Here is a 226236-nt window from a genome sequence, read left to right as displayed (position 1 = left end):
TTGGCGTCGCGGACCGCGGTGACCGAGACGTTGCTGTCGTCGTCGTTGTTGCGGTGGTCGAGCCCGTTGATCAGGTCACCGAGCCCGTTCGGCGGCGTCGTGCCGATCTCCGTGGTGTCCATCTGCGCCGGGTCGTTCGGGCCGGGGAACGTGTTGGGCTCGCCGTCCGGATACGCGGCCGCGATCAGGTTCGTCAGCGTCGCGAGGTCCGTCGGCAGGCCGAGAGCGCTCAGCGCGCCAGGGGACATGCCGAGGATCGTGTCGATCATGCCGGGGTGGTCGACCAGCCACTTCTGCCAGTCGCCGTCGTAGTTGAGGTACACGTCCGCGGCGATGGCGCCCGCACCCGCGACACCGAGGGCCGGGTTGACCGCGACGGCAGCGCCCATCAGCCAGCGCCCAGCCTCCAGCGCCTTGGCGTTGAGGTCGTCGACGACCTGGTAGGCCTCGTTGGCCGCGCGCAGCGCCAGGCCGCGCAGGCCGATCGCCGCCGACGTCGCGGTCAGGCCGCTGGGGCCGTCGAGCGCGCCCAGCATGGACATCTCGAAGCGGGCCACGCCGCCGGGGTTGAGCAGGCCGGAGGCCAGCACGTCCGGGTCGACCAGGTACTTGTGGCTGCTCATCGCGATCGTCAGGGTCGAGCCCGCGACGTCGTCGGTGAGCACGCCCATGGCGGCCAGGTCCTCGTAGTGCGCGTCCGTGCCGCCCGCGCCGCCGCCGACGGTGATGTTGGTGACGCCAGGTCCGGTGTCGGTCACGCCAGCGCCTCCGCCACGAAGGGGGCCACCCAGACCCCGAGGTCGGTCCGCTCGACCGGTTCAAGGTCGACCATTCTGCGCGCGCCCGGCCGGACGCCGACCCAGCCCGCGTCGGTGTGCAGCCAGGTCACCTGCGCGGTCCGCACGCCGTCGCCGACCAGCGCGGTGACCAGCGTGTTCAGCATCCCGTCGGTGCGCCGCACGACATCGCGGGCGAACGCCGCCTGGTCGGCGGGCAGCTTCAGCTCCGCCAGCACATACGCGGGTGCCTCCGGGTCGGCCTCGCGCAGCAGATCGGCCACTCCCAGCTCGTGCAGGGCGACCAGTGGGACCGACCCGCGCGGCGGCTCGGCCTCGTCGGGGTCGTCGAGCATCGAGCCGATGCCGCCCTCGGTCTCGGCGGGCACCGCCCGGACCAGCTCGCGGCCGAGGTCGACCGCGGCGAACATCGACAGCTCGACACCCGCGTCGGGCAGCAGGAACAGCGACGCGCCGAGCGCCCCGGCCAGCGCGTGCAGGCTGCGGGAGCCGCGGGCGCCTGCCGTGGCGGTGGTGTCGAACATGATCTGCGGACCGGCGAGCACCCGCAGGTTCGTCTCGATCGACGGGTGGACCTTGAGCAGGTCACCCGAGCCCTTGAGCACGCCCTTGCGCACCAGGGCGTCGAGGTCGGCCTCCAGATCGGGCGCGGGCTCCCAGCCCGGCGGCGGGCTCACCCTGAGCCTGCCGACCAGGTAGGTGTACTCCGCCGCGGTCAGCGTGAGCCGGTGCGCGGCGGGAACAGCGGTGGCGGGCATCACGCGACCCCCTGTGCCCGCATGAAGGTGCCGACCTCAAGCCACTGCTTGTCGCCCGCGGGCGGAAGGTTGTCCGGCTGGTAGCGCCAGCCCTCCCACGGCGGCCGGGGCGCCTGCGGGGCGTCGCCGCCGCCGCCGAACACACCCGTGACGGTGTCGACCATGTCGCTGACCATGTTCTTGAAGCTCTCCAGTGCCCGGTTGAACCGGTCGATGGCGTCGTTGAACCAGCCGACCACGGCCTCGGCGATCCGCTTGATCGCCGCGAGCAGCTCGCGCAGCTCCTGGGCGTGGCGGCGCAGTGCGGCGGCCGCCTCGTCGAGCTTGCCCGCCGTGCCGTCGAGGGACTCGCGGTCGCCGGTGATGGTCTCGCGGCAGCGGTCGGCCGCGATGGACTTCCACCGCATCGCCGCGGCCTGCACGTCCATGTCCGCGCCGTGTTTGCGCACGTCGTCGGCGCGCTGTTCGATCTTGCCCGCGAGCCGGTCGAGCTCGTCGGGGTCCCCGTAGAACGCCATGCCGCTACCCCCAGGGGTCGGGTCGTCACCGCACCATACGAGATGGGTAGACGATGGCGCCCGGTTAACGGTTCCCCTAAGTCGCGAGCAGTTCGGCGTCTACGTCCGGCGGCTCGGCGAAGCGGGCGCGGTCGAACTTGGTCGGGCCGAGGAACTTGGTCTCGGTGAGGTTGACCGGACCCAGCGCGGTGAAGCCGGAGAACCACGCCTTGCGGTGGAAGACGATGTGGTGGGCGTGCAGGATCCCGTGGCTGACCGCGCCGGTGAACCACGCGCTGCCCAGAATCTCCGAGCCCCAGATCGAGTTCGAGTTGTGCAGTTGGGCGAACCGCAGCACCAGCGTGCCCACGACCCGCTCGGAGATGTCGAAGTACTCCAGGTCGGCACCGGTCAGGTCGAGGTTGTAGCGGACCGGGTCGGCCGAGCCCTTCTCCGGGAGCAGGTCCTGGATCACCCGCTGCGCGGTCCGCCGGACCTGCAGCTCCCGCATGTCCACGGTCTCCCGGTCGAACGGCATCCGCAGATACGAGCAGACGACGTCGAGCACGGTCTGGGAGTAGTACGGTCGGTTGCGCGCCAGGTTGCTCAGCGCGTGCATCGCGCCGACGCGGACCTGGTCGGCGTCGTTGCCGAGCAGCTCGACGGCCCGGGCGAAGCGTTCGTCGGCGACCCGCTCGCGGTCGTGGTCGCTGCGCGCCATCTCCAGCTCTTGCTTGCTCCGTTCGATGACCTGCCGCTCCTCCTCGACGCGTCGCCGCCGGTCGTTGAGCCAGAGCGCGTAGAGCGCCACGACCGATCCTGCCGCGAGACCGCCGGTCTTGAGCGCTTCGCCGCGATTGGGATTGGGCTCGCTCATCAGCCAGCCGGTGACCAGCGCGAGCAGTCCCGCCGACACCAGCACGGTCCCCGCCAGCCACCAGCCGGACTTGCCGCGCTTCACGGCGAGCCGGGAAACGGCGAACACGGCGAGACCCGCCACCAGGGCGACCAGGCCCGCGATCACAAACACTGTCGAGTTCATCGCGGGTCAACTTAGTGCCATGGTGACGGGCCACGGAACTGACCGAGCACCAAGCCGCGAACGAACAATTACCGCATCATGATGGCTTCATGTGAATGATTCACCACACGCATCCCGGGGTGGCTACCCGCCGTTTAACAGGGGAAACTGTCCGTGGAGAGACGGAGGGGTGACGGGGTGGACTGCGCACCGGGCGAGCGGGAGGCGTTCGCGGAGCAGTGGGCGACGGCCCTGGCCGCCTCGGGCTATGTCGCGATGGACCGTCGAACCCTGGTGGAGAACGTCGGCAAGTACGCCGAGATCCTGCTGGCCGCCCTCGCCGCCGAGCAGTTCGATCCCGGGCCCGTCGCCCGCATCGGCGGGACCCTCGTCGAACTCGGCCTGACCTACCCGCAGACCCTCTCCGCCTCGATCCAGCTCATCGGCGACGGCCTGCCCAGGCTCGCCGGGCGCGCGAACACGGGCCGGATCCCGGCCGTGCAGGCCGCCTTCGCCGCGGGCTTCGCCACCGCCATGCGCCAGAAGATCTTCCACGACCAGGAGGAGATCCGCCGGGCCGCCTTCGACGCCCGCCGCGGCGCCGAGAACGCGCTGCTGGCCAGTGAGGCGCGGTTTCGCGCGATGTTCACCCAGAGCGCCGTTGGCATCGGAATCGCCGACCGGTACGGCACGCTGACCGAGGTCAACGCGGCGTGCGCGCGCATGTTCGGCTACGACGTGAAAGACATGGCAGGTCTGCACATCGACCAACTGCGGTTCCCCGACGAACCGGCGGCGATGCGGGCCCCGCTCAAGGAGATGCTGGCCGGGGAGCGCGACAGCTACCGGATGGAACGGATGCTGCGCAAGGTCGACGGAACTCCACTATGGACAGACCTGTCGGTCACGCTGGTGCGCGACGGCGACGGGGCCCCGAACTTCGTCGTCGGCATGGTCGAGGACATCACCGACCGCCACACCCTGGAACAGCGCCTGCGCCATCAGGCCAACCACGATCCGCTGACCGGATTGGGAAACCGCGCGCTGTTCACCGAGCGGCTCAACGCCGCCTTCGCGCTCGGCGGTGAACACCGGGTCGGCCTGTGCTACCTCGACCTCGACGGGTTCAAGGTCATCAACGACAGTCTTGGCCACGACATCGGCGACCAACTGCTCATCGCGGTCGCCGCCCGGCTCGACCGGATGGTGTCGGGGGCCGACCGGATGGTGTCCAGGATGGGCGGCGACGAGTTCGTGGTCCTGGTCGAGCACTGCGCGGGCGTCGACCAGATGGTCGACCTGGCCGAGCGGATCCTGACCGCACTGTCCGAGCCGGTGCGCATCGGCGGCCACCGGCTGACGGTGTCGGCGAGCATCGGCCTGGTCGACCGCGCCGTCACCACCGCGACCCCCGCCGAGACGATGCGCGACGCCGACGTCACGCTCTACTGGGCCAAGGGTGACGGCAAGAACCGTTGGGCCGTCTACGATTCCGAGCGCAACGCCCGCGAGGTCGCCCGCTTCACCCTGGCCGCGCGGATGCCCGCGGCGGTCGAGAGCGATGAGTTCTATGTGGACTATCAGCCGATCGTGCGGCTGTCCGACGGCAGGCTCGTCGGCGTCGAGGCGCTGGTGCGCTGGGCCCACCCCGAGTTCGGCAGGCTCGGGCCCGACCAGTTCATTGGGCTGGCGGAGGAGACCGGGCTGATCGTCCCGCTGGGCCGGTGGGTGCTGCGGGAGGCCACCCGGCAGGCCCGCCGCTGGCGCGACGCCTACGGCGACCGGGCGCCGTGGATGAGCGTCAACCTCGCCGCCCGCCAGACCGAGGAACCCACCCTCGTCGCCGACGTCACCACCATCCTGCGCGCCGCCCGGCTGCCCCCATCGAGTGTCCAATTGGAACTGACCGAGTCCGCCATCATGGGCAGCGCGGGCGCCTCCCTCAAGGCGCTGCGGGAACTGGCCGACCTCGGCGTCCGCATCGCGATCGACGACTTCGGCACCGGCTACTCGAACCTGGCCTACCTGCGGCACCTGCCGGTGCACGCGATCAAGCTCGCTGGAACCTTCATGGAGGGCCTGCGCGACACCCCCGACGCCGACCCGGCCGACGCGCGGATCGTGGCCACGCTGGTGGAACTGGCGCATGCCTTGGGGCACAACGTGGTCGCCGAGGGCGTGGAGGACCCGGAGCAGGCAGAGCGGCTGCGCGCCATCGGCTGCGACAGCGCTCAAGGCTGGCTGTTCGCCAAACCCGGTCCCCCAGAGGAGATCGAGCGCTGGCTCACCTGAATCCGGTCAGGTCCGGTCGGCTGCCGCACGTAGGTGAGCCGCAGGCACCAGGGCGGTGATCGGACCCGCCGGGTTCACCACCAGCGGGTGCCCATAGAGCAGGCCGACGAGTTCGCGCCCCGTGACCTCCCGCCAGCCCGGCCACTGGGTCGGCACGTGCGCCGCCGACGTGCAGGCCGGGACCATGACGGTGCCGTCGTGGTTGGGGAAGCCGGTGACCCCGCGGTCGTCGGGCGAGCCCGCGTAGAGCAACAGCGTCGAGTCCAGCACGGCGGGCAGCAGGTCACGCTGGTCGCGGTGGCGGGTGTGGATGAGCTGGAGCAGCTTCTCCAGCGGGTTGGACGGCACCGGCAGCCGCAGGGCGGTCGGCGACGGGCGGTAGTCGTCGTTGCGGCGGAAGGCGTCGCCGATCTCGCCGTGCTCGTCGACCGGGTAGGCGCCCACCACCCCCCACGGCGGGACGTCCTCGTCCGGCCCGAAGGCGGGATCGATCACGTAAAGCCAGCTGTTCGGGTTCGACCGCGCGCCCGCGCGCATGTCGAGGGTGATCTCCGGCTCCTCCATGCGGCTCATCGTAGGTTCCCGGGTCACGGTTGGTCACGTTTCGGTACCGTCCGGTGCATGGGGACCCTCGCACCACGCCTCGCAGCGCTCGCGCTGACGGCGCTCGCAGTGACGGCATGCACGACCATCGACCCGACGCCGACCCCGGTGCCGCAGCCGACCACCAGCGCTTCCGAACCGACCAGCACAACGAAGAAGACCACGGCCAAACCCACCAAGGCACGCCCGGCGAACAAGGACATCAGCGCGGTCCAGCCGTGTCAGGTGGCCGCCGTGGTCAAGGCGCCGGAGTTCGGGATCAACCCGGAGGTCGACGGCCGCGCGAGTGACTCGGGGTCCTTCCCCGGTTCCAAGGGGTGCACCGTGGTCGGCTTCAAGGCCAACCTCACCGTCGGCGTCGAGACCGTGGTGAGCCAGGGGCTCGACGAATGGACCGACGGCATCGTGGGCACGGTTACCCCGTTCACTGTCGAGGGATATCCGGCCGCCCTCGTCCACACCAAGAAGACGGTGTCGTGCTTCGCCGTGGTCGATGTCAACGACGGCCAGATGATGTTCTTCCAGCTCCTCGTCGGCTCGCCGGACCGACAGCCCGTGACCTCGCTCGACGAGCTGTGCGCCAAGGTGCGCAAGATCGCCGAATCGGGCACGAAAGTCGTCCTCGCCGGATAACGTCACGGTCGGGGGACGGGCACGTCCAAGAATTAGTGACCAAATCACCCGATATCGCGGGAACCGTTCCGCGACGTCGTGCATCACAGATACAGTCGTCGCAAAAGCACAGGACGAGGGAGTAGCTACGGTGTTTCTAGCCGATGGCGGCGGGGGTACCACCGCACCTGTGGGGCCCAGCTACGCCGGAACACAGACGCTCAGGGTCGAGCCCGCTGCCATTCCTGGCGCGCTCGCGGCCTTCCGTGACGCGCACCTGCGGGTCGAGGAGAAGGTCCGCCTGCTCGACGCCATGCAGATTCCGCGCTGGGCGGGCGACCCGGTCAGCGGCGAGACGGCCGAGCAGTTCACCGAACGCAGCAACAGCGGCGCGGCGGACTCGGCGATCGCCTGCCTGCGCGGCTACGAGAAGCAGCTAGCGAACGCCATCGACTCGCTGCAGAAGGCCTATGACGCCTATGTCCAGGTCGAAGGCGAGAACACCGCCCGCTGGGGAACGCACGACCAGGGCGCGTAGGCCACCAGACTTTCCGCTTTACGACCGAGGGTGATCCGAATGGGTATGCACCGCTGGCGGGGGTACGACCACCCGACGCTGCACGAAATGATCAACAGCGGCCCCGGTGCGGCCGCTTCGACACCGCAGACCGCGTACTGGGAGAAGCTGCAGAGCGAGCTCGCCGAGATCGATGGCGACCTCAGCCGCAAGCTCTCCGAGCTCAACACCGCGTGGGAGGGCGCGGCGGGCGAGAGCGCCAACGCCGGGCTCACCCCGCTGCAGCAGTGGGCCACCGACGCCGAGTCCGGCGCGTCGGGCATGCGCGCGTCCACCGAGTACCAGGCCGACATCGTCTCCCGCGCCAGGGCCGAGATGCCCGAGCCGGTCCCGGTGACCACGCCGCAGCCCTCCGGCTGGCAGATGGCCGCCGCGGGCGCCGCGCTGCTCACCGGCAACCCCGGCCCGGCCGCGATCGTGGCAGGCCAGGCGATGGACCACGAGGCGCAGGAAGCCAAGCAGGACGCGGCCGCGCAGAAGGCCGTCGACACGATGGACTCCTACCAGTCCAGCAGCGAGTTCAACCGCAACACGCTCGGCACCTTCGTGCCGCCGCCGGACGTCGTGGTGGCCACCCCGGCGCCCGCGACCCAGCCCGGCGGCGCCATCGGCGGCTTCACCTCGAACTTCAGCGGCACCAGCCACAACGGGTCCACCACGGTCCCGTCCGGCTACACCCCGCCGCCCAGCACCGGGCACGGGAGCTTCGTGCCCGCTCCGGGTAACGGCGGCAACGTCTCCTACACCCCGGTCGGCGGCACGCCGACGCCCAGCGGCTACATCCCGCCCGCGAGCACCACGCCCAACGGCTACACCCCGCCGCAGTTCACCCCGACCAACCCGACGCCGACCACCCCGACTGTCCCGGTCGGCCAGACCGGCGGCAACCCGCCGAGCTTCGGCGGCAATCTCCCGGTCAAGGGCAACCTGAACACGCCGAACCCCACCACCGGCGGTCCCGGCGCCAAGCTGCCGACCTCCACCGGCCCCGGCGCCAAGCCCGGGATGCCCGGTGGTCTCGGCCAGGGCGGTCCCGGTCAGGGCGGCGCGGGTCAGGGTGTCGGCCAGGCGGGCAACAACGCGGGCGGCATGGGCAAGGGCGGCGCGGCGGGTGCCGGGCAGTTCGGCCAGCACGGCGCCAACGCCACCGGCGGCCGCGGCGGCGGCGCCGCGGGCAAGGGCGGCATGGGTGCGGGCGGCACCGGTGGCCGGGGCGGCCAGGGCGAGGACGACGAGGAGTACCAGCTCGCCGACTACCTGGTCGAGACCGAGGACGTGTTCGGCGACGACCGCATGGTCTCGCCGACCGTCATCGGCGAAACCCCCCAGCAGTGATGCCGTTCGGAGCCGTGGAGGTGGAGAGCGAGCCGGTCTCGCTCTCCGCCCTGGAATTCGACGTCCTCTGGGAGCACCTGTCTCCTGGCACCATGCCGCTGATCGTCAAGGTGCCATCGCCGGGCAAGACCTATGAGGAGCGCGCCCAGATCGAAGACCGCGTCTGGGCCGATCTGGACGCGCGCGGGCTCGGCCGCAAGGTCGACGTGCACCCCGAGATCGAGCACCTGTTCGGGATCATCGCCCGCCCCGACCGCGAGGTCGACGGCAGGGCGTTCGCCGGTCGCGGCGTGCGCCTGCTGACCGCCGCCACCGAGCACCACGCCGCCATGGCCGTGCTCAGCGACGACCGGATCACCCTGCGCCGGATCACGGTGCAGGCGCTGGCGAGCGAGGCCGTGGGCGGTCTGCCCAACTGGCAGGCCGGTCCCGGCCAGTCGGTCACCCTGCGCACCGATGATTTCGAGGCCGCGGCCAAAGCCAGCGACGGCACGCAGAAGAGCTTCGAGCTCGGTCTGCTCGGCCGCGGTGTCCGCACCGACGACGCGGTCGCGCTGACCCGGATGATCGGCGACGTCCAGGGCACCGGGAACTTCGGCGCCGCCGCCCGCGACCGCCTCGGCCGCCGCGTCCGCGGGCCGCGGGTGGTGTCGTTCTTCGACACCACCAACGGGCGGTACGTGCAGGTCCGCCGTGGGTCGCCGGACGGGACGCTGTGGACGACGATCTCCCCGGCGGATCCCCGGAAGCTCGTGCACCAGGTTGAGGAAGTCCTCACTGAGGCGCAGCGTGCCGCTGAGGTCTGAGCTTGCCCGGACGTAAACCTGTCGATCCGGTGGAGCTTCGCGCCGCCGTGTCGGCTTGGCTCGCCGAGCCGGACCCGCCGCGGCCGATCGTGGCCGCGGCGGTCCGGCTGAGCCTGCGCACGCTGGAGGACCTCGCGCCCGGCCACACGGTTGAGGTGCGGGTGCCGCCGTTCGCCGCGGTGCAGTGTGTCGAGGGTCCCCGGCACACCCGCGGCACGCCGCCGAACGTTGTCGAGACCGACCCGCGCACGTGGCTCTTGTTGGCCACTGGCCGTTTGACCTGGGAAGACGCTGTGGCGGCTGGTCGGATCACGGCGTCCGGGCTGCGCGCCGACCTGGCCGCTTACCTGCCCTTGATTCGGGATTGAGGGTCCGCACCATCGGGTGAAACTGGGCGATCACGCTTTGTCTGGGGCCCCTACGACGGCCCTGTGGGGAAAAAGCGTGGGCGGAAGGGCACCCCACACGCCAGGCAGCTTAGGGCCGTCGTCCCCCCAGACAAAGCGTGATCGCCCAGTTTCACCCGATGCTGCTCAGGCGCTCTGGTGCGGCTTTGGTGTCCGGTTTCCTCACCCGCAGCACGACGTAGAGACCGATGCCGCCGACCAGTGCTAGCCCTGCGTAAACCGCCAGCAGCGCGGGCGGTGTCGTGCCGGTCAGCGCGTCGCCGAGGATCACGACGGCCGCGGTGCCGGGGAGGCTGCCGATGACCGTGCCGACCAGGAACGGCCGGAACCGGATGGCCGACAGCCCGCAGCAGTAGTTCATCGCGGCGAACGGGATCATCGGGATCAGGCGCAGGGAGATCACCCCGGCCAGCCCGCCGCCGGTGAGCCGCGCGTTGACCGCGCGGGCCGCGTCGCGTTCCAGGTGGGCTTCGGCCCAGCGCCTGCCCAGGCCCCTGGCCAGCGCGAACGCGAACCAGGCGGCGAGTGCGGTGGCCAGCATCGCCACGGCCACGCCGACGACCTCACCGAGCAGCAGACCCGCCGACAGGTTGAACACCGTCCGCGGAATCGGCGCCACCGTGCAAACCGAGTAGACGGCGAGGAACAGCACCGGCGTGGCCCAGCCCGCCGCGCTCGCCCAGCCGCGCACCTCGGCCGGGCTGGGGATGGGCACGATCGACCCGGCCGCCACCAGGACGCCGAGCACCCCGATGGCGACGATCACCGCTGCTCGTCCGGACACCCGGCACACGGTAATGGCAACGCGCGGCACGTGACGCGCCCCACGGTCGGATGGTCGGTGTCACCCTGAAGAGCACCTACACTTCATGATGCAGCCTCACTCCGTCCACAGGGAGCGCTTCGGTGGTCACCGACCAGTTCTTGACTGGCCCTGCAGAATCCGACCCCAACGCCGACCAGCCGGAACCAGAGCCCCGCGAAGAATGCGGAGTGTTCGGTGTCTGGGCCCCGGGTGAGGAAGTCGCGAAACTCACCTATTACGGACTGTATGCGTTGCAGCACCGTGGGCAGGAGGCCGCGGGCATCTCCGTGGCCGACGGCCAGCAGATCGTGGTGTTCAAGGACCTCGGGCTGGTGAGCCAGGTCTTCGACGAGCAAGTCCTGTCCTCGCTGCGCGGGCACGTCGCGGTCGGCCACTGCCGCTACTCCACGACTGGCTCGACCACCTGGGAGAACGCCCAGCCCACGTTCAAGACCACCGCCACCGGCAGCGGCCTGTCCCTTGGCCACAACGGCAACCTGGTCAACACCGCCGAACTGCGCGACAAGGCTGTCGAGATGAAGGCGGTCGCCCGCAACGGCGCCACCACCGACTCCGACCTGCTCACCGGGCTGCTGGCGGCCACCGCCGCCGACATCGGCATCGAGCAGGCCGCCCTGCGCCTGCTGCCCGAAGTGCGCGGCGCCTACTGCCTGGTCTTCTCCGACGAGTCCACCCTCTACGCCGCCCGCGACCCGCACGGCGTGCGCCCGCTGGTCCTCGGCAGGCTGGAGCGCGGCTGGGTTGTGGCCAGCGAGACCGCCGCCCTCGACATCGTGGGCGCGTCGTTCGTCCGCGAGGTCGAGCCAGGCGAGCTGATCGCCATCGACGCCGAGGGCCTGCGCTCGTCGCGGTTCGCCACCCCGGAGCCCAAGGGCTGCCTCTTCGAATACGTCTACCTCGCCCGGCCCGACACCACCATCGCGGGCCGCGGCGTGCACGCCACCCGGGTCGAGATCGGCCGCAAGCTCGCCGCCGAGTTCCCCGCCGAGGCCGACCTGGTCATCCCGGTGCCCGAGTCCGGCACCCCGGCCGCCATCGGCTACGCCCAGGCCAGCGGCATCCCGTACGGCTCGGGCCTGGTGAAGAACGCCTACGTCGGGCGCACCTTCATCCAGCCGTCGCAGACCATCCGCCAGCTCGGCATCCGGCTCAAGCTCAACCCGCTGCGCGACGTCATCCGCGGCAAGCGGCTCGTCGTGGTGGATGACTCGGTGGTGCGCGGCAACACCCAGCGCGCGCTCGTGCGGATGCTGCGGGAAGCGGGCGCCCTGGAGGTGCACGTCCGCATCGCCTCGCCGCCCGTGCGCTGGCCGTGCTTCTACGGCATCGACTTCGCCTCCCGGGCCGAGCTGATCGCCAACGGACTCGACCTCGACGGCATCCGCCGCTCGATCGGCGCGGACACGCTGGGCTACGTCTCCCTGGAGGCCCTGGTCGCCGCGAGCGAGCAGCCAAGGACCCGGCTCTGCTCGGCCTGCTTCGACGGCGAGTACCCGATCCCGCTGCCCGACGACGCGCGTATCGGAAAGCACCTGCTTGAGGGAATCGAGAAGGGCATCGCGGGCAGCGCGGCCCCCGTTCTCAGCGCCGGGTACGGTGCCGAGGACGCTTTGCAGCGCCCCTGACCACCCACGACACCGAATTCGAGCGATGACTGACACCAACGAGCCCAAGGTCGAGACCGCCAGCGCCACCTACGCCGCGGCAGGGGTGAGCATCGAGGCAGGCGACGAGGCCGTCGAGAAGCTCAAGCCGTGGGCGCAGAAGGCCAACCGCCCGGAGGTCATGGGCGGCATCGGCGGGTTCGCGGGGCTGTTCAAGCTCAAGCTCGACCGCTGGAAGGAGCCGATCCTCGCCTCCTCCACCGACGGCGTCGGCACCAAGATCGCCGTGGCCCAGGCCCTCGACATCCACGACACCGTGGGCGTCGACCTGGTCGCCATGGTGGTCGACGACCTGGTCGTGTGTGGCGCCGAGCCGCTGTTCCTGCAGGACTACATCGCCGTCGGCAAGGTCCTGCCGGACCGGATCGCCGCGCTGGTCAAGGGCATCTCCGAGGGCTGCGTCCAGGCAGGCTGCGCGCTGCTGGGCGGCGAGACCGCCGAACACCCCGGCCTCATGGCCGACGGCGCCTACGACCTGTCGGCGACGGGCGTCGGCGTGGTCGAGGCCGACCAGCTCCTCGGCCCGGACAAGGTCCGCCCCGGCGACGTGCTGATCGCGATGGCGTCGACCGGCCTGCACTCCAACGGCTACTCGCTGGCCAGGCACGTGCTGCTGGAGATCGGCCGGATGCCGCTGGAGGGCCACGTCGAGGAATTCGGCCGCACCCTCGGCGAGGAAATGCTGGAGCCGACCAAGATCTACGCCAAGGATTGTTTGGCGTTGGCCGCCGAGACCGAGGTCCGCACCTTCGCCCACATCACCGGCGGCGGCCTCGCGGCCAACCTGGCGCGAGTCATCCCGCACGGCCTGCACGCCGAACTCGACCGTGGCACCTGGTCACCCAAGCCGGTGTTCCAGCTGATCGCCCAGCGCGGCCGGGTGGAGCGCCCGGAGATGGAGAAGACGTTCAACATGGGCGTCGGCATGGTCGCCGTGGTCGCCCCTGAGGACGTCGATCGGGCGCTTGCTGTGCTGACGGCTCGGCACGTCCCGTCCTGGGTCCTCGGCTCCATCCGCCCCGCAGAGGACGCAGACGCCCCGCGCGCCGTCATGGTTGGGGACCACCCGCGGTTCTAGGCGCTAAACGCACCGGGCCAAGATCGCCACCACCAGCTAAACGCACCGGGCCAAGATCAACGGCCTGTTCGGGTGGTTCGCCTTGATTTGGGGTGAATGGGCCTAAACTTTCGGCGCGGGTGGGCTTCACCTGGCCCACCTTTTAGACCCGCGCAGGCCCATTCGAGGGGCCCCAAATCAAGGCGAACCACCCGAACAGGCACCCCAGACGCAAGTTGGCCAACAGGCACACATAAAGAGATTGCGCTGGTAGGGCATCCTTTCTCATGTGAACGAAGAGTTGGTGGTGTCCACGAAGCTGGTGATCCCAGCGGCCGAGCTGCGTGAGCGGTTCTCTCGGTCGTCGGGTCCCGGCGGCCAGGGCGTGAACACCGCCGACAGCCGCGTCGAGCTGTCGTTCGACGTCAAGCATTCCCCCTCGGTCCCCGACGACCTGCGCGTCCGAATGCTCGCCCGCCTAGGCAGCAGGCTCGTCGACGGCGTCGTCACCATCGCCGCCAGCGAGTACCGCGCGCAGTTGGCCAACCGCCAGGCCGCCCGCGAGCGCCTCGCGATGCTCCTGCGTCAAGCCGCCGAGCCGCCGCCGCCCGCGCGTCGGGCGACCAAGCCGTCGCGGGGCGCCAAGGAACGACGGATCACGGCGAAGAAGCAGCGCGCGGAGACCAAGCGGGGCAGGCGGACGCCTCCCATAGACTGAGACGGGAACAACACGCCCGGTCACCGACGCTTAACAGTTCGTCAGTGTACGAACAAAGCTCGGAGGATTCTCGTGCTGTTCACGCCCTTGACCCTGCGCTCGGTCACCCTGCCGAACCGGATCGCGGTCAGCCCGATGTGCCAGTACTCCGCCCGCGACGGCCTCCCGAACGACTGGCACCTGGTGCACCTGGGCTCGCGCGCCGTTGGCGGGGCCGGGCTGGTGATCGCCGAGGCCACGGCGGTCGACCCGGCCGGCCGAATCTCGCCGGAGGACACCGGGCTCTGGTCGGCCGAGCACCGCGACGCGTGGCGGCCGATCGCCGGGTTCATCGCCGCGCAGGGATCGGTCCCTGGCATCCAGCTCGCCCACGCGGGCCGCAAGGCGTCGACCTACAGCCCGTTCACCGGGTCCGGCGGCGTCGCCGACGCCGACGGCGGGTGGACCCCGGTGGGTCCGACGACCGAGCCCTTCGTCGCCGCCTATCGCGAGCCGGTGGCGCTGGACGAGGCTGGGATCGCCGACATTGTCGCCGAGTTCGCTCAGTCGGCGCGGTGGGCGGTCGAGGCCGGGTTCCAGGTGATCGAGGTGCACGCCGCGCACGGGTACCTGCTGCACGAGTTCCTGTCGCCGCTGTCCAACACCCGGACCGACGCGTACGGCGGCTCGGCCGAGGGGCGGCTGCGGTTCGCGCTGGAGGTCGTCGCGGCGGTTCGGGCGGCGGTGGAGGTGCCGGTGTTCGTCCGGATCTCGGCGTCGGACTGGACCGAGGGCGGGCTGACTGTCGACGACAGCGTGGAGATCGCCCGCGCGCTGGCCGCGGCGGGCGCGGACCTGATCGACGTGTCCAGCGGCGGCAACGTGCCGCACGCGAGCATCGAGACGGGGCCGGGCTATCAGGTGCCGTTCGCGGAGGCGGTCCGGCGCAAGGCCGACGTGCCGACCGCCGCGGTCGGCGAGATCACCGAGGCGCGTCAGGCCGAACAGATCGTCGCCGACGGTGCCGCGGACCTGGTGCTGCTAGGCCGCGAGCTATTGCGTGACCCGTACTGGCCACTGCGCGCGGCGACCGAGCTGGGTGCGCGGACGCCGGTGCCTGCCCAGTACCGCCGCGTGCAGTACTGAGGGCACGCCAAAGAGAAGCTGGGTGTCGAGGCCCCGGGTCGGACCGTGAAGGCCGCTCCAAGACAAGGGGCGGCCTTCACGGGTTGGAAGAGGGGGAGTGCGGCGAGTGTGTGGGTCCGTCAACTGGTGACGGACCCTGAGTCATCGCCGATATTCGTCGTACTCGTCGTCGGACGAGTCGTCGAATTGGTCACGGGTCTCGTGACCGTCGTCTTTGCCGCCCGACAGCTCACGCTGCAGGGCGTCGAAGTCCGTGGCGTGTGAGCTGTACTTGAGCTCCCGGGCCACCTTCGTCTGCTTGGCCTTAGCTCGGCCGCGCCCCATGGCTCGACCCCCTCGCACAGTGACGGGGCGGCCGGGGGAACGGCGGCCCCGTAGATGTCGACAGTTGATTCCTGCTAACTACCGTACCGTGTCAGAGGGGTTCGATGCGACGCGGCATGGTGTGCATAACCCGACATCGTGTCGAAGCGCGCCCGAGGGCGTCGACCCTGTAGTGACGTGACAGCATGGGCGGGTGCCTCGTCCGTTCGTCGCCTACCTCCGGGTGTACGAACCGTTGTCCTCTTTCGGTGGATCCCTAGGCGATCTGCTCCGCGCGGTCGTCGAGGACGGTGCGGTCGACCACGCCGAGGCAGGCATCCGCGAACGTGAGGTGTGGCTCAAGTCACAGCGCGCCAAGGCGACCCTGCCGGGCGAACTGACCGACGGCCGACCAGCCCCCAGCTCGGTCCGCGACGTCCTGGTGATCGACCCGGCGTCGGTGCACTGCGAGCGGTCCCAAGTCGGCCCCGGCCCGCTGGTCTGCCCCTTGGACGTGCGCGCCCGCTCCGCGGCCGCCCTCGTGGGCTTCCTGGCCACCTCCACCCCGACCCTGCGCACGGCGGCGCTGAGCGTCCCGCCGGAGGTCATCCGCGCCCGCGCCACGACGGTCCTCAACGAACTGCCCAACGGCGCCGTGCATGTCGTGTCGACCACGTGGACTGTCCCCTTGCCCTGGTTCGCCCTGGTCGAACCCGCCCACCGCCACGTCGTCATCGCCCCCCGCGACGACCCCCGCCGCCAGGTCTACTGGCGCGTCTCCCTCGGCGACGCCCGCCGCCGCGTGGAACGCGCCCGAGACCTGGCCGAATCCACCTTCGGCGACGCGGGCCCCACCAAGGTCCTGATCGACACGGCCCGCTGGCTGGAGAATTTCGCCCCCGGCTCAGCCGTGGAACTCGACTACGGCGGCCTGGTCCAACTACTCGATGACGAGGAACTGGTCGAAGACTCCTCGGCGGAGGACGTCAACGCCATCCTCGACGCGCTCGAATCCTCAGACGCGGCCCAGGTCGCCGAACGCTTCGGCCGCCTGCGCGACTTCTGGGCCGCCTTGGCCGTACGGGAGCGCTTCAACTGAGGTTGCCCACAGGGCGCTGGCGGTTGTCCACAGGCAGAACCGCAGTTGTGCACAGTTGATGGCAGTTATCCACATCCTGTACACAACGGGCCGCTTCCGCCGGCATCGCCGATAGACTGGCCGGGCGGGCTGCGACGTCAGGACTCCTGACGTGGCGGGAGCCTCGGGGCTATTCGACGCCCAGTTTGGGAGCAGTTCGGATGAGCGTCGTGAGTGCGTTGACCGGAAGCAGGACCGGCACGCCATTGGGGTGCTTGCTGTCGCGTATCGCACCCCACGTCGTGCCGTCGGTTGCCAGTTCGACGCAAGAGCCGTTGGGTTGCGACTTGGAACTCTTCCGCCACCGCGCGTGGGAGAGGGTTTCATTGATCATTGCGGGTCCCCTCCTCGGGAGTGGAGCTTGGAGATCGCGCGTCGGATCAGTTCGGCCGACGCGGTAGGGGAGAGCGTCATCCCCCATACCTGATCATAGATGCGCTGGAAGCGGACGACTTCAGCGGCGTCGTCCTGCAGGACGAAGTTGACGACGTTCTCGGTGTAGATCACTTCTGGCTCGGCTTCGTCGATGCCAGGGAATGCGACGACTGTGAAGTTGCAACCCACGGCGGGATGGCCGCCCGCGGTGAAGGGAAGTACACGAACTTCAACGTTGGCCGCCGACTCCGAGACGTCGATGAGGTGCCGGAGCTGGTCATTGAGAACAGCCTTGCCGCCGACCTCGGTGTAGAGCGCCGCTTCAACGAGTATGACGCGCAGCACCAGCGGGTTGTCCCCGGTCAGGCGTTGCTGGCGCTCCATGCGCAGGGCGAGAAACTTGTCCATGTCCGCGGCGTCAATGACCTCGCCTCCGCTGTTGATCAGCGCGCGTGCGTAGGACGGAGTCTGGAGTAGGCCGTGGACGATGTCGCTCTGGAAGCAGGACAGTTCGGCGGCTTCGTTCTCCAGGTCGAGGTACTCGGCGAAGGTGTGGGACACGAAGTCGTAGTACGGGCGGCGCAGCACGCCGCGCCGTCGGCGTTGTTTGGCGGCTTCAACCATGTCGGCGATCACGTGCCCAGGTGCGCCGTACAGCTCAAGGGCGGCTTTGACACGCAGGGGTTCGGCGCTGCCACCTGTCTCCATGCGGGAGACGGTGCCCGAACCGCAGAGCAGCTCGTCCGCCGCTCGTTCCACCGAGTATCCGGCGCGTTCGCGCCAGCGCCGCAACGTGCGTGCCAATCGCCTGCTCTGGACCGGACTGACCGTGCTGCTCAACAAAAACCTCCCCGCTCGTGATGTCCCAGTCTGCCGGTCGCTTCACCTACTCGCGCAGTTCCCTCAGGTGGACGACATGCGAGATGGAAGGCTTCCAGTTATGGTTCATCCATATCGGTCGTTCGGGCAAGTGGCGAGAAGACGACTTGGAACCTTTCGGAGGTTGTAGATCATGGAACAACTGAAAGTGGGCACGTGGGTTGCCGTCCGGCGAGGGTGTTCGATGCAGTCTCGGGTCCACGACGGCGATTACGTCGTTTTCGTGTTCGGTGGTGCCCGCGACGACTTCGAGTTCGTGTTCGATGGGGACGCGCTACGAAGGTTCGTGGAACTTGGCACCGGCGCATTGCGCGAGATGGACGCATTGATCGAAGCCGAAGGAGAACACGGCGATGAAGTTCTCGTCGGTGGGTGAGCGAACCCAACAGGCCTGCTAGACGAGGTCGTCCAGCAGGCCGTCGCGTAGGCGAGCGGCGCCGACGGGGACGCCGCCGCCGAGGACATCCCGTTCTGCCATGTCTGCCAAGGCCGGAGCGTCGTAGCCCAAGGCGCGGAGTACGCCAACCAAGATCGGCGTGCGAGGTCGAGGTGAACCGTCGTCGATCTTCATCGCGACCGCGGTGCCATCGGCAAGCACCATCCCGTGCACGCCCTCAGCCCCGCCCTTGACCAACACACCGGGAATGGCCTGCATCAGCTCGGTGTCGTCCCGATCGGTGCCACCCACCAGATACGGATGGTGCCGCATGGCGTCGGCGACGCGGCGACGCCGGGTGCCGGGTTCGGCCAAGACCAGTCGGGTGTAGCCGGTCGCCAGCCCCGACAGGGTCAGTGCGAACAGCGGCGCTCCGCAGCCGTCGACGCCGATTGTGGTGATGTGTTCGCCGGTCATCTCGGTGACGGTCTCGGCGATCGCGGTCTGTGCCGGGTGGTCTGGACTCAGATAGTCCCGCACGTCCCAGCCCTGCTGCACAGCCGTGGCCAGCATCGCCGCGTGCTTGCCGGAGCAGTTCATCGCCGCCGCGCGCTTGCCGCCGCCGCTGGCGATGACCCGGTGCCTGCTGGCCTTGTTGAGCGGCCAGTCCGGGGGGCAGCCCAGGTCGGTCTCGGTGAGCCCGTTCTTGCCGAGAATCCCGAGCACTTGCTCGACATGCTCGGCCTCGCCGCTGTGCGACGCGCAGCCCACCGCCAAGTCGGCGTCGTCGGGGAGGTCGAGGCCCGCGCGCAGGAGGCCGAGGGCCTGCAGCGGCTTGTTGCACGACCGGGTGAACACCGGCTCGTTGACCTCGCCGAGCGCGAGCCGGATGGTGCCGTCCGGGGCGAGCACGACGACGGAGCCGCGGTGTACGGACTCCACGAATCCGGAGCGGAGGACTTCGACCAATACGGGGTTCAGTGTGGCTCTCTCTTCGCCCGCTCGGCGGCGAGCAGGTCGTCGACCGAGGCACTGCCCGCCCGGTAGCGGCTGCCGATCTGGTCGTTGAGCAAATCCATGACCACCTGCACCTCGCGGCGGCGCTGGGAGACCGACTCCTCCTCCGCCTGATACGTGTGCAGGGCCAGCGCGAGCCGGTCGTCGGGCAGCGAGCCGACGTCGGTCAGGTCGGCGTCGGAGACCAGGGCCTCGACGTGCCTGCGGTGGGCCTCGGCGCGGGAGGGCTCCATCATCTGGTGGCGGCCGGAGCCCATCGCCGGGCCGACCGCGTTGTCGGCGAGGATCGCGGCGAGTTGGTCGACCACGGACTGGGAGCCGCCGGTGGCCCGGCGCTTCTGCTCGGCCTTGACGATGTCGATCCGGCCGTGCAGGAGTCTGCGCAGGTAGGACAGGTCGGTCTCCTCCTGCGCGGCGTCGTCGCGCCGGGCGCGGACCTCGGCGAGGTCGAGCTGGTCGAGATTGTCGACATAGTCCGGTGACAGCACCCGGTCGATGCGCCTGCGCCCACCAGGGCGGACTTCGATCACGCGGACATCCTCCGATATCTGCCGGCCGACCGCCATATCTTCGACTAGCTCGTTACTCCCAGCAGTACCCGTGCCTCGTCCGGCCCGATCGGCGGCCGCTGCGCGATCCGGGCCAGACCCGAGGCCCTGGCCACGAGCTGGGCGTTGTCCTTGACCCGCTCGCCCTTGGCGTAGGAGATGGTGTCCTCCATCCCCACCCGGACGTGCCCACCCGCGGACAACGCGGCGAACAGTACCGGCAGCGTGGTCCGGCCGACGCCGGTCGCCGAGAACGTCGCGCCTTCGGGGATCAGCCGCAGCGCCGCGGCCAGCGTCTCGGTGTCGCCCGGCATGCCACCGGGGACGCCCATCACCAGGTCGAGGTGCACGTGGCCGCCCGCGGGCAGGCCGTGCTGGTCGAGCAGCCTGCGCAGCGAGGTCAGGTGGCCGAGGTCGAAGATCTCGTACTCCGGGACGATGCCCCGCTCCTGCATCCGCTTGTGCAGCTCGACGATGAACTCCCAGCGGTTGAGGAACACGTCGTCGCCGAAGTTGACCGTGCCCATCGAGCACGACGCCGAGTCGGGCATCGCGTCGAGCACGCCCAGCCGGTGCTCCTCCGGGTCGGTCACCGCGCCGCCGGTGGACAGCTGCACGATCAGCCGGGTGTTCTCCCGAACCGCGTCGACGGTGTCTTTGAGCCGCTGAGGGTCCAACGACGGCTTGTGGTCGTCGCCGCGGATGTGGATGTGGATCATGGCGGCGCCGACGCGCTCGCAGTCGCGCGCCGTGGTGACCAGCTCGTCCAGGGTGACCGGCAGGTTCGGCACGTCCGCTTTGGTGTGCTCGGCTCCGGTGGGGGCGACCGTGATCAACGTGCCCGAGGAGTTCGACATGGCGCCGATACTAGGTCCTACGACCGGAGTCCTTGGGCGGCGATACGGCCCAACGCCGGGGTGTCCGGCGGGATCGAGTCAGGATCGACCGACGCCTGGGTCTTCTCGTCGCCCTCGCCCGCGACGAGTTCGGCGTCCGCGCCGACCGACCGCTTGATCAGCGCCAGCGCGATCGGACCCAGCTCGTGGTGCTGGGCGACCGTGCCGACCCGGCCGACGACGCGCTCGCCGAGCAGCACGGGCGCGCCGGTGTCGGGCAGGCCGTCGGAGCTGCCGTCGAGGTGCAGCAGCAGCATCCGGCGCGGCGGGCGGCCGACGTTGTGGACCTTGGACACCGTCTCCTGGCCGCGGTAGCAGCCTTTGGCCACGTGCGCGGCTGACGGGACCCAGTTGACCTCGTGCGGGATCGTCTTCTCGTCGGTGTCGACGCCCAGCCGCGGCCGGGCCGACTCGACGCGCAGTGCCTCGAAGCCCCAGCTGCCCATCCGGCGGGCGCCCGCGTCGGTCAGCTTGGTCCACCAGCCGACCAGCTCGGCGCGGGGCACCAGCAGGTCGGCGGCGTCGTGGCCGGGCCACGGCATCCGTCGGACGATGACGTCGGAGCCTGCCGCCACGGCGTAGTCGCCGTCGGGGACCGGGAGTCCGACAGCGGCCAGCAGCTGCGGGGTCTCGGGGCCGACCAGCGACAGGACGGCCCGCTCGGCGGTGGCGTCGCGCGGCTCGACCTTGGACCAGAAGACCATCTGCGCCAGGTACTCCAGCAGCGGGACCTGCCCGCCGCGCGCGCCCGTGGCGACCGCGCCGCGCTCGGTGTCGAGCCAGACGGTGCCGTCGGCGTGGGCGAGCACCATGTGCGCGTCGACCCGGCCCTGGCTGTCGAGGATGAGCGCCTCGGTGCCCGCGCCCTCCGCCAGGCCGGTGACGTGCTGGGAGATGACCAGGTGCAGCCAGCTCAGCCGCTCGTCGCCGGGCACGGCGACCACCTCGCGGTGCGACCGGTCGACCACGGCGACCTTGCGCGCGGCGGCCCGCTGCTCGGCGAACGGGTCGCCGAAGTGCCACGCGACCCCTGCGTCCACCGACTCGTCCGGCGGCGGGATCGCACCCGGCAGGTCGAGGATGGGTGAGCGAGTGGTCACGGGGTCTCCTGGGAGCAGGTGCGGCAGGTGCCGGACAGGGCGAGATGGCTTGCGTCGAGTACGAACCCGTGGGTGGCCCGCAATGTTCCGGACACCTCGTCCATCACCGTGCGCTCCACCTCGTCGACCCGGCCGCAGCGGTGGCAGACGAGGTGGACGTGCTTGTGCTCGTGGACGGAGTAGCTGGGCGCGCCGTGGCCGAGGTGGGTGTGGTGGACCAGGTCGAGGCTCTCCAGCAGCTCCAGGGTCCGGTAGATGGTGGTGATGTTGACCGAGGGCGTGGTCAGCCGCACCCGCTGGCAGACCTGCTCGGGGGTGGCGTGTTCGAGTTCGACAAGGGCGTCGAGTACCAGCTGCCGCTGCGGGGTCATTCGCATCCCGCGCTCGTGCAGCGTCGACCGGAGTTCCTCGCGCGTCCGCAGCGTCTCCACCCCGCCGATGCTATTCCCTCGCAGGCGTAGGGTGCGCGCATGCGTGTGTTGGCGATGCTTGACGGAACCCTCGCCGACGCCGACGGCCCGCTCGTTCGGGCCGACGACCTCGGCCTTCTCCGTGGCGACGGGGTGTTCGAGACGGTGCTCGTGGTCGACGGGCGGCCGCGTGAGCTCGGTTCCCACCTCGACCGGATGGCCCGCTCGGCGGCGATGCTCGACCTGCCGCCGCTGGACCGGGCGGCGTGGGAGCGGGTCACCCGGGTGGTGATCGACGCGTGGAACTCGCCGGGTGAGATGGCGCTCAAGCTCGTCCACACCCGCGGCCCCGAGTTCGGTGACGGCACCCCGACCGCGTACGCGCTCGGCCTGCCGATCGGGGCGAAGACGCTGGTCAACCGGGTCGAGGGGGTCACGGCGCTGAGCCTGGACCGCGGGTTCGACCCGGCGATCGTGGAGCGCGCGCCGTGGCTGTTGCTCGGCGCGAAGACGCTGTCCTACGCGGTGAACATGGCGGCCATGCGCTACGTCGAGGCCCACGGCGCGGACGAGGCGATCTTCGTGGCCGCCGACGGCTCGGTGCTGGAGGGGCCGACGTCGACGGTCGTGCTGGTCGAGGGCACCACGATGCGCACGACCCCGCCGACCAGCGGCGTGTTGCCCGGCACGACCCAGGGCGCGCTGTTCCGCGCGGCCGAGCAGGCGGGCTGGACGACGAAGGTCGAACCGATCGGCCGCGACGACTTGGACGGCGCCGAGGGCCTGTTCCTCGCCTCCAGCGTCCGCAAGATCACCCGCGTCCGGGTCCTCGACGGCGTGACCATGCCCGACTCGGCGGCGCTGCACCGCGAGCTGTCCGCGCTCTACGAGTCCGAGTACGCCTGATTGTCGAACAATCCTACGTTTCAACAAGGGGATTGTTGGAACGTAGGATTGTTGAACGATGAGCTAGGCGTCGGCGAACGGCTGTGGGCGGAAACGGATCTGGGTGCCAGGGCGGGCCTGGGCCAGCTCGGCGAGCCGATCGACCACGCCGACGACCGGGTAACCCCCTGTGGTCGGGTGGTCGGCCAGGAAGATCACCGGACGACCGCTCGCGGGCACCTGCACCGCCCCGGTCACCACACCCTCGCTGGTCAGCTCCCGCCCCGCGAACTCCGCGGCGCGGGTCAGCGGCTCGCCCAGCAGGCGCAGCCCGACCCGATTGCTCTCCGGCGACACCGCCCAGGTCAGCCGGGCGAACTGGGCGACGGGATCGTCGAACCAGTCCTCGCGCGGGCCGAGTCGGATCGGGATCGTCAGCTGGTCGGCCGGGCTCGGCGGCGGCACCGCGTCCTCGCCCACCGGCGGCCCGGCCGGGACGCCCAGCGGCAGCACGTCGCCCGCCCGCAGCGGTGCGGGCCCGATGCCCGACAGCACGTCGGTCGACCGCGACCCGAGCCGCGGCGGCACCGCGATGCCCCCGGACACCGCCACGTAGCACCGCAACCCGGCCCGCGGCGACCCGATCGCCACGACCTCGCCCGCCCCGACGTGCAGCGGCGTGTGGGAGTCGGCCTCGCGCCCGGCCACCGTCACCGGCACGCTCGGCCCGGTGACCGCCACCGTGCACGACACCTCGGCCCGTAGCGCCAGTCCACCCAGCACCGACTCGATCCCCGCGGCTCCCTCGGCATTGCCGACAAGCCGATTGGCGAGCCGCATGGACGGCTGATCCACCGCGCCGGACGGGGGCACGCCGAGGTGGGCGTGACCAGGGCGGCCGAGGTCCTCGATCAACGCGAGCGGACCCGTGGCGATCACGGTGACGGCCTTCATGACAGCGGCTCGAAGCGGACCCGGTCGCCGGGGGCGAGCAGCGCGGCGGGGGTGCGGTCGGGGTCGAACAGCGGTTCGGCGTCGTTGGCCAGGCGCCCCAGCAGGCGCCAGCCTCCCGGCGACGGCCGCGGGTACACGCCGGTGAACTCCCCGGCCACGCCGATCGACCCGACGGGGACCCGCGTGCGCGGGGTGTCCAGACGGGGCTGGCGCAGCGGCTCGGGGAGACCGGTGAGGTAGGCGAATCCGGGCGAGAACCCACAGAACGCGACCGTGTAGTCCGCCCCGGAGTGCATCGCGATCACATCGTCCACGGCCAGACCCGCCGTCGCGGCCACCAACTCCAGATCAGGTCCGTCGTACACCGACGGGATGACCAGGGTCCGGATCTCGACCGCCGGGGCCACCGACAGGTCGGCACCCTCCAACGCGGCCCGGACCAGCCTGATCGCACCCGCTCCGAGGGGAAACGACGCCAGCACCGTGCGCGCGGCGGGGACCACGTCGACCACGTCCGGCAGACCGGACAGCACGGCGCGCGCGGCGGCGACCTCGGTCAGCGAGTCGAGTTCGACCAGGACCGCGTCCGCGCCGCACCGCCGCAGGCGCACGCCCTATCCGACGACGCGGCGCAGGTGCGCCGACGTGTGCGGCTGCATCGGCTGACCCATCATGGCGCGCTCCTCGACGTAGGCGAGGTCGCCGTTGTTCACCAGGCCGTAGAGCCGCTTGGCCGCGGTGACGTCCTTGGCGGTGGCGGTCCGGGTGACCACGTCGGTCGCGATCTCCCAGGACGTCTGGGTGCGCGGGGTGCCGTAGTAGATCTCCAGGATGCCGGTGGCGTGGGCCAGCAGGACCTCGATGGTGTCGTCGGCCTGCGGCCGCCACCAGCCGACCTCGCGCGCGGCGGGCCGGATGACATTGCCGTCGTCGTCGAGCAGCCAGGCGCGGGACTCATACGACAGGAACGGCCTGCCGTCGTGGGCGAAGGTGATCTGCTGACCGAACTTGAACGGCCCATCGATCGTCGGATAGACGACCTCGCCCTCACCCCGCCACACGCCGACCAGCGGCAGCAGCGCCAGGCAGGCGTCGTTCAGGTTGGGGCCCTCCCGCAGGTTCGCGGTGTCGGCCGGGATCGGCAGGTCGTCGAACTGCGGCAGGTTGCGGTGCCGGGTCAGCTCGGCGCGCTGCTCGGCCGCGCTGATCGCCGCGTCACCACTGCCCGCGACCGCGTCGCTGTCGGTCATGGCTCAGCGCTGGTCGGCGTAGATGCGGTAGACGACGTACCCGGCGAACCAGGTGGTCAGCAGGCCCATCAGCACGAGCAGACTCGTGAAGAAGATTTCCACGAGTCGGAGAATAACGCCACGGGCCGCCGCGGACACGACCGCGGCGGCCCGAGCGTGGCGGGTGTCTCAGCAGCCCCAGTGGCCCGCGATCCGCAGGACCTGATTCATCGCCGTCCAGGTCTTTGGCCCGACGATCCCACTGGCCTTGATGCCGACCGACTGCTGGAACCGCTTGACCGTGGCGACCATGCGCGGTGAGTAGGACTTCTCGTCCCAGAACTGCTCGCCGCCGAAGTCGAGCCGCGAAAGGTAGTCGCGCAGGTGGTTGACCTTCTTGACGTCGGTCTCACCGGGGTGCACGGCGAACGTGGGGTTGCTTCGGCCGCCCGTCGAGTACACGCTCAGGCGGCCGACCAGGGCCTGCCAGGTCTTGGACCCGACGATGCCGCTGTCCTTGATCCCGTTCTTGCGCTGGAAGGCCCGCACCGCGGCCAGGGTGTTCGGCCCGTAGAAGCCGGTGCCTTGGAGTTTGTGGCCGTGGTCCCGCAACGCCACTTGCAGGCCGACGGTGGCGGTGCCGGTGGTGCCCGGCCGCAGCTGGGGCAGCGACGCCGCCAGCTCGTGCGAATACGGGTTCTCCGCGCACGCCGACGCGGTGCCCGCCCCGGCGACCATGCCGCCCGCGATGGCGGTCGCGGTCAGCAAACCGACGATGGACGCGCGAAATCCAGCCTTGATTCCCATGGTTTCTCCCCAGTTCCCCGGCCTAGTGGCCTCCGTGCCCAGTACACGCACGACCCCGGAAATGGGTTGGTCACAAGGGGATCACGGATTTCGGGGACCAGGACACGCCCTAGACAGCCCCCGGAAGCGGGTGCTTCCGGGGGCTGTCGCTGAGGTCGGGTCAGCCGACGGTGATGGCCACGTTGTGCAGGCCAGGGCCCGCGGCGGACACGGTGGCCTCGCCGTTGCCGTCGCGGTGCAGCGCGCGGACGGTCCAGTCGCCGGGGGCGGCGAAGAACCGGAAGTCCCCGGCCTCGGACGCGACGACCTCGGCGGTGAACTCGCCGGTCGAGTCCAGCAGGCGGACGAACGCGCCGCCAACGGGGATGTCGCCCTTGGTGACCTTGCCGGAAAGGACGATCTCCTTGCCCGCGTCGACGTTGGCGGGCAGGGACTGGTCAGGGGCTCCGCAAGAGCTCATAGCTGTTTTCTCCTCAAGTCAGTTCTGGGCGCCGATTTCGACCGGCACGCCGACCAGCGAGCCGTACTCGGTCCACGAGCCGTCGTAGTTCTTCACGTCGCTGTAGCCGAGCAGCTCGCGCAGGGCGAACCAGGTGTGCGAGGAGCGCTCGCCGATACGGCAGTAGGCGATGGTCGCCTTGCCCTCGTCGAGACCGGCCTCCTGGTAGAGCTCGCGCAGCTCCTCGTCGGAGCGGAACGTGCCGTCCTCGTTGGCCGCCTTGCTCCACGGGACGTTGATCGCGGTCGGGATGTGGCCCTTGACCTGGGCCTGCTCCTGCGGCAGGTGCGCGGGGGCGGCCAACTTTCCGGAGAACTCGTCTGGCGAGCGGACGTCGACGAGGTTCTTGGCGTTGATCGCCTCGAGGACCTCGTCGCGGAAGGCGCGCAGGCTCAGGTCCTGGTCCTTGGCCGAGTAGGTGGTCTCGGGGCGGGAGACGGCCTCGGCGTCGAGCGGGCGGCCGTCGAGCTCCCACTTCTTGCGGCCGCCGTCGAGCAGCTTGACCGCGTCGTGGCCGTAGAGCTTGAAGTACCAGTAGGCGTAGGCGGCGAACCAGTTGTTGTTGCCGCCGTAGAGCACGACCAGGTCGTCGTTGCCGATGCCGCGGGCCGACAGCAGCTTGTCGAAGCCCGCGCGGTCGACGAAGTCGCGGCGCACCGGGTCCTGCAGGTCCTGGCGCCAGTCGACCTTCACCGCGCCGGGGATGTGGCCGGTGTCGTACGCGCTGGCGTCCTCATCGACCTCGACGAACACGACGCCGGGCGCGTTGAGGTTCTCCTCGGCCCATGCCGTCGTCACAAGCACGTCTTCGCGGCTCATCGGGTGGTTCCTACTTTCTTACTCGGGGTGGACAAGCGGTTGAGCAGCAGATAGGCCTCGCAGCCGAGGCAGAACCCGAACGCGGCGTTGAGGAACGCCGCGGCCAGGGCGGCCGCGGTGGCCACGATGCCGAGCCCGGTGAGCCCGGTGGCGTAGCCGAGGGTGCCGACCAGGGCGAAGCCAAAGCCGACGGCCTGGGCGAACCGCAGCGGGGCGGCGGCCTCGCGGTCGTCGGTCGGCCCGAGCCGAGGTGCGACGAGCGCGCGATAGACGGCGGTGTATGGCGAGAACTTGAGACCGGCGAACGCGCCGATGGCGAACACCACCGCCTGGGCGGCCAGCAGCGGCCACCAGCCGGTGAGCAGCACGACGACGAGAACGGCGGCGGTGATCCACGCGGTGAACCTGGGGCCGCGCGGGTCGACGGGTGGACCCGTGAAGAGGGCCATGTGAGCCTCCTGACCTGGACACAGACGAATGGCGGTCCGGTGGGGGCGGTGAGCGGACGCGTGCGCGATCCTGGGCTTACCGCCCGATCAGATCGTGATTCGACACAGGCTGGAGTCGACGCGGCAGAAGTCCACCGCGCGCCGCCTGGTCAGAGTGCTCGTCACGGGCGGGAGCTTACCGGGATTCCCTCGGTATGGGATTGGCGTCCAGAGCATGGGAACTTCTCACGCGGGCAGGTGTGGGCCGAGCGCGGCCAGCAGGGAGTCCCGCTTCGGCACGCCGCCGACGCGCAGGATCTCGCCGCCGTGGGCGTTGACGGCCAGGGTGGTCGGCGTGCGCAGGACGGCGAGCCGCTTGGCCAGCTCAGGGCGGTCGGTGAGGTCGATGTCGGCGTGCGCGAGCCCGTCGGTGGACTGGGCCATGTTCGTCAGGACGACCCGCGCGTGCCTGCACGGCGCGCAGAATGTGGTGGACAGCTGGACCAGCGTGACGGCGGCCTGGGGATCGAGGACCGCGCGGACGTCGTCGGGCAGCAAGTTCACCTGATCAGTGGACCGGACCCGCCCCTCGCGGCGCCGCAGGATCAGCCCGACGGCGGTGGCCACGACCAGGGTGCCGATGGCGACCAGCCCACCGATCATCACGTCCTCCAGACCCCGTCGACCGCCGGTGCGCCGACCAGCATCGTCCTGACCCGGTCTTGATCGCACCCCGGTCCACCTGGTGGAACGTCGCGTGGGCCGCCCGCATTCCCGTCAGCTCTTGCCGAGGACCAGGTCGGCTGCCTTCCCCTTCACCGACAGCACGCCCGGCTCGACCTTGACCGACGTCGGGGTCACCGCGAACGGCAGGTCGCCTGGGTCGAGTTCGATGGCGAAGAACGGCAGCACCCTCTGCTGGACCGACGGCGGGAGCTTGACGTCGCTGTCGGAGTTGCGCAGCTCCATGCGCTTGGGCGAGACCGCGATCTTGCGCTCGCTCAGGGAGATGATGGAGAAAACGCACAGCTCGGTGGACTTGCCCGCGATCTCGGCCGTCCCGCACAGCCGGACCCCGGCGGTGCCGCCCTCGGTGTCGGCCACCTCGGACTCGTCCTCGGTCTCGGCGCCGTCGGCGGGCGGGGTGCTGACCGCCTTCTCGCTGACCGGGTCGATCTTCAGGTCGGTCAGCGAGCGGATGACCTGGTTCTCGTTGACCGACATGGCCCTGGTGACGTCGGCGGCTTTGACCTTGACCTGCCCGACGACCTCGCGCACCGGCACGCCCGTGATCGAGCCGGAGACCAGGTCCGACAGCGGTGCCCGCACCCCCTTGAGCTCGGCGTGCACCTCGACGTCGCGCAGCACGTTCACCGGCACGCCCTTGGCGTCGACGGTGACCATGTCGTACTCCCCGGACACGGCCTGGGCCAGGAAGGAGAAGCCGCCGACGGTGACCGAGGGGTGGTCGCGCAGGTCGAACTGCTGCTGGGCCCGCTTGGACACCTCGTGCTCGAAGAACGCGGCGGCGCCGAAGTCGGCGGCCACCAGCAGACCGAGCAGCACGACCAGGGTGATGACGAGTCTGCGGACCGCCTTGGACCGTCGCCGCTTGGGCGGGGCCATGGGCCGTCCGCTGTTTGCCACCATCGTCGTCATGCCACCCGTCATCGTGTGTCCGTCCCGCCGTCGGTTCGGTGCCCAACGGTACCGAGGACGCCCGAACCGGCGAACCGGTTGTCCACAGGCCACCGAACGGACCAGCCGAATTGGTGGGATGAATCCACGTAACTTTGGATTCACATGACCTTCGCTGGCGCACTCACAAGGTGGACAATCGCCAGCCCACCTTAGGTTTAACTCGTACGTAACATGGTTCCGCCGAGGTCACGGCATCATCGGCAAGATGCCCCCTCCCGTGTGACGCGGACGGCATGACCAGGACATTCACGGTTGCCAGTGGCTAATCTGTTCACCACGACGCAATCAAAACCCCCTTTTGGGGGCCGCGCCTCAATGAAGCGGAGCGGATCAACGGAGAGGCGGACTCGCATGAGCCTCGATCTGCTGCTGTTGACCGCGGACCCGGAGCCGGGCTCGGTCCTTCCCTCACTGATGCTGCTGCCGCACGCCGTGCGCACCCAGGCCCCTGAGGTGACCGCCCTGCTGGAGGCCGGTTCCCGGGACGCGGTGATCGTGGACGCGCGCACCGACCTCGCCGCCGCCAAGAGCCTGTGCAGGCTGCTGACCAGCGGCGGGGACAACTGCCCCGTGATCGCCGTGGTGAACGAGGGCGGCCTGGTCGCCATCACCGCCGACTGGCGCATCGACGAGATCGTGCTTCCCGGCGCGGGCCCGGCCGAGGTCGACGCCCGGCTGCGGCTGCTGACCTCGCGCGGGCCTGCCGGTGCCGCCGTGGACGGCGCGCTGCGCCTCGGTGAGCTGGTCATCGACGAGGCCACCTACATGGCCCGGCTCAAGGGCCGCCCGCTCGACCTCACCTACAAGGAGTTCGAGCTGCTCAAGTACCTCGCCCAGCACGCGGGTCGGGTGTTCACCAGGGCCCAGCTGCTGCAGGAGGTCTGGGGCTACGACTTCTTCGGCGGCACCCGGACCGTCGATGTGCACGTCCGGCGCCTGCGCGCCAAGCTCGGACCCGAGCACGAGCAGCTCATCGGCACCGTGCGCAACGTCGGCTACAAGTTCGTGCAGCCGCCCAAGGCGGGCGCACGCCGTGAGGCCGATGTCTCCGTCGACAATCTGCGGTACTCGGTCGACGTCTGAGTAAGTTCGGTGGAGTGGCACTTCTGAGCTGGCACTCCGAGTTTGATCCCCGTCCCCTGTTGCTCGCCGTCGCCGCCGCGGACGGCCGTCCCGAGGTCACCGCCGAGGGGCCGCTGCCGCGTGAGTTCCGCGGCGGCGAGCACTTGGTCGCAACCGCTGACGGCGTGACCGTCGGGTATGCCCATCTCGACACCCAAGGCGACGCCTTCGGCCGCGAGGTCGTCGAGGCGTTCGTGCACCCCGACCACCGCGGCGCGGGCATCGGCACCGAACTGGTTCGCGCCCTCCTCGACCGCGCGGCCCCCGGCGCGCGCTTCTGGTCGCACGGCGACCACCCCGCCGCGGCCGCGATCGCCGCCAAGGCCGGGCTCGGCAAAGTCCGCGAGCTGCTCAAGATGCGCCTCGACGTGGCGGGCGTGCCGCTCGCCGAGCCGAAGTGGCCCGCGGGGGTCCGGGTGCGCACGTTCGTCCCCGGGCAGGACGAGGCCGCGCTGGTCGCGGTCAACCGGCGGGCCTTCGACTGGCACCCCGAGCAGGGCGCGCTGACCGTGGCCGACGTCGAGGACACCGCGCGGGAGCCCTGGTTCGATCCGGAGGGCCTCTTCCTGGCCGTCGACGCCGCGGACCACTTGCTCGGGTTCCACTGGACCAAGACGCACCCAGGCGGCGAGGGCGAGGTCTACGTCGTCGGCGTCGACCCCGCGGCGCAGGGCGGCGGGCTCGGCAAAGCGTTGACGTTGGCGGGTTTGCGTCACCTGGTCGGGCGTGGACTGTCCGAAGTGATCCTTTACGTGGAGGCCGACAACGTCCCGGCGGTAACCGTCTATCGGGGACTCGGGTTCGAGCGGGCGGAGGCGCACATCCAGTATTCCCTTGTGGACACTGAGCGCACCGGACCGGTTACGTAAGGCAAACCAGCAGGTCACGGGCAGGACACGGGTGCGCGACCACTAGGTCTTCCTGGTCACAATCGGGTGCTTGTTCACCTTGCGTTCATGCCGACGGGGTGAACCGTCAACCACCGCTGCCTAGCGTCGCTCGACGAGGCGGCGACTTCAGTTGCGCCGCGACATCGAAGACTCCTGCCTGGAGGAATCCACGTGAACATCAAGCGGCACGCGTCCGTGTTGAGTCTCATCGCGGTCGGCGCCCTCGCGCTCACGGCGTGCGGCAGCGACACCAACACCCCGGCTGCGGGCCAGAACACCGCGGCTCCCGCGCCCACCAAGACCGCCGCGGTCGAGTGTGGCGGCAAGAAGGACCTCGTCGCGGAGGGCTCCAGCGCGCAGAAGGGCGCCATCGAGGCGTTCACCGCCGCGTACGTCGCCAAGTGCCCCGGGCAGCAGCTGGCCTACACCCCGTCCGGCTCCGGCGCGGGCGTCAAGCAGTTCAACGCGGGCATCGTCGACATCGGCGGCTCGGACTCGGCCCTGAACAAGGACAAGGGCGAGGTCGACGCGGCCGCCACCCGCTGCAAGACCAACCCGGCGTGGAACCTGCCGCTGGTGTTCGGCCCGGTCGGCATCGCCTACAAGGTCGACGGCGTGAAGGACCTGGTGCTCACACCCGAGGTCACCGCCAAGATCTTCAACGGCGGCATCGCCAAGTGGAACGACGCGGCCATCGCGGCGGTCAACAAGGGCGCGACCCTGCCGGACAAGGCCATCACCGTGATCTACCGCGGTGACGAGTCGGGCACGACCGACAACTTCCAGAAGTACCTCAAGGCCGCAGCCAAGGACGCCTGGGGCAAGGACGCGGGCAAGAAGTTCAACGGCGGCGTTGGCCAGGGCGCCCAGGGTTCCGCGGGTGTCGCGGACGCCATCTCCGCTGGTGACGGCACCATCGGCTACATCGAGTGGTCCTACGTCCAGGACAAGAAGCTGAGCGCCGCCAAGATCGACAGCGGTGCGGGCCCGGTCGAGCTCGGCGCCGAGGGCGCGGCCAACGCGATCAAGTCCGCCAAGATCAAGGGCACGGGCAACGACCTGGTCATCGACCTCGACGCGCTCTACGCCAGCAAGACCGCCGGTGCCTACCCGCTGGTGCTCGCCACCTACGAGATCGTCTGCTCGAAGGGCTACGAGCCCGACACCGCCAAGGCGGTCAAGGCGTTCCTCACCGTGGCGGCCACCGACGGCCAGGCCGCTCTGGCGGACGCGGGCTACGTCCCGCTGCCCAACGAGTTCCAGGAGAAGCTGCTGACCGCCATCAAGGCGATTTCCTAATCAGCAGCCGGCACACTCTGAACGGGCGAAAGCGATGAGCGACCCCGTCTCGGTCGAGCGCCCCGTGACCCTTGCCGGGTCACGGGGCGGTTCGGCTTCCACCAGCGACGCGGAGGCCAAGATCTCTTCCAATGTGCAAGGCGCGGGAGGGCCCCCGACCGGGACCACCGTCCCGGCCAAAGTGGTCACCAGACCAGGTGACCGCATCTTCAAGGCGCTGACGGTCGGATCCGGCGTCTTCGTCGTGGCGATGATCGCGCTGATCGGCGTCTTCCTGCTGATCCAGGCCATCCCGTCGCTCACCGACAACAAGGCGAACTTCCTGTTCAGCCGGGACTGGAACGCCGACCCGGCCGACCTGGCCTTCGGTGTGCTCGACCTGCTGCTCGTCACCGTGTTCAGCTCGCTGTTCGCGTTGCTGATCGCGATGCCGGTGTCGCTGGGCATCGCCCTGTTCCTCACCCAGTACGCCCCGCGCAAGCTGGCCAGGCCGTTCGCCTACGTGATCGACCTGCTCGCCGCGGTGCCGTCCATCATCTACGGCCTGTGGGGCGCCTACGTCCTGGCACCCGCGCTGGCCCCGTTCACCAAGTGGCTCAACGAGTCCCTCGGGTTCATCCCGATCTTCGCCAAGGGCAGCTCCGACCTGGGCATCGGCCAGACCATCTTCACCGCGGGCATCGTCCTGGCGGTCATGCTCCTGCCGATCATCACCGCGATCAGCCGCGAGGTGTTCGACCGGACCCCGCCGATGCAGGTCGAGGGCGCCCTCGCGCTCGGCGCCACCAAGTGGGAGGTCGTGCGCACGACGGTCCTGCCGTTCGGCAAGGCGGGCTACATCAGTGCGTCGATGCTGGGCCTCGGCCGCGCGCTCGGCGAGACCATCGCGGTCCTGATCATCCTCTCGGCGACCACCCAGCACTTCAGCTGGAGCCTGTTCGACGGCGGCGACACCATCGCATCGAAGATCGCCCGAGCGGCGCAGGAGTTCAACGACCCGCGCGGCGCGGGCGCCTACATCGCAGCCGGTCTCGTGCTGTTCGTGCTCACCTTCGTGGTGAACGCGTTCGCCAGGGCCATCATCGCGGGTCACAAGGAGTACGAATGACAACCGCGACAGACTACGACCGGCCCGCGACCGCGCCCGCGTTCCAGCAGCTCAGCGGCGCCCGCAAGCTGAAGAACCGGATCGCCACGATCCTCGTCTGCTCGACCTTCGTGGTCGCGCTGGCCCCACTGGTATGGCTGCTGATCACGGTCATCAGCAAGGGCTTCGAACACGTCCTCAGCGGCGACTGGTGGCAGAAGTCGCTGGCGGGCCTGACCTCGCGCCAGTTCGGCGGCGGCGTCTACCACGCGATCCTCGGCACCTTGTACCAAGGCCTGATCTGCGCCGTCATCGCGGTCCCGATCGCGATCATGGTCGCGATCTACCTGGTCGAGTACGGCAAGCGCTCCCGGCTGGCCAAGGCCGTGACCTTCACCGTCGACATCCTCTCCGGTGTCCCGTCGATCGTCGCGGCGCTGTTCATCTACGCGCTGTGGATCACCACGATGGGCCAGCCGCGCAGCGCCTTCGCCGTGTCGCTGGCCCTGGTCCTGCTGATGATCCCGGTCGTCGTGCGCACCACCGAGGAACTCCTCAAGATCGTCCCGGACGAGCTGCGGGAAGCCGCGTACGCGCTGGGCATCCCCAAGTGGAAGACCATCGTCAAGATCGTCATCCCGACCGCGATGTCCGGCATCATCACCGGCATCTCGCTGGCCATCGCCCGCGTCATGGGCGAGACGGCGCCGGTGCTGGTCCTGGTCGGCTACACGACCTTCATCAACTACAACCCGTTCGGCGGGAGCATGGCGTCGCTGCCGCTGCTCATGACCTCCGAGCGGCTGACCACCAACGAGGTCGGCGAGGCACGGGTGTGGGGGGCGGCGGTCACGCTGATCCTCATCATCACCGTGTTCAACCTGCTGGGATCCCTGATCTCCAAGATGACCTCCCTGAAGACCAAGTGAGCGGGCGGTAGACCACCATGGCCAAGCGCATCGATGTCAAAGACCTGAACCTCTACTACGGCAAGTTCCACGCCGTCGACGGGGTCTCACTGCAGGTGCCGCCGCGCAACGTCACCGCGTTCATCGGCCCGTCGGGCTGCGGCAAGTCGACCGTCCTGCGGTCGCTCAACCGGATGCACGAGGTGATCCCCGGCGCCCGCGCCGAGGGCAAGGTGCAGCTCGACGGTGAGGACATCTACGCCTCCACCGTCGACCCGGTGTCCGTCCGCCGCACCATCGGCATGGTCTTCCAGCGCCCGAACCCGTTCCCGACGATGTCCATCCGGGACAACGTCGTCGCGGGCCTCAAGCTCGCGGGCGAACGCGACAAGAAGAAGCTCGACGAGGTCGCCGAACGCGCACTGCGCGGGGCCAACCTGTGGACCGAGGTCAAGGACCGCCTCACCAAGCCCGGCGGCGGGCTCTCCGGTGGTCAGCAGCAGCGTCTGTGCATCGCCAGGGCCATCGCGGTCCAGCCGGACGTCCTGCTGATGGACGAGCCTTGCTCGGCCCTGGACCCGATCTCCACGCTGGCGATCGAGGACCTGATCGGCGAGCTGAAGAAGGACTACACGATCGTGATCGTCACCCACAACATGCAGCAGGCCGCCCGGGTGAGCGACCAGACCGCGTTCTTCAACCTGGCGGGCGTCGGCCAGCCGGGTCGGCTCGTCGAGATCGACGACACCGAGCGGATCTTCTCCAACCCCGGCCAGAAGGCCACCGAGGACTACATCTCGGGCCGCTTCGGCTGATCTGTCGTTCGGTTTCGAGGTCCCCCGCGTGGTCCATGCGGGGGACCTCGCCGTCTCCGGGGAACCACGGAAGCGGTCATTTCGTCACATCGAAGACGGACTTCCCGGGCGATTGGTACCGTGCCAGTGGGGTCTGGGAGCCGATCGGACTTAGGGGACCACATGTACGTCGACGACGCGGGCGGCTCGCCGCTGGGCAGCACCATCGGCAAATCCATGTCCGACTTCGCTGCGGGCGCCGCCTCGGGCGCCTTCTCCGTCAACGAACAGGGCGGCGCCGCCCTGCTGGCCGCGATCCGCGACATGGCGACCTGGGTCGACGGTGAAGCCACCCGGTTGGCTCTGCTCAACGAACAGCCGATGCTGGGCGACAGCAACGGTGCCTCGGTCATGAAGCCCTACCTGCAGCAGGTCGCCAACGACTCGCAGGGGTTCAACACCCAGCTCAAGCAGTTCCGCGCCTCCCTGCTCGAAGCCGAGAAGGGCATCAAGCAGGCGATGGCCAACTACCAGCACACTGACACCTCGGAAGCGGGCAAGTACTAGTGATCTCGGGGGACAAGTCCGTGAAGCGGGCGCTTCTCGTCATGGCCGTTGTCGCACTGTCGGCGTCGGCGTGCTCCGACGAGACGCCCGGCGAGCCGACAGCGGCGTCGAAGACTGGGACGACCACGACGACGAAGCAGAACGGCACGTCGTCGGCGCCGACGTCGCCCGCGGATTCGCCACTCAAGGCGGTACAGCCGTGTGACCTGCTCGACGAGTCCGCGATGGGCGCGCTGGGGATCAAGAAGCCTGGCACGGCGGAAACGATCGGCAAGGCGCGGAGCTGTCAGTGGCGCGTGGAGAAGGACAGCATCGCCGACAGCTACACCTTCGCCGTCGCACTCTTCGAGACGCTCGGCCTCAGCGACGTGAAGGGCGACGGCAACCCGACTCCGCTGACGGTGGGCTCCCGCAAGGCGGTGCGGACGCTGCGCGGCCAAGGGGCCGGATGCGCCGTGTCCATTGAGATCTCCGCGAAGTCCAGGGTCGATGTGCAGGCGCTGGGATCTTCCGGCGAGAAGCTGTGCCCTGCCGCGCTCGAAGCCGCCAAGCTTGTCGAACCTGAACTGCCCTGACCAGAGTGGGAGGTTGAGTCACCATGCCAGGACCGGTTCGGACCGGCGTCACGCCGCCCAAGGCGGATCCGACGACCGTGGAGGTCTCGCGGAACGGGCAGACCGGCAACCCGGCGTATGACCCGACCTACGATCCCAACAGTGCCCTCTACATCGACCGCCGCGGCACCTCCGACACCCGTGACCAGGTGCAGCAGGAGGCCGAGCAGCGGGTCGACCAGGACATCGAGAACTCGAGCTGGTGGGAGATCTGGAAGCGGTTCACCCGCAACAGCGACGTCAACGACCAGTACAACCAGGAGATGAGCGCGCAGGCCCGGCAGCTCGCCGCCGGGGTCGACACGCGGCCGCCGCCGGGGATGCAGCAGAGCAACTATCTGAGCTATGACCATTCGGCGCTCAAGCCGATGGTGACCGAGGGTGTGGATCCGGATCAGGTCGGCGAGATGGGCGACCTGTATCTCAGCGCGGGCAACGCGATGACGAAGTTCCAGACCGATGTGGCCTCGGCGATCAACAACAGCCAGGCCGACTGGCAGGGGCAGGCGGGCGACCAGGCCCGCAAGTTCATGGCCGATGTCGGCAACTGGGTCGGCACGGCCGGGCAGAGCGCGCAGCTGGCGGGGACGCAGACCTCCCTTCAGGCCGCCGCGCTGGCCGAGGCCAAGAACTCGATGCCGGAGGAGAAGCCCTTCGACGCCGACGCGGCCAATCGGGACCTGGCGACCACGACCAACCCGCTCGACATGATGCGCAAGTACGCCACCTACATGAACGACTACCGGGAGAGCCAGGCCGCCCACCAGGAGGCCGCCCGCGTGGTCGGCACCTACGACGGCGCCTTGGGGAGTTCGTCGACGATGCCCGCGTTCGCGGCGCCGCCGACGATGGGTGGGGGCGGCACGGGCGACCCCGGGAATCCGGGCGAAGGTGACGGGACGAAGAAGCCCGGTGGCAACGGCGTCGACGTCAACGGCGGCACCGGCACCGGTACGGGCTCCACCGGCACCGGCTCCGGCTCGATCCAGCCCGGCGGCACGAACCCTCCGTCCGGCGGCGGCGGTTCTGGAAGCGGGTCCGGCGGTACCGGCGGCGGCTCCGGCAGCGGTGTCGGGCCGATCCCCCGGCCGCCCGGCGGCGGCGCGGGCACCAATCCCGGTGGCTTCGACGGCGGTCTGCCCCAGGGGCCCGGCGGCGGCTCGCAGCTCCCTGGCGGTGGCGGACACAACCAGGGCGGCTTTCCCGGCGGGATGCCGCCGATGGGTCCCGGGCCGATGGGACCAGGGATGGGCGGCGATGACAGCGCCCGCTCCGGTCGCGGCGGCGGTGGAAGCGGTGGCGGTGGCCGTGCGGGCTTCGGTCCGGGTGGCGGCCTCGGCGGCGGCGGCGGTGGACTCGGCGCGGCGGGTGGCGCGGGTGGCCGTGGGGTCGGGTCCGGCGTGATGCCGGGCGCAGGCGCCGGTGCCTTGGCGGCTGAGCACGCGGCGACCGGTGGGCGCGGTGGCGCCGCGGCGGGCCGTGGCGGCGCCGGTGCGGGCATGGGCGGCGGCATGGGTGGCGGCGGGCGCGGGCAGGGCGGCGAGGACGAGGAACACCAGCGTCCGTCCTATTTGGTCGAAGCCGACCCGGATGCGATGTTCGGCACCGACGAGATGACCGCGCCACCTGTGATCGGCGGCTGACCAGCACATGCCAAGGTCGTTCTCGCTGTCGCTGGCGGCGGTGGACATGCTCTCGCAGGTCCTGGGCGTCAACTGTCGGCAGTTTCCCTTCCAGATCCCCAGTTTCGGCCAGCTCCAAGAAGATCGGGAGCGCATCGCCAAGGCGGTGTTCACCGACTTGGCCAACCGCGGACTGATCCACCGCAACAAGATCGACCCGGACGTCGAGGCGGCGATCACCGTCACCGGCGACCACGACATCGGCATCGGCATGCTCGGCAGCGTTGACAAGGACCGCCCGGTGCGGGCCCGTGCCGCGGCGGCCGGGCCGACCGCGGTCTTGGCCGTGCTGGAGGGGCAGAGCATCCGCTTCGAGCTGATCAGCCCGACCGGGCTGGCCAGGGCGCTGGTCGCGCTGCTGCCGAGCATGGCGGCGGGGCCCGGCCAGTCCGTGCAGGTCGTCGAAGCCGCGCCGCAGCCCAAGTCGGACGGGTTCGTCCAGCAGGTCCGCGCACCGCGCTCGACGTCGGACGCGCAGCTGCGGATGGCCGCGACCATGCTGGAACGCCCGCGCAAGGGCTTCGGGTTCTTCGCCGTCAGCGCGCGCGGCAGGCACGGGCGCGAACTCGACGCGGGCAACGTCGGCTGGATCGACACCGACGCGGGCCGCTACCTGACGATCTCTCGCCCGAACCCGGACGGCGAGGTGCGCGCGACGTACTCCCCGGCCGACAGCGCGCGCCTCGCCCAGCAGCTCGGTGAGCTGATCGACTCGGCGGCGCCGCGGCGGTAGCTAGTGTCCCGAGTCGGAAGTTCGACACCACCTCCGGCGCCCGCGCGGCGCCTGGCCGCACCGCGCGAAACGCCAAGTACAACCCGGTACTACGACATTCCACGCGGCACGCCCAGCCACCACGCGGATCACCGGATCTGGCGCCGAACTTCCGACTCGGGACACTTGGGTTCTACAGGTCGTCGTCCTGGTCGGCCGAGCCCGGCATCCGGCCGGTGACGACGAAGACGACGCGCTTGGCCACGGAGACCGCGTGGTCGGCGTAGCGCTCATAGAAGCGGCCCAGCAGCGTCACGTCGACGGCGGACGCGACGCCGTGCGACCAGTCCTTGTCCATGATCACCGTGAACAGGTGCCGGTGCAGGTCGTCCATCTCGTCGTCGTCGGCCTCGAGGGCGCGCGCGGCGTCGATGTCCTGGGTGCGGATGACGTCCTCGGCCTTGCGCGCCAGGCTCACCGCCACCCGGCCCATCTCGGCGAAGTAGCCCTTGATCGGGTCCGGCAGCACCGGCGCCGGGTGCCTGCGCCGCGCGGCCTTGGCCACGTGCAGCGCCAGGTCGCCCATGCGCTCCAGGCTCTCGGCGGCGTGGATCGCGGCCAGGACGGTGCGCAGATCGGTCGCGACCGGGGCCTGCAAGGCCAGCAGCGAGTACGCGTGCTCCTCACAGGCGGAGCGGGCGTCGTCGATCTTCTGGTCGCCGCTGATCACCTGCTCGGCGATGCCAAGGTCGGACTCCATCAGCGCGCGCGTGGCGAATTCCATCGCCTCGGCGACCATGGCGCACATAACCGCGAGCTGGTCGGCGAGCACGCCGAGTTCGGAATGGTAAGCCTCACGCATGGCCACAGCCTAGAGGGACCGGCACCTGCGCATCCTATCGATGGATGAATCCGAGGTGAACCACGCGCAACGAATCACGCGCAGGAGACGTCTCCGCCGTTCACGGTGGACAAGTTCGCGGGCAGCTTCTCCGGCTCCGGCTGCGTCACAGTGCCGGACGGTGCGACGACCTTGCCCTTGAAGTCCGGGCCGAGGATCAGGATGAGCGCGGTCCCAGCGCCCGGCGTCTCCTCCAAGAGCGCGCCGGGGACCGACGAGGCCAGGGTCTGGGCCGCCGCCTCGTTGCCCTTGCCGTAGCGCACGACGGTCTTCGGCACCGTCGGACCCGGGTTGGTGTGGACCACGGTGTAGCCGAACCCCGCCAGCGCGTCGCCGGTGCGCTTGGCGATGCCGCCGGTCGGGTTGCCGCCGTTGAGGACCTGGATCTTGAGCGTCTTCGGGTCCACCGGCTGGGCCTGGCGCAGTGGCGCCGACTGCGGCAGCGCCTGCGGGCTGCCGGACGCGGGCGGCGGCGCGGCGGGCTTCTCACCGGGCAGCGGCTGGTCGTTGATGATCGCGCGGAACAGTGCGTCGGTCGGTTCCTTGAGCAGCGTCTCGTTGCCGCGGGGGTTGGCCTCGCCGACCGTCGGGACGGTGATGAAGGTGACGCGGCCCGCGTCGAGCCCCTGCATGGACTGGCCGAGGTGCAGCAGCGCGTCGATGTTGATGTTGTCGCCGAAGGTCGCCTCGGCGAACGAACTGGCGAAGCCGGTCAGCTTGCCCGGGTCGAGCAGCACCTGGGCAGACATCGCCTTGCGCAACAACGAAGAGAGGAATCGCTGCTGGCGGATGATCCGGCCATAGTCGGAGGTCACGTCGCCGCGAACATGTCGGGCGCGCACGAAGTCCAGCGCCTGGTCGCCCTTCAGTTCGACGTCCTTGCCCGCGTCCTTGACGATCCACTTGTTCAGGAACGTGTCGAACATGGGCTTCTCGACGCAGACGTTGACGCCGTCGACCGCGTCGACCATGCCCTTGAAGCCATTGAAGTCGATGCCGATGAACCGGGTGATCTTCAGCCCCGAGATGCCCTGGACGACCTTGGTGACGCAGAGCGGCCCGCCCATCTGGTAGGCCGTGTTCATCTTCGCGGTCTTGTGCCCCGCCACGTTCTCGCCGGTGTAGGCGGAGGTCTTCGGGTCGAACCGCTCGCAGTCCGGCCGGTTGATCTCCAGGTCACGCGGGAACGAGACGATGACCACGCGGGACCGGTCGGCCGGGATGTGCGCGATCATCATCGTGTCCGACCGGGCACCGGGAACCTTGTTGGCGTCGCCGACGCCGTCCTCGCTCGCCGCGCCCTCTCGGGTGTCGGACCCGACCAGGAGGAAGTTCTCGTCGCCGCGCTGCCCCTCGGCGTTCTGGATGGACGCGGAGTTCGGGTCGAGCGCGCGGACATGGTCGATGCTGTCCGAGGTCGCCTTCTTGAACCCCCACCCGGCCCCGGTGGCGAGGAAGACCACGGCGGCCATGGTGCCAACGAAGACCTTGGCCACCTTGGCCGACTGGGTCTGCTTGCGGACCTTCTTCTCCTGCAGCCGAGTCCCACCCGGCTCACCATCGACGGGGGCGACCAGCGCGGTCTGCTCGCCGGGGAGCTGCGCCAGCTCGTCGAGGTGCTCGTTGAGCTCGGCGTCCTGGGCGGCCCACGGGTTGAGCTTGCCGAACTTGGACTTGCGGGCCTTCTCCTCGGCCTTGAGCTCGTCATGGACCTTGGAGAACCGGGCCAGCGTCTCGTCGACCCGCCTGCGTTTCTGGGTGTGCTCGCCGATCGCTTCCATCTCGGTGGTCAACCCGATGATCTCGGCATCCGGCGCGGCGGCGGGCGGGGTCAGCGTGAGCCGGGGCTCCTCGGGCTCCGGGGGGCGAGGCGGCATCGAGGACTGGCCGGGCGGCTGCTGCCGAGGTATCCGCACCTCGCCACCGAGGCGGTCCGGCTGCCACTCGCCCTGCTCGGGGTTCGGCTGCCTGGCCGCGTCCGGGTTTGGCTGCTGCCTGCCCGCGATGGGGTCGCCGAGCCGTTGCCCTTGGTCGGCGAACTGGGCCGCGTTGGCCGGGTGGCCCGGGGGGAAGTTGTGCTCGCCAGGACGCGGGTGGGCGCCGGTGGGTGGGCGACCAGTGTCCGCTCCGGGGCGGGGCGGGACGGGACGCATCCCAGTGAGGCTGGCTTCGCCGGGTCGTGGGTGGGCGCCGGTGCCATCGGGGGCGATGGGGCGCATGCCGGTCTGGCTGGTCTCGCCGGGGCGAGGGTGGGCGCCAGTGCCGTTGGGGCGCATGGCGGGCAGGCTGGTCTCGCCGGGACGTGGTTGGACGCCGGGGGCGATGGGGCGGATGCCGGTCTGGCTGGTCTCGCCGGGGCGAGGGTAGGCGCCGGTGTTGCGGGGGTCGCCGTTCGGCGGGCGCGTTCCGTTGAGGCTGGTCTCGCCGGGACGGGCGCCTGGTCCAGGAACCGGGTTTCGGCTCGCCGGGTCAAGCGGCCGGGACGCGTTGTGCTCGGCGAGCGCGGGGCGGTCGCCGCCATGCGGGTAGTCGGCTCCTGGGAGACCGTGCTCGCCTGCGGGCCGGAGCCGCGCACCCGTGGGCCCCGACGGCGCGTGCTCGGCGAGAGCGGAGTTGATCGGTTGCCTGCCGGTGTGGCCACCGTCGCCGATCGGCCGCGGTCCGCCCGGTACGGGCTGCTGACCAGTGCGGCCGCCGTCGCCCATCGGCCGTGCGCCGAGCTGGCCAGTGGGGGCGCCGTCGCCGAACGGTCGTGGTCCGCCGGGCTGCCTGCCGATGGGGCCGCTGTCGCTCATCGGCCGCGGTGCGCCGGGGGCCGGATGCTGACCCGTGTGGGCGGCTTCGCCGAACGGTCCGCCTTCGTTCGTCGGCCGGGCGCCGGCGGGCGCCTGCTGTCGGCTGTTGTGGGCGCTGTCGCCCATCGGGCGCGGTGTGCCGAGGGCCGGATGCTGACCGGAGTGGGTGCCGTCGCCGAACGGTCGGGGTCCGCCGTCGTTCATCGGCCGGGCGTTGGGCGCCTGCTGTTGATGTGTGTGGGCACCGTCGACCATCGGACGCGGTGCGCCGGGGATCGGCTGGTGGCCGGTGTGGGCGCTGTCGCCCATCGGGCGTGGTGCGCCGGGCAGCGGGCGTGGGCCTGAGCCGCCGGAGCGCGGGTGCTCGCCGGAGGGGAAGCGCTGACCGCCGTCCGTACCGGGGCGGGGCTGGACGGGGCGCATCCCAGCGAGGCTGGACTCTCCAGGGCGGAGACCGTCACCAGGGCGGCCTTGGCGCGGTCCCTGGGGGCTCACGCCACCGGGACCCGGCGCGACCGGGCGCATACCGGTCGCGCTGCGCTCGCCGGGCCTGCCGAGGTCGCCGTTGTGCAGGGGGCGCAGGTCCGTCTGGCTGTTTTCGCTCGGCCTGCCGTGCGGGACCCCGTCAGCCGCTGGTCGGGCCTGGTCGGGACGCCTACCGGGAAGCGGGTGCGAAGCGCTCTGGTCGGAGCGGGGACGTTCGCCGCCGTTCGGAAGCGGGCGCGAGGCGGACGGCTCCGCGAGGTGCGCCGTGGGGCGGGGGTGGTCCGCGGTGTGCGGGAGTTCGCGAGGGGTGGCCTGGTTGGCGACGGGGCCCGAGGGGTGTCGGGGCTGGCGGGCTTGCTCCGGCGCCGGAAGGCGACCCGGCTCGACGCCTTGGCGCCCGCTCGCGGCGGGCTCGGCGCGTCGACTTTGGCCGGCCGGTTCAGCGAGTTCACGTCGGTTCTGGCCAGGCGCCGGCCCGGCGAGTCCGCGTCGACTTTGGCCGGCGGGCTCGGGAAGTTCACGTCGGTTCTGGCCGGTGTCCGGCTGGGCGAGTTCGTTCCGGCCCCGGCCCGTCCCAGCGATGTTCTGACCCGCGCCGGGGAGCCCGCGTTCCCCGATCGCGTCATGGTCGTTCTGCTTGGCGTGACCAACCGTGCCGGGCTGAACCGCGACCTCCGCGGGGATCGGCACGTGCAGAATCGGCCTGGGCTGACCATCGGGGTCGGGCTTGGCCCGCCGTCCCGTCCGGGTCTCCGCGGCACGCCTGCCGTGGTCGGGGGCCTCGGCAGTGTCCGGCTTGGCGCGTTTGCCCGTCGGTTCGGGTTTGGCGCGTTTGCCGGTGGTGGCCTGTTCCGGTTCGACGATGGCGCGGCGGCCGGTGTTGCCGCCCGCGAAGGCGTCGGCAAGGGAGTGGCGGTCTTCCGGCTCCTCGGCGGCACGGCGGCGGCCGGAGCGGGACAGGTCGACATCGGGGGCGAGGGCGGGGGCCTGGTGTCGGGACGGGTCGCTGGGTGTCTCGGCCGGTCTCACCTGAGCGGGTGGCACCGGCTGGAGATTCGGCCGTGACCCGTTCTGCCGCTCTACCAGGTCGGACACGCTGACGCCGCCCGCGCCCTCCATCGACCGCCGCCGCTTGCGGGGGGTCTCGGCAGGGTCCGGCGCGCGCCGTTTTCCGCCCTGCGCTGGGCGTTCGGCGAGCGGGGAGCCATCGGGGTCGTGATCGTCGCGCACCCGTGCTCCTTCCTAAGTACCGCTCGAACCGTTGTCAGGTGGTTATCAACACGTTGTCGGGCCGCGCCGTGCGCCTTACCCGAACGTGGCAGTGCGGACGCGATAGTACGGCGGACTGGCGGTCTGTGACGACCACAGTCCGAGTTTTGTTCACTATCGGTACGCAATTACGCCGATGGCCTTAGCCCGATCGGGCGAGTAGTCGATCTCGTGGTGCGCTTAGCGGGTCACTGCGCGCGGTGTGGTCACCGCGCGCCTGCCCGCGGCCGGTCCGGCCAGGTGAGCCTTGCCGTCAAGCAGATATGCGACCGCGTTGCGACCCGACTGCTTGGCTGTGTAGAGCAGGGTGTCGGCCTCGCGGAGTTGCCGCTCGCCGGATTGGGGTGTGTTGTGCGCCACGTGCAGCGCCGAATCGTGCGAGAGTCCGATGCTGATCGTCACGCGCAGGCCGAGCACGAGCGACGACCAGGCGAACGTCTCGACCCGCGCCCGCGCCGCCTCGGCGAGCGCCACCGCGGCGGGTCGGTCGACGCCGGGGAGCACGAGGACGAACTCCTCGCCGCCGTAGCGGGCGCAGAACGCGCCGTCGGGCAGGCCCTGCTGGAGCAGGTCGACGACCCGCTGCAGGACCCGGTCGCCGACGAGGTGGCCGAAGGTGTCGTTCACCTGCTTGAACCAGTCGAGATCGACGAGCGCGACGGCCAGTCCCGCCGCGGCCCGCTGCTCGGCGACGACCTCGACGAGCCGCTGGTCGAGGTAGCGGCGGTTGTAAGTCGCGGTGAGGCTGTCGCGGATGCTCTGTTCGTGGGCCTCGGCGTGTTCGCGGCGCAGCCGGTCGACCTCGCGGCGGAACTGCTCGGGGATCTGCGGCGGCGCGCTCAGCTCGGACATCAGGTCCAGGGCGGACCGCAGGTGCTGGTAGGCCTGTCGGTACTGCCCGCGCGAGGCGAGCAGCGCGGCGATCGACTCGTGCAGGCTGACCAGGTTGGCCGCGTCGGCGGGCGGGCCGGAGTCCGGTTCGTCGGCGATCGCCGGGTGGCGCAGGGGCACCGTCGGCTCGTTGTGCCAGGCCCGCGCCCGCTGGTCGGGCTCAGGCTCGGCGACACCTCGTCCCAGTGCGGCCACCGCGGTCACCTCCTACCTACGAGTGTGTCGTCTATAAAGAGGCGGGCCTTGAGCCAGCAGGACGACTGGAGGCGGGAATTCGCCCGTCTGGTGGACCGGGGCCTGCGCCAAATCAGTGACTGGTGACAAATCCGTCGCCGAGAGCACTCACCGAGGTAACCCGGATGGAGTCAGCTGGTCGGGCAGGGCGCGAAGCCGTAGGCGCGGCCGTTGAGCACGACGACCCGCTGCGAGGCGATCTGCTCGGCCAGCGTGGCGTTGTCACGGCGGATTCGCACCGACACGCCGACCACATAGACCGACCCGCGTGGGCGCGTCTCGGCCTTCTCGGGCTTCCACTTCGGGTCGACGCGCAGGGTGGACAGCGCGGGTTCGATGGTCAGCACGAGGTCGCCGAGCTCGCACGTGCGGTTGGTGAAGTCCGGGTGCTGGGTGCGTCGCAGGAAATCGCGCTGGGTGTCCGGGCCCTCGGCGGCGGCCTCGTTGAAGTCGGTGAAGTACTGGCCGACGATCTCGCGCTCCTGACTCGGCGCGCTGCCCCCGCCCGCGGTCACGGCCCGGCCGGGCACCGTCGTCGTACACCCCGCGCTGAGTGCCACCAGCGCGAGCGCGACCAGCCTGCGCACGGTCATCCCCCTGAGTGCATCAGTTCCGCGCCCACCGGCACGGCGGCGTCCTCGGGGTCGTCGAGCCAGCCCTCCGGCAGCACCACCTTGCCAGGTGACCCCTGCCTGCCGCGCGGCCCCTCGGCGTCGGGCGGGTAGGGGCGGCGTGGTCGAGCTGCGCGATCAGGTCGGCCAGTTCGGTCAGCCGGGAGACGAGGGCGAACTGCTTGCGCAGGTCGGCCCCGATGGGGAAGCCGCGCAGGTACCAGGCCATGTGTTTACGCAGGTCACGCACGCCTTTGTCCTCGCCGATGTGCTCGGCGAGCAGGGTCGCGTGCCGCATCAGAATTCGACTGACCTCGCCCAGACCGGGCGCCTCGGGGATCTCGGCGCCGGTGAAGGCGGCGTGCAGCTCGGCGAACAGCCACGGCCTGCCCAGGCACCCGCGCCCGACCACCACCCCGTCGCAGCCGGTCTGCTCCACCATCTTGAGCGCGTCGGCGGCGCTGAAGATGTCGCCGTTGCCCAGCACGGGGATCGTCGTCACGGCTTCTTTGAGCCGCGCGATCCGTGACCAGTCGGCCTGCCCCGAGTACCGCTGCGCCGCCGTCCGCGCGTGCAGCGCGACCGCCACCGCGCCCTCGGCCTCGGCGATCCGGCCAGCGTCGAGGTAGGTGTGGTGCTCGTCATCGATGCCGACCCGGAACTTCACGGTCACCGGGATCCCGGCGGGCTCGGCGTGCCGCACGGCGGCGGCCACGATGTCGGCGAAGAGCCTGCGCTTGTACGGAAGCGCCGCGCCGCCGCCCTTGCGGGTCACCTTCGGCACGGGACATCCGAAGTTCATATCGATATGGTCGGCCAGGCCCTCCGCGACGATGATCTTGACCGCTTCGCGCATGTTGGCCGGGTCGACCGTGTAGAGCTGCGTCGAGCGTGGGTGCTCGTCCGCGCCAAAGGTGAGCATTTCCATCGTCTTCGGGTCACGTTCCACAAGGGCGCGGGCAGTGATCATCTCGTTGACGTAGAGCGAGGTGGGGCTGCCGAACTCGCGGCAGAGCGTGCGGAAGGCGACGTTGGTGATCCCGGCCATGGGGGCGAGCACCACCGCCGGGTCGACCGCGTAGGGGCCGATCCGTAGGGGCTGCTCGGGCATCGTCACGTACCCCATTGTGACTGCTCCCCTGATCCGTCTCACTCCAGGACCACCCCGGCGCGACGCGGCACACTCCAGGACTGCGTACGGAGTTGGACTGCGAGGTCCGGCTCCCGGGATTCGGCAAGCTGCTCGTTGACCGTCGTCATCCACTTCAACAACGAGTCCGACGTCGAAGTCACCCATCACGTCGAGGGCATGACGTTCTTGACCTTCGGACGGCACCCGGACCTCTGGAGCGTGGACGGTCATCCCGTGGAGATCTTCAGCGACACGATGCCGCGGACACCTGACGCTTCGCCAGAGCTGGCCCGATGGATTATGGAAGTGGTCCCGCCGGTCCGTCCCCGCTCGGGCCGCCCGTCGCCGAGCAGGTGAGCCGGTGGCGCAGAGTTGTCAGCGTGTTGACTTCGGGCAGCCGAAGTTCATGTCGATGTGCGATCGCCCTGGCTGTGACCATCCGAAAGATGGCCTTAATTCTGACCGGTCGCTATGATGGTCGCCATGGAGACTATTCCGATCACGGAGGCCAAGGCTCGAATCGCTGAGCTGGCCGACCGCGCCGAGCGTGAGCACGACCACTTCACCCTGACCAAGAACGGTCGGCCCACGGTGATGCTGATGTCGATCGCCGAGTACGAATCACTCATGGAGACGATCGCAGTCCTCGCGGACCCCGCGACCCGAGCTGATCTGGCTGAGTCCGCCGCGACAGCGGACTACACCTCCGAAGAGGAAATGGCGCAGATCATGCGGAACCGCCTCGGTAAACACGGCGTCGCGTGAGCGAGCCGTGGGCTATCAGGTACAAGCCCGCCGCGCGTCGAGCGCTGGCCGAAGATCTCCCTCAGGAGGTCGCCGTCGCGGCATACGAGCTGATCACCGGAGCGTTGGCCGACAACCGCTACCGGGTCGGCAAGCCACTTGGCGAGCCGTACGAAGGACTGCACTCGGCCCGACGGGGGACGTACCGCGTCCTGTACTGGATCGATCCCGGCTCGCACGTCGTGGAGATCCATTCCATTCGACACCGCCGCGACGCGTATCTGTACTGACTGACCTTGGCACGGATCACGGTCGGGGCAGGTGGGTGAAGCGGATGCCGTCGGCCAGCAGGTTGGGCAGGGCGACGGCCATCCCGCGCGCGGTGCCGCCAGTCGGGTTGTTCAGGTGGGCGATCACGATCGATCCCGGTCGGACGGCGGTCATCGCGTGCTGGACCTGGCCTGGGCTGTGACGGGCGCCCGCGTCGGCGTTGATGTCGAAGCCGATGACCTGCTCGCCGAGGTCGTTGACGATGCGGGTGGCGACATCGTCGTAGTGGGCCGTGCCGGAGCGGAAGAAGGCGGGCGCCCGGCCGACCAGGGCGGTCAGTTTCGCGTGGTTGGTGGCGATCTCGTCGTAGACCTCGCCTGCGTCGCGGGTGCCATGGATGCCGTAGGCGGCGCGGCCGGTGACGGTCAGCGGCAGGTGGCGGGTGCCGTGGTTGCCGATGTCGAACAGCGGGTCGGCGGCGAGGTCGCGGGCGGCGGCGGGGTTGGCGTCGATCCAGCGGGAGTTGAGGAACAGCGTGGCCGGGACGCGCAGGTCGCGCAGGGTGGTGATCAGGGCTTGGTCGTAACGGTGGCCGCCGGGGCCGCCGCAGGCGTCGAAGGTCAAGGCGACCACGGGCTCGGTCAGGCGGGTGACGACGCCCGGGACGGTCAGGCCGAACGCGGTCGGGCGCGCGTCGCGGTAGGCGGCGACGGTCGCGGCGCGGTCGGGCAGTGGCGGCTGGGTCGGACGAGCGGTGATGGACACGGTGGTCGTCGACACAGCGGTGGAAGGCGGTGTCGGAGGCGAAGTCGTCGGGCTCAGTGACACGAGCTGCCGAGGCGCGGGCGGCGCGCAGGCGGCCACCAGACCTAGGGTGGCGGCGATCAGGGTACGGCGGCGGAGGTCGCGACTCATCGTGACCACACGGTAGCGGCCCGAGGTTCGCACCCTCGGGCCGCGGCGGGCTCACAAGCTCGAGTACCAGTCCGACAGGGCGGGGTCGGGAGTGTCCTCCGGCTCGGCGGGGTCGATGTCGATGCCGGAGTCCTCGGGCTCGTCGTCCGGGCTCGGCTCCTCTTCTTCTTCGGGCGAGTCCGGCGCGTCCTCCGGCTCCGCTGAGTCCTCTTTGTCCTCGAAGTCGACTTCGATCGGGACGTTCTCGAAGTCCGGCTCGTCGTCCTTCCCACCCGAGGTCACGTCGGGCTTGCCCTGAGTGCCCTCAGTGGACTCCTCCGGGCTGCTGCCCTGACCCTTGGCGTTCCACGTGCCCAGCCCGGTGGGGTCCTGGTACGCCGACTCGGCATTGCCGTCGTCGTCGAGGTCGAGCAGGGCGGTGTCGGCCACGCCGTCGCCGTCGGAGTCCCACATCGCGTCGTCGTAGCGGCCGTCGCCGTCGAAGTCGACCGCGATGGCGTCGGCGGTGCCGTCACCGTCGATGTCCACATTGGTCTCGCCGTGATGGACGTTCGGGGCGCCCTCGCCGGTGCCGAAGCTGTACTCGATGTCGGCCATCGTGTCGTCCCCTCTGCGCTTGGGTCGTCGGGTAGACGTGTGGGTCCCGGCCGAGGTTCCACTTACCAGGTGTCGTAGGGGGACTTGGCGAGGTAGGCGTTGCGGTAGCGCTTGTCGTCGGTGACCTCGGTGCCCAGCCACCCAGGCCGGGGGAACTCGGCGTCGGGCGCGTCGAGTTCCAACTCAGCCAGGATGAGCCCTTCGTTGGCGCCATGGAAGACATCGACCTCGAACTGATGCCCTTCGACCGCGACCACGTGCCGTTCCTTCTCCACCGGCTCGCCATCGCAGAGCCCGGCGGCCCGCACGCCGTCGACGAAGTCGACCGGGACCTCGGTCTCGAATTCCTCTCTGGACACGCCTGCCGCCTGGCCCTTGACCGTGATCCACGCTTGGTCTCCGGTGCTGCGGACCCGGACCTGGGAGCGCTCGCCGATCGCCAGATAGGCCTGCACGATCTGCCGCCGCGACACCACCGCCGACCGCCACGAGTCGTCGACGACCAGGAACTTCCGTTCGATCTCCATCACGGCAGGTTGTCAGGCCCAGTCCGTGTCGTCCACCCGATAGGGCGAAGAGCCCGCGGGCGGCTCGTCCCCGGCCTCGGCGAACGCGGCCAGCGCCGCGACCAGCCCGCGCCGGTTCTCCATCGGCATCGCGGCCACGATCCGGGCGATCTCCACCCGCCGCCGCCGCGTCACCTCGGCGACCAGCGCGCTGCCCGCGGGCGTCAGGCTGATGTGGGTCTCCCGGCGCGCGGCCGGGTTCTGCCTGCGGCCGAGGAGCCCGGCGTGCACCAGCCGGTCGACGGTCCTGGTCGCGGACGATGGATTGACGCCGAGCAGTTCGGCGAGCGCGGTCACCCTCTGGGTACCGCGGGTGAACACGATCACCAGCAGTCGGAACTGCGCCAGCGTGATGGTGTCGTCGACCGCCGCGATCGATCGGGCCGACACCGCCACCAGCAGCCGGGACGCGGTCAGCACGGCGTCGGTCAGCTCGTCGACGCTGTCGTCCGCCATGGCGATGTTCTACCGCACCTCAGTAGTACGAGTCGGCGAGGAGGGTCCCCAGGGTCTCGCGCGGGGCGTCGGCCCACTCCCCTGGATCGGTGGCGATGGCGCGCGCCCAAACCAGCGTGCGCGCGACCTTGGCGACCCGACAGGCCAGGTCGAGGTCGGCGGCCAGCTCGGCGCGCGGGGCCAGGTCGGTGAACGCCTCCAGATACGCGTCGCGGACCCGCAGCGTCCCGGCCGCCTGGGGGCCGAGCTTGTCGAGCAGGACCTTGAGGGGGACGAACATCGCCGCGAACGGATGGGCGATCACCGCGTCGCCCCAGTCGTAGAAGCGGACCGCGTCGGGGTCGGTGGGGTCGGTGAGCAGGATGTTGGCCGGGTGCAGGTCGTTGTGGTCGAGGCAGGCGGGGACGGGCGACTCGGTCAGGCGCGCGCACCAGCCGAGGAAGTCGGCTTCGCGCGCCTCGACCTCCGGGAAGCCGCCGACGGCGGACACGGCCGCGGCGAACCGGGTCGGCATGACCTCCGGGCGCATGTCCGCGACGCCCGCGGCGAGCATCCGATCGACCTGCGGCGCCACGTCGCGCTGCAGGACGCCGTAGCGCGGCAGGACGTCGACGAGGATGGCGGCGAGGTCGTCGGGCGGCAGGTCCCAGCCGACCGGGGCGCCGCCGTCGGGCAGCAGCAGCCAGCCGCGCTCGGTGTCCACGGCGATGGGTTCGAGCACCCGGTGCGGGGCGAGCTCGTGCAGGATCTCGTAGAGCGCGGCCTCGAAGCCGGTGGCCGCACTGGTGGTCTTGAGCCACACCGGTCCCGTCGTCGTGGGCGCGGTAAGCACGGTCGACCAAGGCCGGACCCGCGGTTCGCCGACGTCGCCGGTCCGGGAGATCCCCGCCGCGGCGAGCTGTTCGTCCATCCAGTTCACGAGCATCGGGCCAGCCTCGCAAATCCCGGTCGCGGTCGCCCGCGAAATAGCGCCCGGGGACGCCGTGGCGCCCCCGGGCGGTGGATCAGCCGGAGACGGACAGGCTGTAGCCCGCGATGCCGTTCTGGCAGTGGAAGCTGGTGAACACGCCGCCGGAGACGCCGTTGTTGCCCACCGAGTTGCAGTCGACCAGCGTCGGGAAGGTGTTGATGTGGACGTTGCTGACCGTGCCCGCCTTCGCCGTCACCGACAGCGCGTGGCCCGCGACGCCGTTCTGGCAGGTGTAGGAGGCGAACACGCCGCCCGCGACGCCGTTCTGACCACTGGTGGCGCAGTGGGCGGCGGTGCCGTTGTAGAGGAACACCGAGGCGGTCTGGGCGGCCTGCGCGGTGCCCGCGGCGAACGCGAACGCGGCGGCGGTGCCCGCAAGGACGGTCGTGACGGCACGCATGCGGTTGGACATCTTGTTGCCTCCTGTTGTCGTGGATGCCATGTGACGGCACCGAAATCGACGCTAGCAGCGCTCTTGTGTCCATTATGGATGATCAACTTTTGCCATCATCGACAGAACGTGAACGACGCTCACCGATGATCGCGGTCCATGATCACGATCGCCCCAGGTCATTTCGTTGTACAACGTAATAGGTTTGACACCCGAGGTTCACATGGGCTTGGGCACGCAGCGTGAGCCTTGTGAAGTCGATCATGCTCAGCCGTTGATCCGCGACAGCAGCGCCGCCCGGCTGTGCGACGCGGTCTTGGTGAAGATCGCCTTGATGTGGTCCTGCACGGTGTGCTCGGACAGCACCATCAGCCGGGCCACGTCCGCGGTCGCGTGCCCATCGGCCAGGTGCGACAGCAGCTCGCCCTCCCGCGCCGAGAGCCCCATCGCCCGGCGGAACACCGCGAGCCGCTCAGCGGGCGTGCTGCGCTCCATCGTCACCGCGATGTCCCCCGCCAACCGCTCCGCGCGCAGCGTCACCCACCGGCCGGGCGCCAGATGCACCCGCGCGAGCGACGCGTGATCGTCCACCCCCGCCTCGACGGCCAGCAACTGCGCGGCGACGTTGTACGCGGCGGCGGGGACCGGCGGGCGCTCGTCGGTCGGCGGGATCAGGGACCGCAGATAGGCGTCGGTCGTCGCGGTCTGCGCTCGGACCTCCAGGTCGGGTGAGAGCACCAGCACGACCGGGCCCGCGGTGTCGGCGGTATCGGTGGTCCGGTCGAACGCCCTGGCCTGCAGGCCGCGCAGCATGGTGGTCATGGGCGTGGCGACGGCGGTCAGGAAGTCGAGTTCCGCGGCGGAGAACTGGCCGCCCGTGCGCCACAGGTCGAGGAAGCCCCAGCAGCCGTAGCGGTCGGCATGGCGGACGGAGGCGATGTCGGTGACGCCGTGGGTTCGCTGCACCTCGCGCCACACGAGGCTTTCGCCCGGGTCGGGCAGATTGTGGGCGCGGCGGGCGGGAAGGGCGGTCCAGCGGTTCGCCTTGGTGAGGTACTTCGCTTTGATCAACGCGGGGAGCGGCGCTGGGGCCTCGGCCAGCGGGGACGTGCCGACGGCGGTCTCGGGGTCGGTCATCACCCACGCATAGGCGTCGAACGGCACCGACCGGCGCAGCTCGGCGAGCACCGCGGCCCTGGCCGGGCGGTCGTCGCGCTGATCCCGGCACCGTCGCTCGATCCGCTCCGCCCCCGCCCGCGTCACCACCGGGCCGACGGTACCCCCCTGTTCTCGGGATGTTCCGATTACCCGACGGCACCTACCGTCGTCGGCATGGTCACTTTGCATATCGAGCACCCGATAACGGACCTTCCGACCTGGCGTGCGGCGTTCGACCGCTTCGCCGGCGCTCGGGCGGCTGCCGGCGTCCTTGCCCATCGGATCCAGCAGCCGGTTGACGACCCTCGCTATATCGTCGTTGACCTCGACTTTCCGTCTGCCGAGCAGGCGGAGCGCTTCCGGGCGTTCTTGGAGCGGGAGGTCTGGTCGGTGCCCGCGAACTCGCCTGCCCTCGCGGGCTCGCCGACCGCCCGCGTGCTTGAACCGATCACTTAGTCAAGGTCGCTGGCGCGAGGTCGGAGGTGCTGCTCAGCAGTGCCAACTTCGCCGATCGCGGACTCACCGACAACATCGAGGTCGGATTTCTGATCCGCGACCGCGCCACGGCGGGCCCGCTCGACAGCCGCTTCCGGCAGCTCATCAGGCCGGAAGCGCACTGCTTGCTGACGCGTCTTGGCCCGCTGTCGGCCTCAGGCGAAGAGTTCTCGGATGTCGGCGACGTCCAGACCCGACCCGAACATGTTGCCGTCGTCCATGACGCTGGTGAACAGCTCGGCCTTGCGGGCCTTTAGCGCCATCACCTTTTCCTCGATGGTGTCCTTGGCGATGAGCCGGTACACCATGACGTTGCGGGTCTGTCCGATGCGGTGGGTCCGGTCCACAGCCTGCGCCTCCGTCGCCGGGTTCCACCACGGGTCCAGCAGGAAGCAGTAGTCGGCCTCGGTCAGATTCAGGCCGAACCCGCCTGCCTTGAGGCTGATCAGGAACACCGGGGCCGATCCGTCCTTGAACCGTTTCAACACCGTGGCGCGGTCGCGGGTCTTGCCGTCGAGGTAGCAGTAGTCGATCCCGGCGGCGTCGAGGCCGCCGCGCACCTTGTCGAGGAACCCGGTGAACTGGCTGAACACCAGCGCCCGGTGGCCCCCGTCCACGACCTCATGCAGGTGTTCGAGCAGCACGTCGATCTTGGCGGAAGCCAGGTCATGGCTGCCGTCGTCGACAAGTCCGGGGTGCAGGCTCAGTTGGCGAAGCAATGTGAGCGAGCTCAGGATCGTGAACCGGTTCTTGTTCATGTCGTCGACCAGGCCGAGTACCTTTCTGCGCTCGCGTTGCAGGTGCGTCTGGTAGATCTTGCGGTGTTTCGGGTGCAGCTCGACCTCGAGCACCTGCTCCTGCTTCGCGGGCAGGTCGGCGGCCACCTGCTCCTTGGTGCGGCGCCGCACCAGCGGCTTGATCCGTCGACGCAGTTGCGCGAGGAGCTCCGTGTCGCCCCGCTTCTCGATCGGCTGGCCGTAGTAGTCGCGGAACCTGGTCGGGTTCGGGAACAACCCGGGTGAGGTGATCGACAGCAGCGACCACAACTCCATCAGGTTGTTCTCCATGGGGGTTCCGGTGATCGCGAGCTTGAACGGCGCGGGAAGCCTGCGGGCGCACTGATAGATCTTGGACTGGTGGTTCTTGGTGAACTGGGCTTCGTCCAGGATCAGCCCGGACCAGGTCGACTCGGCGTAGTTGTCGTAGTCGATGCGGAACAGGGTGTAGGAGGTGACCACCACGTCGGCGCCCGCCACGGTTTCGGCGAGGGTCTGGCCGCGCTTGCGCATCGTGTCGGTGATGCACACGACCGTCAGGCCAGGTGCGAACCGCGCGATCTCCGCTGCCCAGTTCGACACGACGCTGGTCGGCGCGACGACGAGGAACGGCGCACGGTCTGGATCGGCTTGCTTCGCGTGGCAGATCAGGGCGAGGGTCTGCACCGTCTTGCCCAGGCCCATGTCGTCGGCGAGGACGCCGCCGAGCTGGAAGTCCCAGAGGAAACGCAGCCAGCGGTAGCCGTCGAGCTGGTAGCCGCGCAACTGGGCGGCGAGGGTGTCCGGTGGCTGGATCGCGTCGACCGAGTCGACCGACCGCAGGGCGTCGAGCTGCCGCTGCCACGCGGCTGCTTGCTTCTCGACCACGCCCAACTCGGCTAGCTCGTCCCAGAGGCCGACCTGGAATCGGCTGATCTTGAGCGGGCCGTCCGGCGAGTCGCGCAGTGCGCGTGCCTCCTCGATCAGCTTGCGCAGAGCCTGCAACTCGGGCTTGTGCAAGGAGAAATACGCGCCGTCCGGCATCAGCAGATGCGATTCGTCGGCGTCCAGCGCCTTGAACACCTCGGCGAAGGGGACCTGGCGCCCCTCGACGGTGATGGTGACGCCGAGGTCGAACCAGTCCGTCTCGCCCGCCACCTCCCCGGTCGACACGCCGATTCGCAGCGTGTCACCCGCCTCCCGGTAGTCGACCGGATCTCCGCCGACTTCCACAGCGGTGCCGGTCGCGCCCGTCAGCAGCGGGATCACCTCGGTGGTGAAGCGCAACGTGTCGATCCCGCGCAGCCGCGCGCCCGGAGCCAAGGCGTGCTCCTCGTCGCGCAGGCCGAATTCCTCCAGGGGAAGTCCGAGGTCGGCCAGAACCGATCGTTCCTTGGCCAGGTCGCGGTATCCGTCATCGGAGCCCGCTTGACCGAGCGGTATCCGCAGCGGCGAATCGCCGATCTGGTACGCCCATTCCCAATTCAGGTCGAGGGCGTGGTTCGCGCCGTAGTTCGCGCGCAGCACCAGGGTTGGGTCGGAGATCGCGGGCGGGGTGAACGAGCCATCCGTGGAGACCACTGGCGCGATGTGCCGAAGCCGGGGATAGAACTCGTTCCGGAACCGGTCGCCTTGCCCCGCCGGAACGACGAGGTGCTGGTTGTCCACCGCCATCCGCTGCAACTGGGCGGGCACGGTCCCGTCGAGCCTGGCCAGTCGAAGCCGCCAATCGCCATGGTCGGTCCCGGCCCGGATCTGCGCGCGATCGACATACACCACGCCGTGGCCGTCGGACCCGATGAACGTCAGCGGCGCGGCATCCGCCTCGGGCCCTTCGATCCGCAGTACGGGCGCGATCGACAGCGAATCGGATTCCGCTGCCCGCGTGACATCCAGCAGCACCCGTGCACGGGTGTAGGACGCCAGCGGGCCCACCTTCTTGCGCCCGTGCACCATCGCCACGCCGATGGCCTCCGCCTCGTCCAGCAAAGTCCACAGCTGGCGCGACTCGAAGGTCGCCAGGTCGATCGTCTTCTGTTCGGCGTGGTAGCCGTAGGAGTACGAATTCTCGTGGGACCGGTACACCGCGTGCAGTTCCCGAAGCAGCCGCACATGGGAGGTGCGGTATTCGGTGCACTGATAGGGGTTGGCCAGCTTGGTCCAGGAGAGCCCGCCCGCGACCCAACCGTTGCGCCCTGGTGTGACCAGCCGCGCGACGACCTTCAGCGTCGGCTCGACAGGCATACCGCGCCGGGTCGGTCGGCCCGGCGCTGCGGCCACAGTGATCTCGATGGCGATCGCCGCCCCGTCGGATCTCGCCGAGGCGCCTCCGGGGCCGACCAAGGAACTGAGCGATTGCTCCCAGGTCGGCGGCGGCGGGGTCCGCACGACTGTCGACCCGCGCTGGTCCAACCCGGACGCTGTCAGGACCACGGCGACCACGTGCTTGCAGTCGTACTCGACCGGGCAGTTGCATTCCCCCCGCGCGAACCGAACGGACGCTCCGCCCACGGACGAGAAATACGCCGTCGTCTCGTAGAAGCCACCCGATTGGCTCCGCACCGTCGCGTATATGGCCTGCTCGGAGTCGTCCCACCGCATGCGCACGACCGCGTGCTGGCGTGCGTATCGCACACCGCGCGCGTATGCGGCGCTGCCTGCGGCTTCGACCAGACCTGCCGGATCGACGTCGGGAACGTGGGCGCGCATTGTGAAACGGTAGCGATGCGGGCGGAGTCGGGCTTCGGCAGGTAAATCGAGCGCCTGCGACCTCGGTTAGTTGCGACCGTGTACGAGGGCGACGATCTTTGTCAGCAGCGTGTCGGTCTTGTCGGTGCGGTTGAAGGTTGTTAGGGCTAGGGGTGGGCTGAAACGTTGGCGTACCACTGAGTGTGGATAGGTGAACTCTCGTAGGCCGTCGGCTCCGTGGATTCGGCCGAAGCCGGAGTCGCCGACTCCGCCGAAGGGTGCCGTGGGCAGGATCGCGTTGGCGAATACCGCGTTTACCGACACCATTCCTGAGCGGATTCGTGCGGCGATGTCCCGTGCTCGTTTGCCCGCGTAAACCGTGGCGCTCAGTCCATAGCGGGACGCGTTGGTCAGTCGGATGGCCTCATCGATGTCCGACACGGGGCGGACAGTCAGGGTCGGGCCGAATGTTTCTTCCTGGTTCGCGGGGGCGTCGTCTGGGACGTCCACCAGGACGGTCGGCTGGACTACCTGGCCAACGGTCTCCCCGCCGCCCGCGACGACCTTGCCGCCGCGGGTCAGAGCGTCGGAGATGTGGCCGGTGATGACGCCTATCTGGGAGGGCATGGTGATCGGGCCGATCTTGGCCGACTCGTCGGCGCCCGCGCGGAGGTCGTTGACCTTGGCGACGAGTTTCTCCAGGAAGGTGTCGTAGACCTTCTGGTGGACGTAGATCCGCTCGGTTCCGATGCACGCCTGGCCCGCGTTGGCCAAGCCGCCCCAAACGGCACCTTCGGCGGCGGCGTCGAGGTTGGCGTCCTCGTCGACGATCAGGGCGTCTTTGCCGCCGCATTCGGCGATCATCGGGGTCAGGGTCTCGGCGCAGGTGGCCATGACGCGCTTGGCGGTCGCCGTCGAGCCGGTGAAGGCGATCTTGTCGACGCCCGCCCGACACAGGGCCGCGCCCGTCGAGCCGTCGCCGGTGACGAGTTGGAAGACGGGGTGTTCGGGGACTACCTGGTTGAAGGCGTCGACCAGCCAGGCGCCGACGCCGGGGGTGTATTCGCTCGGCTTGAACACCACGGCGTTGCCCGCGGCCAGGGCGAAGGCGATGGAGCCAAGGGGGGTGGCGACGGGGAAGTTCCACGGGCCGATCACGCCGACGACACCCAGCGGGCGGTACTCGACCGTGCCCGCCAAGTGCAGCGTCAGGGCTCCGGACTTGACCTTGTGGCGGCCGAGGACCTTCGAGGCGTTGCGGCCCGCCCAGGCCATGTGGTCGAGGATCATCGCGATCTCGAGGGCGGCGTCGGAGTGGGGCTTGCCCATCTCCTCGTGCACGACGCCCGCGAGTTGGTGCATGCGGCGGGCGATGACGCCGCGGAAGGCGTCGAGGCGCTTGCGGCGTTCGGCGAAGCCCAGGCCGTCCCACCAGCCCGCGGCGGCCCTGGCCCGCTCGACGGCGGCGCGCACATCGTCCTCGGTGTGCACGGGATACGTGCCGACCGGCTCGCCCGTGCCCGGGTTGTGGACCTCAATCGTGCTGCTCACGAACGGACTCCTTCTTTGGCGGCGGCGTGGACGGTGATGGTGCCGCGGATCAGGTCGGCGGCCTTCTCGCCGATCATGACCGCTGGGGCGTTCGTGTTGCCGCGCACGATGCGCGGCATGACCGACGCGTCGGCCACGCGCAGGCCGTCGACGCCGCGGACTCGCAGTTCCGGGTCGACCACGGCGTTGTCGCCCGCGCCCATGGCGCAGGTCCCGACCGGGTGGAAGATCGTCTGGGTCCACTTCCTGGCGTGCTCGGCCAGCGCCGCTTCGTCGTCCTTGGCCTCGGGCCAGAACGGGCCCTCGACGTGCTTGGCGAACGGGGCCTGGCGGGCGATGTCGTGCAGCTGCTGCAGCCCCGCGACGATCGCGTCGAGGTCGGACCGCTCCTGGAAGTAGGCCGGGTCGAGCAGTGGCCGCCAGGTCGGGTCGGCCGACGCCAGCCGCAGCGTGCCCCGGCTGGCCACGTCGACCAGCGTCGAACCCATGGTGAACGACCTGGTCAGCGGCTCGCGGAAGCCGTTGTCGTAGAAGCCGGTGGCCGCGACATGGAACTGCACGTCCGGGCCCGCGAGGCCGCCGCGGGTCTTGACGAACCCGCCTGCCTCGCCGATGTTGGATGACAGCGGGCCGCGGCCGGTGGCCTGCCATTGGGCCAGGCGCAGCGGGTTGTTGTGGTCGACGGCGATGTCGGTGGCGCCCTTGGTGCGGAACAGCAGGGGCGTGACCAGGTGGTCGTGCAGGTTGGCGCCGACCCCGGGCAGGTCGAGCGCGACCTCGACGCCGACGTCGCGCAGGTGGTCGGCGGGCCCGATGCCCGACAGCATCAGCAGCTGCGGCGAGTTGATCGCCCCGCCAGCCAGGATGACCTCCCGCTCGGCGCGGGCGATGTGCTCCTTGCCGTCCATCCGATAGGCGACGCCGACCGCGCGGGTGCCTTCGAGGACCACGCGGGTGGCGAACGCGCCGGTGGTGACGGTCAGGTTCGGGCGGTCCAGCACGGGCTTGAGGTAGCCCTCGGCGGTCGACCAGCGGCGGCCCTTTCGGCAGGTGACCTGGTAGCGGCCGACGCCGAGCTGGTCGACGCCGTTGAAGTCGTCGTTGGGCGGCAGGCCAGACGCCACCGCCGCGGCGATCCAGGTGTCGGTGAGCTTGTGGGTGTAGGAGCGGTCCTCGACGTGCAGCGGGCCGTCGGCGCCGTGGAACCTGCCCGCGCCGCGGGAATTCTGCTCGGATTTGACGAAGTACGGCAGGACGTCGTCGTAGCCCCAGCCGACGGCGCCGAAGTCCCGCTTCCAGCCGTCGTAGTCGGCCCGGTTGCCGCGGATGTAGATCATCGCGTTCATCGCCGAGCAGCCGCCGAGCGCCTTCATCCGCGGCCAGTACGCGCGCTGCCCGCCCAGCCCCGGCTGCGGCGTGGTCTGGTACGACCAGTCCCAGCGGGTGCGGAACAGGCTGGGGAACGCGGCCGGGATCTGCACCTCCAGCGCGTCGCTGGGCGGCCCTGCCTCCAGGAGGAGCACCTTCGTCGACGGGTCCTCGGTCAGCCGATTCGCCAGGACACTGCCCGCGCTACCCGCGCCGACGACGACGTAGTCGAACACCAGGAACCTCCTGAGACAGGCGTCACGTTACCAACGCGTAGCTGAACAATGACACAATCAGCTCGGCGGCCTCTTGGCTACTCCACCAGAGATTCCTGGCTCCTTTGTGCGAACGGACAACGCGATGGCGCAGAGTCTGGCCCGCTGGCTGAGTGGCTACGTGGCCGAGGCGGGCATCGACGCCGAGGTCACCCGGTTCGTCGAGCGGATCGACGGGCTGATCCTGGCCCAGCTGCCCGAGCTGGCCGCCGACCCGCGGCTGGTCGAAGCGCTGCACGCGGGCACCCGCGCCCACTGGAAGGTCTTCCTCGGGGTCGTCGAACGCGAGCGGCGCGAGGTCGTCGTGCCCCCGCAGGCGGTCGACTTCGCCCTCACCATCGCCCGCCGCGGCATGGACATCGGCGTGCTGCTCAAGGTCTACCGGGTGGCCGGTCGGGCGGTGTGGACATTCCTGTCGGAACTGGTGGGCGAGATCGGCGCTGACGGCCCAGCTCCGATCGACGTGCTGATGTATCTGTGGGACCGGGCCAGCGGCTGGATCGACGAGTCGACCGACCACCTCATCGCGATCTTCCACGACGAGCGCGAACGGGTCATGCAGGGCGCCATGGCCCGCCGCACGCAGACCATCCAGGCCATCCTCGACGGCGAACTGTCCGATGTGGACTTGGCGGCGACCGAGCTGGGTCACCCGGTCGCCACGCACCAGACCGCGTTGGTCCTCTGGGTCGCCGACGCCGACTCCGACGCGACCGCGGTGGAGTCGATGCACCGCACCGCCGCCGGGCTCGCAGACCAGCTCGGTGGCAACCGCCCGCTCGTCCTGTCGGTGGGATCGCGCGACCTGTGGGCCTGGGTGGCGACCCGGCGGGCGCCGCAGCTGGGCAGGCTCAGCCACACCGACCCGGCGATCCACGTCTGCGTGGGCACGCCGGGTCGGGGTATCGCGGGTTTCCGCCACGGCCACCACGACGCCCGCCGCGCCCAGCGCCTGGCCATCGCCGCGGGCTTCCCGGCCGGGTTGACCTCGTTCGCCGACGTGGAACTCGTGTCACTGATGTCGGCCGACCCGGACGCCGCCCGCGACCTGGTGGCCCGCGAACTCGGCCCCCTGACCGGACCCGGCCACGACATGCTGCGCGAGACCCTGTTGCTCTACCTGGAAAGCGGCGGCAGCGTCGACCGCACCGCCTCGGCGCTGACCGTCCACAAGAACACGGTTCGCTACCGCCTGCACCAGATCGAGACGATCATCGGCCACCCGCTGACCGACCGGCGCACCCACCTGGAACTGGCGCTGCGCCACCACCGCGCCTTCGGCCTGACCCACCGCTGAGGCACACGACGCTAGCGAAGCTCGTCCAGGAACTCCTCGATCGCGCGGACATCCTCGGGCTGCAGCCCATGCCGCGGGTTGGGTCGGACGAACATGGTGGGAACGCCGATCGCGGTCAACCGCTCGATGAGCGGCCCGCTCGCCGGGATCGCGTCGTCGTCGGTCCAGACCAGCGGCCTGCACTCCACCTCAACGATCTCCAACGCCGCCGCGGCCTTCCGCTCGGGAGCCTTGACCGACGGGTCGACGCCGAGCGTGGAGAACGCCGTGGGGAACCGAGGCAACCGAAGGAGCCGCTCGACCTGCGCGATGTCGTCGGCCCAGGTGGTCGCCCACCGGATCTCCACCAGCCCGGCGCGGTGCAGCCTGATGATCTCCTCGATCAGCGCGGGCGCCCAGTGCATCCGGTAGCCGAGCCCTCCGGAGGACGCGGTCCCCTGTCGCGGCGCCCGTCCCCAGCCCGGCCTGACGGCGTTGAGCACGCCGTCCACGTCGAGCAGCCACACGGGCAGGTCGGCCATGGTCCACCTCCTGTGTCCCCGGACGGGGGCGACGGCCACCCGGGTACACTCGCCGGGCGATGGGGCGTTAGCTCAATTGGTTAGAGCTGCGGACTTTTAATCCGTAGGTTCCGGGTTCGAGCCCCGGGCGCCCTACTCATTTTCCACAGAACGCGAAACGGCGGCTGCCACCCTCGGGTGGCAGCCGCCGTTGTCGTCGGTGATCAGATGTTGGCGATGGTGGCGCCCGCGTCGATCAGGCCGGTGCCGCAGCCGCCGGAGCAGGTGCCTGCCAGGGGGCGGGTGTTGGCCTTCAGCGCCGCCTCGACCTGGGCCGGGGTCATGGACTTCTCGCCCAGCATCAGGGCGGCCAGGCCCGCGACGTGCGGGGCGGCCATGCTGGTGCCCATGAACGTCTTGTAGTCCTCGACGGTCTGGACGGTCGTGCCCGCGTTGATGGTGGACAGGATGCCGTCCTGGGGCTTGGTGCGGGTGCCGGGCGGGTCGGTCTCGTTGCGGACCTCGCCGCCGGGGGCGGTCACGTCGATCTTGGGGCCGAAGTTGGAGTAGAAGGCGCGGTTGCCCTCGCGGTCGCTGGCGGCCACCGAGACCACGTTGTTGCAGTTGGCCGGGGTGAAGTTCGCGACGTCCATGTTGGAGTTGCCCGCCGCGACGACGACCGTGGTGCCGCGCTTGACGGCGTTGTCGATGGCGCGCTGGTAGACCGAGGAACACGAGCTGGCGCCGCCGAGGCTCATGTTGATGACCTTGGCCGGGTTCGGGTTGTTCGGGATCCGGGACACCTTGCCGCCGGAGGCCCAGGTGATCGCGTCGGCGATGTCGGAGGTGCGGCCGCCGCACTTGCCGAGCACGCGGACCGGGACGATCTTGGCCTTGGCCGCGATGCCCGCGATGCCGTTGGTGTTGTCGCTGACCGCGGCGATGGTGCCCGCGACGTGGCTGCCGTGCCACGACGAGTTGCTCGGGTTCGCCTGGCCGCACTCGCCCGCGGCGTACCAGTCGCCCTCGTCGTTGGGGTTGGCGTCGCGGCCGTTGCCGTCGCGGGCGGAGGTGGCGTCGCTGATGAAGTCGTAGCCGGGGAGCACGTTGGTGTTGAGGTCGGAGTGGCCGACGATGCCGGTGTCGATCACCGCGACCGTCACGCCCGCGCCGTCTGCGGTGGTCCACGCGGCGGGGGCGTTCATGCCCGCGGTGGCCTCGAAGAGGTCCCACTGTTCGGCGTAGCGGCTGTCATTGGTCTGCGCGGTCATGATCAGGTCGGGCTCGACGCTGACGACGCCCGCCTGCTTGCGTAGGTCGTTCATCAGCTTCGCGGCGCCCGAGCGGTTGAGGCCGCGGTTCGCGCGCACGACGACGTCACCCGTGCCGAGGTCCCTCACCCGGGTGACACCCGCGAGACTCCGCGACGCCGCCGAGGTGTCGGAGTAGCTGACGATGAACTGGTCGTAGCCCGCGGCCGCCGCTTCCTCCTGGCCGGCCTGCGCCGTGCCTACCAGCGACGGGATGGTCAGTCCGGCGACCGCCATACCCAGCGTCGCGAATGCGGAAATATACCGCTTCTTCATCAGAACGCCCTCTCATGAATTGCGCAACCAGTGACGGCTTGCACCATCGGGTGAACGAGCTGTCACCTTCAAGAGAGGGAGCCTGCGTGAAGTTATGACGCCGCGACAGGGTTCACAGTTGCCACTTCCTGCGCACCGTCGGAAGCGACTATGTGGACGGTCAGCTCGGCGACGCGCGCCCGGTAGCGCTCCACCGAGGCGAGTTTGATCTCCTCGTAGCCCCGGACGAGATCGGGAGCGGCGGCCAGTTCGCACGCGGTCGCGTAGGTCGACGCGGTCACCGAGGCAGCCAGCCGCGTGATCATCGCGCTGTACTCCTCGATCAGCGCGCGCTCGACCTTGCGCAGGTGGGCGTGGCCGAACGGGTCGAACGCCGTGCCCCGCAGCCCGCGCAGGGCCCGCAGCGCGGCGAACATGGGCCGGGCCGAGCGCTTCAACGTGATCTTGCGCTTCATCCCCATCGCCCGCAGCATCGGCGGGTGCAGCTGGTAGCCGATCATCGCGCCCGCGCCGAACTTCTCCTCGACCGACTCGCGCACGGCCGGGTCCAGGTGCAGCCGGGCGACCTCGTACTCGTCCTTGTAGGCCATCAGCTTGAACAGGTTGCGCGCCACGGCCTGGGTCAGCGTCCCCGGCGTGCCCAGCATCAGCTCCGCTGTCTCCACAGTGGACACCAGGTCGGTGTACCGCCGGGCGTAGGCGGCGTTCTGGTAGGCGGTCAGCTCGGGCACGCGCACCGCGAGCAGCCGCTCCAGCTCGGTCCCCTCGACCTTGACCACCGGCTTGTCCAGCCACGTCGGGTCGATCAGGCACTGCCGACCCGCCCGGAACGCCTGGATCGTGGTGGCCACGCCGACGCCGTTGATCTCGATGGCCTTCTCGATCGCCTCGGCCGTCAGCGGCAGCAGCCCGGCCTGGTAGGCCGCGCCGACGACCAGGAAGTTGGCCGCCGCGGTGTTGCCGAACAGGCGTTCGGCCAGGTCGAGGGCGTCGAAGGCGTGCACGGACTTGGTCCGGCCGGTGATCTTGCCCAAGAGATCCTCGCGGCCCGGGTAGCCGACCGACGGGTCGGTCACCATCCGGCCGGTGGGCACCTCCGAGGTCGACACGACCGCGACGGTCCGGTCCTCCGAGCAGCGCGACAGGTTCGGCTCGGTGCCCGCGGCGAGGGCGTCGAACACCAGATAGCCGTCGGCGGTCCCAGCCGGAACCAGGCCGGGCGCGACGCTCTGACCAGCGGTGATGCGCAGGTGGGACACCACGGCGCCCGCCTTCTGGCTCAGCCCGGTCTGGTCGAGCGCACGCACGTCGAGCCCGCTGATCAGCGCGGCGGTGGCGAGCACCTGGTTGGTGGTGACCACGCCGGTGCCGCCGATGCCGACGAGCACGAGGTTTGCCGCGTCCGGCCGCGCCGAGGGTTCAGGCTGGCCGGACGGGAGTTCGGGCCGGTCAAGGCGCTTCTTGCCCTGGCCGGGGATGACGGTCAGGAACGACGGGCAGTCGCCGAGCAGGCAGGAATAGTCCTTATTGCACGAGGTCTGGTCGATCTGGGTCTTGCGGCCGAACTCGGTGTCGACCGGTTCGACGCTGAGGCAGTTGGACTTCTGCCCGCAGTCGCCGCAGCCCTCGCAGACCGACTCGTTGATGTGCACGCGGGTCACCGGGTCGGGCAGCAGGCCGCGCTTGCGCTTGCGGCGCTTCTCGGCGGCGCACTCCTGGTCATAGACGATCACCGTCACGCCGGGGATGTCGCGCAGTTCGCGCTGGACGGCGTCGAGGTCATCGCGGTGCCGCACCTTCACCCCGGGCGCCCACTTGGTCCGCCGCGGGTACTTGCGCGGCTGGTCGGTCACCACGACCGTGCGCGCCACGCCCTCGGCGTGCAGCATCCGGGTCACCGCGGCCGGGTCGACCGACCCGTCGGCGTGCTGGCCGCCGGTCATCGCCACGGCGGCGTTGTAGAGCAGCTTGAAGGTGATGTTGGTGTCCGCCGCGACGGCCTGGCGGATCGCCAGGCTGCCGGAGTGGAAGAACGTGCCGTCGCCGAGGTTCTGGAAGAAGTGCTCGGTGTCGGTGAACGGCGCGGCGCCGACCCAGCTGACGCCCTCGCCGCCCATCTGGGTGAACCCGACGCTGCGGTCCATGAACGTCGTCAGCGCGTGGCAGCCGATGCCCGCGCCCGCGAGTGAGCCGTCCGGGGTCTCGGTCGAGCGGTTGTGCGGGCAGCCCGAACAGAAGAACGGGGTCCGGTTGACCGGGGTCAGCGACAGCGCGGGTAGCCGCGGCTTGAACGCCGGGTGCCGCAGGTCGACGTGCTCGCGGCCGACCCGCTCGGCCAGGAACCGGCCAAGCGACGCCACGAGCCGGTCGGCGTCGAGCGACCCGGTCACCGGGATGAGCTGCTTGCCCTCCGGCCCCTGCTTGCCGTAGACGCGCGGCCGGACAGCCCGGTCGAACAGGGCCTCCTTGACCAGCGTCTCCACGAACGCGCGCTTGTCCTCGATCACCACCAGCTCGTCGAGCCCGTCGGCGAAGCGGAACAGCAGGTCGCGGTCGATCGGGTGGACCATGCCCAGCTTCAGGATGCGGACACCCCGCCGGACCAGCGCGTCCTCATCCAGGCCGAGTCGGTCGAGGGCATCGCGCAGTGAGGCGTAGTTGTGGCCGGAGGCGACCAGGCCGATCCGGGCGTCGGCGACCGCGCCCTCGATCACGTTCAGCCCGTTGGCCGCGCTGAACGCCACCGCCGCGGCCAGCCTGCCGTCGAGCACCTCACGCTCCAGCGCGAGCGCCTCGGGGATGCCGACACCGGCCTTGTAAGTGGGCCGCCATGGGCGTCCGTCCCACGAGAACTCCGGAATGACGATCTCCGGGGTCGCGCCCAGGTCGACGATCTCGTAGGCGTCGCCGATGTTGGTCACGATGGTGAACCCGGTCCACGCGCCGCTGAACCGGGACAGCTCGAAGCCGAAGCGGCCCAGCCGGATCACGTCGGCCACGTCGACCGGGGCCAGCACCGGCAGGTAGGACTCGGCCAGCGCCATGGTCGAGTTCGACGGCAGCGACGACGACTTGCTCGCCGGGTCGTCCCCGGCCACGCACAGCACGCCGCCGCGCGGGGTGGTGCCCATCCAGGTCGCGTGCTTGATCGCGTCGACCGACCGGTCGAGACCGGGTGCCTTGCCGTACCAGAGCCCGAAGACACCCTCGAAGCGCGGATCGGGCAGCTGTGGGGCCAGCTGCGAGCCGTAGACGACGGTCGCGCCCAGCTCCTCGTTGACGCCGGGGATGAATTTGATGTCGTGCTCGGCCAGCAGCTTGGCGTTGCGGTCGAGGACGAGGTCGAGACCGGCCAGCGGTGAGCCGCGGTAGCCCGAGACCAGGCCTGCCGTGCGCCAGCCGCGGGCCTGGTCGGCGCGGTGCTGGTCGAGCAGCAGCTTGCCGAGCGCCTGCACGCCGGTCAGCGCGCCGCGGCCGGAGGTGGCGCCGACGACCTCGGCAGGGCTGTACCCCTCGAACAGCACTGTCATGTCCGCCACCTTCGCTCTCGCCTGCGCGTCGCGGGCAAGCAAACGATTCACGGTGAGCGCTGTGCAAGACTCAAGGGGGAAAGTTGAGCGATCTGCGCAAAAGATGTCCGGGTGATCATGGGAGGTTGAGCGGCATGGGCAGTTGGAACCGCCTCGACCTGCGGGTCATCCGCGAGCTGGTGGCCAGCCCGCGCGTCGGCATCACTGAGCTGGCCGAACGCCTCGGGATCGCCCGCAACACCGCGCACGCCAGGGTCGCCCGGCTGGAACGCCAGGGTGTGGTCGGGCAGCGCGGCCGGGCCGTCGACTACACCGAGCTGGGTGTCGAGGTGACCGCGTTCCTGACCATCCAGGTCGCGCAGGGCCGCCTCGGCTCGGCCATCGACGACCTGGTGCTCGTGCCCTACGTGCTGGAGGCGCACGGCATCGCGGGCGACGGTGACCTGCTGGTCCGGGTCGCCGCGCGCAGCAACCGCCACCTGCACGAGGTGATCAACTCGGTGCTCGCCTGCCGCGGCGTGATCCGCAGCTCGACCGCCGTCGCGATGACCGACCAGATCCCCTACCGGGTGGCCCCCCTGCTCGACGCGATCGAGCGGTCCCTCCCGGACTAGGGGATCGGGCCGAACATGGCCTGGTGGATGTCGGCGTTCCACTGCTGGACGTTCGGGCCGTTGTGCAAGCCGTCCAAGACCTGCCTGAGCCTGGTGCGCGCGAGGTGTGCCGCGCGGTTGTTACTGGCCAGCAGCGCGACGGCGGCGACATCCTGCGGATCGAGTTGGTCCACGATCTTCAGCTGCAGCTCTACCGGAAGCAGGTCCAGGCCACTTGCGCCGGGGGTCATCGCTGTACCCCGGCGTACTGCTCCAGCTGGTCGGCCAGGTAGGCGACCCGGATCTGGACGGCTTCCATCTCCTGGAGGAGGGCGTTGACCTGTTCTTCGAAGAACGAGATCACCTCGTCGTAGCCTTCGTCGGATTCCAGCAGGTCCTGGGCGTCACTGACGCCAAGGAACTGAAGCAGTTGGTCGCGGGTGTCCGCGTCGAGCCGCGCTATGGCTTCGGTCATGCCTCCAGCGTCGATGCCTTCTTACGCCGGAGGGACGACCGTTCGGGCAGACGTTCGGTCGAAGCAGCCGACGCGTAAAGCCAGGCGAACAGCGCCCAAGCCAGCCCGAACACGCCGCCGACGAACACGTACGCCGTCGTCCACAGCACGGCCGGGGTGTCGGACTTGCGTTCCCGCTGGAGGAACTCGATCTCGGGGATGAACGGGTGCGCGCCGTCGATGGCCCGGATCGACGACGCGTTGGCGGCCGGGTCGGCGGGCGCGTAGACCGGTGCCAGCGTCAGCACGCGGTCGGCGGTGTGCAGCCGGATGCCCGACTTCCACTCGCCGTAGACCGGCAGCGGCTCGCTGGTTCGGTAGACACCGTCGCCGACCGGGACCAGCGGCGCGGAGTTGAACCCGCCGCCCTGCCAGGAGAACCCGCTGAGCCACACCGCGTCACGGGTGACGTCGGCGGGCGTGATCGTCACCGTCGCGTTGACCCAGCGCTCCTCGCCGTCCTTCGGGTGGGCGATGGGGAGGCCGGTGGCCGACTCGGTGAGCTGGATGTCGGCCGACCAGTCCGGGCCGGGGTCCTGCGGCGGGATCACGAAAGCCAGCACGGCGGTCGCGCCGAGCGCGCCCGCCAGCCCGAGCGCGTGCCTGCGGGCGAAACCCGTGGGGGCCGGGGCCTGCGGCTTGGCTATCTCGGTGATCCGCTGGTGCTGCCACGCGCCGACCAGGCCGCCGCCGACCGCGCACAGCGTGCCGACGACCACGGCGTCGGCGAGCATCGACGCGGGCCACGGGTTGGGCATGATCCACTGGCTGAACTGGAACTCGGCGACCATGCCGACCGTGCCGACGCCGAGTCCGGCGGCGATGCCGAAGCGGTAGCCGGGCTTGAGGAACAGCGCGACCAGCTCGATGATCACCGCTTCCGCCACACACGGCAGCAGGACGGCGGTGTGGAAGTCCAGCGCGTAGGGCAGCGCGACGAAGAACGGGCGGCTGACGAGCAGCACCGCGACCGTCAGCAGCGCGCCGCCGGGGCCGAACGACGAGCGGCCGACGACCATCGTCCAGGTCGTGGTCAGCGCGACGATGGCGACGTGGCTGAGCATCGGGAACTGCGGGACGCCGAGGTCGAACTCCATCAGCATCGCGGCGGTGCCCATCAGCCACGCCCCCGCGAGCAGCACGCCGAGCCACCGGGTCCACTGGCTGTCGCCCTTGACCTGGCGGGCCTCGGCCAGCAGCAGCTGAAGTCCGATGACGACGGTGATCGCGCCGCAGATCATCAGCACGTGGGTCGGGCCCCACTCGGTGACGTCCTGGCCGAAGAGGCGGTGCCACCCGTCGTCGAGGGGGAAGCCGGAGAGGGCGACCGAGCCGGTGGCGAACATCAGCACGCTGCCGCGCGGCACCCTGATGTCCGGCCCGATCCGCAGCGCCTTGGCGGGCAGGTCGCGGGTGGCCAGCGCGCCGCTGATGACCCCGGAGAACATGATTCCGACCAGGCCGAAGTAGATCGGGTAGTGCGACGGGTTGGCCAGCGGGCCCTCGTCGCGGCCTAGCTCCATGTGGATCGGGACGTCCCAGTAGACGCCGACCAGCGCCGAGATGCCCGACGCGAACGCCACCACCAGCGGTATCGGCGCCCACCGGGGCAGCCCGGTCAGCCGCTCGCTGTGGTCGGCGAGCCTGCCCAGCACGGTCGCCTTCCCGGTGCGTTCCCGCACCACGAAGACCAGCAGCGGGATGAACACGACCAGGAACATCCCGAGCGCGATCAGGATCTGGTCGACGGGCGCCCCGCCCGCGGGCGGCGGGCTTGCCGGATGGGCCAGCGGCATGTCATCCACCTCAGTTCTGGAGCCGGGTGGAAGGTATGATAGCAAGTAACTGTTACTTCACGTAACACAAACTTGGTGTGACCGACCCAATCTCCTCTGTGGACCGTGCACCGGCCCGTCACGAAATGTCCGAGAAACGCGAACTAGCTTCCGACGCGGCGGGTAGGGTGCCGCCAACAACAGTGTCTCTGGGGGCGGTCGATGGGTGAGTTCGTCGCGACGGCTCTCCGTTTCCCCGTGGTCCTGTTCACCTTCCTGTTGGTCGCCGTCATCCTCTACTGGCTGATCGTCGCGCTCGGAGTGTCCGATATGGACTCCGCGGACGTCGAGGCGTTCGGACTCGGCGGCGTGCCGCTGACGATCGCCGTCTCGCTGCTGGTCCTCGTGGCGTGGTTCGCCGCGCTGGTCGGCACCGTGCTGCTGCCCGGGGGCGCGCTCGTGTCGATCGGTGTGCTCCTGGGGGCACTGCTGATCGGCCTTCTCGTCACACGCCTGGCCATGGCGCCGCTGCACCGGCTGTTCCCCGACGACACCGGCGCGTCGCGCGTCGACTTCGTCGGCCGGACCTGTGTGGTGCGCACCGGCCAGGTCGACCAGACCTTCGGCCAGGCCGAAGTGACCGCACCGGACGGCTCATCGGCGGTCATCCAGGTCCGCAAGGCGGGCGACGACGCGCTCGGCGCGGGTGACACCGCCGTGATCTACGACTACGACCCCGACGGCGAGTTCTTCTGGATCTCCCCGCTCGACTCTTCGCTCACCTGACTCTGAGGGGCTGCAGAAGCATGGAACCGATCTCCACTGGCCTTGTCGTCGTGCTGGGCGTGATCCTCCTCGTCCTCGTCATCCTGGTGTTCATGATCAGCAGGCTGTTCCGCAAGGTGGAACAGGGCAAGGCGCTGATCGTGTCCAAGGTCAAGAACGTATACGTGACGTTCACCGGCGCGATCGTGCTTCCCGTGCTGCACAAGGCCGAGGTCATGGACATCTCGGTCAAGACCATCGAGATCAACCGGGCGGGCACCGAGGGCCTGATCTGCCGCGACAACATCCGCGCCGACATCCGGATCACGTTCTTCGTGCGGGTCAACAAGACCACCGAGGACGTCATCAAGGTGGCGCAGGCGATCGGCACGCAGCGGGCCAGCGACGAGAGCACCCTGCAGGTGCTGTTCAACGCCAAGTTCTCCGAGGCGCTCAAGACCGTGGGCAAGCAGCTGGACTTCGTCGACCTCTACACCCAGCGCGACCAGTTCCGCGACCAGATCATCCGGGTCATCGGCACCGACCTCAACGGCTACAGCCTTGAGGACGCCGCCATCGACTACCTCGAGCAGACCCCGATGTCGCAGCTCGACGCGGCCAACATCCTCGACGCGCAGGGCATCCGCAAGATCACCGAGCTGACCGCGATCGAGCACATCCGCACCAACGAGTTCCAGCGCAACGAGGAGAAGGAGATCACCCGCCAGAACGTCGACGCGCGGGAGGCCATCCTGGAGCTGGAGCGGCGCAAGGCCGACGCGGAGATCAAGCAGCGCCGCGAGGTCGAGACCATGCGCGCCCGCGAGGAGGCCGAGATCCTGAAGGTGCAGGCCGAGGAGCGGCTCAAGGCCAACACCGCCCAGCTGCGCACCGACGAAGCGCTGGGTGTGCAGAGCGAGAACCAGGCCCGTGAGATCGCCGTGGCGCAGAAGAACCGCGAGCGCGTGATCGCCATCGAGACCGAGCGCATCGAGAAGGACCGGATGCTGGAGGTCATCGCCCGCGAGCGCGAGACCTCGCTCTCGCGCATCTCCGCCGACAAGGAGGTCGAGGGCGAGAAGCGCGCCGTGGCCGAGGTCGTGCGCGAGCGGATCGCCGTCGACAAGACCGTCGCCGAGCAGGAAGAGGCGATCAAGCGGCTGCGCGCGGTCGAGGAAGCCGAGCGGATGCGTCAGGCGCTGGTCATCGGGGCCGAGGCGGAGGCGCAGGAGAACCTGGTCAAGGACATCAAGGCCGCCGAGGCCGCGGAGGCATCGGCCAAGCACAAGGCGCGCGAGGAACTCGTGCTCGCCGAGGCGCGTCAGCAGGCCGCCGAACTCGACGCGCGGGCCAAGATCCGCCTCGCCGAGGGCACCCAGGCCGAGGCCGCCGCCGAGGGGCTGGCCCAGGTGCAGGTGCGCGAACGCGACGCGCTGGCGATCGAGAAGGTCGGCCGCGCGGAGGCCGTGGTCGCCCGCGAGAAGGCGATGGTCGAGGCCGACTCGATCAAGTTCAAGCTCAAGGGCGAGGCGGAAGGCCTGTCGGACAAGGCGGGCGCGCTCGCCGCGATGGACCAGGCCACCCGCTCGCACGAGGAATACCGGCTGCGGCTTGAGGCGGAGCGGGACATCCGCCTCAAGGGCATCGAGGCGCAGCGCGAGGTCGCCGAGGCGCAGGCCATGGTGCTGGCCGCGGGCCTGGAGAAGGCCGACATCGACATCGTCGGCGGCGAGACCCAGTTCTTCGAGCGGATCGTGGGCGCGGTGTCGATCGGCAAGAGTGTCGACGGGTTCATGGACCACTCGTCGGTCGCCCAGCAGCTCGCCGGGCCGTGGCTCAACGGTTCGGCCAGCTTCACCGACGACGTGAAGTCACTGCTCGGCTCGGTCGACACCAACGACATCAAGAACCTGACGGTGTCGGCGCTGCTGCTCAAGTTGATCAACTCGGGCAACGGCGAGGCCGGGAAGCTGACCGAGTTGCTCGGGCACGCCCAGCGGCTCGGCGTCGCCGACCAGCCCGTCGCCGCACTGGCCGCCGCACAGCGGTGACAGTGACAGACGGAGCGACGGCCGCGGTGACATCGACCGCGCCCGCGCTGGACGCGGGCACCTACGAGGTGCTGCGGGCCCGGCTCGGCGAGCAGGCCGCCGAGCTGGCCCGCCGGGCGCGAGCGCTCAACGACGAGCGGCTGCGCGTCTTCGGCGGGACCGAGCTGCGGCTAGTCGGCACCGACCGGATCCGCACGGAGAACAACTGCGTGCCCCGCGACATCGTCGCGCTGGGTTCGACGATGGTGTTCGGCTACAACGTGTTCATCGGGCTCAAGCCCGAGACCACGATCGCCGACGTGTTCTCGCTGCACACCTTCACCCGCGACGGCGAGGCGTTCCGGTTCGACCCGGCCGAGCTGCCACCGCTGCTGGGTGACGAGCAGTTCCAGCGCGACTTCGCCGAGCTGTACCGGTACTACCGTGAGACCCGGCTGCTGCAGCTGCGGCGGGTCGAGGGCAAGCTGCTCGGGGTGTTCCAGACCGGGCCGCGCACCGAGGACACCAAGGTCCTGCGGTGGAAGGTGGCCGTCGACGGCACTGTGTCCTATGAGGACAATCGGGGCGAGCGGGACCACGTCTTCCCGCCGTCGCACGACTTCGAGTGGACCGAGGCGACCCGCGACGATCACGTGCTGGGCCGGTTCCCGCACATCTCGATCCTGGGCCAGGTCTTCATCGAGACCGTGCACGGTGACTTGACCCTCAAGGTGGAGAACAACACCGAGACCGGCGAGGGCGTCTACTCCGAGCCCGTCGACGAGCCATTGCAGAGCCTCGCCGACGCCGAGGTGCACTACGCGCAGGTCGGGCCGCTGATCCTTATCCGCGTGCGGCCGTACAAGGAGCCGGACTGGCGGCACCTGGTGTTCAACACCCACACCAGGACGGTCGTGCGGCTCGACGGGATCGGGCAGGCCTGCCGCAGGCTGCCCGAGGACCACGGCCTGATCTTCCCCGGCGGCTACTACCTGGCCACCGGGGTGCACAAGACGTTCGACACCGATGTCACCGACCTGGAGTACGAGCGCGTCATCCGCTCGCCCAACGGCGAGGATGTGCTGTTCGTCTTCCACGCGCGCGGCGACGGGCGGTCGCTGCTGCTGCCGTACAACCTGATCCGCAAGGAAGTGGCGAACCCGCTGGTCTGCCACGGGTACTCGCTGTTCGACGACGGCACGCTGGTGATCTTCCGGGCCGACTCGGAGGAACCGACGCGGGTGCACGCGATGCAGGTGTGGCAGACGCCGTACCTGTCCGACACCTACGCCGCGGCGCAGCCGGTGGGCACCGGGCCGCTGGAGAAGGTCGGGAACCCGGAGCTGGTGCGGGGGATCTCGGATTGCCTGTCGGTGACCCACATGGTCGGCGACATGGCTCCTTCGGCGGCGGTGTTCGAGGCGCTGATCACGGCGTGCGCGCGGGTGTTCGACATCTATCACTGGCTCGATGTCGGGGACTTGCGCGAGCCGCTGAGCGAGGTGCGGGCGACCGCCGAGCAGGTGCTCGACGAGTTCGAGACCGTCTCGGCGCTGACCAAGCAGGCCGCGGACGCGCTGGCCGAGGTGTCCGCGCAGGTCGCCTCCCTGATCCGGACCGTGCGCGGCGAGGCGCCCAAGACGGCCGACGCGTGGGTGGGCCAGCTCGCCGAGTTGCGTCGGGTCCAGGGGCGGGTGATCACGCTCCGGGACGTCCGCTATATCGATGGTTCACAAGTAGAATCGTTGAACAATTCTCTTGTTGAACAGTTGAACGATGCGGGCAAGCGGGCGGTCGGCTTCCTGCAGGGCGCGGACGCGTTCGCCGGGTACCACGAGCAGGTCGCCAGGCTCGTCGCCGATGCCGAGGCGATCACGACCGTGGCGGCGGCCGAGCCGGTGAGCGACCAGCTCGCCACGCAGGCCGAGGGGCTGGAGATCGTCACCGAGGTCGTCGGCTCCCTCGACATCGCCGACGCCACCGCGCGCACGTCGATCCTGGAGCGCGTCGGCGAGGTGCTGGCCGGGGTCAACCGGGCCCGCGCCACCCTGGTCGCGCGCCGCAAGGAGCTGCTGGCCACCGAGGGCCGCGCGGCCTTCGCCGCCGAGTTCGCCCTGCTCGGCCAGGCCATCACCGGGGCGCTCGCGGTCGCCGACACCCCGCAGCGCTGCGACGAACAGCTCGGCAAGCTGATGCTCCAGGTGGAGAACCTGGAGACCCGCTTCGGCGACTTCGACGACTTCCTCACCGAGCTGGGCACCAAGCGCACCGACGTCTACGAGGCGTTCTCCTCGCGCAAGCAGGCGCTGCTGGACGACCGCGCTCGCCGGGCCGACCGCCTGATCGAATCGGCCGACCGGGTGCTCGCCAGCGTGCAGCGGCGGGTCGCGGGGCTGAAGTCGGTCGACGAGGTCAACACGTACTTCGCGTCGGACCCGATGGTCGCCAAGCTCCGCTCGGTGGCCGCTGACCTGCGCGAACTCGGCGACCAGGTGCGGGCCGAGGAGCTCGACGGCCGGGTCAAGGCCGCCCGGCAGGAGGCGGGCCGCTCGCTGCGCGACCGCCTCGACCTCTACACCGACGGCGGCGACACGCTGCGCTTCGGCAAGCACGCGTTCGCGGTCAACACCCAGCCGCTGGACCTGACCCTGGTCCCGCACGACGGCGGCATGGCCTTCGCGGTCACTGGGACCGACTACCGCTCGACCGTGCGCGACGAGGACTTCCAGTCGACCAGCGAGTTCTGGTCGCAGCTACTGGTGTCGGAGTCGACCGAGGTCTACCGCGCGGAGCACCTTGCCGCGTCCATTATGGATAGTGCGGTCCCGTCGGACTCGTCGAACCTGCTCGACGAGGTGCGCACGGTCGCCGAGACCCGCTACGACGAGGGCTACGAACGCGGCGTGCACGACCACGACGCCGCCAAGATCCTCGACGTGCTGCTGCGTCTGCACGCGGGCGCGGGTCTGCTGCGCTACTCGCCGCAGGTCCGCGCCGCGGCGCAGCTGTTCTGGGCCCACGGCACCGACGAACCCCAGCGTGCCCAGTGGACCGTGCGCGCGGGTTCGCTGGCCAGGGCCCGCGCCGCCTTCGGCCCAGTCCCGGCCATCGGCGACTTGAGCGTGGAACTGTCCGAGGCCGCGTCAGCCTTCCTGGCCTCGTCGGGTCTGCCGGTGGAGAACGTCGGCGAGTACCTGTTCGAGGAACTGGCGGGTACCCCACTCGGGTTCGTCACCAGCGCGGGCGCGCGGACCCTGGTCGACAAGTTCCGCCGCGCCTGCGGCCCGCAGTTCGATGAAGATGTGCGCGCGGTCGGCGACCTCGCGGCTCGTCATCAGTTGGTCCGGGCCTGGCTGTCGACCTTCCAGGCGAGCGCCAATCTGTCCGATGTGGACCTCCCAGAGGCGGTCGCCATCGAACTCTGCGGCGACCTGCCCCGCCACGATTCGTCGGCGGCGCTGTCGGGCAAGGTCGAGGGTCTACTCGGGGCGCACCCGCGGATCACCGACCGGTCACTGGACCTGCGCCTGGACGAGTTCCTGGCCAGGACCAGCCGTTTCCGATCCGAGCGCGTACCCGCCTATCGCGCGTACCAGCGTCGACGGGAAGCGCTGGTGGTGCGGGAGAAGGAGCGCCTGCGGCTGACCGAGTACCAGCCCAAGGTGATGAGCGCGTTCGTCCGCAACCGCTTGCTGGACGAGGTCTACCTGCCGCTGATCGGCGACAACCTCGCCAAGCAACTCGGTGCGGCGGGCGAGAACAAGCGGACCGACCAGATGGGCCTGCTGCTGCTCATCTCCCCGCCGGGCTACGGCAAGACCACGCTGATGGAGTACGTGGCCAACCGACTCGGCCTGGTGTTCGTCAAGGTCAACGGCCCGGCGCTGGGCCACGACGTGACCTCGATCGACCCGGCCGACGCGCCCAACGCGACCGCCCGGCAGGAGATCGAGAAGATCAATTTCGGCCTGGAGATGGGTAGCAACGTCCTGCTGTATCTGGACGACATCCAGCACACCAACCCGGAGCTGTTGCAGAAATTCATCTCCCTGTGCGATGCGCAGCGGCGGATGGAAGGCGTCTGGGACGGGCGGACGCGGACTTATGACCTGCGTGGCAAGCGGTTCGCGGTGTGCATGGCGGGCAACCCGTATACGGAGTCCGGCAAGCGGTTCCGAGTCCCGGACATGCTCGCCAACCGCGCGGACGTGTGGAACCTGGGTGATGTGCTGTCGGGGCGCGAGGAGCTTTTCTCACTGAGCTATGTCGAGAACGCGTTGACGTCGAATCCGGTGCTGGCGCCACTGTCCACTCGGGAGCGTGCGGATATCGGGCTGTTCGTCCGGATGGCTCGGGGCGATTCGTCGGTGCGCGCTGATCAGTTGGCGCATCCTTATTCGTCGGTTGAGGTTGAGCGGATCGTTTCGGTGTTGTCGAAGTTGTTGCGGGTGCAGGAAGTGGTGTTGGCCAACAACAAGGCATACATCGCGTCTGCCGCGCAAGCTGAGGCTTCGCGGACGGAGCCGCCGTTCGGGTTGCAGGGGTCGTATCGCAACATGAACAAGCTGGCTGAGCGGATCGTGCCGGTGATGAACTCGGATGAGTTGGAAGCGGCTATTGACGATCACTACCGGGGTGAGGCGCAGACTTTGACCGCGGGTGCTGAGGCTAATTTGCTGAAGCTTGCCGAGTTGCGGGGGCGGTTGAGTGCGGAACAGGCTGAGCGGTGGGCTGCGGTTAAGGCTGGGTATTTGCGGGAGCGGGCTCTTGGTGGGGATGGGGACGATCCGATGAGTCGGGCTGTGGGGGCGGTTGGGTTGTTGGCTGATCGGGTTGGGGGGATTGAGGCTGCTATCCGGGGTTCCTGATCTGGATTGGCGGGCTTGGGTGGCTTGGGTGCTTGGCCGGCTTTGGTGTGGGGTGCCTGTTTGGGTGGTTCGCCTTGATTTGGGGACCCCTAGAAATGGGCCTGTGCGGGTCAAAAGGCGAGGTCAAGAAGACTCACCCGCACCGCGATTTTAGGCCCATTTCCCCCAAATCAAGGCGAACCACCCAAACAGGCCGTTCTGTGGGCCCGTCACGTTGTCGCCTGCTCTAACTCAGTGGCAAATCAATTGATTCTTTGGGTTGCCACTCGATATTCTGGGGTATTTGGCCGCCGCTGGATAGGAGTTCAACCATTGCCAGTCGTACCGAGTTCAATGTGATTTCGGAGTTGGCGGGAAATTCGTGGCCGGTGCCGAAATAGGCGTACACGATTCGATCGGGATTGGTGGTGTCGCCCTGACTGTAGAACTCGCCGTCTTCCCCTGCGTAGCGGACGCTGCCCAGGTCGCGAGTCGGGTCGACGGCGACCACCAGTTCGTGGGTGGGATCGGCGTCGGTGGACTCGTCGATCGCGTAGACGGTGGCCGCGCGGTAGTCAGGGCCTGCACCGAGTAGCTCGCTGATGAAGCGGTCGATATCAACGGGGGTGCGCAGTAGCTGGACACCCGCATCGTGCTTGTATGACGCTTCCAAGACAAACCCCACCGCTATTGCCTCCGTCCTCGATAGGTGCCGCTGCCGCCTGGCCAGTACACCGTAACCTCTTGATCCGGTCGAAGAATTCGGGGCAGCAGTCGGTCGCACGAGAACCTGCCGTCGTCGCAGGGTCGCTTGTTGATCACGAGTGTGACCCGCTTGCGTTCGCTGTCCCGCAGCCGGGCGGCGAACTTGGTTTCCACGTGCGAGGCCGCGAACAATTCTCCGCGCGGCGGACCGATCTGTAGTGCGCGCAGTATCTCTTTGGCGTGCTCGTAGTCTTCGTCCTCGCCGCTGACCACTGGGCCGTGTTCGCCACCATCGTCGTCTATCCAGTATCCAGATGTTTTCTGTCCCGAACCCGAGCGCACGGGCAGTCTGGCCATCAGGTCGGCGATCCTCGGCGCGTCTGTGTCAGCGGTCCGTGGAGGTGGCTGGGCGACGGCAGGTCTGGTGGGCGCGGCTCCGGGCGCTATGTCGACATCGGGCCCAATCAAGTGGCTTACCAGTGCGCCGACCGTGTTCCGAACGGAGGCGAACATGCCGTGCAGCCGCTCCAGTTCGCCGAGTACGTCGGACAGGCCTGCGGCGGCTTGGTGGATGTCCGGCTGACCGCTGGTCGCGGCCAGTGGCGCGAGGAGCGCATGGGCGTCACGAAGATGGCCCAGCGCCACGGTGATCAGTTCGGACGGAAGCAGACTGAGTCCGTGCTCAAGATCTGCGGCGACGTCGTCCGCTCCCGCCACCAGCTGCCCTCACCTAGTTGTCGCTGGTTGGTCCAGCGAGGATGGAGTAGAGCTCTGAGTCGCGCCAGGCGCCGTTGGTGTGGACGTGGTCGCGGAGTCGACCTTCATAGGTGAATCCGAGCCGCCGGATTACGGCCAGGGAAGCGGTGTTATCCGGTCCTATGGCGGCGGAGATTCGGTGTAGGCCGAGTTCGCTGAACCCGTAGTCGATCAGCGTGCGTGCGGCGTCGGTGGCGTAGCCGTTTCCCCAGTGATCGGCTGCGATCGCGTACCCAAGTTTGGCGGCCTGCACACCGCCGAGACCCAGTCGGGCGAAGCCGACGAGTCGATCGTCGGCAGGGGTGGCAACGGCCAGGTAGTACTCGGTGCGAGGCGACAGCCGAGCACGTTCGATCGCGCCCGCGAGGCGTGCCGCCTGTGTGTCGCGGTCGAGCGAGTCGAATGACAGGAATTTGGTGACCTTGTCGTCGCCGACGACCGCGAGTGACGCGTCAAGGTCGTCTTCCCTGAACTCGCGCAGCCGGATTCGTTGACCGTGTAGCTCGACCATGACAGCACCGTAGCGTCCGGGCTGAACCATCAGCCTGGAATGGCCAGGCGTTCCGCGGTGAAGACCTCGATCGCGTCGCGGAGTCCAAGCGCGGTTCGGTCGGTGCCTGCGTCGGCAGGGATCGCCCGACGCACGTAGTCGATCGAGGCCATCACTCCGTGCGTGCGCTGCGATGGCGGCATGGCGAGCACGGGCTTGAGCGCGTCGCCTGCGCCGTCGAATTCGCCCCGGAGCGTTCGGGCGATGGCTAGGTCGCAGCGAGTTCCGGCTTCGTCGCCGAACGCCCGGTCTCGATCGTCCGCCATGGCGTATGCGGTGAGGGCTTCGGTGGCCAAGCGATCGGTTTCGGCGGCTGTCTCCTTCCCGCCCCAGGTGAGTGCGTCGGCCGCGTAGTAGAGCTGGCGTGGGTGGCTGAATGTGCACACGCCGCCGAGCGAGTCGAGTTCGTCGGGCACGACTCGGTCACGTGCGTCCCGGGCGCGTTCGATCGCTTGGCGTGCCTCATCGATTCGGTTGAGCGCGGCCAGTGTCCTGGCTTGTCCGCTGGCCAGCCATACGGCGGCGGTGCCAGTGGTGTGGTCCGCCGCTTGGATGCCGAGTTCGGCGTACCGGGCGGACTCGGTGAAGTCGCCGGACCAGTACGCGATGAGCGTCTGCAATCCACGGGTCCACGCACGTAGCCCGTTATGACCTGCGTTGTCCGCGCACGCGTAGGCGGCACGAGCCTGCGTCATCGCGTCGTGGGGTGCACCCAGGTCGTGTGACGCGCGCGCCATCAGGCCGGATGCGACGCCTGCGAGCAAGTACAGGTCGCGCATCTGGTCGGGCCGTTGGCGTCGCTCCAGCAGGGCGAACACCCGGGTCTGGGTGTCAGCCATGTCGCCGAGGATGCGTTCCAGCGGCACCTGCTGATAGGCGGTGACCAGCCTGCGCACGTCGTCGGTGACCTGGTCCATCGTTTCGCTTCCCACGTTGCTTGCCTCCGCTTTGATCAAGAACTCGCGCGCTCGGTCCGCGCACATGGAGATCACCTGGCCTTCCCAGTCAGTCCGCGCGTTCCCCCTCAGCGGCACCATCGGGACCGTCGCCGGGGTGATGACGTGGCCATAGGGCGGGCCGAAGAGGCGGGTGACCGGCTCGCCGAACATTCGTTCCAGCGCGGCCTGTGCGTGGGGATAGGGCATCCCGCGAAGCTGACCCGCGACCCAGCGATATGCCTGCCGCTCACTCAGACAATCACCGGTCGCGTCCTGATAACGCGTGCGGAAATCGCGCAACGTCATGTGCCGCTGACCGAGCAATTGCTCCAAGCGCGTCCGAGCGCCCCCGCCATCAGCCATGCCCCGCGCCCCTTGGTCGTGGTGTCCCCAATTCACGGTACGACCGCTCGGCCGAGGTCGACAGCCGTCCGGCCAAGAAGTCACCAGATGGCGCGACATGTCAGTGACCGCGACGTACGGCGGTCATCCGTGATCAGCCGACGCTTCGACGGATAGGGGAAACCACAGGAGGAGTCAGGATGGGCGCAAGCATGTGGGTGTTGATCATCATGGGCGGAACGGCGGCGTTGACCGTCGGGCTGGCCACGCGGGACATTCGACGGAGGCGACCATGAGCGCGCCGGTCCGTGGCCGTCCGCCGGTGATCTGGTTGACCTGTCTGGACCGCTGTGATCACGCGGTGCGGGATGAGGAGTTCGCGGGCAATCCCTCGGGAGTGTTCGAGGCGGTGTGCGGCGCAGACGTGGTGCCCGCGTCGTCGCACTGCGCGCCGCGCCCGCCGTGCGGGTCGTGCGGTCGCTTCGTAGTGGAGTGGGCACGGTCGCACCCCGCTCTTCGTCACGCACAGCCATCGTGGTGGGCGCGACTGTGGGGACGCTGATGACGGGCGGCGAGACGCGATCAGCGCCGCTGCTGTGTTGCCCAGGTTGGGCGGGATGCCTTGCGAGCGTTGCGTCTCCCGGGTCACCCTACCCGCTCCTCCCAGCGAGGTTCGTAGTCGTAGATCCAGTTCAGGTCCGGTGTCGGCATGAACCGAAACACCACCGGCAGCATCATCCGCCCAAGCACGCCAGGTGCCTTCCCGCTCCCGTTGCGCTTGCCCTGTGCCACAACCCGTTCCACTCGGTCGCGCCGCAACGACTCGTAGGCGGCGAATGCCTTGGACGTTTCCGGGATGTCGCGCAGGCAGCGGGCCAGTTCGATCGCGTCCTCCATGGCCATGGAGGCGCCTTGGCCTGCGGAGGGGGCGGTGGCGTGGGCGGCGTCGCCGATTATTGACATTTGGTTTTTGTGCCAAGTGGGGACGTTGGGGTAGTCGTAGGTGCTCCAGCAGGGGGCGATGGCGGGGGTGGCGTTGATCAGGTCGTTGATCAGGGGGTCGTCGTCGGCGAACAGGGTCAGCAAGCGCTTGCGCCATTCCTCGGGGCCGATCGCGGCTAGTGCGGTTCGATCCAGCTCCGTGCGTTGTGGTGGGTTGGCGAACCACCACACCGAGCCGTCCGGGCTTGGGGTGTAGCCGAAGAAGGCGCGCTTGCCGAAGATCATCTGGGCGGTGCCCACCGGGGTCTGCACCTTGACGCCCTCGGCGTAGCCGCCTGTGTTCAGGTACGGGACATAGCGCGGGGCGGGGGCGTTGGGGTCGATGATCGTTCGGACTCGCGATTGCAGGCCGTCGGCGCCGATCAGGGCGTCGCCGGTGGCGGTTGATCCGTCGTCGAAACGGGCCGTCACTACGCCGTCGTGAGTCTCCGCGTCGATCAGGCGTTTGCCGTATTCGAAGGGGATGCCTCGACGTTCGGCTTCGTCGCGTAAGGCGCGGTAGAGGTCGGCTCGTTTGAGGGTGATGGGCGTGGGGGCGTCTGGGTTGGTGCCCGCCATGGAGATCTCCAGCAGGCGGCGGCCGCCGCTGAGGGACAGGCGGATATCGGGACTTTCGAAGCCCTCGGCCTGGATCAGCTTGTCCAGGCCGAGCACCCGCAGCGCGCGCAGGCCGTTGGGGGCCAGGCCGAGGAAGGCGCCGACGCCGTCCGCCGTGTTTTGGTAGGCCTCGAAGACGGTCGAATCGATTCCGGCTTCTTGAAGGGCCATCGCGGTCACCGGGCCCGCGATGCCGCCACCGATGATAAGAAAAGTCATGAGATGACCATACATAATATGACTAGCTGCGGGCAACCGTTAAGCTGATCTCATGCCCAGTCGGTCCGACCGACCCTCGCCGCTCGCACTTGTGTTGCTCGTGCTGCTGGCCGAGGCGCCCATGCACCCCTATCGGATGCGGGAACTGCTGCTCGAGCGCGGCAAGGACCGGGTCGCCAACGTCGCGCAGCGCAACAGCGTCTACCAGACGATCGAGCGGCTCGACCGGGTCGGGCTGATCCGGGTCCGGGAGACCGCCCGGGACGAGGGCAGGCCCGAGAGACGCGTCTACGAGCTGACCCCCGATGGCCGCAACACCCTCGGAGAGTGGCTGACCTCGATGCTCAGCACCCCCGCCCGCGAGTTCCCCGAGTTCCCCGCCGCCTTGGCCTCCGTGCTGGTCCTCGGTGCCGCCGAGGTGGCCGACGCGCTGCGGCGGCGCGCGGACACGCTGGAGCGGGACCTGAACGAGACCAGCGCGGTGCTGGCCAAGCTCGCCCTGCCGAGGATCGTCACGCTCGAAGAGGAGTACGCCCAGGCCGTCGGCCGCGCCGAGGTGACGTGGCTGCGCCGGGTGGTGGCGGACTTCGACTCCGGTGAACTCGGCTGGACCGAGGAACTCCTACGCGCCATGATCGACGGGCATTAATCCGAGGCGGACTGTCTTACCCGCGTGATTGGGTGTCGCCATGGACTACCTCGATTGCCTTGCCGCCGACTACATCCGCCTGCGGGCTGTCGCGGAAACCGACCTCGACGCCCCCGTGCCGAGCTGTCCCTCATGGACGATGGCCGACCTGGTCCGCCACGTCGCCGAGGTCTATCAGCACAAGACCGCCGCCATGAAGAACAACGCCTTCCCGCGCCCGTGGCCGCCCGACCTGACCGGCCGCGCCCCGATCGAGGTGCTGGACGAGTCGTATGAGGCACTGCTGGAGCAGTTCGACGAACTCGAACCCGAAGACGAGCGGATCACCTGGTACGCGCCGCAGCAGACGGTTGGGTTCTGGCAGCGGCGGATGGCGCAGGAGACCGTGATCCACCGCATCGACGCCGAACTGGCCGCCGGGGTCGACTCCGAGCAGGTGCCCGACGCACTGGCGGTCGACGGCATCGATGAGGTCCTGCACCGCTTCCTGGCCTACTTCAGCTCCGAGGAGCCCGAGGAGTTCGGCGAGAGCCTGACGTCGCTGGCCGGTCAGCGGGTCGCGGTCCGCGCGGGCGACCAGACCTGGATCGTCGACCTCCAGCCGACCGGCGTCAAAGTCGGCACCGATGGCGGCTTCGACGCCGCCGTGTCCGCCGACCCGGACACGTTGCTGCGCTGGCTCTGGCGCCGCGTCGACCTCGACGCGGTCACCGTCGAAGGCGACGCCGCTGCGGTCAAGGCGCTCTACGCCGTGCTGGAGGACGCCACGCAGTAAGCGTCTGGCTCGCTCTGGGAAGAACTGTCCACTGACCAAACCGGGGCGGCGGCCGACCACGGTTACCGCCTATCCGCACCATTCCCGTCATCGGCGACCAACCTTTGAATTCCGGGGAGGCGGAAAGAGAACGCGGCCCCGCCTTCTGGGGCGGGGCCCGCGTCGATAGACCCACCCATCCGCACGACCAGCCCGTGCACCAAGGCGAGTCCGATGCCCGTGCCCACCGGCCGCCGCCCGCTGTAGCGCGCGTTCAGCACGCCGCGCTCGAAGGCGACCGGGTACTCCTCTGGCGCGAGCCCGGGGCCGCCGTCGCGGACCTGGATCACCGCGGCGCCTTGCCCGACCGCCAGCGCGAGCACCATCGGCCTGCCCGTCGGGGTGACCCGCAGCGCGTTCTCCGCGAGCCCGTCGATCACCTGGCGCAACCGGCGCGGATCCGCGTTCACCCACACTGGTCCGGATACAGCCTCTACCGAGAACCGCACCCCGGCCGCCGCGCACCGGGTCTCCCACACCGTCGCCGTGTCGGCCACCAAGGCCGCCAGGTCCACGGGCACCACGTCGAGCCGGAAGTCGTCCGCGCCGAGGCGGGCCAGGTCGAGCAGGTCGCTGACCAGCCGGTCCAGCCGATCGGCCTCGGCCCCGATCGTGCGCCCCGCCGCCGGGACCGCGTCGCCGGTCACCACCCCGTCTGCCAGTGACTCCGCGAAGCCTTTGACCGCCGTCAGCGGAGTCCGCAGCTCGTGGGAGACCGACAGCAGGAAGTCCCGCTGCCGGGCCTCGCTGCGCTGCAAGGCGTCGGCGAGTTCGTTGACCGACGTCGCCACGTCCGCCACTTCCCGCGGTCCGTCGACGGGCGCGCGCAGGTCTCGGCGGCCGTGGCTCATCGAGGCCGCCACACCGGCCGTCCGGCGCAAGGGCCGCGACAGCAGCCGGGCCAGGATCAGGCCCGCGACCGCGGCCACCAGCAGACCGATGCCGAGCGCGACGGCGATGTTGCCGATCAGCTTGCGGCCGGTGTTCTTGGCCGTCTCGGTCTCCCGGACGAGCCCGATCGCGCCGCGGTCCTCGACCGGGCGCAGCTCCACCAGCAGCGTCCGGCCGCCGACCTCCACGGTCGTGTGCACCGGTCCCGTCAGGTTGGTGATGCCCGCCTGCCGGGTCGCCCGCTCGGCGGTGGCGTCGGTGCCGACCACGTTCCCGTTGGGCCGCACCTGCACCACCGCGACGCCTTGGCCGGAGAGCACGTCGACCACTCTGCGCAGGCCGATCCTGCTGTCGGCGAGCTGGCTCGCCACCACGTCGGCCTGGTCGGAGAGGGTCTGCCGGGTCACCTCGCGGGCTGTCGACACGACCAGCCGCGCCGAGATCAGCCCGCCGACGATGGCCACGACGCCCGCCACCAGCAGACACAGCGCGGTGATCCGGACCGCGATCGACCCGCGCCTCACTGGCGTTCCGCCGAGTAGCCGACGCCGCGGACCGTCCTAATCGGACTGGACGCGCCGAGTTTCGCGCGCAGCTGGGCCACGTGCACATCGACGGTCCTGGTCCCGGCCGCCGCCGCGTAGCCCCAGACCGCGCTCAGGAGCTGGGCCCGCTCGAACACCTGGCCGGGGCGGCGCATCAGGTGGGCGAGCAGGTCGAACTCGGTGGAGGTGAGCGCCACCTCACCCGCGTCCGTCCACACGCGACGCGAGCCGAGGTCGAGGCGGATCCCGCCCGCGTGCAGCACCTCGGCCGCGCCGGGCCCGTTGGCCCGCCGCAGCACCGTGCGCACCCGCGCGACCAGCTCGCGCGGGCTGAACGGCTTGGTGACGTAGTCGTCGGCGCCGAGTTCGAGGCCCAGGACCCGATCGACCTCGTCGTCGCGAGCGGTCACGAACAGCACCGGCGTCCAGTCACCGTCGGCCCGCAGCGCGCGACAGACCTCGATGCCGTCCAGCAGCGGCAGCCCGATGTCAAGGATCACCGCCACCGGCTTGACCTGCCGCGCCGCCGCCAGCGCCGCCCGGCCGTCACCCTCCACCCGCACCCCGAACCCGTCGCGGCGCAGGTAGAGCGAGACCAACTCGGCGATGGCCGGGTCATCCTCAGCCACGAGCACAAGCCCGCGAGACTCCATGTACTCGACCCTACCTATCCGCTCAACACCAACCGCTCACACTCACACCTATCGCTCCACCCCACCTGTGGCCCCACCAACCCGTGGCCCACCAACCGCAAGATCCGGTGTCAGATGCCTGTTTGGGTGGTTCGCCTTGATTTGGGGGAAATGGGCCTAAAATCGCGGTGCGGGTGAGGTTCCTTGAGCTCGCCTTTTGACCCGCACAGGCCCATTTCTAGGGGTCCCCAAATCAAGGCGAACCACCCAAACAGGCACAACGACTAATCCCCAGCCATCTCCGACTCGATCGCGTCCAGAGTGGACTCAATCTGATCAATGTCGCCCGTAGTCGGGGTCGAACCGCCCGTGCCCCCGTTACACGCCACGCACGCCAGCAGCAGCGCGACGACCGTCAGCGCCCGCTTCACTTGGCACCGCAGTGCTTGGCTTGGAAGTCGGTCACCCAACCCTTGATCTTGGTGAGCTGGTCGACCCGCCCCGCGCGCCGCTCGGCCTTCTCCTCCAGCAGGTTCGCCGTGGCCTCGCGGCCCGCCGCGCGCTCCTTCTCGGCGCGGGCCTTGAGCCAGGCGACCGAGCCGCGGGTGTTCGCGTCGGCGTTGATCCGCTCCAGCAACTTGGTGACCCGCTGCTCGGACTTCGGCAGCCGCTTCTCGCACAGGTGCTGCACCTGCTCCGGGCTCAGCGTGATCGTGACCGGCTCGCTCGGCTGCGCCGCCGCGACGCCCGCGCCGGTCAGGCTCATGCCCACCGCGATGGCCGCCGCGGCCGCCCACTTGTTTGCCCGCATGGTGATCCTCCCTTGACGATCTGATGACATGACTGTCACAGGGCTGGGTAAAAGCCCCGCCTGGGCTGTGTTCGGGTTCGGTAAAGGTCGGCCATTGACGAAGATATGAAACCGATTCACACTGACCCGATGCCGAGCTCCCGCTGGACCGTGGTCGTCGCGTTCGCGCTGGTCGGCGTCGCGACGCAGGTGTGCTGGCTGGCCTACGCCGCCGTCACGACGATGGCCGCGGGCCACTACGGCGTCACCGACCAGGCGATCGGCTGGCTGGCGAACATCTTCCCGCTGCTGTTCGTCGTCCTCGCCGTCCCGGCCGGGTTCGCCCTCGACCGCTGGTTCCGTCCGACCCTGGCCGTCGGCACGGTCCTGCTCGCGGTCGGCGCGGCCGTCCGCACGGTGTTCGACACCTACGACGCCGCGCTCGCCGGGCAGGTCCTCGCCGCGGTCGCGCAGCCGATCCTCGCCAACGCGATCACGCGGGTGGCCGCGGGCTATCTGCGGCCGGACGACCGTCCGCTGGGCATCTCGATCGGCGCGGGCGCGACCTACGTCGGCATGATCGTCGCGATCGGCATCGGCACGGCGATCCCGTATGACGTCGAGCTGGTCGTCGGCCTCGGCACTGGGATCTCCGTGGTCACCGCGGTACTCGCGCTGACCGCATTGCGCGTCGCGCCGCCGTTCCACGGCGACCGGGCGCCCCAGGTGTCGGTGCGCGCGGCGTGGAAGGTGCCCGCGGTGCCGCTGCTGTCCGTCGTGGTCTTCCTCGGGATGGGCGTGTTCGTCTCGCTGGCCACCTGGCTGGAACCGCTGCTCACGCCCGCGGGCATCAAGGCCGACGTCGTGGGCATGGTCATGCTGGCGATGCTCGTGGCAGGCGTCGCGGGCTGCGCGCTCGTTCCGCCGCGGGCCGCGCGCCACCGCGCCGAGCGCACCGCCTTGTCGCTCACCGGAGCCGTCGTCGGCGTCGCGTGCCTGCTGCTGGCCGTCGCGCCCGCCGCCGTTACCGGGTTCGTCGCGGCCGTGCCCATCGGCTTCCTGCTGCTGTCCGCGCTGCCGGTCGCGTTCACGTTGGTCGAGCGGACCGACTCGGCCGCGGCCGGGACGGTCACCTCGCTGCTGTGGATGGTCGGCAACGCGGGCGGGCTGCTGTTGTCCTTCGCCGTCGGCTATCTGCTCGACACGCCGTGGCTCGCCTTCGGCCTGTTCGGCGCGCTGATGCTCGTCGCGCTGCTGTTCGCCCGGCGGCTACAGCAGGGCCACGATCAAGCCGCCGGTGCCCAGAGCCATGACGCCTCGGCACCCGGCAGCCACGCGGCGGTCGACTGAGGCCAGCTGCGGCGCGACGCGGACGGCCTGCACCGCGAAGTACGCCACGAACACCCAGCCCAGCAGCGGCAGCGCCGCGTCACCGGCCATCGGCGGACTCCACGCCGCCGCCATCGCGTGCGGGGAGTGCGGGACCGCGGTGAGCATGTAGAGCATGGCCAGGCCCCCGACCGCGTGGTCGAACTCGCCGCGAGCCGCGAACCAGACCGTGACCAGCAGGAACACGGCCTGCCAGCCCGCCATCGGCAGCGGTCCGCCGACCGGGGAGCACATCACGGCCATCCCCGTGGCCATGAGCGCGTCGGACGCGGCGACCGTGCGGACCCGCTGGTCGGGGCCCGCCAGCCGGGCGACCGCGTGCGCGGCCACCCCCACGAACGCGGCGGTCAGCAGCCAGCCAAGCCAGGCGGGCACGGGCTTACTTGGCGGTGCTGTCGCTGGTCATGTCCCAACGGTCCCAGGGGCGGGCGCGGCGAACCAGGGAGCAATCAGGGGACTAACCGGGTGCGGCGGTGACGCTCGGTGCCTGCGGCTGCGCCGCAGGTGAGCTGGCGGATGGCTGGTCACCGCCACTAAGTTCATTCAGACAGGCCAAGCTGGCGTCACAGCCAGGTAACCGCCGGGGGAAAGCGGGCGTCGTGGACGGGTTCGTGTTGTTCACTGTTCCCTCGTGGACGTTTCCGTGTTGACCGCTGAGGCCACGCGGGTCTCGCCGCTGCGCCGGGTGACCCGCTCCGCGGCGACCACGCCGGGCAGGCTGTCGGTCATCGCGGTGGGCCTGGTCGTGCTGACCCTCTTCACCGGCCTGTTCGGCGGGCTGACCCTGCAGACCAAACAGGACACCCTCGACGAACTCGTCGACCACCGGGAGCCGCTGACGGCGGCCGCGCAGCTGATCTACCGCTCGCTGTCGGACGCCGACGCGACCGCGGCCAGCGCGTTCCTCTCCGGCGGCGTTGAGCCCGCCGCCCTGCGCACCCGCTATGAGTACGACATCGCCCAGGCGGGCGCGGCGCTGGGCAAGGCGTCCTCCGACGTCGGCGACGACTCGCTGGCCGCCGAGCAGGTGAACGTGCTGTCCCAGCAGCTGCCGGTCTACACCGGCCTGATCGAGACCGCGCGGACGAACAACCGCCAGGGCTTCCCGGCGGGCGCGGCCTACCTGCGCGAGGCATCGGGCCTGATGCGCGCGAAGATCCTGCCCGCGGCGGAGAAGCTCTACGAGATCGACTTCGACCGGCTCAAGGCGGGTCAAGCCGAGGCGCGGTCATTCCCCTGGTTCACGCTGCTGCTGACCGCGGGTCTGCTCGGCGCGCTGATCGCCACGCAGCTGTACCTGACGCGCAAGACGAACCGGCTGATCAACGTCGGGTTGCTGGTCGCGTCGGTGGCTGTGGGGGTGGCCCTGGTCTGGGGCACGGTCGCGCTGCTGGTGAGTTCCGCGCAGGTCGCCGACGGCGAGCGCAACGGGTCCGACCAGGTGGATGTGCTGGTGCAGGCCAGGATCAACTCGCTGAAGTGCCGTGCCGACGAGACGCTGACCCTGGTCGCGCGCGGCGACGGTCCGGGCTACGAGAAGGAATGGAAGGAACTCGCCGTCACCTTCAGCGGTGACGGCGACGGAAACCTGCTGCACCAAGCCCAGGCGCTGGCGTCGAGCCCGGCCCTGTCCGGCGAGGTCCAGCAGGCGGTGGAGAACGCCGACGCCTGGGTCGCCGCCCACCGCAAGATCCGCGAGCTCGACGACGGCGGCCAGTACGAGGGCGCGGTGGCCATGGCCATCGGCGGCGCCCCGGACAGCGCGGCGACCGCCTTCGGCAAGCTCGACAAGAACATGATCACGGCTCTGAACGCTGGCCGCGAGGAGTTCTTCATCCAGACCAAGCGCGGCGGCCAGGCCCTCACCGGCCTCGTCCCCGGCGTCGCCATCCTCGCCCTGCTCGCGGCGGCTGGGGTCGCGCTGGGGATCCGCGAACGACTGCGGGAGTACCGATGACCCGAATGAGGCGCCTGACCGCGGGTCTCGCGCTCGCGCTGTTGGCGGCCGGGTGTTCGGCCACCGGCAGGCCGGTCGACCTGGCCTCGATCGCCTCCGCCCAGCGCCCGGAACCGGTCGGCGTGGTCGTCAACCCGCCCGCCACCACCGGCGCGGCGGCCCAGGTGCCCGAGTGCGATCCGGCTGCCAGCCTGCGTCCGGCGGGCCTGCCCGGACCGGGCGCGATGCCCGCCGGGTCGACGATGCGCACCATCCAGGACCGCGGGCGGCTCATCGCGGGGGTGGACCAGAACACGTTCCTGTTCGGCTTCCGGGACCCGACCAGCAACACCATCGCGGGCTTCGACATCGACCGCGTCCGCGAGATCGCCGCGGCCATCTTCGGCGACCCGAACAAGGTCCAGTTCAAGGTCATCACCTCCGCCGAGCGCATCCCCGCCCTGCAGAAGGGCGAGGTCGACATCGTCGTGCGGACGATGACCGCCACCTGCGCCCGCTGGGTCGACATCAACTTCTCGGCCATCTACTACGTCGCGGGCCAACGCGTCCTGGTCGACAAGTCCTCCCAGATCACCGGCGTCGACCAACTCGGCGGCCAGCGCGTCTGCGCCACCAAGGGCTCGACCTCGCTCAACAAACTCCGCGAATCCCCCGCGCCGCCGGTCGCGGTGGCCGTGGACAACTGGTCGGACTGCCTGCTGATGCTGCAACAGGGCCAGGTCGCGGCGGTGTCAACGGACGACACGATCCTCGCGGGGATGATCGCCCAGGACCCCAACGTGAAGATGGTCGGCGCCCGCTTCACCCAGGAGCCCTACGGCATCGGCATCCCCAAGGCCAATGTGGACATGGTCCGCTTCGTCAACGCGGTCCTCGAAAAGTCGATCAACAGCGGCTCCTGGGCGACCAGCTACGGCACCTGGCTGACCGAGGCCGTCGGCCAGGTCGCCCCCCCGACGCTGAAGTACCGGGACTGACACATGACACAGTGGACTCCACCAGACGAAACCCCGGACGACGCGGCCAAAACCGCCGAGTGGACGGCCCCCGGCGACACCCGCGCGGGCCAGACCCCGGCCAGTGGCGACCGGCCGGGCACCGGGCCCGCGGCCCGCGGACCGATGCCCGCCGGGCAGGGCCCGCAGCGGCAGGATCAGCCATGGACACCCCAGGGCGGCGCGGGTGGACCGCGCCCGTATGGCCAGCAACAGGGTGGGCCCCAGGGCGCGCAGCCGTGGTCCGGCAGGCCGCAGCACGGCCACGCCGCCCAGCCGCCGCACCCGGGTTCTGGTGCGCCGCAGTCGCACCAGGCGGGCGGGGCCGCACCGGCACCGTATGCAGGCTCTGCCGCGCCGCAGTCGCAGCGTGCCGGTACCGGGGCGCAGCAGCCGCCGCGGCCGGGTGGGCAGGCCGGGCAGTGGCAGGGTGGGCCGCCTTCCGGCGCCCAGCCGCCCCCTGGTGCGCAGGGTTGGCCGACCCAGCCACCCCCGGCCAGGCCGAGTACCAGCGGCTCGCCCTACCCGCCGCAAGGCAGGCCGGAGCAGGGGGCGAACCGGCCCACGCATCCCGGCGCCGGATCCTCTTACCCGCCAAGCGGATCCCGTCAGCCGCCGCTTCCGCCGGTGGCGCCAAGGCAGCCAGGTGTCCTGCCGGACACCGCATTGTCGGAGGACGAGCCGCAGCCGACCAGTGTGCTCGGCATGCACACGCTCACCCAGAGCATCGTTCCGCCCAAGCCGGAGGAACCGCAGCCGCACACCCACCACCTCGCGCCCGCCACGTCGTCCGGTCCGGTCACCGGCTCCGGGTCCTTCCCCGGCACCGGCAGGCGCACCGGGTCGCGGTCCAGTGGGCGCGGCAGGCTCGGGGCCGGGCTGGTCGACGTGCCGGTCGTGCCGGTCAAGGATCCGGCCAGTGCCGTCCTCGACGACCCGGTCGTCGCCGAGAACAAGCGGTTCTGCAACAACTGTGGGGCGCAGGTCGGCCGCGGCGTCGACGGTGAGCCCGGTGCGGCCGAGGGCGAGTGCGGCAAGTGCGGGCAGGCGTTCAACTTCCGGCCGCGCCTGTTCCAGGGTGACCTCGTCGGTGGGCAGTACGAGGTCCTCGGCAGCATCGCCTATGGCGGCCTCGGCTGGATCTACCTCGCCAAGGACCACAACGTCAGCGACCGCTGGGTCGTCCTCAAAGGAATGATCGACACCGGCGACGCCACCTCCATGGCCTCCGTGGTGGCCGAACGCCGGTTCCTGGCCGAGGTCGAGCACCCGAACGTCGTCAAGATCTACAACTTCGTGCAGCACCCGGACCCGGTGACCGGGTCCGAGGTCGGCTACATCGTCATGGAGTACGTCGGCGGCCAGTCGTTGCGCCAGCTCGCGCTCTCGCACCACCGCGAGGCGGGGCGGGCCGAGCCGCTGCCGATCGGGCAGGTGATCGCCTACGGGCTGGAGATCCTGCCCGCCATCGGCTACCTGCACAGCATCGACATGCTCTACTGCGACCTCAAGCCGGACAACGTGATCCAGCACGGCGAGCAGCTCAAGCTGATCGACCTCGGCGCCGTGCGCAAGACCGACGACTATGAGAGCCCGCTGTTCTTCACCGCGGGCTACTCCGCGCCCGAGTTGGCCACCGAGGGTGCCACCGTCGCCTCCGACATCTACACGGTCGGCCGCACCCTCGCTGTCCTCTCGATCGAGTTCGCCGGCTACACGACGCGCTTCAAGCACACCCTCCCCGGCCCGGACGCCGAGCCGCTGTTCGCGCTGTTCGGCAGCTTCTACCGCGTCCTCAAGCGCTCCACCCACACCGATCCCGCGCAGCGCTTCACCTCCGCGGAGGACATGGCCGACCAGCTGACCGGCGTGCTGCGCGAGGTCATGGCGCTGGGCACCGGCAGGCCCCGGCCCGGACTGTCCACTGTGTTCGGTGTGGAGACCAGGACCTTCGGCTCGACCGTGGCCGAGGGAGCCGATCCGCTGCCCACCCCGGCCCCTGGCGACGTCGTCACCGTGCTGCCGCTGCCGCTCGTCGACACCGACGACCACGCCGCCGCGGTGCTGGCCAGCATCACCGCGACCGAGCCCGCCGAGCTCGTCGCCGCGCTGGCCGCGGCGCCGCAGGATTCGGTCGAGGTGCGGTTGCGGCTGGTCAAAGCTCGGATAGAGCAAGGAGATCTGCGGGCCGCGTCGTCCGAATTGGACTCCGCGCGCAAGCTGGTGACCGACCCGGCCGACTGGCGGCCGCACTGGTACCGCGGGCTGATCGCGCTCGCGGGCCGCTCGCCGAAGGCCGCGCGGGAGTCGTTCGAGCGGGTCTACGACGCGGTGCCAGGTGAGATGGCGCCCAAGCTGGCGCTCGCGGTCAGCGCCGAGTTCGACAACGACCACTTCGCCGCCGCCCGGTTCTACGAGCTGGTCTGGCGCACCGACCACTCCTACGTCAGCGCCGCGTTCGGCCTGGCCCGGGTCTACCTGGCCCAGGGCGCGCGCAACGGGGCGATCGAGGTGCTGCACTCGGTGCCGGACACCTCCAGCCACCACGTCGCCGCCCAGGTCGCCGCCATCAAGATCAAGACCAATGCCGCGTCGGCGCCGATCACCGATATCCACGACGCGGCCAAGCGGCTGGAGCGGCTCGCGCTGGACGCCGAGCGCCGGACGCGGCTGTCGGCGGAGGTGCTGGAGGCCGCGCACGGCTGGGTCAAGGCGGGCAAGCCAGGCGCCGCGCCAGGGACGTCGAGCGTGCTGGGCTGCGACCTGTCCGAACGCGAGCTGCGCTTGGGGCTGGAGCGGTGCTACCGGGCGCTGGCCCGGCTGGCGGGCACTACCGAGCAGCGCCACGAACTGGTCGACCGGGCCAACGCGATCCGCCCGCGCACCCTCACCTAGATGATTGATTCCTAACTATCACCAGGTCTCGACCGGCCCACGACGCCGCTGCCCGCGTTGCAGGAACAGCCACGTACAACCCGGTACGCGCGCTGTCCCTGCGCCTTGGCAGCGACGCCGTGGACCAGCCGATACCAGGCGATAGTTAGGAATCAATCATCTAGTTCCAACACGGTGATGTCCGGCGGTGCCCCGACCCGGACCGGCGGACCCCAGAAGCCCGCGCCGTTGGTCACGTACAGCCAGGTGTCGTCGACCTTCGACAGCCCGGACACACCGGGCTGCTGGAGGCTCACGATGTGGTGGAACGGGTAAAGCTGCCCGCCGTGGGTGTGGCCGGACAGCTGCAGGTCGACGCCCGCGCGCGCCGCCGACTCGACCTGGACCGGCTGGTGGGCGAGCAGCACGACCGGCTTGGCCGAGTCCCGGTCGCGCAGGGCAGCGCCGAAGTCCGGGCCGTCGTCGAAGGACTCGCCGGTCACATCGGTCACGCCCGCCAGGTCGAACGACGCGCCGCCGCGGGTGATCTGGGTGCGCGAGTTGCGCAGGTAGTGCAGGCCGAGGCGGTCCAGCTCAGTGATCCACTGCTCATGGCCGGAGTAGTACTCGTGGTTGCCGGTGACGAAGAACGTGCCCTCGCGGGAGACCAGGTCGCGCAGCGGCTCGGCGGCGTGGCCGAGTTCGGCGACGGTGCCGTCGGCCAGGTCGCCGACCATGGCCACCAGGTCCGGCTCGGTCTCGTTGATCATCCGAACCAGGCGCTCGGTGTGCGCGCGGCCCAGGATCGGCCCGAGGTGGATGTCGCTGACCACCGCGATCCGGAACCCCGCGAACGCCGGGTCGAGCCTGCGGATCGGCACCGTCAACCGCTTGACCTCGGGTGCGCTCAGCGCCGAGACCATGCCCGCCCCCACGACCGTCGGCGCCGCCACTCCCGCCACCACCGCCGCGCCGCGGGCCAGGAACAGCCTGCGGCTCTCGTCGACCGGCTTGCCCCGGTCCCGCAGCCGCAGCACCAGCCGCGGCACTTCGAGCACCAGCAGCGCGACGAACATGTAGAACATCAGCGCGATCCACAGGTAGCCCGGCCAGGCCAGCCACCGCCCCGCCTCGATCCCGATGAACCTGGGCAGCACGAGGGACGCCACGGCCAGGACCGCCAGCCCGACCACCGCCGTCGCCCCAGCCACTCTGGCCCGCCTGGACCGAGCGGTGTCGCGGACCAGCCGCTTCCACAGGTAGAGGTGCAGGAGGGTGAAGACGACGAAGACGATAAGGAAGAACACGCTGTCAGCCTACGGATTGATCTCGAACGGCCGGTGGCTCAGCAGACTCGGGTCCTCGGTCACGGCCCGCAGGTCTTCCTTGCGCCCATGGGTGACGAAGTGACTCAGATCGACCACCACGAACAACGCCGTGGCCCGCACCGCCACCGGCCCATCCGGCGCGTCGATCCTGCCGTCGGCGCTGACGTAGACCTTGCGGCCCGCCTGCCCGTCGAGGTGGGCGTCGATGAACAGGGTGGTGCCCACAGGGACGGGGCGGAGGAACTCGGTGGAGAGCTTGGCGGTCACGGCCGGGGTGCGCAGCAGGTTGCCGACGGTGGTGCCGAGCGCTTCATCGAAGGCGCAGGCCAGGAGGCCACCGTGGGCCAGACCGGGGGCGCCTTGGTGGGCCTCGGTGACGGTGAACTTGGAGAGGATCGAGTGGCCCGCACCGACTTGGGCGCGCAACTGGAGACCGTCCTCGGCCTCGTCGCCGCAGCCGAAGCAGAAGGCGTAGTGCGGGGGGAGGTCGGTGCCCGCGTCCGGTGCGTCCGGGTGGCGTTCGGGCATCTCGGTGGCCACCGGGGGCCACGGTTCGCGGAGGCGGGTCATCACTGAAGCGTAAGTCGGTGTCCTTTGTGGCCTGGCACACGCTGTGGGTTGGGGGTCCGCCGGGGTCCGCACCATCGGGTGAAACTGGGCGATCACGCTGTGCCCGGGGCCCCTACGACGGCCCCTGTGGGGAAAAAGCGGTGGCGGATAAGGCACCCCACACGCCAAGCAGCTTAGGGGCCGTCGTCCCCCCAGACACAGCGTGATCGCCCAGTTTCACCCGATGCTGCTCAGGCGGAGGGTGCGGTTTGGTGTGCCTTGGAAATGGTGAGGCCACCGCCGAAGTCCTGCGGCTTCGACGGTGGCCTCGGGTGTTTAGATCAAGCTGATTCGGCTGAGAGGGTTTGCCACTTCTCCCAGGTCAGGGCCCAGTCGTAGTAGTCGCCGTCCTGTGCGCCGAGTTGCTGGGTGCTGCCGGTGATCTCCACCGGGTCGCCGGGGAGCACGGTGTCGTAGTAGATCTTGGCATTGGCCGGGGCCAGGTTGATGCAGCCGTGGCTGACGTTCTGCTTCCCCTGGGCGTAGATCGACGGGGCGTAGCCGTGGATGAACTCGCCGTTGTTGGAGATTCGGACCGCCCACGGGACGACCACGTTCGAGTAGTTGTACTTGGGGTTCGTCATCGAGTACGTGGCGTGCTTGCTCATCACCACGTGCGTCCCGCTCTTGGTGACGCGGCCGGGGTCGGACTCCAGGCCGTAGCTGACCGGGAAGTCCGCGGTCTGGCCCGCGTCGGTGACCACGACCATGCGGTGGGTCTGGGTGTTGCCCTGGACGATCTGGCGCCTGCCGATGGTGAACGTGGAGGTCACGTCGTTGCGGCCGTAGGCACCCCCACCCATGGCGACGCCGTACAGGTCGGCCGTGACGGTGACCTTCGTGTTGGCCGCCCAGTACACCTTGGGCCGCCAGTGCGCGGAGCGGTCGTTCAGCCAGCCCCAGGCACCCTCGGTGGGGACCGACGTCTCCACCTTCATCGCCTTCTGAGCGGCGGCCTTGTCCTTGACCGGCGCGTCGAAGGTGACCGCGATGGGCATGGCGACGCCGTAGGTCTGGTTGTCGCCGGTGTTGATGCTGGCCTTGATCTGGCTCTTGGGCTTGACCGTGGTGAAGGTGCCGGAGACCTCGGCGGTCTTGCCGTCCTCGCCGATCGCCGAGCCGGACCAGGTGTAGGACTTGCCGTAGCCAAGGTCCTCGCCGACCGTCCACGACTTCTTGTCGGCGGCGAGCTCCCCCTTGACCTTCTTGCCCTCCGCGTTGGTCAGCGTGACCTGCTCCAGGGTTCCGTCGGCGACGGTAACCGCGATGGGGCCGCCGGGCGCGACGTCCTTGGCGTCGCCCTCCGGGGAGGCGGTGATCTTGACCGACCGCTTCCCCTGTCCGACCGAGCCGCCGTTGGCCGACGCCGCTGTGGCCGGGCCGGTGGTGGTGCAGCCGCTCAGAGCCAGGACCGTCACCAGTCCCGCGCCGAGCAGCGCCGCCGGGAGCCACCTTCTCCCCGAGTGTCCGCGCCTGTCCATCGCCGCTCCCCTTCCCCCCGAAACCTGACATCTCTAACGACGTCTTCGCCGAGGGAATAGTTGGCTGGACAAACCTGTGACGCGCATCACATTTAACCCGGAGGTGATCTTGGCCCGAGAGCGACCGGATCTGTTCGGAGCGTGTCCGAGCAGATCACCCGCATGGACTAGCGGGGTGCCCGTCAGGCCGTAGTGCGGCCCACGACATCTCGATATTCTTTGCCCTGCAGGCCGTAGCTTCTGTGTTCGTGCTTTCCACGCTCGCGGAACGAGAACGCGGGCGCGCTGCTTTCCGTCGCAATGGGCGGGAACACCGCCCGAGGGCGGCCCGGGGCTGCACGGTGCAGCCCTAAGCTCCTGCGATGGAGGCAGGTTTTATGGCACAGGGCACTGTCAAGTGGTTCAACGCCGAGAAGGGCTTCGGATTCATCGCGCAGGATGATGGTGGCGCCGATGTCTTCGTGCACTACTCGGAGATCCAGTCCAAGGGATTCCGGTCCCTTGAGGAGAACCAGCGAGTGGAGTTCGAGGTCGGCCAGGGCACCAAGGGCCCGCAGGCCACGAACGTCGTCCCGCTGTAAGTAGTCGCAAGCACGCGAGAGCCCCCCGGTCGCCCACGACCGGGGGGCTCTCGCGTTGGCTGATGTGTGGTGGGTGGTGGGGAACCGGTCAGGAACGCTGGAGCTGCTGGGACTCCCACTCCAGGCGCTGCATGACCCACTCCTGGGCCAGGGCCATGGGGGAGGTCTGCCGGTAGGCGGCCAGCTCGCGCAGGCGCTCGTTGGCCATCAGCGACAGGCGCAGCTGGTAGACCTCGGCGCCGCCGAAGCGCCTGCCGGAGGCGGTGGTCTCGGCGTCGCCGTCCGGGGCCAGGGCCGCCAGGTATGACTCGAGCTCTTCGTCGGGCAGCAGCTCCTCGCTCTGCTCGCGCTGCACGGTGCGGTGGCGACCCGTGTTGGTACCGACCGCTCTGAGGTCGGTTCGGCTACGTCCAAACGAGGGAAATGGCACCGGAAGAGGATAACGAACAGGTTGCGAGGCCGCGCGCGTTGTGACCGGCGACACACCGCACGGCCGGGTGAACCTGCCCACCTTCGCCGCGGGCACCGCGCTGACCTGCGGACATGGAGAGGCCCCCGCGCCAGGGGGAGGAACGCGGGGGCCGGAGGGGATCTCCACAGGCGCTGACCGGGGGTTTGTCAGCACCACGATTGTTGCACGCGCACTCGTCCTGCGGGAGGGGCTGAGTGGGAAAATTCGAGGGAAAATGTTCACCTGAAGTTCGCATTGCATCGCGACAAGTGACGCGGTAAAGACCCGTCGAGCGTGGTCGATCAAGCGGTGAGCTGGAAGCCCGCAACGGTGACCGCGGCCTCGATCTGGCCCCGGTCCAGCGCGTCCGCACTGGTCACGGTGACCGCGCCGGTCTCGAGCACCACGGCGACATCGGTGACGCCGGAGACCTCCGACAGTTCCTCGGTCACCGAGCTGACGCAGTGGCCGCAAGTCATGCCGGTGACGGTGTAAACGGTCTGAACTGACACGTGCGGTCCTCTCGAAGGGTGGTTCGAACGCCACCGACTATACCCCTAGGGGGTACGGGGTGGCGAGTTCGCCGCCCACGTGCCGGTGAACCTCTGGCAAACCTGGGGGTGCGTTGGGTAAATCGATCACGTACCGCTACCGAGTGTGCCCACGGTTCACTCTGCGGGGGGCTGTGAGCGCCGCGACTTCTCTCATAGCCTCACGCCAACACAATTCGGGGAGGCGTTATGAGCGGGTCACTCGAAGTGCGGTCGTTCCTCTTGCAGCAAGACAGCCTGGGCACCTCCGGGCAATTCTCGACCGGCGTGCCCGCTCCGCGGTCGGGTGAGTCGGCGCGGGTCTCCGACGATCAGGTGCAACGCGCCAGGCTGGCCGTCGCACGCGGCTCGACAAACGTCAAGGACTGCCGTGAACTGCTCGAAATGCTCGGGCTGGTCGACGGCGACGACGGGCTGCCCGCGGTTCGCAGGTAGCCGATCGACGACGGCCGCGGGGCGGGTGCCGCCACCCCGCGGTCGTTTTCGATCAAGGAATTCCGCGGCGGGTCCTAGCTAATTTCCGGAGCGGCCGCCACCCCTATCGCGGATTCACGACGAGCTCGGAAGATCGTTTATTTCGCGGATCTTCGGCCGTATTCACCGTCTGTGATCATGCTTGATCGAGCGTGACGCCCGACGCGTCCGCCTGTTTGATGACGCCGTTTTGAAATGGACATCGCGCACGAGGGTCGGTTGTCGCGGTCGCTCGACAGCTCCCGCGATCGCCGATCCCATCGCGTTGCGCGGCCCGCGCCCTTCCTGATCGCCGGTTGGGCCCGAGTTGGGCGGCGTTCGCGCAGGTCAGAGCGGTTTGGGTAACCCGTTTTGGAGACCAGTGGGGGTGTGCCCTAAGCTATGCCTTGCTCCCAGCGAAGACCGGAAACGGTGGCCACTGGAAGCGCAGTCGATCGGTCCGCCCGAGCGGTGGTCGGGCTCCCATCGTCTAGCGGCCTAGGACTCCGCCCTTTCAAGGCGGCAGCGCGGGTTCGAATCCCGTTGGGAGTACGCAGTAAAGCTAGGCAGTGACAGCAGTACAAGTGACAAGCAGTACAGCAGTAAGCAAGGCCCAGTGGCGCAGTTGGTTAGCGCGTCGCCCTGTCACGGCGAAGGTCGCGGGTTCGAGTCCCGTCTGGGTCGCAAGCTACATCCGCGGTGCGGTGTCGGTGGGATCGAAAGGATCCCACCGGGGTCGCACCGGTTTGGTTTGTGGCGGCGTTATGGCCAGGTAGCTCAGTTGGTACGAGCGACCGCCTGAAAAGCGGTAGGTCGGCGGTTCGACCCCGCCCCTGGCCACAGTGTTGAACAGGCAAACGCCCCTCCCGTGACCGGGAGGGGCGTTTCTGTCTCAGTCGGGTCGATCGATGATGCGCCGACCGGTCTGGGTGGCAGAGCTCTCGATCAGGCCGCCGATGTGGCTGTCACGGCTGGAGTGATCACGATCCTGACTGGCCGGTAAGCGCGTGCTTACCTGACGAGCGGGCCCCGGAGAGAGGGTTTCTCCGGGGTCCGTTTCGCTGTCCGGGACTTTCGGCCCTCACTCGAAAGAGTGAACTCCCTCGGGTAGGCGCTTCGTCGCCCGCGGTGATCGGCTCGATGGCCTCGGGCCGAGCGGGTGTGGGCCAACGCACAAAGGTGAGGATTTCCCATACTAACCAGAGTCTGATCACGCTCCGTGGCTGACCCGGTGATCGGCAAGATGGCCTCGTCCGCGGTCGCGCGACGGGAAAATTCCCTGGTCCAGGCCATGAAATCAGGCCATACGGTGGTTAGTGAATAGTCAACCGGGCTTTGATCGAACGGACTAACCGTGGCGATCAACCAGGCGGACCAGGTGTCGCGACAGTGCGTGGTCAGCCCGGTGTTCATGGTCCAGATATACGCTTAGTCACGTGCTAGAAGGTCCTCTATGGACTGTCTCAAGAGATCATGGCAAGTACGTTGACCTGCGAAGTTGATCGCGAAAGTATCAAGAACAGGCAACGCTGAGTACTACGCAGCGTGTAGCGCGGTGCCAGGCAACGGCCCGTGCCGTCAAACGGGTTACCAAGAAACTAACCCTCCGTGTAACGACGGCGGGGAGGGAAACGAATCAGCTAACGCAGCCAGAGTCCGATCAAAGCGGCTCGGACGGATGGCGCAACCTAGGCAATTCCAACAGACGCACTAGGGCCCGCGGGGATGCCCTGTGCCCGTGCACGCCCGATCCGGCCGAACCGGGGGATACACGATGCGTGACCAAGTGGGGTTTCCACGCAGACGAGCGACGTTATGGCCCGCGCCTGAGCGGGTCCGTCGTGCGCGGACACCCGGACTTGTCCTGCCCGCTGGGGAGCCGGGCCAGCCACCTGTCGCCGGGTGGGAGCCGCGTTACCGCACCGGCGTGATCCTCGGCGACCTGTTCGCCATGCTCTTCGGGGTGCTGGTGGTCGGCAGCCTGGTCTCCGGCAGCACAGTGCCCGGCCCCAGCGTGGCCATGATCGGCGGCGCGACGTTCGTGGTGCTGCTCGGCTCGCTGATGGCCAACCGGTCATGGAACCTCGCCGTGCTCGGCCAAGGCGCCGAGGAGTTCCGCAGGCTCGGCCGCGGCATCGCCGCCGCGGCGGTCGTGCTGGCACTCGGCGGCCTGCTCTTCGACATCCAGTCGATCCGGCCGTGGGTCTTCATCGTCATCCCGGCGACCGCGCTGGTCGCCTTCCCGATGCGGTACGCGCTGCGGCAGTTCCTGCACCGCGCGCGCCGTGAGGGTCGCTGCCTGCTGCCGGTCATGGCCGCGGGCAGCGTGGAGACCGTGCGCGACCTGATCAGCCGCACCCGCGCCACCCCGCACCTTGGCTGGCGGGTCGACGCGGTCTGCACCCGCGACGGCCTCGCCGAGTTCGACAGCGACCTCGAAGGCGTGTCCGTGGTCGGCGAGCTCTCCGACCTGGCCACCCACGTCCGCCGCGGCGGCTACCGCATCGTCGCGGTCACCCCGGACCAGTACTGGACGCCCAAGCGGCTGCAGAAACTGGCTTGGCAGCTGGAGGGCAGCGGCGCCGAGATGGTCGTCGCTCCCGTGCTGATGGAGGTCGCCGGTCCGCGGCTGCACGTCGACGCGGTGCTCGGCATGCCGCTGCTGCGCGTCTCGGCGCCGTCGTTCACCGGGGTGCGCCGGGTCGTCAAGGACATCGTCGACAAGGTCGGCTCGGCCATTCTGCTCACCCTGCTGTCCCCGCTCATGCTGGTGGTGGCGGCGGCGATCGTGATCGACAACGCGGGGTCGCCGTTCTACAAGCAGCGCCGCGTCGGCAAGGACGGCCGCGAGTTCACGATCATCAAGTTCCGCACGATGGTCAAGAACGCCGACAAGTTGGTCGCCCAGCTCGCCGACAAGAACGAGGGCAACGGCCTGCTGTTCAAGATGCGCAAGGACCCGCGCATCACCCGCGTCGGCACGACGCTGCGCCGCTACTCCATCGACGAGCTGCCGCAGCTGTTCAACGTGCTGACCGGATCGATGTCGCTGGTCGGGCCGCGGCCGCCGCTGCCGGAGGAGAGCGCGCGGTACGCCCCGGACGTTCGCCGCAGGCTGCTCGTGAAGCCGGGGCTGACCGGGCTGTGGCAGGTCAGCGGGCGCAGCGACCTATCGTGGGACGACTCGGTCCGCCTGGACCTGCGTTATGTGGAGGACTGGTCACTCGCGCTCGACGCGGTGATCTTGTGGAAGACCTTCCGGGCCGTGTTCAGCGGCCAGGGAGCGTACTGAAGGACACCCGGTGGGGGCCGGGACACACCAAAAGGGGATCTACAGCGTGGGAACCATCGGGCTAGCCGTCATCGGGGCCGGATACTGGGGGCCGAATCTCGTCCGCAACGCGCAGGCCACACCTGGTCTGCGCCTGGAATACCTGTGCGACCTCGACGCCGACCGGGCCCGCCGGGTCCTCGGTGAGTACTCGACGGTCAAGGTGTCCGACTCGCTTGACGAGGTGCTGGCCGACCCGGCTGTCGACGCCGTCGCGATCGCCACCCCCGCCAAGACCCACCTGCCGGTGGCCATGGCGGCGCTGGAGGCGGGCAAGCACGTCCTCGTCGAGAAGCCGCTCGCCGCGACCTACGCCGAGGGCAAGCAGCTCGTCGACGCCGCCGACGAGCGCGGTCTGACGCTGATGCTCGACCACACCTACTGCTACACCCCGGCCGTGGCGCACCTGCGCGAGCTCGTGCAGGGCGGCGGCATCGGCTCGGTGCAGTACCTGGACTCGGTGCGGATCAACCTCGGTCTGGTCCAGCCCGACGTCGACGTGCTGTGGGACCTCGCCCCGCACGACCTGTCGATCTTCCTGTCGATCCTGCCGGAGGGCGTGCAGCCGCTCTCGGTTGCCGCGCACGGGTCCGACCCGATCGGCGCGGGCCGCGCGTGCGTCGCGCACCTGACGATCCTGCTCACCGGCGGCGCGATGGCGCACGTGCACGTGAACTGGCTGTCCCCGACCAAGATCCGCACGATGATCATCGGCGGCTCCGCGCGGACGGTCGTGTGGGACGACCTGAACCCGACCCAGCGGCTCTCGATCTACGACCGCGGCGTCGACCGCACCGACGCCGCTGAATTGGGCGACGACAAGCGGGCCCAGACCATCGTGTCCTACCGGGTCGGCGATATGGTCGCCCCGGCGCTGCCGGAGAAGGAAGCGCTGCGCGCGGTGATGGCCGAGTTCCACGCCGCGATCACCGAGAAGCGTCCTCCGCTCACCGACGGCCGGTCCGGCCTGCAGGTCCTGTCCATCCTTGAGGCGGCCTCGGCCAGCCTCAGCCAGGGCGGCGCCTTCATGCCTGTCCTCGGCGCGGACTTCACCGAAGGGGTCAACGCATGACCACCGCACAGCCGATCGAGGGTCAGAAGGCGTTGGTGACCGGCGGGGCCGGGACCATCGGCTCGGCCGTGGTCGACCAGCTCGTCGCCGCGGGCGCCGCCGAGATCGTCGTGCTCGACAACTTCGTGCGAGGCCGCAAGGAGAACCTGGCCCAGGCCGCTGCGGCGGCGGGCAACCGGCTGCGCGTGGTCGACGGCGACATCAACGACCGCTCGCTGGTCGGCGAGCTGACCGCGGGCATGGACCTGGTGTTCCACCTGGCCGCCATCCGGATCACCCAGTGCGCCGAGGAGCCCCGGTTGGCGCTGGAGTGCCTGGTCGACGGCACGTTCACGGTGATCGAGGCGGCGGCCGACGCGGGCGTCAAGAAGGTCGTCGCGTCGTCGTCGGCGTCGGTCTACGGCCTGGCCGAGACCTTCCCGACCGACGAGCGCCACCACCCGTACAACAACGACACGTTCTACGGCGCGGCGAAGGCGTTCAACGAGGGCATGCTGCGCAGCTTCAAGTCGATGCGCGACCTCGACTACGTGGCCTTGCGCTACTTCAACGTCTACGGCCCGCGGATGGACGTGCACGGCCTCTACACCGAGGTCCTGATCCGCTGGATGGAGCGCATCGTCGACGGCAAGGCCCCGCTGATCTTCGGCGACGGCGCGCAGACGATGGACTTCGTCCACGTGCACGACATCGCCCGCGCCAACATCCTGGCCGCGCGCGCCGACGTGACCGACACGGTCTACAACATCGCCAGCGCGCACGAGACCAGCCTGCTTGGCCTGGCCGAGGCGCTGCTCGCGGCGATGGACTCCGAGCTCGGCGTCGAGCACGGCCCCGAGCGCAAGGTCAACGGCGTGACCCGGCGGCTGGCCGACATCAGCGCCGCCGACCGCGACCTGGGCTGGCGCCCGGAGATCACGATGGATGACGGCCTTCGCGGGCTCGTCGACTGGTGGCTCGCCGAGAAGAAGGTTTCCGTCTGATGGCGATCCCGGTCATGAAGCCGCTGCTCGGCGAGGAGGAAGCCCTCGCCGTGGCGGAGACCGTGCGCTCCGGCTGGGTGGCGCAGGGTCCTCGGGTGGCCGCTTTCGAGCAGGCCTTCGCCGAGCGGGTCGGCGCGGCGCACGGCGTCGCCGTGTCGAGCTGCACCACCGGCCTGCACCTGTGCCTGCACCTGCTCGGCGTCGCGCCGGGCGACGAGGTGGTGGTGCCGTCGCTGTCGTTCATCGCGACCGCCAACGCGGTGCGCTACTGCGGCGCCACCCCGGTCTTCGCCGACATCGACCCGCTGACCGGCAACCTGACCGGCGCGACCGTGGCCGCGGCGATCACCCCGCGCACCAAGGCCGTCATGCTGGTGCACCAGGGAGGTGTCCCCGCGAACGTCCGGGAGATCCGGGCCGCCGCGGGCGAGATCCCAGTGGTCGAGGACGCCGCGTGTGCCGCCGGTTCGACGCTCGACGGTGCCCCGGTGGGCACGGGCGCGCTGCTCGCGGCCTGGTCGTTCCACCCGCGCAAGCTGCTCACCACCGGTGAGGGCGGCATGGTCACCACCGACGACCCCGAGTGGGCCGTCCGCCTGCGCAGGCTGCGTGAGCACGGCATGTCGATGTCGGCCGCCGACCGTCACGCCGCGGGCGGTGCCGTCGTTGAGTCCTATGTGGAGACCGCGTTCAACTACCGGATGACCGACATCCAGGCCGCTATGGGCCTGGTTCAGCTCGGCAGGCTCGACGGCATCGTCGAGCAGCGCCGCGCGATGGCCGCCCGGTACCACGAGCTGCTGGCCCCGCTGGGTCTGCGCGCGGTCGCCGATCCCGAGCACGGCACCACGAACTACCAGTCGTTCTGGGTCGAGCTGCCCGAGGGCGCCCCGGAGCTGGTGGACGTGCTGTCGAAGCTGGCCGCCGCGGGTGTCTCCGCGCGGCGGGGGATCATGGCCGCGCACCTGGAGCCCGCCTACACCGGGCACCCGCACGGCCCGCTGCCCGGCACGGAACTGCTGGCCCGGCGGTCGCTGATCCTGCCGCTGCACCACGAGCTGACCGACGCCGACCAGCAGTTGGTCGTCTCCGCGCTGGCCGACGCGATCGAGTTGGTGAAGTCGTGAACACCCGCCCGATCGCGGTCGTGATCGTCACCTACAACTCCGCCGAGGTGATCGCGGACTGTCTGCGAGCGCTCCCGGCCGCCCTGACGGGCGTCGGCGAGTCGCGGGTGATCGTGGTCGACAACGCCTCCGTCGACGGCACCACCGAGGTCGTCACCGCGACCGATCCCGACGTCAAGGTCGTGCACCGCACCGACAACGACGGGTTCGCCGCGGGCGTCAACGAGGGCATCGCGCAGGCCGAGGGCTGTGACGTGCTGGTCCTCAACGCCGACATCCGTCTCGCCCCGGGATCGGTGGCCACGTTGCGCGCCGCCGTGGGTCCGGGCGTCGGTGTGGTCGCGCCGCGACTGACCGATGTGGACGGTCGGTTGCAGCACTCGCTGCGCCGGACCCCCAGTGTGCTCCGCGCGCTCGGCGAGGCCGTGCTGGGCGGTGACCGCGCGGGCAGGCTCAAGCTGGGCGAGACGATCACCAGCCCCCGGGCCTACGAGCGCGCCGGGACCGTGGACTGGGCGACCGGCGCGGCCTGGCTGGTCACCCGCGAATGTCTGGACGTGACCGGTTCGCTGGAGGAGCGCTACCTGCTCTACTCCGAGGAAACCGACTTCATGCTGCGCGCGGGCGCGGCGGGCTTCGCGGTCCGCTACGAACCCACCGCGCAGGCTGTGCACCTCGGCGGCGAGGGGACGACGTCGCCGCGGCTGTGGTCGCTGCTGGCCACCAACAAGGTCCGGCTGCACCGCGAACGCCAGGGCCGGGCCGCCGCCGTGCTGATGTGGCTGGCCGTCGTGCTCAACAGCCTGCCCCGCGCGGCGCGCGGATCGGCGACGCACAAGGCCGCGCTGCGCGGTCTGCTGACCTTGCGCCGCTGGCCGGAGCCGCTGGGCGAGCCGGGTGACCGCCCGCCCTATGTCTGCTTCTCGGCGCAGGACTGGTGGTACCACAACCAGGCCCACTCCGACTTCCAGCTGATGACCCGGGTCGCCGAGCACCGCAAGGTCCTGCTGGTCAACAGCATCGGCCTGCGGATGCCGACGCCGGGCAAGAGCACCCAGTTCGCCCGCCGGATCCTGCGCAAGCTGGGCAGCGTGGCCAAGCTGGTCCGCCGCCCGCTGCCCGACGTGCCCGGCTACCACGTGATGACCCCGCTGCCGCTGCCGTTCTACAGCAAGCCGTGGCAGCGCAGGCTCAACGCGACGCTGGTCCGCGCACAGGTGCGCGCGGTCTGTGTCTTTCTTGGAATGCGCGCGCCGGTCGTGGTCGCCACGATCCCCACCGCGTGGGACGTCGTGGAGCCGATGCCGCGCCGGGGCCTGCTGTTCAACCGGTCCGACCGGCACTCCGCGTTCCCCGAGGCCGACGGTGTCGCCATCGCGGCGCTGGAGGACAAGCTGCTCGCGGGCGCCGACCACGTGCTCTACGTCAGCCGCGAACTCCAGCAGGAGGACGCGGTCGCCACCGGCGAGCGCGGCTACTTCCTCGACCACGGTGTCGACCTGCAGCACTTCCAGCGCCGGGCCGAGCTGCCTGCCGACCTGGCCGCGATCCCCGGTCCCAGGATCGGCTTCTTCGGCAGCCTTGACGACTACCTGGTCGACTTCGACCTGCTCGAACGCATCGCCCAGGAGTTCCCGGACTGCTCGCTGGTGCTCATCGGCGACGCGACCATCTCGATGGAGCGGTTCGAGAAGTACCCGAACGTGCACTGGCTCGACTTCCGCCCCTACGCCGAGATCCCCGCCTACGGCACCGGGTTCGACGTGGCGCTGATGCCGTGGCTGGACAACGACTGGATCAAGCACGCCAACCCGATCAAGCTCAAGGAGTACCTCGCGCTCGGCCTGGCCGTGGTCAGCACCGACTTCCCCGAGGTGCACCACTACGCCGACCGGATCAGAATCGCCGACAAGGGCCACGACGGCTTCATCGACGCGGTCCGGCGGACCCTGGCCGACGGCGGCGAGTCCACCGCGGCGGCCCGGCGCGAGTCGGTGCTGCCCGCGTCGTGGGACTCGCGGGCGCGGCAGCTGATGAACCTGGCCGAGAGGCAGCGTTAACGATGTGCGGAATCGCGGGGATGCGGCACCTCGACGGGTCCCCAGTCGACCCCGGTGTGCTCGCCGAGATGGCCAAGCGCCTGCACCACCGGGGCCCGGACGACTCGGGCACCTGGGCCGATGGCGGTGTCGGCTTCGCCCACACCCGGCTGTCGATCATCGACCTGGGCGCGTCGGTCCAGCCGATGCCGGGTCACGGCGGGCGCACGCACATCGCGTTCAACGGCGAGATCCTCAACTACCGCCAGCTCCGGTCCACAGTGGACTACCCGTTCCGGACCGGCGGCGACACCGAGACCATCCTCGCGCTCTACGCCAAGAGCGGGATCGACAGCGTGCGGGAGCTGCGCGGCCAGTTCGCCTACGCGCTGCACGACGCCGACTCCGGTGAGCTGCACCTGGTGCGCGACCGGATGGGCATCCTGCCGCTCTACTACTACGCCGACGACAAGATCTTCGCGTTCGCCTCGGAGATCAAGGCGCTGTTCCCGGCGATCGGGGCGCGCGGGGTCGACGAGGCCAGCCTGCACGACTACCTCGCCCACGGCTCGGTACCCGCGCCGCACACCCTGGTCGACGGCGTGCGCAAGCTTCCGCAGGGCCACCGGCTGACCCTGGGCCGCGACGGCCAGATCCGGCTGCGCGCCTACTGGGAGATCCCGACGCGGGCCGAGCCCCTCGACGTCACCCCGGACGAGGCCGTGCGGCTGGTGGCCGAGGCGCTCGACGCGTCGATCCAGGACGCGCTGGTCGCCGACGTGCCGGTCGGGGCGTACCTGTCCGGCGGCATCGACTCCAGCCTGATCTGCGCGCTGACGGCCAAGGCCAAGCAGGGCGAGGGGCTGCACACGTTCTCGGCGGGCTTCGGCGACCCCCGGGTCGACGAGCTGGACTGGGCGCGCAAGGTCGCGGGCATCGTCGGCAGCGAGCACCACGAGGTGATCGTCACCGCCGAGGACTTCAAGGACTCGTGGTCGAAGCTGAGCTGGCACCGGGACGCGCCGCTGTCGCAGCCCGCCGACGTCGCGGTGTTCCGGCTGGCCGAGCTGGCCAGGCAGCAGGTCAAGGTCGTGCTGTCCGGCGAGGGCAGCGACGAGCTGTTCGGCGGCTACCCCAAGCACCGGCACGCCGCGTTCACCCGCTGGGCCGGGATCGTGCCCTCCGCCGTGCGCGGGGCGGTGCTGCCCCGGCTCGACCGGGCGCTGCCCGCGTCCAAGGCCAAACTCGGCATCGCCGTCCGCGCGCTGGCCGAACCCAGTGCGGGGGAACGGATGCGCGGCTGGTTCGCCCCGTTCACCGAACGCGAGCGCGCCGCACTGCTCGGCGGCCCGGCCGCCCGCTCGGCGCTGGGCCCCTACCAGCGCGGCCGCGGCGACGCGCTGCGCCGGATGCTCTACGCCGACTCGCACGCCTGGCTGGCCGACAACCTGCTGGAGCGCGGCGACCGGATGTCGATGGCGGCCTCGCTGGAGCTGCGGCCGCCGTTCCTCGACCACCGGCTGGTGGAGCTGGCGTTCCGGCTGCCCAGCTTGGTCAAGGTGCGCAAGGGGACCACGAAGTGGGTGGTCAAGGAGGTCGCGCGCCGCTACCTGCCCGACGACGTGGTGGACCGCACCAAGTCCGGTTTCAAGGTCCCGCTCGACGCGTGGTTCCGCGACGGGCTCAAGGACATGGCCAACGACCTGCTCACCGGCCCGTCGTCGTTCGTGGCGGGCGTGCTCGACCCGGCCGGGGTGCGCAAGCTGCTCAGCGAGCACGACGCGGGCACCCGAAACGAACAGCCGCGACTCTGGACGCTGCTGTCGCTTGAGGTCTGGCACCGCGAGCTGATCCGCGGAGCGGGCGCGTGAACCGCCCGCTGCTGCTGGTCGGCGCCGGGGGCCTGGCGCGGGAGGTGCTCGCCGCCGCGCGGGCGCTGCCCGAATTGTGGAAGCCCATCGGCATGGTCGACGACGCGCCGGAGCGCCACGGGTCCGAAGTGGACGGACTGCTGGTGCTCGGCCCGACCGCGCTGGTGCATGACCACCCCGACGCCGCCGTGCTGGTGTGTGTCGCGCGGTCGACGCGCCCGGCCGGACGGCGCACACTGGTCGGCAAGCTCGGCCTGCCCGCCGACCGCTACGCAACCTTGATCCACCCCGCCGCGTCCATAGCGCCGGGAGTCACCTTCGGCGAGGGCACCGTGCTGCTCGCCGGGGCCGTCGTCACCGCGCCGCAGCACGTGGGCGCGCACGTAATCGTGATGCCGATGGTCCTGTTCACCCACGACGACGCGGTCGGCGACTTCAGCACCTTCGCTGGCCGGGCCACGCTGTCCGGCAACGTAACCATCGGCGAGGCCGCCTACCTCGGGGCCGGGTCGATGGTCCGCGAGGGCGTCCGCGTCGGCGCCGAAGCCGTCATCGGCATGGGCGCCGCCGTGCTGTCCGACGTACCGGACGGCGAGACGTGGGTAGGCGTCCCAGCGAAGCGACTAGACCGCTCCAGCTAACTAACAGACCACAGGAGTTCGTATGACCGGCCACATTCCCCTTGTCGACCTGGCCGCCCAGCACGCCGCTGTCGCGGACGAGGTGGCCGCGGGCTGGTCGGAAGTCTTAGCGCGCACCGCTTTCGTCGGTGGGCCGCAGGTCGCCGCGTTCGAGGCCGAGTACGCCGCGTTCGCCGGGGTGGCCCACTGCGTCGGCATGGGCAACGGCACCGACGCGCTGGAACTGGCGCTGCGGGCGCTGGAGATCGGCCCCGGCGACGAGTGCGTCCTGCCCGCCAACACCTTCATCGCCACCGCCGAGGCCGTGGCCCGGACCGGCGCGACGCCCGTGCTGGTGGACTGCGACCCCGACACCGCGCTGATCGACGTCACCGCCGCCGCGGCCGCGGTGACCACCCGCACCCGCGTGGTGCTCCCGGTCGACCTCTACGGCCAGACCGCGCAGATCGACCAGCTGCGGGCGCTGCTGCCGCCCAACGTCGCCATCGTCGAGGACGCCGCGCAGTCGCAGGGCGCCGAGCGCCACGGCGTGCGGGCGGGCTCGCTCGGCGACATCGCCGCGACCAGCTTCTACCCCGGCAAGAACCTCGGTGCCTACGGCGACGCGGGCGCGGTCACCACCGACCGGGCCGACCTCGCCGAGCGGGTCCGCCTGCTCGGCGCACACGGCTCGCCGCGCAAGTACGAGCACCCGGTGCTGGGCTTCAACAGCAGGCTCGACACGCTGCAAGCCGTGGTGCTGTCGGCGAAGCTGCGCAGGCTCGACGGCTGGAACGCCGACCGCCGCGCCGCCGCCGAGCGCTACGACAAGCTCCTCGCGGGCCTCGACGGCGTGCTCACCCCGGTCGTCGCCGACGGCAACACACCGGTGTGGCACCTCTACGTCATCCGCGTCGCCGAGCGCGACGCGGTGCTGGCCAAGCTCCAGGCCGCGGGCATCGGCGCGGGCATCCACTACCCGACCCCGGTCCACCTGACCGGCGCGTTCGCGGGCCTGGGCCAGGGTGTGGGCGCCTTCCCGGCCAGCGAGCTCATCGCGGGCGAGATCCTGTCCCTGCCGCTGTTCCCGGAGATCACCTCCGCGCAGCAGGAGCGGGTCGTCTCGGTGCTGGCCGACTCGCTCGTCGGAGAGCCGGTGCGGTCATGACGACCACCGAGGCCGAGGTCTTCGTCCATCACAAGGGACTCTGCGAGAGCGACGAGGTCGGCGCGGGCACCCGCGTCTGGGCCTTCGCGCACGTGCTCCCGGGCGCCAAGGTCGGGCGCGACTGCAACATCTGCGACGGCGCTTTCGTCGAGACGGGCGCTGCGCTGGGTGACCGGGTGACGGTCAAGAACGGCACCCTGGTCTTCAGTGGAGTGACCTGTGAGGACGAAGTCTTCCTCGGTCCTAACGTGTTGTTCACCAACGATTTCCGGCCGCGGGCGGCAATTCGCAAAGGGCCCGACGAATTGGTTGAGACCGTCGTGCGGCATGGCGCGACCCTCGGCGCGGGCACCGTGGTCGTCTGCGGTGTCGAAATAGGACGGTACGCATTCGCCGCGGCTGGGTCGGTGGTCACCCGCGATGTGCCACCGCACGCCTTCGTCGCGGGCAATCCCGCACGTCAGAAGGGGTGGGTGTGCGAATGTGGCGCCCGCCTGGACGAAGTACTGCACTGTGCGGAGTGCCTACGCGACTACACCGTGTCACCGGACGGAAACGGTCTCGCGGAGATCGCTTAGCGCGACCCCACGATCACCAATCGGTCAAGATCTACAGGACCTAATCCCCTTCCCCCAACAGGGGTAACGGGGTGGGATGAAGGCGCGATATCCAGATCAATCGGACACGCGCGTCTCCGCGCGGGTCTGTGATGCCTGGATTGCCCCCGATCGTTCTTACTACTTACGGTTACGCACCGTGGAGGCTCGGATGGACCGTGCGATGCACGACGCACGCGGTCATGGGCGGACGTTGCGCGGTATGCGCGCCGTACTCGCCGGACTTCTCGTCGCGGTAGGACTCCCTGTGCTCGTCGCATCACCGGCCTTGGCGGGGCCGTGTGACGCGCCGACCAACCCGGTCGTGTGTGAGAACTCGAAGCCGGGAACCCCACGCGACGACTGGTTCATTGAGAGCCACTATGGCGATATCGAGGGATTCGCGACCCAGACGAGCGTCCAGCCTGGACAGCGCCTCGACTTCAAGATCAAGACGCCGAGCACCAACTACTCGGTCGATATCGTCCGGCTCGGTTGGTACCAGGGCATGGGCGGCCGCAAGCAGCAGACACTCACCCCGTCGGTGCCGCTGCCGCAGAACCAGCCGCAGTGCGCCTACCAGTCCACCACCGGCCTGGTCGACTGCGGAAACTGGGGCGTCTCGGCGAGCTGGTTCGTGCCCAGCACCGCCACGCCCGGCTTCTACGTCGCCAACTTCGTCCGCAACGACGGCGCGGGCGCCAGCCAGTACCCGTTCGTCGTGCGCAACGACTCGTCGACGTCGGACATCGTCGTGCAGACCTCCGACCAGACCTGGCAGGCATACAACAAGTACGGCGACCGCCCCGGCATCAACGAGTTCAACACCTACGAGGGCGGCTTCAGCGGATCGCCCGACGGCCGCGCGTTCAAGGTCAGCTACAACCGCCCGTACCGCAACGCGGGCACGTCGAATTTCCTCAACGCCGAGTACCCGCTCGTCCGGTTCCTGGAGCGCAACGGCTACGACGTCAGCTACCTGTCCGGTGTGGACGTCACCCGCAACCCCGCGCTGCTGAAGAACCACAAGGTCTACATCTCCTCCGGCCACGACGAGTACGTCAATGCCGCCCAGCGCCTCGGCGTCGAACAGGCCAAGGCCGCGGGCGTGAACCTGATGTTCCTCACCGGCAACTCGTGGTTCTGGAAGACCAGGTTCGAGAACTCGATCGACGGCTCGAACACCGCGCTGCGCACCATGGTCTGCTACAAGGAGACCAAGGCCCCCGGTGGCGCCAAGATCGACCCGAGTCCGCAGTGGACCGGCACCTGGCGCGACCCGCGCCAGTCCCCGCCGTCCGACGCGGGCCGCCCCGAGAACGAGCTTCTCGGCACCCTGTTCTACGTCAACGGCTACCGCGCCGACTCGCTGCAGGTCCCGGCCTCCTTCGGCCGCAACCGCTTCTGGCGCAACACCTCCGTGGCCACCGCTACTGGCACCACGACGTTCCCGGCGGGCACGCTGGGCTACGAGTGGGACAGCGACCCGGACCACCTGCGGCCCGCGGGCTCGATCCCGATGTCCGACACCACCGTCACCGTCGATGACGGACAGCTGCTTCTCGACTACGGGCACCTGTACGGCGGCGGCCCGGCCAACCACAAGCTCACGCTCTACCGCGACCAGGTCAGCAACGCGCTGGTGTTCAGCGCGGCCACGGTGCAGTGGTCCTGGGGTCTGGACTCCGACCACACCTTCCCGGCGGGTGCCCCGCCGACCGCGCCGGTCGCCCCGGCGATGCAGCAGGCCACGATCAACATGCTCGCCGACATGGGCGCGCAGCCGCGCACGCTGATGGCGGGCATGGTGCAGGCCACCAAGAGCACTGACACCACCGGTCCCACCGTCACCGTCAGCGGTCCCGCCAACGGCTCGACCGTGCCCGCGGGCACCCCGCGCACCATCTCCGGCACCGCGGTCGACGTCGGCGGCGGCAAGGTCGCCTCGGTCGAGGTCTCGGTCGACGGCGGCGCCACCTACAAGCGCGCCACCGGCCTGGACACCTGGTCCTACGCCTGGACCCCGAGCGTGCTCGGGCAGGTGTCGATCAAGGTTCGCGCCTCCGACGACGGCGCCACGATCGGCAACACGGTGACGGTCAACGTCACCGTTGGCGCCCAGCAATGCCCCTGCACGATCTTCGGCACGCAGACGCCTACCACCGTCGACAGCGGCGATACCGCCGCTATCGAGGTCGGCACGAAGTTCAACACCTCGGTCAACGCGACCGTCACCGGCGTGAAGTTCTACAAGGCCGCGACGAACACCGGCACCCACACTGGGTCGCTGTGGTCGTCGGCGGGCCAGCGCCTGGCCACCGGGACGTTCACCGGTGAGTCGGCCAGCGGCTGGCAGACGCTGAACTTCGCCACACCCGTGCAGATCCGCTCCGGCCAGCCCTACGTCGTCTCATATACCGCGCCAACCGGGCGCTACTCGGTCGACGCGGGCTACTTCAACGGCAAGGGTGCGGGCATCGTCCCGCTGACCGCGCCCGCGACCGGCAACGTGGCAGGCGGCAACGGCGTGTTCCGGTACGGCTCCGGCTTCCCGGACAGCTCGTTCAACGGCGGCAACTACTGGGTCGACGTGATCGTCACGACCGACACCGCCGACAACACCCCGCCGGTGGTCAACTCGACCAACCCGGCGAGCAACGCCACCGGCGTGTACCTCGACGCGGGCATCACCGCGACGTTCAACGAGCCGGTCGACCCGGGCAGCGTCCAGTTCACCGTGCAGGCGGCCGGGAACCCGGTCCCCGGCACCGTGAGCGTGGACGAGAACGTGGTCACCTTCAGCCCGACCGACCTGATGCCCGCGAGCACGCAGCACTCGGTGACGCTCAACGCCACCGACGGCTACGGCAACCCGCTGGCCGCGCCAAGGACCTGGAACTTCACCACCGGGACCGCACTGGCGCCGTGTCCGTGCAACCTGTTCAAGACCAAGGTTCCCGCCACGGTCGACGCCGGTGACGCCAGCGACGTGGAACTGGGCGTGAAGTTCACCGTGGCGACCAACGCGACGGTGACCGGCGTGCGCTTCTACAAGTCCTTCGCCAACACCGGCACGCACACCGGCTCGGTGTGGACCAGTTCCGGCCAGCGCCTCGCGACCGGCACGTTCACCAACGAGACCGCGACCGGCTGGCAGACACTGACCTTCGCCAGCCCCGTGCAGATCCAGGCGGGCCAGACCTACGTCGCCTCCTACCGCACGCCGACCGGCCACTACTCGGTCGACTCGGGCTTCTTCGCCGGCCAGGGCGCGGGCCGCGGTGTGCTGACCGCGCCGACGTCCCCGGCCTCGGGTGGCAACGGCGTGTACGTCTACGGCGGCGGCTTCCCGTCGAGCACGTTCAACGCCAACAACTACTGGGTCGACGTCACCATCGACACCCAGGGCGCCGACACCACCGCGCCCACGGTGACTTCGACGAACCCGGCGAACAACGCCACCAGCGTGTCCACGGGCACGGGCGTGACGGCGAACTTCTCCGAGCCGGTCAACCCGGCGTCGCTGACGTTCTCGCTGACGCAGAACGGCGTCGGCACCGTCTCCGGCACCACGCAGCTCGCGCCGGACAACCGCAGCGTCACCTTCGCGTCGACCTCGGCGCTGGCGGGTGGCGCCACCTTCACCGCATCGGTGCGGGCCAGTGACGGCATGGGCAACCTGATGCCCGCGGCGTACACGTGGACCTTCACCACCGGTGCTGCTGGCGCCTGCCCGTGCACCCTGTTCCGCCCGACCGACGCGCCAGGCAACTTCGCCACCGACTCGCCGGTGGAGCTGGGCACCCGGATCCAGGTGGCGCAGAACGGGTGGATCACCGGAGTCCGGTTCTACAAGTCCGCGGGCGACCCCGGCTCGCACACCGGCACCCTGTGGTCCAACGCGGGCGCGCAACTGGCGACCGGCACGTACACCAACGAGAGCAGCAGCGGCTGGCAGACCCTGACCTTCGCCTCCCCGGTGGCGGTCACGGCCGGGTCCACCTACGTGGCCTCGTTCTGGGGTTCGGCGGGCCGCTACGGCTACACCACGCAGTACTTCAACGCCGACCGCGTCAACGGGCCGCTGACCGGCCCCGCGAGCACGGGCCCCGGGCCCAACGGCGTGTACCAGTACGGCGGCGGCGGTGTGTTCCCGAACGGCTCGGGTAACGGATCGAACTACTGGGTCGACGCAACCTTCGTAACGACCCAGCCGTAACCGAGTTCCAGGGGGCAAAGCAGTGGCCAGCGTCGACGTGGTCATCCCGTGCTACAAGTACGGGTCCGTCCTGCCGACCGCGGTGCGGAGCGTGCTCGACCAGCCCGACGTCGACGTCCGGGTGCTCGTCATCGACGACGCCTCCGGCGACGACAGTGCCGACGTGGCCAGGAAACTGGCCGCGGCGGACAGTCGGGTGCAGGTGGTCGAGCACGCCCGCAACAAGGGCCACATCGCCACCTACAACGAGGGTCTGCTGGAGTGGGCGAGCGCGGACTACTGCGCTCTCCTCTCGGCCGACGACGCCCTGACCCCGGGTGCGCTCAGCCGCGCGACGCGGCTGATGGACGCGCACCCGGAGGTCGGGTTCGTCTACGGCAGGCCCCTGCACTGGGACGGCAGCGAGCCGCTGCCCCAGGCCAGGACCGCGGACAAGGGCTGGACTGTCTACAACGGACACTCCTGGCTCCGCCGCCGGTTCGCCCTCGGCGAGGGGTGCATCACCTCGCCGGAGGTGGTCGTGCGCACCGAGGTCCAGCAGAAGTACGGCGGCTACGACCCCGAACTGCGCCACACCGGCGACATCGAGATGTGGATGCGCTTCGCCCTGCACACCGACGTCGGCTACCTGCGCGGCGTCGACCAGGCCTACTACCGGGTCCACGGCAACAACATGTCGGCGGCCTACTACGCCTCCCAGGTCGCCGACCTGCGCCAGCGCCTGGCCGCCTACGTCTCGATCGTCGACCGGATGGACGGCCAGCTCAAGGACAAGGCCGACCTGGACCGCCAGGTCCGCCGAGTCCTGGCCAAGGACGCTCTGCGGCGGGCCGGTCGGGCGTATGACAAGGGCATCACCGAGGAATCCCCGGTCGAAGAGCTGGTCGACTTCGCCGTGGAGACCTTCCCGGAGGCGGCGTCACTGCCCGAGTGGCACACGCTCAAGCTGCGGGAACGCCTGGGCACCAAGGCGGCGAGGACGCTGTCACCACTCGTCCTCACCGCCCCCGCGCGACGTATCCGGCAGCACGCTCGGGTGTTCCGGTGGGAACAGACCGGGGTGTAGCGCGAACCCTGGCCGAGCGTGGTACTCACCGCAGGGCGACGTCGCGCGCCTACGAGATCGTCTGAGATCAGGAAAGGGCGAACCGCGACGATACGGTGAGTTCGGCGAGTGCCTGCTTGGTGAAGGGGAACTCGCTGTTGCCTTCCATCGAGATCTGGACGACGGTTCCGTCTGGGTGCCGGTACGACGCGCCGAGCATTGGGGCCACGTGCGCGGGTTTGCGGCCATAGGTCACGATCCACACCTGCTTACCGTCCACCATCAGCGGCTCGCACCGCATCGGCGAGCCTTCTCGGGCGCATGGCGTCTCGGGTTGGCTGTTCCCCGGGGTGAAGACCGTGGCCATCACGGTGGGCTTCACCTCACTCTTGATGGTCACGGCGTACTCCCAGGCCTCACGGTCGCCGTCGTACTGGTCGAACTGGGCTTGGTGCCACCCGTCTTCTTCGGAGTAGTTCTTGGGCAGGGCGTCGGTCAGCAAGTCGAGCAGTTCGACCGCCCGGTCGTAGCGCGGGCCCGCCGTCGCGGTCCGGTCCGGCTGCCCGTTGGGCCACGAGGTCTTGGTCGGTGGCGCGGTGGTGGCCGACGTGGTCTTGCCGGGCGCCCCGATGGCGATCGTGTCGGTGTCGGTGCCGCCCAGGCCGGGGAGCAGCATGGCTCCGGCGGCGATCGCCGCGACGGCCCCGGCGGCGCCGAGGCCCGCGAGGCCTGCCTTTCGTTTGCGGTCGGCGCGGCGGGCCGCGTCGAGGACTTCGGTGCCGTTCATCGACGGTGGGCGGGTGGCGGCGGACATCTCGGCGCGCAGCGCGGAGCGCAGGTCCTGCTCGTTCATGGGTCCCTCTCAGAAGGAAGCGGTCGGGGCGGGGAGGAGGCCGCGCAGTGCGGTGAGGCCGCGGGAGGTCTGGCTCTTGACCGTGCCCGTCGAGCACTTCATCGCCTGCGCGGTCTCCTCCAGGGAGAGGTCTTCCCAGTACCGCAGGACCAGTGCGGTGCGCTGCCGTGCGGGCACTCTGGCCAGTGCCCGCACGAGGACCATTCGGTCTTCCGGCCCGGCCTGCTCGACCGCCCGGTCCGCCGGTTCGTCGGTCACCTGTTCCCGTCGGAAGAACCCGCGCCGGGTCTCGTCGAGGAACGTGTGCACGAGGATCCGCCGGGTGTAGGCGTCGAGCCTGCCTGACTCACCGATCCGGTTCCACACGCGAAACAGCTTGATGAACGTGGTCTGCACAAGATCTTCGGCGCGATGCCAGTCGCCGCACAGCAAGTACGCCGTGCCGCGCATCGCGTCGGATTTCGCCGCGAAGTACTCGGCGAAATCCTGGTCGCGGACGTTCATCAAACCCCCTGGGTGCGTAGCTACGTGTTAATCACGCTCGCCGGCTCCCGAAAGGTTGCATCCCGGCTGTCGACGACCCGCAGGCCCGCCACCACGCCGGACAGCCCGCGGTGGTCCTTGGGCCGCCAGGCCATCACGCCGCTGACGGCCAGCAGGAGGAATCCGAGCAGCGACACCCCGAAGAACTCCAGCACGAAGAAGCCACCCGATCCCGCGGCGAACCGCGCCAGCATTCGGCCCAGCCCCGGCTTGCCGCCGTCGGGGCCGACTGGGCGCAGCAGCACGACGCGCTGGCCGAACGTGCCGCCGTTGCCCAACATCGGCACCAGCACCAACAGCAGGGCGACTGGGGCGGCGATGGTGAGCAGCCGGTGCTGGTCCGGGACGGTCTCGATGAGCAGATCGACCGCGACGATGTTGTAGACGACCTGGAAGGTCGCCCCCAGCAGCGCCACCGACACCAGGTCGACGGCCATTCCCAGCAATCTGCGGGCTGTCGTCACCGGCCGCGGTTCGTCGGCCGCCGCGCGGACCTTCTGACCCGGCATCAGCCGCAGCGCGGGCGCCAGCGCCAGGCCGAGCGCGGCGCCGAGGGTGTTGGTGATCAGGTCGTCGACGTCGAACAGCCGGTACGGGCACGCGAACAGGCCCCACACCGCCGTGCGCTGGGTGACCTCGATGAACAGCGACACCGCCGCGCCGAGGGCGATCACGGTCAGCGGGCGCAGCCGCAGCAGGTGCCTGCCGAACATCCCCAGCGGCACGAACAGGGCCACGTTGAACACGGCCTGCTGCAACGCCGGGTTGTGCAGCAGCGCCCGGACACCCGTGCCGACCTGGTCCCTGCGGATGTCCGCGAAGAACTGCAACGGCCGCGTCTGCATCGTGCGCACCGCGTTCTCAGCGCAGAACTGCGGGGTCGTGTCGGGGACGGGCAGCAGCGTGTACGTCCACAGTGCCATCGCGTAGACCAGGAACCCGAACGCCAGCAGCGCGTGCCCCAGGCCGAGTTCGCCCCGCCTGCGATAGCTCCACGCGATGTAGGGCACGACCAGCAGCACGGACAGCAGCCCACCGACGAGGAACGCGATGAGAGCGGACACCTCGGGATCAGTCACGTGCGCGAATGTAAGCGACGCGGCCGATTCCCGCGCGGCGTGTTTCGGGCGGCGAAATGGATCAGCCGATCGTGCGCGTTGCGGATTGTGGGATGGGTGGTCTCATGGATGGGTGATCAGCAACCGGTTGCCCGCTCGGATGCGGGCCTTGGGAATGGAACTGGCGGCCGCTCGTGAGCGGACCGGGAAGACGACAAAGGAGGCCGCGTTCGGGATCGGCCTTTCCGCACCGACCTTGAATCGCTCGGAGAACGCCAAACGGCTCTCCCCGATCACCGATATAGCCGGACTATTGGCGCTTTATGAGGTGACCGGGGAGGACCGGAAGCGAATCCTCGAACTGGCGGACAGACTGGACGCGCCAGAGTGGCTTGAGGCCGGTGATCGGCTCCCGCGCCTGCTCAAGCCCCTCGTCACGTTCGAGGCACGTGCGGCAACCATGTTTGATGCTGCCTTCGACTACATCCCTGGACTCCTGCAGATCGAGCAGTACACGCGGGCCGTCCATACCGCTGAGGGAGTCGCCGGGGACGATCAAGATGCGTGCATCGATGCCAGGTTGGCGCGGCAGAGGGTCCTCGGGGCTCGCCTTGCTCCTCGGTATACGGCGGTCATCGAGGAAGCCGCTCTGCGCCGGACTTACGGGGGCTCGGAGGCCATGATTCGACAAGTCAATTGGCTTATCGAACGAGCGAAGCAGTCGAACATTGATATCCACGTGATCCCGTTCCGACGTTGGGGGTATCCGATTCCGGGCGCGTTCATGATGATGGGATTCCGAGAGGACGTCCCGCCCATTGTCTACTTTGAGCACTTGGCGGTGGCGGGCTTCCTGGACGCTCCCGATCACACCCAGTTGTTCCATGACGCCGCTGCTAAGCTCATGAAGTTCGCGCTGGACTCAGCCGATACGGTGAAGTTTCTGACCATGTTGGCGGCAGACTACGAACGGGGCTGAAACGGGATGCACGGACAGTGGCGCAAGTCGAGCTTCAGCAGCTCTCAAGCGAACTGTGTTGAGGTCGCCTACACCGCCACAGTCCGTGTCCGGGATTCCAAGAACCCCGAAGGCGGCACCCTCCGCTTCCCGGACGCCGCCTGGTCGCCCCTGATCGACGCGGTGACCTGGGACGGGCCGTAACTCGTCCCAGGTCCGCGAATCAAGCGTCGCCGGAACTCCACTGCGTGTAGTAGCTCGCCTCGTTCACCAGGTACCGGACCGTCGGCTCCGGGACGTGCTCGACCACCCGCGTCCGCGACATCCGGTGGACGAACTCCCAGTCCTCTTTCGGCAGCGTCGCCTTGACCCGCGGGATCCGGCTGAACACCACGTCCGGCGCCCGGCGGATCACCAGGGAGTTCGAGTCGACGTACGGATCGCCGTCGATCAGGGTTTTGCGGTCAAACGGCTCGGAGAGCACGTCGAGCACGGTGCCGTCGGCCAGCCGCCGCTCGACGGCGGAGTAGACCAGGTCCGCGCCCCGGCCAAGGGTGGCCAAGGCCTTCTCCAAATGGTCCTCGCGCCAAGTGTTGTCGTCGTCGAGGAAGGCGATGTACTTCGACCGCGTGAGCCGGATCCCGACGTTGCGGACCAGCCCGAGGACAGCGGAGTTTCGCGACAGGCTCACCGCGACCAGCCGAGGGTCCGAGGGCAGCGACGGCAGCCCGCCGCCGTCGTCCACCACGATCACCAGCTGGTCGGTGACCGTCTGGGCCAGCGCCGACTCCACCGCGAGCGGCAGGAGTTCCGGGCGCTTGTACGTCGGCATCACGGTCGCGACCAGCGTCGCGGGCCGGTCTCCGACCACTGTGGACAGTCGAGCCACCTCGCCGTCCTCGAAGCGGCGCAGCTCCGGCACCCGCTTTCCCAGCCTCAGCCGGGTCTTGGCCTCATGCATCGGCCACAGGCCGAACGCGTCACGCAGGGAGCGGCGCACGACCGCCGACAGGCCGCCGCGGTCTTTCGTCGGGGTGGTCACGCGACCACCTCCGCACGGGCGCGACCAGGGAGCAGAGCACGCATCGGGTACACCACCGGGAAGTAGAGGGCGGCGGCCACGAGACCGCCGATGAGCAACTGGGCCAGGGAGCTGTCGAACATCTCACGCACCGCGAGCGCGGAGGCCACCACCAGCAGCCCGCCCGCGAACGGCCTGCGGCAGGCCAGCAGCGACGGCAGCAGCCGGATGCCGCGCCGCCGGATCACCCACGCGAACGCGGGCACCACGACGACCGCCGCGACGACGACCTGGGCGATCGCCGCGCCGCGGATGCCGTCGACCTGAGTGCCCACGATCAGCGCCGGGAGTATGGCGGCCAGCCACAGCCCTTGCAGGCCGACCAGGACCCGGTTGCCGTCGAGGGCGACGAGCAGGTCATAGCCGATGAACAGCAGGATCCGCAGCAGGCCGAGTGCGGCGAGCACTTGCAGCGCGATCGCAGCCGGGGTCCACTGCCCGCCGTAGACCACGTGCAGCATCGGTCCGGCGTAGCAGGCCAACAGCGCGCACACCGGGACCGAGGCCGCCATCAGCAGCCCGACCCCGCGCGCGAGCGCCTCCTCAAGCTGCCGCTTGTCGTGCACCAGCCGCGAGAATCCGGCCAGCGACACCCGCCGCGCGGCCTCGGAGAACACCTGCAAGGGCAGGCTCGACTGGTTGAACGCCATGACATAGAGGCCAAGCGCGACCGCGTCGGTCATCGAGCCGACGACGATCTTGTCCACATTGGTCACCGACAGCACGAGCAGGCTGGCCGCCGCGAGCGGGAGGCCGAACTTGACCAGGTCCCGCGCGATCCCGGCGTCCCATCCCGGCCGCACCTTCACCGGGCACAGCAGCAGGTAAGCGGTGACCGACACCAGGTTGCCCGCGATCTGCCCGATGGCGAAGCTCATCGGCCCGGACCCGGTGGCGGCCAGCGAGATCGTCACCGACGTGACGACGACGAACGCCGCCGCGTCGCACAGGAACCGGGTCCGCTGGAGGAACTCGCGGTTGAGGATCGTGGCCGGGACCACCGCCACCCCGTCGAAGATCACCGCGAGGCACAGCACCCGCATCACCCCGACCGCGTCGGGGCTGCCCATCAGCTCGCAGAACGCGGGCGCGGCGAACCACACCGCGCCGTAGAGCGCGACGCTGAACCCGACCGCGATGGTCATCGCCGTGGGCGCGAACTCCCGCACGTCGCGTTCCCACCGCACCAGCGCCAGGCTCACGCCGAGCTCGTTGAACGCCTGCAGCAGCGTCATCGCGACCAGGGCGACGGCGAAGACGCCGTAGTCGGCCGGGGTCAGGATGCGGGCCAGCACGATCCCCGCGATCAGCGTGCCAAGGCGCAGCACCACGGTGTTGAGCAGGCTCCACACCGCGCCGCGGCCGACCTTGCTGCCGATCGTCGGTTCTTCCGGCGCTTCGGCGGTCACGCGGTTACCTCTGTTCTGTGCGGTCGGTCCGGCTGGTCCGGGTCATCAGGTTCATCGGGTTCATCGGACTGGGCGGCCGAGTGTTGCGGTTCCGCGGATTTCTGGTCCTGCACGGTGCGCCACAGCGACCCGGCGGCGCCGACCAGCAGGAACGTGAAGCCGGTCGCCACGGCGAAGCCGAGTAGGTCGAAGGTCGCCGACGAGATCCCCGGCACCCCGATCCCCGCGGCGATGGCGATGGCGAGGTCGCGAATCTTCGGGTCCTTGCTGGCCAGCCGCACCCGCAGGCAGCAGTACCAGCCCGCGACGTAGAGGAAGATCAGCAGCAGCATCCCGATGACGCCGTTCTGCACGAGCGTGCCGAGATACTGGTTGTCGAGCCAGCCGTACTTCTCCGGCAGGTAGGTGCCCATGCCGCGGCCGAGGAGCAGGTGCTCGGAGATCTCCGAGCCCGCCCGGTCGATGGCCCGCCTGCGGCTCTCGGCGCTCGGGTCGACGCTGATGCTGGTGAACAGGCTGTAGAGCGTGCCGACCAGGCCGGGCACCATCACCCGCATCGCCACGAGGAACAGCACGATCGCGCCCAGCGCCCGGACCCGCCGCTTCTTGGGCATCGCGGGGATGACGAACATCGCCGCGATCGCCAGCCCCAGCACGGCCGACCGGGACAGCGACTGCATCGACGCCACGGCCAGGATCGCCAGGCAGAACCACCACCGCTTGGCGGGGCCGCCGTGGTCCAACGCCCGTAGCGCGTAGTGCAGGGCAAGCGGGACCGTCATCGCGCAGACGACGCCGAACTCGATCGGGTGGCCGGAGGTCCCCGCCGGACGGCGGAAGTTGGATCGCTCCAACACGAACGACATCTCGCCCTGCGCCTTGAGCCCGGGGAACGAGAGGTACTGGGTCAGGTCCAGCGCCAGCGAGAACTGCAGGATCCCGACGGCCGCCATGAACGTGGCGCCGCCGATCATCACCTTGAGCAGCCGGTCCAGCCGGTCGAGCCCGCGCACCCCGTCGCACACGGCGAGCCCCACGGAGAACACCGCCATCAACGTGATGAGGGTCCGGTCGGCGGCGGCGAGTTCGTCGGAGGGCAGATAGCCGTAGGTCGCGTATCCGTAGGTGGCCAACTGCGAACTGGCGAAGAGGAACAGCGCGGTCCGCGCGGCGTTTCGCCCTTTCGCCACCCCGAGCGTCGTGACGAGTTGGGCGCAGAACCAGATGATGCCCATGGCCAGCCCGATCGCCATCCCTGGCGTGATCGACATGGGCAGGCCCTTGAGCACGAGGCCCGCGGGGATGCAGGTCATGGCCAGGGCGTAGCAGCAGGCGAGGGTCGCCCCGTCGGCCCGCTGCTTGGTACCCGGCTTGCGCATGATCGGCAACCGCTGATCCCGCGCCTTCGGCGCCGGACGCTTGGCAGGCCCGCGTCGGCCGCCCGCCGCCTCGCCCGCGCGCTTGGCGCTGGTCGTTCGCCGTGTCGTCGGGCGTTCGCGTGGTTGGCCGTCGGCGCCCAAGGTGTCGGCGGGCCGGTCGGTGGCCATGGGATCAGCTTCGCTGGTCTGGCGGAGCCTGGGCGGGCTTCATCCGCAGCGTCGGCGGCTCGCGCCACTCGTCGGCGGGCCAGTTGCCCACCGGGCCGGTGCCAACGGGCTGCCCGTTCACCCTGGTCGGCTTGGCCACCCCGGTGGTCGGGGCAGGCTGGCCGTTCGCGGGACCAGGCTGGCCGTTCGCGGGCTGGGCGTTGGCGGGACCGGACTTGGCGTTGGCCGGGGCAGGCGGACCGACGGCCTGCTGTCCCGCTGGCGCGTTCTGCCCCGCGGGTGCCTTTTGCCCGGCTGGTGCCTTGTGCCCGGCGGGCGACTTCTGTCCCGCGGGCGACTTCTGCCCTGCCTGCCCGCCGGACGTCTGACCCACGGGCTTGTGCGCGGTGGGCTTGGCCTGCGGAGCCTTGACCGGGTGTCCGTTGGCCCCGCCAGGACGCACCGGCGCCACCCGCTGGGTGAGGTCCGCGGAAACCGTGCGTGGCCGAGGCTGTGTGGGGACCACCGGCTCGGCCTCATGGTCGGCCGCCGCGGCCACGGCGGGCCGCTTCGCCTTGGCGACCGGCTTGGCGACCGGCTCGTCGTCGGGCTCGTCCTCGAACTCGTCCTCGGCGTCCAAGTCCTCGTCCGGGTCCTCGGTGCGACGCTTGCGGCTCTGGAAGCTCTCGAAGCCGAACACCGCCGCCAGGCTCGCCACCAGACCCAGGATCAGCGCCACACCGGCCGCGCGCAGCTTGCCGCCGCGCAGGGGTTCGGGCTTGGTCGGCGGCACGACGTCGTCGACCCCGATGAAGGTGCTCTCCGGCGCCTGCAGGTCCTGCTGCCGCTTGCCCAGCTCCGCCTTCACCCGATCGAGGACCTGCATCACGAGGTCCCGCGCGCCCTGCTCGGACCTGCTCTCGGTCTTGACGCTGATGAACGGCCCGCCCTCGGCGCCGCCGGTCAGGACGAAGGTGTGGTCGGGCTTGTCGGCGCCCATCTCCTTGACGACCTCGGGCGTGTTGATGCTCTGGATCACGATCGACGCCGAGATGGCCAGGCTGCTCTCGAACGCCAACAGCGGGTTGGTCTTCCCGCTCTGGCCGGTGACCGTGGAGGTCGGGCCGCTGGAGGGCGAGGTCAGCACGATGACGCCCGTTGACTCGTAGTGCATCGGCATGGCCGCGTAGACCGCACCCGCTCCGCCGATCGACACGGCGAAGACGGGCAGGGCCACGTACCACCGCTTGAGCAGTACGAGCAGTGTCTTCCAGAAGTCCATCCGCGCCCCAACACCCCGCGTAGCGCCGAGCAACAGGTCCGGCTTCCCTATGCCTGGTAAATCGTGAGTACCGAGAAACCCGTTACTCCATGTGATGTTCCCACAGGTCCAAATTGAGCCGTTAAGTCTAACCCGCCTGTAAGTTCGGGCGGTAACGCCACACTCTGTACGACGTTCCGTCACTCAGCGGATGCGTCAAGAGTAGGTCCTGCTCACACACCACCACAGTGAACTTCGTACCGCCACCCTGCTGCGGCTCGGTGAACCGCGCACACCCTGGCTCGCCGTCGACCGGCACGCCCGCCGAGGCGTCTCCACGCGCGTAGAGGGCCACGTCGCGGGCGGCCAGGAACTCCGGCGCCCGGCCATTGCGCAGCGCCTCCAGGTACTCGGCCGAGTTGACCAAGCCCTCCAGGTGCACGAGCGGCCGGTGCAGGTGGAAGCCGAGGCTGCCCGCGCGGTCACCCATGGCCAGCGGCAGCCCGAACGGGGTGAGGGCGTCGATCTTCGCGGCCACCGCCGGTCCCGCCTCGATGAACGCCGACCTGGCCACCCCGCCGCGCGCCGAGCGGACCGCGTTGGCCGAGGTCGTCGCGACGACCAGCAGGATCATGGCCACCGCGACGAGTCCGCGGGCGGGCACCCGGATCCGGCTCGCCAACGCGGGCCCGGCCAGGGCGATTGCCAGCGGCGCGGCCGAGAAGTACCAGGGCCACAGCTGCCAGCTCGTCGTCACCGCGTAGTAGACGACGACGAGAACTCCGCCGCCGAGGACCACCGCGCCGAACGCCGCCGCCCTGCCCAGCGCGCCACCGGCCTTGACCAGCAGGGCGCCGCCGACGACGAGAAGCCCCAGCGCGCCCAGCCAGGTCGACTGGCCGAACAGCACCGGCGAGGTGAGGAACTGGCCGACGACGTCGGTGTTGAGCCCGCCCGTCCCGCCTAGCGCCTTGGCCTGCCCTGACACCGGCATCGGCGTGTCGAACAGGGCCTGGTTGATCGCGAGGTACCCGGCCAGCACGACCGCCGGGAACGCCGCGAGCCACGCGCCCAGCCGCAGCCACGGCAGCCCCGCCCGCTTCCACGACACCAGGGCCAGCACGCCGAGCAGCGCCATCGGGAACACCGAGTCGAGCCGCGACAGGATCGCCAGCGCCATGAGCGCGCCCGCCGCCCTGGCGTGGCCGGGGCCGAACCCGTCGGCGGTGAATCCCTCGGTCCGCAGGTACGTCGCCGCCAGCCACAGCACGGCGAACAGCAGCAAGCCGGTCTCCATCCCGGAGAACCAGAACGACGGGCCCGCGGTGCCTACCACCAGCAACGGCGCCGCACACACCGTGACCAGCACGGGCCTACCGGTCAGCGCGCCGATCCGATCGATCTGGCGGGCCGAGGCCAAAAACAGGCCCGCTGAGACCAGCGTCACAGTAACGAGCGCCGCGTGACCCTGCGCGATCGAGAAGACCGGAACAAGTAGCAACAGCCACAGCGGGTGATAGCCGTTGGTCGGGTCCATGCCGTTGAACGTCGACCCGTCCCCGCCCGCGATGTGGGCGGCGACGCCGAAGTAATAGAACGCGTCGTCGTCGAAAAGCCCGACGACCCTGTCGTAGTCGGCGAAGATCGCGACCGCGACCCGGATGGCCGCGAGTACGCAGGCCAGGGCCACGGCGGACCGCCAGCCCAGGCGCGACGCGCGCACGGGCCGCTCCCTGGCGCCGGCGGGTACCGGACGCGTGCCTGTCTGCATGCCGGCTCCCGGTCTGCTGATGCGAGGGGTTCTCGCAAGGGATCGCACGGACGGTCGAATCGTTACGGAGGGTCGCCCACAGCCGATGAGGTCGGTGTCACACTGTTCGTGACCGCTCTGACATGCGGTTCGTGACCCTGTTGTGATCTGCGGAGCGATGTGCATAGAGTGCCGACCGGCCGGGCAGCCGCCAAATCACCACTGCCGGCCTGCGGGATCCCTTGTCCCGCAACGGGGGCGACTTATTGCCAACCGGAAGGATCTCATGTCCGCTCGACTCTCATCGTCTGCGGAGTTACGTAAGAGCCACGCCACGCGAGCCCGCAGGATCGCGGTCGCGGCGGGCGTGGCAGTGGGCGCGATCGTGCTCACGGCAGGCTGCAAGCCGATGGCGGGCAAGCCCGCGCCGGACCTGCCGACGCCGTCCACGACCATCACCATCGACCCGGTGCCGTCCACGGCACCCACCACCACGGCAGCGCCGACGACGACCTCGTCGTCCACCGCGGCGCCGACCACCACGGTCCAGCCGACCGCGACGGGCACTGTCTCCTCGCCCAAGCCCCAGCCCGTCCCGCAGCCTGCCCCTCCGGGTGGCGCTGTCGCCGCGGGCACCGTTCCGCAGCCCGGCCAGGTCGGGTTCCGCGGCGACGCCACGAAGCTCAAGATCGTCGACGGGCCGGGCAACGCACCGGCGGGCACCCGCTGGAACACCGGTGCCCTGCGGTTCAGCGGCAACGTGACCCTCGACGGCGTCCACGTCAAGGGCGGCATCGAGTACAACGGCGGCGGAACGCTGACGATCCGCAACTCGATCATCGAGGGCAACCACTTCAGCTGGGCCCCGCTGCTGGGCAACAGCGGCCACATCGACGTGCGCGACACGACGATCACCTACAAGGACAGCCAGTGGCCCGGCCCGCAGTGGGGCAACGGCGCCATCCACGGCGACGCCACGGTGACCGTCATCCGCTGTGACATCTCGGGCACGCCGGACGGCATCCAGAACGGCCCCGGCAACTCCACGATCGAGCAGAACTACATCCACGGGATGCTGCGCGCGGGTGCCTACCCGAACAACACGCACAACGACGGCATCCAGAACTACGGCGGCGCCAACCTGTCGATCAAGTACAACCGGATCGACATCAGCGCCGACGGCAAGGCCTACGACGGAACGCACCAGAACGCGGCCGTGTTCATCATGCCCGACGGCTCGTCGCCGTCGAAGAACCTGCAGGTGGTGGGCAACTACCTGGCCGGTGGCGGGTACATCCTGCGCCTGGGTTCGCCGATGAGCGGCACGATCGTCACCGGCAACAGGTTCGGTACGACTGCGGGCGGCTGGGGCGAGGTGCTGCTGGACAACGGCGGCATCAGCCAGTGGGCGAACAACGTCTCGGCCTCCGGGGCGCAGGTCCCGCAGCCCTAGTGTTCTGCGCGCCGTCCCCCTCGTCCGGTCAGGGCGAGGGGGACGACGCTGTGGGGACCAGTTCGGTCGGGTCGGCCGAGCCGTCGGCGGGGGAGCTGAAGATCGTCGGCGCGCCGCCCTGGCGCGCTTTCGCGTAGGCCAGCGTGGCGTCGTCCAGCCAGGCCGCCTGGTCGTCGACGCCGTCGGAGCCGGGCAGTTGGGTCTCCCGGCCCGCCGCGAGGTCCAGCACGAACAGCTGCCAGGTGCCCAGGCGTCCGCCGCGCTTCTTGTAGGCCACGCGGGTGCCGTCCGGGGACAGCGACGGGCATTCCGCGCCGGTCCGCGCCGTGGCCATCGATCGGCTCGCGAAATCGCCCTTGACCAGCCACGTCGTGCTCCCGGAGCCCAGCGTGGCGTAGAAGGTGTTGTCGTCATCGGCGAACGTGACACCCCAGTAGTTCTCGTTCGTCCGGTCCTCCGCCTTGCCATCGATGGTGGTGGCGAAGCCTTCCAGCGTCTCCACGAGCGCGCCGGTCTTGAGGTCGAGGATCCCGGTCCTGGTGGAGAAGCCGCCGGGGGCGAGGTAGGAGTCGCCGGTGACGAACACCGTCCACGACACCATCCGCCCCGACGCCGACACCCGTGCCCGGCTGGGTGTGCCGGGCAGCGGCACGGACTTCACCTCGGCGCCGGACTTGTCGATCACCGTGGCGCTGTACGCGCCGGGCAGGGTCATCTTCAGGCACACCGTCGTGCCGCCCGCGGTGTAGACACGCAGGCACTTGAGGTCGCCGGTGGAGCGGTTGCCGTCCTTGTCGATCCTGGTCACCAGGTTCTGCCCGCCGCCGTTGTCGACGTAGGTCAGCGCGGGCGTGCCCTTCGCCGCCGCCGCGGGCTGCTGCGATCGCACCGTCGTGACCACGTAGACCGTGGCCGCCGCGACCACGAGCACTATCGCCACGATCCCCGCGGCGATCCTGTGCCGAACGAACCAGTCCCTCACCGCGTGACCTCCGGCCGAATGAGCAGCGCCACCCCGACCAGGGCGGCGACCATGGTGCCGAGCGCGATGAGCACCGACCAGGTGAAGTCGAGCCGCTGCAGCAGCAGTCCAAAGCAGACGGACGAGGCCAGCCGGGCCAGCGCCTGTCCGGTCTGCACGATAGACAGCCCGCTCGCGCGCAGCCGCTCGGGCACCAGGGTCGAGCCGTGGGCCATCAGCACGCCGTCGGTCGCGGCGTAGAACAGCCCGTGCAGCGCGACCGTGACCAGCACCAAGGCCACTCCGGTGAACGGGCCGAGCAGCAGCAGGTACACCGCCGCGAGGACCACGTGCCCGGCGAAGAACATCCGCCACCGGCCGAACCGGTCGGCCAGCTTGCCCAGCGGGGTGGCGGCCAGCAGGAACGTCAGCGCCGTGCCGACCGGCATCAGCGCCAGCCACGCTGGTGACACGCCGGACACCTTCTGCAGCACGACGAACACGAACACGTCGGAGATGGTGGCCAGGCCGAGCAGACCGGCGGCGATCGTCGTGCGGCGCATCGCCTTGTCGCGCAGGAGATCCAGGCTGTCACGCACGGTGATCCGCTTGGCGGGCACCCGCTCGCGGCTGGGCTGCCGGACGAAGAACACCAGCACGATCAGCCCGAGCAGGCCGAACCCGAAGCTGATCACGAAGATCGGTCCGGGGTTCGTGGTCAGCCAGGTGAGGATCGCGAAGGTGACCAGCGGGCCGAGCAGCGCGCCGATCGTGTCCATGGTGCGGTGCACCCCGAACGCGGCGCCGAGCCGCTCCTTCGGCGTGACGAGCGAGATCATCGCGTCGCGCGGGGCCGTCCGCAGGCCCTTGCCCGCCCGGTCGAGCGCCAGCACGCCGCCAAGACCCACCGCGGACGCGCCGACCGACGGGAAAACTAGTTTGGTGCCCGCCGAGAGCCCGTAGCCCACCGCGGCGACGGCCTTGTGCCGGTGCACCCGGTCGGCGACGTGCCCACCGACCAGCCGCAGCACCGCCGTGGCCCCGGTGTAGATGCCGTCGAGCAGGCCGAGCTGGAGGTAGGACATCTGCAGGTTGAAGATCACATAGACCGGCAGGAACGCGGTGACCATCTCCGCGGAGATGTCTGTGAGCAGGCTCACCGTCCCCAGCAGCACCACCGTCGTCGGTATTCGGCTGCCGCCGCCTGCGCCAGGCAGGGGCGTGCCACTGGTCCCCCTGGTGGATGCCACATACACCCGCATACCTCCGCAGCTGGTCCGCGTGCCGCGGTGCCTCATGGAGCACATCGGCTGACGACCACGGTCTGTAACAAGATTGCCCGCGCGCCCGAATCAGTCCGTGACTCCCGCAGTAGGAAGAGGTACCCGTGGCGCCGCACGTCCTGATCATCGTGCAGAACCTGCCCGTCCCGCTTGACCGCAGGGTCTGGCTGGAGTGCCGCGCGCTGCGGGCGGCCGGGTACGAGGTGTCGGTCATCTGCCCCAAGGGCCCCGGCGACCCGGCCTACGCCGTGCTCGACGGCGTCCACCTCTACAAATACGCCCCGCCCAAGCAGGCCGACGGGCTGCTCGGCTACGCGTGGGAGTTCGTCTACTGCTGGCTGCGCACGGCCGCGCTGACCCTCAAGGTCCGCCGCCGCGCCCGGTTCGACGTCATGCAGGCCTGCAACCCGCCGGACACCTACTGGGCGCTGGCGCTGCCGTGGAAGGCCACCGGGGTCAGGTTCGTCTTCGACCACCACGACCTCAACCCCGAGGTGTTCCGCTCCCGCTTCGGCGAGCCCAAGTCGCTGCCGTCGAAGATCCAGCTCGCCATCCTGAAGTGGTTGGAGCGCCGGACCTTCCGCACGGCGAACCGGGTGATCTCCACCAATACGTCCTATCAGGACATCGCGGTGAACCGCGGGGGTGTGCCGCGTGAACACACGACTGTCGTGCGTTCCGGCCCGGACACCTCCGTGATGCGTCCCGTTTACGCCGACCCCGCGGTCCGCCGCGGCGGTCAGCACCTGGTGGCCTACCTCGGGATCATGGGCCCGCAGGACGGGGTGGACGGCGTGCTGGAGGCCGCCGACCGGATCGTGAACCTGCACGGCCGCAAGGACTTCCGCTTCGTGCTCCTCGGCTTCGGCGACTGCCTGGAGGAGCTCAAGCAGCAGAGTTCCGACCTCGGCCTCGACGACTACGTCGAGTTCACCGGCCGGGTCGGCCCCGAGCAGATCGCGAAATACCTGTCGGCGGCGACGATCGGCCTCTCGCCGGACCCGCGCAGCCCGCTCAACGACGTCTCCACGATGAACAAGACCATGGAGTACATGGCCTACGCGCTGCCCGTGGTCGCCTACCGGCTCACCGAGACGGTGGTGTCCGGCGGCGACTGCGCGGTCTACGTCGAGCCGGGCGACAGCGACGGCCTGGCCGACGCCGTTGTGGAGTTGGCCGACGACCCCGCGCGCCGGGCCGAGCTGGGCACCGCGGGCCGCCGCCGGGCCGAGCAGGTCCTCGACTGGCGACCGCAGGCGCAGGCCTATATCGGCGTGTATGACGAACTTCTCCAGTTCGATTCCGCGGGCCCGTTCCCGGACGGCTGGCCGACCACCGACCGCAGGTCGGACGGGGCGCGCGCGGAGCTGACCGACCAGTGGGGCAACCAACTTGTCGATCTTCGCGACGAGAGGGCATTGCGGGCGTTCGCCGCGACTCGCATCATGACGGCGCCGGAACAGCTGACCGAGCCGCTGAGCGGCCCGGGGCCACAGGCAGGCTGAACCGAAGTTGCGGGAGGGGAATTCGGTGTTCGTACGACGGATCGCCGTGATCGGGACCGGGTACGTCGGGCTCACCACCGGGGCGTGTCTCGCCTCGCTGGGCCATGACGTGGTGTGCGCGGATGTCGACGCGGACAAGGTCAAGCGGCTCTCGCAGGGCGAGGTCGACATCCTCGAACCGGGTCTGGCCGAACTGGTCGCCGAGGGCATCGCCGCCGGTCGGCTCACCTTCGTGCTCGGCGCGGCCGCCGCGGTCAAGCACACCGAGCTGGGCCCGGAGGTCGTGTTCCTCTGCGTGCCGACGCCGATGGGCGTTGGCGGGGTGGCCGACCTGAGCATCGTCGAGTCGGTCATCGAGGAGGTCCGCGACCTGCTGCCCACCGGGGCGGTCATGGTCAACAAGTCCACGGTCCCGGTCGGCACCGCCGAGCGCACCGAGGAACTGCTCGTGCGCGAGGACGTCGCGGTGGTGTCCAACCCGGAGTTCCTGCGCGAGGGCTCCGCGGTCTACGACTTCCTCAACCCCGACCGCATCGTCGTCGGCGGCAGCAAGCAGGACGCCGCCGAGCGCGTCGCGGCCCTCTACGCCAAGCTCGGCGCCCCGACGGTGCTGACCGACGCGCCCAGCGCGGAGCTGGTCAAGTACGCGGCCAACTGTTTCCTGGCGATGAAGCTGTCCTACGTCAACGCGGTCGCCGAACTGTGCGACCGGCTGGGTGCCGACATCACCGACGTCACCGAGGGCATGGGCTACGACAAGCGCATCGGCCAGGCGTTCCTCAACCCCGGCCCCGGCTGGGGCGGCTCCTGCCTGCCCAAGGACACCTCGGCGATGCTCCAGCTCGCCGACGCCGCGGACTTCGAGTTCCGGCTGATCCGGGCCACCATCGACACCAACACGCGCCAGCGGCTGCGCATGGTGGAGAAGGTGCGCCACGCGGTCACCGGCAAGCGCGGCGGCTCGCTGTCGCACGTGAAGATCGGTCTGCTCGGCCTGACGTTCAAGGCTGGCACCGACGACCTGCGCGACTCACCCGCCCTGGCCGTCGCGGCCCTGCTGCGTCAGGCAGGCGCCGAACTGGTCGGCTACGACCCGGCCCTGCGCCCGGAGACCCAGCACCCCGAACTCGCCCCGGTGCGCGTGGTGGCCGACCCCTACGAGGCCGCCCAGGACGCCGAGGCGCTGATCGTGCTCACCGAGTGGCCCGAGTTCCGTTCGCTGGACTGGAACCGCCTCGCAGACGCGGTGCGCAAGCCGATCGTCGTCGACACCCGCAACCTGCTCGACCCCGCCGTGGCGCGGCGGGCCGGGTTCGAGTGGATCGGCGTCGGCAAGAATTGATCTCTTTGGGTTAACCGGGGCCGGAGGGCTACTCCGTCCGGCCCCGGTTAGGCCAGCCTTACTCGGTGACCCCCAAGATCACCGAGAGGACCTCCACGTGTCGCTGCCTACAGAGCCGATCGGAAGCATCCCTCGCCCCATCGCGCTGATCGAGGCCTTCGGCAACCACGCCGCAGGCCAGATCACCGACGCCGAGCTGGCCGACCTGTCCGACGAGGCGCTGGTCGACACCCTGCGCCGGTTCGAGGAAACCGGCTCCCCGGTCATCACCGACGGCGAGCAGGGCAAGCCCAGCTTCGCCACGTACCCGATCGCGGGCCTGGCCTCTTTGGACCCCGACGGCGCGGTGATCCCGTTCGCCGACGGCCACACCCGCCAACTGCCCAAGCTCACCGGCAAGTTCAGCTACCAGGTCCACGCCGACGCTTATCTGAAGAAGGCCCGTGCCCACACCTCGCTGCCGGTCAAGCAGGCCGTGATCGCCGCGTCCGCGCTGAGCCTGCTCTACCCGGCCGACGGCATCGCGGGCTACGACCGCGACGAGTTCCTTGCCGACCTGGTCGACGGTGCCGAGGCGGATATCCGACGCAGCCTCGACGCCGGTGCCGACAGCGTCCAACTCGACTTCACCGAGGGCAGGCTGTCGCTCAAGCTCGACCCGTCCGGCGGCCTGCTGCGCCAGTTCGTCCAACTCAACAACCAGGTCCTGGACCGCTTCAGCCCGGACGAGCGCAAGCGTATCGGCGTGCACACCTGCCCCGGCGGCGACCAGGACTCGGTGCACAGTCTCGACGTCGACTACGCAGACCTGCTGCCAACTCTGTTTGAGCTGCACGTCGGCAACGTCTACGTGCAACTGGCCAGCGAACCCGACCCGGAACGCGTCCTGTCGGTGATCAGGGACCAGCGCCGCCCGGACCAGCGCGTGTTTGTCGGCGTCATCGACCCGATCAGCCCCGTGGTGGAGACCACGGAACAGGTCCGCGACCGCGTGCTGATCGCCGCCCAATACATCCCGGCCGACCACCTCGGCACCTGCGACGACTGCGGCTTCTCGCCGTTCGCCGACGACGTGTCCACCTCGCGCGACACCGCGTTCGCCAAGATCGCCGCCCGCGTCGAAGGCACCCGAATGGCCACCGCCGAGCTGTTCTAACCCGTTCCGGTCCCCAAAACGCCTAAGTCGATGGGGTGCACTCCCTCGTTGAGTGCGCCCCATCGGCCTGCGTGTTGCTTATGTTGGCCCAATGGGTTTGAAGAACGGGGCAGCCAGCCGAGAGCTGGGTGCGCTCCTGCGCAAACATCGGGAAGCCGCCGGGCTGACGTTGATCCAGCTCGGGGAACTGGTCGGCCGATCAGCCCCCAGCCTCTTCCGGCTGGAAGTAGGCGAACGCGGATCCTCGACAGAAGTCGAGGTCGTCCACTACCTGGTCGCCTGCGGCGCCGCCTTCCAGGATGTCCAACGCCTGGTCCGCTTCAGCCGTGAACTGAGCGACGAACGCGGCTATTGGCTGTGCTCACACGGCGAGTGGATGGGCGACTCGCTCCGATCCCTGGTCTTCCACGAGAGCTCCGTGGCCCGATCGCTGAGCTATGAACCAGAAGTGATCCCCGGCATGCTGCAAACCGAGGCATACATGCGTGCGCTATTGCTCCCCAATGTCGCCCCCGGCGCCGACGTCGAGCGAAGCGTGCAAGCCCGGATCGAGCGACAGTGCACACTGTTCCGGCGCAACGCGGCCAAGTTCACGTTCCTCGTCCACGAGCGAGCCTTGCGAACGGTCGTGAATGACCGCAGGACCATGGCGGAGCAGCTGTTGGCCATGCTGTTTCTCGCCGACCAGTGGAACATCAAGATCCGCATCGTGCCCGAAGGGCAGTCCTTCGGCGGCTCCTTCCGGATCTTTGAGTTCGACAGGTTCAAGACCCTCGTCTATCTGGACAACCACGTCGGTGGCCTGTTCCTCCAGGACAAGACGCATGTCGAGAGCTACACCTCGGTCCTGCGCCGCGTCGCGGCAGTCGCCCTGGATGCGCAGGACTCCCGGATGCTTATCGCCGATCTCGCGGGAGAGCATGATCGGGTGGAAGACTGTAGGAATGACACAGGACGGGTGGCGCAAGAGCAGCTTTAGCACCGGGGGCGAGCAGTCCGATTGCGTTGAGGTCCGGCTCAGCCCGGACCTCGCCCACCTCCGCGACTCGAAGAACGCCGACGGCCCCACTGTCGCCGTCACCCCCTCCGCCTGGGCCACATTCGTGGAGCAGTTGGTGGTCGACCGCCCCTGACCGTTGCTACCACCGCCCGAAGCCTGAAGGATCGCCCAAATGACTCACGCCAGGTGGCGCAAGAGCAGCTTTGGCGGTGGCGAGCAGTCCGACTGTGTCGAGGTCCGGCTCAGCCCTGACCTCACCCACCTCCGCGACTCCAAGAACGCCGACGGCCCCACCCTCGCCGTCACCCCCACCGCCTGGACCACCTTCGTGGAGCACCTGCCTGTCCGTCTCCGACGTTGCCGCCAACGCTCGGAGATTCGTGTCGTCTTCGGCTGAGATCGAAGCGATGCGTGGTGGCCTTCAGCCCACCGTGCCCAACCGGAGGCGCCCAGTGGTCACGCTAGAGGTCTGGTATGACCAAGAACCGGAGAACGACTTCGGGCCAGGCGACCCTCCAGTAATCATTCGCACTGAGGCCGAATTGCACGGATTCATTGATCGAGTGCTGGACGAGACCAGCACTCACGAAGCGCCCGCCATGATCCAAGCGGTCAATGCGGATGACCCGCAGTCCGCAGTACTCCAGGTCGGTCTTGGGCAGAGTCTGGGATTCATCGGGTATGGCGCGGCAGATGGCGGCTGGACGCAAGGGAAAGGAAGCCCCGACGTTCGGGTCGAATACATCTACATGGGTAACCTCAGTGAGGTCCGAGCCAGCGTTGAAGTGCCGATCGAAGTAGTTCGACAGGGGCTCGTGGAGTTCTTGGAAACGGGCCAAAGGCCGAACGCGATTGTGTAGCCAGCCGAAGCTCAGCTGAAGTCCAGATACACCAGCGCCTGGTCGTCGTGCGGCTTCACCCGCGGCCACCGCTGCCCGTCCGGGTCCGATTTCTCCGCCTCCCGCACCGCGTCCAGTACCGCCTGAGGTCCAGCCGACGCCGCCAGAGACCGCATGTCCTCCCAAGAGAAGATCCCGTAGTCGTCCACCCCGCACGACACCCCGTCACTCGCCATCAGCACCGCGCGCACGTCCGCGAGCGGCCATGACGCCCGCACCGCCTGGTGGGCCGCCGCAGGCACGGCCTCCGCGACCCAGAAGCCGCCCTCGGTGTTGCGGAACTGGTCCAGCCGGTCCCCCGACGCCTGCAACGCCTCGCAGTGCCCGGCCCCGAATCCCTCACCCCGGCTCAGCCTGCCCCGGTAGCCGCCGGGGGGCAGCGACCGCAGCCGGTCGTCGGCCACGACCTCGACCGCGTCGGCTAGGAACACCGCCACCGGACTGTCGCACAGCACCAGCGCCTCGACCGTCGTGTCGTCCCACCGCACGATCGACACCGTGCTCGACGGGCTTTCCCCCGGTGTGAACCCGTTGTGCCGCGCCACGGATCGGATCGCGGCGGCCACGTGCTGGGCGAGGTCGATCTCCGGGGCGGCCGTGAGCCGCCCGGCCAGTTGCGCGCCGAGTTCGCGGGCGTAGGAGCCGCCGCTGGGCAGGTCCTCGCGCAGGGTCGACGCGCCATCCAAAAGGATCACCGCCTCGGGCAGCACGACCACGACGTCCTCGCTCGGGCGCTCCCGCCCGTCGAGTCCGACTCCGGCTGCCTCCGCGATCCCGAATCCCGGCATGCCGCCATCCTGCCGCTGTCAACCGGGGTTGACAACACCAGGCCGTCAACCTATGTTGACAAACATGGCAGAAGCAACCCACTTGGCCACCGCCGCGGGGGACAAGGACCCCCGCGTCGGCCTCCGCGCCGTCGCCGCGCTGCGCAAGCTGCTCGAACAGCTGGAAGCCGTGCAGGTGCGCAGCGCGCGGGTCGACGGGTGGTCATGGCAGGAGATCGCCGACGAGCTCGGCGTGAGCAAGCAGGCCGTCCACAAGAAATACGGGAGGCGCTAGATGTTCGAAAGGTTCACCAAGACCGCGCGAGTCGTCGTCCGCGACGCCGTCCATATCGCCGAGCAGGAGCACGCGGCGCTGATCCGGCCGGAGCACCTGCTGCTGGCGATGCTCGACCAGGACGGCACCACCGCCACCAAGATCCTCGCCGACCACGCCGTCACGACCGCCGCCGTCCACGACGCGCTCCAGCGCGCGCACCGCAGGGGCGGGCTGACCGACGCCGAGACCGCCGCGTTGACCGAGGTCGGTATCGACGTCGACGCTGTGGTCGCCGCGCTCGAGCAGACCCACGGCGAAGGCGCGCTCACCCCGGCCAAGCGGCCGCGCACGTTCGGTCCACGATGGAGGGTGCCGTTCGCGCCCGACGCCAAGAAGGTCGTCGAGCGGTGCCTGCGCGAGGCGCTCGACCGCGGCGACCGGTCCATCGGCGACGAACACCTGCTGCTCGCCCTGCTCTCCGTCGGCGGGGTCGCCGCCGAGGTGCTGACCGCCCTCGGCGTGACCCACCATGGCGTGCGCGCCTACTTGGCCCGCGCGTGCTGATCCCACGACACCCATGGCAGAAACGCCTGTGCCAGCGGGCCGATCGCGACCGCGTAGAGCGCCGTGCCCAGGCCGACCGTGCCGCCGAGCAGCCAGCCGGTGACCAGCACGGTCACCTCGATGCCGGTGCGGATCCAGCGGATCGAGACGCTGGTCCGCGCGGCGACCCCGGTCATCAGCCCGTCGCGCGGGCCGGGGCCGAGCCGGGCGCCGATGTAGGCGGCGGTCGCTAGTCCATTGAGGACGATCCCGGCGGTGAGGAACAAGACCCTGGGCGCCAACGACTCCGGCGTCGGCAGCAGCCACAGACCCACGTCGACCGACACCGAGATCAGCGCGATGTTGGCTATCGTGCCGACGCCGGGCCGCTGTCTCAACGGGATCCAGCACAGCATCACCAACACGCCCGTGATCGCGGTGATCGTGCCGAAGCTGAGCCCGGAGCGCTTGTGCATCGCCTCGTGCAGCACGTCCCACGGCGCCAGGCCGAGCGTCGCCTCGATCTGCAGCGCCATGCTCGCGCCGTAGAGGGCCAGGCCCCCGAAGAGCTGCGGGAGGCGGCGCCCGGGGGCGACCCGGACCGGGACATGCTGAAGGTTCACAGAGGCCATGGCACCATGTTGACCCGCATTGGTCTTCTTCTCGATGGCCAATCAGGTTTAATTGGCTACATGACAGTCCCAAGTGGCCGCGTCTCGCGCCAGCAATTGGTCCGCTTGCTGGGCGAGTGGCGGGCTCACGGCAGTCGGCAGGGGTCCACGGGCCTGGCAGCGGGCATCCGCCTGCTCGTCCTCGACGGCCAGCTCCCGCCCGGCACACTCCTGCCCGCCGAACGCGAGCTGGCCGACGCGCTGAGTGTCAGCCGGACCCTGGTCGGCACCGCGTGGGACCTGCTGCGCGCCGACGGCCTGATCGTCAGCAGGCGCGGGTCCGGGTCGTGGACGGCGCTGCCCGCCGCGCCCGACCGCCGCTGGGAGGCGCCGGACCAGCCGCTCGACCTGGCCCGTGCGGCGCCCGAGGCGGTGGCGGGCATCGCCCCCGCGATGGACGCCGTGCGTTCCCGCTTCGCCGCCGAGCTGGCGGGCCACGGCTACCACGACTACGGCATCGACGTCCTGCGCGAGCGGATCGCCGAGCGCTACACCGCCCGCGGGCTGCCCACCGACCCCGCCGAAGTCCTGATCACCAACGGCGCCCATCACGCGTTGGCGCTGGTCCTGCGGTCCATGACCGGTCCCGGTGACCGGGTGTTGGTCGAGCTGCCGACCTACCCCAACGCCATCGACGCGATCAAGGCCGCGCACGCGGTCCCGGTCGCCGTCCCGTTGCTCGACGACGGCTGGGACCTGCGCGGCATCGAGGCCGCGCTGCGCCAGTCCGCCCCCCGCCTGGCCCACTTCATCATCGACTTCCACAACCCCACCGGCCGCAGGCTCGACGCCGAGGGCCGATCCCGCCTGGTCAGCGCGCTGCGCCGGGCCCGCACACCGGTCGTGGTGGACGAGACCCTGGTCGAACTGGACCTCGACGGCGACCCGCTCGACGGCCCGGCCCCGCTGCCCGCCTTCGGCGGCGGCCTGGTGATCGCGGTCGGCTCGGCGAGCAAGTCGCACTGGGGCGGGCTGCGGCTGGGCTGGGTGCGCGCGCCGGAGGAGGTGATCGGCAGGCTCGCCGCCGCGCGGCACGCCTACGACCTCGGCTCGCCCGTGTTCGAGCAACTGGTACTCGCCGAGCTGTTCGCCGACCAGGACGCAGGCCTGCGCGCCCGCCGCGCGCAGATCGCCGAACGGCGGAACGTGCTGGTCGCGGCGCTGCGGGAGCACTGTCCGACCTGGGAGTTCGAGGTCCCCGCAGGCGGTCTGAGCCTGTGGTGCCGCCTGCCGGAGCCGATCGGCACCCGGGTCGCGGTGACCGCGCAGAACCATGGGGTGCGGGTGGCGCCGGGATCGCGGTTCGCCGCGCACGGCGGGCTGGAGCGGTGGCTGCGACTGCCCTACACGCTGCCCGAGCCACACCTGGTCGAGGCGGTCCGGCGGCTGGCGGTGGTGGCCGAGTCGGTCACCGGATCGCCTGGTGTGTCGGGTCCATCCGGTGACATTCCAGTCGCGTGACTAGCTTTCGTCGTTCTGAACCAGATAGAAACCGAAGTGCGCTGGATGGCGTAACACGTTGACCCGTTCGGGTCTCGTGGCCATCCAGCGCACTTCGACGGTCGTCCGCCGCCAAGGTCATTCGGCACAGCCCCTCGGTGTGCCGGATGACGGGGACGACCTTTAGGTGCCCCGGCGCCGCGGGGGCATCGCGGCGCCGGGGCCAGGGTCCCGATCTGCACAGGCGCGGTCGGCAGATCGGGCTGTGAAGATGGCTGAAGGAGGGGTCAGGGCCTCAACGGGCAGACCTGTCCCCTGAACGTGGCCGGATCAGTCGGGTGAGGAAGCGGGCAGACCCGCGTCACGACCGGGGTGGTCGTCGACGTCCTGGGCCGCGACGCCCGCGTACGCGAGCGGGGAAAGCGGGTCGTGACCAGCGGGAAGGCCGGTCATCCCACGGGCATGTCCGTTGGTGTCGACCGACGAGGAAGCCGGTGCGGAACTCGCCAGCGGCGCACCGGGCGCGGTCGGCTGTTCTGGCACCTGCGGCGGGTCGGCCTGCCGGGGCGGGGTGCTGACGACCTGGTTGACGGGGGTCGGGGCGGGTTTGGGGACCTGGACCTGCACGTGCGGCCGAGCGGGCGCCTTCGCGACATGCACGACCGGCACGGGTGCGGGAGCGGGTGGCGGCGCGACCCACACGGGCGGCGGCGCGGGCTTGGGCGCGGGGACGGGCTTGGTGTTGACCGCGGGCGGCGCGCTGACGACTTCCGGCTGCGGGCGCTGGTTCGCGGCGGGCTGGGGCTCGGGCTCGGTCACCGGCTGGGGCTCGGGCTCGAGCGGGGCGGCGTTGACGCTGTTGGACGCTTTCCCCGACGCGCCACCGACAAGTGGCGCCAGTACTTCGTCGACAAGGCCATGCGATTTGTCCGGTCGCGGCTTGTCCTCAGCGGACGCTGTGCCCGCGAACAACAGCCACGCACCGATCACGGCTCCCAGGACGACGACGAGCCGCACCAGCAGGGTCTTCACCGTGCGGTCCACACTCGTCACCACCATCCGTGGTCCAGCGGCAATCGCTACCCGGAGCAACCAAGCCACTATCCACGACTCGATCGCATTTCTGCACCCTAACCGCGTGCGATCCACCCGGAAAGACGGTGAATGGCCGCACTCCGGGCGCCCCACGATCACGGAGTGTGGAATTCACCACTCCGGGTGACATGCCGTGCGCTACTCGCCGGACCGCGTCACGGTGTCCGATGTGCACATTCACGAACTCGCCGACCGCCACCCGGGCCTGCACCTGCACGACCCCGGCGGCCCCACCGAGTCCCTCATCCGCCGCGGCGAACTGCTGGTCGCCCGGTCGGACCTGCCCCGGGTCGAAGTGGCACTGAGCCGCTGGATCGATCGGGTGGAGGGCCCAGCGGTGGTTCGACTCCGACCGGACGTGGACCCGGTCGCGATCGCCGCCGACCATCCCGGGCTGCCGATCTCGATCAACCACGTCCACACCGTCATGGTCGGCTCCCCGATCCTGCACGGCACGGGCGCGACCCCGGTGCCGGTCCCGCTGCCGCCCGCGCCCGCCGTCGAGGTCTGGGACACCCCGGTGACCGTGCTCATCCTGGACACCGGCGTCGACGCGCATCCTTGGTTCACCGACCGCCCCTGGTTCGGTGAATGGGGCCCCCACCAGGAGATCCTCGACCTCGACGGGGATGGGGTGGCCGATCAGCAGGCAGGCCACGGCACCTTCGTCACCGGGATCCTGCTGCGACATGCCCCTGGTGCCACCCTGCGCCACCACCGGGTCCTGACCTCCCACGGCCTGACCGACGACCGCACCGTCGCCACCGCCCTCCGCCGAACCCGCGAACACGCGGCGTCGGTCGGCGAGAAGATCGACATCGTCGTCATGACCTTCGGCTGCCACACTCCAGACGACCAGTGCCCACCGGTCCTGGCCCGCGAACTGGAGAAGTTCGGGGACACCCGATTCGTCGCGGCCGCGGGCAACACCGCGACCACTCGCCCCTTCTGGCCCGCAGCCCACCCGGCCGTCATCGCCGTCGGCGCGACCACAGCCGACGGTCAGCCCGCCCCGTTCTCCGGCCGCGGCCCGTGGGTCGACACCACGGCCCCCGGCGTCGACATCGTCAGCGCCCACGTCCGCCTCACCCCAACCACCCGTGAATACGGCGCCGCCCGCTGGAGTGGCACCTCATTCGCCGCACCCCAGGTGGCCGCCGCCCTCGCCACCGCGCTCCACAAGGGAGCGCCTCACTCGATGGTGTGACCTGCGGAGCCGTCTCCCGTTGATCGTCGTCCGACCGCCGGAAACGATCAACGGGAGGACACAGTGGACACTGCGGAGCTCGTCCGCGAGGCAGGTGCGGGCGACCAGTTCGCCTGGCGGGAGTTGGTGGACCGCTTCAGCGGACTCGTCTGGCGGGTCGCCCGCTCCCACCGGCTCACCGACTCCGACGCGGCCGATGTCAGTCAGAGCACGTGGATCACGCTGGCCGAGAACATCACCGGCCTGCACGCGCCAGACCGTCTCCCGGCCTGGCTGGTCACCACCGCGCGCCGGGAGTCGCTGCGGGTCATCGCGGACCGGGCGCGGGTGGTGGTGTCGGAGGCGTTCGATGATGTTCCCGACGAGAACGCACCCGAGACGACGACTCTGCGCACCGAGCGCGACGACCTTCTCTGGCGGGCCTTCGCCACTCTCCCGGAACGCTGTCGCACGCTGCTAGGCCTCGTCGCCTTCGCCCCCGGGCTCAGCTACGCCCGCATGGCCAGGGCGATCGGCGTCGCCCCGGGCAGCATCGGCAACACCAAGGGCCGCTGCCTGGACACCCTGCGCCGCACGCTCGCCGTGTTCGGCATGCCGGAAGAGGTGGCCGGATGACCGACGCCGACCTGCTCGCCGACCTCGCGGGCATGCTCGACCGCCTCGACCCGGTCCCCACCCGAGTCCACCGCGCCGCCGTCGCCGCCGGAGCCTTCCTTGGCGCGCGATGGGATTGGCTGGCCCTGACCCCGACCCCGGCCGCCGCGGTTCGCGGCGAGGCCCGGATCTGGCGTTCGGCCGCCTGCGTGATCGAACTGTCCGACCACCTCTCCGGGCTGCTGGCCATCCCGGTCACCCGCGTGGAACTCCACAGCGGCGAGGGTGTGGTCGAGGTGCCCGTGGACGTGGTCGGCGGCTTCTCCGCGCGAGTTTCCGGCCGGGTGCGCCTTGTCCTGCACCGAGACGGCGACGTCCCCTTGGTCTCGGAGTGGCTCTCATGACCTGGACCCGACACCACGCCGCCGCCCTCGCCCACCAGGAACGCGGCGAACCACTCCTGGCCAAACCACACGCCCGCCGCGCTCTCGCCATCGCGGCGACGCGGGCGCAGGCAGCGGAGTCCGAACTGGTGCTGGCGTGGATCTGCCAACAACTCGGCGACCACACCTCCGCCAGTCGGTTGATCACCACCGCCAAGCCGAAGCTGCCCACGCGGCTACGTGGACGGGCCGATTGCCTGACGGGCCTCCGACTCTGCATGGAGGCCGACCACAAGTCCGCCTTCGACGTGCTGAGCGCGGCAGCGGATGCCGTGGAAGATCCGCGTTGGCGTGCCAACGCGCTGGTTGGGGCCGGGGTGAGCGCGGGATACCTGCACCGTTTCTCCTTGGCGCATGACCTGTTGGACGAGGCCCGCGCCCTGTATCGCGGTCTCTCCGAGTTCGAGCGGGCCGCGACTTGCTTGCACAACAAGGGTTTCGTCGCCGCACAGGCCGGTGAGTTCGATCGGGCACTGGTCCTCTACGCGGAGGCAGGCATCGATGCCACCCGCCGTCCAGAGGTGTTGGTCGATCGGGCCAATGCACTACTGGGGACGGGTCGCGTGGAAGAAGCGGGGAAGGCTCTGGCCCGGGCGTCCTCGTTGCTCGGCGTCGCCGGGCGTGGTCCGGACTTCGCCGAGGCGACTCTTGCCCACGCGCGGTGCGCACTGCGCGCGGGTGACCGCTCGGCTGCTGTGACCTCGGCTGAGGCGGCTGTCGAGTTGTTCCAGGCACAGGGCCGGCCCGCGTGGGCCGATCGAGCCGTTGCCGTTCGGCTGCGCGCGGCCGGAAAGCCTTCCGCTCCGGTCGCAGTGGCCTGTGAGCGGGCGGGGTGGCTGGTCGAGGCGGCCGAGTTGCACTTGCTGGGTGGCCGGGCGGATCTGGTTGAACGGCACCGGCATGCCACGTCAGCTGAACTTCGCTCACTTGGCTGGTTGGCCAGGAGTCGGACCGCGAAGACGCGTCAGGGTGTGTTCGCCGCTTGCCGTGCGGGCATGCCTGATCATCGCTTGGCCGCGGCGGGGCTTTCGGAGGCGGTGGCGGGTGGTGATCCGCGGACCGTGTTCTCGTGGATCGAGCCTGGATCGCTGGACGTGGCGGGTCAGCTGGGTGAGCGGGCGCTGGTGAATCTGTTTGTCCATAAGGGACAGATGATGGCTGTTTCCGTGGTGCGGAGCCGGTTCCGGCTGCATGAGTTGGGTTCGGCTGAGCGGATAGTCGCGGCCGGTGAGATGTTGCGGCGGGGGTGTGCGCTCGCGGCCCGCGGTGGCTGTGGGGAGCCGGTCGCGGCAGCGGCGGCCGTTGACGGGCTGGTGGCGGAGGTGTCGCGGGCGGCTGGTGATCGGGAGTTGGTGATCGTGCCTGGTGATCTCAGGATTCTGTGGTCCGCGTTGCCGTCGTTCATCGGGAGGCCGCTGGTGGTGGCGCCTTCCGCGTCGGCTTGGGTGCGCGCGGATCGGGTGCGGCCTGCCAGGGGAGACGCGGTGTGGATCGCCGGGTCTGGGCTTTCGCACGCGTCAGCGGAGGTTGAGGATCTGCGGACTCGCCACGGCGGTGTCGCGTTCACCGGGGAAGCGGCGACGGTGCGGGCTGTCGCGTTGACGAGGGGTGCGCGGCTGGTTCACATCGCCGCGCATGGGCGGTTTGGGCCTGCGCTCGCGTTGGCGGACGGTTTGCTGAGGCCCGCCGACTTTCGGTCTGTCCCGGGTCAGGTGGTTTTGGCCGCGTGCGAGTCGGCTGGGTTCGCCGAGTCGTTGTTGGCTCGCGGGACCGCTTCGGTGATCGCGAGCGACATTCCTGTGCCGGATGGGCGGGCTGGTTCCTTCATGCGCGCGTTCCACGCAGGAGTTGCCAGCGGTCAGCGGTTTTCGCAAGCGCTTGCGGAGGCCCAGATGGCGCACGGCCACCTGGGTTTCCTCTGCTTCGGCGCCTAGCCCAGCTTGTGGAGGCGTTCGATGGCTTCGTCCAGGATCTCGTCCTTCTTGCAGAAGGCGAAGCGGACCAGGTGGCGCCAGCGGTCTGGGTTGTCGGTGAAGACCTGGACCGGGACGCCCGCCACGCCGATTCGGCCTGGGAGTTCCCTGCACAGTTCGAGACCGTCGGTGAAGCCGAGTGGTCGGACGTCCGCGCACACGAAGTAGGTCCCCGCCGTCGGACGCACGCCGAACCCGGCCTCTGCCAAGCCCGCTGACAAGCGGTCGCGCTTGTTGGCCAGTGAGTCGCGCAGGTCCTTGACCCAGGCGCTCTCGTGGTTGAGGGCGTGGGCGATGGCGGGCTGGAAGGGGGCTCCGCCGACGAAGGTGAGGAACTGTTTGGCCGAGCGGACCGCCGCCACCAGTTCGGCGGGGCCGCAGACCCAGCCGATCTTCCAGCCGGTGCAGTTGAAGCTCTTGCCCGCGCTGGAGATCGTCAGCGTGCGGGAGGCCATGTCCGGGAGGGAACCCAGCGGTACGTGCCGCAGACCGTCGAACAGCAAGTCCTCATAGACCTCGTCGGTGATCGCCAGGAGGTCGTGTTCGACGCAGACGGCGGCGATCTCGGCGAGTTCTTCTGCCGTTAGGACAGTGCCGGTCGGGTTGTGGGGCGTGTTGACCAGGATGGCCTTGGTCGCGGGAGTCACCGCTGCCCGGAGTGCGTCCACGTCGAGGCCGAACCGGCCGGAGGGCTCCTCGGCCAGAGAGACCACGCGGCGGGTGGCGCCGGACATGGCGACCGAGGCCGCGTAGGAGTCGTAGTAGGGCTCGAACATGATCACTTCGTCGCCGACGTCGACCAGGGCCAGCAGGGATGCGGCGATGGCTTCGGTGGCGCCGACGGTCACCAGGATCTCGGTGTCCGGGTCGAAATGGGTCCCGTAGCGCGAGCGCTGGGCCGCGATGGCCGCGCGCAGTTCGGGGCGGCCGGGGCCGGGTGGGTACTGGTTGATCCCCGCGCCGATCGCTTCTTGGGCGGCGGCGAGCATTGCGGCGGGGCCGTCGGTGTCCGGGAAGCCCTGGCCCAGGTTCACCGCGCCAGTGCTCACCGCCAGTGCGGTCATCTCGGCGAAGATCGTCGACGTGAACGGGCGCAGCCTGGGTACAAGGGTGGTTCGAGGCACGGAACAGCATCCTCACGGACAATGAGGTCGTGGAGCAAGCGATCCCAGGAGAACTCGAGAAGCGGCGTGGCCTTCGACAGATGAAAGGAGTGGCGCTGGCGTTCCTGCTCGGCGCGACGGCGATCTTCTTCGCGATGACGTTGTGGCAGGCCGCGGGCGCCCCGGGCTGGGTCGGCTACATCAAGGCCGCGGCCGAGGCGGGCATGGTCGGCGCGCTGGCCGACTGGTTCGCGGTGACCGCGCTGTTCCGCAGGCCACTGGGGCTGCCGATCCCGCACACCGCGATCATCCCGACCAAGAAGGACGTCCTTGGCGACAGCCTCGGCGACTTCGTCGGCGCCAACTTCCTCTCCGAGCAGGTCGTGCGCGAACGCCTCCGCCGGGTGGGCGTGGCGAGCAGGCTGGGTGGCTGGCTCGCGGAAAAAGAAAACGCCGAACGGGTGACATCCGAACTGGCCACCGTGGTCCGCGGCGCGGTCACCGTGCTGCGCGACGAGGACGTGCAGGCCGTCATGGAGCAGGCCGTGGTCTCACGGATCATCGGCACCCCGTGGGGACCGCCGCTGGGCAAGCTCCTGGAGCGGGTCATCGGCGACGGGTCCCACCACAAACTGGTCGACCTCATGTGCGACCAGGCCTACGAGTGGGTCAAGGCCAACCACTCCCAGGTGCTCAACGTCGTCTCCGGCCGCGCCCCGACGTGGTCACCGAAATTCGTCGACGCGCTGGTCGCCGACAAGGTCTACGGCGAGGTCCTGTCCTTCGCGTGGGCGGTCAAGACCGACGTCAACCACCCCATGCGCCTCACTCTCGACAAGTTCCTCACCGAGTTCGCGGGTGACATGCAGACCGACCCTCGGGTCATGGAGCGCGCCGAGCAGGTCAAACACCAGGTGCTCGACCACCCTGACGTGCAGACGCTCATCGGGTCGGCGTGGTCGACGGCCAAGAAGATGCTCCTCGACGCCGCCGAGGACCCGTCGAGCGAGCTGCGCACCCGGGTCCGCGCGGGCCTGATGACCCTGGGCGAGCGCCTGGTGTCCGACGAGACCCTGCGGACCAAGGCCGACACCTGGGTCGAGGGCGCCGCCGCGTACGTCGTGCTGAACTACCGCGACGAGATCACCACGCTGATCACCGACACCGTCCAGCGCTGGGACGCCGAGGAGACCTCGCGCAAGATCGAGCTGCAGGTCGGCCGCGACCTGCAGTTCATCCGCATCAACGGCACGGTAGTGGGTGCGTTGGCCGGATTGTTGATCTACACCGTCGCGCAACTCATAAGCTGACCCGCGGGAACATCATCTCGTCAGGTCTCGATAGTGGTTTTCTTCACCCGTTCAGCGCATCGCCGACGTTTCCCATCGCGACATCGATCATTTCCTGGAAAATGAACTTCTTTTTCCAGGATTGGGTGAACACTCCGAGCGATTACTGCCGCAGCCCTTTCCTGAACCCGAACGGCCGCAGAGCCGTCCCCGCTCGTCCGCCACAGTGACCGCCAATCTACTCGAACCGGTGGACTCGACCACTCTTTCTTGCGATTATTCGGACTCCGAAGCCCCTGAACAGGCCCTTGGCGATCCCGCTCTCGTTCGGGTGCCACCACTACCGAAAGCGCGCGCCTGCGGCAGACTTCTCGGCGCACCCCGAATCCTGTTCCGGATATCACGTTCTCCCGACACGATTTCGGCGGTGCGATCCCGGCGAAAGAATTCTTCCTGACAGGGAGCTGCATTCGAATGGCTGGAAACCAATACACCCTACGGGTCGTCAACGACTCGACGAACTTCGTCGACATGTGCGTGTACCAAGAGGACCCGAACCTTGGCGTCCCGAACGTGCTGTCACTCGCCTGGTTCGCCAAACCGGCGTACCCGATTAGGTGGACGGTCGACTACTCGTTCGTCTGGTCGGAGACGGGGACGCTGGTCCCAGGCGTCTACTTCGACGCCTCCCAGACGTGGCCCGCCGACCCCACCGTCAACGGAGTCACGACGGAAACCAAGGCGGGCAACCAGATCGGCTTCTCGCACCCGTCCGCGAACGCGTACACGTTCACGTCGACACCCACCGATGGCGCGCAGGTCGGTTCCCTGTACATCAAGGAGGCCTCGAACATCCCGCTGAAGCGGGCCAGCATCGGCATCGGCATGTCCGGCGCGGGCACGTTCGCCGTCCAGTCGCAGCCGAACCTCAACCTGACCTTCACGCCCCACCCGGTGTACTACCTGGCCGCGGGCACCTACTCCCAGGGCGAGGTGCTCGACATCGGGTCGATCACCGACAAAACCGACATCCGGTTCCCGGCGGGTGTCTTCTCGATGACCGCGACGCTGGGCGAGGACAACCAGTGGAGCGTCAGCCCGACCAGCGGCCGGAACGCGTTGGAGCACAAGCAGGTCATCAGCGGCAAGCGGGAACTGCTCACGGCGGCGACCCGATGACGCCGCCCGGCGACCGCGCCTCGTCCACTCAGCGGGCCAAGGACGGCGGACAGACGAAGAACCCGCAGGGCGCCTACACGAAGGTGAAGGTCGTCCCGATCCTCGGCGGCCCCGGCCTGCTGAGCGACGGCACCGGCACGCTCGGCGCGACCTTCACGTTCTCGGCCGGGCAGTTCACCCAGGGCGATCTTCCGGAGATCGGTAAGTACTACAACATCTTTGGCTTCCACGACGGTGACTTCTACGAGTTCCCGAGGTGGAGGTGCACCCACTCCGGCGGCACCAGCGACTTCACCGAGAACTGATCGGCCGACCGCAGGAACAAGGGCCCGTCCGGCCTGCACGCCGGACGGGCCCGCTCGCCGTGAGGGCTAGCTGAGCCGCGCCCGCTCCCGCCACGCACGCGCCTTCTCGCGGTTGCCGCACACCTGCATCGAGCACCACGTCCGCGACCGGTTGCGCGACCGGTCGAAGAACGCCCACTGACACTCGTCGGCCGGGCAGATCTTCATCCGCTCCCAGTCGCCGAGCACGACAAGCCTGCTCACCGCCGCCAGCACCGCGCCGGAAACCTTGCCCGCCACCAGCCGCGCCATGCCGTCGACCACCTCGACCCGCACGTCCGACCCCGGCGGGGGCGGGGCCGCCGCGCCGCCGACCAGGCCGCGCAGGCCGTCGCGCACCGCTCGCACATGCTCGGGGTCGCCCGGCTCAAGCCCGCGCTCGGCCAGCCACGCCTGCCAGAGGACCGGGTCGTCGAGCACATCGGCGTGTTGTTCGACGTCCACGGTGTTGAGGAAGTCGAGGACCAACTCCACGTCGCTCACCAAACCACTGTAGGCCTTATACCGGTTGACGTGATCAGAGCTAACCGCCATGCTCGATCTCACTGGTTACTCGATGAGGAGGAGTCATGTCGGTTCCCACGCTCGGCGCGGTCGTCCTGGACTGCCCGGACCCGCTCGCGCTGTCGACCTTCTACGCCGCCCTGCTCGACTGGCCTGCCCCGGAAGCGGGCGACGACAACTCGTGGATGTCGATCAAGGGCGACGCGGGCCGGATCGACTTTCAGCAAGTCGGGAACTACCTGCCGCCGACCTGGCCGGTGGGCGACCGGCCGCAGATGTTCCACCTCGACCTGGCCGTCGCCGATCTCCCCGCGGCCGCCGAGCGCGCGGTCGGCCTGGGTGCCAAGCTGCTCGACGACTCGGCTGACACCTTCTGGGTCTATGCCGATCCGGCCGGGCACCCGTTCTGCCTCTGCGCCTGCTGAGCCTGCTATTCGCAGTGTGTATACCCATGGTGTACAGTTCGGGTCATGTCAATCGGACACGCCTTGCTGGGGCTCCTGGAGACAGGTCCCCGGCACGGATACGACCTGAAGCGTGCTTACGACGAGCACTTTGGAGCCGACCGACCGCTGGCCTATGGGCAGGTCTACTCCACGCTCTCGCGGCTGCTGCGCAACGGATTGGTGGAGGAGAGCGGTGTCGAACCTGGGGGAGGTCCGGAGCGCAAGCGGTACGCGATCACGGACGCGGGTGTCACCGATGTCGGGGTGTGGCTCGTGACCCCGGAGAAGCCTGAGATCTATCTGCAGAGCGCGCTCTATACCAAGGTGATCCTCGCGCTCATGTCCGGCCGCAGCGCCGGAGAGGTCCTCGACGCCCAGCGCAACGCGCATCTGCGGGCGATGCGCGAGCTGACCGTGCGCAAGCAGCAGGGCGACCTGGCCGACCAGCTCATCTGCGACCACGCGCTGTTTCACCTCGAAGCCGACCTGCGCTGGCTGGAGCTGACCACGGCCCGGCTCGCGGACTTGGGCAAGCAGGTGGCCTCGTGACGGACCACCTGATGGTCGGCGCCGATCTTCACTTGTCCTTCGGGCAGACCAAGGCGCTCGACGGCGCGGCGATGACGGTCGGGCGTGGCGAGATCGTCGCGGTGATGGGGCCGTCGGGTTCGGGCAAGTCGACTCTGCTGCACTGCATGGCAGGCATCGTCGCGCCCGTGTCCGGCTCCATCGTCTACGACGGCCAGGAGCTCACCGCGATGTCGGACAAGCGGCGCAGCGAGTTGCGCCGCACCGAGTTCGGCTTCGTGTTCCAGTTCGGCCAATTGGTCCCGGAGCTGACCTGCCTGGAGAACGTGGCGCTGCCGCTGCGCCTCGGCGGTACCTCCCGCGCCAAGGCTGAGCGGGCCGCCCTGGAGTGGCTGGGCCGCCTGGAGGTCGACGGGGTCGCCGACAAGCGGCCCGGCGAGGTCTCCGGCGGCCAGGGCCAGCGGGTCGCGGTGGCCCGCGCGCTGGTGACCGGCCCGAAGGTGATCTTCGCCGACGAGCCGACCGGCGCGCTCGACTCGCTCAACGGCGAACAGGTCATGAGCCTGCTCGTGCACACGGCCAAGGAGACCGGCGCCGCGATCGTCCTGGTCACCCATGAGCCGAGGGTCGCGGCCTACTCCGACCGCGAGGTCGTCGTGCGCGACGGCCGCACCCGGCAAGTGGAGCTGGTCCCGTGACGGGCTGGCTCAACGATCTGCGCATCGGGGTCCGGCTGGCTGTCGGGGGCGGCCGGACCTCGATCGCGCGCCTCGCGCTGAGCGCGGCCGGCATCGGCATCGCCACGGCCGTGCTGCTGCTGGCCGCCTCGGTCGAACCGATGATCCAGGCCCGCGAGGACCGTTCCGCGGCCGGGCAGCCGGACACGACGGCGGTTGACGGGGTCGCGCCCCTGCGGCTGGCGGGATGGGTGACCGCCTTCCAGGACAAGACGATCTCCGTCGAGTCGCTGTATCCGACCGGTCCGACCTCGCCCGTCCCACCGGGCCTGCCCAGGATGCCCGCGGACGGCGAGATCTACCTGTCGCCCGCGCTGGCCGACCTGATGGCCGCGGACGGCAGCACGCTGCTGCGCGAGCGGTTCCCCCAGCGGGTGGTCGGGACCATCGACCCGATGGCGGTCACCGCCCCGGACTCGCTGACCGCCTATCTGGGATCGGGCCCGATCACGGCGCCCCAGGTCATCGACGTGTACTCGTTCGGCGTCCCGCGCCAAGGCTCGCCGATGGACCCGGGCCTGCTGCTGCTGGTGCTGCTCGGGTCGGTCGCGCTGCTCGTGCCGGTGTTCATCTTCATCACGTCGAGCACCCGGATCGCGGGCGCCGAACGCGACCGGAAGCTGTCCGCGCTCCGGCTTGTCGGCGGGGACAGCAGGCAGGTCCGGCGCATCGCGGCGGCCGAGAGCCTGGTCAGCGCCGTCATCGGGTTGGTGCTCGGGGTCGGGGTGTTCCTGGTCAGCCGCGAGGCCGCGGCGGGCGTGCGGATCATGGATATCACCGTGTACCCGAGCGACATCACGCCGACGTGGTGGCTCGCGGTGCTGGTCGGGCTGTCGATCCCGGTCCTGGCCGTGCTCACCGCCCAGTTCGCCTTGCGCCGCACCATCATCGAGCCGCTGAGCGTGGTCCGGTTCAGCAAACCGGTCCGACGCCGCATGGCGTGGCGGCTCGCGGTGGTCGGGTTCGGTGTCGCGCTGCTGCTGTACGCGGCCGAGCTCAGCGCGAACGACCACCTGTGGTCGGCCGTCATCGCGACCGGCACGACCCTGCTGCTCGTGGGCGTTCCGCTGCTGCTGCCCTGGGTGGTCGAGCGGACGGTGTCCGGGCTGCGTGGCGGACCGTCGTCGTGGCAGCTCGCGATCCGCAGGCTGCAACTCGACAGCGGGACCTCGGCGCGGGTGGTCAGCGGCGTCGCGGTCGTGCTCGCGGCCGCGATCGCGCTGCAGGGCGTGCTGCTGTCGATGGGGGATCGGTTCGAGGCGACCCCCGACTCGGCCATTTCGATCACCGGGTCGGTCCTGGTGTCGGGGACGAGCGAAGGCATCGCCACGACCGAGAAGGAACTTTCCGCGCTGCTGCCGGGTGCCAAGGTCGAGAAGTTCCGCGACGTGGCCATCGAGTTCGACGGGGACGGCTCCATCAGCGGCATCCGAGTCGCGGACTGCGCGGTCATCGAACGGCGTCTAAACGTCACCGGCTGCGCCGACGGCCAGCTGTTCTCGCCGAGCGATGACGTGACCGGCGCCACCGACGGGCTAACACCCGGGCGCAAGGTGAATCTGGTCGAAACGCGCCACACCATCGAGCGGTACGGGCAGTGGACCGTGCCCGCGACTCGCCGACGGATCCCGCCGCAGGCGGAACCCGAGGATCTGAAGCGGGTGAATCCCGAATTCCTGATGGGTCCGATCGTCGCCGAGGGTGCGTCGGCCCCGGCGTCCCCGCCGGTCGGCGCCTACGCCGGGCTGTACATCCCCACGGCCGACGACGATGCCGTGGAACGGGTCCGCACCGCGGTGGCGCGGACGGGCTGGAACACCTACGTCGCCCAGGACTGGTCCAGCTTCTCCAGCCCGCAGGAAGAGATGTTCACGACCATCCGCCGCGCCCTACTCGGCGGGTCGCTGTTCACTCTGCTGCTGGCCGGGATCAGCCTCCTGGTGCTGGCCCTGGAACACATCCGCGAACGCCGCCGCCCACTGGCGATCCTGGCCGCGAGCGGGGTGCCGACCGGGGCGCTGGCCCGGTCGCTGTTCTGGCAGATCGCGGTGCCGATCGGCTTGGGCGTGGTGCTCGCGCTGGCGGTGGGCCTGTCGCTCGGCGGCTTGATCATGCGCCTGTCGTCGTCGACGCCATATCAGGTCGACTGGGCGGGCGTCGGGGTGATGACCGCGGCGGCGGTCGTCCTCGGGCTACTCGTCTCGGTGCTGACCCTGCCCTTCCTGCGTGGTGCGACCCGATTGAGTTCGATGCGCACCGAGTGACCGGGGGTCGTCACCTGGGGACCGTTTCGGGGCGGTCCCCAGGTGGCGTTTTGGTAGAGTCAATCTATGTAGATTTCTTCTACGTAGATGGAGGCAAGGTGGCGGGTTTCGTCGGGCGGGTCGCCGAACTCGCCGCGCTGCGCAAGCGACTCGATCGGGTCGAGGCCACGAAGAGCGCCGTCGCGGTCGCGATCCGCGGCCGCCGTCAGGTCGGCAAGTCCCGCTTGGTTCAAGAGTTCTGCGACCGTGCGAATCGTCGCTACATGTTCTTCTCGGCCACCAAAGGCGCGTCACAGGTCGAGGCAGTGACGATGTTCCTTGACGAGATCAAGGCGTATGCGCCTGATTCGAGCCTCGTCCCCGACAAGGCGCCGGGGGGGTGGCCGGATGCTTTCCGCATCCTGGCCTCCGTGTTGCCCGATGAGCCGTCGGTAGTGGTGATGGACGAACTGCCCTGGATCTCGGAGCAGGACGACCTCTTCGACGGTGCACTCCAGACGGCGTGGGATCGACTGCTGTCGAGTCGGCCGGTCCTCTTGCTGCTCCTCGGCAGCGACATTCACATGATGGAACGGCTCACGTCGTACGATCGCCCGTTCTACGGCCGTGCGGACAACTTCGTGCTTGGCCCGCTGAGCCCCGCTGAAACCGGGCAGGCGTTGGGATTGCGCGCGGCGGACGCCATCGATGCCCATCTGATCACCGGCGGACTCCCCGGAATCATCAGGAGTTGGCCGCATGGCATGGCACCGATGTCGTTCCTCGAGGACGAGTGCGCCGATCCGGCGGCGCCGGTGTTCGGTATCCCGGAGTCGGCGTTGATGGCGGAATTCGCGTCGCCGGACCAGGCTCGCCGCGTCCTTGAAGCGGTTGGGGGCGGCGAGCGGACCCACGCCAACATCGCCGCCGCGGCAGGCGGGCGGCAGGGTGCGGTTCCCTCAGGGTCGCTCTCGCCCATGCTCAACCGACTCGTTCACGAGAAGCGAGTGCTGGCCGTCGACCAGCCACTGTCCGAGCGCCCCGGCAAGCCCGCGCTGTATCGCGTCGATGACAGCAATTTGCGGCTGTATCTGGCCATCGGCAGAGCGGCCCAGGAACAAGCGCGGCGGGGGCGCCCGGACGCGGGAGTCCGGTTGCTTCGGCAGCGTTGGAACAGTTGGCGTGGCAAAGCCGTCGAGCCCCTGATTCGCCGGGCGTTCGAGCTTCTCGCGACGGCGGAGGACTTCCCCTGGTCGGACGTCAACGTCGTCGGCGGCTGGTGGAACCGCCAGTTCGATCCCGAAGTCGATCTCGTCGGCGCGGACCGCGCGCCGGTGGCGGATCGGATCGCGTTCGCGGGCTCGATCAAGTGGCTCGGGACCGCGTTCGATCACCACGACCTCGCCCAACTCCACCGGTCGGCGGCTCAGGTGCCCGGGTTCAGTCCTGGCGAGGCCGGTCTGGTGGTGGCCTCGCTGTCCGGGGTGTCCGACGGCCTGGCCGAGTCGGTCGATCTCGTGGTTGGTCCCGAGGAGATCTTGTCCGCGTGGCCGGTCGCGTGATCCAGCCGCGTGATCGACAGGTCGGTGACCTGCGGGTTAACGCCTCGCCAGCCAATATTTGGTAATACGTTAATTAGGTGAGCGAAATCACAATGATGCCCTCGTTTTGGCGGTCACCCGGTGAGTATTCGCACCGCCGGTCCCCAACCCCCTGCCCGGAGGACATCACATGTCGAACCCGCGTCTGCGGTCGGCCATGGTCGCCACCGCCCTCGCACTCGGTGGTCTCACACTCTTCAGCGGCACGGGCGGCGCGTCCGCCGCGCCCGCTCAGCTGACCGCCAGCCCCGAGATCTGCGACAGCCCGCTGTCGGCCGATCGCGTGAAGCCGGGGTCCGCCGCCGGTTCCGAGCGCAACGAGGTCACCCAGTTCGAGGCCGCTCGGATGAACAAGGACCTCCAGGCCAAGGTCGCCGCGCTGGGCGCCAACGGCGCGCTGGCCGCTGGCGGGAACATCCCGGTCGTCTTCCACGTGGTCACCGGCACCGGCGGCGTCGGCAACATCTCCGACGCCACGGTCGCCGCGCAGATCAAGGTCCTCAACGACGGCTTCGCGGGCGTCGAGGCGCCGGGGGTGGCCGCCAACACCGGCTTCACCTTCACCCTGCAGCAGACCAAGCGCTGGTCGAACAACACCTGGTTCACCAAGACCGACCGGTCGAACGTCGAGAAGCAGATGAAGACCGCGACCCGCGTGGGCGGCGCGAGCACCCTGAACGTGTGGTCGGTCGACATCGGCGGCCTCGGCTTCGCGACCTTCCCGACGTGGTACGCCAGCAGCCCCAGCCTCGACGGCGTCGTCATCGACTACGCCAGCGTGCCCGGCGGCAGCGCGACCAACTTCGACCTCGGCAAGACCCTGACCCACGAGGTCGGCCACTGGATGGGCCTCTGGCACACCTTCCAGGGCGGCTGCACCTCGACCAACGACGAGGTCGCCGACACTCCGGCCCAGTCCAGCTCCACCTCGGGCTGCCCGGAGGGCCGCGACTCCTGCACCCTGCCCGGCACCGACCCGATCCACAACTACATGGACTACTCCTACGACGATTGCTACAACCAGTTCACCGCGGGCCAGGACACCCGTATGCAGAACGCCTGGACCGCCTACCGCGCCGGTAAGTAGGTCCTACTAGGCCATCAGGTCATGCAGCCGGAGCGCGAGCTGGATCTCCAGCGCGCGCTCCGGCGCCTGCCAGTCGTGGCCCAGCAGTGACCCGATCCGCTCCATCCGCTGCACCACCGTGTTGACGTGCACGTGCAGCGCGTCCTTGGCCCTGGTCAGGTTCGCCCCGCTGGCGTAGTACGCCCGCAGCGTGCGCAGCAGTTCAGTGCCCCGCCGGTCGTCGTACTCCAGGACCGGGCCGAGCGTGGTCCGTACGTAGTCGTCCAGGTTCGCCGACGCGCCGAGCAGCAGGCCGACGAACCCCAGGTCGCCCATCGACCCGCCCTGTCCGACGCGCCCGAGCGCGACGAGCGACCGTGCGCACCTGGCGGCCTCGGCGTAGGCGTCGACCAACTCGCCGATCCCCGCCACCGGGCCCGCCGCGCCGACCGTGACCGGTGTGTCCACAGTGGAGCCGAGTTCGACGGCCATCCGGGCGGCCAGCTTGCCCGCGTCGCCCTCCCGTGCCAGGACCACGACTTGGTCGGCGTGCACCCCGACCAGCGCGCCGTAGCGGGTGGCCGCCATCGCCAGCCGCCGCCGGGGGACGTCGTCGGCGGTGGCGACCAGCACCGAGTGCGGCTCGGTCAGGTCGACGCCGAGGCGGTGGCCGCGGGCCAGCAGCGCGCCGGGGTTGCGGTCGGGGGCGGTGAGTAGATCGGTCAGCAGTTCCCCGCGCACCTCGTCCTCGGCCTGCGCGACCGACCGGCGCAGCATCAGCAGCAGCGCGGTGACTACGCCCGCGCGTTCGAACAGCCGCCGGTCGGCGTCCTCCAGGCTCGGCCTGCCGGTCAGCAGCAGGCTGCCCAGCAGTTCCTGGCCCGCGTGCACCGCGCACACCCAAGAGTCCGAAGTGGACACCGCGCGGCCGGACGACCGGGACGCCGCGACCGCCTTGGGCGTGGGCCGGACCGATCCGGCGCCCGCGTTCGCCAGCTCGGCGCCCGCCGAGTCGTAGACCGCGATGCCGCCGCGCAGCACCTGCGCCACCGCCGCGGCCACCTCCGGCACGTCGCCGCCGCGCAGCACCAAGTCCATCAGCTTGTCGTGGGCGTCCTCGGCTCGGTGCATCGCGTCGTTGTGCGCGCTGATCGTCTCGTTGGCGCTGTTCAGCTCCGCCAGCGCGAGCCGCGTCTCGTCGAGCAGGTGCGCGTTGTCGATGGCGATGGCGGCGTGGTCGGCGAACGACGCCAGCAGCGCGACCTCCTCGGCGGCGAACTCGCGCGGGGCCCGGTCGGCGGCGTAGAGCACGCCGATGACCTTGCTGCCCAGCAGCAGCGGCACACCCAGGATGGCGGACAGACCCTCATCGCGGACGGAGGCGTCAATCGGGGTGGTGTGCCGGAAGCGTTCGTCGGCGAAGTAGTCGCGGGTGGCGTAGGGCCGGGCGGTCTGCGCGACCAGACCGCCCAGCCCCTCACCCATGGCCAGCGTGACCTGCTGGAACAGCGCCGACACCGACCCGTCGGTCACCCGCATGTAGGTCCGGCCCGCCACCTCGTCGTTCATCGACAGGTAGGAGACGTCGACCCCGAGCAGCATCCGGGCCCGGTGCACGATCGACCGCAGCACCGCGTCGGTGTCGCGCAGCCGGGCCAGGTCGCTGGCGGTGTCGAACAGCGCGGTCAGCTCGGCCTCGCGGCGGCGGTGCGCCACCACCGTCCGGCGCACCCGCTGGGCTTTCTCGGTGGCCCGCTCGATCCGGGCCAGCTCGGGCCCGGCGACCCCGGCCGCCCGCGCCTCAGCGGCGACCTTGTTCAACTGGTCGCCGCTGGCGCCCACCGCGAGAAGATCGAGCAGGGTGCGAACTGCGTCTACAGCCACGATCGTCATCGTCGCACCCTGCGCAATCCCATCCTCAGCGCGCGGACTCGGTCGCTGTCTCCACGGGTGTCCGGGCCGCCGGGATCTCGGCCTCGGTCTGCCGGTCACCCAACGAGATGCCCTTGGTCTCGCGGGCGGCGAGGACCGCGATCGTCGTGATCAGGCACATCGCGACCACGTAGAGCGATACCGGGATGGTGCTGCCGTAGGCCTTGAACAGCGCCACCGCGATCAGGGGAGCCACCGCGCCCGCGGCGATCGACGACAGCTGGCTGCCGACCGACATCCCGGTGTAGCGGACCCGCGTCGGGAACTGCTCGGAGAAGAACGCCGCCTGCGGCCCGTACATCGCCCCGTGCAACACCAGCCCGATCGTCGCCGCCAGGATGATCACGCCGGGCGACCTGGTGTTCAGCATCGCGAAGAACACGAATCCCCACACCGCCATGCCGACCGCGCCGAGCAGGTACACCGGCCTGCGCCCGATCCGGTCCGACAGCGCGCCCCACAGCGGGATCGACACGAAGTGCACCGCCGAGCCGATCAGCACCGCGTTGAGCCCGACGCCCTTGGTCAGGCCGAGTCCGGTGGTCACGTAGACCAGGATGAACGCGGTGATCACGTAGTACGACACGTTCTCCGCCATCCGCGCGCCGATGGTGATCAGCACTCGCCGCCAGCTGTCGCGGAACACCTCGACGACCGGCGCGTGCGTCCGGGTCTCGGCCTTGGCCTGCGCGGCGAGGAACACCGGCGACTCGGACACGGTGAGCCGGATCCACAGGCCGATCACGACCAGGACGCCGGAGAGCAGGAACGGGATACGCCAGCCATAGGACAGGAACGCCTCATCGGTCTGGACCGCCGCGAGGATCGCCAGCACCGCCGTGGCCAGCAGGTTTCCGCCCGGGGCGCCGCACTGCGGCCATGACGCCCAGAACCCGCGCCGCTTGTCGTCGCCGTGCTCGGAGACGATCAGCACCGCCCCGCCCCACTCGCCGCCGAGCGCGAAGCCCTGGACCAGGCGCAGCGTCGTCAACAGGATCGGCGCGGCCACGCCGATAGCGGCGTAGGTGGGCAGCAGGCCCATGGCGAAGGTCGAGCCGCCCATCAGCAGCAGGCTCACCACCAGCAACTGCTTGCGGCCGATCTTGTCGCCGAAGTGCCCGAACAGCAGGCCGCCGATCGGGCGAGCCAGGAAGCCGATCGCGTAGGTGAGGAAGGCCAGCAGGGTGCCGGTCAGCGGGTCGGCGGTGGGGAAGAACAGCTTGTTGAACACCAGGGCGGCGGCCGAGGTGTAGAGGAAGAAGTCGTACCACTCGATGGTCGTGCCGATCAGGCTTGCCCCGACGACGCGAAGGAACGGTTTGTTGGCGGCCAAGGGAATCACCACTTTCCGGGGGTCGGGGTCAGGTAGCGGTCCAGCCACCGTCGACCGGGAGGGAGGCCCCGGTCAGGTGGCCCGCGTGCGGGCCGCAGAGCCACAGCACGAGGTCGGCGATGTGCTCGGCTTCGATGAGCCGTTTGAGCGGGACCCGGTCCAGTAGCACGCGCTCGACGACCTGGTCGGCGTCGATGCCGTGCTCGCGGGCCTGAGCCTCGATCTGGTTCTCCACCAGCGGGGTGCGCACATACCCCGGACTGACGCAGTTGCTGGTCACCCCGTGCGGGGCGCCCTCGATGGCGGCGACCTTCGACAGGCCCTCCAGCCCGTGCTTGGCCGCGACGTAGGCCGACTTGAACGCGCTGGCACGCAGGCCGTGCACGCTGGAGATGTTGACGATCCGGCCCCAGCCGCGCGCGTACATGTGCGGCAGGCAGCGGCGGATCAGCAGGAACGGCGCGGTCACCATGACCCGCTGGATCAGCTCGAACCGCTCCGGCGGGAACTCGTGCAGCGCGGCCACGTGCTGCAGTCCGGCGTTGTTGACCAGGATGTCGACCTCGGTGGGCAGCGCGGCCACGGCCTCGGCGTCGGCCAGGTCGACCGCGTGCGCCCACCCGCCGACCTCGCCCGCGACCCGCCGCGCCCCCGCGCCGTCGCGGTCGACGACGTGCACTTTCGCGCCTGCGGCGGCCAGCGCCAGGACACAGGCGCGGCCGATGCCACTGGCGCCGCCGGTCACCAGGGCGGTCCGCTCATGGATGTGAACTGGCCCACTCGTCATGGGTGTTGACGCTAGGTTCACGATCGGGACACAGCCATGTGCGCGCGGCCCATAAACAGCCCGTCCGCCGTGTCGACCGCGGACATGCGGACATGCGCACCAAACTTTGCGTAGGCTGACGGGGTGATTTGTCCTAAGTGTCAGAGCGTTATGCGCACGGTGGACCGCCAAGGCATCCACATCGACCAGTGCGACGGCTGCCGCGGGATCTTTCTCGACCGCGGCGAGCTTGAGCAGATCCTGACCGCTGAGGAGCGGTATCAGCGAGCTGCCGCGCCACCGCCGCCGTACGCGGGCGCCCCGGTGCAGCACGCGCCCGCACCCGCGCCGTACCCGCCCGCGCAGCAGCACTACCCGCCCGCCGGGTATGGCCACCGCGACTCGCCCCCCGGGTATGGCGGGCACCGCGACTCGCCCCCCGGCTACGGCCACGGCGGCCAGTACGGCGGCCAATACGGGCACAAGAAGCGTCGCAAGAGCTTCCTCGAAGAGCTCTTCGACTGACGCTTGAACCCGATGATCTGCCCGACCTGCGGCGAGTGGACTGAGACTCCCCAGGTCGACGGCGACAATCTGGTCTGTGCGTTGTGCGGGCACCGGGAGCCGTTCCGACGGCTCCCGGTCTTCGCCCTGACCGGACCCAGCGGCACCGGCAAGTCCACGGTGTGCCGCCGCTTGGGCGCGCTCCTCGGCGACCGGGCGGTGGTCCTCGAACAGGACATCCTCTGGATCGCGGGCATCCAGGACCCGGTCGACGACTTCGGTCCGTTCCGGCGGGCCTGGCTGCGGATGATCGCCGCCATCCAACAGGCGGGTCGGCCCGTGGTGCTCTGCGGCACGGTCGCGCCGCCACAGTTCGAGAACCGCCCCGAACGGGTCCTGTTCTCCGAGATCCACTACCTCGCGCTGGTCGCCGACGACGACGTGCTCGCCGCGCGGCTGCGTGCCCGGCCGGAGTGGCGGGGGTGGCAGAACGAGGATCGGATCTCGGACATGCTCGGCTTCAACACCTGGGTAAAGACGAACGCGGCGCTGACATCGCCGCCGATGGAAATGCTGGACACGACGAACACCCCCATCGAGGACACAACGGCAGCCGTGGTGAAGTGGATAGAGTCCCACCTCTCATAGGCTCATGCAGCGAAGCAAAGTTATGGGCTTACTGCCTCAATCATGAATAACGGACGGACGCTGTCCCGTTTCCATAAACTCCATCAATCCGTGACGAACGTCGTGAAGTCCCACTTCGACGTCAGCTGAGGTCTCGCTCAGGCTTCCCATGTAGACATACTCAACGCGGGCAAGTGGGTCACCATCACCCTTGGTGCTCCCGCCGTCCTCGGCGTGGTAAACGATAAACCCCCGCTCGCGGCCGAGTCCGACCTCAAGAACAGGTAGGCGTTGCCCGTGCACGTTGACCTGGATCATCGCTGGGCAACGATGGTCGCGAGTTTCGACCAGGACTCGGTCTACGAGGGCATTCAACTCGCCTACTGTACTCACCACGTAAGCCGGGTCGCCAGATCCGTAATCATTCTCGGCATCCTGGTCGTACCACACCTCTAGCTCAACCACTTAATTCCTCCGGTAAAGGTTCTACGGTAGTTCGGACCATGCACCGTAATCGAATAGCCTTCAGGCAAGAGTACCGGTAGCAGCTGGTCGCAGCCATAAATACCTCGGCATGGGACGTTGTTAATTACAACCTCCGTATGCCTTTCTCCCAGCTTGCGGGCACGTACGGCTGCCTTCATCTCGACGTGAGCGGTTGAGGCGGGTTCCCTGATGGCGGGCATCCCTGCCGATTGAAGCAGCCGCCAGGCTTCGGCTGCGTCGTCGTCGTACCCACTGGCAAGTGGAATCGCCCTGCCAGTTCCATCGAACCATTTGCCATGCGTCTTCTTGCCGTCGGGATTTGGCTTGGGGACCTGGGGCGGCAGAGTATTGCGGACCGATTCCGCCTCATCGCGCGTCAGCGGCTCGCGCTTTGTGGTTAAACTCGCCGAGCGAACCGGCTGACTGGTTGCAACCGATTGAACAGGGCCCGACTCATCGATGCCGAGTTGCGCTATGTACGCGTGGATCAGCTTCTTCGCCATGGCGACGGCTTGGTGAACCTGCCTCACCTGGCCCTTCGCATGCCCCATGAGCGCCACGGCCTGGCGTGCTTCGGGTTGTGGGCTGCCGCGAGTGGCGTTGGCGATGACCATCTGAGCTTGATCTATTGCGTCGAGCGCTTGCGTCAGCGGCAGGGTTTCCAGGTCGCCAAGCACGCGAGCGAGTTCGGAGGCAACATTCCTGACGGACACCGTCGCCTCCGCATCGCGTTGGGTAAGAACTGCTCGGCTGAACCCACGACCTGGGTCAGTGCCCCTTGGTGGTGTGCAGCAATGCGGACCAGGCGGTGGGGATGAGGGTGAGGACCGGGCCGGTCGGGTTCTTGGTGTCGCGGATGGCGCTGAAGGTCGGGGCGAGGTCGAGCTCAACGCAGTCGTTGTTCCCGCCGCCGGAGAAGCTGCTCTTGCGCCACCTGCTGTCTGTCATGGGTTCTCCAGTGCCTTGATGCGTTTGTGGATCAGGTCATTCGACTTCACAGGCGTGAGCGCCTGCTTGGCGACCTCATCGAACATGGTGGTGAAGCGTGCTACGTCCTCGGCATTGTCCACCCACGCACCGCCTGCCGGATATTCGAGGTAAACGCCTGGCGTCTCGTCCTCCTGTGGATAGTCCACGATCACGCACGACCCGCTCATCGAGCCGTAGGCGCCCGCACCGAACGGGATGATCTGCAAGGTGATGGTCTTGCGACCACTCGCCACCAGCAGATACGCGAGCTGTTCACGCATCACGTCCGCGCCGCCAACCTCGCGCACGATCGCCGCCTCGTCCATTAACACGTGCAAGTTCAACGGATCGGCACCAACCAGGCGCTGTTGGCGCGCGATGGGCGTCGACACCACGTTGTCGATCTTCAGCTCCGGCGGCTCCAACGACCGTCCGGCGTCCATCAGCGCGCGGGCGTAGCTCTCGGTTTGGAGCAGGCCGGGAACGATCGACAATTCGATATGCCGCTGGAGCGGCGCTTCGCGTTCGGCGTTGACCAGGCGGCGGAACGCCTTGGGTGTGCTGATGGGCAGCCGAATCGACGGTGGTTCGTCGTTTGCGTTGTCCCACAGGTCCGAGGCGATCTTGCGTTCCTTCGCCGCCGCCTCGTACAGATCCAGCAGCGTACGAACCGTGCTCCAGACCGGAAGGACGTTGCCGGACTCGTAGCGACTCATCGAACTCTCGGCGGTCTTGAGCTCCTGCGCCGCCCGCGCTCTTGACATGCCGTTGCGTTCTCGTAGGTCTGCCATGAACTTGCCCAGTCGCATCTTCGCGCGTGTGTGGCGGCCTCTTCCGCCGCACCCGTCCCACGTCCATGTGAAGGCGGTGTCCGTCGATGCCCAGCTGTCCCGGTCCAGCACGCGAGCCGTTCCTCCTGCGCGCCTTGCGCAAGGTCGAGCGCGGCGAGATCGTCGCCGCCACCCGCACTCAACCGCTGCGGCACCGCACCGAGGAACTGTCCAGCCGCCTGATCAGCGCCCTGTACGTTCTTCGCCGCGACGGCCTGATCGCCCTCGCTTCCGATCGTGACCCACTCGACGGCTGGATTCCGGTCGAGCTGACGGAGTTCGGCAGGACCGCGCTGCGGACGTGGGTCAGCGCGTGAGCGGCGATTTCGCCTGGGGCATCAGCGAATTCCACATCGGCCGGGCGCATCTGGTGCCTGCGGGCATGGCGGGCGGGTTGTGCGGCCTTCCCGTCCACGCCCGCTACCCGGCCCGGCCGGAACCGCCCACCGTGTGCCCGGAATGCGCGCTGGAGTTCGTCCGTCTGGTCTTCCCTGCGGCCACCGCGCCTGCCGCCTGGCTATGACCGACGACATCGTGGTCGCCGCCGCGGCCACCCACGCCCCGCCGCGAGTCCGGCACCGACGGTCAGCCCGTCAAGCCACGCGATCCCTGACATCAGTTGTCAGCAATACGAAGAGGCCCCGGTCCAGAAAAGGACCGGGGCCTCGCCGTCGGGGGATCTACTTGGTGGTCTTCGGCGCGGGCGCCGTGGTCTTGCGGACGGCGGGCTTGCGGGCCGGGGCCGTCTTGTTGGCCACGCGGCGGCTGGCGCTGCGGACCTCGTGGGCGACGTCGTCGCCTGCCTCTTCGATGATCTCGGCGACCTCGGCGGCGACCTTCTGCGTGGTCAGGGCGGTCTTCTCGCCGACCGAGCGGGTCTTGCGGGTGACCTTGGCCAGCACGTCCTCGGCCAGCGCGCGGGCGTCACCGGCGGCACCGCCGACGCGGGTCTGGGCGGCCTCGATGGCCTCTTCGAGCTGCTCGACGACCTTCTTGACCTGCGGCTGGGTCTTGATCTTGTCCAGCGCGTCCTCGCCCTGGTCGGCCAGCTTCTGGTAGAGCTTGAGGGCCGCTTCGGTGTAGTTGTCGATGAGCTTGCGCAGCTCGGCCGGGTCGAGCTTCTCGCGCAGGCCGCTGAGGTCGGCGGGCAGGTCGGCGGCGGCGGTCCGGGTGGACTCGGCGCGCTCCTTGGCCTTGTTCACCGCGTCGGCGACGGCCTTGGCGGCCAGGTCACCGGCGCCCAGGGCGGCCAGCAGCGGGGTGCGGACCTGCTCGATGGCGGTGTTGACCGCCCCGGCGGCCTGCTCGCCAGCCTTGCGGACATCGGCGCTGTTGGGCAGCGTCATGCTGATTCACTCCTCGAAGGTGGGGTCCGGGGTTCGGTTTGGTCGTCCACATCAGACCCCTCCACTGTGGACTGGTTGGCGTTCTCGCGCCGGAAAGACTCATAGATGTCGAGCAGTACTTGCTTCTGCCGTTCGGTCAGTTCGTCGGCCGCCCGAACCGCGTCGACCACAGGGCCACCCGCGGGGACATCGAGGATGCCTGCTTGGACGTAGAGCGCCTCGGCCGAGATCCGCAGGCCCTTGGCGATCTGCTGCAGGATCTCGGCGCTGGGCTTGCGCAGACCACGTTCGATCTGGCTGAGGTACGGATTGGACACGCCTGCGAGCTTGGACAGCTGGCGCAGCGAGATCTTCGCCGAGTTGCGCTGGTGCTTGATGTACTCACCGATGTCGCGCCCGAGGTCGGCGACCTTGTCGATCGCACTGACCTCGCCGGGTCCGGTCTCTTCCATCCCGCCTCCTTGTGACACTCCAAACGCTACGCGCCGCTGCTAGCAGTTGCAAGCACCCCGCTTGCAAACGGCGGGTGCCGTCGGTCACAACGCAGGGTTACCCCACTTCGTCATTTCTCTATCGCCGAGGGCATGTGGTGGACCGGGCCGGTTCGCACGTAGGCTTGGGTCGTGCCGCAGACAGCATTCTGGATCTTGCGAATCATCGACTGGGCCGCTGTGCCGGTCGGTGTGTTCGCGCTCATCCACGCGCTCATGCAGCGGCCGGATGCCTACTCGGCCGCCGACCGGATGACCAAGATGGCCTGGGTCGGCATCACGGCGGGCGCGACGGCGGCGCTGCTGCTGTTCAGCTTCGCGGGCCGGGGCTGGATCTTCTGGATGGCGGGGCTGGTCGCGGCGCTGGTCTACATCGTTGACGTCCGCCCGAAACTGATCGAGGTCCAGCGCGGTCCCCGCTGGTGATGCCCGAGCCGACGCTGGTTCGGCTGCGGCTTGGTCTGTGGGCGCCTGTTTTGGGTGGTTCGCCTTGATTTGGGGCCCCTCGAATGGGCCTGCGCGGGTCTAAAAGGTGGGCCAGGTGAAGCCCACCCGCGCCGAAAGTTTAGGCCCATTCACCCCAAATCAAGGCGAACCACCCAAACAGGCCGTTCTGATGTGCCATGGATTTTCCGGACACCGGCCCCAAGTAGAATTGGGGCTTGATGGAGCGGAGAATTCTCATGAGTCCACGTCGTCGTTTCTCGCCTGAGTTCAAGGCTGAGGCTGTCAGGATGGTCGTGGAGGGCGGTGTTTCGGTCGCGGCGGCGGCCCGCCAGTTGGATTTGGTGGAGCAGACCCTGCGGAATTGGGTCGAGAAGCACAACGAGGCGCGGCCGCGGCCGGTCGACTCGTTGACCGACGGTGAGCGGGTGCGGCTGCGGGAGTTGGAACGCGAAGTCGCCGAGCTGCGGATGAAGAACGAGTTCCTGGGAAAAGCCGCCGCCTTCTTCGCCCGCGACTATCGGTGACCGAGACCTACGAGTTCATCGACGGCGAAAAAGGCAACTACCCGGTCATCGCGATGTGCGACTGGATGGGAGTATCGAGGTCGGGGTTCTACGAATGGCGGAACAAACCCGTGTCCGCCACCGTCGAGCGGCGCGAGGGCCTCAAACGAGAGATCACTCGGATCTTCGCCGAGTCACGGCGAACCTACGGGTATCGCCGGGTACACGCCGCCCTGGCCCGCCAGGGCACCCAGGCCGGACCCGAACTGGTCCGCGCCCTGATGCGCGAGCTGGGTCTGGTGCCGCGCCAGCCCAGGCCACGCCCCAGGATCGCCGCCGACCGCAACGCCGCCGAGGTCCCCGACCTGATCAACCGTGACTTCACCGCCGACGCACCCGGCCACAAACTCGTCGGCGACATCACCTATGTCCCGACCCGCGAAGGATGGCTCTATCTGGCCACCGTCATCGATATCGCGACACGGAAAGTCGTCGGTTGGGCCACCGCCGACCACCTGAGGGCATCGTTGGCCTGCGACGCCATCACCGCCGCGGCCCGCAATATCCGCCTCGCCGACACCGCCGTCTTCCATTCCGACCGCGGAACCCAGTACACTTCCACCGAATTCCACACCCACCTCCGCCGCCACCGAATCACCCCGTCGATGGGCCGCACCGGAGTCTGCTGGGACAACGCACTCGCCGAATCATTCTTCGCCGCACTCAAAAACGAACTCGTCCACCACGCCGACTTCCCCACCCAACACCACGCCCACCAAGCAATCAGCGCCTACATCGAACTCTTCTACAACCACACACGCCTGCACTCCACCCTCGGATACATCACCCCCAACGAAGCACACAACCGCTACCTCGCAACACAACCAGCGGCCTGAAACCCCCTAAACCACTGTCCGGAAAACCCATGGCAGATCAGTTCTGCCGGGCCCGTTGCGTTGGGGTTGGGTTGGGTGGCGGTCACGTGACCAGCAGCAACAGTGTGCCCGCCGCCACGGCGGTGCCCGCGATCAGCGTCCCGCCAGCCATCGCGGGTCCGCGTTCAGCGCCCATCAAACCGCACCCAGGGGACCGTGACGGCAGGCGACCACGGTTACCGGCCAGCCGTACCCTTCGCTCCCAGGTGACCAACCTTAGAATTTCGGGGAGGCGGACGAGTCCTCCGGCATGACGATCCAGCACGCGAGGTAGATCAGCGCGCCGGTGCCGAAGCCGAGGATGGTGGCGGCCACCAGCGCGATCCGGATCAGCGCCGCGTCCACGCCCAGCACCTTGGCGATCCCGCCGCACACGCCGGAGATCATCCGGTCGGTCCGGCTGCGGCGCAGCTTGCGGACGGTCTTGGGCTCTTCGTCGGTGTACAGGTAGTTCGTCATGTCTCCAGAGTCCGTGGTCACGGCGCCGGAGACATCGGGGACCGACCCTGGTTTTGACTCGGGGTCGGCCCCGAGAGTCGGATACCGTGGCGGGATGCGGCACCTCGCCACCCCGCAGGAGGTCGCCGACGCCCTCGACGGTGTCGGCTACCTGGCCGACGACGGCCTGGCCACCGCCGCGTTCCTCGCGCTGCGGATGGGCAAGCCCCTGTTCTGCGAGGGCGAGCCGGGCACGGGCAAGACGTCGCTGGCCATCGGCCTGGCCGACGCGCTCGGCGTCGAGGTGATCCGCCTGCAGTGCCACGAAGGCATCGACGCCACCCAGGCCCTCTACGACTGGGACTTCCCCCGCCAGCTGCTGCACCTGCGCGCGCTCGACGGCAAAGTCGACCCGGACGAGGCCGAGAAGTCGCTCTACACCCGCCGGTTCCTGCTGGCCAGACCGCTGCTGCGGGCGCTGGAGGCGGCCCCGTGCGTGCTGCTGATCGACGAGGTCGACCGCGCCGACGACGAGTTCGAGGCGTTCCTGCTGGAGGTGCTCAGCGAGAACGCGGTGACCATCCCCGAACTCGGCGAGATCCGCGCCGCCGAGCCGCCGCTGGTGGTGCTCACCTCCAACCGCACCCGCGAGGTCCACGACGCCCTCAAGCGCCGCTGCCTCTACCACTGGCTCGAACACCCGGACCTGACCCGCGAGCTGGCGATCATCCGCCGCCGCGTCCCCGGCATCAGCGACCGCCTCTCCGCCCAGATCACCACCGCCGTGCGCAGGCTCCGCTCCGCCGAACTCCTCAAACCTCCCGGCGTGGCCGAGTCGATCGACTGGGCCCATGCCCTGCTCGCCCTCGACCGCACCGACCTCGACGCCGCCAGCGCCGCGGTGACCTTGGGCGCGGTCCTCAAGTACCGAGAGGACGCCGACCGCGTGATCGCGGCGGGCCTGGACGCGCTGCTCGCCGGGTAGCGTGAATTCATGCGCTTGACGAAGTTCGGCCACGCTTGTGTGCGTCTGGAGAGCGACGGCCAGACCCTCGTGATCGACCCCGGCACGTACTCCGAGGCGGAGTCGCTGGCCGGTGCCGACGCCGTGCTCATCACCCACGAGCACCCTGACCACATCGACATCGACAAACTCAAGGCGGCTCAGGAGAGGAACCCCGGCCTGACCGTCCACACCCACCCGGCCCTCGCCGCGGCTCTCGGCGTGACCGCGGCCGCCGTGGGCGACACGTTCACCGCCGCGGGGTTCTCCGTGCGCGTCGTCGGCGGCGAGCACGCCGAGGTCATCGACGGCCTGCCCGGATGTCCGAACGTCGGCTTCATCATCGACGGCGTCTACCACCCGGGCGACTCGCTGTTCGTCCCCGCCGAGGAGGTCGACACCCTGCTGCTCCCGGCGTCCGGCCCGTGGCTGAAGCACCGAGACGCCATCGAGTTCGTCCGCGCGGTCAAACCCGCCCGCGCGTTCCCCATCCACGACGCCTTACTCAGCGACCTCGGGATGAACAACTTCGACGCCTGGCTGGAAGACGAGACCGACTATGCCCGGATCCCGCTCGGCGAGTCGGTCACCATCCACTAATTCAGTCGATTCCGCCTCGTCGATGCCGCACCATTGGGTGAACCTGCCCGGTCGGCCAGTGGCGGTGTCGAGCGGGATGTGGAGTGGGGCCGTCGCGGACGGCGGCCCCACTGTTTATCGTTGCAGCGGCGGCAAAGTCGCGTCGAACAACCACCGCGCGAACAGCTCGGTCAGCGGCCATGGCGTGTGCCGCTGGGCCATCGTCGTGAACGCGTCCGTCGTCACGGTGGAATGCGCGTAGGTCGACGTCCATTCCGTCAGCAGGGCGAAGAACGCGCCCTCACCCAGCCGCGATCGCAGCGCGTGCAGGGTCATCGCGCCGCGCAGGTAAACGCGGTCGTCGAAGATCCGCTGCATGCCGGGGTCGGCCAGACGCAGATCTTGGGGCTGGACAACGACTTCCCGCCAGGCCCGGCGGGCGTGGACGTCGGCCGAGTCGCCGCCGGACTGTTCGGACCACAGCCACTCGGCGTAGGTGGCGAAGCCCTCGTTGAGCCAGATGTGGCGCCACTCGGCGACGGTCAGCGAGTTCCCGAACCACTGGTGGGCCAACTCGTGCGCCACCAGGTTCTCCGAGCCGCGCTTGCCGTCGACGTGGTTCGACCCGAAGATCGACAGGGCCTGCGCCTCGACCGGGGCGTCCAGGACGGCGTCCACCACGACCACGCCGTAGCGGTCGAAGGGGTAGCGGCCGAACATCTTCGAGAAAGTCGTGATCATCTTCGGCTGGCGGCCGAAGTCGTAGCGGAAGGGCACCATCAGGCGGGCGGGCACCGCGGCGTGCACGGGCACCGTGTCCGACGCGGACCCGGTCAGCACATACCGTCCGATTTGGACACTGATGAGATACGCCGACGTCGGTTGGGACAGCCGGTACACCCAGGTCGTCGTGGACGCCGAGGGGCGGCGGGACTCCAGTACGCCGTTGGCGATCACCTGGTACGGCGTGGCGACGGTGACCGAGATCCGGTACGTCGCCTTGTCGCTGGGGTGGTCGTTGCACGGGAACCACGACGGCGCCCCGACCGGCTGGCTGGCCACCAGGACCCCGTCGTCGAGGTAGTCCCAGCCCAACTCGCCCCACACCGTCGGCACCGGGACCGGCGAGCCGACGTAGCGCACCTCGACCGTGACCGGCGCCAGCGAAGGCAGGGGCTTGGCTGGTGTGATGTGCAGCTTCGACCCGCGCTGGACGTAGCGCACGGCCTTGCCGTTGACCAGCAGCCGGGTGACCCGCAACGTGGCGAAGTCGAGGCTGAACCGGCTCAGCGCGTGCGTCGGCACCACCGTGAGGCGGGCTCGGCCGTCCAACCGGCCAGGCCCGACCTTGTAGTCCAGGTCCAGGTCGTAGTGGGTGACCCGGTAGCCCCCGTTGCCGTGTTGGGGCAGGTAGGCGTCGTGCGACGTGACGGCACCGGGCTGGCCGGCGCGTGCCGGATCAGCCTTGGCGCTCATCGCTCCATTCAACAACAGACCGGTCAGCGGCCCGCGGGCCACACCGCGATCGGGTTGCCCAGCCACCGAGAACCATCGGGCACGGACTCGCCGCGCATGACGAGCGACGCCGGTCCGACCGTGGCGCGCGCGCCGATCGACGCGCCGGGCAGCACGATGCCGTGCGGGCCGAGCGTGCCGCCGTCAGCCACGGTCACCGAGGCCATGCTCATGATCCGGTCGTGGAACAGGTGGGTCTGCAGCACGCAGCCCCGGTTGACCGTCGCCCCGTCGCCGATGGTCACCAGGTCGTACTCCGGCAGCCAGTACGTCTCGATCCACGCGCCCCTGCCGATCTTCGCGCCCAGGCTCCGCATCCAGGTCGACATCAGCGGCGTGCCGTGCGCGGGCGCGGCGAACCACGGCACCGCCAGCATCTCCACGAACGCGTCGGCCAGCTCGTTGCGCCACACGAACGAGCTCCACAGCGGACGCTCGATCGCGGTGAAGCGGCCGACCAGCGTCCACTTCGCCAGCGCCGCGACGGCGCACGCCACGATTCCCGCGCCCAGCAGCAGCGCGCCGCCGAACAGCAGCGACCAGCCAAGGCCGATCGCCTGGAAACCGGCCGTGACCAGCACCGCGAGTGCCACCGACGCCATCACCGGGAGTACCCGGCAGAGCTCGACGAGCCCGCGCGCGACCATCAGCCGCTTCGGCGGGGCGAACGTCGTGCTCTCGTCGCCCGACTCGACCGTGCGGGGCAGCCGCATCGGCGGCATGCCCAGGTACGACGAGCCTGCCTTGGCCTTCTTCGGCGTCGAGGACAGCACGCCGACCAGGCCACCCTTGGGCACCTTGCGGCCCGGCGCGGTCATGCCCGAGTTGCCAAGGAACGCCCGCTTGCCGATGCGCGCCTCGGCGATGCGCATCCAGCCGCCGCCCAGCTCATAGGAGGCGATCATGGTGTCATCGGCCAGGAACGCGCCGTCGTCCACAGTGGTCATCTTCGGCAGGGCCAGCACGGTCGACGCCTCGACGCCGCGGCCGACCTTCATGCCAAGGGCCCGCAGCCAGACCGGGGTCACCAGGCTCGCGTAGAGCGGGTAGAGCCCGCCACGCGCCAGGTCCATCAGCCGCTCGGTCGCCCACGCCTGCCACGCGACGCGGCTGTGCACCGCGTGGTGGCCGGGGCGCAGGCCGATGCTCAGCGCGCGGACCGACACCAGGACCAGTAGCGCGTACGCCGCCATCCAGGTCAGCGTGACCAGCGGGACGGCGAGCAACGCCTGCCCGAGGGCCGCGCCCAGCGTCGGCGTGCCCGCGACGAAGGCGGCCATGACCAGCAGCGCCGGGACCGCGGCGAACACCGGGACCAGGCCGAGCGCGAACGACGTCACCGCGTAGGTGGCGATCCAGCGCTTGCGGCGCGGGGGGCGGCGGTTGGGCCAGTGGTGGGTGGCCTTGCCGGTGCGGCCTGCGGGCGAGCCCGCCCAGTGCTGGCCGGTCGGCACCGAACCGCGCACGCCGGAGCCGGGGGCGACGTCGGCGCGCTTGCCGATCCGCGCGCCGGGGAACAGCGTGCTGCGGGAGCCGACCGTGGCGCCCGCGCCGACCCGGATCCGGCCGACATGCAGCACGTCGCCGTCGAGCCAGTGCCCGGACAGGTCGACCTCGGGCTCGATCGCGGCGCCCTTGCCCAGCTTGAGCATGCCGGTGACCGGCGGCAGCGAGTGCAGGTCGACGTCCTTGCCGATCTTGGCGCCCAGCGCGCGGGCGTAGTGGGTCATCCAGGGCGCGCCCGCGAGGTTGGTCGCGCCGGACAGCTCGACCATCCGCTCGGCGGCCCACAACCGCAGGTGCACGCCGCCGCCGCGCGGGTACGTGCCGGGCTTGACGCCCTTGAGCAGCACGCGCGCTGTCGTGGCCGCGATAGCCATGCGGCCCCACGGGCTGAGGAACACCAGCCAGCCCGCGAACACCAGCCACCACGACACCGTCGGCGCCCACGGCAGCTGGATCAGGTTGTTCAGTGCCGCCAGGACCACGACCCAGCGCGCGGCCACGACCGACAGCATCGGGACGGTCGCCAGAGTCTGGATGACCTGCGCCTTGCGCGGCGTCGGAACTATGTCGCGGTCCACCTGGACGCTCGCCTTGGCCGCGTCGATCAGCTTCGCGAGCGCGCCCAGCGTGGCGTTCTGGTAGACGTCGTAGACGGAGATCGTCGGGTAGACCTCGCGCACCTTCGACACCAGCTGAGCAGCGGAAAGGCTGCCGCCGCCGTGGGTGAAGAAGTTCGCGTCGGGGGTGCTGACGCCGATGCCCAGCAGGTCGGTCCACAGTCCGGCCAGCCACGCCTCGGTGTCGCTGAGCGCGGCCAGGTCGACGTCGGTGGTGTCCAGCGCGGGCAGCGGCCACGGCAGCGCGTTGCGGTCGACCTTGCCGGACGTGCGCGTCGGCAGCGTGTCGACCTCGGCGATCAGCGGGACCAGCGCGGCGGGCAGCGCGGTGCGCAGCCGCTCGACGGCCTCGGCCTGGTCGAACCCGGCGCCCGCGACGACGTAGCCGACGAGCAGCTGGTTGCCCGCCTTCGTCGTGCGCACGGCGGCCGCGGCGCCCGCGACCTCCGGCAGCGCCTGCAGCGCGGCGTCGACCTCGCCCAGCTCGATGCGCCTGCCGCCGAGCTTGATCTGCTCGTCGGCGCGGCCCAGGAACAGCAGGCCCTCGGGCTCGGCCTTGACCATGTCGCCGCTGCGGTAGGCGCGGGACCAGGCCAGCGCGGGCAGCGGCGCGAACTTCTCGGCGTCCTTGGCCGGGTCGAGGTAGCGGGCCAAGCCGGCGCCGCCGATGACCAGCTCGCCGGACTCACCCATCGGCAGCAGCTCGCCGGAGGCGTCGACCACGGCCAGCTCCCAGCCGTCGAGCGGCACGCCGATGCGCACCGGACCCTCGCCGGTGAGCTGGGCGGCGCACGCGACCACGGTGGCCTCGGTCGGGCCGTAGGTGTTCCACACCTCGCGGCCGGGCACGGCCAGCCGTTCGGCCAGCTCCGGCGGGCACGCCTCGCCGCCGAAGATCAGCAGGCGGACATCGTCGAGCGCCTCGGCGGGCCACAGCGCGGCCAGCGTCGGGACGGTGGAGACGACGGTGATCTCGCGTTCGACCAGCCACGGACCCAGGTCGACGCCGGTGCGCACGAGCGATCGCGGGGCAGCGACCAGACAGGCGCCGTTGCGCCAGGCCAGCCACATCTCCTCGCAGGAGGCGTCGAACGCCACCGACAGGCCCGCCAGCACGCGGTCGTCGGTGCCGATCGGCTCGCCGGGCAGGAACAGGTCGGCCTCGGCGTCGACGAAGGCGGCGGCCGAGCGGTGGCTGACCGCCACGCCCTTGGGCTTGCCGGTCGAGCCGGAGGTGAAGATGATCCACGCGTCGTCGTCGGGCGACGGGCTGCCGAGCAGGCCGATCGGCGTGCCGACCAGGCTCAGCGCGCGCTGCTCGCCCAGGATCGCGGCCACGCCCGCCTCGCCGAACACCAGGTCGGCGCGGTCCTGCGGGTCGTCGAAGTCGACCGGAACGTACGCCGCGCCCGCGGCCAGGACGGCCAGGATCGAGACATAGAGGTCGGCGGTGCCCGACGGGACCCGGATGCCGACCCGGTCGCCCGCGCCGATGCCCGCGTCGTTGAGTCGACGGCGGAGCACGTCGACCTCGGTGAGGAGCGCGCGGTAGGTCAGGACGGTGGTGCCGTCATCGATGGCGTCGGCGGAGGGGTGCTGCGTGGCGGTGGCGGCCAGCACGTCGAGGAGGGTGCGGGGCGCGCTCTCCGGGCAGGCGCGGAACACGGCGAGCCCGCGTTCTGCGGCGTCAGCCAGGAGGTCGGGAGTGTGGAGCAGAGTGGTCGACTGGTCGACAACCGTCATCTGGTGCACCGCTTGGTCGAACGCATCTCTTACCCTTTCACCGGGGCCGTGACCTGGGTACTTTACCTGGAGTTCACCCAGCTGGTCGCGCATTCGGCGCTCGGCCGTGGCGGGATTCACACGTCCGTGTCAAGGAACATAAGATCGGCTTCTGATATCGGATCTCGATACCGAGCGATCATGGCAAGGGAAATAAGAAGGATCATCAGAAATCGCCAACCGATATCGAGATGCGATATCGTAGACCGATGGATGTGGTCCGGGACTTCAAGAACGGCGCGCTGCGGCTGCGCGTGCTCCAGTACGCCGCGTCGGCCGAGGTGCACGGGGCGTGGGTGACCGAGGCCCTGACCGGCCACGGGTACACCGTCTCGCCCGGCACGCTCTATCCCCTGCTGCACCGCCTGCAGGAGGCAGGCCTGCTGAAATCGCGCGGAGACGTGGTCGACGGCAGGCGTGTGCGGCTCTACAAGGCGACCAAGCGCGGCAAGAAGGTCCTCGCCGACTGCCGTGCCGTCCTGGCCGACCTGGTCGAAGAAGTCGTCTGATCAGGCGCACACTGGTTCTGTGGACCCACTGCCAGGGCTTGTCGGCTTCGCCACCGCGTTGCGCGAAGCCGGGGTGGCGTGCGGTCCCGCGCAGGTCAGGGCCTATCTGGACGCCGTCGCCGTGCTCGACGCCGCCGACGTCGGCCAGCTCTACTGGGCGGGCAGGCTGACGCTGTGCGCCGAGCCGGATGAGCTGCCGCGCTACGACGACGCCTTCCACGCGTGGTTCGCGGGCGAGGCACCGGGGGTGCCGAAGCGGACCCGCAAACCCGCGGTCAAACGCGGCTTTCTTCGGGCCACCGGCGATCTTGGGGCGGGCGCCGACGTGGCCGTCCGCGACGTCGAGCGAACGGCCAGCGACACCGAGGTGCTCCGCCACCGCGACATCTCCGGCCTGACCGCCGACGAGCGCGCCCACCTGCGCGACCTCATCGCCCTGCTGCGTCCCGACCCGCCGCTGCGACCGGCCCTGCGCTGGCGGCCCGACCGGCGCGGCCCGATCGACGAGCATCGCACGCTGCGAATCCTGCGCGCGGCCGGTGGTGAACCGGTCCGTCTCGCCCGCAAGCGCAGGCGCAGCCGCCCGCGCCGGATCGTGCTGCTCATCGACGTGTCCGGCTCGATGTCGCCCTACGCCGACGCGCTGCTCCGCTTCGCCCACGCGATGGCCCGTCGCTGCCCGGTCGAGGTGTTCACCCTCGGCACCCGGCTGACCCGCCTGACCAGGCAACTGCGCCAGCGCGACCCCGAGTTCGCGCTCGCGGCCGCCGCCCGCGCGGTGCCAGACTTCGCTGGCGGCACCCGGCTGGGCGAGACGATGCGCGCCTTCCTCGACCGGTGGGGCCAGCGCGGCGTCGCGCGGCAGGCCGTGGTCGTGGTCTTCTCCGACGGCTGGGAGCGCGGCGACCCGGCCCTGCTCGGCGAGCAGATGGCCCGGCTCGGGCGGCTGGCGCACCGGGTGCTGTGGGTCAACCCGCACGCGGGCAGCCCGGAGTATCAGCCGGTGCAGTCCGGGATCGCCGCGGCCCTTCCCTATCTTCATCAGTTGCTGGCCGGGCACAGCCTGGCCACACTCGACCGACTGCTGCGGGAGGTACGCCGTGCGTGACGTGCTCGACGAGGTGATCCGCCGCTGTTCGGCAGGCGAGTCGGTGGCGATCGGGACGGTCGTGGCGACCTTCTCGTCGGCGCCGCGCGCGCCGGGGGCGTCGATGCTGGTCGCCGCCGACGGAACGGCGTCGGGCAGCGTGTCCGGCGGGTGCGTGGAGGGCGCGGTCTACGAGGTCGGCCGGGAGGTGCTGGAGACCGGCAAGCCGCTGCTGCAGCGCTACGGGGTCAGCGACGACGACGCGTTCGCGGTGGGCCTGACCTGCGGAGGGATCATCGACATCTATGTGGAGAAGGTCGATCTCGATTCCTTCCCCGCGCTGCTGTCGCTGGCCGAATCCGTCCACGCGGAGGTTCCTGTCGCGGTCGCGACAGTCGTGGCCCACCCCTCTCTCGTAGGCGCCCGTCTGGTGATCTGGCCGGACCGCGTCGAGGGAACGATCGGGTCGGACCGCATCGACTCGGCGGTCGTCGACGACGCGCGCGGCCTGCTCGACGTCGGCCGGACCGGGACCCTCGTCTACGGGCCGGACGGCGAGCGCCGCGGCGAGGGGCTGTCGGTGTTCGTCAACTCCTTCGAGCCGCCACCGCGCCTGCTCGTCTTCGGCGCGATCGACTTCGCCGCCGCCATGGCGCGGCTCGGTGCCTATTTGGGCTACCGCGTGACGGTGTGCGACGCGCGGCCGGTGTTCGCCACGACCAGCCGGTTCCCCGGCGCGCACGAGGTGGTGGTCGACTGGCCGCACCGCTATCTGGCCGCCGAGATCGCCGCCGGTCGGGTGGACTCGCGGACCGTGGTGACGGTGCTGACCCACGACCCGAAGTTCGACGTCCCGGTCCTGGAGGTCGCGTTGCGCGGCAAGCTCGCCTACGTCGGCGCCATGGGCTCGCGTCGCACCCACGACGACCGGATGGCCCGCCTGCGCGAGGCCGGGCTGACCGAGAGCGAACTGTCCACACTGTCCTCACCGATCGGCCTCGACCTGGGCGCGCGTACCCCGGAGGAGACCGCGGTGTCGATCGCGGCGGAGATCATCGCCCTGCGCTGGGGCGGCAAGGGCGAGCGGCTCACGGGCATGTCCGGCCGCATCCACGGCGAGTAGCGGTCGGCTGGACCTCTGACCGTTCGGGGGAGTTGTCCACAGGTGGGGCACGTGGGGTTGTGGGTGTGGGCGAACAGGGGGAGGCTCGTTTGTGAGCCCCGTCACCCCCGCTCTCGCTTGGAGGCACGATGCGCATCACCGTCAACGTCGACGGCACGAGCTATGCCGACGACGTCGAGCCCCGGCAGTTACTGGTGCACTATCTGCGCGACACCCTGGGCAAGGTCGGCACGGTTGTCGGCTGCGACACCAGCAACTGCGGTTCCTGCACCGTCCACCTCGACGGCCACAGCGTGAAGTCGTGCTCGGTCCTCGCGGTGCAGGCCGACGGCTGTGAGGTCACCACGATCGAGGGACTCGCCCGCGACGGCAAGCTGCACCCGGTCCAGCAGGCCTTCCAGGACAACCACGCGCTGCAATGCGGCTTCTGCACGCCGGGAATGATCATGCAGTCGATCGACCTGCTGGCCAACAACCCGGATCCGGACGAGGACGCGGTCCGCCACGGCCTCGAAGGCAACCTCTGCCGCTGCACCGGCTACCAGAACATCGTCAAGGCCGTGCGCGACGCCGCCCACCACATGCGGCCCGGCGCGGGACCCGAGGTCGAGCGGGTCACTGAGGCGCAGAGTTCCCGCACGCCGAGCCAGGTCACCGGAGGCGAGTGATGACCGCGACCGTCGAACCCGAGGTCGGCAAGGCCCGGATCCGCAAGGAGGACGCCCGGCTGATCACCGGCCGCACCCGCTGGACCGACAACCTGACCCTGCCCGGCCTGCTGCACATGGCGTTCCTGCGCAGCCCGTCCGCCCACGCCCGGATCGCCTCGATCGACACCACCGCGGCCAAGGCCCGGCCCGGCGTGATCGCGGTGTTCACCGGCGCGGACCTGGCCGCCGAGCAGGGCAGCCTGCCGTGCGCGTGGCCGATCACCGCCGACCAGAAGGCCCCGTCCGCGCCCTCGCTGGCGGTCGACACGGTCAACTTCGCCGGTGAGGCCGTCGCCGTGGTCATCGCCCGCAGCAAGGCCGAGGCGCACGACGCCCTGGAACTGATCGACGTCGACTACGACGACCTGCCGCTGGTGCTGGACCTGGAATCGGCCATCGCCGACGGCGCCGACCTGGTCCACCCCGACCTGGAGACGAACACATCCGCTGTGTGGGTCTTCGACTCGGCCGCGGCGGGCACCGGGTCCGACGTGGCCGACGCCATCGCGGGCGCCGAGGTGCTGATCGAGCGGACCTACCGCCAGCAGCGGCTCATCCCCGCGTTCATGGAGCCGCGCTCGGTCATGGTCGACCCAACCGGCGAGCAGTACACGATGTGGTCGGCCACCCAGATCCCGCACATCCTGCGGCTGATGCTCGCGCTGACGACCAACACCCCGGAACACAAGGTGCGGGTCATCGCGCCGGACGTCGGCGGCGGGTTCGGCGGCAAGCTCCAGGTCACCCCGGAGGAGGTCGTCTGCCTGCTGGCGGCGAAGCGGCTGGGCAAGCCGGTCAAGTGGACCGAGTCCCGGTCGGAGTCGCTGCTTTCGGCCCACCACGGCCGCGACCAGCTGCAAAAGCTCACGCTGGCCGCCAACCGCGACGGCACGGTCACCGGCCTCAAGGTCGAACTGCTCGCCGACATGGGCGCCTACCTGCGCCTGGTCACCCCGGGCGTGCCGATCCTGGGCGCGTTCATGTTCAACGCGATCTACAAAATCCCGGCCTACCACTTCGCCTGCACCAACGTCTTCACCAACAAGACCCCGACCGACGCCTACCGCGGCGCGGGCAGGCCGGAGGCCACGTTCGGCATCGAACGGCTGATGGACGAACTGGCCGCCGAACTCGACATGGACCCGCTGGAGGTCCGCGAGAAGAACTGGATCAAGCACGAGGAGTTCCCGTTCACCACGGTCGCCGGGCTGACCTACGACTCCGGCAACTACGAGGCCGCCACCGCCCGCGCGAAGGAACTGTTCGACTACGACGGCCTGCGCGCCGAACAACGCGAACGGCGCGAACGCGGCGACCTGGTCCAACTCGGCATCGGCATCTCCACGTTCACCGAGATGTGCGGCCTGGCCCCGTCCCGCGTGCTGGGCGCCCTGTCCTACGGCGCGGGCGGTTGGGAACACGCGGCGATCCGGATGCTGCCCAGCGGCAAGGTCGAGGTCGTCACCGGCTCGTCGGCGCACGGCCAGGGCCACGAGACGGCGTGGAGCCAGATCGTTGCCGACCAGCTCGGCGTCCCGTTCGACAGCATCGAGGTGCTCCACGGCGACACCCAGATCGCGCCAAGGGGCATGGACACCTACGGTTCGCGCTCCCTGACCGTCGGCGCGATGGCCGTGCTCAAGGCGGGCGAGAAGGTCATCGCCAAGGCCAGGCGCATCGCCGCGCACATGATGGAGTGCGCCGAGGACGACCTGGAGTTCGCGGGCGGCCAGTTCACCGTCAAGGGCACCGACAAGTCGACCGGCATCGCCGACATCGCCCTGGCCGTGTTCGCCGCCCACGACCTGCCCGACGGCGTCGAGCCGTCCCTCGACTCCGAGGCCACCTACGACCCGGACAACTTCTCCTTCCCGCACGGCACCCACCTGTGCGCCACGGAGGTCGACACCGAGACCGGCATGGTGAAGATCCGCAAGTACGTGTGCGTTGACGACGTCGGCAAGGTGGTCAACCCGATGATCGTCGACGGCCAGGTCCACGGCGGGCTGGCCCAAGGACTCGCGCAGGCTCTGTACGAGGAGGCGATCCACGATGAGAGCGGCACGCTGACCACGGGCAGCTTCGTCGACTACCTCGTCCCGTCGGCGGCCGACCTTCCGACCTTCATCACCGACCGCACCGAAACGCCGTCGACGACGAACGCGTTGGGCGTCAAGGGCGTCGGCGAGGCAGGCACGATCGCCTCAACCCCGGCGGTGGTCAACGCCATCATCGATGCCGTGCGCCACCTGGGCGTCGCCGACATCCCGATGCCGTGCACCCCCATGCGCGTGTGGTCGGCGATCCAGGCCGGAGGTGCCCGATGACCCCGACACCTCCGCGGCGGCCGGTGGGCGATGCCTCGGCATTGCTTGGCCACGCTCCCGCCATCCCAGCCACGATCGACTGTGTCCCGCCACCGACGCGGGCGGGCACGACGCGTTGCTTCGACGCCGACAACGTCCCAGCTCGGGCGTGGTCCCTGATCCAGCCCGGAGGTGCCCGATGATCCCGGCGGCATTCGACTACGTGGCACCCTCCACAGTGGACGACGCGGTCCGCGCCCTGGCCGAGGCGGGCGAGGACGCCAAGGTCCTCGCGGGCGGCCAGAGCCTCATCCCCGTCCTGCGGATGCGCCTGTCCGCGCCGACCAAACTGATCGACCTCGGCCGGGTCGCCGCCATGCGCGGCATCCGCGACGACGGCGACGTGATCGTCATCGGCGCCATGACCACCCACTACGACGTCCAGCGCGACCCCCTGGTCACCGAGCACGCCCGGCTGATCCAGGTCGCCACCGACAAGGTCGCCGACCCCCAGGTCCGCCACCGCGGCACGTTCGGCGGCTCTCTCGCCCACGCCGACCCGGCGGGAGACCTGCTCGCCCCCGCTCTGGCCATGGACGCCACCTTCGTGGTGTCGGGCATGGACGGCAGGCGCGTGATCCCGGCGGCGGACTTCTTCGTCGACTACTTCACCACGGCGCTGAAGGCCGACGAGCTCCTCGTCGAGGTCCGTATCCCCAAGCACACCGGCTGGACCGCCCACTACGAGAAGTTCAACCGCGTCGCCCAGTCCTGGTCCATCGTCGGCGTCGCCGCCACCGTCCGCGCCGAGGGCGGCACCATCACCGAGGCCCGCGTCGCACTGACGAACATGGCCCCGGTCCCGGTCCGCGCCCGGTCGGTGGAAGAGGCACTGGTCGGCAAACCCGCCACCGCCGACACCATCAAAGCCGCCGCCGCCCACGCCGCCGACGGCACCGCCCCGACGACCGACGCCAACGCTGACCCAGCCTTCCGCCAACACCTGGCCCGCGTCCTCACCGGCCGAGCCCTGACCGCCGCCGCGGGCGTCTGAGAGAGGACCAGCGTGCAGCTCGACCACAGCTTCACCGTCCCAGCCGACATCGACACCGTCTGGGCCGCCCTGATGGACCCGGAACGGGTGGCGCCCTGCATGCCGGGCGCCACCCTGACCGAGTACGAGGGGACGACGTTCGCCGGGACCGTGAAGGTCAAGCTGGGTCCGATCTCCTTGGTCTACAAGGGTTCCGGCGAGTTCATCGAAACCGACGAGGACACCCACCGGGCCACCATCAAGGCGGCGGGCAAAGACTCCCGAGGCAACGGCACCGCCGCCGCGACCATCGCGGTAACCCTGACCCAACACGGCGAGTCGACCACCGGCCGGGTCGTCACGGACCTGGCCATCACCGGCAAGCCTGCCCAGTTCGGCCGCGGCATGATCGCCGAGGTGGGCGGCAAGATCCTGGAAACCTTCGCCACCTGCCTAGCCGCCAAACTAGCCGCCCCCGCCACGGACACCGCTGCCGCTGAGCCACCCGCCGCCGACTTGGTTACGGCGGCGGCCGCCGCCGCACCGAAACCGAAGGCGCCCAAGGCATCCACCAAGGCGGGCCAAGCCACGCCCGCCAGTCAGAACGCCTCCCGTCCGATACCAGACTCCACGCTCGCCGAGCCCACACGCGCACCGGCCGATGCCGCGCGCAAGTCCGCGTCCGCCGAGCCGGCCCGCGAGTCCGCGCCCGCCACGTCCGCATCCGGCCCAGCCGAGTCCGAGGCTGCTGAGTTCAGGCCTGCTGAGCCCGGTCCAGTCGAGTCCAAGGTCGCCGAGTCGAGGCCCGCCGAGCCCGAGTCCGATCGCTCCCAGCGGCAACTCCATGCCGTCCCGGAGTCCACCGCCCCCATCGATCTCCTGGAGTACGCCGGGCCCTCCATCAGAAAGCGCCTGCTCCCGCTCGTCGTGGCGCTGGTGATCGCCGTGGTGGTGATCCTTCGCCGCAAACGCTGACCGCACCGCCATCGTTGCTCCAGTACCGTGCCCGCATGCGCAGCAGTCGACTCCCCGCGGTCGCCCTCGCCTGCATGCTCGCCGGGTGTTCCGCTTCGGAACCAGGCCAGACCAGTCAGCCGGTGCCCACGCCCACCCAGCCGTCGCCCTCCGTCGACCAGCCCAAGTCGTTCACCCTCATCGCGGGCGGCGACGTCCTCATCCACCCCGCCCTCACCGACCAGGCCACCGAGGACGGCAACGGCGCCCGTGACTACAAGCCTCTCTTCGCGGGCGTCAAACCCGCCATCGAGCAGGCCGACGTCGCCCTCTGCCACCTCGAAGTCCCCATCGCCACGACACAGGGCCCGTTCAAGGGCTACCCGACTTTCAACGCGCCCCCCGAGGTCGTCGAGGCGTTGGCCGCGATCGGGGTCGACGTCTGTTCGACGGCGTCCAACCACACCATGGACCAGGGTGCCGCCGGGGTCGTCGGGACACTCGACGCGCTCGACAGGGTGAAGATCGAGCACGCCGGGTCGGCGCGTTCGCCCGCCGAGGCGGCCAAGCCGTTGGTCCGCGCGGTCGGCGGGGTGAAAGTCGGGTTCTTGTCCTACACCTTCGGCTTCAACAAGGGCACGTCCCGCCCGGCACCGTGGATGGCGAACCTGATCGACCCGAAAGCCGTGATCGCCGAGGCGAGGGCGGCCCGTGCGGCAGGCGCCGAGGTGGTCGTGGCGAGCCTGCACTGGGGGATCGAGGGCAAGCACGAGCCGTCGCCCGACCAGGTGCGCATCGCCAAGCAGGTCCTCGCCGACCCGGCCGTCGACCTGATCATCGGCCACCACGCGCACGTCGTGCAGCCGTTCGAGAAGGTCAACGGCAAGTGGGTGACCTACGGCCTGGGCAACCAGGTCGCCAAGCACGAGCAGCCGAAGGGGAACACCGAGGAAGGCGTTCTCGCGCGGTTCCGGTTCACCAAGACCGCGCAGGGCTGGACGGTGGACAAGGCCGAGTACCTGCCCACGCTGGTCGACCTCGGTCCGCCGATCCGCCTGCGCGACCTGACCGCGGCCACCGCCACCTCGCCGCGCGTGCAGCAGGCGCTGGACCGGACCGACCAGACCGTCCTCAGCCGCGGCGCGGCGGCCGACGGACTGACCCGACCGGGTGCGTGAAAGCGCGCGCCGATTCGCGGTATATTCAGTGGCTGAAACAAGAAAAGCGACCGAATTCGGTCGCTGCGAAATGAATTATATGTCACGTGGAGGGCGTTTGTCAACCGAGCTCGACGCGGAGCAGGAATACGTTTCCCTGCTCTACGCGCACCTCGATGAACTTCGGGCCGACACCGACCACCGGCTGGCCAAGACCCTGCGTGAGACCAGCAGCAACCCGCAGGCGATGACCCAGCGCGACGCCGCCACCGCGCATTACGGCGAGCAGTTGGCGCAATACGGCGCCGTGGAGAACGGCCTTTGTTTCGGCAGGCTCGACTTCGCCGACGGCACCCGTTCCTATATCGGCCGCATCGGCCTGTTCGACGAGGACCACGATTACGAGCCGTTGTTGCTCGACTGGCGCGCGCCCGCGTCCCGGCCGTTCTATCTGGCCACCGCCGCCTCCCCCGACGGCGTCCGCAGACGCAGGCACATCCGCACCAGCAGGCGCAAGGTCACCGGCATCGATGACGAGGTCCTCGACCTCGGCCCCGGCGAGCACCACGTCCACGAAGGACTCGCGGGCGAAGCGGCCCTGCTCTCCGCCCTCAACGCCACCCGCACCGGCCGGATGAGCGACATCGTGGAGACCATCCAGGCCGAGCAGGACGAGATCATCCGCTCCGGCCTCAACGGCGTCCTCGTCGTCCAGGGCGGCCCCGGCACCGGCAAGACCGCCGTCGCCCTGCACCGCGCGGCCTACTTGCTCTACACCTACCGCGAGCAGCTCTCCCGCCGCGGCGTGCTGATCGTCGGTCCTAACGCGACATTCCTGCGGTACATCGGCCAGGTCCTGCCGTCCCTCGGCGAGACCGGCGTGCTCCTGCAGACCGCCGGGGAGCTGTATCCCGGTGTCGTCGGCACCCGCCACGAACCCGCCGCCGCGGCCGAGATCAAGGGCCGCATCACCATGGTCGACGCACTCCGTCGAGCCGTCCGCGACCGCCAGGAACTGCCCGACGAACCCGTGGCGCTTGTTGTCGAGAGAGAGGAACTGGTCCTCGACCGCGACACCGTCGCCGACGCCCGCACCCGTGCCCGGCGCACCCGCCGCCCGCACAACGAGGCCCGCCCGGCCTTCGCCGAGGCCATCGTGACCGCCTTGGCTCAGCAGGAGGCCGACCGCCTCGGCGCGGAGTTCCTCGACGCGGCCGACCTCGCCGACATCCGCCGCGAACTGGCCGAGGAGGAAACCGTCCAAGACGCCATCGATCAGCTCTGGCCGCTGCTCACTCCGCAGCGTCTCCTGTCCGATCTCTACGCGAGCGAGGACCGCCTCGCTGTCGCCTTCCCTGATGTCGAGAACCGCGACCTCCTGCGCCGCGACCCGGACCTGGGCTGGACAGCCGCCGACGCGGCGTTGCTCGATGAGGCCGCCGAACTCCTCGGCGTGGACGACCGCGCCGAACGCGCCGCCGCCGAACGCCGCCGCCGCGAGGAACAGGACTACGCCCAGGGCGTGCTCGACATCCTGCAGTTGGAGGACGACGCCGACCCCGACATCCTCACCGCCTACGACCTGATCGACGCGGGCAGGCTGGCCGAGCGACACGACGACGAGGACTACCGGACCGCCGCCGAGCGAGCGGCCGCGGACCGCGCGTGGACGTTCGGCCACGTGATCGTCGACGAGGCCCAGGAGCTGTCGCCGATGGCTTGGCGGGTGCTGATGCGCCGCTGTCCGTCCCGCTCGATGACGCTGGTCGGCGATGTCGCCCAGACCGGCGACCTGTCCGGCGCGGATTCCTGGTCCGACGCGTTGGCCCCCTACGTCGAGGACCGCTGGCGGCTGGCCGAGCTGACCGTCAACTACCGGACTCCCGCCGAGATCATGGCCGTGGCCGCCGAGGTCCTCGCCGAACTCGCCGTCGACATCGAGCCCCCGCGCAGCGTCCGCCAGACCGGCGCCCACCCATGGCGCCACGAGGTCGTCGAGCTGCCCGCCGCCGTCGCGGCCCTGGTCGGCGACCACGCCGAACCCGGCACCCTGGCGGTGCTGGCCCCGGAGACCCTGGTCGCCGACATCGGCCGGGCAGTGGTCGGCGAGATCCCGGACGCGGCCGTCGGCGACCAACCCGACCTGGAGAACAAGATCGTCGTTCTGACCGTCCGTCAGGCCAAGGGCCTGGAGTTCGACTCGGTGCTACTGGTCGAGCCCGCCGCCGTCGTCGCCGAGTCCCCGCGCGGCCTCAACGACCTCTATGTCGCGCTGACCAGGGCGACCAGGCAAGTGGGTGTGGTCCACACCGCCCCGCTGCCCGCCGCCCTCAAAGCCCTGACCGAACGCTGAGCCGATTGTCCGACAATCCCCTTGTTGAACAATCCTATTGTTGAACGATTCTCGGCTCTAGCCCGCACACACCACGGTCGGCAGGACCTCGGTCCGCGTGTCCGCTACAGCACCACGGTCGGCGTGACCACGGTTCGCGGCTTGCCACCGTTCATCCGAACCAGGATCTGCGTCGTCCCGCGCGGCACCTCGGTCAGCACGAATCGGCCGCCCTCGTCGGCCGTGGTGGCCGTGGAGCCGTGGTCGGCGACGCGGACCTCGACACCGTGCTCGCCCGCGGGGACCAGCCAGCCGTCGATCCGCTGGCGCTCACCGGTCCGGGTGACGTTCACCATCACCGTCAGGTCCCCGACGAAGAAGGTGATCGTCCCGGGGGCGCCGCTGCGCACGCCGACCAGCGGGCGCTGGTCGGCCCAGCGGGCCGCCTCCAGCTCCACCTCGGCGTCGATGTCCTCGATGGCGATGGCGAACTGGGCCCGCTCGACCAAGCCGACCGGCACCGGGTCCAGTTCGTCGACCAGATGGGTGACCTGGGCCAGCCAGTAGTCCCGCTCGGCGGGTTCCATGTCGTACTCGGTCTTCATGTCTCAGTCCCCATCCCGATCACTGACGTCGTACAGGTCGCGCAAGGAGTTGAGACAGCGGCCGCGGGTGGGTCCGATGCTGCCATGAGGCATGCCCATCCGCTCGGCCACGATCCGGTACTCGGCCCGGCCCGCCAGCACCGTCAGCCGCAGCAGCTCCTGGCAGCGCATGGGCAGCCGCTGGAACGCCGACCACAGCTTGCGGTCGCGCTCGTCGCGCAGCACCTCGGCCTCCGGCATCGGCTCAGTGCTCAGTTGGTGCTCGGCGACCTCGGGCGACAGCTCGACCTGGCCGTTGCCGCGCTGGCGGGTCCGGTTGGCCTCGCGGCGTGCGGTCGTGATCAGCCAGCCGACCAGTGCGCGCGGCTCGGCGAGGCGGTCGACGTGTCGCAGTAACGCCAGCCAGACCGTCTGCACCACGTCCTCCGCCGCGGACCTGTCCAGTCCCGTTCCGCGCGCGACATGCCAGACCAGCGGCGTCAACTCGGCCACGAGCACGTCCAGCGCGCCCTTGTGGCCTTCCCGCGCCGCGATCATGCAGGCCGCGTGCCGGTCTGACCCTTCCAGCCCCTCCCAGGGCGGATCGGCCTTTACCGTGCGGAGCTCGGTCACCGCTCCCACCCCATCTTTCGTCTGCCGGGGTTGTGCATTCTCGTGGCAATGGTTACATCGCTCTGAAGTGGGCCGATGCGTCGGATCCACGGTCGACTCACTCGAACTGGTGAATATTACGATTGAGCTATTCACAGCGCGTGCAATACGAAGGTCAAGGCCTCCCGCGCCTCGCCTTCCCAGGGTCTGGCGAGTTCGGCTCGCAGCTCGTGCAGACCCGCCGCGGTGACGTCGAAGGCCAGCCTGCGCTCGCCCGCCGAACCCGGCGCGTCCAGGCCGGTCATCGCCGCGTCCACATGCTCGTCGGCGAGCATGCGCAGGGTCACCGGCAGCCGCCACCGCCACCGGTAGCCCGTCGTGGGCGACTCCGGCAGCCTCAGCTCCACCGTGTCGCCACGGTGTAACTCCGTCGGCCCGTCGGCGTCCGCCGCCGACAGGTGCACCAACGCCATGGCTGGCTCCTCTTCGCATACCCGACCTTCTTGGGGAGAGTGTCGGCCGGACAGGTCCCCCGCGCCTGTCCGGCCGTCACGTTTGGGTGGTCAGACCAGCAACTGATCGATTCGGCCAGCGGCGTCCTCGTGGTAGTCGACCGGCAGGTTGTCGTGGGTGGCCATGGTGGCGAGCACGGCCATGTGGCTGTGGCCGGACTCGGAGGCGGGCGACAGCCGCTTCCAGCCGATCCCGTCCACCCAGACCCACACACCGGTACTTGAGTCGTAGGACCACAGGTGGGTGATCATGCGGTTGGTCACCCAGCCCGCGGCCTGGGGCGCGGCGGCGTCGAGGCTCGGCGGCCTCGGGGCCGCGACCTCGGCGACCGCGGCGCTCATGCCGTCGGTGCCCGCCGGGATGGGCGGCATGATCGAGGCGATGTCCAGGTCGACGGGCAGTTCGGGCGCGGAAGCCGGGCTCTTGCGGGTTCGCCGCGGATCGGTGGTGGTCATGGCGATTCCCTTCAGTTCGCGACGAGCACGGTGCTCAGCTCGGTGCCGTTGATGTACGGGGTCACGAGGTGCCCGCTCGCCCGCGCGTGGGTGAGCTCGGCCAGCTTGTTGGTCGTAGTGGCCGCGCCGCCCGCCACGTGCGCCCAGCCGAAGTTCTGCAGGTAGGCCCACCCGTTGGCATCGTTGGCGGTGGCGAACAGCCGCAGCGCGCGCTGGGCGGGCAGCCACGCCTTGAGGTTCACCGACTTCACGCCGAACACGGTCGGCCGGGCGCCGGGGTAGTCCTCGATGAACGAGTCGCCGTAGGCGATGCGGAAGTAGCCGCCGTCGCCCCAGCCGGTGCCCCAGGAGTTCTTCGCGATCCAGCAGCCCGCGGCGTCGTCCCAACCGATCAGGGCGACGCAGTGTCCGCCCGCGACCGTCGAGGTGGTGTGCCGGTAGACGCCGGTGCGGTAGTGGAAGAAGTCGTCGTAGACGACGAAGCAGGTGGCGACCGCGCCGTAGGTACTCAGGTGGGCCTTGATCGCGGCCGGGTTCGCGGTGAGATCAGTCACACCGATGGACTTGGCCAGCCGGTTGGGCCAGTCGGCGTTGGGCGATCCGGTGCCCGCGTCGTTGTACGGGAAGTAGTCCTCGAAGGTGACGCCGAGGGCGGCGGTGTCGGCGAACAGGTCGTCGGGCCAGGACCCGGAGCCGCAGGTGTAGCCGCGTGCCTTGGCGTGCACGTGGTACAGGTGGGCCTCGGACAGGTCCAGGGACAGGCCGGGGGCGCCGCGGGTGAACGCGGCCGTGCTCTCCATCGCCGCGACCGTGCCGAAGGCGACGCAGGAACCGCATCCGCCCTGGTCACGGATGCCGGTCACGTAGTTGCGGCCACCCACGTCCCGCAGGTCGAACTTGGCGGGCAGGGCGATGTCGGCGGCCTGCGCCGCGGCGGCCATGGCCTCGGGCTGGCCCTCTCGCGCGGCGATCTCGTCGGCGCTCGGCGCGGGGACACCAAGTCGGGCGGCCCGCCATTCGGCGGAAAGTCGGCTCATCCGCGTCTCGGCGGCCTGCCACGGGTGGCCCTGCTGGGAAAGGGTCTCTCGGACAGCCGCGATCTCCGACGACTGCGGTCGATCGGGGCTCATGTCGTCTCGCCTCTGCTCTGAGTATTTCCACGGACACCAGCTAAGAGCGAGCCCCCGGCCGCTGGATACGTTCGCGACCGGCCGAATTGCGTCATGGCTGTGCTGTGCCGGCTAGCCTTGGGGGCGTGACCTGGAGCATCGCCGGAACCCTGACCGTCCTCCCCGCGCTCGACCATCCCGAACTGCTCGCCGAGCCGGTCGCGAAAGCGCTTGCGGCGCTCGATGGGGCCGACCGTGTCGGGGTGGCCGCCATCGATCCCGACCTCGCCGACACCGCCGAGTTCTGCGCGGCCTACGGCTCGCCGCTGGACGCGTCGGCCAACTGTGTCGTCGTGCTCGGCAAGCGCGGCGGCGACGAGAAGCTGGCCGCGTGCCTGGTCATGGCCACCACGCGCGCCGACGTGAACGGCCTGGCCAGGCGCACGATCGCGGTCCGCAAGGCGTCGTTCGCGCCGATGGACCGCGCGGTCGCGGAGACCGGGATGGCCTACGGCGGGATCACCCCGATCGGGCTGCCCGCGGGCTGGCCGCTGCTCATCGACGCCGCCGTCGCCGCGGCGCCCGAGGTGGTCATCGGCAGTGGTCTCCGGGGCAGCAAGCTGCTCGTTCCCGGCGACGTGCTCGCGGGCGTGCCCGGCGCGGTCGTGCTCGACGACTTGGGGCGTTCACCCGAATAACCTACGAAGGTCGGTAGCCCCGCACCGTCCCGGTCAGGTCCTATTCACCAAGCTGACTGGAAGGGGCGAACCGGTGACAACGCAGTTCGATGTGGACGGTCCGGCGGTGGAGCGGGCGACCGTGCGCGTCGGTGTGGTGGACGACGAGCCGATGGCGCGCGCGTTCGTCGCCAAGATCCTGGCCTCGGCCCCGGATCTGCACGTCGTCGGCGAGGGCGCCGACGGCGGCGAGGCGCTGCAGCTGGCCCGCACCCAGGAACTCGATGTCCTGCTGCTCGACCTGCGGATGCCCCGGATGGACGGGCTCGACGCGCTGCGCGAGCTGCGCAGGCTGCCGGTCATGCCCGCCGTCGTCGTGCTCACGACCTTCCACGCCGACCAGGCCGTGGCCTCGGCGCTGCGCCTGGGCGCCAAGGGCTTCCTGCTCAAGCATGTCGACCCGGCCGAACTGGTCCGCGCGGTGCGGGTGGCCGCGCGCGGCGGGGCGGTGCTCGACCCGACGCTGACCCACGACCTGATGGGCCATCTCGCCTCGCACCACCTCGACCGGATCGGCGCCGCCGCCGAGGTCGCCCGGCTCTCCGCGCGGCTGCGCGACGTGCTGCGGCTGGTCGGGATGGGCCGCAGCAACAACGAGATCGCCGAGGAACTGCGGCTGTCCGACTCGACCGTGCGCGGCTACGTCTCGGAGATCCTCGCGGCGACCGGCTGCTCGAACCGGGTCACCGCGGCCGTCCTAGCCCAGCGCGCCGGTCTGCTCGACTGACGTCGAATAGGTCCTGAGCAGGGCGACAGCCTCGTCGGCGTCGTCGGTGACCAGGATCAACGGCTCGGCCTCCCTGCCCTTGGCCAGCTTGCGCACCAGGGGCGCGGCAGGCACGTCCTCGGTCCAGAACCGGGCCCCGAGGAAGATCATCGGCGCGGGCGGGCCGACCGAGGAGTAATGGTTCTGGGTGTAGTCCTGGAACACCTCCTGGACCGTGCCCGCGCTGCCGGGGGTGTAGATGATGCCGCCGGTGGCCACGGTGAGCAGGCCGTCCTCGCGCACGGAGTTGGCGAAGTACTTCGCGTGCAGCTGGCAGAAGGGGTTCGGCGGCTCGTGGCCGTAGAACCAGGTGGGGATGCCGATGGTGCGGATCTCGCCGTCGGGTAGGTCGACGGCGAGTCCCGCGGCCAGCCAGCGGCCGATCTCGTCGACGTCGACCGTCGCACCGCTGGCGAATTTTGGAGCGGCGGCGAGGACGTCGAGTGTGGCGTCCACAGTGGCCTGATCGCCGAGTCGGACGCCGAGCGGGACGGCCTCCATCGCGCCGGGGCCGCCGCCGGTCAGGACCGTGAAACCTTGCTGCCCCAAGGTGATGCCCAGGTTGACAGCGTCGCGGTAGCCATCGGAGTCGCGGGTGAGCGCGTGGCCACCCATGACGGCGACGGGGTGCCCGGTGAGAACGTCGGCCAGCGCCTCGGAGATGCTGTGATCGTGCAGGCGCTCGGTCAGCGCGTGCAGCGGGTCGAGTGCGGTTTCCTTGGCGTGTCGGTAGATCCGTGCGTCCGGGGTGTCCGCATAGGACTCCGGGCGGGCCGGGTCGAAGCCGTCGAACAGCTCATCGGCGGTGTAGAGGGTCGCGCGGTAGGTGTCGTATGGCAGGTCCGGCACGACCGGGAAGACCAGCGCGCCCGCCGCCTGCGCGCGCCGCGCCGCCTCCGGGGTCAGCACGCAGCCCAGCAGCAGCGCGCCGTCCATCGCCGTGCGCAGCAGCGCGTCGTCGTCACGGGCCGTCAGATCCAGCCGGGTGAGGACGACTCCGCGCAGGTCGCGGTCGTCGGCGCGATGTCCGCGCAGGGTGTCCAGGTCGGTGATCTCGGTCCGCACGCGAGTAGCGTACGGGCGTCGCCGAGTCGAGGTACGGAGATAAGATGAACCAGGTCCAGGCGGTCGCCGAACAGGTGATCAATGTCCCCGTCGACCAGGTCCGCGCGGCTGTCGCCGACTACGCGGGCGTGCGCGGGAAGATCCTCACGTCGCACTATCGCGACTACGAGGTGCGCTCCGGCGGGACCGGCGCGGGCACGGTCGTGCACTGGACGCTGCAAGCCACGCAGAAGCGGGTGCGCGACGTCCTGGTCGAGGTCAGCTCGCCGCAGCCCGACGTGCTGGTCGAGGCCGACCGCAACTCGACGCTGATCAGCACGTGGACCGTGCAGGGGTCGGGCGGGTCGAGCACGGTGCGGGTGGTGACCACGTGGGAGGGCGCCAACGGCATCGGCGGGTTCTTCGAGCGGATCTTCGCCCCGGCGGGCCTGCGCCGAATCCACGGTGAGCTGCTCGCGAACCTGGCGAGGGAGCTCCAGGCGTGACCACGCTCGAGGTCCACCTGGCGCGGCGGCCGGTCGGGGCGCCGACGCTGGACGACTTCGCGTTCGCCGAGGTCACGCTGCCCGCGCCGGGGCCGGGCGAGGTCCTGGTGCGCAACCACGTGATGAGCGTCGACCCGTACATGCGCGGGCGGATGAACGACGCCAAGTCCTACGCGCCGCCGTTCCCGCTGGGCGCGCCGATGGAGGGCGGGGCGGTCGGCGAGATCGTCGCGTCTACTGTGGACAGTCTGCCGGTCGGTGCGTTCGTGCTGCACAACGCGGGGTGGCGGTCGGAGGTCGTGCTGCCCGCCGCCGCGGTGGTGCCGGTGGATCCCTCGATCGCGCCCCTGGGGGCCTATCTCGGGGTGCTGGGCATGCCGGGCCTGACGGCGTACGTGGGGCTGCTGGACGTGGCCGAATTCCGCGCGGGCGACACGGTCTTCGTCTCGGCGGCGGCGGGCGCCGTGGGGGCTGTCGTGGGCCAGATCGCCCGGCTGCGCGGGGCGAAGCGGGTCATCGGCAGCGCGGGCAGCGACGAGAAAGTGCGCTACCTGCTGGACGAACTGGGCTTCGACGCGGCGTTCAACTACAGGAGCGACCGGGTGGTCAAGCAGCTCGCCGAGGCCGCGCCCGAAGGTATTGATGTGTACTTCGACAACGTCGGCGGGGAGCACCTGGAGGCCGCCCTGTCGGTGCTGAACCTGCACGGACGCATCGCGGTCTGCGGGATGATCTCGCAGTACAACGCCACCGAACCCAACCCGGCGCCGCGCAACCTGATTCAGCTGGTGTCCAAGCGGCTCACCATGCGGGGCCTGCTCGTGCGCGATCACGCCGACCGCCGCCCGGACTTCCTGCGCGAGGTCGGCGGGTGGGTCCAGTCCGGCGAGCTGCGCTACACCGAGACCGTGGTCAAGGGCCTGCGCAACGCGCCGTCGGCGTTCCTCTCGCTGCTCGAAGGGGCCAACACCGGCAAGATGCTCGTCCAGCTTCTCTAGCCGATCGCCTGCAGGATGGGGGCGTAGAGACGACCGCGGTCGCCGGGGAGCGTGGCTCCGCCGACGACCATGGCTTTGCAGGAGAAGACCGGCGTGAGGCCGTTCTGGGTGGCCCACTCGATCAGGTCGGGCCGCGCGGTGTCGAGGTCGATCCGCGTCTGCCCGCCCGCGTCGATGGCGATGTCGGAGATCAGCGCACGCGCGGCGGCGTCGGTGGCGGCGATGACGGGGCCGACCTGGTTGCTGCCGTTCTGGGATAGAGCGCGGGTCTGCGCGGCATAACCGGTGATCTCGCCGTCGCGCTCGATTACGCGGATGCGGTCGGCGAACTCGGGCAGGCGGGACACGACGTGGGTGCGGTCGACGCCACAGACCTCGGCGTCGAGCCGCAGGATGGCGGGCAGGTCACCGGCCGCCGCGGGGCGGGTGGTGCCCGCCCCGCGGCCGGTGAACGCGCCGGTCAGGACCTCACAGCCGGAGGTCGCCTGAAACCCGAGCTTCTCGTACAGCGGCTGCCCTTGCGGCGTGGCATAGAGCGTCGCGACGCTGTCGCCTGCCTCGGCCATCACATGCCGCATGATCCGCGTACCGAGCCCGCGCCGGTTGTACTTCGCGGCGACCAGCACCATGCTGATCGCCGCGAAGTCGCCGAAGTGGGTGAGAACCGCTGACGCGGCCAGTTTTCCGTCCGCGTCAACGATTCCGTAGCCCTGGCCGACCCGCAGCAGGAATTCCCACTTGCGGTCCTCGAGCGGCCACTCCCGGTTGTCCGAGAGCTCGAGGCAGGCCGTCAGGTCCGTAAAGGACAGTGGTCGGGGGTCAGTGGTCGGGATCTGGTTGTCGGTGCGGATGGTCACAGGGAAATCATGGCGGCACGGCTTGGTAGGCGGCAATCGAATTACGCCGCCGCACGGATTTCCGTTTGTGTCAAACGGCTATCCCCACCCGATCGAGCTACTGCCTGCTCGGGAATTCGTGGCTAGCCTGGAAGGGAGATCGGAGGCCAACCATGAAAACCCTTACCGTGCAACACATTTCTGCCGCCGACGGTGGATTCTTGGCGACCCGCGGTTCTGCTGCCGTCCGCGTCTGGCCAATCCGGTTGTGGGCAGTTGGCGTGCCGCCGTCGCGGCGGTCGAAGACGATGACGGGTGCGACGGCGATATGGGCGCTGCGATGGTTGACGGGTCTCGCCAGCCTGTTGGGCGCCGTCGGCACTCGCGCGATCGGGGTCACGGCCCGCGCCGTCGAAGCTGGCGATGCCCGCCGGGTTGGCCGTGCGGACAGAGCCGGGGGTGACAGGGCCTGCCGCGGCTTGGTTGTTCGCCTGGTCTCGCCTGTCTGTCGCGGGCCGTCGGCAGGCCGCCGCCCGCCGAGGTCGACTACGGGAGGTCGACCAACCGCGCGATCAAGGACCTGGTCGGCTCTTGTCTCCCAGCCTCGTCTGCCCGCCGTGGCTTGGCGGGTGCGATCAGAACACGACGGTCTTGTTGCCGTGGACCAGGATCCGGCCCTGCAGATGCGCCCGCAGGCCACCGGCGAGCACGACCTTCTCGATGTCGCGGCCCTTGCGCACCATGTCGGCCACCGAGTCGCCGTGGTTCACCCGGATCACGTTCTGTTCGATGATCGGTCCCGCGTCGAGTTCGGCCGTCACGTAGTGGCAGGTCGCGCCGATCAGCTTCACCCCGCGCTTGTGGGCCTGGTGGTAAGGGCGTGCCCCCACGAACGAGGGCAGGAAGCTGTGGTGGATGTTGAGCGCGCGCCCGGCCCAGTGAGAGCACAGCTCGGCGGGCAGCACCTGCATGAACCGCGCCAGCACGATCGCGTCCGGGGCCGTCCCGTCCACCAGTTGCCGCACTTTGGTGAACGCCTCGGCCTTGCCCTCCGGGTCCCCGGCGGGGAAGGGGACATGGTGGAACGGGATGCCGTGGGCCTGGGTGATGTCGGCGAGGTCGGTGTGGTTTCCGATGACCGCCCGCACGTCGACATCGAGCTCGCCACTGTGCACCCGGCCGAGCAGGTCGTACAGGCAGTGCCCTTCCTTGGAGACAAGGATCGCCACGCGCCGCTTGACGCCCGTGTCGATGATGCTCCAGTCCGAGTGCTCACTGAGCTGCTCGGCGACCTCGGCGAAGCGGGCCCGCAGCTCGTCGACCCCGAACGGCAGCGAGTCCGCTCGGACCTCCTGCCGCGTGAAGAACCAGTTCGTGTCGGGATCGGAGTGATAGTCCGCCTCGACGATCCAACCCCCGGCCTCCGTGAGAAAGGACGCTATGCGCGCCACGATCCCCGTCCGGTCCGGACATCCGAGCCTGATCACATATCGACGCTCTCTCGACGGCACATGCATGATTCTGTCAGGCCCCAATCGCACCTCGCGCACTGGTGGGAGAGGTTTCGCGCCCGCCCACCGACCTATTCGGACACCCAATCCCACCGGACTCGCAGACCTCTCGAACCCGAACAGAACTGTCCGCTCAGCGAGAGGTGATCACAGAGTCGCCGCGCGCGCGGCCGCATTCCCTTGACCAAGATCCACGGCGGTCCGGGACGCGCTCGACCGGTCAGAGGGCGCAGTTCACCAGGACCGGTTCCGGGTGCAGTTCGACCCCGAACGTCGCCAGCACCCCGTCGCGGACCTCCGCGGCGAGGGCGAGCAGGTCCGCGGTGGTGGCTGTCCCTCGGTTGGTGAGGGCGAGGGTGTGCTTGGTGGACAGCCCGACCCGAGCGTTGGGGCCGGTGTGGCCCTTGGCGAAGCCCGCGCGTTCGATGAGCCAGGCCGCCGACAGCTTGGACGCGCCCGGGCCTGCCGGGTACTTGGGCACCGTGACGTCCGGGCCGACCCGGGAGACGATCCGTTCGAGGACCGCCGACAGGTCCGCGTCCGGGACGATGGGGTTGGTGAAGAAGGAGCCAGCGCTCCAGGTGTCGTGATCGGAGGGATCCAGGACCATTCCCTTGCCTCGCCGCAGTTCCAGGACCGCGGCGCGGGCGGCGGCGACGGGGACGCGTTCGTCTTGGCGGACGCCGAGGGCTCGGGCAAGTTCGGTGTAGCGGATGGGGGCGGACAGGCCGTCGTCGACCAGTTCGAAGCGGGCGCGCAGGACGACCGCGCGGTCGGTGTTCTTCAGGACGCTGGTGCGGTAGTCCAAGCCGAGTTCGGTCACGTCCAGGGTTCGGACCTCGGTGGTCTCGCGATCAAGCAGGTCCACCGAGATCAGGACCTGGGAGATCTCCACGCCGTACGCGCCGACGTTCTGGACCGGGGTGGCGCCGACGTAGCCGGGGATGCCCGACAGGCACTCCAGGCCGCCCAGACCCGCCTCGACCGTGCCCGCGACGACGGTGTCCCAGTCCTCGCCCGCCTCGACCGTCAGCTGTACTCGGCCGGGGGTGGTGCAGTCGATCTTGCTGCCTCGGTTGGCGACCTGGACGACCGAACCGTCGAAGCCGGCGTCGCCGACCACCAGGTTCGAGCCACCGCCCAGGATGAGCAGGGGGGTGCCCGCGGAATCGACCGCGCGGACGGCGTCGACGACCTCGGCGGCGGTGGTGGCGGCCACGAAATCAGTGGCCGGGCCGCCGAGGCGCAGGGTCGTGTAGCCGCTGAGCGGCACACCGGTGCGGACGTCGGCGCCGAGTGGAAGGCTGGTCACGGGCACCAACGGTAACCTCCTGGCCATGGGAAGCCGCATCGAGCACCGCGCCGGGTTCACCCGGCCCGCCGCCGAGGTCCATGCCGCGTTCATCGACCGGGCGTTTCTCGACGAGCGGCTGCGCGCGCTCGGCGGCAAGAACGCCGAGTTGCTGGAGTACACCGCCAACGGCGCCGAGGTCACCTTCAAGCTGCGGCAAGGCGTGCCCGGCGAGAAGCTGCCGTCGATCGTCCGCACGGTCATCAAGGGCGACCTGATCGTCGAGCGCACCGAATCGTGGCGGCCCGATGGCGCCGCGTTCAGTGGCAGCACCTCCGCGACGGTCTCGGCGGTGCCCGGCGACATCAAGGGCACGTTCCGGCTCGTCGACACCGCGGGCGGCAGCGAATGGTCGACCAGCGGCCAGGTCAAGGTCAGCATCCCGTTCGTCGGCGGCAAGATCGAGTCGGTGATCGCCGAGCAGGTCACCCAGCTGCTGGCCGCGGAGGCCGAGTTCGCCGCCGAGTGGCTCGCCGAGCACTGATGGCCAAGTCGCCCCGGCTGGCCGCGGGCCGGGCGCGGGCGCTGGGCGCCCCGACGCGGGGGACGACCAACCCCAACCGGCTGCGTCGGATCGACCGCTGGCTCGTCGGGTCCGCCGAGGTCCGGGCCGCGCTGTCGGCCGCGGCCGATCCGCTGGTGGTCGACCTCGGCTACGGCGCCACACCGATCACCACCGTCGAGATGGCCGCCCGCCTGCGGACGGTCCGGCCCGACGTCCGCGTGCTCGGACTGGAGATCGACCCGGAGCGCGTGGCCGCCGCCAAGCCCGCCGCCGACCCGCCGCTGCTCGACTTCCGGCGCGGCGGCTTCGAGTTGGCGGGCACCAGGCCGGTGCTCCTGCGCGCCTTTAACGTCCTGCGCCAGTACACCGAGGCCGAGTCGACGTCGTCATGGGCGACGATGCTGGACCGGCTGGCGCCCGGGGGCCTGTTGATCGAGGGCACGTGCGATGAGATCGGCCGCCGCTGCTGCTGGGTCACCCTCGACGCCGCGGGGCCGCGCACGTTCACCGTGTCCTGCCTGCCGTCCGGCATCGAGCGGCCCTCCGACGTGGCCGAGCGGCTGCCGAAGGCGCTGATCCACCGCAACGTGCCCGGCGAACGCGTCCATGACTTCCTCGCCGCCCTCGACGGCCACTGGGCGACCGCGGCGGCGTTCGCCCCGTTCGGCCCCCGGGCCCGCTGGGTCGAGACGATTCGGCTCCTCGCCGTCGACTGGCCGGTCCTCGACACCCGCCGCCGCTGGCGGCTCGGCGAAGTGACCGTCGACTGGGCAGCCGTTTCGCCTTGACTTTGACGTTGCGTCAACTTCTACCGTGGACCACGGACCGGAGAGGCCGGTCATGAGGGAGACGGTGATGAGCTGGTCGATCGCGCAGGTCGCCCGCATGTCGAAGGTGACATCGCGGACGCTGCGCCACTACGACGAGATCGGACTGCTGCGGCCCGCGTCCGTGGGCGGCAACGGGTATCGCTACTACGAGCAGGAACAGCTGCTGCGCCTGCAGCAGATCCTGGTCCTGCGCGAGTTGGGCCTTGGCCTGGACGCGATCGCCGAGATCGTCGACGACGGCCGCGACAAGGTGGACGCCCTGCGGATGCACCACCGCTGGCTGCTCGCCGAGCGCGACCGGTTCGACCGGCTGGCCAAGACCGTGTCCCGCACCATCGAGAACGTGGAAGGAGGAGACAAGATGACGACCAAGTCCGCCGAGCACTGGTTCGAGGGCTTCGACTCCGACAAGCAGGCCGAGCTTCAGCAAGAGGCCCGGCAGCGCTGGGGCGCCGAGAACGTCGACGCCGCGAACGCGAAGATGGGCGGCAAGGACTGGTGGGCCACCCACGGCCAGACCTGGGTCGCCGCGCTCGACACGCTGGTCGCGCACCTCGACGCGGGCCGCGCGCCCGCCGACCCGGAGGTCCAGGAGACCATCGCGGGCCACTTCCAGTGGCTCAGCAGCGGGTTCTGGACCCCGAACCGCGAGTCGTACAAGGGTCTGGCGAGCGTGTACGCCGACGACCCGCGGTTCCGGGCGAACTTCGACAAGACCGATCCCCGCCTCGCGGAGTTCCTGCGCGCGGCGATGACGGAGTACGCCGACACCCAGCTCGACTAGGCCCTTGATTGGGGGAGCTGCAGATCCCCCAACCGGTTCAGCCGCGGTGGGCCCGCGTCGCCGACGCCTGGGCGCGCGGCTTCATCACGATCTGGTCCAGGTTGACGTGCGGCGGCCGCGTCACCGCGAAGGTGATCACGTCGGCGACGTCGTCGGCGGTCAGCGGGACGATGCCCTCGTAGACCTTGTCCGCCCGCTCCAGGTCACCGTCGAACCGGTTGACCGAGAAGTCCGTCTCGACCATCCCCGGCAGCACCTCGGTGAACCGCACCGGCTGCCCAAGGTGTTCCCCGCGCAGCGTCCGGTGCAGCGCCGACTGGGCGTGCTTGGCCGCGGTGTAGCCCGCGCCGCCGTCGTAGATCTCGACCGCGGCGATCGAGGTGACGGTCACCACGTGGCCGTTGCCCGAGGCGATCAGCTTGGGGAGCAAGGCCCTGGTCATCCGCAGGGTGCCCATCACGTTGGCCTCGTACATCCACTGCCAGCGCTCGTCGTCGGCGGCGTCGACCCGGTCCAGGCCGCGTGCGCCACCGGCGTTGTTCACCAGGACGTGGCAGGCTGGGACGCGGGAGCAGAACGCCTCGATCGACGCGGGGTCGGTCACGTCCAGCTCGACAGCGTGCCCGCTGATCTCGGCGGCGACCTTGCTGAGCAAGTCGAGCCGCCGGGCGCCGAGCACGACGTCGAAGCCCGCCGCCGCGAGGTGCCGTGCGGTGGCCGCCCCGATGCCCGCGCTGGCGCCGGTGACTACTGCGATGGGGTTGTTCACGGCACCGATCCTCCCCGCACCCCCGGGTGCGGGTGGTATGAGCACCATCACACAGGCGTGTGCCGCACCCCACCGCGGCTCGCGCGTCCTCATCGATGGGGACGACACTGGACAGCGGGAGGCACACGGTGAGACGCACTCGGACGGGGATCCTCGCGATCCTGGTCCTGACCATGGCACTGGCGGTCGGGTGCACGTCCGAAACGCCGGGCAGCGGCAGCGGGCAAGCCCAGGACGCCCCGCCGAAGGCCAAGCTCGTGGCGCTGCCCGCGGCCGACGCCACCGAGGTCGCGCCCACCGAACCCGTCAAGATCACCGTCACCGAGGGCGCCATCGACGCCGTCGCGCTGACCAACGACGATGGCAAGCCGGTCAAGGGCACCGTCGCGCCCGACAAGCTGAGCTGGACCTCCGACGAGGCGCTCGGCTTCGCCAAGAAGTACACCTACACCGCGTCGGCGACCGGGACCGACGGCAAGAAGGTCGAGCTCAAGGGCTCGTTCACCACCCTCAAGCCTGCCAAGACCCCACGCGCGACGATCAACCCAGGCGACAACGCCACCGTCGGGATCGCGATGCCGATCAGCATCAAGTTCCCCGAGGGCAAGGTGGTCGACAAGGCCACCGTCGAGAAGGCGCTCAAGGTCGAGACCTCGGTGCCGGTCGAGGGCTCGTGGGCGTGGCTGCACGACCAGCAGGTCGACTGGCGGCCGAAGGTGTACTGGCCATCGGGCACCAAGGTCACCGTGACCGCCAAGCTCTACGGCCTGCCCTACGGCGGCGGCGCGTACGGCAAGGCCGACCTGTCGACGAAGTTCGCCATCGGGCGCAACCAGGTCGTGAAGGTCAACACCCCCGACCACAAGATGAACGTCTACCGCGACGGCAAGCTGTTCGCCAGCTACCCGTCGAGCAACGGCAAGGACGCCGACCCGAACCTGAACACGCCCAACGGGACCATGATCGTCATGGCCAAGGAGCCGGTCGGCGACTTCTCCAACCCGCAGTACGGCTACACCAACGTCAAGAAGAAGTGGGCCGTGCGCTTCTCCAACCACGGTGAGTTCATCCACGAGAACGAGGAGAACCGGGCCAACATCGGCAAGGCCAACACCTCGCACGGCTGCGTGAACCTGCTGGAAGTCGACGCCAAGGCCTACTTCGACAGCGCGATCATCGGCGACCCGGTCGAGGTCACCGGGTCCCAGGCGAACATGCCCGCGACCTCGGACGTCTACGACTGGCTGATCTCCTGGCCGCAGTGGCAGAAGATGTCGGCCCTCAAGTGATCTTGTTCGTCGAGAGCGCCGGGCCTGGGCGGCTGACCTGGCAGCGGTGCTCGCGTTGGCCAATGGCCCGGTGACACTGGTCGGCTGGTCCTACGGCGGCCTGGTGATCACCGACTACCTGCGTGAAGGCGACTCGGGGGTGGCGTCGATCGTCCTGGTCGGCGCGCGGGCGTCAAGGTCCCGACGCTCGTCGTCCACGGCACCGAGGACACCGTCGTCGACCCGACTGCCGCCGAGTACGCGATCAAGCACATCCCTGGCGCGACAGCGGTCTGGATGTCAGATGTCGGGCACATGCCGTTCGTCGAGCGCGCGGACGCGTTCAACGGCGCCGTGCGTGAGCACATCGTCACCGCTCGATAGCCTGCCTGGGTCGACAGCCACTGATCTCGGGGGAATCACATGACTGGACCGCAGCAGCCTTACGGCGGGCCGCCGCAGGGCTACGGGCAACAGCCGTACGGGCAACAGCCTTACGGCCAACCGCCGTTCGGGCCGCAGCAGCCGCCGCCGCGCAAGAGCCGGGCCTGGGTGATCGCGTCGGGCCTGATCGCAGTGCTGCTCGTGGCAGGCGGCGGGGTGTTGTTCTGGATGGACCGACAGGCCAAGGTCAAGGAAGCGGAGCGACTGCTGGCGGAGCTGTCGGCAGGCCCCGAACCGACGCGGACCGTCGATCCATCAGCGCCGCCGACGACGACCAAGCCGCCGCTGGCCGCGGACAAGGTCGAGCAGGCGCGGGCCCACGCGGAGAAGTTCGTCGCGACGATCAACACCAGGGACGAAGCCGCGGCGATCGCGTTGACCTGCCGGAAGACCATCGCGGGCGGCGTGTACGGCATCGGATCGAAGACCGCGTCCGCCAAGGTCGTCGGCGAGCCGCGCATCGTCGACGCGGACCGGGCCGTCTTCGACATCGAGGTCAGCCCCGGCCAGGTGCTCCCGATCGAGGTTTATGCCAAGCCCGAGTGGTGCGTCTTCTACTGAGTCCGCTCGGTGTGGCATAGGTCACGATAGGAATTCCGGGCACGCTGCCGCGTTGATTCCTGAGACGGAGCAGGCGGAAGGGGTGTACTGGGGTGACTCCTACTCAGCTGCGCAAGCCGCGCCGGGTCGCGTTGTTGTCGGTCCACACGTCGCCGCTGGAGCAGCCGGGGACCGGTGACGCGGGCGGCATGAACGTCTACATCACCGAGACCGCCACCCGCATGGCCAATCGTGGCATCGAGGTGGAGGTCTTCACCCGGGCCACGTCGTCGGATCTGCCGCCGGTCGCCGAGTTGGCCCCCGGCGTGCTGGTCCGCCACGTCTCCGCGGGCCCGTTCGAGGGCCTGAGCCGCGCCGACCTGCCCGCCGAGCTGTGCGGGTTCACCGCCGGGCTGCTGCGCGCCGAGGCCAGGCACGAGCCCGGCTACTACGACCTGCTGCACTCCCACTACTGGCTCTCCGGCCAGGTCGGCCGCATCGCCCGCGAGCGGTGGGGCGTCCCGCTGGTGCACACCGCGCACACCCTGGCCAAGGTCAAGAACGCCGCGCTGGCCGACGGCGACACCCCCGAGCCGCGGCAGCGGGTCATCGGCGAGCAGCAGATCGTGGACTTCGCCGACCGCCTGGTCGCCAACACCGACGTCGAGGCCCAGCAGCTGGTCTCCCTCTACGACGCCGACCCCGAGCGGGTCGACATCATCGCCCCCGGCGTCGACCTCGACCGTTTCCGCCCCGGCGACCGCCTTGCCGCCCGCGCGTGGCTCGGGCTGCGGCCGGACGCGGTGGTCTTCGCCTTCGTCGGCCGTATCCAGCCGCTCAAGGCCCCCGACGTGCTCCTGCGCGCCGCGGCCGAGCTGCTGGCCCAGGGCGGCATCGCTCGGGACCGCTTGATCGTGCTGGTCGCGGGCGGCCCGTCGGGCACCGGCCTGGAGCAGCCCGCCGCGCTGCAAGACCTGGCCGTGGCGCTGGGCATCACCGACGTGGTCCGGTTCCTCCCGCCGCAGTCCGGCGAGGCGCTGGCGCGGATCTACCGGGCCGCCGACGTCGTCGCCGTGCCCAGCCACAACGAGAGCTTCGGGCTGGTCGCGCTGGAGGCGCAGGCGTGCGGCACCCCCGTGGTGGCCGCCGCGGTCGGCGGCCTGCCGGTGGCGGTGGCCGACGGCCGGTCGGGCCTGCTCGTCCACGGCCACGCCACCGGCGCCTGGGCCGACGCGCTCGGCAAGCTCGCCCGCGACCCCGGCCTGCGGACGACGCTGGCGGTCGGCGCTGTCCGGCACGCCCGCGCGTTCTCGTGGGATCGCACGACCGATGCGTTGATCACCGGGTACATCGATGCCGACCACGCGCTGCGCTACTCGCGTACGCGTGCTGAGGTTGCGGTGTGAGTGATCTCGATGCGGTAATCAAGCAGACCCTTGATGAGCGGGAGCTGGCCTACGACCACCCGAAACCGGGTCGGTTCCTGGTCACCCTGCCCGGCACCAAGAAGCAGCAGACCAACACCTGGCTGATCGTGGGCAACCACGGTCTGGTGGTGGAGGCGTTCGTCTGCCGCCGCCCGGACGAGGCGCACGAGGCCGTCTACCGCTATCTGCTCAAACGCAACGCCAAGCTCTACGGCGTGGCGTACACGATCGACACCGTCGGCGACATCTACCTGCTGGGCCGGGTCAGCCTGGCCTCGGTCACCCCCGACGAACTGGACCGCCTGCTCGGCCAGGTCCTTGAGGCCGCCGACGGCGACTTCAACGCGATCCTGGAGATCGGCTTCGCCACGTCGATCCGCCGCGAGTGGGACTGGCGCACCTCGCGCGGCGAGTCGCTGGCCAATCTGAAGGCCTTCGAGCACCTGCTGGAGCCTGAGCAACGGCGGCGTGTCTCAGACGACGCCTAAGCGTGACCAGCGGATCGGCAACTGAACGCGGCCCGGAATCCGTCTGATCAGGACTGGACCTGATCGGATCGGACTGGGAGGGCTCGATGAGAAGACGTCTGGCGGGACTGCTGTTAGCCGTGGCGGCCGCGGTGAGCGTGAGCGCATGTGGCGCGTCCGAGTCGTCGAGTGGTGGGGCACCGGCCATGCGGGGAGACATGGCCGTGGCCCCGGAGGCGGCGAACACCGGCGGCGGCGCGGGCGCGGGCCCGGCTGAGCCCGCCAAGCAGGCCGAGCAGGTCGCCCAGCCCGGGGTCGACCGCAAGCTGGTGCGCACCGCTTCGCTGCGGCTGATCACCCCCGACATCGCCGACGCGACCAGCCGGGCGCGGGGGGTGGCGATCGCGAGCGGTGGCTACACCGGCGAGGAGGAAGTCGGGCCGAACGCGGCCACGATGACCTTGTTCGTGCCGTCCGACAAGCTCGACGCCGCCCTCGGTGAGCTGTCCGGCTTGGGCAAGGTGGAGTCGCGCAACCAGTCCGCGCAGGACGTCACCGAGCAGATGGTCGACGTGGAGAGCCGGATCCAGACCCAGCGGGCCAGCCTCGAACGCGTGCGGGCACTGCTCGGGCAGGCAACAGGTATCTCCGAGGTCGTGCAGTTGGAGTCGGAGGTGACCAGGCGCGAGGCCGACCTGGAGTCACTGCTCAAGCGGCGCGAGAAGCTCGCGGGCAGCGTCGCGATGTCCACCGTGACCCTGCGGATGTCGCGGGACAAGGACGCGCCCGCGCCGACGGACGACGACCCGACGGTGGCGGGCGCGTTCTCCGGCGGCTGGCACGCGTTCTTGGACGCGGCGGAGTTCGTCGTCAGGATGATCGCGGTGTCGCTGCCGTTCCTGCTGGTCATCGGCGTTCCCGCGTACGTGGTCTGGCGGTGGCGGCGGCGCACGCGGGCCGCGCGGGTGGTGCCGCAGGAGTCTTGAGGGGTCGCGGGGCGGTTCAGCGAGGGGGAGTCGTATCTGAACCGCTCCGCGACCGTCCCGCCGAATCCGGTGGCGGGGGAGGCCACGGACGAATCGGTCGGGGCGAGCGGCTCGGCAGGGGAGTCGAGCCGCGCGCGGAGCCGCATCGGACCAGGGAGTGCGTGGGAGCCGGTCCGACGTGGCTGAAGTCAACTTGGCAGACCTGCGACACCGGCACAAGACCAGGTATTACGCCGATCGTGGAAATAGCTCTCCGTAAGTAACTGTTTGATCACGGAATCTCTTGCGTAGGCAACTATGCGTCGTTGATACGCCTGGTCGTCTCTGGTTGTTAACCCAAACGGGGGACACCCGTGGCGGAGTGTGCTATCTCATACACCGTTCGGCCCAACACCCGCCGCTCCTCGGTCCAGGAAGGATGTTCGGGCGAGACGACTTTCACGGCTTCGCCGGTCCCCTGATCTGGCAGGCTCACGCCCATGGCTATTGGAACCTTGGTGCTCATTCGGCACGGCGAGAGCGTCTGGAACGCCCAGAACCTGTTCACCGGCTGGGTCGACGTCGACCTCACCCCCAAGGGTGTCGCCGAGGCGACCCGCGGTGGTCACCTGCTGCGTGCGGCGGACATGCTGCCCGACGTGCTGCACACCTCGCTGCAGCGGCGCGCGATCTCGACGGCGAACCTCACCCTCGACGCCGCCGACCGCCACTGGATCCCGGTCAAGCGCGACTGGCGCCTCAACGAGCGGCACTACGGCGCGCTGCAGGGCAAGAACAAGAAGCAGACCCTGGAGGAGTACGGCGAGGAGCAGTTCATGCTCTGGCGCCGCTCCTACGACACCCCGCCGCCGCCCATCGAGCCCGGCAGCGAGTTCAGCCAGGACGGCGACCCGCGCTACGCGGGCATCGACGCGCCGCTGACCGAGTGCCTCAAGGACGTCGTGGCCAGGGTCGTGCCGTACTGGGAGGCCGAGATCGTGCCCGACCTCAAGGCGGGCAAGACCGTGCTAGTCGCCGCGCACGGCAACTCGCTGCGCGCGCTGGTCAAGCACCTCGACTCGATCTCCGACGCCGACATCGCGGGTTTGAACATCCCGACCGGCATCCCCCTGCGCTACGACCTGGACGAGGCGCTCGCCCCGATCAACCGCGGCGGCACCTACCTCGACCCGGCCGCCGCCGAGGTCGCCATCGCCGCCGTGGCGAACCAAGGTCGCTGATCCTCCCGACACCCGGAGGCCATCCGCGCGACGCTAGTGCTGCACTAGTTGGCGCGCGGGTGGCCTCTTGGCCGTCCGGAGGCCAGAGGCGGTGGAACAGCCCATGACACCTGGCGGGGACCACGCGGGGTTACCGGCTGGTAGGACACGTTCGGGTGAACTAAACCTGGCCTGGGGCGGAACAAGCGGTCAGATCGATGTCAGTACCGTCACTGAACCGCTCGGCGGACTGGTCCAAACCCCTCCCTACCTGCTTACGATCCGTGCGTGGTCGTGGCTTGCGTAGTCCTGTCGATCAGCGCGTCGCTGGTCGGCGCCCTTGTCGGTTACCTGATCGGTCGGTCCCGGCACCGGTCGGCGATCCGGCGACCGGTCGGTCCGACGGTCTCCGAGCTCGTTCAGCGCCTGGTGCACTCGTCGCACTCTGGCGTCGTCGTGCTCAACCACTTCGGGGACGTGGTGATCCACAACCCGCGCGCCGAGGCCCTCGGCTTGGTCCGTAACCGACAGGTCGACGACCGCGCCCGCAAGGCCGCGGACCTCGTGATCGAGACCGGCGAGGTGGTCGAGATCGACCTGTCCCCGCTGGAGTCGCGCGGCGGCCGCAGCCCGGAGGCCGTGCTCGGCGAGGTCCGCCCGCTCGGCGAGGGCTTCACCGTGGTCGACGCCGACGACCAGTCCGACGCGGTCCGCCTGGAGGCCACCCGCCGCGACTTCGTCGCCAACGTCAGCCACGAGCTCAAGACCCCGGTCGGCGCGATGGCGCTGCTGGCCGAGGCCGTGCTCGACGCCGCCGACGACCCGGTCGAGGTCCGCCGGTTCACCACCAAGATCCTGCGCGAGGGCAACCGCCTCGGCACCCTGGTGACCGAGCTGATCGCGCTGTCGCGGCTGCAGGGCGCCGAACGGCTGCCCGAGCTGAACACCGTCGAGGTCGACGCCGTCGTCCGCGACGCACTGGGCCGCGCCCAGCTCGTCATGGAGTCCACCGGCATCGACGTGACCACCGACGACGACAGCGCGCTGCTGGTCGAGGGCGACCGCACACTGCTGGTCACCGCCCTGTCGAACCTGTTGGAGAACGCCCTGGCCTACTCGCCGCCGGGCAATCCGGTCTCGGTGAGCCGCAAGCTGGTCGACGGCTACGTCGAGATCGCCGTCACCGACCGGGGCATCGGCATCGCCGAGGAGGAGCAGCAGCGCGTGTTCGAGCGGTTCTACCGCGTCGACAAGGCGCGCTCGCGGGCCACCGGCGGCACCGGGCTCGGGCTGGCCATCGTCAAGCACGTGGCGGCCAACCACGGCGGCCAGGTCAAGCTGTGGAGCAAGCCAGGACTCGGTTCCACCTTCACCCTGCGCATCCCCGCGCATCTGGACCCGCCCGCCACCGCGGGCGCGGACATCAAGAGCGCGGACGGCAGGGCGGGCCGCACGGCGGTCCCGTCGCTGGCCGCGTCGTTGGTCCCGTCGAAGTCCGACGGTGCCGGTACCGATCACGGAGGAATGGCATGACGAGAGTGCTGATCGTCGAGGACGAGGAGTCCTTCGCCGACCCGCTTGCCTTCCTGCTACGCAAGGAGGGCTTCACCGCCGCGGTGGCCGCCACCGGCCAGCAGGCGTTGGAGGAGTTCGACCGCAACGGCGCCGACATCGTGCTGCTCGACCTCATGCTGCCCGGGATGAGCGGCACCGATGTCTGCAAGGCCCTGCGCCAGCGCTCGGCCGTGCCGGTGATCATGGTGACCGCGCGGGACAGCGAGATCGACAAGGTGGTCGGGCTCGAACTCGGCGCCGACGACTACGTCACCAAGCCGTACTCGGCCCGGGAGCTGATCGCTCGCGTGCGCGCGGTCCTGCGCCGCGGCGGCGAGGCGGGCGGCGACGGCGAGCTGCTGCCCCAGGTGCTCGCCGCCGGACCGGTCCGAATGGACGTCGAGCGGCATGTGGTCACTGTGGACGGTGAGGACATCCCCCTGCCGCTCAAGGAATTCGACCTGCTCGAATACCTGCTGCGCAACGTGGGCCGGGTGCTCACCCGCGGCCAGCTCATCGACCGGGTGTGGGGCGCGGACTACGTCGGCGACACCAAGACCCTCGACGTGCACGTCAAGCGGCTGCGGTCCAAGATCGAACCGGACCCCGCCTCGCCGCGGCACCTGGTCACCGTGCGTGGCCTCGGGTACAAGTTCGAGTCCTGACGGTACGGTTCTTGACGTGCGGCTAGGGGTATTGGACGTCGGATCGAACACCGTCCACTTGCTGGTAGTGGACGCCCACCGGGGTGCGCACCCCACGCCTGCGCGGTCGGAGAAGACCGTGCTGCGGCTCGCGGAGCGCATCACCCGGTCCGGCATGCTGTCGAAGGCCGGTGCGGACGAGTTGGTCCGCACCGTCGCCTCGGCCAAGGAGTCCTCGGTGCGGCTGGGCTGCGCGGAGATGATGGCCTTCGCCACCTCGGCGGTGCGGGAGGCGACCAACTCCGCGGCCGTGCTGGCCAGGGTGGCCAAGGAGACCGGGGTCGAGCTGGAGGTCCTCTCCGGCGAGGACGAGGCCCGCTACACCTTCCTCGCCGCCCGCCGCTGGTACGGCTGGTCGGCGGGCAACCTGCTGGTCCTGGACATCGGCGGCGGCTCGCTGGAGATCGCCGCCGGGATGGACGAGGACCCGGATTTCGCCTGGTCACTGCCGCTGGGCGCGGGCAGGCTCACCCGCACCCGGTTCACCAATGACCCGCCCAGCCGTGCCGAGATCGACGAGACCACAGCCTGGCTGGCCGACCAGTTGGAGCCGGTCGCCCGCCGGGTCGCGAAGTTCGGAGAACCCGATCGGGTGGTCGCGACCTCGAAGACCTTCCGCACCCTGGCCCGGCTGACCGGGTCGGCGCCGTCGTCGTCGGGCCCCCGGGTGCGGCGTACCCTCACTGAGGCCGGGCTCGGCCAGCTCATCGCGTTCGTCTCGCGGATGTCGGCCGCTGACCTGGCCGAGTTGGAAGGTGTGAGCCCGAGCCGGGCGCATCAGCTCGTCGCGGGCGCCCTTGTGGCGCAGGCCACTATGCGAGCACTGTCACTCCCCGAGTTGGAGATCGGGCCGTGGGCGCTGCGCGAGGGCGTGATCCTGCGGCGGCTGGACCAGACGAACGGCGAGGACCACACTGTCACCTCGGATTGAGATCAGTCGGGGCCTCCCACCCGGGAGGGCCCTGCCAACGCGTGCGGGCACTGGACGGATCGGCCCGCACGGGGCACGGTGGAGTGGATGAGTCAAGAAGGCGGTTCGGAGCAGCGCACCGTAGCCGAGTTGCTCGCCAAGTACGGCGGCAGCTCGGGCGAGAGCGCACCCCGGCGACGGCGTCGCAAGCCGGAGGACGGGTCGGACACGGCACCCCAGGCGATCATCGAGCGGGTCATGTCCGACAGCGGCAAGATGCTGCCGATCACCGAGGACCAGGGGCCGCACGAGCGCGTCTCGCACCGGCAGGGCCGCACGCCCCAGCCACCCAAGCCCGCCCCGCAGCGCCGCCAGCCCGCGCCGACCCCGCCGCCGGAGCTGCTCGGCCGCCCGCCCGGCCTGGAGCCGCCGCCCGTCCCGCACCGCCCCGCGCCGCCCAGGGGTGAGCAGCCCAGGGTGGAGCCGCCTCGGGTGGAGCCGCCGCGCGTCGAGGCCCGGGTCGTCGAGCCGCCGAGGGTCGACCCGCCACGTGGTGTGCAGGACTCGGGGCGCCTGTCGCGCCCGGTCTCACGTCCCATGCCCGGCGAAGGCCACACCGAACAGATTCCCCGGGTGCCCGCCGAGGCGCCCGACCCGGCTGAGCCGCCCGCGGGCCTCGGCGGCGCGCGCCGGTCGCCGCTGCTGCCGCGCCGCGCCCCGGGCACCACGCCCAGGCCCCCGGCGCCGGGTCAGCGGGCCACCCCGCAGCCCTCCCAGCAGCTCCCGAAGCCGCCGGTCCAGCCGACGGGCTCGCTGCCAACGGCCCAGCCGTCGCAGCAGCTGTCCAAGCCGCAGCCGTCGCAGCCCATGCCGGTGCCGCAGCCGTCCCAGCAGCTGCCGGTCCCGCAGCCGTCGCAACAGCTGTCCAAGCCACAGCCGTCGCAACAGCTGCCGAAGCCGCAGCCGTCGCAGGCGCTGCCCAAGCCGCAGCCGACCGGCCAGCTGCCGACGTTCCCGCCCGCACCCGCCCGCCCGCCGCGCGAGTTCCCCGGCGACGCGGCCGAGACCGCGATCGACCAGCGGGGCCCCCGGCCGGAGTTCCTCGACGAGGTCGAGACCTTCGACGACCGCGCCGCGAGCCGATTCACCGGCTACCAGGCCCACGACGACCTCGGCTCCGGCCGCCGCGACCGCGGCGCGCGGGATCTGGACGACCGCGACGGGTTCGACGACGACCTCGACGACGACCGCCGGGGTCCACGGGACCTCGACGACCTCGACGACGACCTCGACGACCGCGACCTGGACGACCTTGACGAGGACGCCGACGACGCCGAGCCGGTCTCGGCGGGTCGCGAGTGGGCGATCATGGCCGGGCAGCTCGCGCTCGGCGTGGTCGGTGGTGCCGCGGTCTGGCTCGGGTTCAACTGGCTGTGGGGCTTCCTGCCCGCGGCGGCGCTGATCGCCGCGGTCGTGGTGATCGTCGGCTTGGTGCTGATCGTCCGCAAGATCCGCCGGGCCGAGGACCTGCAGACCACCGTGCTGGCCGTGCTGGTCGGCCTGGTGGTGACGGTGTCGCCCGCGGTGCTGCTGCTCCTCGGTCGGTGACCAGGATCCCCGTCGGGCTGTCGACGGCCTCGGTGTGGCCGCAGACCGCCTCGACCGCCTTCACCATGGCCGCCGACCTGGGCTTCGACGGCGTCGAGGTGATGGTCTGGGCCGACCCGCTCAGCCAGGACGTCGCCGCCCTGCGCCGCCGGTCGGCGCGCGCCGGGGTGCCGGTCATGGCCGTGCACGCGCCCTGCCTGCTGATCACCCAGCGGATCTGGTCCCCCGACCCGGAACAACGGCTGCGCCGCGCGGTCGAGGCCGCGCAGGACCTCGACGCGCGGACCGTTGTGGTCCACCCGCCGTTCCGCTGGCAGCGCCGCTACGCCGACTGCTTCCCCGACCTCGTGGCCGAGCTGGAGGACCGCAGCGGGGTCGCGGTGGCGGTGGAGAACATGTTCCCGGTCAGGCGTGGTGTGGGCGGCCGGTCGATGGCGATGTCGGCATTCAAGCCGTCGATCGACCCGACCGACGGCGGCCACCGGCACTACACCCTGGACCTGTCCCACACGTCGGCCGCCCACGTCGACGCGATGGAGTTGGCCGAGCGGATGGGGGCCGGGCTCACCCACGTGCACCTGGCCGATGGCAGTGGCCTGTCCAAGGACGAACACCTGGTGCCCGGCCGCGGCGACCAGCCGTGCGCCCACCTCTGCGAGTCGCTGGCCGAACGCGGATTCCAGGGCCAAGTGATCTTGGAGATCTCGACCCGACGCGCCCGCGGTTCCGCCGAGCGAACCAAGGACCTGGCGGAGTCGCTGCTGTTCGCCCGGCTGCACCTGGCCGGCCCGTCGTCCGACAAGTGAACAATCCCCTTGTTCGACAATTCTATTGTTGAACGATCTGCCGGGTGCCGCTCGTCGCCGTCCGCCGTCCCTTATTGTTCAACAATTCGTTTGTTCAACAACTGAACGATCCGTCGAGACGTGGGACGATAGGACCCCTGTGTGCTCGCCGTGAGCGGGGTCGTACATTGTGCGCGTGAACCCGTTGCGAACGTTGATCCTGGCCGCCGCCGGGAACGGCACCATCCGCCGCGTCATCGCCACCGCGCCCGTCAGCCGGGACGTGGTTCGCCGCTTCGTGGCCGGGGAGACCACCGAGGAAGCCGTCGCCGTGACCCGGCGGCTGGTGGACTCAGGTCTCACCGTCACCCTCGACTACCTGGGTGAGGACACCACCGACGCCGCTTTGGCCGAGGCCACCGTGCAGGCCTACCTCGACCTGCTCGGCCGGCTCGGCGCCGAAGGCCTCGCCGACCGGGCCGAGGTCAGCGTCAAGCTCTCGGCCGTCGGGCAGCTCCTCGACGAGGCCATGGCCCTGGACAACGCCTCCCGGATCTGTCGCGCCGCCGAGGCCGTCGGCACCACGGTGACCCTCGACATGGAGGACCACACCACCACCGACTCCACCCTGCGCATCCTCGCCGAACTGCGCGTGAGTTGGCCGTGGGTGGGCGCGGTTCTGCAGTCCTACCTGCACCGCACCCTCGACGACGCCGTGCGCCTGTCCGGCGAGGGCTCGCGCGTGCGGCTGTGCAAGGGCGCCTACAAGGAACCCGACACCGTCGCCTACGGCGAGACCGCCGAGGTCGACCGCAGCTACGTGCGCTGCGTCAACGCACTGCTCGCGGGCGAGGGCTACCCGAAGTTCGCCACCCACGACCCCCGCCTGGTCCGCATCATCGCCGAGCGCGCCGACCACCACGGTCGCAAGCCCGGCGAGTTCGAGTTCCAGATGCTGTTCGGGATCCGCCCAGAAGAACAGCTCCGTTTGGCCCAGCAGGGCCACACCGTCCGGGTGTATGTGCCCTACGGCGGCCAGTGGTACGGCTACCTGATGCGCAGGATGGCCGAGCGTCCGGCCAACGCGATGTTCTTCCTTCGGGCGCTGATGAGTAAGAAGTGAGTTTCGCTCACGGCGCGGCGTGCCGCTGAGTCCGGTAGCTGGCCGTGGCAGGCTGTGCCCCATGAGTAGTGCGACAGGGCACGGCGATGTGCGTGCGGGCGGACCGGCGCCCGCTGGTGGGGCATTCGCCGCGGCGGTGCGGGTCCGACCGTTGGGGGACGGCACCTTCACCGCCGACCTCCCGGCGGCGTGGAGCGTCGGGGGCAGGCCGCATGGCGGTTTCCTGCTGGCTCTGTTGGCCAGGGCGGCCGTGGCGAGCCACACCGGCGCGGGGGCGCCGCTGGTCGACCCGCTCGCCGTGAGCGCCCAGTTCCTGCGCCCGCCCGGTGTGGGTCCGGTGCTGCTGCGCACCGACATCCGCAAGACCGGCCGCCGCACGACAGTCGTGTCCGTCCACCTCGAACAGAGTGGGCGCAGCTGCGTGGAGGGCGTGGTCACCACCGGCCGCCTGCCCAGGGAGCGGGCCGCCTGGTCCGACCTGCCGAACCAGCCCGCCGAGCCGCCGGGCAACGCCATCGATCTCTCCACCGTCCCCTCGGCGTCGATCTTCCGGCTGACCGAGGTCTGCGACGTGCGCCTGGACCCCAACGGCGCGGGTTTCCTGCACGGACACATCGGCGACCCGCTGCGGCTGCGCCTGTGGGCCCGGCCGCGCGGTGAGCACGCCGACCCGCTGTTCGCGCTGGTCGCGGGCGACATATCGATGCCGGTGACGTTCAACCTGGGCAGGCTCGGCTGGTCGCCGACGGTCCAGCTGACCGCCCACCTGCGGTCCCGGCCCGCCCCCGGCTGGCTGCGCATCCAGGTGGAGTCCAAGGCGGTGCACGGCATGTGGTTCGACGCCGACGCCACCGTGGTCGACTCGACCGGGCGCCTGGTGTGCCAGTCCCGTCAGCTAGCCCTATCCGCGATCGGCTGACCCTTTACACGTCGGGCATCAGGAGCACCTGCTTGCCCGTGCTCGTGCCGTCGAGCCGATCGCGGACCGCTCTCGCCGCGTCGGCCAGCGGATAGGTCGAGACCGGCACGGTGATGCCGCCCGTCGCGGCCAGGGCGAGGACGGTGGCCAGGTCGGCGCGAAACCGGCGGTCAGGCGTGACGTTGTAGAGCCTGCCGCGGCGGCCCCGGCCGACCCCGAGGACCCGGCGCAGGTCGTGGAGGCCGAACCAGGCCAGCATCCGGAGGTAGGGCCGCAGCGGAGGGCCTGACCCGGTATCGGCGTCGGCACCGTAGGCGACCAGGGTTCCATCCCTGCCGAGCAGTCCGAACAGCGTGGCCAGCCCGGCTCCGGCGCGGTGGTCGAACACGGCGTCCACCCCAGCCGGGGCGATGGCGCGCACCGCGGCCGCCACGTTGTCGCGGTAGTCGATCGGGTGCGCGCCCAGCGCACGCACCTCGTCGTGCCTGGCTGGGGACGCGGTGCCGATCATCCGGGCGCCCGCGGCCGCGGCGAAGACGCACAGCAGGGAGCCGACGGCCCCGGCCGCGCCCTGCACGAGCACCGTCTGGCCGGAACGGACCCGAGCCACGCGATGGACCATCTGCCAGGCCGTCACCCCGTTGGTCACCAACGCGACGGCCGCGGCCGGGCTCAACCCGTCCGGCACGGCCACCAGGTCAGCGGCCGGGAGTTGTACGTGACTGGCCCAGGCGCCGAGCCGGGGCATGGCGGCCACGGTCGTGCCGACGAGGTCGGCTGGGCCGTCGACGACCGTGCCGACCAGGTCATATCCGCCGACGAACGGGAACCGCGGCTGCTTGTAGAACCGGCCGTGCATCATGTCGATCTCGGCGTTTCCCACGCTCGCGGCCGCGACCCGCACGAGCGCCATATTCGTGTCCCTGGACACCTCGGCGGTCTTGAGTTCCAGGACCTCCGGGCCGCCCGCCCGAGTGGTGACGACGCTCAGTACCTTCATGTGAGACCCTATCGCTATGTCATAGGTTATTACTCAAGAACTATCCTGTTACTCGGTCGGCGTCAAGAGGGGTTGGAATGAGCAGGCGCGAGCGGTATCGCCAGGACACCAGGGCCGAGGCCAAGGAGCTGGCCATGGCCCAGGTGGCGGCGGCGGGCGCGGCCTCGGTCTCGGTCAACGCGATCGCCAAGCACATGGGGATGACCGGTTCGGCGCTGTACCGGTACTTCGACTCCCGCGACGCACTGCTCGGCGAGCTGATCGCCGACGGGTACGCCGACCTGGCCGACAAGGTCGAAGCGGCGGCCAAGGTCGAGGCCGAGCCCGCGGCCCGGCTGCGTGCCATGGCCGCGGCGTTTCGCGCGTGGGCGATCGCCGATCCGCACCGCTACCTGCTGTTGTTCGGTACCCCGGTGCCCGGTTTCGCGGCACCGCCGCAGACCGTCGAGGCGGCCGAGCGGGCGCTCGCGGCCTTCGCCGCGGTCTTCGCCGAACTGCCCGACCCCGCGGTCCCCGTCGAGTTGGACACGCAGGTCGCGGCCTGGCTGGCGGCCAGCGGCGCCGACGTGCCCGCCGCAGCGTTTCGCCGCGCGCTGATCGGCTGGACCCGGCTGCACGGCGTGCTCAGCCTGGAGGTCTCCGGCCAGTTCACGATGATGGGCATCGACGGCGCCATGGTCTACCAGGTGGAACTGCACGGCCTGCTCGGCGGCGAGGGGACCGCACCGAGTTGAACCGGTCCCTTTAGCCTTGCGACATGACCACTGCGAACGCGCGGCCGACCATCGCGGTCCTGGGCGCGGGCAAGATCGGTGAGGCACTGCTTTCCGGGCTGCTGCACGGGGGCCGCAGTGCCGACGAGCTGATGTTCACCGAGCGCCATCCGGAGCGCTCGGCCGAGCTGACCAACACCTACGGCATCCGGTGCACCGACGTGCCGACCGCGGCCAAGGATGCCGACGTGCTGGTGGTGGCGGTCAAGCCGCAGGACATCGAGCCGCTGCTCGACGAGCTGGCCCCGGTTGTCGGCTCCGACACCCTGGTCGTCTCGCTGTGCGCGGGTCTGCCGACCGCGCTGTTCGAGCGCAGGCTGTCCACAGGTGTGCCGGTCGTTCGGGCCATGCCGAACACGCCGATGCTGGTCGGCGAGGCGATGAGCGCGATCTCTCCCGGCAAGCATGCGCGGCCCGAGCACTTGGCCACCGTGGAGGAGCTGCTCAGCGCCGTTGGCAAGGTCGTGCGGGTGCCCGAGTCGCAGCAGGACGCGGTGACCGCGCTGTCGGGCTCCGGTCCGGCCTACTTCTTCTTCCTGGTCGAGGCCATGATCGACGCGGGGATCCTGCTCGGCCTGCCGCGCGCGGTTGCCGAGAAGCTCATCATCCAGTCCGCGGTGGGTGCCGCGGCGATGCTGGCCGAGACCGGTGAGCACCCGGTGACCCTGCGCGAGGCGGTCACCTCGCCCGCCGGGACGACCATCATGGCCATCCGCGAGCTGGAGAAACACGGGGTCCGCGCGGCCCTGCTGGCGGCCATCGAGGCGGCCCGCGACCGCTCCCGAGAGCTAGGGCGCGAACACGAAGAGCGGTGATCGACTCTGCATCTTGCAGATTTGCGCCAAACGTGGCGTCGCATTAGTCACAGGAGTCCCGCTACTCTCGACTGAAGCACGTGCGTGTCGAATCCGTCGGTGGGGAAGCCGGCGGCGCGACGCGTGTAGAAGGACGCGGTGATCATGCCGGTGAACAAGCGTGACCCGGGCGCGCCCGGACTACCGCAGGTGCAGTTCCTGACGGTGGCCGAGGTGGCGACCCTGATGAGAGTGTCCAAGATGACGGTGTACCGGCTGGTGCACAACGGCGACCTCCCCGCGGTGCGGGTGGGCAAGTCGTTCCGGGTGCCGGAGAAGGCGGTGCACGACTACCTGCAGAACGCCTACTTCGACGCGGGCTGAGCCCCACCCGTCAGTTGGCGGCTCTGGGCCGACGGGTAGTCTGGATGCTCGTTGTGCCTGGTGTTTTGGCGTGCGTTCCGTGACGTCGCCACACCGGAGCGCCGGAACACCTGGAACGACCCCAAGAGAGCTGAGGACCCACATGGGCTCTGTCATCAAGAAGCGCCGCAAGCGCATGTCGAAGAAGAAGCACCGCAAACTGCTTCGCAAGACCCGCGTGCAGCGTCGCAAACTGAAGAAGTAGTTCTATTGACGACAGCGCCCGCCCCCGGCTCGCCGAGGGCGGGCGCTGTCGCGTTCCTGTTCGATGAGAGGCGTAACCGCAGGCCAACAGGAGGGTGACGGCAGTCTCCACGGTGACCGGCTGAACGCAACGTTGCTGGTCAACGCAACGGACATAAAATTCCGGGGTGGCGGATGAGCCCTGCGTTAAGAGCTTGTTGCCTGGTCGAAGTCGATCTCCGGGCGGGAGTAGAGTCGGCCATTCCGAGCCCCGATCCCCAGGGAAACATCCCATGACGCCAAAGGTCGTCCTGGTCACCGGTGTCGGCGGCTATCTCGGCGGCAACCTCGCCGCCCGGCTGGCGGCGGATCCCGACATCGAGCGCGTGCTCGGTGTGGACACCGTTCCGCCGCCCAAGGACGTCGTGCGCACCATGGGCCGGGCCGAGTTCGTCCGGGCCGACATCCGCAACCCGCTCATCGCCAAGGTCATCACCTCGGCCAATGTGGACACGGTCATCCATGCGTCCACCACGGCCAACCCGGCGGGCCCCGCGCGGCGGACCGTGCTCAAGGAACTCAACGTCATCGGCACCATGCAGCTGCTGGCCGCCTGCCAGCGGGCACCGTCGCTGCGCAGGCTCGTGGTGAAGTCGACGGCCGCGGTGTACGGGGCGAGCGCGCGCTCGCCCGCGGTGTTCACCGAGGACGACACCCCCAAGGACATCGGCTCGTCCGGCTACGCCAAGGACGCCGTCGAGGTCGAGGGCTATGTGCGCGGGTTCGCCCGGCGCAGGCCGGAGGTCTCGGTGGTCACGCTGCGGCTGGCCAACCTCATCGGACCCAATGTCGACACGGTGCTCACCAGGTACTTCGCGCTGCCGGTGGTGCCCACGGTGCTCGGGTTCGACGCCCGCATGCAGCTGCTGCACTCCGAGGACGCGCTGGCGGTGCTGGAACAGGCCGCGATGCTCGACGTCACCGGTGTGTTCAACGTGGCGGGCGACGGTGTGCTGATGCTGTCGCAGGCGATCCGCCGGGCCGGTCGGCTGCCGCTGCCGGTGCTGCGCCAGGCACTGCCCAGCGTGGGCCGGGTGCTGCGGGGGGCCAGGGTGGTCGACTTCTCCGCCGACCACGTCCGCTATCTCAACTACGGCCGGGTGCTCGACACCACCCGGCTCAAGGCCGAGTTCGGTTTCACCCCGCGGTGGACCACTCGGCAGGCGTTCGACGACTACGTCTCCGGCAGCAAGCTGCGCCCGGTCTTCACCCCGGCGCTGCTCGCCGCCGCCCGCAGACGGGTGTTGCAGGGCACCCGTTCCTGACATACGCAGTTGGAAGGTGCACTTGGCATGCAGGAAGCCCGCGTGATCCCGCTCCAGAGAGCCGACCGAACCCATCGTGTTCCGCCCCGTCCCGACGGCCAGATCGTCGAACCGACCCCACTGCACCCCGCCCGGCAGCACCCGCCGATCTCCGGCGTCCGCCGCGGCATCGGCGACGCGCTCGGTTTCGCGGTGCGCAGGCTGACCGGCGACTACCCGGTCGACGAGTTCGGCTTCGACCCCGACCTCACCGAGCGCATGCTGCTCCCGCCGCTGCGGCTGCTCTACCGCAACTGGTTCCGGGTCGAGGTCAGCGGCGTGGAGAACCTGCCGGTCGACGGCGGCGCGCTGGTGGTGTGCAACCACTCCGGCACGTTGCCGCTGGACGCGCTGATGACCGCGGTGGCCGTGCACGACAACCACCCCCGTCAGCGCTACCTGCGCATGCTTGGCGCGGACCTGGTCTTCCAGGTGCCGCTGCTGGGCGCCCTGGCCCGCAAATCCGGCCAAACCCTGGCCTGCAACCCCGACGCCGAACAACTGCTGCGCTCCGGTGAGCTGGTCGGCGTGTGGCCCGAGGGCTTCAAGGGCATCGGCAAGCCGTTCGCCGACCGCTACAAGCTCCAGCGCTTCGGCCGCGGCGGCTTCGTCTCGGCCGCCCTGCGGACCGGTGCCCCGATCATCCCGTGCTCGATCGTCGGCGCGGAGGAGATCTATCCGAAGATCGGTGACCTGAAGGCGCTGGCCCGGCTGCTCGGCCTGCCGTACTTCCCGATCACGCCGCTGTTCCCGCTGCTCGGCCCGCTCGGCGCGATCCCGCTGCCGTCCAAATGGCACATCCGCTTCGGCGAACCCATCGCCACGGACACCTTCGAGGCGGGTGCCGACGACGACCCGATGCTGGTGTTCAACATGACCGACCAGGTGCGGGAGACGATCCAGCAGACCCTGTACCGGATGCTCAGCCAGCGCGGGAATCCGTTCCTGGGCTGAGATTCAGCGACCCGTAACAGCACCGCGTCACCGACCGATCACTCCAGGGACACCCCGGAGGGATCGCCCGCATGGAGTTCTCGGTGGAGCGTGCAGACCAGACCATCCCGTTCACGCTGCGCGACGACACCGGCGAACTCGCGGCGCTCGGCGTGGACCACCTCGCGGGCCTCATCATCGACGCCGCGGCGCACGACGAGATCCACGCGGTCACCGTCACCGCGACCGGCACGGCGATCGAGGTCGAGGTGGGTCTGCCCGGCGTGCCCCGGCGGCGCGAACTGCGCGCGATCACCGCGCGCAGGCTCACCGATTTCCTGTCCGCGATGTCGGCCGACCAGATCTGGCATCCCGCCGTCCGACACAGCCTCGAACAGGCGCTACTCGACGACCTGCGCAAGGACCTCCACGCGTAACTCAGGGACGCAGACGCAGCGACTTTAGGCCGCGGATGACCGTCGTGCCCCGCCACTCGGGTGTCGCGAGTGGACGGACAGTCGGCAGCCGGTCGGCCAGCGCGCGCAGGGCGATGTCGGCCTCCAGTCGGGCCAGCGGGGCGCCGAGGCAGTAGTGGACGCCGCTGGAGAACGCCAGGTGGTCGGTGTCGGGGCGGCCGATGTCGAACCGGTCGGGGTCGCTGAAGACCGCCGGATCCCGCCCGGCCGCCCCGAGTAGCAGCACCACAATGCTGTCCGTTGGCAGGTGAACGCCTTCGATCTCCACCTCCTCGTGCGGCATCCGCTGGGTCATCTGGACCGGCGACTCGAACCGCAGGATCTCCTCGACCGCGCCCGGCGCCAGCTCCGGATCCGCCCGCAGCCGCTCCCACTGGTCCGGGTGCCGGGCGAAGGCCCACATGCCGTTGCCGATCAGGTTCGCCGTGGTCTCGAAGCCCGCGATGAGCAGCAACTCGCAGGTCGTGAGCAGCTCCAGCTCGGTGAGCTTGCCCGTGCCCATCGCCGAGACCAGCGCGCTGATCACGTCTGGTCCCGGCTCACGCGACCGTTCCTGGATCAGGTCGCCGAACAGCGCCCGCAACTCCATGGTCGCCGCCCGCAGAGCGCGGGCCTGCCGCAGCGACGTCACCCCGTCCAGAGCGGCACCCAACGCCCGACCGTATTCCGCGAACCGGTCGGCATCGACCTCCGGGATTCCCAGCAGCTCGCTGATCACCGCGATCGGCAGCGGCGCGGCGAAGTCGGTCATCAGGTCGAACTCGGGCTTGGCGAGCGCGCGGTCGAGCAGTTCGTTGGTGGTCTTGGTGACCGTCGCGCGGTAGCCCTCGATCTTGCTGGGACTGAACGCGGGCCGGGCCAGTGCGCGCAGTCGGGTGTGGTCGGGCGCGTCGAGTTCGAGGAAGGTCGGGGTGACCGCGTAGTCGGCGGGGATCAGCGGCTCGGTGAGGACCTGCGGCTCCACGCCGTCGACCGAGCGCACGTGGAAGCGGCGGTCGCGCAGGATCCGGGAGCACAGGTCGTGGCCGGTGACGGCGTACCAGCCGAAGCGGCTGCGGGTGATCGGCGGCCCGGACCGCAGCCGCTCATAGATCGAGTAGGGATCGTCGCGCCACGGTGCCGCCGCGAGTCGGGCCAACTGGTCACCGCTGGCCGCCACCGCCCAGACCACCGCGCGCTGCACCGTCAGCCGGGTTCCGACCCTGGCCTCAGCGATCTTCATGACTCCAAACTACGCAAAACCGGACTAAGCGGAGCGTTTCCGGTAAGCCAGGCCCGCGGCCACCGCGCCCGCGACGGCGCCCGCGCCGAGCACCGAGGGGACACCGATCTTGGCGGCCTTGCGCCCGGTGCGGAAGTCGCGGATCTCCCAGCCGCGCTTGCGGGCGACCTCACGAAGCCCGCTGTCCGGGTTGACCGCGATCGCCGTGCCCACCACCGACAGCATCGGCACGTCGTTGGACGAGTCCGAGTATGCCGTGCATCGCCGCAGGTCCAGGCCCTCGCGGGCGGCCAGCGACCGCACCGCGTGCGCTTTGGCGGGACCGTGCAGCATCTCGCCGACCAGCTTGCCGGTGAACACCCCGTCGTGGCTCTCCGCGACCGTGCCCAGCGCGCCGGTCAGTCCGAGCCTGCGGGCGATGATCGCGGCCAGTTCGACCGGGGTAGCAGTGACCAGCCACACTCGCTGGCCCGCGTCCAGATGCATCTGGGCCAGCGCCCTGGTGCCCGGCCAGATCTTGTCGGCCATCAGCTCGTCGTAGATCTCCTCGCCGAGGCGGGTCAGCTCGGCGACGGTGTGACCGGCCACAAAGGACAGTGCCTGTTCTCGGCTGCTGCGGATGCCGTCGGCCGACTCCTTGCCGCCGACGCGGAACATCACCTGCTGCAGGGCGAACTTGACCAGGTCGGAGTTGCTGAAGAACTTGCGCGCGGCCAGACCGCGGGCGAAGTGGAAGATCGACGCGCCCATCATGATCGTGTTGTCGACGTCGAAGAACGCGGCGGCGGTCAGGTCGGCCGGGACGGCCGGATGCGGGTCTTCCTGCTCCATCGCCAGGGCGGCCTCGGCGCTGGCCTCTCCGGCGAGCTCGGCCAGGCGTTCGAGTTCAGGGCCCTTGGCAGCCCCACGCCGTGCTGACACCGCTTGCCTCCCGAATGGTTCGCAGAACCGTGGCTCTCAGCGTAGCGATGCTCGCCCGACTTTTGCTGGAGCCTTACCCGATCACGATCCCGGGCAAGCCCGGGAGCAGGGGCGGAACGGCGATCGTGGGCAGCACGTGCAGTGGCACCGTGACGGTCGGAGCCGTCGGGGAGCTGCTTCCCGACGGCGGCGACGACGTGCTTGGTCCGCCCACGATGGGCGGCACGCTGATGAGCGGCGGTGTCGTCGTGAGCACCGACAGCCCCGGGTCCGGTTGCCCCGGTTGTCCCGGTTGCTCGGATTGACCCGGCTGGGTCGGCGGCACGGCGGTGGTCACGGTGGGCACGCCGGACGGCGTGACGCCCAGTTGGCTGTTCGGGGCGGTCCGCGTCGCGCCGGGGCGCGGTTCGCATGTCCCGGTGGCGGGCAGGGCGCCGATCTCGTCGATCGAGCCCGAGGTGATGTCGAAGCAGCCGAGTCGGCCCGCGAGCGCGGTCGCGCGGTCCTCGATCTTGCTGAGCAGGGCGACCGAGGCGAGCTGGTGGGTGCCTGCCTGGCCGGGCAGCTTGGGCCCGAGGGCGGCCAGTCGCGCGCCCTGGTGGTCGGCCCACAGCCGCAGGCCTTCGAGTTGGCCGCCGTCGCCCGCGGTGGCCAGGGCGATCAGCTGGCGGGCGCCCGCCGCGGCGTCGCCGTCGAAGTCGCTCAGCGCCGACAGGTAGCCGCCGACCGGGGCGTCCTTGGTGTTCGGGTAGCGCTGGGTCAGCGTCTCGATCTCGGTGATGCGCGCGGTGGCGAACTCGAGGTGCTTGTACGCCTTGCCCTCGTCGCCGAAGGTCAAGCCGAGGGAGGCGGCCTCGCCGGTGCGCTTGATCGCGTAGAGGGCGTCGCCGGGCAGCGCGTCGCGGGAGAGCAGCAGGCTCATGCCCGCCAGTGAGAACACCAGGGCCAGCACGGCCACGGCCGCGATGGCGAACCGGCCACGCGCCCCGGAGCCTGATCTCGCGGGTTCGGGGCGGGCTTGTGGGGCGGACTCCGAGCGTCGACCGCGCGGCGCGCGACCGGCGCGGGGCGGGCGCGGCGCGCGGGGGCCTCGGTCGGGGGCTCGGTGATCCCGGCCAGGATGCGGGCCCGCATCCGGTCGCGGGTGTCGCCGGACGGCGCGGTCAGCGGGGCCAGTCCCGCCAACAGCTCCACGACTGCCTGGTCGTCCTCGGTGAAGCCGGGCAGGTCAGGACGCGAGCGACCGGCCCGAGCGCTGTGCTCGCGCCGACCGTACGGGCCTCTCGGCCCTGCTCCGCTGTCCACCATCCGACTCCGACTCGTGCTTGGGCGGCCTTGTTGGCCCGGCTATCCGTGGATTGTCCCGCCCGGGAAACCCGCTTCTTGATCCTGTTGTGTGAAACGACTTGTCGGGCCCGGGGTTACGGCCCAGCCGTCCGGTTGAGCAGGTCCACTCTCGCGAGTGAAACCTCTCACCTGATCTCGCTAGGCAACAACTGCGCGAGCCTACGCACAGCGCGGTGCTGCAGCGCCTTCACCGCACCCTCGTTGCGGTTCATGATGACCGCGGTCTCGGCGACCGACATGCCCTGCAGGAACCGCAGCACGATGCATTCCCGCTGGTCGTCACCCAGTTGGTCGACGCAGGTGAGCAGCGCGTCGCGGGTCACCTTCGACATCACCTGCTGTTCCGGCCCGGCTTCCACCCGTTCGGAGTCGCGGATCTCCGGGGTGGTCACCTCCAGGCGGAACCGGCTCGACTTGACGTGGTCGAGCACCAGGTTGCGGGCGATGGTGACGAACCACGCGCCGACGTCGCGGCCCTGGTAGCTCACCGAGGTGATGCGGCGCAGCGCGCGCAGGAAGGTCTCGCTGGTGACGTCCTCGGCCAGTTCGCGGTCGCCGACGCGGAACAGCACGTACCGGAAGACCATGTCGACATACCGGTCGTAGAGCTGGCCGAACGCGTGCGTGTCGCCCGCCTGCGCGGCGCGCACCAGGTCCCAGGCGACGGCGTGGGCCGCGTCGAGGTCGGCCTCGGCCGGTTCGGCGGTCGCGTCGGGTGTCGGGTCAGGCTCGGCCATCGGTTCGGCTTCCGTCGGTGCGCTGTCCGGAGTCTCCGCACGTCGCGAACCT

The 226236-nt window shown here is 69.8% G+C and carries 221 protein-coding genes, 4 tRNA genes and 2 pseudogenes (1 of these 227 only partly in view); 126 read left to right on the top strand and 101 right to left on the bottom strand.

What is annotated here, in order from left to right:
- The 4 genes from BN1701_RS25330 to BN1701_RS25315 form a co-directional block, all read right to left on the bottom strand.
- Nucleotides 1-758, bottom strand: partial view of an alpha/beta hydrolase gene (locus tag BN1701_RS25330; protein WP_054052877.1) — the 5' portion only. 598 nt of this gene lie to the left of the window's left edge; 758 of the gene's 1356 nt are visible here — the first part of the coding sequence; its start codon is at nt 756-758; its stop codon lies off the left edge, out of view.
- The gene (locus BN1701_RS25325; protein ID WP_054052875.1) at nt 755-1555 is read right to left on the bottom strand and encodes a hypothetical protein; all 801 of its coding nucleotides are present in this window, start codon (nt 1553-1555) and stop codon (nt 755-757) included. The genes BN1701_RS25330 and BN1701_RS25325 overlap by 4 nt, the downstream gene beginning before the upstream one ends.
- Complete coding sequence (locus BN1701_RS25320; protein ID WP_054052873.1) at nt 1555-2073, bottom strand: WXG100 family type VII secretion target; 519 nt, start codon at nt 2071-2073, stop codon at nt 1555-1557. Before BN1701_RS25320 ends, BN1701_RS25325 begins: the two co-directional genes overlap by 1 nt.
- Before the next feature lie 76 nt (nt 2074-2149).
- Entirely contained in the window at nt 2150-3094 is a 945-nt protein-coding gene (locus BN1701_RS25315; protein ID WP_157368214.1) for a hypothetical protein, read from the bottom strand.
- Between the two features lie 177 nt (nt 3095-3271).
- Here BN1701_RS25315 and BN1701_RS25310 point away from each other — a divergent pair, with 177 nt between their 5' ends.
- Nucleotides 3272-5365, top strand: a complete 2094-nt coding sequence (locus BN1701_RS25310) for a bifunctional diguanylate cyclase/phosphodiesterase (RefSeq protein WP_231949702.1) — start codon at nt 3272-3274, stop codon at nt 5363-5365.
- Between the two features lie 6 nt (nt 5366-5371).
- Here the strand turns inward: BN1701_RS25310 and BN1701_RS25305 are convergent, their stop codons facing one another.
- Nucleotides 5372-5929: a type VII secretion system-associated protein gene (locus BN1701_RS25305; protein ID WP_231949701.1), complete on the bottom strand. Its 558-nt coding sequence runs from the start codon at nt 5927-5929 to the stop codon at nt 5372-5374.
- A 57-nt stretch (nt 5930-5986) separates the two neighbouring features.
- Here BN1701_RS25305 and BN1701_RS25300 point away from each other — a divergent pair, with 57 nt between their 5' ends.
- From BN1701_RS25300 to BN1701_RS25280, 5 genes are all read left to right on the top strand, one after another.
- Nucleotides 5987-6601, top strand: a complete 615-nt coding sequence (locus BN1701_RS25300; RefSeq protein ID WP_054052864.1) for a DUF3558 family protein — start codon at nt 5987-5989, stop codon at nt 6599-6601.
- A 169-nt stretch (nt 6602-6770) separates the two neighbouring features.
- Complete coding sequence (locus BN1701_RS25295) at nt 6771-7118, top strand: hypothetical protein (protein ID WP_054052862.1); 348 nt, start codon at nt 6771-6773, stop codon at nt 7116-7118.
- 39 nt (nt 7119-7157) lie between these two features.
- Nucleotides 7158-8492 carry a PPE domain-containing protein gene (locus tag BN1701_RS25290; RefSeq protein ID WP_082860046.1) on the top strand — a complete coding sequence of 445 codons (1335 nt, stop codon included), beginning with the start codon at nt 7158-7160 and terminating at the stop codon, nt 8490-8492.
- Nucleotides 8492-9298 (top strand): ESX secretion-associated protein EspG, encoded by an 807-nt coding sequence (locus BN1701_RS25285; protein ID WP_054056120.1) that lies wholly within the window; start codon nt 8492-8494, stop codon nt 9296-9298. Before BN1701_RS25290 ends, BN1701_RS25285 begins: the two co-directional genes overlap by 1 nt.
- Before the next feature lie 2 nt (nt 9299-9300).
- Nucleotides 9301-9666: a sterol carrier family protein gene (locus BN1701_RS25280; RefSeq protein ID WP_054052858.1), complete on the top strand. Its 366-nt coding sequence runs from the start codon at nt 9301-9303 to the stop codon at nt 9664-9666.
- 151 nt (nt 9667-9817) lie between these two features.
- Here the strand turns inward: BN1701_RS25280 and BN1701_RS25275 are convergent, their stop codons facing one another.
- Nucleotides 9818-10489 (bottom strand): TVP38/TMEM64 family protein, encoded by a 672-nt coding sequence (locus BN1701_RS25275; RefSeq protein WP_054052856.1) that lies wholly within the window; start codon nt 10487-10489, stop codon nt 9818-9820.
- 122 nt (nt 10490-10611) lie between these two features.
- Between BN1701_RS25275 and purF the strand changes: the two genes are divergently transcribed.
- The 4 genes from purF (at nt 10612) to BN1701_RS25255 (ending at nt 15095) form a co-directional block, all read left to right on the top strand.
- Entirely contained in the window at nt 10612-12156 is a 1545-nt protein-coding gene (gene purF, locus BN1701_RS25270) for an amidophosphoribosyltransferase (protein WP_054052854.1), read from the top strand.
- A 25-nt stretch (nt 12157-12181) separates the two neighbouring features.
- On the top strand, nt 12182-13273 hold the full coding sequence (purM, locus tag BN1701_RS25265) for a phosphoribosylformylglycinamidine cyclo-ligase (RefSeq protein ID WP_054052852.1): 1092 nt from the start codon (nt 12182-12184) through the stop codon (nt 13271-13273).
- A 268-nt stretch (nt 13274-13541) separates the two neighbouring features.
- Nucleotides 13542-13970 (top strand): alternative ribosome rescue aminoacyl-tRNA hydrolase ArfB, encoded by a 429-nt coding sequence (gene arfB / locus BN1701_RS25260; RefSeq protein WP_054052850.1) that lies wholly within the window; start codon nt 13542-13544, stop codon nt 13968-13970.
- 66 nt (nt 13971-14036) lie between these two features.
- Nucleotides 14037-15095, top strand: coding sequence for an NADH:flavin oxidoreductase/NADH oxidase (locus tag BN1701_RS25255; protein ID WP_054052848.1), 1059 nt, complete (start codon nt 14037-14039; stop codon nt 15093-15095).
- A 141-nt stretch (nt 15096-15236) separates the two neighbouring features.
- Here the strand turns inward: BN1701_RS25255 and BN1701_RS25250 are convergent, their stop codons facing one another.
- Nucleotides 15237-15419: a DUF3073 domain-containing protein gene (locus tag BN1701_RS25250; RefSeq protein ID WP_054052846.1), complete on the bottom strand. Its 183-nt coding sequence runs from the start codon at nt 15417-15419 to the stop codon at nt 15237-15239.
- A 193-nt stretch (nt 15420-15612) separates the two neighbouring features.
- Between BN1701_RS25250 and BN1701_RS25245 the strand changes: the two genes are divergently transcribed.
- Nucleotides 15613-16497, top strand: coding sequence for a hypothetical protein (locus tag BN1701_RS25245; RefSeq protein WP_054052844.1), 885 nt, complete (start codon nt 15613-15615; stop codon nt 16495-16497).
- Nucleotides 16498-16666: 169 nt separating this feature from the next.
- Here the strand turns inward: BN1701_RS25245 and BN1701_RS25240 are convergent, their stop codons facing one another.
- Both BN1701_RS25240 and BN1701_RS25235 read right to left on the bottom strand, forming a co-directional pair.
- A complete protein-coding gene (locus BN1701_RS25240; RefSeq protein WP_054052842.1) occupies nt 16667-16870 on the bottom strand; it encodes a DUF397 domain-containing protein in 204 nt (67 codons plus the stop codon).
- Nucleotides 16867-17751 carry a helix-turn-helix transcriptional regulator gene (locus BN1701_RS25235; RefSeq protein ID WP_172803314.1) on the bottom strand — a complete coding sequence of 295 codons (885 nt, stop codon included), beginning with the start codon at nt 17749-17751 and terminating at the stop codon, nt 16867-16869. Before BN1701_RS25235 ends, BN1701_RS25240 begins: the two co-directional genes overlap by 4 nt.
- Before the next feature lie 172 nt (nt 17752-17923).
- Here BN1701_RS25235 and BN1701_RS25230 point away from each other — a divergent pair, with 172 nt between their 5' ends.
- A complete protein-coding gene (locus tag BN1701_RS25230; protein ID WP_157368213.1) occupies nt 17924-18166 on the top strand; it encodes a hypothetical protein in 243 nt (80 codons plus the stop codon).
- Nucleotides 18167-18184: 18 nt separating this feature from the next.
- Here BN1701_RS25230 and BN1701_RS25225 read toward each other — a convergent pair whose 3' ends face one another.
- Genes BN1701_RS25225 through BN1701_RS25205 form a run of 5 tightly spaced genes read right to left on the bottom strand, consistent with a single transcriptional unit; the run spans nt 18185 to nt 22104 of the window.
- Complete coding sequence (locus BN1701_RS25225) at nt 18185-19135, bottom strand: asparaginase (protein ID WP_369800614.1); 951 nt, start codon at nt 19133-19135, stop codon at nt 18185-18187.
- A gap of 8 nt (nt 19136-19143) precedes the next feature.
- Nucleotides 19144-19713, bottom strand: a complete 570-nt coding sequence (locus tag BN1701_RS25220; protein WP_054056119.1) for a hypothetical protein — start codon at nt 19711-19713, stop codon at nt 19144-19146.
- A gap of 44 nt (nt 19714-19757) precedes the next feature.
- On the bottom strand, nt 19758-20588 hold the full coding sequence (locus tag BN1701_RS25215; protein WP_054052833.1) for a 3-keto-5-aminohexanoate cleavage protein: 831 nt from the start codon (nt 20586-20588) through the stop codon (nt 19758-19760).
- A 17-nt stretch (nt 20589-20605) separates the two neighbouring features.
- On the bottom strand, nt 20606-21727 hold the full coding sequence (locus BN1701_RS25210) for a folate-binding protein YgfZ (RefSeq protein WP_054052831.1): 1122 nt from the start codon (nt 21725-21727) through the stop codon (nt 20606-20608).
- Nucleotides 21724-22104, bottom strand: coding sequence for a Fur family transcriptional regulator (locus tag BN1701_RS25205; RefSeq protein WP_054056118.1), 381 nt, complete (start codon nt 22102-22104; stop codon nt 21724-21726). The genes BN1701_RS25210 and BN1701_RS25205 overlap by 4 nt, the downstream gene beginning before the upstream one ends.
- A 93-nt stretch (nt 22105-22197) precedes the next feature.
- Between BN1701_RS25205 and BN1701_RS25200 the strand changes: the two genes are divergently transcribed.
- Entirely contained in the window at nt 22198-23043 is an 846-nt protein-coding gene (locus BN1701_RS25200) for an aminodeoxychorismate lyase (protein ID WP_054052829.1), read from the top strand.
- Nucleotides 23044-23106: 63 nt separating this feature from the next.
- On the opposite strand, the gene BN1701_RS25195 is transcribed toward BN1701_RS25200, so the two are convergent.
- The 9 genes from BN1701_RS25195 to BN1701_RS25155 form a co-directional block, all read right to left on the bottom strand.
- Nucleotides 23107-23976 (bottom strand): biotin-dependent carboxyltransferase family protein, encoded by an 870-nt coding sequence (locus BN1701_RS25195; protein ID WP_054052827.1) that lies wholly within the window; start codon nt 23974-23976, stop codon nt 23107-23109.
- On the bottom strand, nt 23973-24587 hold the full coding sequence (locus BN1701_RS25190; protein WP_054052824.1) for an allophanate hydrolase subunit 1: 615 nt from the start codon (nt 24585-24587) through the stop codon (nt 23973-23975). The genes BN1701_RS25195 and BN1701_RS25190 overlap by 4 nt, the downstream gene beginning before the upstream one ends.
- A gap of 3 nt (nt 24588-24590) precedes the next feature.
- Nucleotides 24591-25226 carry an FABP family protein gene (locus tag BN1701_RS25185; protein WP_054052822.1) on the bottom strand — a complete coding sequence of 212 codons (636 nt, stop codon included), beginning with the start codon at nt 25224-25226 and terminating at the stop codon, nt 24591-24593.
- 168 nt (nt 25227-25394) lie between these two features.
- Nucleotides 25395-26012, bottom strand: a complete 618-nt coding sequence (locus BN1701_RS25180) for a peptidoglycan-binding protein (RefSeq protein ID WP_054052820.1) — start codon at nt 26010-26012, stop codon at nt 25395-25397.
- Nucleotides 26013-26172: 160 nt separating this feature from the next.
- Nucleotides 26173-26472 carry a DUF1416 domain-containing protein gene (locus tag BN1701_RS25175; protein WP_054052818.1) on the bottom strand — a complete coding sequence of 100 codons (300 nt, stop codon included), beginning with the start codon at nt 26470-26472 and terminating at the stop codon, nt 26173-26175.
- Between the two features lie 18 nt (nt 26473-26490).
- Nucleotides 26491-27330 carry a sulfurtransferase gene (locus tag BN1701_RS25170; protein WP_054052816.1) on the bottom strand — a complete coding sequence of 280 codons (840 nt, stop codon included), beginning with the start codon at nt 27328-27330 and terminating at the stop codon, nt 26491-26493.
- Nucleotides 27327-27779: a DUF4395 domain-containing protein gene (locus BN1701_RS25165; RefSeq protein WP_054052814.1), complete on the bottom strand. Its 453-nt coding sequence runs from the start codon at nt 27777-27779 to the stop codon at nt 27327-27329. The genes BN1701_RS25170 and BN1701_RS25165 overlap by 4 nt, the downstream gene beginning before the upstream one ends.
- A gap of 225 nt (nt 27780-28004) precedes the next feature.
- Entirely contained in the window at nt 28005-28421 is a 417-nt protein-coding gene (locus BN1701_RS25160) for a thioredoxin family protein (RefSeq protein ID WP_054052812.1), read from the bottom strand.
- 114 nt (nt 28422-28535) lie between these two features.
- Nucleotides 28536-29417 carry a DUF2993 domain-containing protein gene (locus BN1701_RS25155; protein ID WP_172803313.1) on the bottom strand — a complete coding sequence of 294 codons (882 nt, stop codon included), beginning with the start codon at nt 29415-29417 and terminating at the stop codon, nt 28536-28538.
- 393 nt (nt 29418-29810) lie between these two features.
- Here BN1701_RS25155 and BN1701_RS25150 point away from each other — a divergent pair, with 393 nt between their 5' ends.
- From BN1701_RS25150 to BN1701_RS25105, 10 genes are all read left to right on the top strand, one after another.
- Nucleotides 29811-30542: a response regulator transcription factor gene (locus BN1701_RS25150; RefSeq protein WP_054052808.1), complete on the top strand. Its 732-nt coding sequence runs from the start codon at nt 29811-29813 to the stop codon at nt 30540-30542.
- Between the two features lie 14 nt (nt 30543-30556).
- Nucleotides 30557-31450 carry a mycothiol synthase gene (gene mshD, locus BN1701_RS25145; protein WP_157368212.1) on the top strand — a complete coding sequence of 298 codons (894 nt, stop codon included), beginning with the start codon at nt 30557-30559 and terminating at the stop codon, nt 31448-31450.
- 192 nt (nt 31451-31642) lie between these two features.
- Complete coding sequence (gene pstS / locus BN1701_RS25140; protein ID WP_054052804.1) at nt 31643-32770, top strand: phosphate ABC transporter substrate-binding protein PstS; 1128 nt, start codon at nt 31643-31645, stop codon at nt 32768-32770.
- Nucleotides 32771-32804: 34 nt separating this feature from the next.
- The gene (gene pstC / locus BN1701_RS25135; protein ID WP_082860043.1) at nt 32805-33878 is read left to right on the top strand and encodes a phosphate ABC transporter permease subunit PstC; all 1074 of its coding nucleotides are present in this window, start codon (nt 32805-32807) and stop codon (nt 33876-33878) included.
- On the top strand, nt 33875-34786 hold the full coding sequence (pstA, locus tag BN1701_RS25130) for a phosphate ABC transporter permease PstA (RefSeq protein WP_054052802.1): 912 nt from the start codon (nt 33875-33877) through the stop codon (nt 34784-34786). Before pstC ends, pstA begins: the two co-directional genes overlap by 4 nt.
- A 17-nt stretch (nt 34787-34803) precedes the next feature.
- Nucleotides 34804-35580: a phosphate ABC transporter ATP-binding protein PstB gene (gene pstB / locus BN1701_RS25125; protein WP_054052800.1), complete on the top strand. Its 777-nt coding sequence runs from the start codon at nt 34804-34806 to the stop codon at nt 35578-35580.
- A gap of 162 nt (nt 35581-35742) precedes the next feature.
- On the top strand, nt 35743-36126 hold the full coding sequence (locus BN1701_RS25120; protein ID WP_054052798.1) for a hypothetical protein: 384 nt from the start codon (nt 35743-35745) through the stop codon (nt 36124-36126).
- Nucleotides 36127-36146: 20 nt separating this feature from the next.
- Nucleotides 36147-36701, top strand: a complete 555-nt coding sequence (locus tag BN1701_RS25115; RefSeq protein WP_157368211.1) for a DUF3558 domain-containing protein — start codon at nt 36147-36149, stop codon at nt 36699-36701.
- Nucleotides 36702-36724: 23 nt separating this feature from the next.
- Nucleotides 36725-38383, top strand: coding sequence for a hypothetical protein (locus BN1701_RS37910; RefSeq protein WP_054052794.1), 1659 nt, complete (start codon nt 36725-36727; stop codon nt 38381-38383).
- Nucleotides 38384-38390: 7 nt separating this feature from the next.
- Nucleotides 38391-39155 carry an ESX secretion-associated protein EspG gene (locus BN1701_RS25105; RefSeq protein ID WP_054052792.1) on the top strand — a complete coding sequence of 255 codons (765 nt, stop codon included), beginning with the start codon at nt 38391-38393 and terminating at the stop codon, nt 39153-39155.
- A gap of 172 nt (nt 39156-39327) precedes the next feature.
- Here BN1701_RS25105 and phoU read toward each other — a convergent pair whose 3' ends face one another.
- The 5 genes and pseudogenes from phoU to dusB form a co-directional block, all read right to left on the bottom strand.
- Entirely contained in the window at nt 39328-39996 is a 669-nt protein-coding gene (gene phoU, locus BN1701_RS25100) for a phosphate signaling complex protein PhoU (RefSeq protein WP_054056116.1), read from the bottom strand.
- 74 nt (nt 39997-40070) lie between these two features.
- On the bottom strand, nt 40071-44546 hold the full coding sequence (locus BN1701_RS38025; protein ID WP_157368210.1) for an LCP family protein: 4476 nt from the start codon (nt 44544-44546) through the stop codon (nt 40071-40073).
- 219 nt (nt 44547-44765) lie between these two features.
- On the bottom strand, nt 44766-45671 hold the full coding sequence (locus tag BN1701_RS25085) for a GGDEF domain-containing protein (RefSeq protein WP_369800612.1): 906 nt from the start codon (nt 45669-45671) through the stop codon (nt 44766-44768).
- Between the two features lie 170 nt (nt 45672-45841).
- A complete protein-coding gene (locus tag BN1701_RS25080) occupies nt 45842-46303 on the bottom strand; it encodes a hypothetical protein (protein WP_054052788.1) in 462 nt (153 codons plus the stop codon).
- Nucleotides 46300-47447 (bottom strand): annotated as a pseudogene (gene dusB, locus BN1701_RS25075) (tRNA dihydrouridine synthase DusB). The gene BN1701_RS25080 and the pseudogene dusB overlap by 4 nt, the downstream one beginning before the upstream one ends.
- Nucleotides 47448-47567: 120 nt before the next feature.
- Here dusB and BN1701_RS25070 point away from each other — a divergent pair.
- From BN1701_RS25070 to BN1701_RS25060, 3 genes are all read left to right on the top strand, one after another.
- On the top strand, nt 47568-47810 hold the full coding sequence (locus BN1701_RS25070; protein WP_054052786.1) for a hypothetical protein: 243 nt from the start codon (nt 47568-47570) through the stop codon (nt 47808-47810).
- A gap of 126 nt (nt 47811-47936) precedes the next feature.
- Nucleotides 47937-48218 carry a type II toxin-antitoxin system Phd/YefM family antitoxin gene (locus tag BN1701_RS25065; protein WP_054056114.1) on the top strand — a complete coding sequence of 94 codons (282 nt, stop codon included), beginning with the start codon at nt 47937-47939 and terminating at the stop codon, nt 48216-48218.
- Nucleotides 48215-48487 (top strand): type II toxin-antitoxin system RelE/ParE family toxin, encoded by a 273-nt coding sequence (locus BN1701_RS25060; protein ID WP_054052784.1) that lies wholly within the window; start codon nt 48215-48217, stop codon nt 48485-48487. The genes BN1701_RS25065 and BN1701_RS25060 overlap by 4 nt, the downstream gene beginning before the upstream one ends.
- A gap of 16 nt (nt 48488-48503) precedes the next feature.
- Here the strand turns inward: BN1701_RS25060 and BN1701_RS25055 are convergent, their stop codons facing one another.
- The 7 genes from BN1701_RS25055 to BN1701_RS25025 form a co-directional block, all read right to left on the bottom strand.
- On the bottom strand, nt 48504-49382 hold the full coding sequence (locus tag BN1701_RS25055; protein WP_054056113.1) for a polysaccharide deacetylase family protein: 879 nt from the start codon (nt 49380-49382) through the stop codon (nt 48504-48506).
- Between the two features lie 51 nt (nt 49383-49433).
- Nucleotides 49434-49979: a hypothetical protein gene (locus tag BN1701_RS25050; protein ID WP_054052783.1), complete on the bottom strand. Its 546-nt coding sequence runs from the start codon at nt 49977-49979 to the stop codon at nt 49434-49436.
- A gap of 62 nt (nt 49980-50041) precedes the next feature.
- Nucleotides 50042-50506 (bottom strand): CYTH domain-containing protein, encoded by a 465-nt coding sequence (locus BN1701_RS25045; protein WP_054052781.1) that lies wholly within the window; start codon nt 50504-50506, stop codon nt 50042-50044.
- A 12-nt stretch (nt 50507-50518) separates the two neighbouring features.
- Nucleotides 50519-51001 carry a MarR family winged helix-turn-helix transcriptional regulator gene (locus BN1701_RS25040; RefSeq protein ID WP_054052779.1) on the bottom strand — a complete coding sequence of 161 codons (483 nt, stop codon included), beginning with the start codon at nt 50999-51001 and terminating at the stop codon, nt 50519-50521.
- Nucleotides 51002-51020: 19 nt separating this feature from the next.
- Nucleotides 51021-51926, bottom strand: coding sequence for a phosphotransferase (locus BN1701_RS25035; RefSeq protein ID WP_054052777.1), 906 nt, complete (start codon nt 51924-51926; stop codon nt 51021-51023).
- Nucleotides 51927-52005: 79 nt separating this feature from the next.
- Nucleotides 52006-52383 carry a hypothetical protein gene (locus BN1701_RS25030; RefSeq protein ID WP_054052775.1) on the bottom strand — a complete coding sequence of 126 codons (378 nt, stop codon included), beginning with the start codon at nt 52381-52383 and terminating at the stop codon, nt 52006-52008.
- Nucleotides 52384-52629: 246 nt separating this feature from the next.
- Entirely contained in the window at nt 52630-53628 is a 999-nt protein-coding gene (locus BN1701_RS25025) for a response regulator transcription factor (protein WP_054052773.1), read from the bottom strand.
- Nucleotides 53629-53694: 66 nt separating this feature from the next.
- Here BN1701_RS25025 and BN1701_RS25020 point away from each other — a divergent pair, with 66 nt between their 5' ends.
- The gene (locus BN1701_RS25020; RefSeq protein WP_054052772.1) at nt 53695-53976 is read left to right on the top strand and encodes a hypothetical protein; all 282 of its coding nucleotides are present in this window, start codon (nt 53695-53697) and stop codon (nt 53974-53976) included.
- 194 nt (nt 53977-54170) lie between these two features.
- On the opposite strand, the gene BN1701_RS25015 is transcribed toward BN1701_RS25020, so the two are convergent.
- The 3 genes from BN1701_RS25015 to BN1701_RS25005 all read right to left on the bottom strand — a co-directional run bounded on the left by BN1701_RS25015 (nt 54171) and on the right by BN1701_RS25005 (nt 60613).
- Entirely contained in the window at nt 54171-57479 is a 3309-nt protein-coding gene (locus tag BN1701_RS25015) for an SNF2-related protein (protein WP_054052770.1), read from the bottom strand.
- Nucleotides 57480-57545: 66 nt separating this feature from the next.
- Nucleotides 57546-59009 (bottom strand): aldehyde dehydrogenase family protein, encoded by a 1464-nt coding sequence (locus tag BN1701_RS25010; RefSeq protein WP_054052767.1) that lies wholly within the window; start codon nt 59007-59009, stop codon nt 57546-57548.
- Nucleotides 59006-60613, bottom strand: coding sequence for a GMC family oxidoreductase (locus BN1701_RS25005; protein WP_231949699.1), 1608 nt, complete (start codon nt 60611-60613; stop codon nt 59006-59008). Before BN1701_RS25005 ends, BN1701_RS25010 begins: the two co-directional genes overlap by 4 nt.
- Before the next feature lie 124 nt (nt 60614-60737).
- Between BN1701_RS25005 and BN1701_RS25000 the strand changes: the two genes are divergently transcribed.
- Nucleotides 60738-61949, top strand: a complete 1212-nt coding sequence (locus tag BN1701_RS25000) for a CdaR family transcriptional regulator (RefSeq protein ID WP_054052763.1) — start codon at nt 60738-60740, stop codon at nt 61947-61949.
- A gap of 11 nt (nt 61950-61960) precedes the next feature.
- On the opposite strand, the gene BN1701_RS24995 is transcribed toward BN1701_RS25000, so the two are convergent.
- On the bottom strand, nt 61961-62470 hold the full coding sequence (locus BN1701_RS24995) for an HAD domain-containing protein (RefSeq protein ID WP_054052761.1): 510 nt from the start codon (nt 62468-62470) through the stop codon (nt 61961-61963).
- 61 nt (nt 62471-62531) lie between these two features.
- Here BN1701_RS24995 and BN1701_RS24990 point away from each other — a divergent pair.
- Nucleotides 62532-62605, top strand: a tRNA-Lys gene (locus BN1701_RS24990).
- Between the two features lie 68 nt (nt 62606-62673).
- Here the strand turns inward: BN1701_RS24990 and BN1701_RS24985 are convergent.
- Entirely contained in the window at nt 62674-64035 is a 1362-nt protein-coding gene (locus BN1701_RS24985) for a S8 family peptidase (RefSeq protein WP_172803312.1), read from the bottom strand.
- 92 nt (nt 64036-64127) lie between these two features.
- Nucleotides 64128-67565, bottom strand: coding sequence for an indolepyruvate ferredoxin oxidoreductase family protein (locus BN1701_RS24980; protein WP_067520877.1), 3438 nt, complete (start codon nt 67563-67565; stop codon nt 64128-64130).
- Nucleotides 67566-67699: 134 nt separating this feature from the next.
- Here BN1701_RS24980 and BN1701_RS24975 point away from each other — a divergent pair, with 134 nt between their 5' ends.
- Complete coding sequence (locus BN1701_RS24975; RefSeq protein WP_054052757.1) at nt 67700-68179, top strand: Lrp/AsnC family transcriptional regulator; 480 nt, start codon at nt 67700-67702, stop codon at nt 68177-68179.
- Here BN1701_RS24975 and BN1701_RS24970 read toward each other — a convergent pair.
- The 3 genes from BN1701_RS24970 to BN1701_RS24960 are packed head-to-tail and all read right to left on the bottom strand — an operon-like array spanning nt 68176 to nt 70468.
- A complete protein-coding gene (locus BN1701_RS24970; RefSeq protein WP_054052755.1) occupies nt 68176-68409 on the bottom strand; it encodes an F-box protein in 234 nt (77 codons plus the stop codon). The genes BN1701_RS24975 and BN1701_RS24970 overlap by 4 nt on opposite strands.
- Nucleotides 68406-68633 (bottom strand): hypothetical protein, encoded by a 228-nt coding sequence (locus BN1701_RS24965; protein ID WP_054052754.1) that lies wholly within the window; start codon nt 68631-68633, stop codon nt 68406-68408. The genes BN1701_RS24970 and BN1701_RS24965 overlap by 4 nt, the downstream gene beginning before the upstream one ends.
- Nucleotides 68630-70468, bottom strand: a complete 1839-nt coding sequence (locus BN1701_RS24960; protein WP_067520874.1) for a hypothetical protein — start codon at nt 70466-70468, stop codon at nt 68630-68632. The genes BN1701_RS24965 and BN1701_RS24960 overlap by 4 nt, the downstream gene beginning before the upstream one ends.
- Nucleotides 70469-70669: 201 nt before the next feature.
- Here BN1701_RS24960 and BN1701_RS24955 point away from each other — a divergent pair, with 201 nt between their 5' ends.
- Genes BN1701_RS24955 through BN1701_RS24945 form a run of 3 tightly spaced genes read left to right on the top strand, consistent with a single transcriptional unit; the run spans nt 70670 to nt 78110 of the window.
- Nucleotides 70670-71233 (top strand): hypothetical protein, encoded by a 564-nt coding sequence (locus tag BN1701_RS24955; protein ID WP_054052752.1) that lies wholly within the window; start codon nt 70670-70672, stop codon nt 71231-71233.
- A gap of 20 nt (nt 71234-71253) precedes the next feature.
- Nucleotides 71254-73263: a flotillin family protein gene (locus tag BN1701_RS24950; RefSeq protein ID WP_054052750.1), complete on the top strand. Its 2010-nt coding sequence runs from the start codon at nt 71254-71256 to the stop codon at nt 73261-73263.
- 2 nt (nt 73264-73265) lie between these two features.
- Entirely contained in the window at nt 73266-78110 is a 4845-nt protein-coding gene (locus BN1701_RS24945; RefSeq protein ID WP_231949698.1) for a DNA repair ATPase, read from the top strand.
- Nucleotides 78111-78336: 226 nt separating this feature from the next.
- On the opposite strand, the gene BN1701_RS24940 is transcribed toward BN1701_RS24945, so the two are convergent.
- The 5 genes from BN1701_RS24940 to BN1701_RS24920 all read right to left on the bottom strand — a co-directional run bounded on the left by BN1701_RS24940 (nt 78337) and on the right by BN1701_RS24920 (nt 83198).
- Nucleotides 78337-78774 (bottom strand): Imm1 family immunity protein, encoded by a 438-nt coding sequence (locus BN1701_RS24940; protein ID WP_054052748.1) that lies wholly within the window; start codon nt 78772-78774, stop codon nt 78337-78339.
- 2 nt (nt 78775-78776) lie between these two features.
- On the bottom strand, nt 78777-79511 hold the full coding sequence (locus tag BN1701_RS24935; RefSeq protein WP_054052745.1) for a DddA-like double-stranded DNA deaminase toxin: 735 nt from the start codon (nt 79509-79511) through the stop codon (nt 78777-78779).
- A gap of 13 nt (nt 79512-79524) precedes the next feature.
- On the bottom strand, nt 79525-80061 hold the full coding sequence (locus BN1701_RS24930) for a GNAT family N-acetyltransferase (RefSeq protein ID WP_054052742.1): 537 nt from the start codon (nt 80059-80061) through the stop codon (nt 79525-79527).
- 29 nt (nt 80062-80090) lie between these two features.
- The gene (locus tag BN1701_RS24925; RefSeq protein WP_157368209.1) at nt 80091-81245 is read right to left on the bottom strand and encodes an XRE family transcriptional regulator; all 1155 of its coding nucleotides are present in this window, start codon (nt 81243-81245) and stop codon (nt 80091-80093) included.
- 780 nt (nt 81246-82025) lie between these two features.
- Nucleotides 82026-83198 (bottom strand): NAD(P)/FAD-dependent oxidoreductase, encoded by a 1173-nt coding sequence (locus BN1701_RS24920; protein WP_054052740.1) that lies wholly within the window; start codon nt 83196-83198, stop codon nt 82026-82028.
- Nucleotides 83199-83250: 52 nt separating this feature from the next.
- Here BN1701_RS24920 and BN1701_RS24915 point away from each other — a divergent pair, with 52 nt between their 5' ends.
- Nucleotides 83251-83847, top strand: a complete 597-nt coding sequence (locus BN1701_RS24915) for a PadR family transcriptional regulator (RefSeq protein ID WP_054052738.1) — start codon at nt 83251-83253, stop codon at nt 83845-83847.
- 40 nt (nt 83848-83887) lie between these two features.
- Nucleotides 83888-84622 carry a maleylpyruvate isomerase family mycothiol-dependent enzyme gene (locus tag BN1701_RS24910; RefSeq protein ID WP_054052735.1) on the top strand — a complete coding sequence of 245 codons (735 nt, stop codon included), beginning with the start codon at nt 83888-83890 and terminating at the stop codon, nt 84620-84622.
- Nucleotides 84623-84684: 62 nt separating this feature from the next.
- On the opposite strand, the gene BN1701_RS24905 is transcribed toward BN1701_RS24910, so the two are convergent.
- From BN1701_RS24905 to BN1701_RS24895, 3 genes are all read right to left on the bottom strand, one after another.
- Entirely contained in the window at nt 84685-86076 is a 1392-nt protein-coding gene (locus BN1701_RS24905) for a cell wall metabolism sensor histidine kinase WalK (RefSeq protein WP_054052733.1), read from the bottom strand.
- Nucleotides 86073-86750: a response regulator transcription factor gene (locus BN1701_RS24900; RefSeq protein WP_054052731.1), complete on the bottom strand. Its 678-nt coding sequence runs from the start codon at nt 86748-86750 to the stop codon at nt 86073-86075. The genes BN1701_RS24905 and BN1701_RS24900 overlap by 4 nt, the downstream gene beginning before the upstream one ends.
- Before the next feature lie 406 nt (nt 86751-87156).
- A complete protein-coding gene (locus BN1701_RS24895; RefSeq protein WP_054052729.1) occupies nt 87157-87540 on the bottom strand; it encodes a hypothetical protein in 384 nt (127 codons plus the stop codon).
- A gap of 129 nt (nt 87541-87669) precedes the next feature.
- Here BN1701_RS24895 and BN1701_RS24890 point away from each other — a divergent pair, with 129 nt between their 5' ends.
- Nucleotides 87670-88869, top strand: coding sequence for an MFS transporter (locus BN1701_RS24890; protein WP_172803311.1), 1200 nt, complete (start codon nt 87670-87672; stop codon nt 88867-88869).
- Here BN1701_RS24890 and BN1701_RS24885 read toward each other — a convergent pair.
- Entirely contained in the window at nt 88789-89283 is a 495-nt protein-coding gene (locus BN1701_RS24885; protein WP_054052725.1) for a DUF5134 domain-containing protein, read from the bottom strand. The genes BN1701_RS24890 and BN1701_RS24885 overlap by 81 nt on opposite strands.
- 256 nt (nt 89284-89539) lie before the next feature.
- On the opposite strand from BN1701_RS24885, the gene BN1701_RS24880 reads away from it, so the two are divergent.
- Genes BN1701_RS24880 through BN1701_RS24870 form a run of 3 tightly spaced genes read left to right on the top strand, consistent with a single transcriptional unit; the run spans nt 89540 to nt 94755 of the window.
- Entirely contained in the window at nt 89540-90865 is a 1326-nt protein-coding gene (locus BN1701_RS24880) for a hypothetical protein (RefSeq protein WP_082860040.1), read from the top strand.
- Nucleotides 90862-91842, top strand: coding sequence for a glutamate ABC transporter substrate-binding protein (locus BN1701_RS24875; protein WP_054052721.1), 981 nt, complete (start codon nt 90862-90864; stop codon nt 91840-91842). The genes BN1701_RS24880 and BN1701_RS24875 overlap by 4 nt, the downstream gene beginning before the upstream one ends.
- Nucleotides 91843-91845: 3 nt before the next feature.
- A complete protein-coding gene (locus BN1701_RS24870) occupies nt 91846-94755 on the top strand; it encodes a serine/threonine-protein kinase (protein WP_231949697.1) in 2910 nt (969 codons plus the stop codon).
- A gap of 152 nt (nt 94756-94907) precedes the next feature.
- Here the strand turns inward: BN1701_RS24870 and BN1701_RS24865 are convergent, their stop codons facing one another.
- The 3 genes from BN1701_RS24865 to BN1701_RS24855 form a co-directional block, all read right to left on the bottom strand.
- Nucleotides 94908-96041, bottom strand: coding sequence for a metallophosphoesterase (locus tag BN1701_RS24865; protein WP_054052720.1), 1134 nt, complete (start codon nt 96039-96041; stop codon nt 94908-94910).
- A 9-nt stretch (nt 96042-96050) separates the two neighbouring features.
- Nucleotides 96051-96632, bottom strand: coding sequence for a PaaI family thioesterase (locus BN1701_RS24860; protein WP_054052717.1), 582 nt, complete (start codon nt 96630-96632; stop codon nt 96051-96053).
- Between the two features lie 320 nt (nt 96633-96952).
- On the bottom strand, nt 96953-98152 hold the full coding sequence (locus tag BN1701_RS24855) for an Ig-like domain-containing protein (protein WP_054052715.1): 1200 nt from the start codon (nt 98150-98152) through the stop codon (nt 96953-96955).
- A gap of 377 nt (nt 98153-98529) precedes the next feature.
- Here BN1701_RS24855 and BN1701_RS24850 point away from each other — a divergent pair, with 377 nt between their 5' ends.
- On the top strand, nt 98530-98733 hold the full coding sequence (locus BN1701_RS24850; protein ID WP_054052713.1) for a cold-shock protein: 204 nt from the start codon (nt 98530-98532) through the stop codon (nt 98731-98733).
- Between the two features lie 88 nt (nt 98734-98821).
- Here BN1701_RS24850 and BN1701_RS24845 read toward each other — a convergent pair whose 3' ends face one another.
- Both BN1701_RS24845 and BN1701_RS24840 read right to left on the bottom strand, forming a co-directional pair.
- Nucleotides 98822-99088 (bottom strand): hypothetical protein, encoded by a 267-nt coding sequence (locus tag BN1701_RS24845; protein ID WP_231949696.1) that lies wholly within the window; start codon nt 99086-99088, stop codon nt 98822-98824.
- A gap of 398 nt (nt 99089-99486) precedes the next feature.
- Entirely contained in the window at nt 99487-99696 is a 210-nt protein-coding gene (locus BN1701_RS24840) for a heavy-metal-associated domain-containing protein (RefSeq protein WP_054052709.1), read from the bottom strand.
- A 228-nt stretch (nt 99697-99924) separates the two neighbouring features.
- Here BN1701_RS24840 and BN1701_RS24835 point away from each other — a divergent pair, with 228 nt between their 5' ends.
- From BN1701_RS24835 to BN1701_RS24765, 15 genes are all read left to right on the top strand, one after another.
- Complete coding sequence (locus BN1701_RS24835; protein ID WP_054052708.1) at nt 99925-100170, top strand: hypothetical protein; 246 nt, start codon at nt 99925-99927, stop codon at nt 100168-100170.
- A gap of 497 nt (nt 100171-100667) precedes the next feature.
- Nucleotides 100668-100740: transfer RNA gene (locus BN1701_RS24830), tRNA-Glu, on the top strand.
- Between the two features lie 58 nt (nt 100741-100798).
- Nucleotides 100799-100872, top strand: a tRNA-Asp gene (locus tag BN1701_RS24825).
- 82 nt (nt 100873-100954) lie between these two features.
- Nucleotides 100955-101028, top strand: a tRNA-Phe gene (locus tag BN1701_RS24820).
- A 934-nt stretch (nt 101029-101962) separates the two neighbouring features.
- Nucleotides 101963-103480, top strand: a complete 1518-nt coding sequence (locus BN1701_RS24815) for a sugar transferase (protein WP_082860037.1) — start codon at nt 101963-101965, stop codon at nt 103478-103480.
- 46 nt (nt 103481-103526) lie between these two features.
- The gene (locus BN1701_RS24810) at nt 103527-104591 is read left to right on the top strand and encodes a Gfo/Idh/MocA family protein (RefSeq protein WP_054052706.1); all 1065 of its coding nucleotides are present in this window, start codon (nt 103527-103529) and stop codon (nt 104589-104591) included.
- Entirely contained in the window at nt 104588-105574 is a 987-nt protein-coding gene (locus BN1701_RS24805; RefSeq protein WP_054052704.1) for an SDR family NAD(P)-dependent oxidoreductase, read from the top strand. The genes BN1701_RS24810 and BN1701_RS24805 overlap by 4 nt, the downstream gene beginning before the upstream one ends.
- Nucleotides 105574-106701 (top strand): DegT/DnrJ/EryC1/StrS aminotransferase family protein, encoded by a 1128-nt coding sequence (locus BN1701_RS24800; RefSeq protein WP_231949695.1) that lies wholly within the window; start codon nt 105574-105576, stop codon nt 106699-106701. The genes BN1701_RS24805 and BN1701_RS24800 overlap by 1 nt, the downstream gene beginning before the upstream one ends.
- On the top strand, nt 106698-108761 hold the full coding sequence (locus BN1701_RS24795; RefSeq protein ID WP_054052702.1) for a glycosyltransferase: 2064 nt from the start codon (nt 106698-106700) through the stop codon (nt 108759-108761). The genes BN1701_RS24800 and BN1701_RS24795 overlap by 4 nt, the downstream gene beginning before the upstream one ends.
- A gap of 2 nt (nt 108762-108763) precedes the next feature.
- Nucleotides 108764-110611, top strand: a complete 1848-nt coding sequence (gene asnB, locus BN1701_RS24790; protein WP_054052700.1) for an asparagine synthase (glutamine-hydrolyzing) — start codon at nt 108764-108766, stop codon at nt 110609-110611.
- Nucleotides 110608-111252 (top strand): acetyltransferase, encoded by a 645-nt coding sequence (locus tag BN1701_RS24785; RefSeq protein ID WP_054052697.1) that lies wholly within the window; start codon nt 110608-110610, stop codon nt 111250-111252. The genes asnB and BN1701_RS24785 overlap by 4 nt, the downstream gene beginning before the upstream one ends.
- Nucleotides 111253-111274: 22 nt before the next feature.
- Nucleotides 111275-112399: a DegT/DnrJ/EryC1/StrS aminotransferase family protein gene (locus BN1701_RS24780; protein ID WP_054052694.1), complete on the top strand. Its 1125-nt coding sequence runs from the start codon at nt 111275-111277 to the stop codon at nt 112397-112399.
- Complete coding sequence (locus BN1701_RS24775; RefSeq protein WP_054052692.1) at nt 112396-112977, top strand: acyltransferase; 582 nt, start codon at nt 112396-112398, stop codon at nt 112975-112977. Before BN1701_RS24780 ends, BN1701_RS24775 begins: the two co-directional genes overlap by 4 nt.
- Nucleotides 112978-113179: 202 nt before the next feature.
- Nucleotides 113180-117214, top strand: coding sequence for a DUF4082 domain-containing protein (locus BN1701_RS24770; protein ID WP_172803310.1), 4035 nt, complete (start codon nt 113180-113182; stop codon nt 117212-117214).
- 22 nt (nt 117215-117236) lie between these two features.
- Nucleotides 117237-118280: a glycosyltransferase gene (locus BN1701_RS24765; protein ID WP_054052688.1), complete on the top strand. Its 1044-nt coding sequence runs from the start codon at nt 117237-117239 to the stop codon at nt 118278-118280.
- Nucleotides 118281-118347: 67 nt separating this feature from the next.
- Here BN1701_RS24765 and BN1701_RS24760 read toward each other — a convergent pair whose 3' ends face one another.
- The 3 genes from BN1701_RS24760 to BN1701_RS24750 are packed head-to-tail and all read right to left on the bottom strand — an operon-like array spanning nt 118348 to nt 120734.
- Complete coding sequence (locus BN1701_RS24760) at nt 118348-119112, bottom strand: hypothetical protein (RefSeq protein WP_054052686.1); 765 nt, start codon at nt 119110-119112, stop codon at nt 118348-118350.
- A gap of 9 nt (nt 119113-119121) precedes the next feature.
- Entirely contained in the window at nt 119122-119616 is a 495-nt protein-coding gene (locus BN1701_RS24755) for a SigE family RNA polymerase sigma factor (RefSeq protein WP_054052684.1), read from the bottom strand.
- A 20-nt stretch (nt 119617-119636) separates the two neighbouring features.
- Nucleotides 119637-120734, bottom strand: coding sequence for a VanZ family protein (locus tag BN1701_RS24750; protein WP_054052682.1), 1098 nt, complete (start codon nt 120732-120734; stop codon nt 119637-119639).
- Between the two features lie 112 nt (nt 120735-120846).
- On the opposite strand from BN1701_RS24750, the gene BN1701_RS24745 reads away from it, so the two are divergent.
- A complete protein-coding gene (locus tag BN1701_RS24745; RefSeq protein WP_054052680.1) occupies nt 120847-121692 on the top strand; it encodes a helix-turn-helix transcriptional regulator in 846 nt (281 codons plus the stop codon).
- Nucleotides 121693-121698: 6 nt separating this feature from the next.
- Nucleotides 121699-121875: a DUF397 domain-containing protein gene (locus BN1701_RS34645; protein WP_082860035.1), complete on the top strand. Its 177-nt coding sequence runs from the start codon at nt 121699-121701 to the stop codon at nt 121873-121875.
- A 19-nt stretch (nt 121876-121894) separates the two neighbouring features.
- Here the strand turns inward: BN1701_RS34645 and BN1701_RS24740 are convergent, their stop codons facing one another.
- The 5 genes from BN1701_RS24740 to BN1701_RS24720 form a co-directional block, all read right to left on the bottom strand.
- Nucleotides 121895-122713 carry a glycosyltransferase family A protein gene (locus BN1701_RS24740; RefSeq protein WP_082860034.1) on the bottom strand — a complete coding sequence of 273 codons (819 nt, stop codon included), beginning with the start codon at nt 122711-122713 and terminating at the stop codon, nt 121895-121897.
- Nucleotides 122710-124161, bottom strand: a complete 1452-nt coding sequence (locus tag BN1701_RS24735; protein ID WP_054052678.1) for an oligosaccharide flippase family protein — start codon at nt 124159-124161, stop codon at nt 122710-122712. The genes BN1701_RS24740 and BN1701_RS24735 overlap by 4 nt, the downstream gene beginning before the upstream one ends.
- The gene (locus BN1701_RS24730) at nt 124158-125708 is read right to left on the bottom strand and encodes an O-antigen ligase (RefSeq protein ID WP_231949694.1); all 1551 of its coding nucleotides are present in this window, start codon (nt 125706-125708) and stop codon (nt 124158-124160) included. Before BN1701_RS24730 ends, BN1701_RS24735 begins: the two co-directional genes overlap by 4 nt.
- Before the next feature lie 4 nt (nt 125709-125712).
- The gene (locus BN1701_RS24725) at nt 125713-126969 is read right to left on the bottom strand and encodes a hypothetical protein (RefSeq protein ID WP_054052677.1); all 1257 of its coding nucleotides are present in this window, start codon (nt 126967-126969) and stop codon (nt 125713-125715) included.
- 127 nt (nt 126970-127096) lie between these two features.
- Nucleotides 127097-128671 carry a hypothetical protein gene (locus BN1701_RS24720; RefSeq protein WP_157368205.1) on the bottom strand — a complete coding sequence of 525 codons (1575 nt, stop codon included), beginning with the start codon at nt 128669-128671 and terminating at the stop codon, nt 127097-127099.
- Nucleotides 128672-128984: 313 nt separating this feature from the next.
- Between BN1701_RS24720 and BN1701_RS24715 the strand changes: the two genes are divergently transcribed.
- Nucleotides 128985-130151 (top strand): right-handed parallel beta-helix repeat-containing protein, encoded by a 1167-nt coding sequence (locus BN1701_RS24715; RefSeq protein ID WP_157368204.1) that lies wholly within the window; start codon nt 128985-128987, stop codon nt 130149-130151.
- A 28-nt stretch (nt 130152-130179) separates the two neighbouring features.
- On the opposite strand, the gene BN1701_RS24710 is transcribed toward BN1701_RS24715, so the two are convergent.
- Nucleotides 130180-131133, bottom strand: a complete 954-nt coding sequence (locus tag BN1701_RS24710; RefSeq protein ID WP_054052671.1) for a PD40 domain-containing protein — start codon at nt 131131-131133, stop codon at nt 130180-130182.
- Nucleotides 131130-132374 carry an MFS transporter gene (locus BN1701_RS24705; protein WP_172803309.1) on the bottom strand — a complete coding sequence of 415 codons (1245 nt, stop codon included), beginning with the start codon at nt 132372-132374 and terminating at the stop codon, nt 131130-131132. The genes BN1701_RS24710 and BN1701_RS24705 overlap by 4 nt, the downstream gene beginning before the upstream one ends.
- Before the next feature lie 125 nt (nt 132375-132499).
- On the opposite strand from BN1701_RS24705, the gene BN1701_RS24700 reads away from it, so the two are divergent.
- The 7 genes from BN1701_RS24700 (at nt 132500) to BN1701_RS24670 (ending at nt 138258) form a co-directional block, all read left to right on the top strand.
- Nucleotides 132500-133900: a glycosyltransferase family 4 protein gene (locus tag BN1701_RS24700; RefSeq protein ID WP_054052667.1), complete on the top strand. Its 1401-nt coding sequence runs from the start codon at nt 132500-132502 to the stop codon at nt 133898-133900.
- Between the two features lie 25 nt (nt 133901-133925).
- Nucleotides 133926-135242: a UDP-glucose/GDP-mannose dehydrogenase family protein gene (locus BN1701_RS24695; protein WP_054052665.1), complete on the top strand. Its 1317-nt coding sequence runs from the start codon at nt 133926-133928 to the stop codon at nt 135240-135242.
- Nucleotides 135243-135339: 97 nt separating this feature from the next.
- Nucleotides 135340-136398: a cobalamin-independent methionine synthase II family protein gene (locus BN1701_RS24690; protein ID WP_054052663.1), complete on the top strand. Its 1059-nt coding sequence runs from the start codon at nt 135340-135342 to the stop codon at nt 136396-136398.
- 91 nt (nt 136399-136489) lie between these two features.
- Nucleotides 136490-137377, top strand: coding sequence for a helix-turn-helix transcriptional regulator (locus BN1701_RS24685; protein WP_054052660.1), 888 nt, complete (start codon nt 136490-136492; stop codon nt 137375-137377).
- Nucleotides 137343-137531, top strand: coding sequence for a DUF397 domain-containing protein (locus tag BN1701_RS24680; RefSeq protein WP_197672139.1), 189 nt, complete (start codon nt 137343-137345; stop codon nt 137529-137531). The genes BN1701_RS24685 and BN1701_RS24680 overlap by 35 nt, the downstream gene beginning before the upstream one ends.
- A gap of 39 nt (nt 137532-137570) precedes the next feature.
- Entirely contained in the window at nt 137571-137795 is a 225-nt protein-coding gene (locus BN1701_RS24675) for a DUF397 domain-containing protein (RefSeq protein WP_054052656.1), read from the top strand.
- Nucleotides 137796-137850: 55 nt separating this feature from the next.
- Nucleotides 137851-138258, top strand: coding sequence for an Imm1 family immunity protein (locus BN1701_RS24670; protein WP_054052654.1), 408 nt, complete (start codon nt 137851-137853; stop codon nt 138256-138258).
- An 11-nt stretch (nt 138259-138269) separates the two neighbouring features.
- On the opposite strand, the gene BN1701_RS24665 is transcribed toward BN1701_RS24670, so the two are convergent.
- A complete protein-coding gene (locus tag BN1701_RS24665; protein WP_054052651.1) occupies nt 138270-139085 on the bottom strand; it encodes a hypothetical protein in 816 nt (271 codons plus the stop codon).
- Nucleotides 139086-139149: 64 nt separating this feature from the next.
- On the opposite strand from BN1701_RS24665, the gene BN1701_RS24660 reads away from it, so the two are divergent.
- Together BN1701_RS24660 and BN1701_RS24655 are read left to right on the top strand one after the other, a co-directional pair.
- Nucleotides 139150-139359 (top strand): sigma factor-like helix-turn-helix DNA-binding protein, encoded by a 210-nt coding sequence (locus BN1701_RS24660; protein WP_054052649.1) that lies wholly within the window; start codon nt 139150-139152, stop codon nt 139357-139359.
- Nucleotides 139360-139905 carry a Clp protease N-terminal domain-containing protein gene (locus BN1701_RS24655; protein ID WP_054052647.1) on the top strand — a complete coding sequence of 182 codons (546 nt, stop codon included), beginning with the start codon at nt 139360-139362 and terminating at the stop codon, nt 139903-139905.
- On the opposite strand, the gene BN1701_RS24650 is transcribed toward BN1701_RS24655, so the two are convergent.
- On the bottom strand, nt 139884-140516 hold the full coding sequence (locus BN1701_RS24650) for a YitT family protein (RefSeq protein WP_054052645.1): 633 nt from the start codon (nt 140514-140516) through the stop codon (nt 139884-139886). The two genes, BN1701_RS24655 and BN1701_RS24650, sit on opposite strands and share 22 nt — an antisense overlap.
- 60 nt (nt 140517-140576) lie before the next feature.
- Here BN1701_RS24650 and BN1701_RS24645 point away from each other — a divergent pair, with 60 nt between their 5' ends.
- A complete protein-coding gene (locus BN1701_RS24645) occupies nt 140577-142016 on the top strand; it encodes a PLP-dependent aminotransferase family protein (RefSeq protein ID WP_054052644.1) in 1440 nt (479 codons plus the stop codon).
- 309 nt (nt 142017-142325) lie between these two features.
- Here BN1701_RS24645 and BN1701_RS24640 read toward each other — a convergent pair whose 3' ends face one another.
- On the bottom strand, nt 142326-143048 hold the full coding sequence (locus BN1701_RS24640) for a hypothetical protein (RefSeq protein ID WP_172803308.1): 723 nt from the start codon (nt 143046-143048) through the stop codon (nt 142326-142328).
- A gap of 175 nt (nt 143049-143223) precedes the next feature.
- Here BN1701_RS24640 and BN1701_RS24635 point away from each other — a divergent pair, with 175 nt between their 5' ends.
- From BN1701_RS24635 to BN1701_RS24620, 4 genes are all read left to right on the top strand, one after another.
- A complete protein-coding gene (locus tag BN1701_RS24635) occupies nt 143224-144297 on the top strand; it encodes a S8/S53 family peptidase (protein WP_231949693.1) in 1074 nt (357 codons plus the stop codon).
- Nucleotides 144298-144360: 63 nt separating this feature from the next.
- Nucleotides 144361-144912, top strand: coding sequence for an RNA polymerase sigma factor (locus BN1701_RS24630; protein ID WP_054052639.1), 552 nt, complete (start codon nt 144361-144363; stop codon nt 144910-144912).
- Nucleotides 144909-145295: a hypothetical protein gene (locus BN1701_RS36545; protein ID WP_054052637.1), complete on the top strand. Its 387-nt coding sequence runs from the start codon at nt 144909-144911 to the stop codon at nt 145293-145295. The genes BN1701_RS24630 and BN1701_RS36545 overlap by 4 nt, the downstream gene beginning before the upstream one ends.
- Nucleotides 145292-147268: a CHAT domain-containing protein gene (locus BN1701_RS24620; RefSeq protein WP_172803307.1), complete on the top strand. Its 1977-nt coding sequence runs from the start codon at nt 145292-145294 to the stop codon at nt 147266-147268. The genes BN1701_RS36545 and BN1701_RS24620 overlap by 4 nt, the downstream gene beginning before the upstream one ends.
- On the opposite strand, the gene BN1701_RS24615 is transcribed toward BN1701_RS24620, so the two are convergent.
- Nucleotides 147265-148431 (bottom strand): pyridoxal phosphate-dependent aminotransferase, encoded by a 1167-nt coding sequence (locus BN1701_RS24615; protein ID WP_082860031.1) that lies wholly within the window; start codon nt 148429-148431, stop codon nt 147265-147267. The two genes, BN1701_RS24620 and BN1701_RS24615, sit on opposite strands and share 4 nt — an antisense overlap.
- 80 nt (nt 148432-148511) lie before the next feature.
- Here BN1701_RS24615 and BN1701_RS24610 point away from each other — a divergent pair, with 80 nt between their 5' ends.
- The 3 genes from BN1701_RS24610 to BN1701_RS24600 all read left to right on the top strand — a co-directional run bounded on the left by BN1701_RS24610 (nt 148512) and on the right by BN1701_RS24600 (nt 151183).
- Nucleotides 148512-149720 carry a DUF445 domain-containing protein gene (locus tag BN1701_RS24610; RefSeq protein WP_082860030.1) on the top strand — a complete coding sequence of 403 codons (1209 nt, stop codon included), beginning with the start codon at nt 148512-148514 and terminating at the stop codon, nt 149718-149720.
- Between the two features lie 453 nt (nt 149721-150173).
- Complete coding sequence (locus tag BN1701_RS24605) at nt 150174-150878, top strand: hypothetical protein (protein ID WP_054052631.1); 705 nt, start codon at nt 150174-150176, stop codon at nt 150876-150878.
- Complete coding sequence (locus BN1701_RS24600; RefSeq protein WP_054052629.1) at nt 150875-151183, top strand: hypothetical protein; 309 nt, start codon at nt 150875-150877, stop codon at nt 151181-151183. The genes BN1701_RS24605 and BN1701_RS24600 overlap by 4 nt, the downstream gene beginning before the upstream one ends.
- Before the next feature lie 66 nt (nt 151184-151249).
- Here BN1701_RS24600 and BN1701_RS24595 read toward each other — a convergent pair whose 3' ends face one another.
- The gene (locus BN1701_RS24595) at nt 151250-151708 is read right to left on the bottom strand and encodes a CGNR zinc finger domain-containing protein (protein ID WP_054052627.1); all 459 of its coding nucleotides are present in this window, start codon (nt 151706-151708) and stop codon (nt 151250-151252) included.
- A gap of 83 nt (nt 151709-151791) precedes the next feature.
- On the opposite strand from BN1701_RS24595, the gene BN1701_RS24590 reads away from it, so the two are divergent.
- The 6 genes from BN1701_RS24590 (at nt 151792) to BN1701_RS24565 (ending at nt 158368) form a co-directional block, all read left to right on the top strand.
- A complete protein-coding gene (locus tag BN1701_RS24590) occupies nt 151792-152151 on the top strand; it encodes a VOC family protein (RefSeq protein ID WP_054052624.1) in 360 nt (119 codons plus the stop codon).
- 45 nt (nt 152152-152196) lie between these two features.
- Nucleotides 152197-152721 (top strand): PadR family transcriptional regulator, encoded by a 525-nt coding sequence (locus tag BN1701_RS24585; RefSeq protein WP_054052622.1) that lies wholly within the window; start codon nt 152197-152199, stop codon nt 152719-152721.
- Nucleotides 152722-152732: 11 nt separating this feature from the next.
- Nucleotides 152733-153398 carry an ABC transporter ATP-binding protein gene (locus BN1701_RS24580; RefSeq protein WP_054056104.1) on the top strand — a complete coding sequence of 222 codons (666 nt, stop codon included), beginning with the start codon at nt 152733-152735 and terminating at the stop codon, nt 153396-153398.
- Nucleotides 153395-155701, top strand: coding sequence for an ABC transporter permease (locus tag BN1701_RS24575; RefSeq protein WP_054052620.1), 2307 nt, complete (start codon nt 153395-153397; stop codon nt 155699-155701). Before BN1701_RS24580 ends, BN1701_RS24575 begins: the two co-directional genes overlap by 4 nt.
- Nucleotides 155698-157242: an ATP-binding protein gene (locus BN1701_RS24570; RefSeq protein ID WP_231949691.1), complete on the top strand. Its 1545-nt coding sequence runs from the start codon at nt 155698-155700 to the stop codon at nt 157240-157242. Before BN1701_RS24575 ends, BN1701_RS24570 begins: the two co-directional genes overlap by 4 nt.
- Before the next feature lie 169 nt (nt 157243-157411).
- On the top strand, nt 157412-158368 hold the full coding sequence (locus BN1701_RS24565; protein WP_054052617.1) for a zinc metalloprotease: 957 nt from the start codon (nt 157412-157414) through the stop codon (nt 158366-158368).
- 6 nt (nt 158369-158374) lie between these two features.
- On the opposite strand, the gene BN1701_RS24560 is transcribed toward BN1701_RS24565, so the two are convergent.
- From BN1701_RS24560 to BN1701_RS24550, 3 genes are read right to left on the bottom strand one after another with little or no spacing between them, the layout of a single operon-like run.
- Nucleotides 158375-160240 carry a GAF domain-containing protein gene (locus BN1701_RS24560; protein ID WP_054052615.1) on the bottom strand — a complete coding sequence of 622 codons (1866 nt, stop codon included), beginning with the start codon at nt 160238-160240 and terminating at the stop codon, nt 158375-158377.
- Between the two features lie 25 nt (nt 160241-160265).
- Nucleotides 160266-161612, bottom strand: coding sequence for an MFS transporter (locus tag BN1701_RS24555; protein WP_369800605.1), 1347 nt, complete (start codon nt 161610-161612; stop codon nt 160266-160268).
- A 28-nt stretch (nt 161613-161640) separates the two neighbouring features.
- A complete protein-coding gene (locus BN1701_RS24550; RefSeq protein WP_054052613.1) occupies nt 161641-162399 on the bottom strand; it encodes a 3-hydroxybutyrate dehydrogenase in 759 nt (252 codons plus the stop codon).
- 123 nt (nt 162400-162522) lie between these two features.
- On the opposite strand from BN1701_RS24550, the gene BN1701_RS24545 reads away from it, so the two are divergent.
- Together BN1701_RS24545 and BN1701_RS24540 are read left to right on the top strand one after the other, a co-directional pair.
- A complete protein-coding gene (locus BN1701_RS24545) occupies nt 162523-162903 on the top strand; it encodes a zf-TFIIB domain-containing protein (RefSeq protein ID WP_082860029.1) in 381 nt (126 codons plus the stop codon).
- A gap of 12 nt (nt 162904-162915) precedes the next feature.
- Entirely contained in the window at nt 162916-163530 is a 615-nt protein-coding gene (locus BN1701_RS24540; protein ID WP_054052609.1) for an AAA family ATPase, read from the top strand.
- 36 nt (nt 163531-163566) lie between these two features.
- Here BN1701_RS24540 and BN1701_RS34640 read toward each other — a convergent pair whose 3' ends face one another.
- Genes BN1701_RS34640 through BN1701_RS24530 form a run of 4 tightly spaced genes read right to left on the bottom strand, consistent with a single transcriptional unit; the run spans nt 163567 to nt 165773 of the window.
- Nucleotides 163567-163974 carry an Imm1 family immunity protein gene (locus BN1701_RS34640; protein ID WP_082860028.1) on the bottom strand — a complete coding sequence of 136 codons (408 nt, stop codon included), beginning with the start codon at nt 163972-163974 and terminating at the stop codon, nt 163567-163569.
- Nucleotides 163962-164708 carry a DddA-like double-stranded DNA deaminase toxin gene (locus BN1701_RS34635; protein ID WP_157368200.1) on the bottom strand — a complete coding sequence of 249 codons (747 nt, stop codon included), beginning with the start codon at nt 164706-164708 and terminating at the stop codon, nt 163962-163964. The genes BN1701_RS34640 and BN1701_RS34635 overlap by 13 nt, the downstream gene beginning before the upstream one ends.
- A 55-nt stretch (nt 164709-164763) precedes the next feature.
- On the bottom strand, nt 164764-164943 hold the full coding sequence (locus BN1701_RS34630) for a DUF397 domain-containing protein (RefSeq protein WP_054052605.1): 180 nt from the start codon (nt 164941-164943) through the stop codon (nt 164764-164766).
- A complete protein-coding gene (locus BN1701_RS24530; protein ID WP_054052604.1) occupies nt 164940-165773 on the bottom strand; it encodes a helix-turn-helix transcriptional regulator in 834 nt (277 codons plus the stop codon). The genes BN1701_RS34630 and BN1701_RS24530 overlap by 4 nt, the downstream gene beginning before the upstream one ends.
- A gap of 68 nt (nt 165774-165841) precedes the next feature.
- Here BN1701_RS24530 and BN1701_RS24525 point away from each other — a divergent pair, with 68 nt between their 5' ends.
- Nucleotides 165842-166111, top strand: coding sequence for a hypothetical protein (locus BN1701_RS24525; protein WP_054052602.1), 270 nt, complete (start codon nt 165842-165844; stop codon nt 166109-166111).
- The gene (locus BN1701_RS24520) at nt 166108-166317 is read left to right on the top strand and encodes a hypothetical protein (RefSeq protein WP_157368199.1); all 210 of its coding nucleotides are present in this window, start codon (nt 166108-166110) and stop codon (nt 166315-166317) included. Before BN1701_RS24525 ends, BN1701_RS24520 begins: the two co-directional genes overlap by 4 nt.
- 157 nt (nt 166318-166474) lie before the next feature.
- Here the strand turns inward: BN1701_RS24520 and BN1701_RS24515 are convergent, their stop codons facing one another.
- Nucleotides 166475-167140 carry a hypothetical protein gene (locus BN1701_RS24515; RefSeq protein WP_054052599.1) on the bottom strand — a complete coding sequence of 222 codons (666 nt, stop codon included), beginning with the start codon at nt 167138-167140 and terminating at the stop codon, nt 166475-166477.
- Nucleotides 167137-167592, bottom strand: a complete 456-nt coding sequence (locus BN1701_RS24510) for a helix-turn-helix domain-containing protein (RefSeq protein ID WP_054052597.1) — start codon at nt 167590-167592, stop codon at nt 167137-167139. Before BN1701_RS24510 ends, BN1701_RS24515 begins: the two co-directional genes overlap by 4 nt.
- Before the next feature lie 171 nt (nt 167593-167763).
- Here BN1701_RS24510 and BN1701_RS24505 point away from each other — a divergent pair, with 171 nt between their 5' ends.
- Together BN1701_RS24505 and BN1701_RS24495 are read left to right on the top strand one after the other, a co-directional pair.
- Entirely contained in the window at nt 167764-168057 is a 294-nt protein-coding gene (locus BN1701_RS24505) for a DUF2516 family protein (protein WP_054052595.1), read from the top strand.
- Between the two features lie 257 nt (nt 168058-168314).
- A protein-coding gene (locus tag BN1701_RS24495) for an IS3 family transposase (RefSeq protein WP_369800604.1) occupies nt 168315-169477 on the top strand; the annotation gives its coding sequence in 2 pieces (ribosomal slippage) (nt 168315-168564 and nt 168564-169477; 1164 coding nt in all).
- A 255-nt stretch (nt 169478-169732) separates the two neighbouring features.
- On the opposite strand, the gene BN1701_RS24490 is transcribed toward BN1701_RS24495, so the two are convergent.
- Nucleotides 169733-169975: a PspC domain-containing protein gene (locus BN1701_RS24490; RefSeq protein ID WP_054052589.1), complete on the bottom strand. Its 243-nt coding sequence runs from the start codon at nt 169973-169975 to the stop codon at nt 169733-169735.
- A 94-nt stretch (nt 169976-170069) separates the two neighbouring features.
- Here BN1701_RS24490 and BN1701_RS24485 point away from each other — a divergent pair, with 94 nt between their 5' ends.
- Entirely contained in the window at nt 170070-170939 is an 870-nt protein-coding gene (locus BN1701_RS24485; RefSeq protein ID WP_054052588.1) for a MoxR family ATPase, read from the top strand.
- Nucleotides 170940-170948: 9 nt separating this feature from the next.
- A complete protein-coding gene (locus BN1701_RS24480) occupies nt 170949-171557 on the top strand; it encodes an MBL fold metallo-hydrolase (protein ID WP_054052587.1) in 609 nt (202 codons plus the stop codon).
- A gap of 114 nt (nt 171558-171671) precedes the next feature.
- On the opposite strand, the gene BN1701_RS24475 is transcribed toward BN1701_RS24480, so the two are convergent.
- The gene (locus BN1701_RS24475; RefSeq protein ID WP_054056102.1) at nt 171672-173012 is read right to left on the bottom strand and encodes a M1 family metallopeptidase; all 1341 of its coding nucleotides are present in this window, start codon (nt 173010-173012) and stop codon (nt 171672-171674) included.
- Nucleotides 173013-173035: 23 nt separating this feature from the next.
- Nucleotides 173036-176917, bottom strand: coding sequence for a Pls/PosA family non-ribosomal peptide synthetase (locus BN1701_RS24470; protein ID WP_054056101.1), 3882 nt, complete (start codon nt 176915-176917; stop codon nt 173036-173038).
- Between the two features lie 248 nt (nt 176918-177165).
- Between BN1701_RS24470 and BN1701_RS24465 the strand changes: the two genes are divergently transcribed.
- The 9 genes from BN1701_RS24465 to BN1701_RS24425 all read left to right on the top strand — a co-directional run bounded on the left by BN1701_RS24465 (nt 177166) and on the right by BN1701_RS24425 (nt 188188).
- Complete coding sequence (locus BN1701_RS24465) at nt 177166-177465, top strand: PadR family transcriptional regulator (protein WP_054052584.1); 300 nt, start codon at nt 177166-177168, stop codon at nt 177463-177465.
- A gap of 19 nt (nt 177466-177484) precedes the next feature.
- Nucleotides 177485-178573: a VWA domain-containing protein gene (locus BN1701_RS24460; RefSeq protein ID WP_157368197.1), complete on the top strand. Its 1089-nt coding sequence runs from the start codon at nt 177485-177487 to the stop codon at nt 178571-178573.
- Entirely contained in the window at nt 178566-179675 is a 1110-nt protein-coding gene (locus BN1701_RS24455) for an XdhC/CoxI family protein (RefSeq protein ID WP_054052580.1), read from the top strand. The genes BN1701_RS24460 and BN1701_RS24455 overlap by 8 nt, the downstream gene beginning before the upstream one ends.
- 128 nt (nt 179676-179803) lie before the next feature.
- Nucleotides 179804-180343, top strand: coding sequence for a (2Fe-2S)-binding protein (locus BN1701_RS24450; RefSeq protein WP_054052578.1), 540 nt, complete (start codon nt 179804-179806; stop codon nt 180341-180343).
- Complete coding sequence (locus tag BN1701_RS24445; RefSeq protein WP_054052576.1) at nt 180343-182712, top strand: xanthine dehydrogenase family protein molybdopterin-binding subunit; 2370 nt, start codon at nt 180343-180345, stop codon at nt 182710-182712. Before BN1701_RS24450 ends, BN1701_RS24445 begins: the two co-directional genes overlap by 1 nt.
- 178 nt (nt 182713-182890) lie before the next feature.
- Entirely contained in the window at nt 182891-183745 is an 855-nt protein-coding gene (locus BN1701_RS24440) for a xanthine dehydrogenase family protein subunit M (RefSeq protein ID WP_054052574.1), read from the top strand.
- A 12-nt stretch (nt 183746-183757) separates the two neighbouring features.
- Nucleotides 183758-184699, top strand: coding sequence for an SRPBCC family protein (locus BN1701_RS24435; protein ID WP_054052572.1), 942 nt, complete (start codon nt 183758-183760; stop codon nt 184697-184699).
- A gap of 35 nt (nt 184700-184734) precedes the next feature.
- Nucleotides 184735-185856 (top strand): CapA family protein, encoded by a 1122-nt coding sequence (locus BN1701_RS24430; RefSeq protein WP_054052570.1) that lies wholly within the window; start codon nt 184735-184737, stop codon nt 185854-185856.
- Nucleotides 185857-185926: 70 nt separating this feature from the next.
- The gene (locus BN1701_RS24425; RefSeq protein WP_054052566.1) at nt 185927-188188 is read left to right on the top strand and encodes an ATP-binding domain-containing protein; all 2262 of its coding nucleotides are present in this window, start codon (nt 185927-185929) and stop codon (nt 188186-188188) included.
- 104 nt (nt 188189-188292) lie between these two features.
- Here BN1701_RS24425 and BN1701_RS24420 read toward each other — a convergent pair whose 3' ends face one another.
- The 5 genes from BN1701_RS24420 to BN1701_RS24400 form a co-directional block, all read right to left on the bottom strand.
- Nucleotides 188293-188772: a hypothetical protein gene (locus BN1701_RS24420; protein ID WP_054052565.1), complete on the bottom strand. Its 480-nt coding sequence runs from the start codon at nt 188770-188772 to the stop codon at nt 188293-188295.
- 3 nt (nt 188773-188775) lie between these two features.
- Nucleotides 188776-189384: an RNA polymerase sigma factor gene (locus BN1701_RS24415; RefSeq protein WP_054052564.1), complete on the bottom strand. Its 609-nt coding sequence runs from the start codon at nt 189382-189384 to the stop codon at nt 188776-188778.
- Between the two features lie 131 nt (nt 189385-189515).
- The gene (locus tag BN1701_RS24410; RefSeq protein WP_054052562.1) at nt 189516-189836 is read right to left on the bottom strand and encodes a protease inhibitor I42 family protein; all 321 of its coding nucleotides are present in this window, start codon (nt 189834-189836) and stop codon (nt 189516-189518) included.
- 90 nt (nt 189837-189926) lie between these two features.
- The gene (locus BN1701_RS24405; protein WP_054052560.1) at nt 189927-190331 is read right to left on the bottom strand and encodes a hypothetical protein; all 405 of its coding nucleotides are present in this window, start codon (nt 190329-190331) and stop codon (nt 189927-189929) included.
- A gap of 11 nt (nt 190332-190342) precedes the next feature.
- Nucleotides 190343-191461, bottom strand: a complete 1119-nt coding sequence (locus BN1701_RS24400; RefSeq protein WP_054052558.1) for a C1 family peptidase — start codon at nt 191459-191461, stop codon at nt 190343-190345.
- Between the two features lie 125 nt (nt 191462-191586).
- On the opposite strand from BN1701_RS24400, the gene BN1701_RS24395 reads away from it, so the two are divergent.
- On the top strand, nt 191587-192138 hold the full coding sequence (locus BN1701_RS24395; protein WP_054052556.1) for a YbaK/EbsC family protein: 552 nt from the start codon (nt 191587-191589) through the stop codon (nt 192136-192138).
- A gap of 73 nt (nt 192139-192211) precedes the next feature.
- Nucleotides 192212-192904: a response regulator transcription factor gene (locus BN1701_RS24390; protein ID WP_231949690.1), complete on the top strand. Its 693-nt coding sequence runs from the start codon at nt 192212-192214 to the stop codon at nt 192902-192904.
- Here BN1701_RS24390 and BN1701_RS24385 read toward each other — a convergent pair.
- Nucleotides 192875-194008: an LOG family protein gene (locus BN1701_RS24385; protein ID WP_054052555.1), complete on the bottom strand. Its 1134-nt coding sequence runs from the start codon at nt 194006-194008 to the stop codon at nt 192875-192877. The two genes, BN1701_RS24390 and BN1701_RS24385, sit on opposite strands and share 30 nt — an antisense overlap.
- Before the next feature lie 44 nt (nt 194009-194052).
- Here BN1701_RS24385 and BN1701_RS24380 point away from each other — a divergent pair, with 44 nt between their 5' ends.
- Nucleotides 194053-194493 (top strand): SRPBCC family protein, encoded by a 441-nt coding sequence (locus tag BN1701_RS24380; RefSeq protein ID WP_054052553.1) that lies wholly within the window; start codon nt 194053-194055, stop codon nt 194491-194493.
- Complete coding sequence (locus BN1701_RS24375; RefSeq protein ID WP_054052551.1) at nt 194490-195491, top strand: NADP-dependent oxidoreductase; 1002 nt, start codon at nt 194490-194492, stop codon at nt 195489-195491. The genes BN1701_RS24380 and BN1701_RS24375 overlap by 4 nt, the downstream gene beginning before the upstream one ends.
- On the opposite strand, the gene BN1701_RS24370 is transcribed toward BN1701_RS24375, so the two are convergent.
- The 3 genes from BN1701_RS24370 to BN1701_RS24360 all read right to left on the bottom strand — a co-directional run bounded on the left by BN1701_RS24370 (nt 195488) and on the right by BN1701_RS24360 (nt 199150).
- Nucleotides 195488-196348: a GNAT family N-acetyltransferase gene (locus tag BN1701_RS24370; protein ID WP_054052549.1), complete on the bottom strand. Its 861-nt coding sequence runs from the start codon at nt 196346-196348 to the stop codon at nt 195488-195490. The genes BN1701_RS24375 and BN1701_RS24370 overlap by 4 nt on opposite strands.
- Before the next feature lie 614 nt (nt 196349-196962).
- Entirely contained in the window at nt 196963-197838 is an 876-nt protein-coding gene (gene purU, locus BN1701_RS24365) for a formyltetrahydrofolate deformylase (protein ID WP_054052547.1), read from the bottom strand.
- A 220-nt stretch (nt 197839-198058) separates the two neighbouring features.
- Nucleotides 198059-199150, bottom strand: coding sequence for a UDP-N-acetylmuramate dehydrogenase (locus BN1701_RS24360; RefSeq protein ID WP_231949689.1), 1092 nt, complete (start codon nt 199148-199150; stop codon nt 198059-198061).
- A gap of 25 nt (nt 199151-199175) precedes the next feature.
- On the opposite strand from BN1701_RS24360, the gene BN1701_RS24355 reads away from it, so the two are divergent.
- The 3 genes from BN1701_RS24355 to BN1701_RS24345 all read left to right on the top strand — a co-directional run bounded on the left by BN1701_RS24355 (nt 199176) and on the right by BN1701_RS24345 (nt 201308).
- Nucleotides 199176-199673, top strand: a complete 498-nt coding sequence (locus BN1701_RS24355) for a DUF2505 domain-containing protein (RefSeq protein WP_054052544.1) — start codon at nt 199176-199178, stop codon at nt 199671-199673.
- Nucleotides 199673-200482, top strand: a complete 810-nt coding sequence (locus tag BN1701_RS24350; RefSeq protein WP_054052543.1) for a hypothetical protein — start codon at nt 199673-199675, stop codon at nt 200480-200482. The genes BN1701_RS24355 and BN1701_RS24350 overlap by 1 nt, the downstream gene beginning before the upstream one ends.
- Before the next feature lie 67 nt (nt 200483-200549).
- Nucleotides 200550-201308, top strand: a complete 759-nt coding sequence (locus BN1701_RS24345; RefSeq protein ID WP_054052541.1) for a MerR family transcriptional regulator — start codon at nt 200550-200552, stop codon at nt 201306-201308.
- A gap of 37 nt (nt 201309-201345) precedes the next feature.
- Here BN1701_RS24345 and BN1701_RS24340 read toward each other — a convergent pair whose 3' ends face one another.
- Complete coding sequence (locus BN1701_RS24340) at nt 201346-202077, bottom strand: SDR family NAD(P)-dependent oxidoreductase (protein WP_054052539.1); 732 nt, start codon at nt 202075-202077, stop codon at nt 201346-201348.
- Nucleotides 202078-202205: 128 nt separating this feature from the next.
- On the opposite strand from BN1701_RS24340, the gene BN1701_RS24335 reads away from it, so the two are divergent.
- From BN1701_RS24335 to BN1701_RS24275, 14 genes and pseudogenes are all read left to right on the top strand, one after another.
- Nucleotides 202206-203366, top strand: a complete 1161-nt coding sequence (locus tag BN1701_RS24335; RefSeq protein ID WP_369800603.1) for an Ig-like domain-containing protein — start codon at nt 202206-202208, stop codon at nt 203364-203366.
- A gap of 22 nt (nt 203367-203388) precedes the next feature.
- Nucleotides 203389-203772 (top strand): annotated as a pseudogene (locus BN1701_RS35980) (alpha/beta fold hydrolase); the annotation flags it as partial.
- Entirely contained in the window at nt 203769-204350 is a 582-nt protein-coding gene (locus BN1701_RS24330; RefSeq protein ID WP_082860024.1) for a hypothetical protein, read from the top strand. The pseudogene BN1701_RS35980 and the gene BN1701_RS24330, both read left to right, overlap by 4 nt.
- 92 nt (nt 204351-204442) lie before the next feature.
- Nucleotides 204443-205735: a D-inositol-3-phosphate glycosyltransferase gene (gene mshA / locus BN1701_RS24325; RefSeq protein WP_054052535.1), complete on the top strand. Its 1293-nt coding sequence runs from the start codon at nt 204443-204445 to the stop codon at nt 205733-205735.
- Nucleotides 205732-206244 (top strand): YbjN domain-containing protein, encoded by a 513-nt coding sequence (locus BN1701_RS24320; RefSeq protein ID WP_054052534.1) that lies wholly within the window; start codon nt 205732-205734, stop codon nt 206242-206244. The genes mshA and BN1701_RS24320 overlap by 4 nt, the downstream gene beginning before the upstream one ends.
- 86 nt (nt 206245-206330) lie before the next feature.
- Entirely contained in the window at nt 206331-207209 is an 879-nt protein-coding gene (locus BN1701_RS24315; protein WP_082860023.1) for a DUF4349 domain-containing protein, read from the top strand.
- Nucleotides 207210-207688: 479 nt separating this feature from the next.
- The gene (locus BN1701_RS24310; RefSeq protein ID WP_054052527.1) at nt 207689-208429 is read left to right on the top strand and encodes a phosphoglyceromutase; all 741 of its coding nucleotides are present in this window, start codon (nt 207689-207691) and stop codon (nt 208427-208429) included.
- A gap of 306 nt (nt 208430-208735) precedes the next feature.
- Nucleotides 208736-209941, top strand: a complete 1206-nt coding sequence (locus BN1701_RS24305) for a cell wall metabolism sensor histidine kinase WalK (RefSeq protein ID WP_054056097.1) — start codon at nt 208736-208738, stop codon at nt 209939-209941.
- Entirely contained in the window at nt 209938-210627 is a 690-nt protein-coding gene (locus BN1701_RS24300; protein ID WP_054052525.1) for a response regulator transcription factor, read from the top strand. Before BN1701_RS24305 ends, BN1701_RS24300 begins: the two co-directional genes overlap by 4 nt.
- A 16-nt stretch (nt 210628-210643) precedes the next feature.
- Nucleotides 210644-211597: a Ppx/GppA phosphatase family protein gene (locus BN1701_RS24295; RefSeq protein ID WP_054052523.1), complete on the top strand. Its 954-nt coding sequence runs from the start codon at nt 210644-210646 to the stop codon at nt 211595-211597.
- Nucleotides 211598-211684: 87 nt separating this feature from the next.
- Nucleotides 211685-213184: a hypothetical protein gene (locus BN1701_RS36940; RefSeq protein WP_054052521.1), complete on the top strand. Its 1500-nt coding sequence runs from the start codon at nt 211685-211687 to the stop codon at nt 213182-213184.
- The gene (locus BN1701_RS24285) at nt 213181-213990 is read left to right on the top strand and encodes a sugar phosphate isomerase/epimerase (RefSeq protein WP_054052519.1); all 810 of its coding nucleotides are present in this window, start codon (nt 213181-213183) and stop codon (nt 213988-213990) included. The genes BN1701_RS36940 and BN1701_RS24285 overlap by 4 nt, the downstream gene beginning before the upstream one ends.
- A gap of 175 nt (nt 213991-214165) precedes the next feature.
- Nucleotides 214166-215092 carry a proline dehydrogenase family protein gene (locus tag BN1701_RS24280; protein WP_054056096.1) on the top strand — a complete coding sequence of 309 codons (927 nt, stop codon included), beginning with the start codon at nt 214166-214168 and terminating at the stop codon, nt 215090-215092.
- A gap of 61 nt (nt 215093-215153) precedes the next feature.
- On the top strand, nt 215154-216011 hold the full coding sequence (locus BN1701_RS24275) for a thioesterase family protein (RefSeq protein ID WP_054052517.1): 858 nt from the start codon (nt 215154-215156) through the stop codon (nt 216009-216011).
- A 4-nt stretch (nt 216012-216015) separates the two neighbouring features.
- Here the strand turns inward: BN1701_RS24275 and BN1701_RS24270 are convergent, their stop codons facing one another.
- Complete coding sequence (locus tag BN1701_RS24270) at nt 216016-217011, bottom strand: zinc-binding dehydrogenase (protein ID WP_054052515.1); 996 nt, start codon at nt 217009-217011, stop codon at nt 216016-216018.
- A 77-nt stretch (nt 217012-217088) separates the two neighbouring features.
- Here BN1701_RS24270 and BN1701_RS24265 point away from each other — a divergent pair, with 77 nt between their 5' ends.
- From BN1701_RS24265 to BN1701_RS24240, 7 genes are all read left to right on the top strand, one after another.
- On the top strand, nt 217089-217745 hold the full coding sequence (locus BN1701_RS24265; RefSeq protein WP_054052513.1) for a TetR/AcrR family transcriptional regulator: 657 nt from the start codon (nt 217089-217091) through the stop codon (nt 217743-217745).
- 23 nt (nt 217746-217768) lie between these two features.
- On the top strand, nt 217769-218599 hold the full coding sequence (proC, locus tag BN1701_RS24260; RefSeq protein WP_054052511.1) for a pyrroline-5-carboxylate reductase: 831 nt from the start codon (nt 217769-217771) through the stop codon (nt 218597-218599).
- 144 nt (nt 218600-218743) lie between these two features.
- Nucleotides 218744-218962: a helix-turn-helix domain-containing protein gene (locus BN1701_RS24255; protein WP_054056095.1), complete on the top strand. Its 219-nt coding sequence runs from the start codon at nt 218744-218746 to the stop codon at nt 218960-218962.
- Nucleotides 218963-219104: 142 nt separating this feature from the next.
- Nucleotides 219105-219206 (top strand): 30S ribosomal protein bS22, encoded by a 102-nt coding sequence (locus BN1701_RS34620; RefSeq protein ID WP_018684825.1) that lies wholly within the window; start codon nt 219105-219107, stop codon nt 219204-219206.
- Nucleotides 219207-219477: 271 nt separating this feature from the next.
- Nucleotides 219478-220509, top strand: a complete 1032-nt coding sequence (locus tag BN1701_RS24250; RefSeq protein WP_054052509.1) for an NAD-dependent epimerase/dehydratase family protein — start codon at nt 219478-219480, stop codon at nt 220507-220509.
- 27 nt (nt 220510-220536) lie between these two features.
- Nucleotides 220537-221502 carry a lysophospholipid acyltransferase family protein gene (locus tag BN1701_RS24245; protein ID WP_082860022.1) on the top strand — a complete coding sequence of 322 codons (966 nt, stop codon included), beginning with the start codon at nt 220537-220539 and terminating at the stop codon, nt 221500-221502.
- 71 nt (nt 221503-221573) lie between these two features.
- Nucleotides 221574-221918 carry a hypothetical protein gene (locus BN1701_RS24240; protein WP_054052507.1) on the top strand — a complete coding sequence of 115 codons (345 nt, stop codon included), beginning with the start codon at nt 221574-221576 and terminating at the stop codon, nt 221916-221918.
- Nucleotide 221919: 1 nt separating this feature from the next.
- On the opposite strand, the gene BN1701_RS24235 is transcribed toward BN1701_RS24240, so the two are convergent.
- The 5 genes from BN1701_RS24235 to BN1701_RS24220 all read right to left on the bottom strand — a co-directional run bounded on the left by BN1701_RS24235 (nt 221920) and on the right by BN1701_RS24220 (nt 226184).
- The gene (locus tag BN1701_RS24235; RefSeq protein WP_054052505.1) at nt 221920-223179 is read right to left on the bottom strand and encodes a cytochrome P450; all 1260 of its coding nucleotides are present in this window, start codon (nt 223177-223179) and stop codon (nt 221920-221922) included.
- 24 nt (nt 223180-223203) lie between these two features.
- The gene (locus tag BN1701_RS24230) at nt 223204-224010 is read right to left on the bottom strand and encodes an HAD family phosphatase (RefSeq protein WP_231949912.1); all 807 of its coding nucleotides are present in this window, start codon (nt 224008-224010) and stop codon (nt 223204-223206) included.
- Between the two features lie 163 nt (nt 224011-224173).
- Nucleotides 224174-225058, bottom strand: a complete 885-nt coding sequence (locus tag BN1701_RS24225) for a DUF5667 domain-containing protein (RefSeq protein ID WP_054052501.1) — start codon at nt 225056-225058, stop codon at nt 224174-224176.
- The gene (locus BN1701_RS35970; RefSeq protein ID WP_157368195.1) at nt 225019-225405 is read right to left on the bottom strand and encodes a hypothetical protein; all 387 of its coding nucleotides are present in this window, start codon (nt 225403-225405) and stop codon (nt 225019-225021) included. Before BN1701_RS35970 ends, BN1701_RS24225 begins: the two co-directional genes overlap by 40 nt.
- Nucleotides 225406-225572: 167 nt before the next feature.
- Complete coding sequence (locus tag BN1701_RS24220; RefSeq protein WP_054052499.1) at nt 225573-226184, bottom strand: sigma-70 family RNA polymerase sigma factor; 612 nt, start codon at nt 226182-226184, stop codon at nt 225573-225575.
- Nucleotides 226185-226236: the final 52 nt, after the last annotated feature.

The sequence above is a fragment of the Alloactinosynnema sp. L-07 genome (assembly GCF_900070365.1).
Taxonomy (GTDB): domain Bacteria; phylum Actinomycetota; class Actinomycetes; order Mycobacteriales; family Pseudonocardiaceae; genus Actinokineospora.
Note: the sequence above shows the minus strand (reverse complement) of the source record. Positions and strands in the feature narration are given on the sequence as shown.

Excerpts from the sequence above, each read along its gene's own strand:
- BN1701_RS25325 (WP_054052875.1), bottom strand. The coding sequence starts at position 1,555 with ATGCCCGCCACCGCTGTTCCCGCCGCGCACCGGCTCACGCTGACCGCG.
- BN1701_RS25320 (WP_054052873.1), bottom strand. The coding sequence starts at position 2,073 with ATGGCGTTCTACGGGGACCCCGACGAGCTCGACCGGCTCGCGGGCAAG.
- BN1701_RS25315 (WP_157368214.1), bottom strand. The coding sequence starts at position 3,094 with ATGAACTCGACAGTGTTTGTGATCGCGGGCCTGGTCGCCCTGGTGGCG.
- BN1701_RS25305 (WP_231949701.1), bottom strand. The coding sequence starts at position 5,929 with ATGGAGGAGCCGGAGATCACCCTCGACATGCGCGCGGGCGCGCGGTCG.
- BN1701_RS25300 (WP_054052864.1), top strand. The coding sequence starts at position 5,987 with ATGGGGACCCTCGCACCACGCCTCGCAGCGCTCGCGCTGACGGCGCTC.
- BN1701_RS25290 (WP_082860046.1), top strand. The coding sequence starts at position 7,158 with ATGGGTATGCACCGCTGGCGGGGGTACGACCACCCGACGCTGCACGAA.
- BN1701_RS25285 (WP_054056120.1), top strand. The coding sequence starts at position 8,492 with ATGCCGTTCGGAGCCGTGGAGGTGGAGAGCGAGCCGGTCTCGCTCTCC.
- purM (WP_054052852.1), top strand. The coding sequence starts at position 12,182 with ATGACTGACACCAACGAGCCCAAGGTCGAGACCGCCAGCGCCACCTAC.
- BN1701_RS25250 (WP_054052846.1), bottom strand. The coding sequence starts at position 15,419 with ATGGGGCGCGGCCGAGCTAAGGCCAAGCAGACGAAGGTGGCCCGGGAG.
- BN1701_RS25240 (WP_054052842.1), bottom strand. The coding sequence starts at position 16,870 with ATGATCAATGAAACCCTCTCCCACGCGCGGTGGCGGAAGAGTTCCAAG.
- BN1701_RS25230 (WP_157368213.1), top strand. The coding sequence starts at position 17,924 with ATGGAACAACTGAAAGTGGGCACGTGGGTTGCCGTCCGGCGAGGGTGT.
- BN1701_RS25215 (WP_054052833.1), bottom strand. The coding sequence starts at position 20,588 with ATGTCGAACTCCTCGGGCACGTTGATCACGGTCGCCCCCACCGGAGCC.
- BN1701_RS25205 (WP_054056118.1), bottom strand. The coding sequence starts at position 22,104 with ATGCGAATGACCCCGCAGCGGCAGCTGGTACTCGACGCCCTTGTCGAA.
- BN1701_RS25200 (WP_054052829.1), top strand. The coding sequence starts at position 22,198 with ATGCGTGTGTTGGCGATGCTTGACGGAACCCTCGCCGACGCCGACGGC.
- BN1701_RS25195 (WP_054052827.1), bottom strand. The coding sequence starts at position 23,976 with ATGAAGGCCGTCACCGTGATCGCCACGGGTCCGCTCGCGTTGATCGAG.
- BN1701_RS25185 (WP_054052822.1), bottom strand. The coding sequence starts at position 25,226 with ATGACCGACAGCGACGCGGTCGCGGGCAGTGGTGACGCGGCGATCAGC.
- BN1701_RS25180 (WP_054052820.1), bottom strand. The coding sequence starts at position 26,012 with ATGGGAATCAAGGCTGGATTTCGCGCGTCCATCGTCGGTTTGCTGACC.
- BN1701_RS25175 (WP_054052818.1), bottom strand. The coding sequence starts at position 26,472 with ATGAGCTCTTGCGGAGCCCCTGACCAGTCCCTGCCCGCCAACGTCGAC.
- BN1701_RS25170 (WP_054052816.1), bottom strand. The coding sequence starts at position 27,330 with ATGAGCCGCGAAGACGTGCTTGTGACGACGGCATGGGCCGAGGAGAAC.
- BN1701_RS25165 (WP_054052814.1), bottom strand. The coding sequence starts at position 27,779 with ATGGCCCTCTTCACGGGTCCACCCGTCGACCCGCGCGGCCCCAGGTTC.
- BN1701_RS25160 (WP_054052812.1), bottom strand. The coding sequence starts at position 28,421 with ATGATCGGTGGGCTGGTCGCCATCGGCACCCTGGTCGTGGCCACCGCC.
- BN1701_RS25155 (WP_172803313.1), bottom strand. The coding sequence starts at position 29,417 with ATGACGACGATGGTGGCAAACAGCGGACGGCCCATGGCCCCGCCCAAG.
- BN1701_RS25150 (WP_054052808.1), top strand. The coding sequence starts at position 29,811 with ATGAGCCTCGATCTGCTGCTGTTGACCGCGGACCCGGAGCCGGGCTCG.
- pstC (WP_082860043.1), top strand. The coding sequence starts at position 32,805 with ATGAGCGACCCCGTCTCGGTCGAGCGCCCCGTGACCCTTGCCGGGTCA.
- pstA (WP_054052802.1), top strand. The coding sequence starts at position 33,875 with ATGACAACCGCGACAGACTACGACCGGCCCGCGACCGCGCCCGCGTTC.
- pstB (WP_054052800.1), top strand. The coding sequence starts at position 34,804 with ATGGCCAAGCGCATCGATGTCAAAGACCTGAACCTCTACTACGGCAAG.
- BN1701_RS25120 (WP_054052798.1), top strand. The coding sequence starts at position 35,743 with ATGTACGTCGACGACGCGGGCGGCTCGCCGCTGGGCAGCACCATCGGC.
- BN1701_RS37910 (WP_054052794.1), top strand. The coding sequence starts at position 36,725 with ATGCCAGGACCGGTTCGGACCGGCGTCACGCCGCCCAAGGCGGATCCG.
- BN1701_RS25105 (WP_054052792.1), top strand. The coding sequence starts at position 38,391 with ATGCCAAGGTCGTTCTCGCTGTCGCTGGCGGCGGTGGACATGCTCTCG.
- phoU (WP_054056116.1), bottom strand. The coding sequence starts at position 39,996 with ATGCGTGAGGCTTACCATTCCGAACTCGGCGTGCTCGCCGACCAGCTC.
- BN1701_RS25080 (WP_054052788.1), bottom strand. The coding sequence starts at position 46,303 with ATGACCGTGCGCAGGCTGGTCGCGCTCGCGCTGGTGGCACTCAGCGCG.
- BN1701_RS25065 (WP_054056114.1), top strand. The coding sequence starts at position 47,937 with ATGGAGACTATTCCGATCACGGAGGCCAAGGCTCGAATCGCTGAGCTG.
- BN1701_RS25055 (WP_054056113.1), bottom strand. The coding sequence starts at position 49,382 with ATGAGTCGCGACCTCCGCCGCCGTACCCTGATCGCCGCCACCCTAGGT.
- BN1701_RS25050 (WP_054052783.1), bottom strand. The coding sequence starts at position 49,979 with ATGGCCGACATCGAGTACAGCTTCGGCACCGGCGAGGGCGCCCCGAAC.
- BN1701_RS25045 (WP_054052781.1), bottom strand. The coding sequence starts at position 50,506 with ATGGAGATCGAACGGAAGTTCCTGGTCGTCGACGACTCGTGGCGGTCG.
- BN1701_RS25040 (WP_054052779.1), bottom strand. The coding sequence starts at position 51,001 with ATGGCGGACGACAGCGTCGACGAGCTGACCGACGCCGTGCTGACCGCG.
- BN1701_RS25035 (WP_054052777.1), bottom strand. The coding sequence starts at position 51,926 with ATGCTCGTGAACTGGATGGACGAACAGCTCGCCGCGGCGGGGATCTCC.
- BN1701_RS25030 (WP_054052775.1), bottom strand. The coding sequence starts at position 52,383 with ATGTCCAACCGCATGCGTGCCGTCACGACCGTCCTTGCGGGCACCGCC.
- BN1701_RS25020 (WP_054052772.1), top strand. The coding sequence starts at position 53,695 with ATGGTCACTTTGCATATCGAGCACCCGATAACGGACCTTCCGACCTGG.
- BN1701_RS25015 (WP_054052770.1), bottom strand. The coding sequence starts at position 57,479 with ATGCGCGCCCACGTTCCCGACGTCGATCCGGCAGGTCTGGTCGAAGCC.
- BN1701_RS25000 (WP_054052763.1), top strand. The coding sequence starts at position 60,738 with ATGGCGCAGAGTCTGGCCCGCTGGCTGAGTGGCTACGTGGCCGAGGCG.
- BN1701_RS24995 (WP_054052761.1), bottom strand. The coding sequence starts at position 62,470 with ATGGCCGACCTGCCCGTGTGGCTGCTCGACGTGGACGGCGTGCTCAAC.
- BN1701_RS24985 (WP_172803312.1), bottom strand. The coding sequence starts at position 64,035 with ATGAAGAAGCGGTATATTTCCGCATTCGCGACGCTGGGTATGGCGGTC.
- BN1701_RS24980 (WP_067520877.1), bottom strand. The coding sequence starts at position 67,565 with ATGACAGTGCTGTTCGAGGGGTACAGCCCTGCCGAGGTCGTCGGCGCC.
- BN1701_RS24975 (WP_054052757.1), top strand. The coding sequence starts at position 67,700 with ATGGGCAGTTGGAACCGCCTCGACCTGCGGGTCATCCGCGAGCTGGTG.
- BN1701_RS24970 (WP_054052755.1), bottom strand. The coding sequence starts at position 68,409 with ATGACCCCCGGCGCAAGTGGCCTGGACCTGCTTCCGGTAGAGCTGCAG.
- BN1701_RS24965 (WP_054052754.1), bottom strand. The coding sequence starts at position 68,633 with ATGACCGAAGCCATAGCGCGGCTCGACGCGGACACCCGCGACCAACTG.
- BN1701_RS24960 (WP_067520874.1), bottom strand. The coding sequence starts at position 70,468 with ATGCCGCTGGCCCATCCGGCAAGCCCGCCGCCCGCGGGCGGGGCGCCC.
- BN1701_RS24955 (WP_054052752.1), top strand. The coding sequence starts at position 70,670 with ATGGGTGAGTTCGTCGCGACGGCTCTCCGTTTCCCCGTGGTCCTGTTC.
- BN1701_RS24950 (WP_054052750.1), top strand. The coding sequence starts at position 71,254 with ATGGAACCGATCTCCACTGGCCTTGTCGTCGTGCTGGGCGTGATCCTC.
- BN1701_RS24930 (WP_054052742.1), bottom strand. The coding sequence starts at position 80,061 with ATGGTCGAGCTACACGGTCAACGAATCCGGCTGCGCGAGTTCAGGGAA.
- BN1701_RS24925 (WP_157368209.1), bottom strand. The coding sequence starts at position 81,245 with ATGCCCTATCCCCACGCACAGGCCGCGCTGGAACGAATGTTCGGCGAG.
- BN1701_RS24920 (WP_054052740.1), bottom strand. The coding sequence starts at position 83,198 with ATGACTTTTCTTATCATCGGTGGCGGCATCGCGGGCCCGGTGACCGCG.
- BN1701_RS24915 (WP_054052738.1), top strand. The coding sequence starts at position 83,251 with ATGCCCAGTCGGTCCGACCGACCCTCGCCGCTCGCACTTGTGTTGCTC.
- BN1701_RS24910 (WP_054052735.1), top strand. The coding sequence starts at position 83,888 with ATGGACTACCTCGATTGCCTTGCCGCCGACTACATCCGCCTGCGGGCT.
- BN1701_RS24900 (WP_054052731.1), bottom strand. The coding sequence starts at position 86,750 with ATGGAGTCTCGCGGGCTTGTGCTCGTGGCTGAGGATGACCCGGCCATC.
- BN1701_RS24895 (WP_054052729.1), bottom strand. The coding sequence starts at position 87,540 with ATGCGGGCAAACAAGTGGGCGGCCGCGGCGGCCATCGCGGTGGGCATG.
- BN1701_RS24890 (WP_172803311.1), top strand. The coding sequence starts at position 87,670 with ATGCCGAGCTCCCGCTGGACCGTGGTCGTCGCGTTCGCGCTGGTCGGC.
- BN1701_RS24875 (WP_054052721.1), top strand. The coding sequence starts at position 90,862 with ATGACCCGAATGAGGCGCCTGACCGCGGGTCTCGCGCTCGCGCTGTTG.
- BN1701_RS24870 (WP_231949697.1), top strand. The coding sequence starts at position 91,846 with ATGACACAGTGGACTCCACCAGACGAAACCCCGGACGACGCGGCCAAA.
- BN1701_RS24860 (WP_054052717.1), bottom strand. The coding sequence starts at position 96,632 with ATGACCCGCCTCCGCGAACCGTGGCCCCCGGTGGCCACCGAGATGCCC.
- BN1701_RS24855 (WP_054052715.1), bottom strand. The coding sequence starts at position 98,152 with ATGGACAGGCGCGGACACTCGGGGAGAAGGTGGCTCCCGGCGGCGCTG.
- BN1701_RS24850 (WP_054052713.1), top strand. The coding sequence starts at position 98,530 with ATGGCACAGGGCACTGTCAAGTGGTTCAACGCCGAGAAGGGCTTCGGA.
- BN1701_RS24835 (WP_054052708.1), top strand. The coding sequence starts at position 99,925 with ATGAGCGGGTCACTCGAAGTGCGGTCGTTCCTCTTGCAGCAAGACAGC.
- BN1701_RS24815 (WP_082860037.1), top strand. The coding sequence starts at position 101,963 with ATGCGTGACCAAGTGGGGTTTCCACGCAGACGAGCGACGTTATGGCCC.
- BN1701_RS24805 (WP_054052704.1), top strand. The coding sequence starts at position 104,588 with ATGACCACCGCACAGCCGATCGAGGGTCAGAAGGCGTTGGTGACCGGC.
- BN1701_RS24800 (WP_231949695.1), top strand. The coding sequence starts at position 105,574 with ATGGCGATCCCGGTCATGAAGCCGCTGCTCGGCGAGGAGGAAGCCCTC.
- asnB (WP_054052700.1), top strand. The coding sequence starts at position 108,764 with ATGTGCGGAATCGCGGGGATGCGGCACCTCGACGGGTCCCCAGTCGAC.
- BN1701_RS24780 (WP_054052694.1), top strand. The coding sequence starts at position 111,275 with ATGACCGGCCACATTCCCCTTGTCGACCTGGCCGCCCAGCACGCCGCT.
- BN1701_RS24775 (WP_054052692.1), top strand. The coding sequence starts at position 112,396 with ATGACGACCACCGAGGCCGAGGTCTTCGTCCATCACAAGGGACTCTGC.
- BN1701_RS24770 (WP_172803310.1), top strand. The coding sequence starts at position 113,180 with ATGCACGACGCACGCGGTCATGGGCGGACGTTGCGCGGTATGCGCGCC.
- BN1701_RS24760 (WP_054052686.1), bottom strand. The coding sequence starts at position 119,112 with ATGAACGAGCAGGACCTGCGCTCCGCGCTGCGCGCCGAGATGTCCGCC.
- BN1701_RS24755 (WP_054052684.1), bottom strand. The coding sequence starts at position 119,616 with ATGAACGTCCGCGACCAGGATTTCGCCGAGTACTTCGCGGCGAAATCC.
- BN1701_RS34645 (WP_082860035.1), top strand. The coding sequence starts at position 121,699 with ATGCACGGACAGTGGCGCAAGTCGAGCTTCAGCAGCTCTCAAGCGAAC.
- BN1701_RS24730 (WP_231949694.1), bottom strand. The coding sequence starts at position 125,708 with ATGGCCACCGACCGGCCCGCCGACACCTTGGGCGCCGACGGCCAACCA.
- BN1701_RS24725 (WP_054052677.1), bottom strand. The coding sequence starts at position 126,969 with ATGGACTTCTGGAAGACACTGCTCGTACTGCTCAAGCGGTGGTACGTG.
- BN1701_RS24715 (WP_157368204.1), top strand. The coding sequence starts at position 128,985 with ATGTCCGCTCGACTCTCATCGTCTGCGGAGTTACGTAAGAGCCACGCC.
- BN1701_RS24705 (WP_172803309.1), bottom strand. The coding sequence starts at position 132,374 with ATGCGGGTGTATGTGGCATCCACCAGGGGGACCAGTGGCACGCCCCTG.
- BN1701_RS24685 (WP_054052660.1), top strand. The coding sequence starts at position 136,490 with ATGGGTTTGAAGAACGGGGCAGCCAGCCGAGAGCTGGGTGCGCTCCTG.
- BN1701_RS24680 (WP_197672139.1), top strand. The coding sequence starts at position 137,343 with ATGACACAGGACGGGTGGCGCAAGAGCAGCTTTAGCACCGGGGGCGAG.
- BN1701_RS24675 (WP_054052656.1), top strand. The coding sequence starts at position 137,571 with ATGACTCACGCCAGGTGGCGCAAGAGCAGCTTTGGCGGTGGCGAGCAG.
- BN1701_RS24665 (WP_054052651.1), bottom strand. The coding sequence starts at position 139,085 with ATGCCGGGATTCGGGATCGCGGAGGCAGCCGGAGTCGGACTCGACGGG.
- BN1701_RS24660 (WP_054052649.1), top strand. The coding sequence starts at position 139,150 with ATGGCAGAAGCAACCCACTTGGCCACCGCCGCGGGGGACAAGGACCCC.
- BN1701_RS24655 (WP_054052647.1), top strand. The coding sequence starts at position 139,360 with ATGTTCGAAAGGTTCACCAAGACCGCGCGAGTCGTCGTCCGCGACGCC.
- BN1701_RS24650 (WP_054052645.1), bottom strand. The coding sequence starts at position 140,516 with ATGGCCTCTGTGAACCTTCAGCATGTCCCGGTCCGGGTCGCCCCCGGG.
- BN1701_RS24645 (WP_054052644.1), top strand. The coding sequence starts at position 140,577 with ATGACAGTCCCAAGTGGCCGCGTCTCGCGCCAGCAATTGGTCCGCTTG.
- BN1701_RS36545 (WP_054052637.1), top strand. The coding sequence starts at position 144,909 with ATGACCGACGCCGACCTGCTCGCCGACCTCGCGGGCATGCTCGACCGC.
- BN1701_RS24620 (WP_172803307.1), top strand. The coding sequence starts at position 145,292 with ATGACCTGGACCCGACACCACGCCGCCGCCCTCGCCCACCAGGAACGC.
- BN1701_RS24610 (WP_082860030.1), top strand. The coding sequence starts at position 148,512 with ATGAAAGGAGTGGCGCTGGCGTTCCTGCTCGGCGCGACGGCGATCTTC.
- BN1701_RS24605 (WP_054052631.1), top strand. The coding sequence starts at position 150,174 with ATGGCTGGAAACCAATACACCCTACGGGTCGTCAACGACTCGACGAAC.
- BN1701_RS24600 (WP_054052629.1), top strand. The coding sequence starts at position 150,875 with ATGACGCCGCCCGGCGACCGCGCCTCGTCCACTCAGCGGGCCAAGGAC.
- BN1701_RS24590 (WP_054052624.1), top strand. The coding sequence starts at position 151,792 with ATGTCGGTTCCCACGCTCGGCGCGGTCGTCCTGGACTGCCCGGACCCG.
- BN1701_RS24585 (WP_054052622.1), top strand. The coding sequence starts at position 152,197 with ATGTCAATCGGACACGCCTTGCTGGGGCTCCTGGAGACAGGTCCCCGG.
- BN1701_RS24580 (WP_054056104.1), top strand. The coding sequence starts at position 152,733 with ATGGTCGGCGCCGATCTTCACTTGTCCTTCGGGCAGACCAAGGCGCTC.
- BN1701_RS24565 (WP_054052617.1), top strand. The coding sequence starts at position 157,412 with ATGTCGAACCCGCGTCTGCGGTCGGCCATGGTCGCCACCGCCCTCGCA.
- BN1701_RS24560 (WP_054052615.1), bottom strand. The coding sequence starts at position 160,240 with ATGACGATCGTGGCTGTAGACGCAGTTCGCACCCTGCTCGATCTTCTC.
- BN1701_RS24550 (WP_054052613.1), bottom strand. The coding sequence starts at position 162,399 with ATGACGAGTGGGCCAGTTCACATCCATGAGCGGACCGCCCTGGTGACC.
- BN1701_RS24540 (WP_054052609.1), top strand. The coding sequence starts at position 162,916 with ATGATCTGCCCGACCTGCGGCGAGTGGACTGAGACTCCCCAGGTCGAC.
- BN1701_RS34630 (WP_054052605.1), bottom strand. The coding sequence starts at position 164,943 with ATGACAGACAGCAGGTGGCGCAAGAGCAGCTTCTCCGGCGGCGGGAAC.
- BN1701_RS24530 (WP_054052604.1), bottom strand. The coding sequence starts at position 165,773 with ATGCGACTGGGCAAGTTCATGGCAGACCTACGAGAACGCAACGGCATG.
- BN1701_RS24525 (WP_054052602.1), top strand. The coding sequence starts at position 165,842 with ATGCCCAGCTGTCCCGGTCCAGCACGCGAGCCGTTCCTCCTGCGCGCC.
- BN1701_RS24515 (WP_054052599.1), bottom strand. The coding sequence starts at position 167,140 with ATGACGCTGCCCAACAGCGCCGATGTCCGCAAGGCTGGCGAGCAGGCC.
- BN1701_RS24510 (WP_054052597.1), bottom strand. The coding sequence starts at position 167,592 with ATGGAAGAGACCGGACCCGGCGAGGTCAGTGCGATCGACAAGGTCGCC.
- BN1701_RS24490 (WP_054052589.1), bottom strand. The coding sequence starts at position 169,975 with ATGACGAACTACCTGTACACCGACGAAGAGCCCAAGACCGTCCGCAAG.
- BN1701_RS24485 (WP_054052588.1), top strand. The coding sequence starts at position 170,070 with ATGCGGCACCTCGCCACCCCGCAGGAGGTCGCCGACGCCCTCGACGGT.
- BN1701_RS24480 (WP_054052587.1), top strand. The coding sequence starts at position 170,949 with ATGCGCTTGACGAAGTTCGGCCACGCTTGTGTGCGTCTGGAGAGCGAC.
- BN1701_RS24475 (WP_054056102.1), bottom strand. The coding sequence starts at position 173,012 with ATGAGCGCCAAGGCTGATCCGGCACGCGCCGGCCAGCCCGGTGCCGTC.
- BN1701_RS24470 (WP_054056101.1), bottom strand. The coding sequence starts at position 176,917 with ATGACGGTTGTCGACCAGTCGACCACTCTGCTCCACACTCCCGACCTC.
- BN1701_RS24465 (WP_054052584.1), top strand. The coding sequence starts at position 177,166 with ATGGATGTGGTCCGGGACTTCAAGAACGGCGCGCTGCGGCTGCGCGTG.
- BN1701_RS24450 (WP_054052578.1), top strand. The coding sequence starts at position 179,804 with ATGCGCATCACCGTCAACGTCGACGGCACGAGCTATGCCGACGACGTC.
- BN1701_RS24445 (WP_054052576.1), top strand. The coding sequence starts at position 180,343 with ATGACCGCGACCGTCGAACCCGAGGTCGGCAAGGCCCGGATCCGCAAG.
- BN1701_RS24440 (WP_054052574.1), top strand. The coding sequence starts at position 182,891 with ATGATCCCGGCGGCATTCGACTACGTGGCACCCTCCACAGTGGACGAC.
- BN1701_RS24430 (WP_054052570.1), top strand. The coding sequence starts at position 184,735 with ATGCGCAGCAGTCGACTCCCCGCGGTCGCCCTCGCCTGCATGCTCGCC.
- BN1701_RS24425 (WP_054052566.1), top strand. The coding sequence starts at position 185,927 with ATGAATTATATGTCACGTGGAGGGCGTTTGTCAACCGAGCTCGACGCG.
- BN1701_RS24420 (WP_054052565.1), bottom strand. The coding sequence starts at position 188,772 with ATGAAGACCGAGTACGACATGGAACCCGCCGAGCGGGACTACTGGCTG.
- BN1701_RS24410 (WP_054052562.1), bottom strand. The coding sequence starts at position 189,836 with ATGGCGTTGGTGCACCTGTCGGCGGCGGACGCCGACGGGCCGACGGAG.
- BN1701_RS24405 (WP_054052560.1), bottom strand. The coding sequence starts at position 190,331 with ATGACCACCACCGATCCGCGGCGAACCCGCAAGAGCCCGGCTTCCGCG.
- BN1701_RS24400 (WP_054052558.1), bottom strand. The coding sequence starts at position 191,461 with ATGAGCCCCGATCGACCGCAGTCGTCGGAGATCGCGGCTGTCCGAGAG.
- BN1701_RS24380 (WP_054052553.1), top strand. The coding sequence starts at position 194,053 with ATGAACCAGGTCCAGGCGGTCGCCGAACAGGTGATCAATGTCCCCGTC.
- BN1701_RS24355 (WP_054052544.1), top strand. The coding sequence starts at position 199,176 with ATGGGAAGCCGCATCGAGCACCGCGCCGGGTTCACCCGGCCCGCCGCC.
- BN1701_RS24350 (WP_054052543.1), top strand. The coding sequence starts at position 199,673 with ATGGCCAAGTCGCCCCGGCTGGCCGCGGGCCGGGCGCGGGCGCTGGGC.
- BN1701_RS24345 (WP_054052541.1), top strand. The coding sequence starts at position 200,550 with ATGAGCTGGTCGATCGCGCAGGTCGCCCGCATGTCGAAGGTGACATCG.
- BN1701_RS24330 (WP_082860024.1), top strand. The coding sequence starts at position 203,769 with ATGACTGGACCGCAGCAGCCTTACGGCGGGCCGCCGCAGGGCTACGGG.
- BN1701_RS24315 (WP_082860023.1), top strand. The coding sequence starts at position 206,331 with ATGAGAAGACGTCTGGCGGGACTGCTGTTAGCCGTGGCGGCCGCGGTG.
- BN1701_RS24310 (WP_054052527.1), top strand. The coding sequence starts at position 207,689 with ATGGCTATTGGAACCTTGGTGCTCATTCGGCACGGCGAGAGCGTCTGG.
- BN1701_RS24300 (WP_054052525.1), top strand. The coding sequence starts at position 209,938 with ATGACGAGAGTGCTGATCGTCGAGGACGAGGAGTCCTTCGCCGACCCG.
- BN1701_RS36940 (WP_054052521.1), top strand. The coding sequence starts at position 211,685 with ATGAGTCAAGAAGGCGGTTCGGAGCAGCGCACCGTAGCCGAGTTGCTC.
- BN1701_RS24275 (WP_054052517.1), top strand. The coding sequence starts at position 215,154 with ATGAGTAGTGCGACAGGGCACGGCGATGTGCGTGCGGGCGGACCGGCG.
- BN1701_RS24270 (WP_054052515.1), bottom strand. The coding sequence starts at position 217,011 with ATGAAGGTACTGAGCGTCGTCACCACTCGGGCGGGCGGCCCGGAGGTC.
- BN1701_RS24265 (WP_054052513.1), top strand. The coding sequence starts at position 217,089 with ATGAGCAGGCGCGAGCGGTATCGCCAGGACACCAGGGCCGAGGCCAAG.
- proC (WP_054052511.1), top strand. The coding sequence starts at position 217,769 with ATGACCACTGCGAACGCGCGGCCGACCATCGCGGTCCTGGGCGCGGGC.
- BN1701_RS24255 (WP_054056095.1), top strand. The coding sequence starts at position 218,744 with ATGCCGGTGAACAAGCGTGACCCGGGCGCGCCCGGACTACCGCAGGTG.
- BN1701_RS34620 (WP_018684825.1), top strand. The coding sequence starts at position 219,105 with ATGGGCTCTGTCATCAAGAAGCGCCGCAAGCGCATGTCGAAGAAGAAG.
- BN1701_RS24250 (WP_054052509.1), top strand. The coding sequence starts at position 219,478 with ATGACGCCAAAGGTCGTCCTGGTCACCGGTGTCGGCGGCTATCTCGGC.
- BN1701_RS24245 (WP_082860022.1), top strand. The coding sequence starts at position 220,537 with ATGCAGGAAGCCCGCGTGATCCCGCTCCAGAGAGCCGACCGAACCCAT.
- BN1701_RS24240 (WP_054052507.1), top strand. The coding sequence starts at position 221,574 with ATGGAGTTCTCGGTGGAGCGTGCAGACCAGACCATCCCGTTCACGCTG.
- BN1701_RS24235 (WP_054052505.1), bottom strand. The coding sequence starts at position 223,179 with ATGAAGATCGCTGAGGCCAGGGTCGGAACCCGGCTGACGGTGCAGCGC.
- BN1701_RS24230 (WP_231949912.1), bottom strand. The coding sequence starts at position 224,010 with ATGGAGCAGGAAGACCCGCATCCGGCCGTCCCGGCCGACCTGACCGCC.
- BN1701_RS24220 (WP_054052499.1), bottom strand. The coding sequence starts at position 226,184 with ATGGCCGAGCCTGACCCGACACCCGACGCGACCGCCGAACCGGCCGAG.